Origin of the sequence: Enterococcus sp. DIV1420a (assembly GCF_051712165.1) — a bacterium.
Lineage (GTDB): Bacteria > Bacillota > Bacilli > Lactobacillales > Enterococcaceae > Enterococcus > Enterococcus faecalis.
Genome location: NZ_JBIOOI010000001.1, coordinates 772,844 through 937,500, shown reverse-complemented (window position 1 = coordinate 937,500; position 164,657 = coordinate 772,844). Strand labels below are relative to the sequence as shown.

The following is a 164,657-nucleotide window of genomic DNA, read 5'->3' as shown; positions in this document are numbered from 1 at the left end:
GATCTATTTCACTCCCCTTCCGGGGTGCTTTTCACCTTTCCCTCACGGTACTGGTTCACTATCGGTCACTAGGGAGTATTTAGCCTTGCGGGATGGTCCCCGCGGATTCCGACGGAATTTCTCGTGTTCCGCCGTACTCAGGATCCTCCTAGGTGTTGTCAGCATTTCGTCTACGGGGCTTTCACCCTCTTTAGCGGAATTTTCCAAATCCTTCAACTATACTAACAGACTACCATATTGGAGTCCTACAACCCCAACAAGCAAGCTTGTTGGTTTGGGCTCTTCCCGTTTCGCTCGCCGCTACTCAGGGAATCGAATTTTCTTTCTCTTCCTGCAGGTACTAAGATGTTTCAGTTCTCTGCGTCTACCTCTAATCAGCTATGTATTCACTGAAAAGTAATATCCTATAAAAGATATTGGGTTCCCCCATTCGGAAATCTCTGGATCATAGCTTACTTACAGCTCCCCAAAGCATATCGGTGTTAGTCCCGTCCTTCATCGGCTCCTAGTGCCAAGGCATCCACCGTGCGCCCTTATTCACTTAACCTTATCAACCTTACGGTTGGGTCTTGATCACTTCTTCTAGCGATAGAAGGTTAATCAATAAATAAGCAATTGAACTTATTAAAAAACTCATTCAACGCGGTGTTCTCGGTTTGTTTTGATTCTTTTTACTTCAATATCCAGTTTTCAATGAACGAATGTTTTGAGAGTAGACCTCTCAAAACTGAACAAAGTAAAGACGAAATGTGTATTTCCGTAATATTCCTTAGAAAGGAGGTGATCCAGCCGCACCTTCCGATACGGCTACCTTGTTACGACTTCACCCCAATCATCTATCCCACCTTAGGCGGCTGGCTCCAAAAAGGTTACCTCACCGACTTCGGGTGTTACAAACTCTCGTGGTGTGACGGGCGGTGTGTACAAGGCCCGGGAACGTATTCACCGCGGCGTGCTGATCCGCGATTACTAGCGATTCCGGCTTCATGCAGGCGAGTTGCAGCCTGCAATCCGAACTGAGAGAAGCTTTAAGAGATTTGCATGACCTCGCGGTCTAGCGACTCGTTGTACTTCCCATTGTAGCACGTGTGTAGCCCAGGTCATAAGGGGCATGATGATTTGACGTCATCCCCACCTTCCTCCGGTTTGTCACCGGCAGTCTCGCTAGAGTGCCCAACTAAATGATGGCAACTAACAATAAGGGTTGCGCTCGTTGCGGGACTTAACCCAACATCTCACGACACGAGCTGACGACAACCATGCACCACCTGTCACTTTGTCCCCGAAGGGAAAGCTCTATCTCTAGAGTGGTCAAAGGATGTCAAGACCTGGTAAGGTTCTTCGCGTTGCTTCGAATTAAACCACATGCTCCACCGCTTGTGCGGGCCCCCGTCAATTCCTTTGAGTTTCAACCTTGCGGTCGTACTCCCCAGGCGGAGTGCTTAATGCGTTTGCTGCAGCACTGAAGGGCGGAAACCCTCCAACACTTAGCACTCATCGTTTACGGCGTGGACTACCAGGGTATCTAATCCTGTTTGCTCCCCACGCTTTCGAGCCTCAGCGTCAGTTACAGACCAGAGAGCCGCCTTCGCCACTGGTGTTCCTCCATATATCTACGCATTTCACCGCTACACATGGAATTCCACTCTCCTCTTCTGCACTCAAGTCTCCCAGTTTCCAATGACCCTCCCCGGTTGAGCCGGGGGCTTTCACATCAGACTTAAGAAACCGCCTGCGCTCGCTTTACGCCCAATAAATCCGGACAACGCTTGCCACCTACGTATTACCGCGGCTGCTGGCACGTAGTTAGCCGTGGCTTTCTGGTTAGATACCGTCAGGGGACGTTCAGTTACTAACGTCCTTGTTCTTCTCTAACAACAGAGTTTTACGATCCGAAAACCTTCTTCACTCACGCGGCGTTGCTCGGTCAGACTTTCGTCCATTGCCGAAGATTCCCTACTGCTGCCTCCCGTAGGAGTCTGGGCCGTGTCTCAGTCCCAGTGTGGCCGATCACCCTCTCAGGTCGGCTATGCATCGTGGCCTTGGTGAGCCGTTACCTCACCAACTAGCTAATGCACCGCGGGTCCATCCATCAGCGACACCCGAAAGCGCCTTTCACTCTTATGCCATGCGGCATAAACTGTTATGCGGTATTAGCACCTGTTTCCAAGTGTTATCCCCCTCTGATGGGTAGGTTACCCACGTGTTACTCACCCGTCCGCCACTCCTCTTTCCAATTGAGTGCAAGCACTCGGGAGGAAAGAAGCGTTCGACTTGCATGTATTAGGCACGCCGCCAGCGTTCGTCCTGAGCCAGGATCAAACTCTCATAATAAAAGTTAGAACAACCTTGCGATTGTTAAGCTCAATTTGTTTGCTAGCATATTGCTTGCTTGTTAAAAATGTTTGTTGTCTTGAATTGAATCAAGACGCCCTACACATTTGGTTCGTCTATTCTTTGTTCAGTTTTCAAAGGTCTACGTTACCTCGCAGCAACTTTTATATCATAACAAACTTTCGTTTGAATGTCAAGAACTTTTTTAAAAAAGTTTTTTTAAGTTGTTTTGCTCGGTTGTTGTCGTCTGTTGTGACAACTTCTATATCTTATCATCTCGTTTGTTATTTGTCAACAACTTTTTTGTTGTTTTTTCAAACTTTTTTCGAGAGATTTGAAATCAAGAATTGTTATTTAATTATTGACTTCTGAATCGCTCAGCTGTGTGACTCGCCTTGCGACATGTAATAATATACCAAGATTTCAAGCATTGGTCAATCATTATTTTCACTTTTTTTAAACTTTTTTTCAATACCGATTATTCTTTCTTATCCGATTAGATAAAGTTCGTTTTTTTATCAGATTACCCATTCTTTTTATTACCCATCTTCGATTTTTTTAGAAAAAAAGAATTGGTTTCAATTGTTTTTCTATTCTTTTTTTATTTAATTTTTTGCGAATACAAAAAAAAGATGCCCTTAAGGCATCTTTTTTTATCTCATTGTTGGGAATAGCAAGACATCACGAATTGATTGTGCATCGGTTAATAACATAACTAGTCGATCAATCCCAATACCTAATCCTCCGGTTGGTGGCAAGCCATATTCTAAGGCTTCGATGAAATCTTCATCTACTCCGTGTGCTTCATCATTTCCTTGTTCCCGTTCTTTTTCTTGTTCTTCAAAACGTTCACGTTGGTCAATTGGATCATTTAATTCTGTAAATGCATTAGCAAACTCTTTTCCGATAATAAATAGTTCAAAGCGGTCAGTGAAACGACCATCTTCTGGATTTTTCTTCGCTAATGGTGAAACAGCGACTGGGTGACCATAAATAAATGTTGGTTGTTGCAACGTATCTTCTACAAATGTTTCGAAAAATTCATTAATGATATGACCGACTGTCATGGCATCTGTAATTTCAACATTATGTTCTTTAGCCAACGCACGGGCTTCTTCTATCGTCATCTCTTGCCAAAAATCTACGCCCGTTTGTTCTTTGACCGCATCTACCATGTGTAGACGTTTGAAAGGACTTCCTAAGTCAACCGCTTGACCATCGTACGTGATATCAGTAGTTCCTAAGACTTTTTCCGCAGCATTACGAATAATTCCCTCTGTTAAATCCATCACATCTTGATAATCAGTATAAGCGGTATAAGCTTCTAGCATTGTAAATTCTGGGTTATGAGTGGTATCGATTCCTTCATTACGGAAGACACGACCAATTTCATATACTTTTTCCATGCCACCGACAATTAAACGTTTTAAATGTAACTCTAGGGCAATGCGTAAGTATAAGTCCATATCTAATGCATTATGGTGTGTGATAAATGGACGAGCAGCAGCTCCTCCTGCTTCGTTATGCAAGACAGGCGTTTCTACTTCGACATAGCCATTGCCATCTAGATAACGACGGATTTCGCTAATAATTTGACTGCGTTTCATGAAACGATCAAAGCTTTCTTTGTTACTGATTAAATCCAAATAGCGTTGACGATAACGTTGTTCCACATTCGTTAATCCATGGTATTTATCTGGCAATGGACGCAAAGCTTTAGTTAATAACGTAATTGTTTGAGCTTTAACAGTAACTTCCCCCGTATTGGTTTTCATTACTTGACCTGTCACACCAAAGAAGTCGCCTAAGTCAGCATGTTTAAATAGTTCATAGGCTTCGTCTCCAACTTGGTCCTTCCGAACATAAATTTGAATTTGGCCTTCACGGTCTTGCAAATGGGCGAAACCAGCTTTTCCTTTACCACGTTTTGTCATCATACGTCCAGCAACGCTGACTTCTGTATTCATTTCACTAAGTTCTTCTTTTGTATGATTATCATATTGTTCATGAAGTTCTGCTGAATTATGAGTGCGATCGAAACGTTTACCGAAAGGATCAATCCCTTCTTCACGTAAAGCTTCCATTTTTTCGCGGCGCACGAGCATTTGATCATTTAAATCCTCTAAATGCGCTTGTTGTTCTTCTGCCACTGTTGTTCCTCCATTCTTGATTTTAACCTATCCTAATAATGCCACAGTAATTCGAAAAAAAGCAAGCCGAATTTTACTTTCGGCTTGAATTTTTTATTCTTCTATAGTAGTTACAGCAACTTTGGAAATCTTCTCTACAAAGGCATCAAGTAAATCGACAACTGCTTGTTGTGTTTCAACTTGGTTAATCGCAACTTTGACTTTGGCTGCTCGCGAGATTCCTTTTAGATAGTAAGAAGCATGTTGGCGAAACTCACGGACCGCAATTTTTTCGCCTTTTAAATCCACTAATCGTTGTAAATGAACTTTTGCAATATTGATTTTTTCAGCTGGTGAAGGCTCAGGCATCAATTCGCCCGTTTCCAAGTATTCTTTCGTCCGTTGAATCATCCAAGGATTGCCCAAAGCAGCTCGACCAATCATCACACCATCCGCTCCAACATATTCTAACATGCGTTTAGCATCTTCAGGCGTTTTGACATCGCCATTTCCCATAAAAGGAATGGTTAAATGCTTTTTCACTTCCTTTAAAACGTCCCAGTTGGCTGTCCCTTCGTACATTTGGACACGTGTCCGACCATGCATAGCAATTGCCGAAGCGCCTGCTTGTTCGGCAGCCAAAGCGTTGTCTACAGCATATAGATGATCTTCATCCCAGCCTGTTCGCATTTTTACAGTGACAGGCAAAGAAACTGCCGAAGAGACTGCGTGAACCATCTCATGCACTTTATTCGGATCCAGCAACCATTTCGCACCAGCTTCAGCTTTAATTATTTTATTGACAGGGCAACCCATGTTAATATCAATAATCGCCGCTTGCGTATTTTCTTCCACAAACTTAGCAGCTTCCACTAATGTTTCTTTATCTCCACCAAAAATTTGTACACTTAAAGGATATTCTCGCTCATCAATATATAGCATTTCTAAGGTTTTTTTGTTTCTTAATTTAATTCCTTTGTCACTAATCATTTCACAAACGACTAATCCTGCGCCAAATTCTTTTACAGTCACACGAAAAGCGGCGTTACTAATACCCGCCATCGGAGCTACGACAACACGGTTGGGGATTTCAACGTCTCCAATTTTCCACATAGTCTTTCCTCCTACTTTTGTTTCGTATTGCGAATCGCTTCATCGCGAAGTTCAATTAATTCTTCTTCACTATAGTGATATTTATTGTTACAGAATTGACAAACTGCTTCTGCTCCATGATCTTCATCAATCATCGCATTTAATTCATCGATCCCAACAGCAATCAAAGCGGTCGCAAATTTTTCTTTGGAACAGTCACATTTAAATTGTACAGGCATTTTTTCTAAAATTTCTACTTCGTCTTCTCCCAATAAGCGATACAAGACTTGTTCAGGTGTTTCTCCATTTTCTAGTAATTGTGAAATCGGTGGCACTTCCGCTAGACGCTGTTCAATAAAATCAATGGTACTTTCATCGGCACCTGGCATTACTTGAATCATAAAACCACCGGCTGCTTTCACAGATTCATCCGTGTCCACCAATACACCTAAACCGATAGCTGAAGGAACTTGTTCAGAGACCGCCATAAAATATGTAAAGTCTTCACCGATTTCACCAGAAACAATAGGTGTTTGTCCAGAAAAGGTTTCTTTTAATCCTAAATCTTTAATGACTGTGAAAATTCCTTCGTTACCGACAGCACCACGTACATCAATTTTACCTGTTGCATTCAACTTTAAGCTGACATGTGGATTTTTAATGTAGCCTTTTGTTTCTCCACGGCCATTACTATCAACAATTATAGCGCCAGCTGGGCCATTTCCTTGTACTTTTACAGTTAATTTATCGTCACCTTTTAAAGTCGCTCCTAGTAAAAGGGCTCCAATCAATGTGCGTCCTAACGCTGCGGTAGAAGAACTCCATGTATCATGTCTTCTTTGCGCTTCACTAACAGTTTCAGTGGCACTGATGGCATATGCTCGTATTGAACCTTTATAACAAAGGGCTTTTACTAAATAATCTTCCATTCTTTTTCCTCTTCTCTTGGTGCTTTTTTGTCCATTAGTCAGATAATACTAGGAATCAGGTGTTTTTTCAACCAAATAATCTTCCTTCTATAGAATATCTTAATATTATAGAAGGTGCAGTATTCGTCAACTCGACAAATACTGCACCTTCTACTAATTGGTTATTTATAACGATCTTCGTAGTTATTGCGATCATATTCAGAATTGGAATCTGAATCTTTTTTCTCTTCAGATTGGACTTCTTTTTCTGTTTGTTCGCTTTCTACTTTGACTTCTTCTGCTTCATCATGTAATTCTTTTTTCGCTTCTTCAAAGTCTTGCTTTTCTTCAACTTGTTTTTGCGCTTCTTTTTCTTCTAAAGCACGTTTTGCTTCTTCGAATGTTTGCGCTTCTTTTTCACTAGGATAGTCGCTGTCAGCACCTTCAGGCATTTTACCTGTTTCAAATAATGATTTGATTGCTTTTGCATCTAATGTTTCATATTCTAATAGTTTTTCAGCGATTAGTTTATGTTGTTCACGGTGCGCTTCGATAATTTCATGCGCTTTCGTATGAGCATCCATTAAGATACGACGAACTTCCTGATCGATTTCAAACGCCACTTGTTCTGAGTAAGCTTTTGTTTGACCATAATCACGACCGACAAAGACTTGATGGTTTCCTTCATATTGAACAGGTCCTAATTTGTCGCTCATTCCATATTCAGTTACCATGCTACGGGCAATCCCTGTTGCTTGTTCAAAGTCATTTGAAGCCCCTGTTGATTGAACGCCAAAGATAATTTCTTCTGCTGTACGTCCACCAAGTAAGCCAACGATTTGTTCAAACATATCTTCTTTAGTCATTAAGAATTGATCTTCTTTTGGTAAAGCAATCATATAACCGCCTGCGCGACCACGAGGGATAATTGTTACTTTATGGACAACACGGGCACGGCTTAAGACTAAACCAACGATTGTGTGTCCCGCTTCATGGTAAGCCACCATTTCGCGTTCTTTTTTATTAATCACGCGATCTTTTTTAGCTGGACCAGCAATTACGCGGTCTTCAGCTTCATCCACATCAGAAGCATCAATTTTTTTCTTGTTACGACGAGCGGCAACTAAGGCTGCTTCGTTTAAGACATTTTCTAAATCAGCACCAGCAAAACCTGGTGTTTGTTGTGCAACAACTTTCAAATCAACGTCATCAGCTAACGGTTTGTTTTTCGCATGAACACGTAAAATCGCTTCACGACCTTTGACATCTGGACGTCCTACCAAGATTTGGCGGTCAAAACGACCTGGACGTAACAACGCTGGGTCTAACACGTCTGAACGGTTCGTTGCAGCAATTACGATAACTCCTTCATTGCCATCAAAACCATCCATCTCAACTAATAATTGGTTAAGGGTTTGTTCACGTTCGTCGTGTCCGCCACCCATACCAGCACCACGTTGACGACCAACTGCATCGATTTCATCGATAAAGATAATTGCAGGCGCGTTTTTCTTCGCTGTTTCAAATAAATCCCGGACACGGCTAGCACCGACCCCGACAAACATTTCAACGAAATCTGAACCTGAGATTGAGTAAAATGGCACACCTGCTTCACCTGCTACAGCTTTAGCAAGTAACGTTTTACCAGTCCCTGGAGGTCCCTCTAATAGTACGCCCGCAGGAATCCGTGCGCCTAATTCAGCGAAACGACGTGGATCTTTTAAGAATTCCACTACTTCAACTAATTCTTGTTTTTCTTCTTCCGCACCAGCTACATCTGAGAAGCGGACACGGTTAGCTTTTTTATCGGCTTCTTTGGCTTTTGATTTACCGAAGTTCATCACACGGCCACCGCCGCCACCGCCACCGCCTTGTTGGCTCATCATCATGTAGAAGAAGAAGAAAATAATCACTAATGGTAAGAAACTAAACAACAGTGACAACCAAGCACCACTTGTTGATTGTTCTTTGACAACTAGCTTCACCTTGTTATTTTGTGCCGCATCTTGAATGCCAGCTAAGGTTGTATCACTAGGTAAAACGGTTGTTGTGAAGCCTTTTGACGACGCTTGCGTTGAGCCCCACAATGACAGACCACCTGTGTCTTTCACTTCTTGTTTTTCTTTATACTGACCTTCAATCCGGTAAACCCCATTGGTTGGTTGAATGGTCATGTCTTTGACTTTTCCGTCTTCCAATTGTTGTTGGAAGGTTGAGTAATCGATGTCTGGCGATTGTTGGTTGTTATTTCCAAAAATGAAATAGACAACCATGACCATGGCAAGTACTACTAAGACGTAGTATAAACCATTTTTCATGCCATTATTCTTTTTGTTCATGCCTGTCCTCCTTATGCTCATCATTACAATTCATGTTATTCTTTTATCAATCCTGACCTTTACATTGTAACACAATTAATTCCTTGATAGATATTAATTTGATTCGTAAACTTCAGGTTTTAAAACGCCAATATAAGGCAAGTTGCGGTACGTTTCTGCATAGTCTAATCCGTAACCGACCACAAACTCATTGGGCACATCAAACCCTACGTAGTCAGCTTTAATGTCTACTACACGGCCTTCTGGTTTATCTAATAAGGTAACAATTTTCACAGATGCAGCTTTACGGTATCTAAACAAATCTACTAAATACGCTAATGTACGACCACTATCGATGATATCTTCTACGATTAAAATATGTCTACCTTCGACATTTGTGTCTAAGTCTTTGACAATTTTTACTTCGCCTGAAGAAACTGTCGCGTTGCCGTAGCTAGATACATCCATAAAGTCCAATTCTAAATAAGTATTGATTTCACGAGTCAAATCAGCCATAAATGGTACTGCACCTTTTAAAATACCGACCACTAAAGGATTTTTCCCTTGATATTCTTCTGTCAGTTGCTTGCCAAGCTCTGCAGACTTCGCAAGAATTTCTTCTTTGGAGATTAGGACTTTCTCAATATCTTTTTCTATCATAGTGCGCTCCTTTCAGCATTACTCCTTTGTCTTAAAAAGGAGTCTGTAGTGTATTTTATCAGTTTCTAAAGGAATACTCAAATAGGAATTTGCAAATTTTGGTACCCAAATGATTTCCTCTTGCTCATCCGTAATGACCCAAGCACTCTCTCTCGCTTCATTTGGCACTTTTTGATCAATAAAAACTCTGCTTAATTTTTTCGTAAACCCTGGTTTTAATGTAATCCGATCACCACTTTGGCGATGACGAACGGTCAAAGGTGTGGCTGTGGTCAACGGGATTGCCAACAACTGGCCCGCCCATTGATTAATCTCTTCAGGAAGAGGAAACGGTTTGTCTGTCGCAATTAATCCTAGCCACTCGGTTTCCGATAAATAAATCCCCGCGCCAGGTACTAATAAATGTGTAACTTCTTCTCGCAGTGCAACCTGTTTTTGTTCTAAGCACAGCCAATCGTAACTTTTAGCTAGTTGCCATTGCTGTTCTAACATAACCGAGCCTTGCGGTTGGCGTTCATCATTCAAAACTTTTAAAATTTGTGTCATCTGGCGTTGGTTTAACGAAACCCCTAACGGCACTAATGTTTTTTGGAAAAACGCGGTTAAAAAGAAGTGCTGGTACGCAGGCGTTTCTTTTAATAATCTCTTCAAAGGAATGCGCCATCCTTGTTTGGTCGGTTCTAAGGCTTCAGATAATTGAGGCTCAATTTGTTCTTGAATAAATTCTTGGGCAAAACGTTGTTCATTACTAAAAGAAGCAATCTGATCTAAGAATTGCGGATTTTCCTGCTTTAATAGCGGCAAAACCTGATTACGGAGTCGATTTCTCAAATATTCATTGGTTTGGTTCGTTTCATCCTCAAAATAAACGAATGCTTGGCGCTGTGCAAATTGATACAATTCTTCTTTTGGATAAATGAGTAACGGACGAATCAATTCCCCTGTCGCAAAAGGACGTCTCTCTTTAATGCCCGCGGAATGGGAAAAATTAGTTCCTCGAATCAGCTTCATTAAAATCGTTTCCGCTTGATCGTCTAGATGATGTGCCGTCATTAAGACCGCCGCACCTTCAATTTCCATGACTTCTTTAAAAAATTCATAACGAAATGTGCGCGCTTTTGCTTCTAAATTTCGTTGCTTTTCAGGGTCTTCCCAACGTGTTTCATAATACGTTAGCTCTCGCTGCTGACAATAGGTAGCGAGATATTGCGCTTCCTGTGCCGACGCTTCTCGCAATTGATGATTGACATGTGCAACAACCAATTGTAATTGTTCTTTTTCTGCCACCTGTTCCATTAACGTCAAAAGGGCCATGGAGTCTACACCACCAGAAACGGCGACCACGATTGTTTGATGCGGTTGCCAAAATCCTTGTTCTTTTCCTCGTTTATAAAACTGCCAAAACATTGTTCGCCCTTCTTTCTTCCTTAGAATAAAAGAGGAACCGAGAAATAACCCATTCGTTATCCCCAGTCCCCCTATTTGTTTGTGCTTAGCCGCGACGTCCGCCACGTCCGCCACGTTTGCCTTCAGTATTACGTTTTAATGAAGATAAACGGTCATCACTATCTTTCAAGAAAGAGCTCATCAATGAGTCAAAATCTTGTTTATTGTTATTGTTATTTGCTTGTGGTTTATTGAAAGGCTTTTTGCCCCCTGCGCGTGGATTACGGTCACGATTCTCATAATTGTTTTCACGACGTTGAAATTCACGTTTTGGTTGTTGCCCTTCTGCTGGCTCTTGCGCTTTACGGATCGATAAGCCAATTTTGCCGTCGTCACCAACTGAGGTTACTTTCACTGTTACTTCGTCACCTACTGTTAATACATCATGAATATCTTTAACGAATCCATTAGACACTTCACTGATGTGTACTAACCCAGTTTTTCCTTCTCCTAAATCAATAAATGCACCAAAGTTAGTAATCCCTGACACTTTTCCTGGCAATTTAGCTCCTACTTCGATTGACATAAAAAAATTGTTCCTCCTATTTTTTCCCTAATTATAATTGCAGTTTATTCAGCTGAAGACTTAGTTGTTTCAGTTGAAGACTGTGATTGACTATTTTTTTCTGAACTGCTCTTGCTTTCTTCCGCTCCAGAAGTCTGTGTTTTTTTCATTTGTTCTGGTGTGGGATAAATCTGTTCGCCTTCTTTTGAGAGAAGGAAACGGCTACGTGCTAATTTTGCCACATAATCATCATCTTTTAACAAAGCAACGTCTTTTTTTAGATCCTTGACCTTCTTATCAACTGCTACGGATTCAGCAATTGCATCTGCTCGTTCTTGTTTGAAAGCACCTAAGCGATGATAATCTTTCATCAATTGGATGCCAGAAAAGGCAAAAATAATGAAGGCCACGAGAAAAATCGCTGCCAAGCGTCTGCGTCTAAAAATCAATTGTTTCTGTTGTTTTTGGAATTCGACATACTGTTCTTTCGTGTAGTCATTTTCCAATGCCGCAACTTTCTTCGAGTTTTTTTCATTCTTTCCCATCGTCTCGCTCCACTCGCTTTGGATTGTCCGTTTTATTATACCAACATCTAAGAACCTTGTCTAATGTTAATTTCAGAGAAGTTAAAGAAAATCAAGCTTTTTTCTAAAATATTCTTTGCTTTTGAAATAACAGCGGTTGATTTATTAATTTTTTTCAAAAGCGGCGCGTCTGTTTCATTAAAACGCTGAAAGGATGAAGCGCTTGGAATATTCATCTTTTCAATGAACTTGCCAAGCGCTCCATCCTCACCTGTTTATTCTTCAGAGACACGTGTTTCTGATTTTATTTCATACATTTTTGTGGCATCTTCTTTTTTCGTAGAGTCATTCAGTTGCAGGACTTCTACTTCTAAAATTCTGTTCCCAAATTGAATTTTGACAAGGTCACCAATCTTCACAGTACTAGAAGATTTGGCTAAGACTCCGTTGATTTGAATCCGGCCTTTATCAGCGACTTCTTTGGCAACTGTTCTTCTTTTAATAATGCGAGAAACTTTTAAAAATTTATCTAACCGCATCACATTCACCTCTTTTATTTTTTTTGTCTCATCCGTAAAATTTTTGCGCCATACGGTAAACTTAACCATTCACGTATCGTAAATAATTCTAACTTAATGATGGTGCTAATAAAAACTGTACCACCCACTGCAACACCTAAAACTGTAACGAAAAACGCTTGACTTCGGTGATGCACACCTTGGAACAAGATGGAGATAATTCCTTGATAGACCAGTAATGACAGCATCATGATTGCTAAACTAAGCAACAGTTTTTTCAAAAAGTTTCGTTCTCGAACAAAACAATTAATCGCTGCATCCGATTGTCGGACTAAAACGAATAGCGTCGCTAGTAACCCAAGAATAGTAGACCAACTAGCACCTAATGTTCCCCAACGAATGGTGAAAAAGCCCGTTGTCAGTAACTTCACTAATAAGCCCACACCAGCTGCCACTAAAGGACCTTTAAAACGATTGCGACTTTGTTCAATACTTTGGTAGGCCTGAATAATGGCCATAAAAGCGATGGATAAAACATACACCCCTAAAACATCGTTGCCTTTATAATCTTTAAAAAGCGTAAAGTTCATGTACGGCAATAACATCATTAGACCAATCGAAGCCGCCGATGCCAAGGTTGTGGTAAGGCGCAAAAAGATTTTTGCAACTTGTAAAAATTGTTGACGGTCTTTTTTCATAAAATATTTTGTCAAACCTGGTAAAAAGGTCGAGCTTAAAGCTAAAGCAATTACCAATCCTAATTGAACTAGTGGTTGTCCTCTATCATAGACCCCTTTGTCCACTTTCGCAGCTAAATCAGAGAGCCCGAAAAGCATGAGAGCATTTTTTACTTTAAAGGAATCAATTAATTGAAATAGAATCAGAAAAGCACTATATAAAGAGACCAACCCACCCTCAATCATTAAACGTTTAAATAGTCCTGTGGTTTGAGGCATAATCTTCCATTGATGCAAGTATTCCGTACTTCCACTAAGAATTTTTCGATTGTAGTACCATAAGACAAGTACCGCTAAGATACCGCCAGCCAACGCACCACTCATGGCCACCGTCCCCGTTTGGTAAATGGAGCCACCAAAGTAATGATAGGACAACGCAGCTACTAGAATAACCCCGACACGCACAAACTGTTCCATCACCTGTGAAATACCACTAGGCACCATCAACAAATGACCTTGAAAATTCCCACGATAGAAAGAAAGAATTGGAACGAGTAAAAAGGTAAAGGAAACAACTTCCATTAATGGTTGGAGTGCAGCATCCCCCATACTAATAGCAATTTCTTGACTACCAAAGAAAAAGAAGGCCCAACAAGCAATCGCTAACCATAACACATAGGGATATAGTTGGCGCAACACTTGTTTTTGACTCCGAATATCTGGTTGTTCAGCAACAATTTTGGAAATAAATTGCGGTAAGCCTGACAATGCTAATGTCATCGCAATCCCATAGATTGGATAAACTTGCTGATACACGTAAAATCCTTCATCCCCTACAAAGTTCTGAAAAGGAACGCGATAAAACGCACTCAACACTTTTGCAATGAAGGAAGCAATGGTTAACACAACGGCACCTTGCATCATTCGTTGCATTTCTTTTTGCGCCATCTTCTAGGCCTCCTTTTAAAGGGAATCCGTTTCTTGCGAATGTTTGTATTTTTCTTGTCGCAATGCGGTTGTAAAAGTAGCAATTTCTTGAATCCAAACAGCTTCTTTACAATCTTTCGGCAACTTCAAGGAAATAGTCATTTGTTCTTTCTCAACTGCTAAATCCGCTTTTAAGCTGGTTGCCGATAACGCTTCAAACAACTGCTCCACAGAGTAAGTTTTTGTGCCAATTTTACTTAACACAAACTTGACTTTTTGATCGCGTTTACGAATACTTTCTAACAAGGCACGGTCGCCATCCATTTTGATACGGCCAGTGGTTAATAAATGCGCCACTTCGTCAGGATACTCTCCAAAGCGGTCTAACAAGTCCGCTTCTAATTCTTCGTACATATCCATATTTTCTAATTGACGAATCCGTTTATAAATTTCAATTTTTTGTCGTTCGTCTGTAATGTACGTTCCTGGAATATAAGCATCAATGCCCAAATCAATTTCAACAGACGTTTTTTGGTCTTGGATATTTTTTCCTTGTTTACGAGCAACTGCCTCAGATAACATCTGCGAGTACATATCAAACCCAACCGAATCAATGAAGCCGTGTTGTTGGGCACCAAGAAGGTTCCCGGCCCCTCGAATGGAAAGGTCACGCATCGCAATTTTGAACCCAGAACCTAATTCCGTAAAGTCTTTAATTGCTTCTAAACGTTTCTCACTAACTTCGTTTAGGATTTTTTGCTGTTCGTACATAAAATAAGCATAGGCCACTCGATTGCTACGCCCCACACGACCACGTAATTGATACAACGTAGATAAGCCCATGTAGTCCGCATTTTCTACAAACAAGGTATTAGCATTAGGAATATCTACTCCTGTTTCAATAATTGTTGTAGTGACTAATATATCATATTGTCCTTCAATAAAATCAAACAAAGTATTCTCCAGTTGTACTTCTGTCATTTGACCATGTGCATACGCAATTCGTGCATCTGGAACTAGTGCTTGTAACTCTTCAACTTTTCGTTCAATCGTATCTACTCGATTGTATAAATAAAAGACTTGGCCATCTCGGGCCATTTCTCGCTCAATCGCTTCCCGAATCGCCCCAGGATTATTTTCCATGACATACGTTTGGATCGGATAACGATTCTCTGGGGGGGTTTCGATGACAGATAAATCACGGACACCTAACATCGACATATGAAGGGTCCTTGGGATTGGCGTTGCTGTTAACGTCAAGACATCCACTTGTGAACGCAATTGTTTTAGTCGTTCTTTATGTTTCACTCCAAACCGTTGTTCCTCATCAATAATCAACAAGCCTAAATCACTAAAATTAATATCTTGCGACAATAAACGATGGGTACCAATCACAATATCTACTTGGCCATGTTTAATTTTTTCAATTGTTTCATTTTGCTGTTTTTTCGTGCGGAAACGACTTAATAAACCAATTTCTACAGGAAAGCCCTCAAACCGCTCTTGAATCGTTTCGTAATGTTGTTGCGCTAAAATAGTTGTTGGCACTAAAAAAGCGACCTGTTTATTGTTGCTAACAGCTTTGAAAGCCGCTCGTAAAGCCACTTCTGTTTTACCAAACCCTACATCGCCAACTAACAAACGATCCATTGGTCGAGATTTTTCCATGTCGTGTTTAATTTCGGCGGCACTACGTAATTGATCATCTGTTTCAGAATACGGAAAAGCCTCTTCAAATTCTTTTTGATACGCATCATCTGGCGGAAAAGCATAGCCTTTTTCCGATTCTCTTGTCGCATAAAGTAAGATTAAATCATCCGCGATATCTTCAATTTTCGAAGCAACTTTTCGTTTAGTTTTCGTCCACTCACTGCCGCCTAGCTTGTTAATTTTCGGCGTTTTAGACTCGGAAGCAACGAACTTTTGAATCAAGTTCAATTGTGTTACTGGAATAAATAACTTGTCATCATTTTGGTACAAGATAGTCATGTAATCTTGATGAACCCCATCAACTTCTAAGGTTTCCATACCAATATATTTACCAATCCCGTGATTCGCATGAACGACATAATCGCCCGTTTTTAAGTCGCTATAACTTTTCAAACGTTCCGCATTAGAGATTGTTTGACGACGTGCCCGTTTTTTGGTCGTTGTATGAAAAATTTCTTTTTCCGTAATTGCCACGAGCTTGTTTTTAGGCAATTCAAACCCTGTTTGTAATGCCCCTTGGACAATTTGGACATGCCCATCTAACAACTGATCCCAATTGCTTACTACGCTAGGTATGTCAAAGTCCTGAAATAGCTCTTCGACTTTTTGAATCCGTTCTTTCGTAGGAACAAAAACAACAACCGTTTGGTTTTGCTTTTGCCAACGGTCCACTTCCGCTTTTAGCAACGGCATTTGACCGAAGAATTGTTGCATTGAACGATATTGGAAATTATGGACTTCTTGGAAACGAAGATTCCCCATTCCTTTTTGAAAAAGTGAAAAGAAGGTCGTATTTCGTGCAGTTTTTCGCAATTGATCATGAAAGTCTACGCCAAAAGTTTGTTCAGAAAACACGCGCATTTCTTCAATTTTCAGGGTTTGCCATTCCGCTTCCTCTCTAGCGATTTCTCGCTCCGTTTCCATCATACGAGAATAATCATCCACAAAAAGCAAACTATTTTCTGGTAAATAATCTAACAGCGTAGTTTTTTGTTGGTACAGAAAATCTGTATAATAGTGAGCATTTTCTGTAGGAATCCCTTGTTCCCAAGAAGACAGCAACTGACCAAAATATTCTTCTAAAAAATCGGTCTCCGTTTGATCTTTAGCTGTCGCTAAACGTTTTTCTAGAGCATCTTGTAACCTCGTCATGCCATAATTCATATCTGCCTTTGAGAATACTAAATCAGTCATTGGTGAAATCGTTACTTCTTCAAGATTTTCTAATGAGCGTTGAGTATCCGCTTCAAAATAACGGATTGAGTCAATTTCAACATCAAACAGTTCCACCCGAACAGGGTATTCGGCATTTAGCGGATAGACATCAACAATGCTTCCGCGAATACTAAATTCGCCAGGCTTTCCGACCATCGATTGGCGTTCATAGCCCATTAACACTAAGCGTTGCGCGAGGATTTCAGGTTCTACTTCCGTCCCGATTTCCCAATAAAGTTGCGCATTTTGCCACGTTTCTTTCGTTGGCAAATACTTTCGTAGTCCAGCTACTGGTACGACCACGATTCCTGCATTCGCTGTCATCAGGAAATTTAACGCACTCACTCGATCTGCGCGCGCTTCTGGTGAAGAAAAGGCCATTTCGGCGGATAACACTTCATCTACTGGAAATAGATGAACTTGTTCTGAAGGTAAAATATTTAAAAAATCATCTACTAATTGATTGGCATAGTATAGGTTTGGGACCGCAATAACAATTTTTTGATGCGTCTTTTGTAAAGCGCCTGCCATCAGTAATGTTTTAGCAGAGCCTGATAACCCAGTAATTAGTTGGCGCGTTCCTGTTGTCATTAGTTGACTGCGCCATGATTTAGCAATTTCTGTTTGGCTAATTCGTTCGATAATATTCAAACAAGGGCCCTCCTTTCTGCTATTTTCCATTAAATTGATTCATTGTTTCAACAAACGTATGTCCTTCACATGCATATAAAGCGGCATCGGCTGCTTTTTTTACAGCAAGTAACATCTCTTCGTGTGTTTCTTTGGGAAAAGTACTTAGTACATGGTGGATAACTGTATCATTTTTTGAGGGCCGACCAATGCCAATTTTAATTCTAGGAAAGACATTTGTTCCTAAATGGGCAATCAGACTTTTTATCCCATTGTGGCCGCCAGCACTACCTTTTTGCCGTAAACGAATTTTACCGACCTCTAAGTCTAAGTCATCATAAATAACAATCAAGTCTTCCTCATCTACCCCAAAGTAGGTCAACAACGTACCAACAGAGCGACCTGATTCATTCATAAATGTTAATGGTTTCACTAACAATACTTTCTCAGTCCCTATAAAAAACTCTGCAATATCTGCTTCAAAATTACTATTATTAAACGAAACATTTTGCCGATACGCAATTTCATCTAGCGTAATAAAGCCAATGTTGTGTTTTGTTTCTTTGTATTTACTACCGGGATTTCCCAGTCCTACGATTACTTTCATCTTTCATTCTCCTTGGATTATAAGCTTGCCAACACAAAATGGCTGGGAAGCGTATGCGCTACCCAGTTTTATTCATTATACCATAGAAATAAAAAAACTCGCAGTCTTTGAAGATTAAGAAAGATGTAAAAAAATTTTTTAGAAATTTAAATATGCGCAAGATAGTGAAATTACGCACATGTAAGAGCTACCATTTTGAAACAGGTCTGAAAACTGTATCATTTTTACAATCAAAGTTCGTGACATTTTTTACAAACCATGTTACTATCACTTTAGCAACAGGAAATAAAAACTCGTTGCTCACGAAAAAGAATGTAGAGGAAGGAATGGTACACATGACTGCAGCCGCAGGGAATAAAGATCACCAAAAAGTAATTTTAGTCGGGGACGGTGCCGTAGGTTCTAGCTATGCCTTTGCTTTAGTAACTCAGAATATTGCTCAAGAAGTTGGGATTATTGATATTAATGTACCAAAAACTGAAGGAGACGCGTTGGACTTATCTCACGCATTAGCATTTACTTCTCCTAAAAAAATCTATGCTGCTACTTATGACGATTGCCATGATGCAGACTTAGTTGTCTTAACAGCTGGTGCGCCTCAAAAACCAGGCGAAACTCGTTTAGACTTAGTTCATAAAAACTTGAAAATTAATAAAGAAATCGTTACAACAATTGTTGATTCTGGTTTCAACGGTATCTTCTTAGTTGCCGCAAACCCAGTCGACATTTTGACTTATTCAACTTGGAAATTCTCTGGCTTCCCGAAAGAACGAGTAATCGGTTCAGGAACTTCACTAGATTCTGCTCGTTTCCGTCAAGCAATTGCCGAATTAGTTGATGTTGATGCACGAAATGTCCATGCCTACATCTTAGGGGAACACGGAGATACAGAATTCCCAGTTTGGTCACATGCGAATGTCGCTGGCTTACAAATTTACGAATGGGTGAAAAATAATCCTGACGTCGATGAAGAAGCAATGGTTAATTTATTCTTCAACGTACGCGACGCTGCTTACACAATCATCGAGAAAAAAGGAGCTACTTTCTATGGAATCGCGGTTGCACTAGCGCGTATCACTAAAGCTATCCTAAACGATGAAAACTCTGTGTTACCATTATCTGTTTATTTAGAAGGTGAATATGGTCAAAACGATATTTATATCGGTGCACCAGCGATCATCAACCGCCAAGGCGTTAAACAAGTCATTGAAATTCCATTAACAGATGCTGAACAAGAAAAAATGGAAGCTTCTGCTTCTGCATTAAAAGAAGTTATTGAAACAGCTTTTGCTAAATTTGAAGCAGAAGAAGCAAAATAACTCCTTCTATAATAGTCGAAAATTAAAAACAACCAAGAGTGACCACTATTGTTACTCCGCTTTAAAGCCTGGTACAAAAATCCAAAGTGATTTTTGCACCAGGCTTTACTTTTAATCTGTTTTACTTTACTCATCACTCAACTTTTTCAAAAAATTATTGTTTTGTTTAGCTCGAAAATAACAATAGCCACAAATAAGTTTGTTATCTAAAATTCACTACACTATTTAATACAGTCCATCTGCTTCTTCTTTTGTCACAATGTAAATATTTTTCATTTGCGTATAAGCATCTAGCATTGATTTATGCGTTTCTCGACCAATTCCTGATTTTTTATAACCACCAAATGGCGCGCCCGCAGGCAATTGATTGTATGTGTTGACCCACATCCGACCTGTCCGTACACCACGAGCAACCCGTAATGCCACATTGATATCTTGAGAAAAGACGGCACCACCTAGACCATATTCAGAATCATTAGCTAAACGAATGACTTCTTCTTCCGTTTCAAATTTAATCACTGTTGCAACAGGACCAAAGATTTCTTCTTGGGCCACACACATTGTATTCGTACCATTCGCTAATAACGTAGGTGCTAAAAACGCCCCCTTGTCTAGCCCATTTTCTGTTAAACGTTGCCCACCAGTAATCAGCGTAGCTCCTTCCTTCACACCAATTTCGACATATTTTAAAATTTCTTCCAATTGATGCTCATTGATCTGAGCGCCCATTTCAACATCTTTTTCCCACGGGAAACCAACGTTCACTTGTTCAAACTTTTCCTTTAAAGCTTCTACAAATTGATCATAAATACCTGACTGAACGAACACACGAGACCCAGCACAACAAACTTGCCCTTGATTGAATAAAATCCCTAACTGCACGCCTTCTAATGCACGTTCCCAATTGGCATCTTCAAAAATAATGTTGGCTGATTTTCCGCCAAGTTCTAAAGTGGCTGGAATTAGGCGGTCGGCTGCGGCTTTAGCGACAGTGTACCCTACCTCTGTTGAGCCTGTAAAAGCTAGCTTATCAAACCCTGGATGTGCCAACATATAATTTCCTGAATCAGAACCACGACCGGTGATTAAATTCACTACTCCTTTCGGCAAGACTTGATCAAAAATTTTAAACAATTCCAACAGACTTAATGATGTGCTCGAGGACGGATGAATCACAACCGTATTACCTGCTGCCAACGCTGGTGCTAATTTCCAAGCGCCCATTAATAAGGGGAAATTCCACGGAATAATTTGACCCACAACACCAATGGGTTCTTTCACAACAATGGATAACGTATCCTTATCAAAATCTTTGACAGATCCTTCTTCTCCACGAATCACACTAGCAAAATACCGAAAATGGTCTGCACTGGCAGGGACATCAATCGATTGCGTTTCCCGAAGCGGTTTTCCATTATCTAAAGTCTCCACCATAGCCAAATGTTCTTGATTTTCTTCAATCAAATCAGCAATTTTCAATAAAAGATTGCTTCTTGTTACAACATCAACATCTTTCCATGTCTGGAACGCTTCTTGGGCTGCTTCTACAGCTCGATCCACATCTGCATTTGTGGCATCAACAAATTCTGCTAATTTTTCACCATTACTAGGATTGTAACTAGCAATCATTTTGTTACCACTACCTGTTGTCCACTCTCCATTAATATACAATTGATAGCTACTGGCAACTACTTGATTTATTTCTTTTTTACTCATTTACCCACCTCTTTTTTTATTTTTGTATCCGCTTACAATTATAAGGCATTTTCCACCTAAAAGTAAATGATTCTACCTAAAAAAAATATAGCTCTCAGCGACTGTTGCTAACTCATCCCGACCTGAATCCTCCTGGCAATAACTGAATGTATTAAACTTTATTGGAGAGAACTTTTGCCACAAAAAAAGCTAGTACTGAAGAATTAAAATTGCTTCTTCAGTGCTAGCTTTGATTTTTCCAACTCATCCGTTCTTATTGACAAAGAGCTGATTTTTTTATTTATCTTTTGGAACGATATAGTTCATCAAATGTGTTTCATCGGCTGAGATTGTACGTGTCGAAACAACGTTTAATCCCTTCACGTTCATTTCAGAAATTAAGATGCTACCATCTTTAAAGACTTTTTCCACAAATGCGACATGACCATAAGTATTGTCTGCGCCTAAAACGCCAGCTGGGAAGGAAACCGCTGCGCCTGCTTTTGGTGTACGACTTACTTTGTACCCGCGTGCACGACCTGTTTCGCCCCAATCTTGACCATTCCCCATTGTTAAGTCCACACGTTTACCTAATTGCGTAATACGGTTGTAGACATATTGTGTACAGTTGCCCCAAGCATAACTATTAAAGGTGTCATAGTTTTTGCCATTATAGGCTGGGAAATTTGATTCCATTGGTTCAACGGTTGCTTTTTCTTTATCATAATAAGTTAAATCGTATGTTTTAATTAACGCATTTAATTTCTTATGGTAATCTTTGTCCGTTGCGTATTTTCCTGTTAGGAAATGTGTCGCTTCTTTGTATGATTTGGCTTCCGTTTTCCAGACACCATGATAGAAATCTTTATTGGAATCTAAACCATTTTTCAATAATTTCGCATAATCTTCCATTGATTCTTTATACGTTGGATATTGACGGAATTTTGCTTCTACTGTGTATAGGTTACCGAAACCATTGTCTTCATAGGTAATAAAAGAAACAGATTGACCTTTGTAATCGCCTTTAATACCAAACAAATTGTAGTTTGGTTTCTGGCTTAATTTACTATTGCCGCTGCCACTTTCTAAAATTGCTTGAGCAATCATCACACTAGCATATAAGTTTTTGTCCTTGGCCACTTTCCGAGCAGATTCACCGATTTCTTGAATAAACTCTTCTGTCTTCTTCGTTTTGCTGACCGTAAACGTCTCATCGTCTTCCACTAACCCAACCGTTTCATTTGTAACTGGTGGGACTATTTCGGGCTGCGGTGTTGACGCTGCTGGTTGTTCTACTGGCTTTTCAGCTGGCGCTGTTGGTGTCACTGGTTTCGCCGGCTGTTTTGATTCAGAAGTACTCGTGCCAGGTTTTGGCTGTTCTTTAGAAGAACTTGGTGTGGTCGTCGGCGTGGTACTTGATTCAGTTGTACTTGTTGACGTAGAATCTGTGGTTGACTCTGTTGTACTCGTTGAGGTGGAGTCAGTAGTCGATTCTGTCGTACTTGTAGATGTTGAATCCGTTGTGGAATCTGTCGTTTCGGTTCCTGACGTTTCCGTGGACTCCGTGGTTGCAGATTCACTTGATTCGGTTGAACTTTCTGTTTCAGTTGTTGATTCTTCTGTCGCTTCTGTTGTTTCACTAGTCGCTGTCGTTTCAGTGTCTTCAGCAGTTGTTGCTTCTGCGGTTGTTTCTGCAACAGAACTATTTTCAGCTACCAAGTTATTACCTTCTGCAAATGCACCTACTGGCATTGATGAACCTAAAAGTAATAAGGTAGAGAACAGGGCAAATTGTTTTTTCATACTCATTCTCCTTTTTTATTTTTCTCCATTTATTTTTATGTACCAACATATATAATTGACATAGTTATTGTTTAAATGGCTCCTTTTTTAATAGTATACTGTTTCATAAAAAATTTCTAGCAAAAAGTTAAAAAAATAGAAGAAAATTCACAAATTCTTCTATCTTTTTTTGGTAATTTTCTAAGAAAAAAAAGAAAGGGCTTGAACAAACATCAACGTCCTCTCTTTTTCTCGTTATCCTTCAAACAAAATACTTTTTTTTCGAAGTGCCTCTTTGATTTCTTGGAAAGTTTCTTCGTCTGCACAGCGAATAGTATGCAGATGGACGCCTCCTGTTAAAACTGATAGTAATGTAGCATGCTCTTTTTGATACTTGTCCATAAATTTATCAATATCTTTCTCTGATTGAATGCGCAAACTGCCGATTAATTCCCCATAAAGCGGATGTGCAATACTCACATCTACCACTTCTCCACCTTTGGCAACAATGACTGACAATTCTTCTCTCGTTTGTTCAGGCGTATGTTGACAAGCAATTTTCCGCTCAATTCCTTCTAAAGGTTGTTCCAACATATACCCTCGAGCTGTTGCGACAATTTCGACCCCTGTCGCCCGTAATAGAGCGACATCTCCTACAATAATTTGTCTGCTGACATCAAAAGCTTTTGCAAAACGAGTGGCACTAATTGGCTTTTCGGTCTCTCTTAATCTTTTAACAATCTCTCTTCTTCTGATTTCTCCATCCACGACCTTCGCCTCACTCTCCTAAATGTTTTTCTTGGAAACGTTTAGAGGCGTCCATAATTCCCTGGAAAGTCTCAGATAATGTTTCTTCATACTCGGCATTTTCAACATGATTCAGAATAGTTTCTAATACTTGTTGTTCTCTTTCAGAATCAAAAACCGCATGACCTGCTTTCTTTTTCACTGCAGCAATCTCTGCGACGACGTCCATCCGCTGTTCTAATAAACGGACCAGTTCCTTATCGATTTGGTTAATCTTTGCTCGTTGTTGTTCTAAAGAAGTTGTTGGGGCGTCATCTTCAGTCAATTCTTTAATTATCCGTGCTGGATTACCTGCGATCACACAGTTTTCTGGAAACGATTTGGTCACAACAGCACCTGCTGCCACCACTACATTATCGCCTAATGTTACGCCAGGAAGGACAATCGCTCCACCGCCAATCCAAACATTGTTGCCAATGATAATTCGTTTCCCTGATTCCATTCCGCTATTACGCTTGGCCGCTTGTAATGGATGCTCGGCTGTATAAAGTTGCACATTGGGTCCAAACATACAGTTATCGCCAATTTCGATTGGACAAACATCTAAAAAAACGTTATTAAAATTGGCATAGAAATTTTTTCCCACAGAAATGTTGTAGCCATAATTAAATTGAATCATCGGTTCGATGTACGTCCCGACACCCACTTTTCCAAACGTTTCTTCTATTAATTGACGACGAATATAAGTGTCTGGTTGTTGGTTAATTAACGCCATTTGTTCACGGGCTTTTTTGCGATCAGCCACTAATTCAGGATCTGAGGCAAAATATAGTGCACCTGCGATCATTTTTTCTTTTTCTGATTTAAATTCTTCCATTCCGTTACTCCTTTATCGTTAATTCTGCAAATATCGTTTCGGCTTTCGCTTCTAAAAAATAATAAGGTTGTTGTAAAAATAGCGGCGTTTGATTAATGGCTAAAATAGTTGCCGTTGGTTGTTTATAATGAATCAAATCGCAAAATGGATGCACTTGAAAACTCGTGCCGACAATCACGATTAAGTCGGCAGAAGCAACGGCCTGAATGGCTTTTTCAATTGCCTCTTCGGATAGTCCTTCTTCATACAAAGTAATAGCTGGACGGATTTGTCCATGACAATCAGCGTGCCGATCACTAAGCAAATAGTCTTGCCAAGGAACCGTTGCACCACAAGTTTGGCAATAACATTCATATAAATTACCATGAAAGTCCACCACTTCTTGGCTACCTGCTTTTCGATGAAGCCCATCAATATTTTGTGAAACAATTTTTCCCCGTTTCATTTGCTCTAATTGGGCCATTTTCTGGTGAATGATATTAGGTTGTGCGTCTGGATGATAGAGCGTTTTAACGAATTGATAAAACTTTTCTGGCTCTGTTTTTAAGCAAGTCCGGCTCAATAAGTATTCCGGTTGCTGGATTCCTTGATAGACACCTTTTAAGGAACGATAATCTGGCACACCTGAGGCTGTCGAGATACCCGCACCTGTTAAAAATGTGATTTTTTGTTGGGTTGCCAACCAATGAATTGCCTCGGCTTGCGTGATATCTTGCATATCGATTCAGCTCCTAATCTTCTATATTATAACGTATTTTAACATTAGCACCAAAAGTTTTTCCACTTTTTGAAAACTTCTTACCTATATATTGATTTATCTTGAAAGAGTTTGTGACAAATTTCTCAACTCGTGGTAAAATATGCATGAGTAAAAGTGAGGTGAAACAACAATGGTCGCATTTATTATTTATTGGGCTGCAATTATTGCCTGCATCGCTTGGGGCGTTTTAAGCATTTGGTTCTCTGTTTTTTATCTTTCTCGTAAAGAAAACGGAAATCTTTGGGCTTTTGCGTTCTTCAACGTTATCGCTATTATCGCCTTAGCAATTGTTTTATTAGTTTACAAAACTTGGGATTTCGGTATCTTAACTTACTCAAGTCTAATTTATACAATTTTAGCTTCTTTAGGTGTATTGACTGTTCTTCAAGCTATTTTAGGTCGTGAACCAAAAGCTGTCAAAGCTTAAGTAAAAAGCAACTGTTCCTTTAGGAATGGTTGCTTTTTTCGTATTAGTTTCTATTTCGTAGGGAAAATGTTACGCTAATTTCATGGTGTTTGTGTCCTCTTGATAAATTCCTTTGCTGGAACATATTGACTTTCTTCTGGATTTATCCTAAAATTAATAACTGAATTTAATAACTGAATAGTGCCTCAAAAAAGAGGTAGAGGTCGCGGTTTTTATTACGCTTGTGGAGTGAGAGGACACTGGGAAGCAAGTTTAGGATCAATCGCCGAAATGCATAACGGAGCCTCTTCTGTTGTGTGTTGGGACGTAAGTTAAGAGCTTGCGGACTGTCTTAGTAGTGATGCTAAGTTGTGCTATGTTTCGTTGAGGAATTTTTTTCGACATTACCTAGCAACCTTACATCTGTTTGGTTGTTTTTTTGTATTCAAAAATAGGTTGTGACAGAAGTATTCTCCTTTAAAAAGACAGAATCGCTTTTGCTCAGCTGATTATCAAAGCTTGTTGATTGAAAAAAGACAAAACGATCAATCAGACAAGAAATTTAAAGGAGAGAAAAAGATGAACAAAAAAGTTTTTTCATTCAGTCTACTACTTGTCACGCTATTTTCGTTACTTGGCATGACAACCAACGCTTCGGCGGAGGAAAATGGTGAATTTCGTGTCGGCATGGAAGCTGGCTACGCCCCTTTTAACTGGTCACAGAAAAATGACGCACATGGCGCAGTGCCTATTCAAGGCAACTCTTATGCAGGCGGCTATGATGTTCAAATTTCTAAAAAAATTGCCGATGGTTTAGGTCGTAAATTAGTAATCGTCCAAACCAAATGGGATGGCTTGGCGCCCGCCTTACAATCTGGAAAAATTGATGCCATTATCGCCGGAATGAGCCCAACCGCTGAACGAAAAAAAGAAATTGCTTTTACAAACCCTTATTATGAATCACAATTTGTCGTAATTGTAAAAAAAGATGGCAAATACGCTAATGCAAAAAACTTGAAAGATTTAGCTGATGCTAAAATCACAGCTCAACTAAATACATTCCACTACGGATTAATTGATCAAATTCCAAATGTCAATAAACAGCAAGCAATGGATAACTTTTCAGCTATGCGAACAGCACTTGCTTCTGGCATGATTGATGGGTATGTTAGTGAACGCCCCGAAGGCATAACAGCAACTAGTGTCAATAAAGAATTAAAAATGTTAGAATTTCCAAAAGAAAATGGCTTTGATGCTAGCGCTGAAGACTCACAAGTAGCAGTCGGCATGCGTAAAGGCGATCCAGACATTGAAAAAGTAAACAAAATTTTAGCAGGTATTTCTCAAGATGAACGGACAAAAATTATGGACCAAGCAATCAAGGATCAACCTGCAGCAACAGATAGTGATGAACAAAAAACAGGACTTATTAACGATTTCAAAAATATTTGGAATCAATATGGCGACATGTTTTTACGTGGTGCTGGTTTAACGCTATTTATCGCGTTAATTGGGACGGTCGTCGGAACAACCCTTGGTTTACTAATTGGTGTCTTCCGTACAATTCCAGATTCTGAAAACCCAGTCGCTCGTTTCTTCCAAAAATTAGGAAATTTAATTCTTTCTATTTATATTGAAGTTTTCCGTGGTACACCAATGATGGTTCAAGCAATGGTTATTTTCTATGGTTTAGCTCTAGCTTTTGGCATCTCTTTAGACCGAACAGTGGCCGCACTATTTATCGTTTCTGTGAATACTGGTGCCTATATGTCTGAAATTGTTCGCGGAGGTATTTTCGCAGTAGATAAAGGACAATTCGAGGCAGCACAAGCGATTGGGATGACCCATGGACAAACAATGCGTAAAGTCGTTATTCCCCAAGTATTACGTAATATTTTACCTGCAACAGGGAATGAATTTGTCATTAATATCAAAGATACGGCCGTGTTAAGTGTTATCGGTGTTGCAGATTTATTCTTCCAAGGGAATGCTGCTTCTGGCGCAAACTTCCAGTTCTTCCAAACCTTTACAATTGTCGGCATCATGTACTTGGTAATGACTTTTGTGATCACACGAATCTTACGTGTTGTGGAACGTAAAATGGATGGCCCTTCTGCTTACGTTAAAGTAGAAGAATTAACTGAAGAAGGAAAAGAAAGCTAGGAGGCAAACAGATGAGTGCAATTATTGAAATTGAACATTTACGAAAAAGCTTTGGCGAAAACGAAGTATTAAAAGATATCAATATGAACGTCAATAAAGGAGAAGTTGTCACCATTATCGGTTCTTCTGGTTCTGGTAAATCAACGTTACTACGTTGTATTAATTTGTTAGAAAAACCAACAGATGGCAAAATCATCTATAATGGTAAAAATGTTTTAGAACGTGGTTATAGTTTGCCAAAATATCGGACCCATTTAGGTATGGTTTTCCAATCATTCAATTTATTTAATAATATGAATGTCTTAGAAAACTGTACTTCTGGTCAGATGACTGTCCTAAAAAGAAACAAAGAAGAAGCCAAAAAAATTGCCTTAGAAAATTTAGAAAAAGTTGGCATGGCTCGTTTTATTGATGCCAAACCTGCTCAATTGTCTGGTGGACAAAAGCAACGGGTAGCCATTGCTCGAGCATTATCAATGGATCCAGATGTTTTACTTTTCGATGAACCAACTTCTGCATTGGATCCTGAAATGGTTGGCGAAGTGCTAAAAACGATGAAAAATCTTGCCCATACAGGGCTAACAATGGTGATTGTAACACATGAAATGGAATTTGCGCGGGACGTATCCGATCGTGTTATTTTCATGGATAAAGGTGTCATTGCCGAAGAAGGGACCGCTGAAGATATTTTTGTCCATCCAAAAGAAGCTCGGACAAAAGAGTTCTTACATCGGATTCTAACGAAAAACTAGTAAAAAAGAGGCAGTCATTCTGGTTAGAGTGACTGCCTCTTTTTTTATTTTTTGTATTGACGAATCATTGGCGGTTCATAAGAATCAATAAATGCACCAATTTCTTCTAAGGAATCTGAAATGAAAATTTTAGCTAGATCCGCTTCTGTTAAGAAACTAGTTTCTACCATTTTATCAAAAAAGGCAGCTAATAAGTCATAGTAACCATTCACATTGTATAAAATACAAGGATTCATATGTTCACCGACTCGGCCCCAAGAGATCACCTCACTAATTTCTTCGAGTGTGCCGGGACCACCGGGTAAAGCTAAATACACATCTGCCAATTCAATCATCTTTTTCTTACGCGCATGCATATCACTGACTATATGCATCTTTGTAATGCCATTATGTGCAATCTCTCGTTCCATTAAAAAAGTGGGCATGACACCAATTACCTCTCCACCTTCTGCTAAAAGCGTGTCAGCCACCGTACCCATTAGACCAACATTGCCACCGCCATAAACTAGATCATAGTGATTTTCTTTCATCCAAGCGGCTAACGCTACTGCAGCTTGCTGATAGATTGACTCATTCCCCAGACTGGCGCCACAATATACTGCCATTTTTTTCACAAACATACCCTCCATTTAGATAGATTCTTTTTTACCATCTATCCTCTGGTAGCTATGGTAGCATATTTTGATTTTCTCGAAAAGGTGCAGCCATTTTTCTTTTCGTTTTAAAAGTATTTGAATTTTCAGACAATAAATGCTATAGTCTTTTTATATTTTAAAATTTCAGAAAAAGGAGCCCTATTATCTTGTCTACCTCACTCACTATTCGCTTAGTTGCCGAAGCCGATTGGCCCGCATTACATGCCTTGGATCAAATCATTTGGACAAAAAAGAATACCCCTGCCGAGATACAACCACTCTCGCTTGCGGCATATCAAGAAAAAATGAAAGATGAAACGATTTTCGTTGCCATCAGCGGACAACAACTCGCTGGATTTATTGAAGTCCATCCGCCCACTTCGTTAGCAGCTCATCAAAAGCAATGGCTACTAAGTATTGGCGTTTCGCCAGATTTCCAAGGCCAAGGGATTGGTGGTTCTTTGTTGTCGTATGTCAAAGATATGGCCCAGATAAGCGGGATTCATAAGCTGAGTTTGCGAGTAATGGCTACCAATCAAGAAGCCATTCGATTCTATGAAAAACATGGTTTTGTGCAGGAAGCACATTTTAAAGAAGAATTTTATATAAATGGACACTATTGTGATGATTATCAGTATGCTTATTTCATAGAAAAATAAGAAAACCAATGTTTTCTATAAAAACTGGTTGCTCTCTGTTTCTTCTTCTGTTATTTTAAATAATAAGACAATATTAAGGAGTGTGAATCTATGCAAAAAAAGTTAGTTTGGCGTGATTATCTATACGTTGGTTCAATGTTATTCGGTTTGTTTTTCGGTGCTGGAAATTTAATTTTCCCTGTACATATGGGACAAGAAGCGGGGGCTTCCGTCTTTTTAGCAAACTTGGGCTTCTTAGCCACTGGAATTGGCTTACCTTTTCTTGGTGTCATTGCTATGGGTGTTTCTAAAAGTTCAGGTGTTTTTGACTTAGCTTCTCGGATTAATCGTCGTTATGCTCTTATTTTTACCTTACTATTATATTTAACGATTGGTCCTTTCTTTGCTTTACCAAGGTTAGCAACTACTTCTTTTGAGATTGGTCTTGCACCATTTGTTCCGAAAGACTTGCAATGGCTGGTTCTTGCTGGCTTTTCCGCATTATTTTTCTTAGCCGTTTGGCTCTTCTCTAGAAAGCCAAGTAAAATCTTAGATTATGTGGGTAAGTTTTTAAATCCGTTATTTTTAGCATTGCTAGGAATTTTGATTGTTTTAGCCTTTGTAAAACCATTAGGTCATGTGGCCAGTGCCGCTGTTGGTGAAAATTATATTTCAAGTCCTTTCTTTAAAGGATTTACAGAAGGTTATAATACGCTGGATGCTTTAGCTTCATTAGCTTTTGGGATTGTTGTCGTTTCCACTTTACGAAATATGGGCGTCGAAAAACCAGGAGATATCGCTAAAGGAATGATTAAATCAGGTGCTTTCAGTGTTGTATTGATGGGGATTATCTATACCTTACTTGCTTATATGGGAACAATGAGTATCGGGGCTTTTCCAATCAGTGAAAACGGCGGGATTGCCTTAGCCCAAATTGCCAATTACTATTTAGGCCTACCAGGGAGTATTTTACTGGCTTTTATCGTAGTTCTTGCTTGTTTAAAAACCGGTATCGGCTTAAGCACAGCCTTTTCTGAGACTTTTGAAGAAATGTTTCCGAAAGTTTCCTATCAAAAATTCTTGGCAATTGTTGTTATTTTACCAGCTATTTTTGCAAATGTCGGCTTAACCAACATCATTCAATTTGCCGTTCCAGTCTTGATGTTCCTTTATCCATTGGCGATTACTTTAATGCTTTTGGTAATCATCAGTCCTATTTTCAAACATCGACGGGAAGTCTATCAAGCAACGACCTATATCACATTGATTGCTGCTGTTTTAGATGCATTAAATAGCGCGCCTGCCTTTATCAAAGATACGGCGTTTGTAACAACGCTTTTAGAAAAAGCCGGCCAATACTTACCATTGTTCACTATTGGCATGGGCTGGGTCGTTCCAGCAACGGTTGCTTTTCTAATTAGTTGGGTTTGGGTCATGATTTCTAAAAAAGAGCCTATTCTTGATTAATTCTTACCAAAACGACACTAGAAAAAATGCGGAAGCGCATCTTTTCTAGTGTCGTTTTTATGTATATTCGTTGTACCAAACTCTTGACTATGGTAAATTGAAGTTACCAACAAGTACTGGAGGAAATTGCCCATGTTAGTTACAACAACCGAGAGAATTAGCGGTCAAGAATATGAAATTATTGGAGAAGTTTTCGGGTTAACCACACGTTCTAAAAATATGTTTAAAGATTTAGGTGCTGGACTAAAAAGCGTAGTTGGCGGTGAAATCAAAGGTTACACTGATATGCAACGAGAAGCACGCGACCAAGCAATCGAACGTTTAAAAGCAGAAGCCTCTAAATTAGGTGCAGATGCCGTTGTGATGATGCGTTTTGATTCTGGCACAATTGGCACAGACATGCAATCTGTCGTGGCTTACGGAACAGCTGTTAAATACATCTAAATTTTGCAACTAAAAAGACGCAGACCTTTTCTTGTAAGGTCTACGTCTTTTTAGTTTTCATATTTCACTTCTGCTAAATACAATCCTTCTGGATGAGCAGTCGGACCTGCTAAATTTCGATCTTTGGCTGCGATAATTGCTGGAATCGCGGTTGGTTCCAGCCGCCCATTGCCGATTTTCAATAGCGTACCAACTAAAATCCGAATCATTTTGTACAAGAAACCATCGCCCCGAAAAGTGAATGTTAATTCATCCCCCGTTTCATTGACATGAACACTGGCTTCATGAATGGTTCGGACTTTATCTTCTACCGAACTTCCTGAGGCACAGAAAGAGGTAAAATCATGGGTGCCTAATAAATCAGGCAAAGCTTGTTGGATTTTTTCGAGATCAATGGGATACGGAAAATAACTAGCATAAAAACGTCGAAATGGACTTCGCGGTTTGCCAATATCCACTTTAAATTGATAGGTTTTTTCGATCACATGATAACGTGCATGAAAGTCTTCTGAAACACGTTCCACGCTGCGCACAGCAATGTCTTCGGGTGTTTGTGTATCTAACGCAAAGCGCATTTTTTCCAACGGACGTTCCTGCGGATAATCAAAGTGAATCACTTGGCCCATTGCATGAACACCTGCATCTGTTCGTCCTGAACCAAAAACCGTCACGGAGCGTCCATTATTCATGCGTGCTAACGTTTTTTCTATTTCTTCTTGAACGGTACGCTCATTAGGTTGCTTTTGAAAGCCATGAAAATGAGTGCCATCATAGGCAATGATTGCTTTATAGCGGGGCATAATTTTTCTTCACCTTTTCTAAGTTCTTAATACAAATAAGCCAATGGTTAACAAGACAAAGCCAAACATTACTATTGTATCTCGTAGGTGCCAATGAAGAATGCGGTATTTTGTCCGTCCTTCACCACCTTGATAACCTCTTGCTTCCATGGCAGTCGCTAAGTCTTCCGCACGATTAAAACTACTTACGAAAAGCGGAATCAAAAGTGGAACAATAGCTTTCATTTTTTGAAGTAAGTTTCCTTCACCAAAATCAACACCACGGGCACGTTGGGCATTCATAATCTTTTCCGTTTCATCCATTAATGTTGGGACAAAACGTAAGGCAATTGATAACATCAATGAAACTTCATGAACTGGAAATTTCACCACACGAAGTGGACGTAGCAAATATTCAATCGCATCTGATAACTCTAATGGTGCCGTCGTTAAAGTTAATAACGTTGACATGAAAATAATTAAAACAAAACGACAGAAAATAAATAGCCCATTCGTCACACCAAACTGGGTAATGGAAATAATTCCCCACTGAAAGTACACCTCTCCCCCTTGTGTAAACAAGGTTTGAAGAGCCACAGTAAACAGAATTAGCCATAATAATGGCCGAACACCGCGGATAAAGAAGCGGGCGCTGATTTTTGATAATGAAATAGCAAAAGCAGTAAAGGCTGCTATTAAAACATAACTCTGCCAATTATTTGCTAAAAAGATAATCCCAATAAAATAAAAACTAGCTAATAATTTTGCGCGCGGATCTAAACGATGGATAAAAGAATCACCTGGAATATAGCGCCCAAAAATCAATTTATTCATCATTTTGCCTCACCTGCTTCCTGCATTTTTTTCAGAAGCTGATCGGCTAATTGATCGGCCGTTAATGGTAATTGCTCAAAAGAAAAGCCTTTTGCCACTAATTTTTCAGCAAATTCGGCTGCAGTTGGCACGCCTAATTGTTTTTCTTTCAGCCATTGTGTCTCTTGAAACACTTCTTGTGGTGCTCCCGCTCGGACGATTTGTCCTTTTTCTAAAACAATCACATGATCTGCGTAATTAGCCACGTCATCCATCAAATGTGTCACTAAAACGATGGTCATATTATGTTCCTTATGCAGACGACTAAACATCTCCATCATTTCTTTACGACCCTTAGGATCCAAACCAGCAGTCGGTTCGTCTAATACTAAGACTTCTGGTTCCATCGCTAGTACACCAGCAATTGCGACACGGCGCATTTGACCACCTGATAACTCAAACGGAGAGTGTTGTAAGTATTTTTCATCTAAGCCGACTAAATCAAGCATTTTCTTAGCTAATTTTTTCGCTTCTTCGTCTGAAACACCAAAGTTTTTCGGTCCGAAAGCGATGTCTCGCTCCACTGTTTCTTCAAACAATTGTGCTTCTGGAAATTGAAAAACGATCCCAACTTTTTTACGAATTGGTTTTAAATTCTTATTATCAGTTTCTGGCGTAATTACACGCTCTCCAATTGTCACTTGGCCTTTAGTTGGTTTCACCAAAGCATTCAAATGTTGTAATAACGTTGATTTGCCACTGCCAGTATGACCGACAATCGCTGTATAAGAGCCGTCTTGAATCGTTAAATTAATATCGAATAATGCCCGTTGCTCAAAAGGAGTATTGGGTTGGTAAGTAAAATCTACTTGTTTAAAACGGATGTCCATAACCAATCCACCATCCCTTCTTCTGTTAAATAATTCGTTGGCACAACAACGCCACGCTCTTTCAAAGCTACTTTTAATTTTTCAGGAAACGGTAAATCCAAGCCCATTTCAACAAGCGCTTCTCCTGCAGAAAAAATCTTTTCTGGTGTTCCCTCGTTTGTCAATTGTCCTTGGCGCATCACTAAAATACGATTCGCATTAGCCGCTTCATCAATATCGTGGGTAATAGAAATAACTGTTAAATTGCTTTCTTCTTTAATCTTTTGAATGGTAGCAATTACTTCTGCACGACCTTCTGGATCTAACATACTTGTCGCTTCGTCTAAAATAATAATATCTGGTCGCAAAGCAACCACACCAGCGATAGCTACTCGTTGTTTTTGGCCGCCAGATAGCCGAGCAGGTTCTCGCTTGGCAAAATCTAACATACGAACCCGTTCTAATGCATCGTGAACACGTTCGACCATTTCATCACGCGGAATACCTTGATTTTCTAAACCAAAAGCCACATCGTCTTCGACTGTTGAACCGACAAATTGGTTATCTGGATTCTGAAAAACCATTCCTACCATACGCCGGATATCCCAGACGTTTGCTTCATTTAATTCTTTGCCGCCAACTTTGATAGTCCCAGCAGCTGGCAGTAACAGACCATTGATCGTTTTGGCTAACGTTGATTTACCAGAACCATTATGGCCAATAATAGCGACCCATTCGCCTTGTTGAATGGAAAAAGACACATCTTTTAAAGCGGGAGAAGCATCTTCTGGTTGATAATTAAATTGGATATTATTTAGTTCAATGATTGGTTGCATCGCGTACTCCCTCAATCTATTTATTCTTTCTAACACTACCAAAAAAGTAGCGTTTTTTCAATCATCTGTTCTGATTCTTCACACTATTTTTTATTATACCAAAAGAACGGTCATTATGGGAGCTCTTATCTGTCTTGACAGGTCTATTTTTCATAAAAATAACTTCTTGTTCTCATAAAACAAGAAGTTACTGATTTTCTTTTAAAAATGTGTCTTCAAATATTCAAACGCATATTGGGCATATAACTCAGCACCCATTGCCATCGCATCTTCATCAATATTAAAACGACCATGGTGATGTGCCCATTCCGTATCTTTCTCTGGATTACCACTTCCCACTAAGGCAAAACAACCAGAAGCATGTTCAGTATAATAACTGAAGTCTTCACCACCGGTTGTCGGCTCTTCTTGTCTTAAGGCCGCTTCACCAAAATTTTCCTTAATTAGTGTTTGGGCAAACAAGGCATCCTGCTCATCATTAATCACTGGCAACGTTCCATATTGATAATCTAACGAAGCCGTCCCACCGTAAATAGCGGCTGTTTGTTCCGCATAGCGTTGCAGCGCCTGTTCTACTCGATTACGCGTTGCTACACTAAAGCAACGAACCGTTCCTTCTAAACGTGCATTCTCAGCAATCACATTAAAACGGGTCCCCACATCCATCCGTCCAATCGTGACAACTACTGGATCTAAAGGATCTGTCTCTCGAGAAACAATCGTTTGCAGACTCATCACGAAAGAAGAAGCTATGACTGCCGCATCAATACAAGCGTTTGGCATGGCACCATGGCCACCACGGCCTTTAAAATCAACAGAAAAAATATCTGCGGATGCGAAACTTGAGCCCACTCGACACGAAGCGGTTCCTACAGGCATTTGTGACCAGATATGTAAGCCAAATACATCATCAACACCGGTCATTGCGCCTTGCGCAACCATTGCTTTAGCACCTTGCGCATTTTCTTCAGATGGTTGAAAAATTAATCTTACTGTTCCCTGAAGTTCTTCCTGGATTTCTTTTAATACTTTAGCCGCTGTTACTAACATCGCGGTATGGGAATCATGCCCACATGCATGCATCTTGCCAGCTTCTAAAGATTTATAAGCTAAATCTTCATTTAATTCCTGTACAGGTAAGGCATCCATATCAGCCCGCAGCGCAACCACTCGGCCTGGTTTGCCGCCCACAATTTCAGCAATTAAACCCGTCGGTTCTGTTTTGCGATAAGTAATTCCTAATTGATCAAGAACTGCCGCGACTTTTTCTGTCGTTCGAAATTCTTCAAATTGTAATTCTGGATGTTGGTGTAAATCCCGTCGAAAAGCAATCATTTCTTGTGCATGCTGCTTGACTAGTGCTTTGATTTTTTTCATACTTACGCCCCGTTTCTACAAACTTAATAAAATACTTGAAAAAATACCCGCTAAAATAACCGAAACAATGGTGACTGTTACGAAACCTGCCACTAACATCGGTGGCATTAAATGGCTCGTTAAAGCCGCCTGTTCTTGTTCATCTTCTGTCAATGATTGAATCACTTCATTAGTAATAATATAATCGGCTGGAAAGCCATATAAAGCTGTCAACGAAACAGCGAATGCCATCTCTTTACTCACACCTAATACACGACCAACAATTGCTGAAAAGATGTACATCCCGATAACACCAATCACAATAATCCCAATCATTGGTAAAAATAAATCCATCAACATTTCAGGTGTGGCTTGTTTTAAGCCATCAAAGACAAAAAGCATTAACCCTAAAATCGCAAAACCAAAGCTATTTGCTTTCTGCAATGGTTGCTTTTCTAAAAAGCCTAAAGACGTTGCAATCACGCCAAAACATAAACACAGCACAAAAGGACTAATCGTCACAAACGGTGCCGTCCACACAGAAACATAATAAGCAAGTGTGGCAACTAAGGCTAAACGTAAAATTCGTGAATAATCTGTATGATATCGTTTGGGTACTTTTTCAAATAGTTTAGGCACATCTGGTTCTGCTCCTGTTTCTTGCCCCTCTTGTTCATGAACCGGCTGCCATGTCCCTGCTCGATATTCTTGAAGCTTCCGCTTTCCTTCTTTTTTTAGAACAATTGAAGTTAAGGGATAACCAGCAAACCCTTGAATGACATAAATTAAAATTGCCAAAACCGAAAGTGAGGCTAAACCAGCTGATTGAGCCGCTTCTGACATTACTAATGAAGAAACTAAACCTCCTACTAACGGCGGGATTGCAACTAAAACTGTTTTTAAGTCAAAAACAAAAGTCCCCACAGCTAACAACAAGGCAATAATGCCTAGAATACCTGACAAAGCAATCACAATCGTTTTCCATTGATTAACCAATTCTTTAACAGAGAGCAGAGTGCCCATATTAGTAATCAACAGATACATTAATAAAGTGGCAACCACTGTAGGAATCCCTGCCACTTCCACAATATTTTGTGGAAAAATAGTCCAATAACCAAGAATAAATAAAACACCACAAACAAAAACAGATGGAATCCAAGCTTTTGTTTTGATAGAAACTACATCACCAATGTATAAAATAACCATCAGCAACGAAAAAGCAAACATTTGCGACATATAATTCCCCCTTCTACTAACTCAGATGCTTAATTATCTGAAAATTCCAATTAATAATCAGTATAACAAACCGGAAAAGCTTCTGCAATGCTTTTAAGAAACAAAAAAGCTTTGAGAAAACAGCGTTTTCCCAAAGCAAAAAAAATCACCTTTATATGATGAGTGCTCCCCTGCTAAAGCCATCTTTAGCAGGGAAAGCAGAGCTAGACTCGGAGTCGCCTCCAACATCATAACACTCTAAAAGAAACATCTATAAAGTGATCGGTTTATTAATTATTTAACAAATTCGATAACTACCATTGGTGCTGCATCGCCGCGTCTTGGTTCTGTCTTCAAGATACGAGTGTAACCACCTTGGCGTTCCGCGAAACGAGGTCCTAAATCGTTAAATAGCTTTTGTAAAGCTGATTCAACAACGATAGACTCATCTTCTTCACGAACACTAGCAACTTCATTACGAACGAAAGTAGCTGCTTGACGACGTGCATGAAGATCTCCACGTTTACCTAAAGTAATCATTTTTTCTACAGTTGAACGTACTTCTTTCGCACGAGCTTCAGTAGTTACGATGCGTTCGTTGATGATTAAATCAGTTGTAATATCACGTAGCATAGCTTTACGTTGGCTTGATGTGCGTCCTAATTTACGGTAACTCACGTTGGGTTCCCTCCTTCGTTTCTGTTCTCACGAGCCACTGCTGTTAAGCAGGACTGGAAACTTCGTAAAAGTCTTAATCGTCCTTACGTAATCCTAACCCTAGATCATGCAATTTAAGTTTTACTTCTTCAAGAGATTTACGACCTAAATTACGTACTTTGATCATTTCTGGTTCAGATTTGTTTGTAAGTTCTTGTACAGTATTAATGCCTGCACGTTTTAAACAGTTATATGAACGAACTGATAAATCAAGTTCTTCAATCGTCATTTCTAGCATTTTCTCTTTTTGAGTTTCTTCTTTTTCCACCATGATTTCAGCGTTTTTCGCTTCGTCAGTAAGGTTTACAAAGATATCTAAATGCTCAGTCATGATTTTCGCAGCTAAACTTAGTGCTTCTTGAGGAATGATTGAACCATCTGTCCATATTTCCATTGTTAATTTGTCGAAATCATCACGACGACCAACACGTGTATTTTCTACTTGGTAGTTAACACGACGAACGGGTGTGTAGATGGAATCAACTGGAAGTACACCGATTGGCATATCTTCTTTTTTGTTTTCGTCTGCTTGAACATAGCCACGACCAGGTTTCACTGTTAAGCGAGCATGGAAAGTAGCTCCTTCAGCAACACTACAGATAACTAAATCTTTATTTAGGATCTCAACATCACTGTCCACGATAATATCGCCGGCAGTCACGGTAGCGGGTCCTGTAATATCGATCTCAAGGGTTTTCTCTTCTTCAGCATATAATTTCAATGCTAAGCCTTTAATATTCAAAATAATTTGTGTTACGTCTTCTCGTACACCTGGAATGGTTGAGAATTCGTGTAAAACACCATCGATTTGAATATTCGTAATTGCAGCTCCTGGTAAAGAAGACAATAAAATACGACGTAGAGAGTTACCTAAAGTAGTTCCGTAACCGCGTTCTAATGGTTCAACGACGAACTTACCATAATCTCTATTTTCATCAATTTTTTCGATTCTTGGTTTTTCAAATTCAATCATTCTTATCTATACCCCTTTCAAAACGAAAAGTGTCTTGTTCAATGACGTTCCTAATTCAAACTCAGAATGAGTGGCGCTCATTAAACACGACGGCGTTTTGGAGGGCGGCATCCATTATGAGGAACTGGAGTCACGTCACGAATTGCAGTCACTTCTAAACCTGTTGCTTGTAATGAACGAATTGCTGCTTCACGTCCAGAACCAGGTCCTTTAACTGTTACGTCTACAGTTTTAAGTCCATGTTCCATTGCCACTTTAGTTGCGGCTTCTGCAGCCATTTGAGCGGCAAAAGGAGTTGATTTTTTGCTTCCTTTAAAGCCTAATGATCCTGCTGATGACCATGCTAATGCATTACCATGTGTATCAGTAATCATTACGATTGTATTGTTGAATGTAGAATGGATATGTGCTACACCTGATTCTATATTCTTTTTGACACGGCGTTTACGACTAACTTTTTTTGCTGCCATGAAGTTCTAACCTCCTTCACTTAGGAATTATTTTTTCTTGCCTGCTACTGTTTTAGTAGGGCCTTTACGAGTACGTGCATTATTTTTCGTGTTTTGTCCACGAGTTGGTAATCCACGACGGTGACGGATTCCACGGTATGAACCGATTTCCATCAAGCGTTTGATGTTTAAGTTCACTTCACGACGAAGATCCCCTTCAACTTTTAACTTATCAATTTCCGCACGAATCGCATCTGTTTGTTCGTTTGTTAAATCACGTACACGAACATCTTCAGATACGCCAACGTTTGCTAAAACTTTTTTAGCTGTAGTGTTACCAATACCATAAATGTAAGTAAGAGAAACTACTACACGTTTGTCACGAGGGATGTCTACTCCTGCAATACGAGCCATTATTCGTTACACCTCCTAATTATCCTTGACGTTGTTTATGTTTTGGATTTGCTGGGCAAATAACCATAACACGTCCTTTACGGCGAATTACTTTACAATGTTCACACATTGGTTTTACTGATGGTCTTACTTTCATGATAATACCTCCTGTGGTTTTACGGAGTACAATTATTTAAAGCGATAAGTAATACGGCCACGCGTTAAATCATACGGTGATAATTCAACTGTTACTTTGTCACCAGGTAAGATACGGATGTAGTGCATACGGATTTTACCTGAAACAGTAGCAAGAACTTGGTGTCCATTTTCTAGTTCGACTTTAAACATTGCATTCGGCAAAGTTTCGACGACTGTACCTTCGACTTCAATCATATCTTCTTTTGCCACGCACAGTACCTCCTTGTACTTGTTTCGCGTTTTCACACGATAAAACGGCGGAAACTCCAGCTCCCACCTAGAAATTCTCAACTAACTTCGTTATTCATTTTGATGTCACAAAACTGTAGAAGTCGGACTGATATATTCTACCATATTTAGTTATGTTTTGGCAAGAGAAACTGAATACAACAACAGGGTTAAACTGCGGGCAATTGGAAATTAGTTTTCGTCAATGATTTTTTTCACATCAGAAAAAACAGTATCGATTTCGCGATTGCCATCGATTGTATGCATCAAGCCTTGTTCTTTATAGAAAGCTAAGATTGGTGCGCTACTTTCAATGTTGACTGCCAAACGATTTTTAACCGTTTCGGGCTTATCATCTTCTCTTTGGTAGAATTCATGTCCGCCACAGCGATCACAAGTGCCTTCAACTTTTGGCGGGTTGAATAATTTATGATACGTTGCGCCACATGTGCGACAGATGAATCGTCCAGCTAAACGCTCGATTAATACATCTTCTTCTACATGGATGTCAATGACAGCATCAATTTTTTTGTTTAATTCTTTAAGCATTGTATCTAATGCTTTTGCTTGATCCAGTGTACGTGGGAAACCATCTAATAGGAATCCTTTGTCTGTGTCTGGTTCAGCAAGGCGTTCTTTAACAATTCCGTTTGTTACTTCGTCAGGAACCAGTTCACCTTTATCGATATAAGATTTCGCTTCTAGGCCCAAGGCAGTTTCATTTTTCATTGCTGCACGGAACATATCTCCAGTAGAAATATGTGGAATGCCATACGTATCAATGATTTTTTCTGCTTGGGTGCCTTTACCTGCTCCAGGTAATCCCATTAAAATGAGGTTCATATATTCTCCTCCTAATTTTAAAGACCGGCTTATGAAGCTAGCCATATGTGAGAATGGTGCTGAGGTAAAACCTCAACACTCGATTCTTACTTATTGATAAAGCCGACATATTGACGTTTCATCATTAATCCTTCTAATTGTTTCGTTGTTTCTAATGCAACCCCGATAACGATTAGTAAACTTGTTCCACCTAAACCGATTGATTGAGGTAAGTTCCAAACCATTTGCGCAATGATTGGAAGTAAAGCAACAAGTCCTAGGAAAATTGAGCCGACAACACTTAATCTCATTAACACGCCAGATACATATTCTTCTGTACCTTTACCTGGTCGCACGCTTGGAATGTAGCTTCCTTGTTTTTGTAAGTTTTCCGCTAATTTCTCAGGGTTTACTTGAACAAATGCATAGAAGAACGTAAACGCAACGATTAGGACAGTATAGATGATTGCCCCTGGAACTGTGTTATAACTGAAGATTTTTGTCATAATGTCATACCAATTTTCACCAGCGAATTTTGATGAGAAAGCTTGTAAAATGGCATTTGGTGTTGCAATTAACGAGCTGGCAAAGATAACTGGAATAACCCCAGCAGCATTTACTTTTAACGGTAAATAACTACTTGTTGGTGCACCAGAAACACGTTTTGTATATTGGATTGGAATCTTACGTTCTGCTTGTTGGAAGAACGTTACGACTGTAACGATCACCAAAATAGCAATAACTAAGATTGCAATGAAAATAACAGATTGCCAAATACGAGAAGACTCGATATTGACGAAGTAATCTTCATAGATTTCTTTGACTGCTCCTGGCAAACGAGAAATAATCCCGGCAAAGATAATCATTGAAACACCATTTCCGATTCCTTTTTCTGTAATTTGTTCACCCATCCAAGTCACAAACATCGTCCCAGCAGTTAAAATAACTGCAATCATCACAAAGGTACCTAAGGTTGGATTGTTTACAATCCCAGTTTGACTTAAGCTATTAAAACCAGCAGTGATCCCCATTGACTGAGCCACACCCAAGACAATCGTTAGATATCTTGTAGCTTGATTTAATTTCTTACGCCCAACTTCCCCTTGTTTTGACCATTCTACAAATCTAGGTACAATATCCATTTGCAATAGTTGAATAATAATAGAGGCTGTAATGTATGGCGAAACCCCCATCGAGAAGATAGAGAAGTTTTGCATGGCACTACCACTCACCATATTCAACATATTCAAAAAGGGTAAGCTACTTAAATCAGACAATCCCTTTGCATTCACCCCGGGCACAGTAATGTGCGCACCTAGGCGAAATACAAACAAGATTAAAACTGTAAATAAGATTTTTGATCTAATGTCTTTGACTTTAAAGGCGTTCTTTAATAGCTTGAACAATTAGATCACCTCGATTGAACCACCAGCAGCTTCAATAGCTTCTTGTGCTGATTTCGAGAATTTAGCTGCTTTCACAGTTAATTTTTTCGTTAACTCACCATCTGCAAGAACTTTGATTCCCGCTTTTTCGTTTTTAACGATTCCTGCTTCTTTTAGGACAACAGGAGTTACTTCTGTTCCATCTTCAAAACGGTTTAAAGTATCTAAGTTCACAACAGCGTAATCTTTACGATTAATGTTTGTAAACCCACGTTTTGGTAAACGACGGAATAATGGAGTTTGACCCCCTTCAAATCCTAAACGAACACCACCGCCTGAACGGGCTTTTTGCCCTTTTTGTCCACGGCCAGCTGTTTTACCATTACCAGATGAAGTACCACGTCCAACACGGTTACGTACTTGGCGTGAGCCCTCAGCAGGTTTTAATTCATGAAGTTTCATAGGTTTGGCACCTCCTTAAGCAATCTTCTATTACAAATCTATAAATCTTAAACTTCTTCTACGTCCACTAAATGTGAAATAGTGTTAACCATACCTTTGATTGCTTCATTGGCAGGTTTTGTAACAGTACTATTCACTTTACCTAAACCTAACGCTTTAACTGTAGCACGTTGGTTTTGAGGACGTCCGATAACACTGCGTTTTAAAGTAATTTTTAATTCAGCCATTATTTTTGTCCTCCTTAACCGATAATTTCTTCTACAGATTTACCGCGAAGTGCTGCCACTTCTTCGGCACGTTTTAATTGTTTTAGACCTTCAACAGTTGCGCGAACAACGTTAATAGGTGTGTTTGAACCTAGTGATTTAGATGTAATATCTGCTACACCAGCTAATTCCAATACGGCACGAACTGGTCCACCAGCAGCTACCCCAGAACCTTCTACTGCAGGTTTCATAAGGATACGGCCGCCACCGAATACGCCAATTACTTCGTGCGGGATAGTAGAACCAACCATAGGCACTTCAACTAAGTTTTTCTTCGCGTCTTCGATTGCTTTACGGATAGCTTCAGGTACTTCTTGTGCTTTACCAGTACCGAAACCAACGTGTCCGTTTTTGTCACCGACAACAACTAAAGCTGCGAAACGTAAACGACGTCCACCTTTAACAACTTTTGTTACACGGTTGATCGCTACAACGCGGTCTTCTAATTCCAAATGTTTTGGATCAATATAAACCATGAATGGTGTTCCTCCTTCTCCTAAAATTCTAGTCCATTTTCACGAGCAGCTTCAGCTAAAGCTTGCACGCGGCCATGGTAAAGGTATCCACCACGGTCGAAGACTACTTTTTTGATGCCTTTTTCAGCGGCACGTTCAGCAACTAGTTTACCAACAGCTGCAGCTGTTTCTGTTTTTGTTCCACCTGAAATTTCTTTATCCAAGGCAGAGGCACTTGCTAGCGTCACACCCGCTACGTCATCAATGACTTGCGCGTAGATGTTTTTGTTAGAACGGAAAATGTTCAAGCGTGGGCACTCAGCAGTACCAGAGATTTTGTTACGTACACGACGATGTCTCTTTTGACGTGTTTTGTTTTTATCTGGTTTTGTAATCACAATTTTCACCTCTTTGATTTAATGTTTACTACTAATATTTCAAGCAGTCAGCAGATTACGGAAAAGAGAAGCTGGCAGACAAGACAAAAGCATTTTATTGGAAAAATCCCATAAAATGACAGTTGCTTGTTGTTGACTTCTGTTTTCTACACAGCTGTTATTATTTACCAGTTTTACCTTCTTTACGGCGTACAAATTCACCAACATAGCGAATCCCTTTGCCTTTATAAGGTTCTGGAGGACGAACGCCACGGATGTTAGCAGCTAATTCACCAACAACTTCTTTGTTGATGCCTTTAACGATAACTTGTGTGTTCGCAGGTACTTCAAATGTTACGCCTTCTGGTGCTGTCATTTCGACAGGATGAGAATAACCAACGTTTAAAGTTAATTTGTTGCCTTGTACTTGGGCACGGTATCCGACACCGATAAGTTCAAGTGCTTTTTGGAAACCTTCAGAAACACCAACAACCATGTTGTTGAAGTTTGCACGAGTTGTTCCGTGGATTGTTTTCATTTCTTTTGAATCGTTTGGACGAGTGAATGTCACTTCGTTTCCTTCGATGTTCATTTTGATATCAGAAGAAAATTCGCGTGTTAATTCACCTTTAGGTCCTTTAACTGTAATGTTGTTTCCGTCTTGCTTGATTTCAACACCAGCAGGAAGAACAACAACTTTATTACCAATACGGCTCACTTAGAGACACCTCCTTGTGTATTTTTTAGAATTACCATACGTAGGCGATTACTTCGCCGCCGATATTTTTCGCTCTAGCTTCTTTGTCAGTAATTACACCCTCTGATGTAGAGATGATTGCAATTCCTAGACCGTTTAATACTTTTGGTACTTCGTCAGCTTTTACGTATGCACGTAAACCTGGTTTAGAAATACGTTTTAAGTTTGTGATAACACGTTCTTCGTTTTTACCATATTTTAGGAAAACACGGATTACGCCTTGTTTGTCATCTTCGATGTATTCTACGTCGCGGATAAATCCTTCACGTTTCAGGATTTCTGCGATATCACGTTTGATTTTTGAAGCAGGTACTTCTAAAGTTTCATGTTTAACCATGTTCGCATTACGAATGCGAGTTAGAAAATCTGCAATTGGATCTGTCATGACCATTGAACTATTTACCTCCTTTATGCGAGTTTACTTGTTTACCAGCTAGCTTTCTTCACGCCGGGAATTTGACCTTTATAGGCAAGTTCGCGGAAGCAAATACGGCAAAGATGAAATTTACGATAAACTGAATGTGGACGTCCACAACGTTCACAACGAGTATAAGCTTGTGTTGAATGTTTAGCAGGACGTTTGTTTTTAGCAATCATTGATTTTTTAGCCACGTAGTTCGCCTCCTTATATTATTTTTGGAATGGCATACCTAATTGTGCCAACAATTCGCGAGACTCTTCGTCAGTGTTCGCTGTTGTAACAATTACGATGTCCATACCGCGTACTTTATCTACTAAATCATAATCAACTTCTGGGAAGATTAATTGTTCTTTAATACCTAAAGTATAGTTACCACGACCATCGAAAGCTTTTTTGCTGACACCGTGGAAGTCACGTACACGAGGTAAAGAAACTGTTACTAATTTATCTAAAAATTCGTACATTCTTTCGCCGCGTAGCGTTACTTTCGCACCGATTGGCATTCCTTCACGTAAACGGAATCCAGCGATAGATTTTTTAGCTTTTGTGATAAGTGGTTTTTGACCAGTGATTAATGCTAATTCTTCAACAGCTTTGTCTAAGTTTTTAGCATTTGATACTGCATCACCCACACCCATGTTGATAACGATTTTATCAACTTTAGGTGTTTGCATAACTGAGCTGTAATTAAATTTTTCCACCAATGATGGTGTTACTTCTTTAATATATTTTTCTTTCAGGCGGTTCATTCAGTAAGCCCTCCTTCCGCAATTTTTATTTATCTAAAACTTCACCTGTTTTTTTAGAAACGCGGACTTTTTTGCCGTCGACTTCTTTAAACGCAACTTTAGTAGCTTCTCCGTTTGAAGGATCAATCACCATTACATTAGAAACATGAATTGGCGCTTCCACTTCAAGGATTCCACCTTGTGGGGCTGCTTGGTTTGGTTTTTGGTGTTTTTTAACGACGTTGACACCTTCAACGATAACTTTATCTTGTTTAGGAAACGCTGCTAAGACAACGCCTTCTTTGTTTTTATCTTTACCAGTGATAACTTTTACTTTATCGCCTTTTTTAACAAACATTACTGTTTCGCACCTCCTTTAACGTGGGCTCGAGATTATAATACTTCTGGTGCTAGAGAAACGATCTTCATGAAGTTGTTTTCACGTAATTCACGTGCAACTGGTCCGAAGATACGTGTTCCGCGTGGGCTTTTATCGTCACGGATAATTACCGCAGCATTTTCATCAAATTTGATGTAAGAACCGTCAGCACGACGAGCGCCAGATTTTGTACGAACGATAACGGCTTTAACTACTTCACCTTTTTTAACAACCCCACCTGGCGTTGCTTGTTTGACAGTAGCAACAATAACGTCACCGATGTTAGCAGTTTTACGACCAGATCCGCCTAGGACTTTGATCGTTAAAATTTCACGTGCGCCAGAATTGTCAGCGACTCTTAAACGACTTTCTTGTTGGATCACGATGTGTATCCCCCTTTCAGATTTTGTGCTTCAATCTATTAGGAAATTCTCGTTTTATTAGATAATAACTGCTTCTTCGACTACCTCTAGTAAACGGAAACGTTTTGTAGCTGATAATGGACGAGTTTCCATGATTTTTACGATGTCTCCAACTTTCGCTGTGTTGTTTTCATCATGCGCTTTATATTTTTTAGAATATTTCATACGTTTGCCATAGATAGGGTGGTTTTTCTTTGTTTCAACGACAACTGTGATTGTTTTATCCATTTTGTCTGATACCACGCGACCTTGGTAAACTTTACGTTGATTTCTTTCTTCAGTCATACGCGTTTGGCCTCCTTCCACTATTAGTTAGCTTGTTCACGCAATACTGTTTTGATGCGTGCAATCGATTGACGTACTTCTTTAATACGTGCAGTGTTTTCTAATTGACCTGTTGCTAATTGGAATCTTAAGTTGAACAATTCTTCTTTTAATTGTTTTTCTTTATCTAGCATTTCGGCAGTGGTTAATTCTCTGATTTCTTTAACCTTCATTCGATTCACCACCCATTTCCTCACGTTTTACGATCTTAGTTTTTACCGGCAATTTGTGAGATGCAAGACGAAGAGCTTCACGAGCTACTTCTTCAGGAACGCCTGCGATTTCAAACATGATTTTACCACGTTTAACTGGTGATACCCAGCCTTCTGGTGCCCCTTTACCTTTACCCATACGTACGCCGATAGCTTTACTTGTGTAAGACTTGTGAGGGAAAATTTTAATCCATACTTTCCCGCCACGTTTCATGTAACGAGTCATTGCAATACGGGCTGCTTCGATTTGACGGTTAGTAATCCAGTGAGATTCAGTTGCTTGTAAACCCCATTCACCAAATGCTACTTCTTTTCCGCCTTTAGCTTCACCGCGCATTTTTCCGCGGAATTCACGACGGTGTTTTACACGTTTAGGTACTAACATGATTATTTCCCTCCTTTCTCAGTGTTTTTTTTCGTTGGAAGAATTTCTCCACGATAGATCCACACTTTAACTCCTAGTTTTCCGTAAGTAGTGTCCGCTTCTTCCCATGCGTAATCAATGTCCGCACGTAATGTGTGAAGTGGTACAGTTCCTTCAGAGTATCCTTCTGAACGAGCGATATCCGCACCGTTTAGACGACCTGATACTTGAGTTTTGATTCCTTTAGCGCCAGCACGCATTGCGCGTTGGATGGCTTGTTTTTGAGCACGACGGAAAGCAACACGGTTTTCTAATTGACGTGCAATTCCTTCGCCTACTAATTTTGCATCTAAATCTGGTTTTTTGATTTCAACGATGTTGATGTGAACTCGTTTGCCAGTTAATTTGTTTAATTCTTTTCTTAGGTTTTCGACTTCAGATCCGCCTTTACCGATAACCATACCTGGTTTAGCTGTGTGAATTGAAATGTTAACACGGTTTGCAGCGCGTTCGATTTCAATTGTAGATACAGCAGCATCAGCAAGTTTTGTTGCGATAAATTTACGGATTCTTAAATCTTCGTGTAAGAATTCAGCATACTCTTTTTCAGCATACCATTTCGCATCCCAGTCGCGGATGATGCCTACACGCATTCCAATTGGATGTACTTTTTGACCCACTGATTGTCCCTCCTCTTAAATGTTTAAGCTCTGTTTTCATAAAGAAAACAGCCTATTTCATGAGACTTATTTCTCTGTTACAACTACTGTGATGTGACTAGTACGTTTGTTGATTGGTGAAGCTGAACCTTTTGCACGAGGACGGAAACGTTTCATTGTTGGTCCTTCGTTAACAAATGCTTCAGATACGACTAAGCTTTCAACGTCTAAGTCAAAGTTGTTTTCTGCGTTAGCAACTGCTGACATTAAAACTTTTTCAATGATTCCAGCAGACTTGTTCGGTGTGAATTTCAAGATTGAAATTGCATCCGCAACGCTTTTCCCTCTGATAAGATCGATTACTAAACGTGCTTTACGAGGTGAAGTGCGAACTGTTTTTGCAGTTGCTTTAGCTGATGTAATTTGTTCTGACATTTGCATATCCTCCCCTCAAAATTAGCGTTTAGTTTTTTTATCGTCAGCAACGTGGCCACGATAAGTTCTAGTTGGTGCAAATTCACCTAATTTATGTCCTACCATGTCTTCTTGAATGTAAACAGGGACATGTTTCCGTCCATCATATACAGCGATTGTGAAACCTACGAATGATGGAAAAATTGTAGAGCGGCGAGACCAAGTTTTAATTACTTTTTTCTTTTCGGCACCTTGTTGTGCTTCGACCTTTTTCATCAAATGATCATCGACGAAAGGTCCTTTTTTTAAACTACGACCCATGGTGAACCTCCTCTCAAAATGTACGACACATGGTCAAAAAAATTATTTAGTACGACGACGAACGATAAGTTTGTCTGATTTAGCTTTTTTATTACGTGTTTTGTATCCAATTGCTGGTTGACCCCATGGAGATACTGGCGCTTTACGTCCAATTGGTGTTTTACCTTCACCACCACCGTGTGGGTGATCGTTAGGGTTCATTACGCTACCACGAACAGTTGGGCGTTTACGCATCCAACGAGAGCGGCCAGCTTTACCAATGTTGATTAATTCGTGTTGTTCGTTACCAACTGAACCGATTGTTGCACGGCAAGTTGCTAAGATCATACGAACTTCGCCAGAGTTTAAGCGGATTAATACGTATTTGCCTTCTTTACCAAGTACTTGCGCGCTTGTTCCAGCTGAACGGATTAATTGTCCACCTTTACCAGGTTTCATTTCAATGTTGTGGATAACTGTACCAACTGGAATGTTTTCCAATGGTAATGCGTTACCTACTTTAATATCTGCTTCTGGACCAGATACTAGGCGCATGCCTACTTCTAATCCTTTTGGTGCTAAGATGTATGCCTTAACCCCGTCTTCGTAATGAACTAACGCGATGTTAGCAGAACGGTTTGGATCGTACTCGATCGTTTTAACAACCGCTGCGACGTTATCTTTATTACGTTTAAAGTCAATCACACGGTATTGACGTTTGTGACCGCCACCTTGGTGACGAACCGTAATGCGACCGTTGTTGTTACGACCGGCATTGTTTTTTAATGGCTGTAACAATGATTTTTCTGGTGTTGAAGTTGTGATTTCAGCGAAATCAGAACTTGTCATGTTACGACGGCCATTTGTGGTAGGTTTGTACTTTTTAATCGCCACGTCTTATTTCCCTCCTACGTTGATATTGTTCAGGACTGCTTATTCAGCAGCTTCGAATAATTGAATTTCTTTTGAATCTTCAGTTAATGTAACGATCGCTTTGCGACGTTTTTTTGTATAACCTGCATATTTACCCATGCGTTTGAATTTTGGACGCACGTTTAAGATGTTTACGTTTGCTACTTTAACATCGAATGCTGATTCAACAGCTTGTTTTACTAAAGTTTTGTTTGCGCGAGTGTCCACTTCGAAAGTATATTTCTTTTCGTCCATAGCTAACATGGATTTTTCAGTGATCACTGGGCGTTTGATTACGTCTAGTAATTCCATTATGCAAGCACCTCCTCAATTTGAGTAAGAGCTGTTTGTGTTGCCAAGACTTTGTTAGCTGACACAACATCTAACACACTAACGTTATCAGAAGTTACTACAGAAACGTTTGGTAAGTTACGAGCTGATAAAGCTGCAAAGTCGTTACCATTTTCTAAAACAACTAATACTTTAGTATCGATAGACAAGTTAGCAAGAACTTGTTTGAATTCTTTTGTTTTTGGTGCATCGAAGCTTAAACCTTCTACTGCTACCAAGTTATTTTCAGCAACTTTATCTGATAATACAGATTTCATTGCTAAGCGACGAACTTTTTTAGGAAGTTTGTAGCTGTATGAACGCGGTGTTGGTCCAAAGACTACGCCACCTCCACGCCATTGTGGTGAACGGATTGAACCTTGACGAGCACGACCAGTTCCTTTTTGACGCCATGGTTTGCGGCCACCGCCACGAACAGCGCTACGGTTTTTAACTGCGTGTGTTCCTTGTCTTAATGAAGCACGTTGCATGATGATTGCATCATAGACAACACTTTCATTAGGTTCGATTCCGAAGATTTCTTCATTTAAAGTGATTTCACCGTTTTGAGTTCCATCTTGTTTGAATAATGCTACATTCGGCATTCCTTAGTTCCTCCTTTCCCTACACTTATTTAGCTTTCACAGCTGATTTGATTGTGATTAAAGATTTTTTCGCTCCAGGAATGTTTCCTTTGATTAAGATAACATTTCTTTCTACGTCCACTTTAACAACTTCAAGGTTTTGAATTGTTACGCGGTCGCCACCCATACGGCCGGCTAGTCGTTTATTTTTAAATACACGGTTAGGCGCTACTGGACCCATTGACCCAGGACGACGGTGATAACGAGAACCATGAGACATAGGTCCGCGGCTTTGGCCGTGACGTTTGATTGCCCCTTGGAATCCTTTACCTTTCGTAGTACCTGTAACATCAACAACGTCTCCTGCTTGGAAAACATCTACTTTGATTTCTTTACCTACTTCATATTCTCCTAGCTCAACATTCTTGAATTCTTTAATGAAGCGCTTAGGAGCCGTGTTTGCTTTTGCAACATGACCTTTCGCAGGTTTGTTTGATAAAACTTCACGTTTGTCTTGGTAACCAACTTGGATAGCTTCGTATCCGTCAGTTTCAACAGTTTTTACTTGTAAAACTACGTTTGGCGTAGCTTCAACTACTGTTACTGGAATTAATTCACCAGACTCAGTAAAGATTTGTGTCATTCCCACTTTTTTCCCTAAGATTCCTTTGGTCATGAGTACACCTCCATCTTAATTTTATAGTTTGATTTCAATATTAACACCAGACGGTAAGTCAAGCTTCATTAGAGCGTCAACTGTTTTTGGTGTTGGGTTCACAATGTCAATTAGACGTTTGTGAGTACGCATTTCGAATTGTTCGCGAGAATCTTTGTATTTATGAGTCGCACGAATAACTGTGTAAAGTGAGCGTTCTGTTGGTAATGGAATCGGACCTGATACGTCAGCTCCAGTTCTTTTTGCTGTTTCCACAATTTTATCCGCTGATTGATCTAAAATACGGTGTTCATACGCTTTTAAACGGATACGAATTTTTTGTTTTGCCATCTTGTTCCCTCCTTCGCCTATTTTAAAAGTAGACATAGCTCCACGAAAATTTATCCGGCATGCTCGTTCATGGCAAAGCGTCCGAGCGTGTCGCAACCTCTCGCTTCACAGCCGGCAAATCAAATCGTTGATCTACCAATGCTTTTTACACTCCTGTAAACAGCACCTTTTTGATTATACTATGAAAGGATAGTGTTAGCAAGGATTTTCTGCGTTTTTTTGAAAGAATTTTTTCTTGTTTTGAAAAGCATTTGTTTTGTTTTTCAATTCTTTTCATTCTATTTTTATAAAAAAAGAATTTGAGATTCTTTTTTTACCAGAATCTCAAATTCTTTCTTTTTTATTCTATTAACCAATCCGGCGCATTGGAATATCATTGTTATCTGGATGAACCAATAAATATTGAATAACATCAATATTGCTTGCTTGGAATGAGGCTGCACATGCTTGCAAATATAAGTCCCACATTCGATAGAAGCGCTCGCCTTTTTCGTCAACAATTTCTGTTTCTATATTATGGAAGTTTTTTGTCCAATGTTCCAACGTCAATTGATAATCTCTGCGCAAACTTTCCAAGTCAATCACTTGCAAGTCGTTTTCTGTCATATGGCCGACTAGCTCAGTGACACCAGGAATATAGCCACCTGGGAAAATATAACGATTAATCCAAGCATTTTTAGCCCCACCTTGTTGGCGACTGATCCCATGAATCAACGCCGTACCTTTAGGCGCTAAATTTCGCTGAACGACATCAAAATATTCATGTAGATTTTCCGCACCGACATGTTCAAACATCCCAACACTCGTAATATGGTCAAAAGACTCTCCTTTTAAATCACGATAATCCATCAATTTGACAGTCATTCGATCTTGTAGACCTTCTTTTTCTATAATATGGCGAATATGATGAAATTGCTCTTCACTTAATGTAATCCCAGTTGCTTTGGCTCCATATTCTTTCACCGCAGTTAAAATTAACGTGCCCCAGCCGCAGCCAATATCCAGTAAAGTGTCGCCCTCTTTGATAAACAATTTATCTAAAATATGATGAACTTTATTCACTTGCGCTTGTTCTAATGTATCTTCAGGCGTTTTAAAATAAGCACATGAATACGTCATTGTTTGGTCAAGCCATTTTTTGTAAAAATCATTTCCTAGATCGTAATGGCTGTGAATATCCTCTTGCGAACGTTTTTTTGAATGACTTTCTTTAGGAAGCCATTTAATAAATTTAGCATTGTGTAAAAAGCTATCCTTTTGGTTATACACATCATAAATCAGCGCTTGGATATCGCCTTCGATTTCAATTTTGCGATCCATGTAGGCTTCCCCTAAAGTTAACGAAGCGTTATTCAGTAAATCCTTCACAGGAATTTTTTCATTGAATACAATTTTAAAAACCGGATCCCCCGACCCTTGCCCATACTCTTTGACGGTACCATCCCAGTATGTGACTTGTGTCTTTTTTGAAAAAGACCATTTAAACAGTTGACTGTACGTTTCTTTTTCTAACATTGCATTCCCTCCATTAAATACCATTTGAAGCCAAAACAAAAAGAAGTCGCTTTCCGGTAGTTCGTCAAAACAAACACCACAGTCCGTTCTAAACTGAAGCACAGAAAAGTTATCACCCCTTCTATGTTCCGCTTCTTTTTTTGCAATTACAGTTCTATTCTACTCCTCTTTTAAAAATTTGAACATTCTTTTAACGTAATACCTACTATTGTTATTCTTTATCACAAAAAAACTAGAGCCAGTCCTTGACAGACTCCTCTAGTTCTAAATATTATGCTTTCTTACGCATCCGTTGTTCCGCATGAGTGTAAGCGCCATGCCATACGTGCCCCACATAAGGATTAACTTGAATACCGTGTTTAATCGCCGCTGCTACAAATTTTTTTGCTAAAGTTACTGCTTCTAACACCGAATAACCTTTCGCCAAGCCAGCTGTGATTGCCGCTGAAAAAGTACAACCTGCACCATGATTATAATCAGTAGGATATAATTCATTTTCCAAAAGATGCGCGGTGTGACCATCGTAAAACAAGTCCAGTGCTTTTTCACCAGCTAAGCGATGTCCCCCTTTAACCACGACATGCTTGGCTCCCATTTGTACAATTCGTTTTGCCGCTTCTTCCATCTCCGCCACGGAAGAAATTTCGCCTAAACCAGATAAGATGCCCGCTTCAATTAAATTAGGCGTGGCCACTAATGCTAATGGCAGTAAATCGTTTTTTAGGCCTTCCACACTTTTGGGTTGCAGAATTTGTGCCGTGCCCTTACAAGCAATGACTGGGTCAATCACGACTTTTTGAATTTTCTCTTGTTTAATGTATTTGCTAGCCATTTTAATATTTTGTTCATTGCCCATCATCCCTGTTTTCAAAGCCGCTACTGGACCGCCTGCAAAAACCGAAATCAATTGTTTTTCTAAGAGCGTTTCTGGCAATTCAGTTACTTCATGTGACCAACCTGTCGTAGGATCCATCGTCACAATCGAGGTTAAACTTGAAAATCCAAAAACTCCATACTCTTCAAATGTTTTTAAATCTGCTTGAATCCCTGCCCCTCCAGTTGAATCGGAGCCTGCAATCGTCAATACTTTTTCCATTAAATCACCTAACCTTTTTCTCCAAGTATACTGAAGAAACAAGTCTGCTAAAACAGCCAATTGGCTTATTTTTTAGCCAGCCAATTTCTAAACAAAAAAAAGACCAGAGAATAAATTCTCTGGTCTTACGTCCGAATACCCCAGTTTTTTACGCTGGTTAAAGCTATAGTTAAAAAGTTAATTATTTAACGATTTCAGTAACAACGCCTGAACCTACAGTACGTCCGCCTTCACGAATAGAGAAACGAGTTCCGTCTTCGATAGCGATTGGGTGAATTAATTCAACGTCCATAGCAACGTTATCACCAGGCATTACCATTTCAGTACCTTCTGGCAATTCTACAACACCAGTAACGTCTGTTGTACGGAAGTAGAATTGAGGACGGTAGTTAGTGAAGAATGGAGTGTGACGTCCGCCTTCTTCTTTTGATAATACGTATACTTCAGCTTTGAATTTTGTGTGTGGAGTGATTGTAGCTGGTTTAGCTAATACTTGTCCACGTTCGATATCTTCACGTGCTACACCACGTAATAAAGCACCGATGTTGTCGCCTGCTTCAGCGTAGTCTAATAATTTACGGAACATTTCAACACCTGTAACAGTTGTTTTAGATGTTTCGTCTTTAATACCAACGATTTCAACTTCGTCACCAACGCGAACTTCACCACGTTCAACACGGCCTGTAGCAACAGTACCACGTCCAGTGATTGAGAATACGTCTTCGACTGGCATCATGAATGGTTTGTCAGTATCACGTTCTGGAGTTGGGATATATTCGTCAACTGCAGCCATTAATTCTAAGATTTTTTCTTCATAAGACTCGTCGCCTTCTAAAGCTTTCAAAGCAGAACCTGCGATAACTGGAACATCATCGCCTGGGAAATCGTATTCTGATAATAAGTCACGAACTTCCATTTCTACTAATTCTAATAATTCTTCGTCATCAACCATATCCATTTTGTTTAAGAATACAACGATGTATGGTACACCAACGTTACGTGATAATAAGATATGTTCACGTGTTTGAGGCATAGGACCATCAGCAGCAGAAACTACTAAGATAGCTCCGTCCATTTGAGCAGCACCAGTGATCATGTTTTTAACGTAGTCCGCGTGTCCTGGGCAGTCAACGTGTGCATAGTGACGAGTTTCAGTTTCATATTCGATATGAGAAGTGTTGATTGTGATTCCACGTTCTTTTTCTTCTGGAGCGTTATCGATAGAATCGTAGCTTTGTGCTTCCCCGCCACCGTGTTTTGATAATACAGTAGCAATTGCAGCTGTTAATGTAGTTTTACCATGGTCAACGTGTCCGATAGTACCAATGTTAACATGGGATTTAGAACGGTCAAATTTTTCTTTTGCCATTTTGAATGTTCCTCCTAAAAATATAAATTTTATTGTTTGTTTTATATGTGATAGACGTTACTAAAAATCGTCTGATCATCATAAGCTATTTTACACGAAATCTTGAAAAAAGGATAGTTCTAAAAACAAACCTTTTATTCTCAAGGAAAATTATGCGTTGCCGCCGTTTTTCTTGATGATTTCTTCTTGAACAGACTTAGGTACGTCTTCATAGTGGTCAAATACCATCATAAATGTACCGCGTCCTTGTGTTGCTGAACGTAATGTTGTAGCATAACCAAACATTTCAGCTAAAGGTACCATCGCATTAACGATTTGAGAGTTACCGTGTGCTTCCATACCTTCAACACGTCCACGACGACTTGTTACGTGTCCCATGATATCACCTAAGTAATCTTCAGGAACAGTAATTGTAACTTTCATCATTGGTTCTAAAATAACTGGGTTTGCATTTTTAGCCGCAGCTTTCAATGCCATAGAAGCAGCTACACGGAAGGCCGTTTCATTTGAATCGACATCGTGGTATGAACCATCGTAAAGTTTTGCTTTGATATCAACTAATGGATAACCAGCAAGAACACCGTTGTTCATAGAGTCTTCTAACCCTTTTTCAACTGCTGGGATGTATTCACGAGGAACCACACCACCGACAATTGCGTTTTCAAACTCGAAGCCTTTACCTTCTTCATTTGGTGTAAATTCAACCCATACGTGACCGTATTGTCCTTTACCACCAGACTGACGAACGAATTTACCTTCTGCTTTAGTCGCAGCACGGAATGTTTCGCGGTAAGATACTTGAGGAGCACCTACGTTAGCTTCAACTTTGAATTCACGTTTCATACGGTCTACTAAAACGTCTAAGTGCAATTCACCCATACCAGAGATAACTGTTTCACCAGTTTCAACGTTTGTTTCAACGCGGAATGATGGATCTTCTTCAGCAAGTTTTTGTAGAGCCACGCCCATTTTATCTTGGTCAGCTTTTGATTTAGGTTCAACAGCGACTTGGATAACTGGGTCAGGGAATTCAATAGATTCAAGAATAACTGGTGCATCTAATGCACATAATGTATCACCAGTTGTTGTGTCTTTTAGACCAACAGCAGCAGCGATATCACCAGAGTACACTTTGTCAATTTCTTGACGAGTGTTGGCGTGCATTTGTAGGATACGACCGATACGTTCTTTTTTGCCTTTTGAAGCGTTCAATACGTATGAACCACTTTCAAGGACACCAGAATAAACACGGAAGAAAGTTAAACGACCTACGAATGGGTCAGTCATAACTTTAAATGCTAATGAAGCGAAAGGTGCTTCGTCATCAGCTGGACGAGTTGTTTCTTCGTCTGTTTTAGTATCGATCCCTTTGATAGCATCGATATCTAATGGAGATGGTAAGTAATCAAGAACAGCGTCCAACATTAATTGAACCCCTTTATTCTTGAATGCTGAACCAGCTAATACAGGGAAGAACTCAACGTTGATTGTTGCTTGACGGATACCAGCGACTAATTCTTCTTCAGTGATTTCTTCACCTTCAAGATATTTCATCATTAAGTCTTCGTCAGTTTCAGCAACAGCTTCAACTAATTTTTCGCGCCATTCTTGCGCTTTTTCTAAATAATCTTCAGGAATATCAGTTTCTTGAATATCTGTTCCCAAATCATTTGTGTAGATTTCAGCTTTCATTTTAATCAAGTCAATGATTCCAGTGAAGTCTTCTTCAGCTCCGATTGGAATTTGAATTGGATGAGCGTTTGCTTGTAAACGATCATGTAATGATTCTACTGAATAGAAGAAGTCCGCACCGATTTTATCCATTTTGTTACAGAATACAATACGAGGAACTTTATATTCAGTCGCTTGACGCCAAACAGTTTCTGTTTGAGGTTCTACACCTGATTGAGAGTCAAGAACTGTTACCGCACCATCTAATACGCGTAGAGAACGTTGTACTTCAATTGTGAAGTCCACGTGTCCTGGAGTATCGATGATATTTACACGGTAGCCTTTCCACTGTGCAGTTGTCGCAGCGGATGTAATCGTGATACCACGTTCTTGTTCTTGTTCCATCCAGTCCATTTGTGAAGCACCTTCATGGGTTTCACCGATTTTATGGATTTTACCAGTGTAGTACAAGATACGCTCAGTTGTTGTTGTTTTACCAGCATCAACGTGGGCCATGATACCAATGTTACGAGTTTTTTCAAGTGAAAATTCTCTTGCCATTTTGTATGTTTACTCCTCTCTTTATTTAAATCGATTGTAAATTGACTTTCTGCTGCCACTTTACGCGACAGACAGAGAGGATCTTACCAACGATAATGAGCAAATGCGCGGTTTGCGTCTGCCATTTTGTGTGTGTCTTCGCGTTTTTTAACAGAAGCGCCAGTGTTGTTAGCAGCATCCATGATTTCTTTCGCTAGACGTTCTTCCATTGTGTGTTCACCACGTAGACGTGCGTAGTTAACTACCCAACGTAAACCTAAAGTTGTACGACGTTCTGGACGAACTTCAACTGGTACTTGGTAGTTAGAACCCCCAACACGACGTGCTTTAACTTCAAGAACAGGCATAACGTTTTTCATTGCTTGTTCAAAAACTTCCAATGGATCGTTACCTGTAGATTCTTTGATGATATCAAATGAATTATAGATAATGTTAGCAGCAATCCCGCGTTTACCGTCAACCATTACACGGTTGATTAAGCGAGTTACTAATTTTGAGTTATAAATTGGATCTGGTAAAACATCACGTTTTGCAACAGGACCTTTACGAGGCATCCGTAACTCCTCCTTCCGAAATATGATTTTTCAAGTTGTTATTGTCTTATTATAATTAAGCTTTAGGACGTTTTGTACCGTATTTAGAGCGGCTTTGTTTACGGTCGTTAACACCGGCAGTATCAAGCGCACCACGAACGATATGGTAACGTACCCCTGGTAAGTCTTTTACACGTCCACCACGTAATAATACCACGCTGTGTTCTTGTAAGTTGTGACCGATACCTGGGATATAAGCTGTAACTTCGATTAAGTTTGACAAACGAACACGGGCATATTTACGTAAAGCTGAGTTCGGTTTTTTAGGTGTCATCGTACCCACACGTGTACAAACTCCACGTTTTTGCGGAGAGTTAACGTTTGTTTGAGTTTTCTTAAAACTGTTATATCCTTTGTTTAAGGCTGGTGAATCAGATTTTTCTACTTTAGATTTACGAGGTTTACGTACTAATTGGTTAATTGTAGGCATTCCTTGTTCTCCTCCTTCCTTACTTCGCTTCTAGTTCCACACATCCAGGTGGTTCTTTTTTCGCGATAAAAAATAATGCAATCTCTGCACTCTTTATCAAATATGCTTTGATAGACAGTCAGCACGTCCCTATAAGGAACCTGTAGATAAAGCACCTTTGTTAGGATACCACGATAAGTATCAGCTGTCAACCCTCTTCTTTCGCCTTTCGAAAAAAAGATTTTCCTTCTATTTAAACGTACTTTTCCTTTAAAAATTTTTATGACTTTTTCAAAAACTTTCTATCTTTTTTAGTTAAATAACGGTACAATATCTTTGACTATTGAAGGGGGCGGAAAACAGCGATGAATCTGAAACAAATGGTAGGAATCGAAGCTGCAAAATATGTAGAAGACGGCATGATTGTCGGTTTGGGTACTGGCTCAACAGCAAAATTTATGGTAGACGAAATTGGTCGTCGCGTAAAAGAAGAAGGATTGTCAATCGTAGGGGTTACTACTTCAAAAGAAACAGAGAAACAAGCCTTGGCCTTGGGCATTCCTTTAAAGGGTATTGATGAGGTTCCGTATGTAGATCTTACGATTGATGGCGCCGATGAAATCAGCGCTGATTTTCAAGGAATCAAAGGCGGTGGCGCTGCCTTACTTTTTGAAAAAATTGTGGCCACTTATTCAAAGAAATGTATTTGGATTGTGGATAAATCAAAAATGGTGGACGATTTAGGAGCTTTCCCACTTCCCGTTGAGGTTGTTCCTTATGGCAGCCGCCAACTAGTGCATTTATTTGAAGAAAAAGGCTATCACCCAACACTTCGTTTAAACGCTGCTGGCGAAACATTAATAACAGATGGAGGCCACCATATCATCGATTTGCATTTAGAAAAAATTACAGATCCAGAAGCTTTAGGTTCTTATTTATACAACTTGGTTGGCGTCGTTGAACACGGCTTATTTTTAAATATGGTTTCTATGGTAATCGTCGGTTATGAAGATGGACCGAAAACCTTACATGTTCCCGCACGTTAAGAATGTGTGAAAAAAGATTATTTATATAGGAAGGATAATATATGAAACGAATTGGTTATGCACGCACAACTATTATTGAAGACGATTTAAAAAATCAACTAACCACTCTCCAATCGTTTGGTTGTGATGATATTTTCCAAGAGACATTTGATCCTCAAGCGGAGATCAGTGTCTTAGACGAAGTCGAAAAACTTCTTTCTGCTGGGGATACACTTATTGTTTGTAAATTGCACCATTTAGGTAAAACAACCCGCCAATTAACAGACTTTATGAAAATGCTAAAGGAAAAACAAGTTGATTTTGTCAGCATTTCAGAAGGAATTGATACTCACCTTCCAACAGGTGAAGCCTATTTCCAATTAATGGAGAGCTTATCCGCGATGGAATGTGCACTAATTAAAGAACGAACACTCGTCGGGCTCCACAAAGCTCGTGAAAACGGAAAAGTAGGTGGACGTCCAAAAATCGATGGACGCACCGTCCGCAAAATCCGTGCATTATATTACGAAAACAAAGAAACAATCCAATTTATTTCTAATAAATGCGGCGTTTCGGTGGGCACTTGTTATAAGTACATCAATTTACCTGAGACAGATGTCGAGAGGTTGTATTCCTAAGAATAAAAAAGAAGTCCTTCAGATGGGGCTTCTTTTTTGATTCGATTTCACTCTAATTTTTCAGCAACTTTCACGTTTTTTTACTATTTTCCATTGGAAATCTTGCGCAAAACGGTGTACAATAAACGTGGAAATCTTATTTTCAGAAAACTAAACTCAAAGGAGAGCTTATACATGCCAAAATTAGTTTTTTCTCGTCATGGACTTAGCGAATGGAATGCCTTAAACCAATTTACTGGATGGGCTGACGTAGATTTAGCACCTGAAGGTGTTGAAGAAGCAAAAGAAGGCGGCCGTAAAATTAAAGAAGCAGGCATCGAATTCGACGTTGCTTATACTTCTGTTTTAACTCGTGCCATCAAAACTTGTAACTATTTACTAGAATACTCAGATCAATTATGGGTACCTCAAATCAAATCTTGGCGCTTAAACGAACGTCACTATGGTAAATTACAAGGACTAAACAAAAAAGAAACTGCTGAAAAATACGGAGACGAACAAGTCCACATCTGGCGTCGTTCTTACGATACTCTTCCTCCATTAATGGAAGCAACAGATGAAGGTTCTGCAGCAAACGACCGTCGTTATGCAATGTTAGACCAACGCGATATTCCTGGTGGCGAAAACTTGAAAGTTACTTTGGAACGTGCATTACCATTCTGGCAAGATGAAATTGCGCCAGCTTTAAAAGACAACAAAACTGTCTTAGTAGCGGCTCATGGTAATTCATTACGTGCTTTAGCTAAACACATCGAAGGCATTTCTGATGAAGATATTATGGATCTTGAAATCCCAACAGGTAAACCATTAGTTTATGAATTAAACGATGATTTAACTGTGAAAGAAAAATACTACTTATAAGAACTTGTTTCTTATTAACAAAAGCGGTTTGCCAAGGCAAACCGCTTTTTTATGGATTAAATAAATTGACTTTCGGTTAAACAATCTTTATAAATCGCTACTATGTCCGCTACATCCAATGGTACATAAGCCTTTTCAGCAATTGCACTATGGGCCACAGCTTGTTGTGCCATTTCTTCAAATTTATCTGCTTCGATGCCAACTTCTGGTAATGTCATTGGAATGCCACAAGCCACAAAGTAATCATACAATGCTTGAATACCTTTTTTCGCTGCTACTTCCTCTTCTTGTTCGACTATTCCCCAAACATTTCGAGCAAACTGTGCAAATTTGCCTACGGTTTGTTCAGACAAAACGTAATTCATCCAACGAGGCGTTAAAATTGCTAAGCCAATCCCATGCGTAATGTCATAAAACGCACTTAATTCATGTTCCATTGGGTGACAAGACCAAACACCTTGTTTGCCGCGCCCTGTTAACCCATTTAAGGCTAAACTACTTGCCCACATTAAATTAGCACGTGCATCATAATCTTCTGGATTTTCTAAAGCAATAGGACAATTTTTGATAACCGTTCGCATTAAGCCTTCTGACACAAAATCTTGGACGTCCGTGCCTGTCGAAATACTAAAATAGTTTTCAATCAAATGACTGAAAATATCCGCTGAGCCAGCTGCTGTTTGATTTTGAGGAACCGTAAAAGTATTCGTTGGATCCAAGAACGAAACTTTTGGAATCATATTCGGACCACCAAAGCCTAATTTTTGATTGGTTTCTAAGTTAGAAATGACAGCACCTGCGTTCATTTCACTACCTGTCGCTGCTAAAGTCAAGATGGTCACGATTGGTAAAGCAGGACCAGTATACCCTTTTCTGGCTGCAATAACTGTCCAGATATCTTCTTCCGAATAAAAGCCCGCAGCAATTGCTTTGGAACAATCAATGGTCGAACCACCGCCAACTGCTAAAATAACATCGACTTGGTTTTCTTTACACAACTCAATTCCTTTTCTAACGGTTTCAATGCGCGGGTTTGGTTCGACACCGCTCAACTCAATCAATGTATGCCCGTTTTTTTGGGCCAAATCAGTAATTTGTTGGTACAAGCCATTACGTTTGATACTACCGCCACCATAAACAAGTAAGACATTTTTGCCAAATTGATCTAACACAGCAGGTAATTCGTCTAAACGATCTTTCCCAAAACGGATGTCTGTTGGTACATAAAAATTAAAGTTTTCCATTCTTTCATCCTCCATTCAATGCTCTTACGCATTTATCATACTATTTTTTCAAAAATCCGCCAATCAAAAAGCCGAGCAAATGACAGTTGCTTTCACAACGATCGCTTGACCCAGCTTTTGATTCTTTTTTATAACGAATCGCTTGTTTTGATTAACAAATAAAGAAAATAAGGCGCACCGATGATCGCAACAATAATCCCTGCAGGCATTTCTCCATTGCCAGGCAATAGCCGACCAATCGTATCACTAACCAATAAAAGCAAACTCCCAAACAACGCCGCCAATGGCAATACCTGTTTTTGTTGCGTAAAACCACATTTGCGAGCAATATGTGGCGCAAGTAAACCTAAAAAATTAATTCCCCCTGTAACGGAAATCGCTGAAGCCGCCAACATCACCGCTAACAGCAACGAAACGATTCGTTCTTTTTTCACAGCAATACCTACAGAAATAGCTGTTTCGTCCCCCAATTGTAAAATATCCAACAGACGATGACGCTTCATCGCAAAAAAGAACCCGATGACTAGCCAAGGCAACAAAGCGCCCACAAAGAACCAATTACTGCCCCAGATACTGCCTGCTTGCCACATTGTAACAAAACGGTACTTTTCAGTGTCAATTTTTGATGTAATTAATAAGGTGAGTGCTGAAATACCCGTACTCAAAATGACACCCGCTAAGACCATTCGAACTGGCGTCAATCCTAAACGATGATGATACGCGATTACCAAAATCCCAACAGCCGCTAGCAAGCCGCCAACTAAGGCCACGAGTGGAAGTGCAAACGTTGTGATACTTGTCGTCTCAACAAAACTAATAAACAAAATCACTGCCAAACCCGCACCCGCATTAATGCCTAAAATCCCAGTATCTGCCAACGGATTCCGAGTAATCCCTTGAAGAATAGCGCCGCTTAAGCCTAAAGCTGCGCCCGCCAGGACCGCAAGCACAATCCGTGGTAACCGAAAATCCCAAACTAACAGTTGTTTGGCCTGACTTCCCTGTCCCAAAAGAAGGGCTTTTAAATCCATGAAGGAAACAGATAATTCCCCTTGCGTTAAACTGATACAAGCAGTTAGGATAATCCCAATTATTAAGATAGCCACCCAACGGGACACTTTTTTCTGTGTCATCCTAGTTGCCCTCCTTTACGAAATAAATAAAGAAAGAATGGGATGCCAATTAAGGCCGTGATAATCCCAAATGGTGTTTCAAAAGGCGGATTCACCATTCGAGCGATTAAATCTGCCACCAAAACGAGGAGCGCACCGCCTAACGCCGAGAACGGAATCAAGCGACGGTAATTTTCTCCAGAAACTGTTCGCATCACATGAGGCACCACCAAACCAACAAAACTGACCGAGCCAACCAGCGCCACAGACAATCCTGATAAAAGCAAAATCGTTATACTGGCGAACAACCGAATACGCTGCGGATGTCGCCCCAAACCAATTGTTGCATCATCGCCAAACCGTAAAATAGTCACCGACGGACTAATCAGAATTGCTAATGCAAATGCGCCCAGAAAGATCGGGACGACTATTTTTAATTGTGCCCAAGAAATAACGCTGACACCGCCAAGAAACCAAAACGTTAACTCTTGACTCAAATTGAACTGAATGGCTAAGAATTGACTAAATGATAAAAAAAGGGCACTAATACCAGCTCCCACTAAGGTCAGACGCATGGGGCTTGCTCCTCGAATTGAATGATTAGAAAGATAATAAATCAGTGCCACACTCACGCCAGCACCAAGAAAAGAAACAACTAAAAGCCACCAATAACTTGCCTGAGGGAGGAAAGCAAAAACAAGCGCTAAGCCCAAGCCAGCCCCAGCATTGATACCCAGCAAGCCAGAATCTGCCAATGGGTTTTGCGTAATCCCTTGCGCTAACGCCCCACTCACCGCTAAACTTGCCCCCACAAAAGCGGCCCCTAAAATCCGCGGCAACCGAACCGTTTGGATGACTTGATGCGCTTGATTGGTCGCATCGAAGTGCGTAAATGATTCAATAATCGTTTGAATCGAAACCGACGTCGCACCAAACATCAATGACAGAAGCATTGTCCCCAGTAGCAAAAAAAGACAGACAAGCAACACTTGCCATTGGTGTCTACAAAATCCGCTTATGCCTTTCATCCATCCAGCTCCATTTCCATCAACTCATAAGAAAGCACTAGTGGCCGCTGTGTCTGACTATGATAACTAATTTCTGCTTGAATAGCGAAAACATCTGCTAAGCCAGTAACAGTAATCACTTCTTGCGGTGTTCCCTCATTGATAATCTTTCCCTCTTTCATCGCAATCACGCGATCAGAAAAACGAGAAGCTAAATTAATATCATGAATCGTCATCACGATAGTTTTCTGATGTTCTTGATTAATTCGTTTTAACACATTTAAAATTTCTAGCTGATGCGCTGGATCCAAATAGGTGGTCGGTTCATCTAAAATTAAAATATCTGTATCCTGCACTAGCGCCATAGCAATCCAAACCCGTTGACGTTGTCCACCTGATAAAATCGCCACAGACTCTCTAGCTAATTCAGTTAAGCCTGTTAATTCTAATGCCCATTGTATGTACTCTTGATCTTCTGTGGTGACACTTTTCCAGCCCGATTGATATGGATACCGCCCGAAAGAGACGAGGTCAAAAACAGATAAATCGATTGTATTTTCTGGCGTTTGTGATAAGATCGCTAGTTCTTGCGCCACTTCTTTTGAAGAAAAATGTTGAAGTTCTTGGTTCTTAATGAACACCTTGCCTTTCTCAGCTGGCAAAATACGCGCAAGTGTTTTTAACAAGGTCGATTTGCCACAACCATTTGGTCCAATAATACTTGTAATAGTTCCCGCTTCAAATGAACAGTTCAGCGCTTCACTAATCACTTGACGACCATATCCTGTAGTTAAGTCCTCTGCCTCTAAATAATTCATAACCATTCCTCTTTAATTTTTCTGTCGTTATTTTACATTTATTGAGAATCGTTCTCACTCATTGTTCCTTGATTATAAAAGACCCTTCCTTAAAAAGCAATGTTTCTTCCAATCAAAAAAACGAATTATCTAAAAAATGCAACTTATTTGCTCAAAAAAGCAAGCGATGATTGACAAACGGTCGTTTTTAAATGATAATGAGAATCGTTATCAACTAAAAATAAAGGAGTTACACAATGAAACTTTTAAAAAAGACGGTCCTAATTGGTACAACCCTTCTTCTTGGTTCATTCTTACTCGCAGCTTGTGGTAATACGAATAAAGAAGCCAACAACGCTGACAAAACACATGAAGTAACAGATACCTTAGGCAATAAAGTAACCGTCCCCGCGAAACCCAAACGGATTATTGCGAGTTATTTAGAAGATTATCTAGTTGCATTAGGAGAAAAACCAGTGGCACAATGGACAGTTGGACAAGGCAGTATTCAAGATTATTTAGCGAAAGAATTGAAAGATGTCCCCACTATTTCCTATGACTTGCCATATGAAGCGGTTCTAAAATTTGAACCTGACTTATTATTAATCAGTTCATCTGCTCTAGTTGAAGGCGGTAAATACAAAGAATACAGTAAAATTGCGCCAACTTATGTAGTCAAAAACGGCGAAAATGTCACTTGGCGTGATCAATTGGAAGATATTGCCACTGTTTTAGATAAAAAAGAACAAGCGAAAAAAGTGTTAGAAGATTATGATACCTTAACCAAAGGCGTCCAAGAAGACCTTGGCAAAAAAGATGCTGGCAAATCTGCGGCAGTCTTATGGGTAACCAACAACCAAGTCTTTATGGTTAGCGATAATCGCTCAAGCGGAACCGTGCTCTATCAGGACTTAGGCCTCCAAGTTCCAAAATTAGTGGAAGAAATTTCTAAAAACGCCAATGCGGATTGGAATCAAGTTTCTTTAGAAAAATTAGCTGAGCTTGACGCAGACCACATTTTCCTTGTAAACAGCGATGAATCAGCACCTCTTTTCCAAGAAGCAATTTGGAAGAACTTACCTGCTGTGAAAAATAACCAAGTTCATACCTATGATAAAAAAAGTAGTTGGTTATACAACGGACCTATTGCGAATACTCAAATTGTTGAAGATGTAAAAAAAGCGCTCTTAAATTAAAAAAATGCTTGGATGAAAATAATCATCCAAGCATTTTTTAATTAGCAATTGCCGTTTCTAAACCAACTTCAATCATTTCATTAAACGTCGTTTGGCGTTCTTCTGCCGTTGTTTCTTCGCCTGTCACCAAGCTATCACTCACCGTCATAATCGCCAATGCTTCTACATCAAATTTTGCTGCTAAATAATATAACATTGCCGCTTCCATTTCAATCGCTAATACCCCGTATCGACCTAAACGAAAGACATCATCTAAGCTATCTTTGTAAAAAACATCATCTGACAATACGTTACCAACATGGGTAGTAAAGCCTTTTGCTTTAGCAATTTCGTAAGATTTGAGTAAAAGGTCGAAGCTCGCAATTTGTGGAAAATCATATTTAGGAAAATCATTGCGAATCGCGGAAGAAGGCGTCGCTGCTGCTTGTGCGATAACTAATTCACGAACGTTGACTTTTTCTGAAATAGAACCACACGTACCAACACGAATTAACTTCTTCACATTGTAAGAGTTAATTAACTCATGGGCATAAATACCTGCTGAAGGCATCCCCATCCCTGTTCCTTGGACCGAAACACGCTGTCCCTTATACGTTCCTGTGTAACCTAACATTCCACGAACTTGATTATAGCAGACAGGATTCTCTAAAAAAGTTTCCGCAATATATTTTGCTCTGAGGGGATCCCCTGGTAGTAAAATTTTATCGGCAATTTCACCTGGTTTTGCTTCGATATGCACACTCATTCTGGTTTACTCCTTTTTTATAAAGCTGCTAGTGTTGCTTTCACTAACTCTTTGAATTGTCCTTTAACGCGTTCAGTTGTTTCAACTACTTCTGCATGATTTAAACTACTTTGCATACCAGCTGCTAAATTCGTAATACAAGAGATGCCTAGTACTTTCATGCCACTATGCACAGCTACAATGACCTCCGAAACAGTTGACATGCCAACTGCATCTGCACCCATCGTCCGTGACATCCGAATTTCTGCAGGCGTTTCATATGTCGGGCCAGAAAAGCCCATATAGACGCCTTCTTTTAAATCAATATTTTGTTCCGCAGCCACTTTTTTTGCCACTTCCCGATATTCTTGCGTGTAAGCATGACTCATATCTGGAAAACGCGGCCCGATTTCTTCATCATTTTCACCAATTAACGGATTATCGCCTGTAAAATTAATGTGGTCATTGATTAACATCAAATTCCCCGGTGTATATGTTTCATTTACGCCACCAGCTGCGTTGGTTACAATCATTGAATGAATGCCTAAAGCAGCCATCACACGAACGGGATAAGTGACCGTTTGCATCGAATGTCCTTCATAATAATGAAAACGTCCTTGCATCGCCAAAACTTTTTTTCCAGAAAGCGTTCCGTAAACTAATTGTCCAGCATGTCCAACGACTGTTGAAACAGAAAAATGGGGAATTTCAGAGAAAGGAATAGCAATCGCATCGGTTATTTCATTAGCTAATTCACCTAACCCAGAACCTAAGATTAGACCGAAGTCTGCTTGTTGCACCCCTTTTTCTTTCAAAAACTCAGTTGTTTCGTTTAAATGGTTCGTTAACTTTGTCATGTGTTGCCTCCTCGAATTATTGTAATTGATTTAAAAAGCTTTGACCGTTTTCCGTTGCAGGAACTTCAAAGTTTTCAGCAATCGTTGCTGAAATATCTGAATAAAATCCTTGTGGCAAGCTGCCTTGTTTTGTCATTTTTTTACTATAAGCCAATAAAGGCACATATTCACGTGTATGGTCTGTTCCTGGGAAAGTTGGGTCATTCCCGTGATCTGCTGTAATTAAAAGCAAATCATCTTCGGCCATAGCTGCCATAATCTCTGGCAAACGACCATCAAAATCTTCGATGGCTTTTGCATAGCCCTTCACATCACGACGGTGGCCATACAGCGCATCGAAATCCACTAAGTTAGTAAAACTTAAACCTGTGAAATCTTTGTTCATGACCGTTAATAATTGATCCACCCCATCCATATTGCTCTTCGTGCGGATAGCTTCAGTAATTCCTTGTCCATTAAAGATGTCGTTAATTTTCCCAACAGCGATCACATCATTGCCGTTTTCTTTCAACGAATCTAAAACAGTATGGCCAAAAGGATCTAGAGCATAGTCATGACGGTTACTGGTTCGAGTGAAATTACCTGGTTCACCAACATACGGGCGAGCGATAATCCGACCAATCATATAAGGTTCGTCTTTCGTAATGTCACGAACATATTGACAAATTTTATACAATTCTTCTAATGGAATAATGTCTTCATGCGCCGCAATTTGTAAAACAGGGTCCGCTGAAGTATAAACGATTAGATCCCCTGTTTTCATTTGATGTTCGCCGTAATCATCAATGACTGCTGTCCCGCTATATGGTTTGTTACAAACAACTTTTCGCCCAGAAAAATCTTCAATTTGTTTCAGTAATTCTTCAGGAAAGCCGTTTGGGAATACTCGAAAAGGTTTTTTGATGTTCAAGCCCATAATTTCCCAGTGACCGGTCATAGTATCTTTTCCAACAGAAATTTCTTCTAATTTGGTGGCATAGCCATCGTGGTCTGCCACTGCTTTGACACCTGTTAAAGGAGCAATAGTTCCCAATCCAAGTTTTTCTAAATGAGGAATGGTTAGTCCCGCTTCTTTGGCAATATGACCCAGTGTATCACTGCCGACATCTCCAAATTTTTCAGCATCTGGTGCTTCACCAATACCGACTGAATCTAGTACGATTAAATGAACACGTTTAAACACACTTGCTTCCTCCTCTAAGGTCGTAAATACGTCAAGAATGACAATTATTTTACGCTAGCCTTTTAAATAGTCTCGAGAATCAAACAGAATAATCTATTTATTCTCAGCTCTTCAATTATACCATGAATCCGCTATTATTGCGTGTTTAAGACTGGCTTATATTTTAGAAAAAGCAACTTTTTCTAAAATATAAAGAAATAATTACACTAAAAAAGCCCCAGGCTGTTCCCTAGAGCATTGCTGAGATTCCTTCAATTTTCTTCTTAAAAATGAACGCATAAAATCCTTTTGTCATTGTAATATTCCTACAAGAACTGCTTCAAACTAATTGTTTGTCTTTGAAAGGCTTCTTTTACTTTATTACCAAACTGTCCTTTAAGAGCCGTTCCTAGTTGTTGCTGCCTTGTCCCAAAACTTGTTGCTGCTTCGACGACTAGCTTGCGATGCCTTTGATTTGCCTGATTCTTCTCCTGAGCAACCCGTTGTTGCATTGCTACTCCTACAGAACGAACATTGGCTTTATCTGCACTTCTAGCTAACTCCTTTAACAACCGTTGAATCATTTCGTCCACTAAATTACCTCTTTTCATTGCTTCGTTTTTGATACTCACTTCGATAAGTTTGTTCTAAATCCTCTATTTTATGGTTTATTTTTCGTTGTTCTAACTGAATCGTTTCTTGAAACTGTTCAATTATTGTTGAATAGTCCCTTTTCGCTCGATGCAAAGGTTCTCCGTCTAGCGCCAAGCTATTTAAGGCACTTCTTAAACGTTGCTCAGCTTCCATTACCATTTGTTCTCCGTGCGACTGTGCTCGTCGTAAATCGTCACTTTGTTCTTCTAATCCTTGCCGTTCTCTGCGATAATTCGCTTGTAATTCATCCAATGTCATTTTTTGCTCCTATCTAAATTGATTAGCCAGTTCGCTATCGCGGGCAACGATTTCTGCTAATTTGGCGGTGATTTCCCGTTCTAAAGCATCAAAGGTGGCGCTTTTTTCTTTGGCTTGTTGAATACGCAGTTCATGGGTTTCTTTTGGTTGAAACACCTGACTTTGCTTGGTGACACCCACACTAGCTAAGGCTTCCATAATTTCAGCTTCAGTTAACATCTGAACAGAATTTCTAGCCGCACGAAGTCCTGCTTCCCAATTTTGCTCCAAGGTTCGAATCGCTTCTTGATGAATGCAAATCACTCGTTCCATGGCATATTTTGCATTGCGAGCTGCTATTTGAACCACGGCTCTGGCTTGAGCATCCTCCAAATAAATTTGTTGACTACTTGATAAACCGCTACCATTTTTCAGTAACTTTTTCTTCAAAATTTGTAAATTTGCCAATTCACTGGCAAAAACTGTCATGGATTTTCGCTCTTGTCCTTGAAGGCTCGCTTCTAAATTGTGTTCATTATCAGGAATTACCAAATAACCATCTGCATCAAAGAGCCAATTGGCTAAATCATGAGACTTCAACGGATTTTGCAAGCCCATTTGCAAAGCCACTTTGATTTCGGCGCCGGTACCATTGCCCATTAAATTACCTACAATATCCGCCTGATTGCGATAATTGGTTAACCAGCCAGGATTTTCAGCGACCCACTTTTTAGCAGCTGGTGTCAACACCTCATAGGGATCTGGCCCATTAAAACCGACATTTTTCCATTGATTTTCCGCGGCAATATACAACGCTAAATATTCCCCTAAAGAATGTCCGGTAGTAGAAAAAGTGGCCTCGCTGTATTCTTGTTTGACTGCCTCAGCAAAAGCCACTGCCGAACTCAGTTGCCCAGCCAAACGTTGTGGACTCCGTGCATCAGAAAAACCAGGAGACGCCGTTTTGTCCCAAAAACCACCAATCGTGCGCAAGTCCGTTTCCACATCTTTCCAATCACCAGGATTGGTGCCAGCATAACTAATCACAATTTGCGACAAATCAGGAACCCCTTGCTTATCTAGGGGAGCCACAGCCATCGCTTGCATCCCATCCGTCTGAGAATTCTCTTGGATTTTGAGGATTCGGAATTTTAAATTTCCAAATTTACGTATTCTTCCTTCTTTAATACTCGGTGTATATCTTTTATGCTTAGGGTCTAGCCAATAAACTCTATCACTTAATTGATTATAGTCTTGGTCAGTTATCATTAAATCAACTCCTCCTTCCCATTAGTGTATGTTACTTTTACTGAAGTAGTTGTGACTCCTTCTTTTTGTACCGCTTCATCTTCTACTCCATAATCTCCCAATTCATTCCTCTCTTTCCAAAATCCATAATCAAATTTTACAGAGTCGTTATTCTTATTAAACATTGTCACATACATTCCATACGACCCTGTCATTTCGTTTTTTCCTGCTTCATGGAATTTGACTTCCTTAATATCCGCAAAGGTATTTTTCAGTACTTTCACTGATTGTTTCTCTACTGCTAGTAAATCTTGTTCTTTTTGTTCTGCCCGTTTGTCCATAAATACTTTCCCTCCAATGCCAATTAGGATGATTCCTAAAATCAATAAAATACCTACTCTAATTCCTTTTTTATTCATAGCTCCTCCTTTTATTTATTCATAGTTAATTGCTTAACCTATGTATCTTCATCTGATATTTATGTTTGACACAACAGCCATCGCTTGCATCCCATCCGTCTGAGAATTCTCTTGGATTTTGAGGATTTGGAATTTTTGATTTTCAATATTAAAATCCGTACGTTCTTTCATAAAAGGAGAATACTTCTTTTTGTCATTTGGGTCTAATTTATAAACTCTATCGCTTAATTCTTTATATTGTTTCTCTGAAATAATCACACCAATTCCTCCTCACCATTAGAATAAATAACATGTATTTTATGATTAGTTTTTCCTGTTTTTTGAATATTTTCATTCAATATTGTATAACTACCTATTTCATTCGGTTCTTTCCAAAAACTATAATCAAAATCTACTGCATTACCTTCCACATTGATTAAAGTAATTATTATGTTGTACGACCCTGTCATTTCGTTTTTTCCTGCTTCATGGAATTTGACTTCCTTAATATCCGCAAAGGTATTTTTCAGTACTTTCACTGATTGTTTCTCCACTGCTAGTAAATCTTGTTCTTTTTGTTCTGCCCGTTTGTCCATAAATACTTTTCCTCCAATGCCAATTAGGATGATTCCTAAAATCAATAAAATACCCATTCTAATTCCTTTTTTATTCATGACTCCTCCTTTCTTTATTTAGAATCGAGACTTTGATAGCGTTTTACTTTTTAGTTTAACATAGCAAAAAGAAATGAATTTTCAATTTCTTGTACTTCACTAGAAAAAATTGAGAAAATAAGTACTAGGAAAAGCTCTTTCGCTAAAGTTGTTTGAAGAACAATCAAAAAAACTGCCCGTTATTTTACAACGGACAGTTTTAAATCTATTTCGTTTTGACGTAATTTTTCCCGTTCGCTTTTGGTCCCGATGATTTTCCGAAGAACACAACTAGGACTAAAATGGTCAATACGTATGGTGCTGCTTGTAGATAAACTTTTGGAATTTCTGAAATAATTGGTAAGTTTTCCCCAGCAATACTTAAGTTTTGTGCAAAACCAAAGAATAAGGCTGCGCCCATTGCCCCAAGTGGATTCCATTTACCAAAGATCATTGCGGCCATTGAAATAAACCCTTGTCCTGCAATTGTGGTAATCCCGAAACGACCCGCAATACTTTGAGCAAAGACAGCTCCGCCCATACCGCCTAAGAAGCCGGATAACAAGACGCCAGAATAACGCATTAAGTAGACATTAATTCCCAATGTATCTGCCGCTTGTGGATGTTCCCCCACAGAACGTAACCGTAAGCCAAAACGTGTTTTATAAATGACAAACCAAGCTAAAATCGCAATCAAAATTGCTACGAAAGCTGGTAAAGAGGTTTTTGCAAAGAATAGTTCACCAATCACTGGAATTTTTGACAATCCTGGGAAAGAAAAATAGCCAAATGATTGTGTAATCATATCTGTTTGTCCTTTTTGATAAATAACTTTTACTAGGAAAACCCCTAGCGCCGGTGCCATCAAGTTAATGACAGTACCACTGATAATATGATCTGCTCGTAAGTTAATAGTTGCAACGGCATGTAAGAGAGAAAAGACAATCCCGACAACGCCTCCTACTAAACAAGCAATCCATGGTGTCGCCGCGCCAAATGTATCAGCAAACGTCAAGTTAAAAACGACCGAACTGAAAGCGCCCATTACCATAATACCTTCCAAACCAACGTTAACCACACCACTTCGTTCTGAGAACGTTCCGCCTAATGCTGTCAAGATGAGCGGAGTTGCATACACTAATGTTTGCGTGATGATTGAGGAAATTGTTGCTAAATCCATTAGATGTCTCCCCCCTCTTGATTGTTTTTGTCTGGCGCCGCTTCAATTGTTTCTACAATCGCTACTTCTTTTTTACTACCAGACGCTTTTGCTAACAAGAAACGAATTAAATAACTAATTCCCACAAAGAAAATAATTGCTGCAATAACAACATCAACTAATTCGGTTGGTACACCAGCTATCAACGGCATTCCTTGTCCACCAAGTTTTAACATTCCAAACAGTAATGCGGAAAGTAAAATCCCGATTGAGCTACCTGCTCCTAATAGAGACACGGCCATACCATCGAACCCAATGCTCAACGATGTGTTTTGAATAAAGAAGTTTTGGAAAGTCCCCAATCCTTGGACCGCACCACCTAAACCAGCCAGCGTTCCTGAAATCATCATGGATAAAATAATCGTTCGCTTGCTGCTCATTCCAGCATATTCAGAAGCAAATGGGTTTAACCCCACCGACCGAATTTCAAAACCAAGCGTTGTTTTTTTCATCAAGAACCACACAAGAATAAGGAAAATGAAGGCCAAGAAAATGCCAATGTTCAAACGAGAGCCATCACTGATACTTGTTAAAAACGGTGAGCGTAATGATGCATTCGCACCAATCATTTTGGTGATCCCTTTATTCGCCATAATACTTGGTTTCATGACATTATTAGCAATATGATTTCCTGTGTATAATAAAATATAATTCAACATAATCGTAACAATAACTTCACTCGTCCCAAAATAGGCACGCAAGAAACCTGGAATGGCTGCTGCTAAAGCTCCTGCAACTGCGCCAACAATAATCGCCACCGGCAACGCAATCATCCGGGGTGCATCAGGCATGGATAAAGCGACCCAAATACTAGCCACCCAACCACATAAGGCTTGTCCTGAAAGCCCGATATTAAAGAATCCAGCCGAATTTGCCACCGAGAATCCTAAAGCGGTAAAAATCAACGGTGCTGCGGTGACAAAAATCTCACCAATACTTTTCTTTCCTTGGAAAGCTGTTTCAAACATCGCTTGATACCCAGCCACTGGGTCATAGCCAAAGATAACCATAATAATTGCCCCTAAGAGGAAACCCATAATAACAGATAACACAGGGACTAAAATATTTCTTATTTTTTCAGAACGATTATTCAACAGTTTCACCTGCCTCTACTTTTGATAACTCAGCACGGGCTTCTTCCAATGAGTAGCCAGCCATTAACAAGCCCAATTCATTTTCTGTCGTTTCTTTCGGATCAACAATTCCGACAATTTCCCCCGCATGAATAACAGCGATACGATCAGAAACATTTAAAATTTCATCTAATTCAAAACTTACTAATAAAACAGCTTTATTTTTATCTCTTTGTTCAATTAGTCGACGATGAATGTATTCAATAGCTCCGACATCTAAACCGCGTGTTGGTTGAGAAACAATCAACAAATCTGGATCGCGGTCAACTTCTCGGGCAATAATCGCTTTTTGCTGATTCCCACCTGAAAGCGCCCGAGCTGGTACTAATTCATTAGGAGTCCGTACATCATATTCTTCAATTAATTCACGGGCATGTTTGTTAATCATTCGATAGTTTAAAATACCTGTTGAACTGTATGGTTTTTGGTAATACGTTTGTAGGCCAATATTTTCAGCCAATGTCATCTCTAATACCAAGCCATATTTATGTCGGTCTTCAGGAACGTGGGCGACACCCATTTCCGTAATTTCCCGAGGTTTGCGATTAGTAATCTCTTTTTCATTCAAATGAATGGACCCGTTTTCGACTTTGGTTAATCCTGCTAAGGCTTGGATTAATTCTGTTTGTCCATTGCCATCAATCCCCGCAATTCCAACAACTTCCCCTGCTCGGACATCTAAGCTAAGATTTTTCACTGCATCTAAGCCGCGGCTTTCTTTCACTACTAAATCTTTAATTGATAAAATTGTTTCTTTCGGTTGCGCTGGTTTTTTCTCTGTTTTGAAGGAAACAGAACGACCCACCATCATATCGGCTAACTGTTGCGAAGAAACGTCTTTCACATTGACGGTGCCAATACTTTGCCCCCGGCGAATAACCGTACAACGGTCCGCCACTTTTTTAATTTCATCTAACTTATGTGTAATTAAAATGATCGATTTGCCTTCATCGGTTAGTTCTTTCAAAATAATCATTAATTCATCAATTTCTTGTGGCGTTAATACTGCGGTTGGTTCGTCAAAAATTAAAACGTTCGCACCACGATATAAGGTCTTTAAAATTTCAACCCGTTGTTGCATACCCACAGAAATATCGCGAATATAGGCATTGGGATTTACATCCAACCCGTATTGCTTAGACACTTCTTCAATCTCTTTTTTCGCTTTTTTCCGGTCTAAAATACCGCCATGGGTAGGTTCACTACCTAAGATAATATTTTCAGTCACAGTAAAGGCTTCAACTAACATAAAATGCTGATGGACCATTCCGATTCCTAAACGATTGGCTGCAGTAGGACTTGTAATGTTGACTTTTTCGCCATTCATATAAATCTCACCTGAGGTCGGTTCCAATAGCCCTGATAAGATATTCATCAAGGTCGACTTGCCTGCACCATTTTCACCTAGCAGTGCGTGGATTTCACCAGGTTTTACTTGTAAATCAATTTGGTCGTTGGCTTTGAACGTCCCAAATTCTTTGGTGATTTTACGCATCTCAATTACGTTTTCTTCTTGAGACAAGGTCTATTCACTTCCTAACAAAATTATATTGGCAATACTTTAGAGGGTAATTTTGACCCTTAACTAAGTAGTTGAAGAACCTCAACTATTTAGTTAAAAATCCAAACATCATAAAGGGTTTCCTTGGCAGCCGTCGCTGCCAAGGACCACTTTATTTTTAGAAGGAACAATAATGAGCCCTTCTTTTTTCATTTAGGAGCTTAAATTATTCTGGTTTTTCTGGGACTTTTACGTCACCTGAGATTACTTTATCTTTTGCTGTTTTAACAGCTTCTTTTGTTTTGTCGTTTAAATAGCCGTCTGTTAAGTCAACGCCACCATCTTTTAATCCATAAACTAAATGTTCGCCACCAGGGAATTTGTCTTCTAACGCACGGTTGGCAATATCTTGAACCGCTGTGCCGACACCTTTAAGGGTTGAAGTTAACGTGAAGTTGTCTTCTTTGCCGTCTTTTGTTTTGTACTTGCCATCAGCATCTTGATCACGGTCAACACCGATTACCCAAACTTTGTCGCCAGAACCTGATTCATTCAAGTCTTTTGCTTCTTGGAAGACCCCTTGTCCAGTCGCACCAGAAGCATGGAAGATGATATCAACGCCGTTTTGGTACATTGCAGCAGCTAAAGCTTTCCCTTTGGCAGGATCAGCAAATGAAGCCGCATATTTTGTATCAACAGTAATTTCTTTACCTAATTCTTTCGCAGCATCAGCCACACCTTTTTCAAAACCAGCTTGGAAACGGTCAATTACGACCCCTTCTTCACCACCAACAAAACCGACTTTGTTCGTTTTTGTTTCGTTTGCAGCAGCAACACCGGCTAAGTAAGCTGCTTCATTATCTCTAAATGTTGCAGAAACGACATTCTTTTTGCCATCGATTTGATCATCGATTAAAACAAAGTTTGTATCAGGGTTGGCATCTGCTGCAGAAGAAATTGCATCTTTTAGCAAGTAGCCAATACCAAAGATTGTGTTGAATTTACTTGATACCGCTTGGTCAATATTTGTTGTATAGTCAGCTGCATCATTCGATTGAATATATGCATACCCTTTTGAACCTTCTGGTAAATCATGTTCTTTACCCCAAGCTTGCAATCCTTCCCAAGAAGATTGGTTGAACGACTTGTCATCCACGCCGCCTGTATCTGTAATGATTACAGCACTATGCGCTGCATCCCCTTTGCCACCGCCGCTTTCAGCGGTTTTTCCTTTGCCACCACCACATGCTGCAAGTGAAACTGATAAACCTAATGCAATCAAACTAAAACCGAATAATTTTGCTTTTTTCATTTCTGTAAAGCCTCCTAAAAATAGTTTAATGTATTTAAACAACTAAGTTGTTTCTAAGGTTGGTCTGGGACTTTTACGTCACCAGAGATGATTTGTTCTTTGGCTTCTTTAACTGCCGTTTTGGCTTGATCGCTTAAGGCTTCTGTTGTTAAATCAACACCGCCATCTTTCAATCCATAAGTTAAATGTTCACCGCCAGGGAATTTATCTTCTAATGCAAGATCAGAGATTTTTTTCACAGCAATATTTACACCTTTAATGGTTGAAGCTAACGTTAAGTTATCATCCTTGCCATCTTTGGTTGTATATTTACCGTCTTCGTTTTGGTCACGGTCAACACCAATCACCCAAACTTTATCTTTTGAACCTGTTTCATTTAGCGCTTTGGCTTCTTGGAAGATTCCTTGTCCTGTAGTCGCCGCTGCGTGATAAATAATGTCGGCACCTGCTTGATACATAGAAGAAGCTAAGGCCCGTCCTTTTGAAGCGTCTGCAAATGTCCCTGCATAAGTAGACGTAATTTGAATATCTTTGCCTAATTTTTTGCCAGCGTCTGCTACACCTTTTTCAAAACCAGCTTGGAAGCGGCCAATAACAGGTCCTTCAACCCCGCCGATAAATCCTACTTTGTTGGTTTTCGTAGTGTTAGCTGCTGCCACACCTGCTAAATACGCAGATTCATTATCTCTAAATGTTGCAGAAGCGACGTTGTTTTTCCCATTAACTGTATCGTCGATTAGAACGAAATTCGTTTCTGGGTTGGCGTCCGCTGCATCTACTACTGCATTTTTTAGTAAATAGCCAATGCCAAAAATCGTTTTAAATTGACTTGAAATGGCTTGGTCAATGTTTGATGTATAATCAGATGCTTCATTTGATTGAATATACGCATACCCTTGAGGTCCTTCTGGAAGTTTGTGCTCTTTGCCCCACTCTTGCATTCCTTCCCACGCAGATTGGTTAAAAGATTTGTCATCAATGCCGGCTGTATCTGTGACCATTACGACACTATGTTGTGGATCACCTTTTGTGTTGGCGTTCTTTTTGCTATTGCCACCACATGCAGCTAACCCAATGGTTAAGGCAACTGCTGCCAATCCTAGACCTAAAAATTTTGCTTGTTTCACTTTCCGAAAAGCCCCCTACTATTTTATCTATTATTTCATTCGCATTTATGCTATTGAAATCTACTTTGAGCCCAACGAAACCTTATGTCCTTTTTTTAAAAATCTTTATCTGTAAATGAATAGGGCAATAATGCCTCAACTGTCATTGTTTTAGTCGCGCCATCTTTACCAACTAGCGTGACCGGCATTTGTGGATCAAAGAATTCAGCCATTACTTGACGACAAGCGCCACATGGAGAAATGGGTGCCTCTGTATTACCTGCTACAACTAAATGTTGGAAGGTCCGTTCATCTTCTGAAATGGCTTTAAAAATCGCCGTTCTTTCTGCACAATTTGTTAAACCAAAGGAGGCATTTTCAATGTTGACTCCTTGATACATTTTCCCGTCTGCAGTCACTAAGCAAGCGCCCACAGGAAAGTTAGAATACGGTACATAGGCGTGTGCCAATGCTTCTACGGCACAATCAAGCCATTCTTGTTTTACTGTCATCTTTTTCGCCACACCTTCGTTTAATTTGAAATACGAATTAATACCCTTCGCCAGTTGCGCCAGAAACAATTGCTACACCCGTACTTGCACCGATGCGTGTTGCCCCAGCTTCAATCATTGCTAACGCTTCTTCTGCATTATGCACGCCACCAGAAGCCTTAACGCCCATGTCAGGACCAACTGTCTCACGCATTAAACGAATGTCTGCTACTTTAGCGCCGCCTGTTGAGAAGCCAGTAGATGTTTTAACGAAATCGGCACCTGCTTCTTTGGCTAATTCACAAGCTTTAACTTTTTCTTCGTCTGTTAATAATGCTGTTTCAATAATCACTTTGACTAACGCTTTTCCTTTGGCTGCATCTACTACGCCTTGAATGTCTTGACGTACGTGATCGTATTGTTGTGATTTTAATGCACCAATATTAATCACCATATCCACTTCATTCGCACCATTTTTAATTGCATCAGCTGCTTCGTATGCTTTAACTTCTGGTGTATTTGCCCCCAAAGGAAAGCCAATAACGGTACAGACAGCGACGTCGGTATCTGCTAATTGCTCGCTAGCAAAAGCGACCCAACAAGGATTGATACATACAGAGAAAAAGTTGTACTCCTTAGCTTCGTCAATAATTTTTTGGACAGCGGCTTCTGTCGCTTCTGGTTTCAAAATAGTGTGGTCAATCATGCGGTTTAATTCCATGATGAGAATTCCTCTTTTCTTTTTGTTTTATTCCGTAATAATATCGTGAATCAAAATAGGCTCTTCGCCGGTTGGTCCAATTTCAATATTTTTATAAAGCAATTGTTCGACTTCTGTCACGTCTTCACGATTGGCATAAATGGTTAATAATGATTCGCCTTTTTCAACTGGGCTCCCTACTTTTTTGTGAAGTTTCAAGCCAACTGCAAAATCAATCGTATCTTCTTTCGTAGCCCGACCAGCGCCCAGCAACATTGCGGCAACGCCAATTTCATTGGCAACGATTTTTTGTACCACGCCTGTTTCTTTGGCAGGTAAATCAAATTGATAAGTTGCGGTTAATAATTTTTCTGGCTGGTCAACAACGGAACTGTCGCCGCCTTGATTTTCAATCATTTCTTTAAATTTTGCGAGCGCTCGACCGCTTGTTAATGCTTCTTCTAATAAAGCCCGTGCTTCGTCTAACGTCTCGGCTTTTTTAGCTAAAACAACCATCTGACTTCCTAAGACATAGCACATCTCCACTAAATCTTCTGGCCCATTTCCTTGCAAGGTCTCGATTGCTTCAACGATTTCTAAACTATTTCCGATGGCCTCCCCTAAAGGTTGTGACATGTCTGAAATTACTGCCATCGTTTGGCGATTTGCCAGTTTCCCAATGCGAACCATTGTTTCCGCTAATCGACGAGCACTTGCTAGGTCTTTCATAAAGGCCCCTTCACCAGTAGTCACGTCTAAGACAATCGCATCTGCCCCTGCGGCAATTTTTTTACTCATAATGGAACTTGCAATTAATGGAATTGAGTCAACAGTGGCGGTCACATCACGTAACGCATAAAGTTTTTTGTCTGCTGGTGCTAGATCACCTGACTGACCAATCACTGCCACTTTTGTATCGTTCACCAATTGAATAAAACGTTCTTCTGTCAATTCAACTTTAAAACCAGGAATCGCTTCTAATTTATCCAACGTACCGCCCGTGTAGCCTAAGCCACGACCAGACATTTTTGCTACATTGACCCCGACACTAGCAACTAACGGCGCTAAAATAAGCGTCGTAGTGTCGCCTACGCCACCTGTAGAATGCTTGTCGACTTTGATTCCTTCTATAGAAGAAAGATCCACAATTTCGCCTGAATGGACCATTGCTAACGTCATTTGTGTAATTTCTTCGTCTGTCATATCTTGGTAAAAAACAGCCATTAAAAAGGCACTTACCTGATAATCTGGAATTGAACCATCTGTGTATCCGTTGATAATAAATTGAATTTCTTCGCTTGTTAGTTGATGCCCGTCACGTTTCTTTTCAATAATGTCTACCATTCTCATGAATTCGTTCCCTCCGATTTCCCGATAATGTATTATACAACAAAATCGTTCAGCTTTAAACCATTTAGTAAACCAGTTTACTATTATTTTTTTCTTGTGAAAACGCAAACAAAACGAACGTTCTATTTCTAAGCTGTTTTTTAAATCGGTTTTGTGCTTTTTCTAGCAATAAACGTCGCATCAAAAACTTTATTTGGAACTTTCCCTGTTGGATCTGCAATAGCTTCCACCAAAAATTTTGCTGCATAATAGCCAATATCAAAACTCGGCTGATAGACGGTTGTTAAACTCGGCACCAAATATTCGGAAATTTCCAAGCCATCAAAGCCAACCACCGAAATATCGTCAGGAATTTTCTTGCCCGCTTCTTCAATGGCTTGATAAGCTCCCATCGCCATTTCATCATTGCCACAAAAAATTGCTGTGATTTCTTCATTTTTCAAAACTTCTTTCGCCGCAGCATAGCCGCCATGCAAGTTCAATTCCCCAGCACAAACATAATGCGGACGAAAAGGTAAATTATTGTCCTGTAACGCATGCTGATACGCCGTCACTCGTTCCGTCAAACGATAATAGCCGGCACTTTCACGCAACATGCCAATATGCTGATGCCCTTGTTGAATCAAATGATGGACCGCTTGATAAGCACCTTCGTACTCTTTAACGATTAATCGTCCACTATCTCGTGGATTAATCCCACGATCGACAAGAATGACAGGAATCGGATGTTCTCGTCGGTCTTTTAAAATATGATTTTCTGGCAAAACATTCGGCGTGGCAAAAATAATGCCATCCACCGACCGATGAATCAACTCGCTAACATATTGCATCGCTTGCTCGGAATCATGCTTTGAATTGCATAACAAAATCATGTAGCCTAACGAATTTAAATATGTTTCTACACCTTCAATCACTTTTGAGAAAAAGAAATCCGTCACATCTGGCACAATCATACCAATGGTTTTGGAATGACGGTTGATTACATTCGAAGCAAAGTAATCTGGTTTGTAATGATTTTCAGCGACTACCGCCAACACCTTGTTGCGGGTTTTTTCACTGAAACGACTCCCTTTATTATTCAGAATTTGTGAGACGGTTGTGACAGAAACACCAGCCATATCAGCAATTTCTTTAATCGTTAGTTTCATCGCGCCCCTCCCAACGTCTCCTTTTGCATTGACAGACATTTGTAGACGTGTTACAGTCTTCAAAATACTTATCGAATCTTTTACATTTTAACAAAAAAAAGACAAAAGAAATAGACTAAAAAGATTAAAAAACAAAAGAAAATGGAGGCTATTTTTTTCATGGAAGAATCCCGTGTCCGTCAATTACCAAAAATCGAGCTGCACTGTCACTTAGATGGGTCGATTCGACCAACCACTTTACGCACCATTGCTGAAAAACAAAACATTCCATTACCCCAAGACGAACAAGCCTTGAAAGAGTTAGTGGTTGCCCCTGAAAAATGCACCGATTTGAATGATTATTTAACTCGGTTCGACTTCGTGCTAACCTGTCTACAAACAGCTGAAGCTTTGCAAGCAGCGGCGTATGACGTGATTAGCCAAGCTGCCGAAGATGGCGTGGCATACATAGAGGTGCGTTTTGCGCCTTCGCAACATACAGAAAAAGGCTTACGGTTACCTGAAATCGTGACCGCTGTTTTAACTGGCTTAAAACAAGGCGAAGAAGATTTTGGTGTAAAAAGCAATGCACTGTTATGCGGCATGCGGCATGACCAACAACAAGCCATAGAAAAAATCGTTCACTTAGCGCATGATTTCAGAGAGACAGGCGTTGTCGGCTTTGATTTAGCTGGCAATGAAGTCGATTTCCCTCCATACACATTTGAAGACGTATTAGCTTTAGCCAACCAATTGTCAATTCCATTAACACTCCACGCTGGGGAATGCGGCTGTGGCAAAAACGTCGCTGATGCTGTCACTTTAGGTGCTACTCGGATTGGCCACGGTATTGCTTTGAAAGATACACCCGAATACTTGGCGCTCTTAAAAGAAAAAAAGGTTCTTTTAGAAATGTGTCCAACTAGCAACTTCCAAACAGGCACCGTCAAAACATTGGCTGAATACCCTTTTCAACAATTTATAGAGGCTGGCTTAGCCGTCTGCATCAATACCGATAATCGCACTGTTTCAGATACTACGTTAACGAAAGAATTCATGAAATTGGCCACTTGGTATCAATTAAGTTATGACGAAATGAAGCAACTCACTAAAAATGCGCTTGCAGGTGCTTTTTTATCGCCAGACGAAAAAAAACTGTTGAACCAAAAAATTGATCAAGCATATCTATTCTAAAAAAGAACCTCCACTAAAGTGGAGGTTCTTTTTTACTCTGCTTCTTTAACACTTCGTAAAATATAATAGCCTTTGTCTTTTGTCACAATTTCAACATTGCCAAATACTTCAGCCATTTTCTTCTCTGCACTAGGTGCACCTTGTTTCTTTTGAATAACCACCGTTAGTGTGCCACCAACTTTCAACAACGGAAAAGCCCCTGTTAAAATGCCATGGACAACTTTTTTGCCTGCACGAATGGGCGGATTGCTAACAATCGCCGCGTAGGTCGTTTCGTTTAAGGTTTCATACACATTGGAAGAATGGATATCCACAGTAGTAATTTGGTTACGTTGGGCGTTCATTTGAGCTAGCCCAACCGCCCGTTGGTTGACATCCACCATTTCCACCAGTCGACCAGTCGCCGCTGCTAAGGACAACCCAATTGGTCCATAGCCACAACCAACGTCTAACAAACGGCCTGCTGGTAAATTTTCCCATTCAAAGGCATCAATCAACACACGAGAACCATAATCCACTGTTCCTCTTGAGAAGACCCCGCTATCGGTCGTAAACTGAAAGGTCCGACCACGTAATGGAAAAGACCAGCTTTCTAAATCATGTGCTAATTCTGGATTTTCTGTATAATAATGATTCGCCATTTTGTTCTTCCTATCTATGCTTGTTTTGGTTTTAGTCTACCTTTTATTTCTCGAACAATCAAGGCACCTAATAATTCATAGCCCACTTGCGAAAAATGCAAACCATCTGCTTGTAAAAATTCATCCGTTCCAGGATAAACAGTCATCGCTTTATACAAATCAATAACTGGCAAGTTATGTGCCGCTCCGACTTCTTGTGCAACCTTGACCAATTCCTTGATACGCGTCTGTGGACGTTCTGGACGTCTGCCACTATCCGCATATGGTGGCGTAATTAAAATCACCTTTTCTGAACCAATTTCGTGAATCATTGTTTCAAGGTTTTCTCTAAACGTGGCTACTGTTATATTTCGATCCAGTGACGCATCATTGGCGCCAAAGAAAATCACCACCTCATCAGGTTTCTCAATTAGTACTTCTTTATTTAATCGTTTTAAACCATCTTCTGTTGTATCGCCAGGCATTCCAGCATTAATGACAGCCACTTCTTCTAGACCCATCGCAGCAATATCCCGTTTTACTAAGTCAACAAGAACAGGTGAGACAGCTTCGTCTAAATAACCAGCAGTAATGCTATCACCAAATAATACAATTTTTCTCATGGCTTTTCCCCTCTTTTCTAACAGTTTTCTCTTTTCATGATACCATTTTCATCATAAATTGGCGAAGAAGGGAATTCTTTTGTAAAATCCTGTGTTTCCCTTGTGAAATTATGGTAAAATGTACAAAGATTGAACAGGGTTTGGTGGAGGAACAATGGACGATAAAATGAATTACTACCCAATTTCCAGAGAAGAATGGCATGGGTTTTATCATGACGGCAAAGCACCGTTAACCGAAGCAGAATTGGATAACATTAAAAGTGTGAACGACCAAATTTCACTAAAAGATGTACAAGAAATTTATGTACCCTTAACGCATCTTATTCATTTATACATGAAAGAATTTGAATCGCTAACACTTAGCAAAGGATTATTCCTACATGAATATGTCTCTGTACCACCATTCATCATTGGAATTGCCGGCAGTGTCGCCGTTGGTAAAAGCACCACCGCTCGTCTTTTGCAAAGAATTCTGGCCCGAACGTTTAAACGAAGAAACGTTCAACTCATTACAACGGATGGATTTTTGTATCCCAATAAAGTGTTAGAAGAACAGGGAATTATGGACCGAAAAGGGTTTCCTGAAAGTTATGACATGGAGAAGCTAATTAATTTCTTAAACGAAGTCAAAAGCGGCAAAGACGAAATTAAAGCACCCGTCTATTCTCACAGTGTCTACGATGTTATCGAAGGCGAATATGAGTTGATTCAACAACCAGATATTTTGATTGTTGAAGGCATTAACACCTTACAGTTACCCGCCAATCAACAAATTTATGTGAGTGATTTTTTTGATTTTTCTATTTTTGTGGATGCCGATCCAGCCTTAATTGAAAAATGGTACCTAGAACGTTTTGGGGCCTTATTAGATACGGCTTTCTTAGATCCTAATAATTATTATTACCAATATGCAATTGGCAAACGAGAAGATGCTTTCGCCATGGCACGGAATGTTTGGAAAACCGTGAACTTGCCGAACTTGGAGGAATATATCTTGCCAACGCGCGGACGTGCGGACATTATTTTGCATAAAACGGAAAATCATTTGATTGACCAAATCTATCTACGTAAATATTAAGGGTTGACGAGCTAAGAAATATCCTGTATCTTTTGTAGAAATATCCTTGAAAATTTTCAGCAGAATGCATGACTTTCAAGGAGTAAAATGTTTTAATAAGTATAGCTAGACAAAGAAGAGTACGGAACAAAAGTGAACCACTTTTTAACCGCCTGATTCTCGGCTGTTTAAAAGTAGCCCCTGCGGAATTAAGCCAAAATTTTCTAAAAATCGTAAAACAATTTTTGAAAATCCTTTCTTAATTCTTGGTGCTGACCACTTTTTAACCGCCTTTTCTTTAGATAAATTTAAATGGATAAGGGGTAATAGACGTGACTAACGTTGCCGATTTGACATCTGTCGAAAAAATTATTGTTTTAGACTTTGGTAGTCAGTTTAACCAATTGATTACTCGTCGTATTCGTGAATTTGGCGTATTCTCTGAGTTATTAAGCCACCGAACTACGGCAGAAGAAATTCGCAAAATCGCGCCTAAAGGAATCATCTTCTCAGGTGGACCAAACAGCGTGTATGACAAAGATGCTTTTAGCATTGATCCAGAAATTTATGAGTTAGGAATTCCCATTCTTGGCATCTGCTACGGTATGCAATTAATGACTCATAACTTAGGCGGAAAAGTAGAACCTGCCGCAAACCGTGAATACGGAAAAGCAGAATTAGAAATCCTTGGTGATGCGACATTATTCCAAGGAACACCTGCGAAACAAACCGTTTGGATGAGCCACGGTGATTTAGTAACAGAAATCGCTCCTGGATTCGAAAAAGTTGGGACAAGCAATGATTGTCCAATCGCTTCTATCGAAGATGCCAACCGCAAATTCTACGGCGTACAATTTCACCCAGAAGTTCGTCATTCAGAATATGGTAACGACTTATTACGTCACTTTGCTTTTGATGTGTGTGGCTGTACTGGTGACTGGAGCATGGAAAACTTCATCGATATGGAAGTCGCTAAAATCCGTGAACAAGTAGGCGATAAAAAAGTCTTACTTGGTTTATCAGGTGGCGTTGACTCAAGTGTTGTCGGCGTGCTTTTACAAAAAGCCATTGGCGACCAATTAACTTGTATCTTCGTTGACCATGGATTATTACGTAAAGGTGAAGCAGAACAAGTAATGGAAAGTTTAGGCGGTAAATTTGGCTTAAACATTATTAAAGTAGATGCGAAAGAACGCTTCTTAAGTAAATTAGCAGGCGTTTCTGACCCTGAACAAAAACGTAAAATCATCGGTAACGAATTTGTGTATGTTTTTGATGACGAAGCAACTAAACTTGCTGGGGAAGAAGGCGTTTCATTCCTAGCACAAGGAACTCTTTACACAGACGTCATCGAATCTGGTACAGAAACTGCGCAAACAATTAAATCACATCACAACGTTGGTGGTCTTCCTGAAGACATGCAATTTGAATTAATTGAACCTTTAAATACATTATTCAAAGACGAAGTTCGTGCCTTAGGAACTGAACTTGGCATGCCTGATGCAATCGTTTGGCGCCAACCATTCCCAGGACCAGGATTAGGTATTCGTGTGCTTGGTGAAATTACAGAAGATAAATTACAAATCGTTCGTGATTCAGATGCTATCCTACGTGAAGAAATCGCAGCAGCTGGCTTAGATCGTGACATTTGGCAGTACTTTACTGTCTTACCTGGCATCCGCTCAGTAGGTGTTATGGGCGATGGCCGTACCTACGATTACACAGTCGGTATCCGTGCTGTGACTTCTATCGACGGCATGACCGCTGACTTTGCCCGTATCCCTTGGGATGTTTTACAAAAAATCTCTGTGCGCATCGTGAACGAAGTTGCACATGTAAACCGTATCGTGTACGATATTACTTCAAAACCACCTGCAACTGTGGAGTGGGAATAAAGAGCCAACATAATATGGATGGGGAATACCTATAAATCAACATTCTTCAATTGCTAAAGAGCTTGAATTTCGTTAAAAATAGTATGATTCCCTACCATTTTCCCTACCAAAAAAACCCTTAATAAGGGTTTTTTTCATAACTACTTTAAGAATACTTTTAAGAGACTAGTTAAAATTAATAGATTAACTTTTTATTTACTGCAATCATAGGTAAATAAAATAATACTATAACAAACAAAATTAGCGATAACATATGGAATAAAAAATTATTCATATTACCAACTAATAATCCTCTACATAAATTTGCAGCATGATACAGCGGAGAAAAATTCCCTAAAAATTTTATGTTTGAAGACATACTGGATAATGGAAAAAATGTATCTGAGAACATATATAATGGCTGTATAATTAACACATTGTAGTAATTTACATAATCTCTACTTGGTGCTAAAGCAGTGAATGTCAAACCTAGTAATCCAAAAATTATCCCCGTTACAAATAAGACTATAGGAATTAATATCACAGTCCAACTATGAACTACACCAAAAAAACTAACAAGAATTAAAAACATAGTTCCGAAAATAACACTTCTTACCCCCGCCCAAATAGCTTGTCCAATAACAATATCTTGCAAGTTTACTGGGGTCATAGCTATAGCATAATATGTTTTTTCAATTCTCATTTGTATGAAAGCATTGGTAGTTGCTTCTGCTGTAGACGCACTCATTGCAGTGGCTGCTATAAGTCCAGAAGATACAAAAGTAAAGTATGTCATCCCATTAATTTCCCCAACAAATTTTGATAAACCAAAACCTAGCCCAATTAAATATAATATTGGGTCAACAAGATTAGGAAATATTGATATTTTAAATAGTTTTTTGAAACTCATGTAATTTCGAATTATCACATACTTTACAGATAAATACGAGAGTTTATACATCGTTAGCTACCTCCCCATTTGTAACTGACAAGAATACATCTTCTAAGTTTTCTTTTCCATAATTTCTTAATAGCTCTCCCTTTGTTCCTGAACTGACAATTTCTCCTTTGTGCATAATTAAGATTCTATCAGCAATTTTTTCAACTTCATCCATGTAATGTGAAGTTAATAGAATGGCTACACCTTTAGATTTTAATTCTAATAATTTATTCCAAATTAAATGGCGTGATTGTATGTCCAACCCTGTTGTGGGTTCATCAAGTATAATTAGTTTAGGATTATTAATTAATGAACGTGCCAAAACTACGCGTCTTCTCATTCCCCCTGATAGTTCGTAAATTTCTTTATTTTTTTGTTCCTCCAATTCAATAAACTTCAAAAGACTCATTGCTCTTTCTTCTACTTCTCTTCTAGGAATATCATAACAAATTCCATGAGCTACCAAATTTTCAAATACATTCAAAGATAAGTCTAATAAATCCTCTTGAGAAACAATGCCAATTATTTTTTTTGATTCTTTCATTTTTTTTGAAATATCTAGATTATTAATCATAATAGAACCTTCAGTAATTAAACTAGCTCCATAAACCATTCTTAAAGTAGAACTTTTTCCTGCACCATTTGTCCCAAGCAAGGCAACACATTCTTCTTTTCCAATATCAAACGTTAATCTTTTAACAGCAGAAAAATCTCCATAGTTTTTTTTTATATTATTAACAACTAATGCTTTATTCATTCTAAACATTCCTTCCCGCAAACAGGACATTCTTTACATTTTACTAATTCGTCAAATTCTTGCGAGAAATCTAAAAAATTAATATTAAACCTTTTATTAAATGTCAACATACTTTCTTCCCCCCACAATAAATAACGCAGAATTTCATAAGAAACAAAATAACCTTGAAATAGACAAGTAGGACCAAGCGCTCCATTGGGAGCACGATAATATGATGTTGAATTACCTGTTGCATTTCTAACTGCCATAAGCTCTTGTTTGTACTCTGGGTTATGTTTAACTTCATCTATATATTGGCATTGAAAACATGCTGTTTTATAAGGAACAACTGAGTATACTCGTCCATATTTCTTATCTACTAAAGCAGCTAATACAGGAATGTTATTCTTTACACAAGCTTCGTTAACCCAATAATCAATAAATCCTGTAGGATAATCTGCAACGTTAATTACCATATCATAATTATCTCTTTTAATTAGTTCATCTACATCTTTAGATGAACTAATTTTTTTATTAATACCTACAAAATTAACATTTGGATTAAATAACTTTAATCTTTTCTCAGCCTCGTCAATCTTAACCTTACCAATACTATTTACATCATATAATACTTGTCGATTTAAATTACTTAGTTCAACATCATCATAATCAACAGCAGTTATTTTACCTATTCCCAATTCACTTAATGCTAAACAAATATTACTGCCAATACCTCCTACACCAAAAATTAAAATATTAGCATTTTTAATTTTTTCTTGTATAGAATACAAAGAATATCCTTGTTCAGTAAAAGTACTAAAATAGTTAATATTAACTTTATATCTTTCTTTTTCTTCATCTGTTAAAATAGTTGATTCTTCTATTCCTACATCGTATATGTATCCCATATTATTTAACATTTCAATTGATTCATATACTTCTTCTTCTGAAAGTAATGTACATTGTTCTACTATTTTCTTGAATCTTACTCCTTTTTTCAGAAGAATAAATAAGTCCGTATATTCTCCACCGACATTATCTATTTCAATAGCATAGTCTAAACCTGTTCCTACTCTTATTAATTTATCTAGAAATAAGACTCCATACATATCTTTAATCTTTGGTTTAATATACATGTAGTGCCTCCCTATAGTTTTATTTAAATGAAAAGACACTTGTAAACCCAAGTGTCTCCTTCTAATACGTATTATTAACGTGCAGCAATACTTACTTTGCTTACTTGCTTCTTAGTTAATTTACGTACACTCATTGTTTTTTTCATGCGATATTTCCTCCCTTACTTATTATTTAGTTTTTTCTGTCCGGGATAAGCTATAACCCATTTTTTTTTAAAATCGTTAATCCAATAAGAAATTTGATCTAATGATTGATAAATATATTGACAATTTTCTATATCAATAACACTATTAGACAAAAATGTATTAATATTATTTATATTTTCGCTATTTAAGGAATAATGTATAGCAAGTATCGCACCTACTGAATATTTATATGAATAGTACGGATCAAAAATATGACTGTTACTCAAGTATTCATTTCTAGAATAAATATTATAAAAAACATCATTACCAAAATAATGCTTCAAACTCCTAGTATAGATATTTTCTAAATCGTTATCTCCAGCATCAATAGCTATTTCCATTTCAGTAACAATATTCTGTCTATAAATTAATCCCCTCATACGTTCAATTCTATAGCTTTCTAGAAAAGATATTCTTTCTGTGTCCTCTACGTGCTTATTTAGTAAAAATTGATAAAATAAAATTTCAAAATAAATTGCAAAACTCTCATCAAAAATAAGATTATTAACTATATCCGTTTCTTTATAGAAAATATTAAAAATTGCGTGACCTAGCTCATGAACTAAGTTAACTAAATCATCAAAAGTACTTATTTTATTAGTTACAATAATAGGTAATTCTAAATGAAACTTCATTGTGTACGGAGTGATAATATCATTTTTAAAATAGATGTTATTATTATCAAATAATGCCTGAATACTATTCTTTACTGGATTACCTAATACACTAGAAAATTCAAGAATTAATTCTCTTATGTTTATTTTTATAAAGTCATAATTCAAATTAACAGGATAATAGAAAACATCTTCCCAAAGCAGTCTTGAGGTATTTTTCTTTAATATTTCTAGTTTAATCATTGACTGAGATATATTAAAACTTTGATGTATACATTCAACAAAAGTATTGAATGCACTTACTGAAAAGTTATCTTCTTCTAACACACAATCTCTATATGATTTTTCAAATATTTTATTTGTAGCGCTATTTTTATCTTTAATATTTTTAATCATTAAATAATCTATTAACTCTTTATTTTTTATATATAGATTGATAGACTTTCTATAGCTATTTCTTCTAGTCTTTTTATCTAGACTAGTTAAATAAAGTAAGCTTTCTTTTCTAAAATTAACTAATCTCAGATACACCTCTTCGGTTGTTAATAAAAATTCAGATAAAAAAGTAAGTTCTTCCTCTTTTTTATTAATTTTTTCAAAATTTAGCGATGTACAACTTATTTTTTTAAGCTCCTCTTTCATTGCCTTGATTTGAATGGAACTATATTCTAAATCAGTAGCTATAGAGAGCTTACTCAATATATCTTCTCTTTTTTTATTTTCAAATTTCATAAATAATATTTCTCAACCTCCCATTTTTAATATGTGTAAATATAGTATATAATCTAGTTGTGTCGATTCTCATCGATATATGAAATTTAATTAAAAAGGTGGTTTTTTTATGAATAAAATTCCAGATGTTTCTAATTTTATAAAAATTATTAAAGACAACTCTAGACAGTTAATGCTAGATACTTTAATGGATGGTCGATTTCACACAGTACATGAACTAGCTAAGTCCGCAAATATTAACCATCATACTGCGAGTTATCACTTAAAAAAACTATATGATTTAAATTGGGTAGTAGTCGAAAAGCATGGAAGATTTCGTTATTACCAACTTAAAAACGAAGAAGTGGCTATTATTTTTGAATATTTAACTAATTTTTCTCCTGCTGAACCTATACATCATTTAAGTAAAAAAATCAGTCAAGAAAAGTTACATTACGCAAGAACTTGTTATGACCACTTGGCTGGATTCATAGGTGTACAAATAAATAACCGTCTTTTAGAATATGGCTACTTAGAAAAGTGTAACAATAAATGGATTATAACTGAATTGGGTCAAAAATTTTTTAATGATACCTTGGATATTAACACCTCAAAATTAGAACACGAAAAAAGACAATTTTGTAGGGCTTGCTTAGATTGGAGCGAAAGAAAACATCATTTAGCAGGAAGCATTGGAAAAGCTATGCTAGAATCTTTTATAAAAAAAGGATTCGTAGTCTTAGAAGATGGTTCTAGAGCTGTTTTAATAACAACAAAAGGAAAATTATTTCTAAAAGAAGTTTTACAAATAAACCTATAAACACTATTCAAATAACTTTTGCTTATTCAACTATAACAACATATATTTTTAGGTATTATAAAAAAGCTGTCCCTACTATTTTGAAAATAGTAGGGACAGCTTCTTCATGATGCTAATTCTAAATTAATACATATAAAATAAAAATTTAATTTCATATATCAAAAAATAATAATCAGTTATGGTTAACCTTCAATTTTATAAATATAACAAAAAAACAATAGTCCATTAGACTATCATACACAAGAAATCTTTAATTAGCTTTCAATTGCTCTATTTTTTTATCTAATTCCTCAACAAACATTGGGAAAGTTTCCGTTGTCTTTATTTCTCTATAGATATTACTATTTGTATCAAATACAAAACTTTGAATGTGAGGTTCCATTTTTTGCTTATCTATACCATAATAGATAATTCTAGAGTTTTTTAATGTAAGTCCTATTTCATCAAAATTTTGAGTAAATATTTGATGTTCCTCTTTTTTTTCAATAACATCCGGATACTCATAAAATAAATTTACAAGACTATCATTTGGTGTAAAGGGTATAACATGAAGAACGTTACTTTCTTTATCCGCATATATATAGTAATGTACATTTTGTTTTGTATAGTCTTCTCTTTGTTCGATAAAATCATTCCTATAACCAGCAGTATATAGATTAGGAATTCCTAACATTGATTGATAAGTATACGTTCCTACTTTTTTCCCTCGTCGCCCATTATCTAAAAAATATTTTCCAATAAAAAGCCACATCATATCATTATAAGACCGCTGTTCGGGAGGAATACTTTCAAATATTTCATATAAAATATTATTACTAAACCTAACATTTAAATTTTGATCAAATAAATCATATAGATATTCATCAGCTTTTCCATATAAAACTTGATCGGGCAACATTTTACCTAAAATCGCAATTTTTTCCAATTTATCTCTTTTAGGAATGCTTACCCCCTTTTCCCAGTTGTTCACAGAGCTTCTTGGGGAATCACCAATTAATCGTCCAAATTCTTCCATACTGTATCCTAAATCTGTCCTAATTTCACGAATTCGTTCACCAACTTTTTTCTTATTTGGCTTCATATTTGTTTAATCTCCTTTGTTGTTTAGGGATTTAGTTCAATATCAATAATAGCAGATATCAAATAAATAGTAAAATGATTTTTGTACTATTTTATGTACTAAAAACTATTGACAAAAAATTAAAAAAGAGTTATTTTAGTGTTGTACTAAAATATGTACTAAAATATAGAAAGTGAGGGAACTCAAATGACAATAAAAATTAGTGATTTAGCATTGCCTAAAGAGAAACTTGAAACAGAATATCAAGTTGTTCAAGTAACTCGTTGGCAAAAAGACGGTGAAGCTTTAGGTTGGACTTATGAATGCGTACTTCCAAAGCTACGGTTTGAAAAAGTGAGTGTGAGAATTCAAAGTGAATATCCGATAATTACTAAAGATGAATTAGATAAACAAGGAATGGCTCTAATTCGCTTTGAAGGACTTGTTATTACTCCGTGGGGGCGCGTAAATGGACAGTTTGTTAGTTATGGATTATCTGCAACTGCTACAAAAGCAGTTCTTATTCAAAATAAATGAACAAATACTTTACCGCATACGAGGTATTAGAGAAGGTAGAGGGAGTTCATTCTCTCTCTACTTTAAATAAATGGATAAGTTTTATACAAAAAGAATGTAATTATCAATTTCATTATGGTGTTGTTCCACGTGATAATCAGGGAAACTCGCACTCAAAAAAAAACCTCAAACAACGAAAAGTTAGACTATTTACACAAGATGAAATTGAAAAAATACAACAAGTCGCAAACCTGATTCCCAAAATTGGGAGAGATATTGCAATTAGACAAATTTTTGATAAGTACTATACGATTAATATGATGAAGAATTCTGAACTATTTGTAGAGATAATGAGAGAAGTAAGACTTAAATGGGAAAAAGAATGGGCTGTTGTTTATTCAAAAAGATATCAATTGCTAGAAATCAACTATAAAATTCTCGAAAAAAGAATTGACCATTTAGAAGAATTATTAGCATCACAAAAACAACCTTCCAGCGGGTGGTTTCGGCGGAAGCGGTAGAGCCACCAGCTAACACCGCTTTCCGATCGAAAAATTGCACACGATGGACGATTGTTTTTGAAGAAAGTCGAAGACTTTCTTCTTACTTAACTTGATTTATAGACCAACATCAGGAGAAAAAATATCCATTCTATTTTTGACCTTTGACAATTAAATAGTCACTAAGGGGTGATGATTTTTGAAAATTTACAATCAAAAAATCATTGAAACTCCCACGTATATCGAAATTTATGATTATGAAACTATTATTACACCAAAGCAAAAAAATAAAAAAAGCGAAATAAATCCCGAACGAAAACAACAACTTTCTTGGCTTTACGATAATGAACTAATTGATAAACGAAAAAAATTTGAGGAATTATCCGCTGAAAAACAATACGATAGCCTAAAACGAAAACAACAATACTACAAGAATATGCGCTTTAATATTGCCCGAATAGTTGATACAAATTTTGATAACAAAACAAAATTTTTAACACTCACTTTCAAAGAAAACATTCAAGAAATTGATTATGCAAATAATGAATTTAAAAAATTTATCAAACGACTAAACTATGAACTTTATCACACTAAAAAAGCAAAAATAAAATATCTTGCAACGTGGGAAAAACAAACACGCGGTGCCATTCATTATCATATAATTTTATTTGATTTCCCTTATGTCTCTGTGAATCGCTTAATAAAAATATGGGGGCATGGTTCTTTCAAAATCAATAAGATTGATGTCGATAGCATCGAAAACCGAGGACGTTATGTTAGTAAATACTTTGATAAAGATTTGGACTTAAAAGAGCATAAGAAAAAAGCTTTTTTTAAATCAAGAAATTTAAGGTTACCAAAAGTGACCCATAAATTAGTTGAATCTCCTTTTGATTCTACTAGTCAAAACGTGTTATATACCAGTGAATATATAGTAAGACGTCCGTTTTTTTACAGTGCTTTAAATGAATGTAAACATTCTGAAATGATAATGGATTTTAAAGAAAGTACTGTCCGCTACACAAAAATAAAGAAGTAACACTTTTAATCAATCTTAGTGTTTTCTATGAAAGTGAGTTAATAAAAATGAAAAATACCATTTGTCGAAAAGATTTAGAAAATATTGGTTTTAAATCACATCAAGCAGTTACTATTATCCGACAAGCTAAAATAAAAATGGTCAATCAGGGATATCCGTATTATAATAATAAACGTGTCGGGGTAGTTCCTCGACAAGCAGTAGAAGAAATTATAGGTATTCCCCTTTCACAGGAGGAATAAGTATGAAAACAAAATATCCATGTGTATATCAAGATAGCAAAGGGCGCTTTTCTTATCTAGTCGAACTAGGAACTGATCAAGTTACTGGAAAAAGAATTCAAAAGAAGGGTACCAAAGATAGTCTGGGGAAACGCTTCTCCTCAGCTCGTGAAGCGCATAAAGAAGTCATGAGAATAAAAAATGATTATATGATAGCGAACGGTTATGCAAACTATAACCTTACCTATAAAGAGTTTATGGAACAATTCTATATCACTCATTACAAAGCTAGTGTACAAAATAGCACTTGGAATTCTCGTGAATGCGGCTTAACAAAAATTACTGAACATTTTGGCTATAAAAAACTTCGCGATATCAATATCAGAGATTGCGAAAACTATCGAATTTGGTTATTAAACGATAGCGGCTATTCTCAATCGTATAGTTCACTTATGTACGGTATGTTTCGTAAATCCTTAGATTATGCCGTAACCCTTCAATTTTTGCAGGAGAACATTTCTAAGAAAACAAAAGCTATCGCTAAAGGAAAGTCAGTTGTTCTCTACTGGACAAAAGAAGAATTTGAACAGGTATTGGCAAAAATATATAAAGAAAACGTATATGAACATATGTGTTTTGTGTTAATTTGGTTATACTATATGACTGGAGTTCGAGTAAGTGAAGGATTAGCACTCAATTGGAGTGATGTAGATTTAATCCGAAAAAAATTACGAATTCATCACACTTTAGAAATGAAAAACCAAAATAATTTTATCCGGAAACCATATACTAAAACTGTAAATAGTATGCGAACTATTTCCCTAGATGATGATACAATAGAAATTCTAAAAGAATGGAAAAATGTCCAAAAAAAACATGGTGTAGAACAATTCATTCTTAGTTACACTGATTTACCGCTCTTTCGTTCAACGGTTCAACGAATCATTGCACGATATGCCAAATTAGCTAAAGTCCCAGTAATTCAAGGAAAAGGATTGCGTCACTCACATGTAAGCTATCTAATCAATGAATTTAACGCTGATATTTTAGTTGTTTCACAGCGATTAGGGCATTCCAGCCCAGAAATTACTTTGAAGCACTATGCTCATTTGTGGAGCAGAAATGATGAAAATATTGCTCAGCTAATGACTGGAAACATTCAATTTACAATTGCAAAAAAATCGAACGTTTCTACTTTTAATGGAAATCAAACAGTAAAATTTTAACCCTACCATTTCCCTACCAAAAAAACAATTATATTAAAAAAATGTTGATATAATAGTATTTTAAGCTACCAGCTTAAAAAGAGTGGGAATAATATATAGGTGAACGCCATACAAGCTTATTGATTTATATGGGTTTCTTTCACCATTGAATTATTCCAGAAGAACAAAATTATGCAAATTTGATAGCTTGTGTACCCCGTTTGTAACCACGAAGTCAGTCGAAAAAAAGCTCTTTGTCAAATAATGTTGGTAAAGAGAAATTGTAGAATCATGTCGAGTCCAGAGGAGAAAATCCTCTGGATTTTTTTATTTGGTTTGTATAGCTTGTCCTTGTTGGACGAAAATACGTAATTTGAAATTATAAAAGTTACGAAAACCATAGGCATTCCGCTTTAACACTTTGATATGATTATTTAGACACTCCAATTGTCCATTCGAGTAAGGATAATTCAAGGCATCAAAATACGTTTGGTTGCGTTTATGAACGGCATACAAAAAGTCTTGGTACAATGTGTAGCGTTGTGTTAACTCAACACTACAGGAAAGAAGCCTGTCCACAAGCTCTGTTTCGGTCAAATAAGTTTTAAATGAAGGGCGCCGACGGCGGTTTAAACTATCCAACTTCTCTTGATTTTTTTGTAATAACTTCCAGTATTTTTTGAGTTATTTTCCTTGGCGTTTTTCAGCCAAACTTGAACTTTTTAATAGATAATTTGTCCAAGTGATTCGATGGTTTCGAAAGATCCGACCGATGTGTTGAACGATATGGAAGCGATCAATGATGAGCTTTGCTTTAGGGAAACATTTTTTCACGAGAAAAACGTAAGGTGTGTATATATCAATGACAATAAATTGGACGTTTTCCCGCACAGATAGTGGAAAACGATTAAAATAACGTTCTAAATAAGACAGTTGGCGGTTTTCAACAATATCAAATAATTTTCTTGTTTGCCCATTTAAAATGATAAAACTCATGGCGCCAGAAACCTGACGAACGGATTTAAATTCATCAAAGTGAAGAACGGTTGGGAAGGTTGTTTTAATTTGTCCATTTATTTTTTCTTTTCGCAAACAATTTTCTTCAAAAATAACATTTAGGTCTAGAATATTTAGGGTTTCTTTGATAAGCTCAGTATAGGACATCTTGATTCCTCCTTAGAATGGGTTAGGTGACTTTAATTCTACAGGATTTCGAGGTGTCTTTTTTGTGAAACAAAAAAGATGTTGGTAAAAATACCAACATCAGAAAGTATAGAGCCCGTTTATCCTACTAAAAAATCCCTGTAGTGATTTATTCAAGACAGGGATTCATTTTATTTATCTCTACTTTTTTGTAACTTACTAAGCAGTATTTCTGAGATTAGAAACGCTCTATTACTTAAAATATTGAGTTGATAACCCATAACTTTGGCAGTATATTGAAAGCTATGAATTTTCTGCATTCGAAACTTTGAATCCAAAAATTTATCTCTTATGATCCAATCTTGCTTTTACAATAGGATCATACCTAATTTCAAATCTACTTGCTATTTTCTGTCTTTCTTGTGGACTTAACTCAAATAGATACATGTATTTAGCTGCCATCTGTTGAAGAATTGATCTAGACATTAAATTTTTCTCTGTTTCTTGGAAAACTTCGTGTATATAGCTTGTGCTTGGATCAATGTACATCGTTTCTAAATAACTACCACTAATTATTAATTTTTTTATCATACTTAAATCGGTCGTTATCAAATTTTTATAGGTAATTTTAAGGGAACTACTACCAGTATCCTTAATGCTTTTATGAATTATAGAGAAACAAATCATCTCTACAAACTTGAAGAGTATTCTTTTTGCCGCAGCTTCTACTTCCCTTTGATTACTAGGTTCAATAACTCCATCTTCAACTATTTTTTCTGAAATAAAGTAAACAAGTTCATCTTTTTCAGATTTCACAATATTGATTAAATTACTTCCCGCTCGTAAGGTAACACTATATGCAGACTCTAATAAGTCTCGCTTAGTCTCCTTAATTATGCTTCCAGAATAATTTTTCAAAATTTGACCTATAACTTCTGATATTTTTTGTGCCTTGTCCATTTCAACAAGAATTTCATTTTTTTCAGTTAATGAGCTTTCTGTATCTGTTTCCTCACTAATCTCTGATTTACCATTCTCAGCAGTTTCAATAAAATGCTTTTCCTCATTATCATTTGAGTCTCTTACTCTATTATAATTCGATCTATTATCTGATACATTTGTATTTTCAAAAACTAAAGTTGGTAGTTCGGTCATTAACTGGTTTAACTCTATTATATCATCTTCCATTCTTAATTCAGGAAAATCTGCCAATAATTTATTTGATACTTCAACAACAGTATTCAAGATAAATTCATCTTTTGATAAATGCGTCAAAAATATCAATACATTCGCATTTATTTCGACATTTATTTTCTGAATCAAATCTACTATAATATTTTTAATTAGATCTTCTGATATGTTGTTTGACAAGTACTGTGCAACAAAAAAATACAATGCATAATTATAAGTAAACGTGTATCTCCCTTCTGAAAATTCTTTTATAATTCTACTCTTGATAAGCCTTTTTTTGTAGTATTCAAACGACATAGTTTGAGAATCTAGTTCATATTTTTCCAAGTAATTTTCGTGAAAATCATGCCATTCAGAATAGCTTAGAGATTTTTCATTATTTGAGAAAACTTTATATCCAAAATAACTCAAATAATTGTGCAATAGAGCCATTTCATTATTGTTTATACCAACGTCATTAATTAGTTGTTTTATTAGTAACTCGTAATAGTAACCATTTGATTGACTATTAAAATCTGATAAATCACGGCCACTATCTATAGATTGAAGTATGATTAAAATGTATAAAGGAACTTGAGGCACATAGCTCTTCCCTATAACTTCATCTATCTGTTTAGTATATTTATCAATATCAAATATTATATCCTTTTCTTCTTTTACATACTCATTTCCAAAACGAATCCATTTATCAACTAATTCTTCTCTTTTTTTAAATCCAAATTTTTTTATTTCAATAAATTTAATTCTACTTTCAAGCTCATCATTAAGTCCTAAAATATCAGAAGTATTATTAGGTATACTTTCTGCAACTATAATTATTGTAGAAAAAAATTTGGTAAAAATTTTTACAAGCTCTTTTTTTCCAATTTTATTTAAGTCTACTCGATCCCAATTATCCAATAACAAAATCTTTTTAGATATATCAAATTGCAAAAAATGCTCATACATATTTCCCTCATATTGTCTGGAGAACTCCTTTTTTATGAGTTGTTCTATTTTTTTTAATACGGGGATATCACTAATTTTTTCACCATCTAAAAATACTGGAACCCATTCTTTCTCATGAAAATCACGATACATTTTTTTTAATAAAGTGGTTTTACCTGATTCTTTATCTCCTTCAATAAACCAAACGCCTTTATCATCACCTATTTCATTAAGTAAATGTGAAGCCTTCATATCTTGCTTATTTTTTTTCTCTTCAAGAGAATTTTCAAAATCAGGATATACAAAGATATCGTTCAGTAACAAATTCCCATGTCTTGGATGAACAACATACGCACCTAAATCATTAATAAATTTTGACATGCTTTCTTTTATAAAGAATCGATTATTTTCACCTGTAGAGGCATGGTTAATTCTTCGACGCATTGTATCTATTTTTATCTCCTCGAAATCATTTACAATATACATATTTTGTTGAGAATCCCAAGCAAATTGTTCCAAATCGATGTTTACAACAATTGAATTTTCTATTTCTATAGTAATAATATTAAATCCACTGATTTTAGGATCAGAATTTTCTTGAAGTACATTTCCTTCGAGAATTATTGTTTCTCCTAACGGTGATATTTTAGAAATTTGTGACTCTTGGTGTTCGTGCCCAGTAAATATAAAATCAGAAACATTTTCTAAAAGGTGATCAAATTCTCTTTTGTTATTTGGCTCTAACCAGTGAGTAGGATGATGAATAATAGAAAAATTGAAAAGAGCATCATTATCATATTCTAGCCCTTGAAGTTCAGTCATCGGCATATACTTAGTTCCTGCATTTTCATGTAATGTAGAATCCCAAGCGGTATTTATTAAATTAATTTTTATTTTTTGGTCTTCATTTATTGAGAAATTCACGACTTTGAAAATAGGAAAGTCTGATATTAATTCACTAGATTCCCAGAACTCCATAAACTTGGAGAAATAATCATCATAATGATCTTGTAATGTAATTTTTTGGATCAAATTCTCTCTTTTGTCTTCATTATCTTTTATTCTTTCTAAAATGGTTTCTCTTATTACTGAATCCATAACACTAAAATTGCAATCATGATTACCCGGAACACATAAAAAATCAGTTCCTTCAAATTCAAAAATAACATCCGAAAAAAAATCAAATGCAACATCATATTCTTCCTGTTTTCCACTAAATGCAGAATCTCCATTCATTAGAAATAATTTTTTTTCACTACTATTAATTCTAGAAGCTATTGCCTTGATCAATTGCTGTTTTTTTTCTAATATAGAATTATTTCCTGCCATAAAATGAACATCCGAAAAATTAACAATTGATAATTTCATAATAATTCCTCCCTTAAGACTCCTCTACTATTAGAGATAATATCATTCACCTTTTTAAATAACTATTATTATTATACCACAATAAATGAAACGTTTTTCCATTATTAACAGGAAAAAAGCATTTAGAAGCATAAACCTCAGCAAAAATTTATTCTCTATCTCATGTATATGCACAATAAAAAAACCGCCAATATTTACAGTCTCTACAATCTATTTTTGCTCAATATTAACAATTCTTTCAATAATATTGAGCAGTTCATCTTTATTCTTTGATAAAGATAGAGCGTGAATAACAGCAGCTTCTCTATTAGTTGTTGTTCCAAATGAAAAGAAAGCTGGATAATCTCCATCAAGGGCTTCGATAATTTTTTCCAGTGTACTTATTTGAATGTTTGCAGACTTCCCTCATTCAATCCTACCCAAGTACGAAACAGCAAACCCAATTTTATCAGCTAACTGTTCTTGAGTCATGTTTTTAGAAGTTCTGAGTTCTCTAATACGATTCACTATTTCCTGTTCTAATTTCATAATGGCTATCCCCTTTAAACTCTCTCAATCAAGATTAAAGGTATTTCACCATTTTGTTTAGAAATCAAAAGACCTTTTATTAGACATTAAATAAATTTATTAGTACTTTTTTTGATATGATTACATCAGTTGTTAATTTAGAAATGGAGTACGAAAAATGAAAAGGAAAAAATTAGTGACACTTTTATATTTAAGCTTAGCAATGTTTGCATCGTTTGTACAACCCAAACAGCGGAGAGCATTTTTACACGGCAAACACTAATGAAAAGAATCATTTTAATAAAGTTGGTTGGAAGTATTAGAGAATCGGATGGTATTCAGACACGAAAAAACTGTACCACTATATCGTGCGTATAATCAAAATGCAAAAGCTAGTTCCCAAAGTTACACGGTAAACTATGCAGAACAAAAAAAGCTGTTAAAAGTTGGCTGGAGAAATGAATGAATAGCATGGTACGGTACTAAAAAGGAATCGACAAAGCCAACGCCTGTCACTAAATATAAGGTGACTGTAAATGTAATTTGTGAAGGTAAAGTTATAAAGACTAAAAGTGAAATGATTGAAAAAGGCAAGCAGTACACAGTCTTTGCGGAAGAAATTAGCGGCTACATCTTAAACGAATATAATGTAAAATCTGTCATAGTAAATAATAATACTACAATCAGTTTTGATTACAAAAAAGTAGAATTAGTTGATACATTCAATATGAAAATTTATGTCGATAACGTATATTACAAAACGATTAAGAAAGGCGAATCCTATCAGCCAGCAACAAAAAATTTGGGATTAGATGAAAATGAATTTGATCTATCTAATTCAGTCACCGATCAACCTAAAAACTGGATCGATGGTCAAACATATAACTATGACTTTTACGTATCACATTACGAATTATTATCAAATGCTGAAAAAATAAAAGCAATCAATACTATACTTTCTATTCTTATCTAGTTGTTACTTCCTAAATGGATCTTTATACTTTCTTTTGTTTATACTATCCCTTACTCGATCTTCTGCTTCTTGTCCTCGTATATACTTAGCTATCGTTTTTTTGTTCAGTCCTACAGCGCTCACATAATAGCCTTTTGACCAAAAATATCGATTTCCATAATTGTATTTTAAATTCGCATGACGTTCATGAATGACTACTGCACTTCTTCCTTTTAAGAAACCCATAAAACCTGATACACTCAACTTCGGTGGAATTCTTACCAACATATGGATATGGTCGGGCATTGCATGCGCTTCAACGATTTCGACTTCTTTCATTTCACACAATTTTCTTAGTATTTTCCCTATATCTCGCCTCAATTGACCATAGATTACTTTTCTTCTATATTTTGGTGTAAACACAAGATGATACTTACAATTCCAACGAGTATGTGCTAAACTTTTATCGTCGTTCGACATTCAAAAACTCCTTTCGATTTGATAACGGTTGGTAGCCTTTATCTATTATATCGAAAGGAGTTTTTATCGCTAAAGCTCTGACCTCCACGCGCAGTATGCGTGTTTTTTTATCGAAAACTCTTTAGAGATTTTGGCTGATCAAAGTCATTAAATAAAAAAACAAATTACATTTCTTAAAATATCATCTAAAACATCTCATTTTAATAATAAAATTTTTGTGAATTATTTTAAAAAAATAAAATACAGAAGAAAATATCATTACAGTATTGACTGAAATCGCTTTCTTGTGTAATATATAAAAAAAGGAGGTTTTTACTATGAAATGGCTTACTGAAGAAACAAAAATAGAAAAAAGAGGTGTTATAACGTGTACATTATTCAATTGTACAAGTAACAGCGCTAACTGCAAAATCAGAAAATGCTCTTCATACAACGGTAATTGTTTTATTAATTATTAACTAACTTTATTTTTAGAAATTCTAGCTGGATTGGAGTGATCATTGTGAAATTATCTACATTTAATATTGAAAAAGAAATTCCAGATGGAATCATAGTTTATAATACTTTTTCTTCTGGTGTTCTATTTCTTAACAATGAATATAAAAATGAATATCTTAATTTAAAAAAAGGAAAAAAATGTAATAAAAAAGATTTAGAGAAAGAATTGACTAAAGGAAGTATGCTTGTTTCAGATGAAGTAGATGAAGTGTCACAACTAAAGGTACTAAACAATGCGACTCGTTTCAACACTCAAGGAATTAGTTTTACTATTGCTCCCACAATGAAATGTAATTTTGCATGTCCTTACTGTTTTGAAGAAGGAGTTAGATATAATACAATGACTCAAACAATCGAGAATGAAACAATAGAATTCATAAAAAATTTTTACATACAAAATACTCCTTTTGGTATTTGTTGGTATGGTGGAGAACCATTATTGGGCATTAAAAATATCGAAAGAATTACTAACAAATTGTTTGAAAATGAATCTTTAAAAGAAAGCTATCAAGCAGATATAATTACAAATGGATTCTACCTGTCTAGAAAAAATGCAGAATTATTAGCCAGTTTAGGGGTTAAAACTGCTCAAATTACGTTAGATGGACCCCCAGATATCCACGATACTCGTAGAGTTCCTAGGAATGGTAAAAAAACTTTCAATACCATATTAGAAAATATCAAAAATTCATATGATCTTTTGGAGATAGTTATTCGAGTAAACGTAGACCGCACTAATATATCTAGAGTTCATGAAATTTTAGATATTTTAGAAGAAGAAGGTCTTCGAAATAAATTAGGTTTTTATATCGCTGCAGTAGATGATAGCGCTTCGCAAAAGCCTAATCCACAATGTTTTAGCGATAAAGAATTCTCAGAGGAAGAGTTCAATTTCTATATTGAAGCACTTAAACGAGGATTTAATTTAATAAATATTCCTGGTCAAAATTTAGGGATTTGTGGTGCTATTTCATTGAATAATTATGTAATTGATCCACTAGGCGATTTGTATAAATGTTGGAATGAAATTGGTAGAAAAGAAAAAGCTGTTGGAAATGTTGTTGAAGGTCCCTTGTATAATAATGTTATGGTTGAATACTTGAATTATGAAGCAATTACTGATAAAAAATGTATGGAGTGTAAGGTACTGCCAGCATGTATGGGAGGATGTCCTTATATAACAATTAATTCTGAAAGAAAATGTAATTCTATACGCTACAATGCAGAAAAACTAATTGAGCTAGTATATTCAAATCAGATGGTAGATGGTTAATGAAAAAAGAAATCAGTTTAGTTTTCAAATATATTTTAGAACTAGATCTATCAAAATGGGAATTTTCCTCATTATTGTTTGCAACAATAATGGCAAATTTAATAAATCTTACTCAACCATTTTTCTTAGGAAAAGTAATAGATGGTGTAACAACATTTTCAAATTTAGCAATAGTTAATAATCTTTTATTCATGGCTACTTTCTTTGTTTTCTCAATGTTTTTCTTATATATTAAGAACAAAAAAACAATTGAAATAGTCAGTAAGATAGAAATTGATATGAAAAAAAAAATTTTCAACTCTATTTTTAAGATGTCCTACAAAGATTTTCTAATAAATAACGACGGTAAATTGTTAAACCTTATTGAAGAAGATGCTATGGTTTTTTCAAATATTTTATCTACTCTTTTAAGTATGATCATAGATATTTTAAGTTTTTTCATTACAATTGGAATTATGCTGTTCTTAAACTCTACACTAAGCATCATTTTCATATTGATTTTTCCAATTACAAGTTTTATATATTATTTCACAGGAAAAAAATTGAGAAAAAAACAACTGGAATTGAAAAATGAACATGATGACTATATTTCATTTATCACAGAATCTCTCAATAATTTTAAATTGCTAAAAATTTTCAATAAAGAGACTGATCGGGGTAACCACTTCACTAGCAAAATCAGAAATATTTATGATATAGGTATTACAAAAATACTAATTGAAACAAAATCCGAAATTCTACTTCAAATTGTCTTGTTCATAAATAATATGGTAGTTCTCATCTTAGGAATTTATATGATATTCATGGGGACATTTACTTTAGGTTCCCTGATATCTTTCAATTCCTATTCCGAAAAGTTCAAGCAATCGGCATTAAGCCTAACAAAAATAAATAGCAGTATTCAAAATATGCTTGTCTCCTTAGAAAGAATCCATAATATAACAACAAACGGTAAGTATCATTTTAAGGTAGTTGAAGAGAATTATATTAAGACCGAAAATATTCATACTGTCCTAATAAATAATTTGAATTACTATGTAGACAGCAAACATATATTAAAGAATCTGAATTTTGAATTTCGTAGTGGTAGTATTAACTTAGTTAGTGGAGAAAGCGGCTCTGGAAAAACTACATTATTTAATATACTGACCAAACTAATAACAAGTTATTCAGGACAGATCTTTTTTGATACAGTTAACATACAAAATATTCCAAATAAAGAATATAGGAAAATAATATGCTACGTGACTCAAGAAAGTCTTATTTTCTCAGAAACTATTTCTAATAATTTGAAATTATACAACAAAAATATTACTCAAGAAGAAATTATTGATATCTGCAAAAAACTAAATTTGCATGAATTTATTAGCAAGTTAGAAAATGGTTATGATACTTACATCTATAAGGGTGGTGAAACTATCTCTGGTGGACAGGCACAAAGATTATGTATAGCTAGGGCTGCACTAACTAATCCAGATATTTTTATTTTTGATGAAATAATATCGTCCTTAGATGCTTACAACGCCAAATTAATCACAAACTTTGTTGAAGAGTTATCAAAAGAAAAAATTGTTGTTATTTCTTCTCATCAAAAATTAAATGTAAAAAGTTCTTACTCGATTTTAAAACTTTAAATTGTTAAATATAGGAGGAATAAATGATGAACAAGATTCTTAAAATTTTATTAATTATTTTTGTTATTTTAATAGTAGTCATTTTTCTGCCTACTATTATATTTTTCATAATTAAATAGAAAGGAGGAATTTGAAATGAATTGGTTAAATTTTAGTGAACCTTCACTGCGTGGCAATTGTTCAGGTTTAACTTGCGGAATTAAAACTTGTATCTCAGTTTCTTGTCCAAATAATGGGGGTTGCGCATGGAGATGGTGTTGGAATAAATCTTGTTATATCAATCTTTAAACAATAGGAAAGGAGCATATGAATATGAATTGGTTAAAAGACTATAACGAAATTAAACCTAGAGGTGCATGTGTCATAAGAGTTTGTACTCAGTATAATGGTTGTAACCCTCTGTACTGGTGTTGGAGATTAGAAGGTAACTAACTGAAAGAGAGGTGTTTTGTTAATGATTTGGCTTTCGCAAAAATCAATAGAACCTAGATGGTGTTTCTTCCGTACCGCATGTCCTAGAAAACAAAATGATACTTGTATAATTCATATAACTTAAATGGGAATTGTGTTGTTCATAGTTTGAATAGTAACAATATGTTTTTAATCACAAACCCTTAATACAAGTCCGAATGAAAAGTTTCTTTATAATCAACTAATTTTTGGTGATAAAATTAAGTTTCTACGAAATAATTATTATGTAATTATTGGAAAAGCCCTATTACCAAAATCATTACTGATGTTGAAATATTTTATTTTATAAAACCTAAATATCTAAAGACTTATTTAACCTTAGTTGATAATATTCTAAATGAACATGCCTATTTTAAATTACTTTACATCTGCATAAATATCACCTCTCCTATTACCAAAGTTGTTGGCTTTTGGGAGGGAATAACAATCAACCCGCTAGAAAACCTATAAATTAGGTTTTCTAGCGGGTTTTCTTTTGTGTTATCACACTTTCCTCCCACCATTCTCCATTTTTCCTTTGCTCCACCGCCCTCAAAGTCCTATAATTTAATCATAAGAATAGTGACTATTAATAAAATTCATCAATTAAAAGGAAGCGATTTCAACATGTCGAAAGAAACTTTTCTTAAGTATGGTTTTGTTGTCCTCTTCATAGGAATTTTTTTACTTCGTGCCCAAAAATTTATTTCTGAGCCCCTTTCGTACCTTTTTTCGGGTATTCTTTTGCTTATTGTTGCGTATTTAATACTCGTGAAAAAAATGAACTTTTTCTCAAGTTTGCTCACTGTTACCGATCAACCTTCTTCTACCCAACAACGATTAGGTCAACTTTCTGGTCTTGTCAGTTTATTGATTGGTTTACTTCTGGTAATTCTTAGCTTCATTTTCTTTCTCCAACTTTGATTCCCCCTTGACTCTCCCTTCACTCTTGGCTATGATTACCTTAGCAAGTACAATGGTGTACTGTGAACAGTCGAGCAACGGCGCTCAAAAAGATTGGCTTTCGTGCATTCTTTTTGAGGGCTTTTTATTTTTAGAAAGTAGGGAAATTGAATGGAAAAAATGTACCGCAGTCCGTATGAAGCGTACCCGTATCTATCTTCTAAACCAGAAGATTTACGATGTGATTTTGAATTAATGACTGATGAATTGGCCTCGATGACAGGTCTTCTACGAGGATACGTGCAACAATTAGACGTCCCTGAACAGCCTGCACTAACAGAAGAACTAGCCAAAATTTGCGAGTTAATCTACCATGTCAATCCAACGACCCGAACAAAATTAACAGTCACAGAGGAAGAAATAGCATGGCTTTTGGAACGTGTCAATGCTATGAATGAACTGACATACGAAGAAAATCGTCCTTTTGTTTTACCGATGGGCACAATCTGTTCCTCTTATGCACACATTTTAAGAGCCAAAGCCAAAGATATTGTTCGTTTACTTTATCGCATGGACTATGGTGGTAAAAAAATTGATCCGCAGCTGTATGATGTAGTCAACTTACTCTCAGGTTACTTTTTCATGTTAGCTTTGTATCTAAATCAGCTCGAAAATGGTGAAGAAGTTCCCTTTGTTTCTCGCAACTATTCTATTTAAAAAGTACACCGACCGCTAACGACGAATTGCTAGCGGTCGGTGTACTTTTTATACAAACAAGTAAGCTTCTCCTTTTGCAAATAGTTTAGCAGTACCACCAATAATGACTCGATTTTCTTTCACTTCACAAGTTAAAAAGCCGCCTCTTGGGGACACTTGATAGGCCGAAAGGGTCGTTTGATTGAGCCGTTTTCCCCAATAAGGAATTAAATTGGCGTGCGCAGAACCACAAACTGGGTCTTCGTTAATTCTTAGTTTCGGGAAAAAAGTTCGTGAAACAAAATCCACCGAGTCTCCTGATGCCGTTACAATGACTCCTACTCCTAAATCCAATGCTTTTAATGCAGAAAAATCTGGTGTGATTTTTGCCACTGTCTCTTCGTCTTTTAAGACAAAAAATAAATCGCGACCCAAATAAGCTTCATAAATTTTCGTGCCTAAAGCGGCTTCATACTCTGGCAAAATTGGAATCCTTTCCGGTAGGATATAAGGAAAATCTAGATAATAGTATTCCTCTTTTTTGGTCACTGCGAGCGGTCCACTTTGACTAGTAAAATGGAGTGTTTCTTCCGCAACGGAATAATAGTTAAATAACACAAAAGCCGTCGCTAATGTAGCATGTCCACAGAGATCGATTTCTCGTTCCGGCGTAAACCAGCGCAGGGCGTAACTTTGTCCCTCCTTGACCGTAAAAGCAGTCTCTGACAAATTATTTTCAATCGCAATGTTTTGCATCACCGCTTCTGGCAACCATTTTTCCAAAACATAAACAGCGGCGGGATTGCCTTTAAAAACTTCCTCCGCAAAAGCATCGACAATATAATAGGGATAACTCATTTTAATTCTCTCCTTGTATTTTTTGATAAATGTATTCCGCGCAACACAAATCCTCAACTGCTAAGCCAACCGCATCAAAAATCGTGCGGCCTTTCTGCTCCGCCTTTAGTTTAACTTTGCCAGTGACTAATTCGCCGAGAGAACCTACAATTTTTTCAGCTGAAAAGGCACCTTCTGAAATCGGAATTAAAAGATCCCCGCTTTCTTTTAATGCAGCCGCGTACTCATCTACAAACACTTGACTGTTTTTAACAAGGTCGCTTGTTAATTCTCTGGAAGTCGGCGTGAATGTGCCAATCGCATTGATATGGGCATTCGGCAAAACGTCTTTTTCTTCTAAAAATGCGTCCTGACTGGAAGTTAGTGTACAGATAATTTCCGCTTCCTGGACGGCTTCTTGGACAGAAGAACAACCAATAAAGGTACATTCGGGGTAATTGTGCTGTTGCTTAGCGATTAATTTTCGTGCGCGTTCTGCTGTGCGGTCATATATAAAAACCTTTTCAATCGCCCGAACGCTTTGTAGCGCTGCGAGATGAGATGAAGCTTGTTGACCTGCACCAATCAAAGCGATACTTTTTGCCTTTGGAGCTGCTAAATAATCGGTTGCCAAAGCAGAAACAGCTGCCGTGCGAAGCCACGTAATCGCATTGGCGTCCATCATCGCGACTGGTCTTCCAGTAGAACTATCAAACAATAAAATTTGACCAAGATGTGAGGCCAAATTTTTTTGTGGATTTTCTGGAAAAGCTGTAATGATTTTTGCCCCAAAAAAGCGATTTTTTCCTAAGTAAGCAGGCATTAATGCAAAAAGATTCTGATTTTCCCCATCTGGTAAAACCTCTACATGGCGCTCACTTTGCGAAATTTTTCCTTTTTGCAACTCTGCAAAGCAACGTTTCATCACTTGAATTGCTTCGGAAAACGACAATTGTTGAATAACCCTCTCATAAGAAATAATGTCCATCTGAATTCCTCCCTTTGCGCTATCATAAACCAGACAAACAATACACTCAATGCTATAATTGTATGGAATACAATTTTATAGAAAGGAAGTTCCCCTCATGCCGATTAATTCCTATGAGAACTATGCGTTGTCATGGCGCCCTGTTAAAGAACGTTTAACAAGACCTTATTACCAATCATTGGTTCAACAATTAGAAGCGGATATCTTATCTGGTGCACTTCAAAAAAATGTGAAATTGCCTTCGCAAAGAGAATTAGCTGATTACTTGGATCTGAATTTCACGACGATTGGTCAAGCCTATAAACACGCTATGGAAAAAGGCTTACTTTATACCAACATCGGTAGCGGCACTTTCGTTTCTCCCAACGCGTTTCACTCAATTACAATCTCTACCAACCAAGTAGCGGACCATCTAATTGATTTAGGGCTGGTTAGTTCCTTTGATATGTGTAATCAGCGGATTTTACCTTTTATTGAATCCGTTAGTAAAAATGCGGCCCTTAACAGTTTGCTAAATTATCGCGATCCTTTAGGTACGCACTTTCAACGAGCAACCGCTGCCGAATGGCTTCAGACACAAGGCGTTCGGACCAATGCCGAAGAAGTTGCCATTGTATCTGGTGTCCAGAATGGGCTGGCCGTGACGTTAGCCGCCGCTTTTTCTCCAGGTCAGCGGATTGCCGTAGATCGATACACGTATTCAAATTTTATTGAACTCGCCCAGCTTTATCATTTAGAAATCGTCCCGATTGGCTATGATTCCGAGGGGATGGACCCAGAGCATTTACTGCAAGAATGCAAAAAGAAAAAAATACACGGTATTTTCTTAATGCCCGCATGTAATAACCCGATTGGTTTCCAAATGTCTAGCGCCCGCCGAATGACTTTAGCTGAAATCATTCAGCAAGAACACTTATGGGTAATTGAAGATGACATTCATTCTTTTTTAACAACTTATGCACAGCAAGCAGTTTTACCAACGTTTCAAGAACTCTTACCTCAACAAACGATTTACTTAGCGGGGATGACAAAGTTTGTCTGTACAGGCTTACGCATTGCGTACCTTGTTTTCCCTCCGCTTCTTCGCCAAGAAATAGAGCGTGCGATTTTTAACATTAACGTTAAAACTTCTGGCTTTGATGCTGAAATTGTCACCCAAGTCTTACGCTCACCAGTTGCAGAAGAATTAGTGATAGAAAAATTGGCTTTAACAAAACAAGCCAATGACTTATTTGATACCATTTTTGGGTTAGCTAGACCTAGCAATCCTTTGCCGTACTATCGAACTATTCCCCTTTCTACCGAAAAAACGGCGCCGCAAATTGAACAAGAATTTCTCCAAAATGGGGTACGTCTTTTTCACTCGAGCCGCTTTACTGTGCAAAATCAGCCAGATGCTTTTTTACGAATTTCCTTGGCCTCCAATCAGCTTGAGGTATTGGCGAAAGGATTAACCATTATCCAAGAACTCTTACCGACATTAAACGAAAAGAAAGGACATTCCCTATGAATTCATTGCCAATACTTGAAAAAGCAGTGGGCGCAATCACCCTGCTTTCCGAAGAAAAACAAAATGCCGAATATGAAAGCTTTTTATGTCAAGTTAATGAATCGCAACAACTTATCCGCAGTCGCTTAGCCAAAAAAACGCCGAAAAAAGAAGGCTATTTTGCAGCCTTCTGGGAAAAAAATCAACAAAATCAGAACGAAGCCTTTGATGCTACGGAAGCCCCTGAAATGTTAGCAATTGTCATTGCTGATCAAGAAAAGCAAGGTCTCTTTCTTCTGCCAAAAGAATGTTTAATCCAACAAAAAATTCTCAAAACGCATCAACAAAAAGGCAAAATGGCGTCCCGTTTTTATCCTTCTTGGTGCCAAAACCTTAATCAAACCGCGAAAAAAACACAAAAATGGCAACTAGCTTACTTTACTGATTTATCTAAATACTAAAAACGTCAGCTGGCTTCAGAAGCCAGCTGACGTTTGTTTATTTTACTGTTTAGCCAATTGGTGGCGTACCTTCTGCGTTCCCAGCAATCGCTTCGATTTGAATCTGGGCACCTTTTGGTAAATCCGTCACACCAATCACTCTTCTGGCAGGCGTGCCTTCAGGGAAGTACGTTTGGTAGACGTCATCCACTGCCGCCAGCTCTTCAATCTCTTTCACAAAAATATTCGCTTTCACCAGATCAGCTAAGCTGTGATCCACACTTTCAATAGTCGCTTTGATGTTTTCTAAACATTGCGTCGTTTGTTCCTTGATTCCGCCAGCGACTAACGCATTTTTTTTAGGGTCCAATGGTAGCTGAGCTGATAGATGGTTGTAATGAGAAAAAGCAACAGTTTGTGTCGAAAATGGACACTTCGGTGCGTGATCTGTATTATTTGCTTCAATAATTAATCCATGTCGATCTTCAATCGCTTGTGGTGGCGTACCATCCCCATGAGAAACCACCGCTTCTACTTGAACCACCGCGCCCATTGGTAAATCAGCAACAGCAATCACTGTTCGTGCTGGCATGTAATTGACCGTACGCGCAATTCCTGAATCTGGGAAAAAAGCGGCATATACTTGATTGACAGCTTCTAGCTTAGATAAATCTTTTAAATAAATATTGACCTTCACAATATCATCAAAAGGCACATCAATACTGGTTAAAATGGCTTTTATGTTTTTCAAACATTGTTTTGTTTGCGTTTTAACACAGCCAGCCACAACTCTGCCCGTTTGAGGATCTATAGGCAATTGTGCAGACAGATTGTTATAGTGAGAAAACGCGACCGTTTGACTGGCTAGAGCATCAATTGGTGCCTGAACAGTCTGATTTGTTAATTTAATTAAATCCCCAGCTTGAGGTGCATTAGGGATAGTTCCTTCCCCATTTGAAACAAGTGCCTCCATTTGAATAGAAGCGCCTAACGGCAAATCTGCGACGGCGACCACTGTTTTAGCTGGATAATAATGGGTAAAAAAGGCCGCATAGACCTCCTCAACTGCGGCAGCATCCCGCATATCTTTGACAAAAATGGTCATTCTGACAATGTCACTCATCACATGGTTGATACTTTCAACAACCGCTTGGATATTTTTCAAACATTGTGTCGCTTGGGCCCGAATGCCACCTTCTACCAATTGTCCAGAGGTTGGCTCAATAGGTAACTGTGCCGACAAATGATTATAGTGGGAAAATGCGACTGTTTGGGCTGCGAGAGGATGCTTTGGTGCACGCTCTGTATTTCTTGCTAAGACGATATTTTCATTACTCATAACTCTACTCCCTTTTTTAGCATTCCAACAAAAATGATTCCGCTTACATTTCCAAGCATTAAACTTCCAACAAGATCCTTTTTATTTTCCTGCTTTTCTATTAATGGTGATAGCTTTCCACCACCACTTCTTTCAGTCTACAATAAGAACAGGAACATTTCAATAAGGCATTCCTAAATTGATTGTTGGCCCTCAAACAAATCTTCTTCCGTTAAAGAAGACTGGCACGAATCAAGCTTGATTCGTGCCAGTCTTTATAGATAACTCATTAGCTTTAACTAGTTTTATTTAACCACCATATACTCACGATAATTTTCCGAGAACGTATCCATTAGCGTATAAATTCGTTCAAAATCATAGTCACGACGAGGGTCATCATACCAAACACATTGAATACTTCCAATAATTGGAAGATTCGGGCTACCTGCTGGCACATCTGTAAATGCTTTTTTCGACATATTTGCTAAAGCATCATCATATTGATAAATGCCAGAATCAACATTGCCAGCTACCCAATACCACGCATCATTGGTATTAAAAATTTTGTGTCCTTTTTGAACAAAGTACTCAGGTTTGGCTACGTCATACCCACTCCAACCGGCTGTCCAATAAGAAATAATAATCTCTGGGTCAAATGTACCGAAAGAATCGTCGCTGTTGTAATAAATGCCATCATTGAAGCTCATTGGCTGCATGCCCGCATCTTTAATTATTTTAGCTAAATCATTCGCATAAGCGACAAAATCCTTGTAGCGCCCAGAAGATTGCAGTTTCGCCCAACCGCCTGTGTCGACATCATTTGCATACTCATCGCCACCAAAATTGAAAATTTCACTATGCGCGGAAAAATAAGCCACGTACTTACTGATAATCGCCTTTGTGAAATTCACTGCCTTTTGGTTCCCTAAATCTACTGTTCGTTTTGAGCCATCAAAAGCGGGATTTTTAATCGCTAGTTTTTCCATAGCCACTAACAAGGCATCCATATGTCCTGGACTGTTAATCACGGGAATGATGTTGATGTTGCGCGCTTTCGCAAAAGCCAACAACCGATCCATTTCTTTTTGTGTTAACGCGTTGCCATTAGGATCATTGTAATACGCGTTGTTGCCTCGTTGGATTGCTTTTGAAACCCGGTTGTGGTTGTATTTTTTACCATTCACATTGACCGACATATCATCCAAGATAAACCGTAAGCCATCATTTCCTAAAATTAATTGGACATCTGTGTACCCATTTTGACTGGCTTTGGCCACTAATTCTTCCAGTTGCTCCACGGAAAAATATTTTCTTCCCGCATCAATGGAAAAGACACTTTTTAAAGGTTGTGTTTGTTTCTCTTTTAAATTATCCAAAGCTGTTTGGACCTCCGTTTGCCAAGTAGTCACTTGCGCGGCTGTATACGTTTTTCCCGCAAGTTCTGTTGCGACTGTCTCTTTTGTTGTTTGTAGTGCTTGAATCGTTTCTGGTGTATAGCTTTCTGCCTTTTCAATGGCTGTAACTGCTTGATCCAACGCACGATATAAAGTGGTTAAGTCAATGGCTAACAGGCCTTTTTCTAATTCAGCATCATAGGTGTTTGAAATCCCTTGGCCATAATCGCCACCTAAAATAGCTTTATTCACATCATAAAGCGTTGTTGCTTGTGTCACTGCTTCTGCGGCTTTATTTTGTGCTTCAAGGTCTGTGTTGGCGTAGCTAATTCGTTTTAAATAGTGTTGCGCAGCCGCTTTCATCTCTGCAAGAGAAACGCCTTTACTCTCTGCAATGGCCGTTTTTGTCCAAAGTAAATTAGAAGGTTTTATCTGATTTAAATCGTCTTCATTATAGGTGCGACCATCGCGATCTAAGGCATAGAGGAACATGCCCCCTAAATTATTTTCATAAGAATAACGAGCTACTTTATACATGTTACTTTCCATATACGGCTCTTTTGTGTCATACCAGCGGTTGCGATCTTGCTCTTCTGGGAAAGTTAATCCTGGAACAAATCGTTCCCCATTGAGAACCGGACTTAAATTATTTAATGCTCGTTGCGTGCGTTGGTCATCGCTACCATACTGTTGATACGCGAGAAAATCGAAACAGTCACTGACATCTTGTAAAGGTGGTAAATATTCTGCATTGGTATCATACAAAAATGGACGATCCGTTCCCGACTTCGGTCCAATGTATTTTGATAATGCACGAATGACACCATTAGATAGAACAATATCTTTTTCACTTGGACGAGTTTCCATGTCAATATCTAACCCATCAATTCCTAAATCATCGACAAATTTGGTTAACAACTCTTTCGCATAAGCATCAAATTCTGCTTCTGTAGGCGTTGTTCCTGCGTAAGGAACTTTTAATAGCTCGCTGTAATCAATCCCACGAACTAAACGAACACCTCGTGCATGCAGTGCTGGCGCATACTCATTTTTTAACGTATCATAAAATGGCTGTGCAAGTGCTTCTTGTCCTTTTGGCACATAACTAAAGACATTCACAATGTCAATACCATAAGGAATATCGTGCATCGTTAGCCAATTTTCATCTGGCAATGTTGTATTAACTCCTTGCATCGTTTTGTCACGCCAAGCCCGATAATAAACCATAAAATGTTTCTCTTGGGTCGGCTCATTGGCTTGGCTGATCATTGGTTGATGAAACAGACTAAATAAGATAAACGCCAAGCCAACCAATAACGAAAGACCCAGCCAACTGACAATTGTTTCTCTGTTTTCTCCTTTTCTTGTCGATAAATTGTTCCCCACTTTGAACACCATTCCTTTCTGCACTCCGTTCATTTTTGTGTATCCACCTAAAAAGAAAGCGCATACACAACCATCAATAGAATAACAAAAAATAACGAATTTGCAAAATAGAAACTGGAAAAATGAGGATTTTCTATAAAAATCTTTTCCCGCCTAAAATCACTTTTGTTAGACGGCGTTTAAATGGTAAACTTTGAGACTTGCAAGAAAAATAGGCCTGTTTTTCTTGCAAGTCTCCTTTACTTAGTCGTGATCAACATCGGCGATTTTCACAACAATTTTCCCTTGCGCTCGTCCTGTCAGTGAATAGTCCACCGCTTCTTGAATTTGGCTAAAAGGAACGACTCGGTCAATTATCGGCTGTAATTTTCCCTGTTCAATAAACTCAGTGAGTAAAGCTAATTGCTCGCCATCTGGACGCATAAACAAAAAATGATAACTAACATCTGTGGCTTGCTCCAATCGATGAATCTTGCGAGTAGCTATTTTAAAGGCCCATTGTTTCCAAAGCGGCAAGCCATACTCTTTAGCAAAACGTTCGTTGGGAATGCCTGACAATGTAACAACTTTTCCCTGAGGTTTAACCACTGAAAAAGCTTTTTCTAAGATTGTCCCCCCCATTGTATCAAACACATAATCGTAGTCGGATAAAACTTCTTCAAAATTTTGTGTCCGATAGTCAATCACTTCATCTGCTCCCAACGCTTGAACCCATTCTTTATTTTTACTACTCGTTGTGGTGGCAACGTAAGCGCCCGCTAGTTTTGCTAATTGAATCGCAATGGTTCCAATCCCTCCTGAACCTGCTTGAATCAGGACTTTCTGGCCTGGCTGTACATTCATAATATCATGTAGCGCTTGATAACTTGTCAAACCGACTAACGGAATGGCCGCAGCTTCTTCAAACGTTAAATTTTTCGGCTTCATAGCTACAGCCGCTTGATCCACTGCAATATATTCAGCAAAAGTTCCCACGCGATTTTTGGGTACTCGCCCGTAAACTGCATCGCCCAGCCTAAAATTTTGAACATTTTTTCCAACAGAAACAACAATCCCAGCAAAATCACTGCCTAAAATCAGTGGCATTTGATAATTTAAAAGCATCTTTACTTTGCCATCTTTTGTTTTTAAATCAATCGGGTTGATACTGGCAGCGATAATTTTGACCAAAACATCATTGTCATGAATGGTGGGTAAGGGCACCTCCTCGATTGCTAATTCTTTTTGTCCGTATTTATGAATTAAAGCGGCTTTCATCATTGAATCTTTCCTCTCTTTCTATCCTTTCTATCGGTTTAAAAGTTTAAACCTTTAATCAATTAGTATCTTAACGAAGAATGGGATTCACGTCAAGTTTCAGCCCTCAGCGTATTTCATTGACAAAAAACACGAAAAATGGTTTAATCGTTTAAAAATACGAACCAAAGAGGCGAAAAAATATGAAAGAATTAGAAGAAATTCAAACAGAATTTACTGCGCTTAGTGATTTTTTAATCGCATTGGGTGATGAAAAACGCCAAGCAATTATTATTGCACTGTTAGAAGACCAGGCCTGTGTTGGCCGTCGTGTCACTGAGTTAACAGAGGCGACACAACTCTCACGTCCCGCTGTTTCTCACCACTTAAAAATTTTGAAACAAGCCAAATTAATTGATTGTCGCAGTGAAGGAACTAAAAATTATTACTCACTTTCTCACGATACCACCAAAATTGAGCAACTCCAACAACTATTGACCCACATTACGTCGATTATGCCAGGGAGGAAGCAAGCATGAAAAAAATTCTCGTGGTCCTCACAAACGTCTCCCGTTATCACTGTACCGAAGAACCAACGGGCCTCTGGCTAGGTGAAGCCACGGAGTTCGTGGAAGAAGTAACCAAAGCAGGATTTTCAGTTGACTATGTTAGTCCCCAAGGAGGCTATGTCCCTTTGGATCCCCGGAGTATGAAATATGTAGATTCATCCATTATGGCGGTTTATGAAAGTGCCGATTTTCAAGAACGAGCGCTAGCGCATTCCCTCTCTCTTGAAGAAATTGATCCAGATGAATACGCAGCGATTTACTTTACAGGAGGCCATGGCGTTATGTGGGACTTCCCTGATAACCCTCAGTTGCAAGCAATCACTCTTAGCCTTTACGAACAGGGCAAATACCTAACTTCTGTTTGTCACGGAATTGCTGGTCTTTTAAATGTCAAAGATGCGTCAGGAAATTATTTGATTGCAGATAAAACCATTACTGGCTTCACTACTGCAGAAGAAATTTTAGCCATGAAAAAAGCAGTTGTTCCTTTCTTAAACGAAACAATTGCCAAAGAACATGGTGCTACTTTTGCGAAAAAGCGTCCCTATAAAGAATTTGCGTATCAAGATGGCCGTATAATCACTGGGCAAAATCCTTTTTCTGTCCGCGCTGTCGCAAAATTGTTAATTCAACAACTATCAAAATGAAACAACAGCGACTACTTTTAGGTAGTCGCTGTTGTTTCATTGCTTCTTCTTTTTTCCGAAAGCCGAAGCCCTAACATAAAAAATTTTTGATTAGCTAAAGAGTAACATCGCGCCAATTAAGATAATTAGGTTAATTAAGCCTAAGACAATCATTGGTTTGGCCATGAATTTTGTCCAAGTGGCATATTGAACTTTGGAAATTTCCAAACCACCCATTACAACACCAGATGTTGGCGTGATCAAATTAATCAAGCCACAACCTGAAGCAAAAATCATAACCATCACTTCTGGACTTAAACCAATGTTTTTAGCTAACGCACCCATTACAGGAATAGAAACGTACGCTAAACCAGAAGTTGAAGGAATTAGGAAAGATAAACCTAAGTATAAAACAAAGGCACCGATGACAAATAAAACTGGGGAGAGTCCTTGTAATAAGCCTGCCGCTTTATCAAGGATAAATGAATCTAAATACGTTTTAGACATCAAAACAGATGCCCCGCGAGCAACTACGATAATTAAAACAACGGATAACATATCTTTGGCACCGTCGATAAATGCTTCAATGGTTTCTTTTTCAGTAAAGCGACCAATCAAGGCAGCAATGATCCCTAAAAGGAAGAACCACATCGCTAAGTCGCCAAAGTACCAGTCACCGAAACTGTTGCCTGTTAAAACAGACGTCCAGCCTTTGAAAATCGTCACTCCAAAGTCGTTCCATGGAATTAAGGAAACAATCATAATGACAAAACAGAAAGCGAATACCATTAAGATTTTTTTATGACGATTCGTAAATGGCATTTCTTTCGACGCTGCTTGTCCATACGTTTTTTCCATATCCTCTTGTTCTTGTAAAGATAAAATTGTTGAACCTTTGTCAGCCTTCACTTTTTTCGCATAACGCATCACAATGAAAATAGAATAGCTAGTAGAGGCCGCCCACAAAATAGCACCGACAATTAAAATAATTCCTGTATTCGGCTGAATGCCAATACCTCGCAACGCATCCATCGCTACCCCTGTGGAGAAAGGGTTAACCGTTGAACCGATAACACCTGATCCTGCACCCAATAGTACAGTACCCACTGCGACAAACGTATCAAAACCAGCGGCGACCATGGTGGCACTCAATAAACCATAAAAAGGAATTGTTTCTTCTGCCATTCCATAAGTCGAACCACCAATAGAAAATAAAATCATTAAAATCGGAATGATTTTCAATTCGTTCCCTTTTAACTTTTTAACGACTGATTGAATCCCTGCTTCAAGAGCCCCAGTTTGTGTCACAATATTTAAAAAGCCACCGAGTACTAAAATAAAAATATTAATTTCAATGGCATCTTTAAACCCATTGAATGGAGCCATGATAATATCCGATAATTTGGCCCCTACCACGTGGTCAACCATTTTGCCATCAATTTCTCTTGGGGTAAATGGCTGGCCATTTAGCAAGACCGTTACGATACCTAAAACAATTAAAATAATAAATAAAATACTAAAAGACGAAAGCTGTTTTTTGTTTTTCTTCTTTTTTTCTGCCATATCCTTTTATACAGGAACCTACTTTCCTGTATCTCCCTTCTCTATGATTAATTACTCAATCGATCAATAAAGAATGGCGTATCTAGAAAAGTTAAGAATTTATGACTGTAGCTAATACGGTTCATTTGGACTAATTTTTTCATAACACTGCTTGCTGTTTCCCGCGTAGTTCCACTCATTCGTGCAATGTCATTAATGGTAATTGGACAAGTAATTGCAACGCGTTCTCTGTTGTCAATTCGTTCTCCTAAATCATTTAATAACATCGCCAGTGATGTCACAATCCGTTCACATGCATCATTGGTTGTTCCTTTTTGGATTTTGATCATGCTTTCTTTTAAAAGGACCGATTGTTCTTGAATCCAATGAATCAATTGCTGGGGATTATTTTGGAGAAAACGCTCAAACAGTTTAACTGGCACAAACACAACCTCAATATCCGTATAGGCAATCGCGGAGTCGTAATGAACCTCATCTTGAAACAGTCCGATTCTCGGAAAAAGAGCCTGCTTTTTCATAAAATGCAGATAGGAAAAATTACCACTGCGATCATTTTTTTCAATTTTAATGACACCTGAAACCAGTAAAATCAAATGATTTCTCGGATCACCTGGATAAAAAAGGACTTGGCCTTTTTTATAGGAGCGAACGAAACTCTCGTTGCGCAATTCTGTTAGTTCTGATTCAGAAAAGTATTGAAAATCTTGATTATTTTTAGTGATTATTTTCTCTATCATCATCTTAATTCTCCTAAATACTATACTTTATTTTGTCACAACCGTTCCTACGATTTCATCGCCGCTCATACTTCCTAAGTTTTCCAAAGAAGTGATAATTGCTTGTTTATTGGGTTGGCTTTCTACAAACTGAATGGCGGCTTCAATTTTCGGTAACATACTACCTGGTGCAAAATGACCCGCTTGTTTGTATTCTTCCAACTCTGCTACAGTGACATTGGTTAATTGTTTTTCATCTGGTTTGCCATAATTAATACACACATAATCCACGCCAGTTAAAATAACTAGTGCATCCGCATCCACTAATTCTGCCAGTTTTTCAGAAGCAAAATCTTTATCGATTACTGCTTCGACACCTTTTAATTCTTGTCCTACGACAGGGATGCCACCACCACCACATGAAATGGTAATTATATCATTTTTTATTAAGGTATTAATAGTCTCAGCCTCGTGGATGTCAATTGGCTTAGGACTTGGAACGACTTTGCGCCAGCCACGTCCTGCATCTTCTTTAAAAATAGCACCTGCTTGCATTGCTTCTTTGGCTTCAGCTTCTGTTAAAAATGGACCGATCGGTTTTGTTGGATTTTTGAATGCCTCATCTGCTGGATCTACGACCACCTGTGTTAAAACAGTAGCCACTTGTTTCTTGATTCCTGCTTTGTTTAATTCTTGATTAAGCGCATTGGACAACCAGTAGCCGATACTTCCTTGTGTCATAGCAACACACGTATCTAGCGGCATCGCTGGATTTTTTTCAGAATCAGCTGCTTGTTGTTGCAATAATAGATTTCCGACTTGTGGACCATTGCCATGTGAAACAATCAACCGATGCCCTTGTTTAATTAAATGAACTAAATAGGCAGATGTTTGAACTAATGCTTGCTGTTGTGCGTGTGCGCTAGCATCATTTGAAAGGATGGCATTTCCGCCTAGTGCAACGACCATTTTTTTCCCCATTACAAATCCTTCTTTCCTATCATAATAAAGAATAGGCCGCCCTTCAAAAGAATCTCTTAAAGGGCGAAACGACTATTCTTTTTTCAATGTTTTTTCAGTTGCTTCCTACACACGAGGAATGAATAAGTTGCCTAAAGTAGCTGCCATAATCGCTTTAATAGAATGCATTCTGTTTTCTGCTTCTTCAAATTGACGACCATATTTACTGCGGAAGACTTCATCCGTAATTTCCATTTCAGTAATGCCAAATTTTTCAGCAACCATTTCTCCGTATTGTGTTTTCGTATCATGAAAGGCTGGCAAACAGTGTAATACGATTAAATCGCCATCCATGTTTTCGGTTTTTTCTAACATAGCCATATTAATTTGATAAGGTTTCAACAGATTGACACGTTCTTCAAATTTATCTTCTTCACCCATGGACACCCAAATGTCTGTATATAACACGTTGGCTCCTTTAACACCTTTAGCAACGTCGTCTGTAATCATTAATTCTGCACCAGATTCTTTCGCAAATTCTTTTGCGTAATTAACGACTTCATCAGAAGGGAACAATTCTTTTGGTGCACAAATGCGAACATTTACGCCTAAAATAGCACCTGTCACTAACAAGCTGTTTGCCATGTTATTACGGCCATCGCCGACGTATACTAAAGTGATTCCTTCTAAACGACCAAAGTTTTCTTTCACTGTCATAAAGTCCGCAATCATTTGTGTTGGATGCCATTGATCCGTTAAACCATTCCAAACAGGAACACCAGAATATTTCGCTAAATCTTCCACTACTTCTTGACTAAACCCACGGAACTCAATCCCGTCAAACATACTACCTAAAACAATCGCTGTATCTTCAACAGATTCTTTTTTACCTAATTGAATATCGTTGGCGCCTAAATACTCAGGATGTGCCCCTAAATCAATCGCTGCTGTAGTAAATGCAGAGCGTGTCCGTGTCGAAGTTTTTTCAAATAAAAGAGCGATATTTTTTCCTTCTAAATAGTGATGTGGAATCCCTTTTTTCTTCAATTCTTTTAAGTGAATACTGAAGTCTACCAAATACTCTAATTCTGCTCTTGTAAAATCTTTTTCTGCTAATAAACTACGTCCTTGAAATACTGAATTCATGATGATTCCTCCTATTTTTGGGTGTTTTTTAAAGATCTTCACGGTAAAGTGGCATACTCATACAACGAGGGCCACCACGGCCACGTACTAGTTCACTTCCTGGAATGTAATTCAATTTCACGCCTGCTTCTTCTAGCGCTTTATTCGTAATCGTATTCCGATCGTAAACAACAACTTCCCCAGGGGCAATTGCTAATGTATTTGAACCGTCGTTCCATTGTTCACGGGCTGCTGCTGTTAAATTTCCAGCGCCGCAACGTATTAGTTGAACATTGTCTAAATGCAAGTATTTGCATAAAATGTTATCTAATGTATCTTTTTCTTTTGTAATTTGGATGTCTCCATCTGCTTTTTCAGTGATCGAGTAAACAACCAAGCCGCCTTCGATTTCTGGATGAATCGTAAATTTATCATAGTCAATCATGGTAAAAACGGTATCTAAATGCATGAATTTACGATGTTCACCGATATCAAAAGCCAAGATATTTTTGAATCCTAATTTTTGTTCAAAAATATTTCTCGCAATTTTTTCAATTGACGCGGCGTCCGTTCTTTGAGAAATCCCAATGGCCACCACTTCTTTTGAAAGAATTAATTCATCGCCACCTTCAATTCTGGTTGATTCTGAACGATCATAGACTCTAGGAACCTCTTTTCCAGCAAAACGAGGATGATAATCAAAAATGTATTGCCCAAAAATGGTTTCCCGTTGTCGAGTTACTGAATACATATGATTTAAAGAAATCCCGTGCCCCATTGTCGCAAAGTTATCACGCGTGAAGTATAAGTTAGGCATTGGATCAATAATGAATGGATAATCCGCTTCAACCATATCTGTTAAAAATTCTTGCTCATATTTAGGTAATTCTTGTTTTTGAATGCCTGCAATCGCTTTTTGAATCAGTTCTTCGTTGTCGTCAATTTCTAACATTAACTCTCTAACTTTTTCTTTTGCTGATTCGCTGCGAATATTGGCTTCTTCTAAGAATTGGTCAATAAATTGTCGGCGGACCTCTTCATTAATCAACGCTTCAGCAGCTAAGTCCTCTAAATAGACCACTTCGATATCTTTTGATCGTAACAACTCTGCAAATGCATCATGTTCTGCTTGTGCTTTTTCTAAAAACGGAATATCATCAAACAACAGTCTCTCCAGATAATCTGGCATTAAATTTTCTAATTCCTTACCTGGACGATGTAACATCACTGTTTTCAATTTCCCGATTTCAGAAAATACATTAATTGGATGACTCATGTGAAATAACCTCCTCAACTTAATTACAAACACAGAATAACAGACCTGATTAACCTAGGACGTGAGCCATTTGCCAAACAAAATACCAAATATACAACGGTATTCTTTCTTATGCATATTTCTAGCCTAAAAGAATGCGCTTTCATAGATATTCTAAAAAAATAATGCATAATTAAATAAAAAAAAATGCATTTATTCAAAAAAATTATTTCTCCACACACTTCATAAAGTTATAATCTTATAGAGGTAAAAGGAAGGGAGCCAGAAGTCAAAACGACTTCTGGCTCCCTTCCTTTTATGCGTTACTTTTTGACAAAGGTGTTGGCTGAATAAATTGTTGAAAATACTGCTCTAGTTCTTGTGCTTTTTCCTCGGATGATGAAACAATAATAACAGTGTCGAAGCCAGCGACAGAACATTTCTTTTCACACAAAGACACTTCATCAAGTACAGCTGAAAACAATGTTGCGTTGTCTGGTAATGTATGAACCAATAGTAAAAAGGCGACACGTTCAACTTTGGTCACTACCTCACGAATTGCTTGTATCAACTGTTCTTTTTTTCGTTCTTCTAAAGAAGTGAATTGTTCAAAAATCGTTAACCGCATCTCGCCAGACTCATCTAATGCTTTGACGACTTTTAATTCCCATAAATCCCGTGAAATCGTTGCTTGTGCGACATTTATCTCGCGCTTTTTTAATTCTCTTAACAACTCATTTTGACTATGAATTACGGTTGTTTGAATGATTTCTTTAATCAAACTTTGGCGTGTTTGCTTATTCACAAATAACACCCTTCCTCCAGACATTTACAAAGCAATACTAGCAGAATCTCTCTAATTAGAATAGAAAAAGGGTCGTTTAGCTAAAAGGTTCTCATTGATTTTGTCGGATATTTCGCATTTAAAAAAGTGAGACTTGCACAATTTAGTAAAACGTTGTACAGTGATTTTAGGGAATTACTGGCACCGTTTTAAATAACAGCAATGATGTTTTTTTGCATGATTAACTGAACTGGAGGAAAGTAATGAACCGATTAAAACGCCAAACGATGATTAAGCGATTGGTCACAGAAAATGAAATCCATACACAAAGTGAATTACTAGCATTATTGGAAAAAGAAAATATTCACACCACACAAGCAACTATTTCTCGTGACATTCGTGAGCTGAATTTAAACAAAGTAGACAATGGTCAAGGAGAAGCCTATTATCGTATCTTGAATAATTCTGCCCTTCGTCCAAAATATAAAACAGATGAAGAACGTCTTGTTGACATTATTATTGAAACTGGTGTTTCTTTAACACAAATAGAGTTCACAAATCTTTTAACCGTCTTACCTGGCAACGGGCAAGCCATCGGGGTTTTAATTGATCGCATACGTATCCACAACCCTCATATCTTGGGCTGTATCGCTGGGGATGATACCATCTTAATTCTTTCAAAAAATAAAGAAGATGCCCTTGAAGTTAACAACTATTTCCAGCAGTATTTGTACCACCCATAATTCATCACTTAGTAAAATCGACTATTTTTTGACATCATTGCTATTTTTATTAAAGATAAATAAAAAAAGGCGTCTCAGTGAAAGCTGAGGCGTTTTCTCATGAGTTTTTCTTTTGAACACCGTCTTTTTTTTGTATAATAATCAAAAAGCAAAGAAAGGGTTTCTTATGACTGAACAATTCATACTCACTTCAAACGATCAACAAACTCAGCTCAATGTACGTCATTGGCCCTGTCCTTCACCCAAAGCCGTAGTTCAATTGATTCACGGCATGGCAGAGCATATCCAACGTTATGATGAATTTGCTCGTTTTTTAAATCAATTAGGATTTACCGTAATTGGTCATGATCATCTAGGTCATGGCGAATCTGTACAACCAAACGCACCGATCTATGGTTTTTTTGGAGAACAAGGGCCTGAAAATGTCGTTACAGATATTCATCAAGTGAAACAATGGGCTGTGAATCGCTATCCACAATTGCCCTATTTTATGATGGGTCACAGCATGGGGGCTTTCGCCTTGCGCAACTATCTGCAAGACTATCCTGTGACTATGCAAGGAGTCATTTTCATGGGCACTGGAACAAGTCCGTTACCTTTAACCGCAGCATTGCCTTTTATTAAAAAAATGGCCGAGAAACAGCCGAAAAAACCAGCTCCGTTCATTGATAAGCTGGCATTTGGTTCTTTTAGCAAAAAATTTCCTGAAGCAAGTTCCTTTAATTGGCTTTCTAAAAATCAAGCCAATGTGGCTGACTATGAAAATGACCCATTAATGGGCTTCGTATTTACCAACAATGGTTTTGCTACCCTTTTTTCGCTTGTTAAACGAGCCAATCAAAAGAATTGGTACCAAGCGATCCCAAAAGAATTGCCTATTTTAATCATTAGTGGCGCTGAAGACCCAGTTGGTGATTTCAGCAAGGGGCCAGCGAAAATTCAAAAGCAATTAAAGCATGCAGGTTTTCAGCACGTGACGTTACGACTATTTCCCACATTGCGTCATGAAATTTTATTAGAAACGGAAAAAGCTACAGTTTTTCAAGAAATTGGGCATTGGTTAACGGATTTAACGAATTAAAAAAGAAGGTTGATGTTGTGACATCAACCTTCTTTTTTAATCTATTTTCGTTAAACCGCCCATATAAGGACGTAGAACTTCTGGAATCGTTACGGTGCCATCTTCATTTTGATAATTTTCCAAAATGGCAGCCACTGTTCGACCAACAGCAAGTCCTGACCCATTAAGTGTATGGGCATACTGAACATGACCCGTTTTATCACGATAACGAATCAACGCCCGACGTGCTTGGAAGTCTTCACAGTTTGAACAAGAACTAATTTCTCGATACGTTTTCTGTGCCGGAATCCAAACTTCTAAATCATAGGTTTTCGCTGCCGAGAAGCCCATATCACCTGTCGAAAGAGTAATCACTCGATAAGGGAGACCCAATTTTTCTAAAATGTCTCCAGCATTGTTGGTCATTTTTTCTAATTCTTCATAAGAGTGTTCTGCATCACTAAATTTAACCATTTCTACTTTATGGAACTGGTGTAAACGAATTAATCCTCGGGTATCACGGCCTGCGCTACCCGCTTCCGAGCGAAAAGAAGGACTTAAAGCAGTAAAATAAATCGGTAACTCTTGCGCATCTAAAATTTCATTATTATAGTAGTTAGTTAATGGGACTTCCGCTGTGGGGATCAGCGTCAAATCACTTTCTGCAACTTGGAAGACATCTTCTTTGAACTTAGGAAACTGACCGGTGCCAAACATTGCTTTGCTATTGACCAAATAAGGAGGAATCACCTCGGTATAACCATGTTCATTAACATGTTGATCTAACATAAAATTATAGACCGCTCGTTCTAAACGAGCCCCTAAGCCTTTGTGATAAAGAAAACGGCTACCAGATACTTTCGCGCCTCTTTCAAAATCTAAAATTCCTAAGGCTTCACCGATTTCCCAATGTGGTTTTGGTTCAAATGAAAAAGTTTTCGGCGTACTCCGCCGCCGAACTTCTACGTTGGCGGCTTCGTCTGCGCCAACAGGCACGCTCTCATGAGGTAAGTTAGGCAGACGTTCTGCAATTGCTGTGCATTGTTCTTGCAAATGAACAACTTCTTGGTCTAAAACTTTAATTTGCTCGCTAACTTCTTGCATATTTAGCAACTGTTGTGAAGCATCTTTTTGTGCACGCTTTAATTGTGCAATTTCTCCTGATACCTGATTACGGTGTTTTTTCAGTTCTTCAACTTTAACAAGTAACGCTCTCCGTTCTTCATCTAAAGCCAAAAAGCGTAATAAAACTTCCTCGTCCACACCACGTGTTTTTAACTTTTTCTGTACCACTTCTACATTTTGGCGAATTTTTTTCATATCCAGCATCTTATTTCCCTCTTCATGATTAAATTTTAAACAATGGTGAATTTTACTTTTTCAAAAATCTCATTCTTCATTCGTTGGCCAGTCGCTGTGCCAGCTAAGCCACCTAAACCCGTTTCTCTCAATTCTCGTGGTAATTGACGGCCGACTTTATTCATGGCTTCCACCACTTCATCTGCTGGTATTTTATTTACAATTCCAGCTAAAGCCATATCTGCAGCGATTAACGCATTGCCTGCACCTACTGTATTTCGTTTAACACAAGGAATTTCGACTAACCCAGCCACTGGGTCACAAACTAAACCTAATAAATTCCCTAAAGCCATAGCAAAAGCTTCAGAAGATTGGCGTGGTGTTCCGCCAGCCGCTTCAACAGCTGCAGCGGCGGCCATCGCTGAAGCACTGCCTACTTCGGCTTGACATCCACCAACAGCACCAGCAATCATCGCATTGTTGGCTGTGACCATTCCAAATAAAGAACTGGTAAATAAGAAACGAATTTGTTGATCACGCGTTAAATTCAAGGTATTTTTAATCGCTGTTAAAACCCCTGGTAAGGTGCCACTTGCACCAGCAGTTGGCGTTGCGCAAACAACGCCCATTGCTGCATTGACTTCATTAGTACCTAGTGCGGCTTGAACTGCAGACATCATTAAATCACCTGATAACGTTTTGCCAGCTGCGCGGTATTTTTTTAAACGAGCCGCATCACCGCCCGTTAACCCAGTAGGAGAAAAAACGCCTGCTCCTTCTTGCGAGCGTTTGACAGCAGCATCCATAACATCCAAATTTTGACCCATCTGTGTCCAAATTTCTTCATAGCTTTTTTGGCTACGCTCCATTTCTTGCTCAATCATCAAATCAGAGATTTTTTTTCCTGTTTTTTCAGCTTTATCGATAAATTCTTCAATCGAAAGGTACATATGTCAAACTCCTATCATAATAAGATTATTTTCGATGTGTCATCTAGTGAAAACAATTGTTCTTTCACCGAGGAAATTGGTGCCGAATCTAAGTCAAAGATGAATAAAATTTGATTCCCTTCCACATAACGAGACACAGCATTCACTTGAATATTATTTTTTTGTAACGTATCTTTAAAAGCTTGCATCGCCTGCTCTTCTTGATTAATGACTAACAAAATAGGTAAAGGACCATGTAGTTGGACATTGAAACCGTCTAATTCAATGTATTTCACCTCGATAGTGCCGCCACCTACAGAAATTCCTGTTAAATGAATTTCGTGCGTTGCATCACTGAGTGTCACACATGCTGTATTAGCATGCTTCACTGGACTTTCTTCACTCATTTCTAAAAATTGAATCTCGATTCCTTGTTCTTCCGCAAGTTCAATGGATTGTGTTACGTTGGCATCATCTGCTGCTAATCCAAGAATTCCACCAATAATTGCAAAATCAGTTCCATGTCCTTTATGCGTGTCTGCAAAAGATTCATAGTATTTAATCACAATTTTTTCTGGTGTTCCGCCGAATAACTTTCTTGCCGCTAAGCCAATCGCTAAGGCCCCAGCTGTATGCGAACTAGAAGGACCAATCATAATAGGACCGATAATGTCAAAACAACTTTTGTAGTTCATTACTTTGTTCACTTTTTTAGGTTTATTGATGGCCATAGCTGTGTTCATACGTAACTCCTCCTTTGGTTTTTACTGCTTCTTTTTCTTTTTCACTGGTTACTTCCGTCGTTCCTTCAAATTCTGGTGTATTATCCACCGCTTCAATTCTGTAACGTTTAAAGACCAGCGCACCTAAAAATCCAAACATCAGACTGACCACTGTGATAATCGCTACTGCTAGTAAAGTCGTTTGAATGGCATTGTTACCTAATGTCACAAGTAAACCAGCCCACGGCGTTGCCATTCCTGTCACAGGTACTTTTAAGCCAAAGAAAGTCACTACAATACCACTAACCATTCCTGAAAATAAATTCGTTGCGTAAATAGGAATTGGATTGGAGCTGATGATATCGACTTGTGTTAATGGCTCAATTGCCACAGCTAACGGGGTTGAAGCTGTGCCTAGTTTTAACTTTTTAAATAGCGCCGCATTGACAATGGAACTGCCGTAACAAGTCAACGCACCGACAGCCATTGGTACACCAGTCAAACCAATCAAGGCAGTTAAAACCATTGAACTTAACGGTGTCATACCAACAATCGGGATAATAGCACCTAAAATTGCGCCCATCACATATGGATTGCCATCTACTGCACTTAAAATCGTGCCCCCAATAACTTCTAGGACACCTAATACAACGGGTTGAATAAAACCAGCAACTAACGAAGCAGCGACTGGAATGACTAAAATAACGACTAATAAGTCAATCCCTTCTGGAATACGTTTTTGCATCTGCTCAACAACAAAAGATAAAAGATATGCGGTAATAAAGGCTGGTAACAAGCTGACTTTAATCAATGACAGACCTAAAATAATTGAAAAAACTGGACTAATCCCGAAAGCGAGCGGCACAAGAGCTCCAGCTGCTAAACCACCTAGACTACCCATAGTTTCACCAATTTGCGACACATAATCTAAATGAAAAACGCCGCCTACTGCATATCGCAAAAACGCCTCTGGTAGAAAGGTGGCACAAGCTGCACCAGACAAAGCACTTAAAGATTTTTTCCCTCGCGGTGCTTTAAAAGAGAATAGGGACATGCCACATAAAACTAAGACTAACATCAAGATTCCTGATAACGTTTTCATTTCTTTGCCTCCAACTATATTTTTTTATAACGGATGGTACTCCTGAATAAAATTTTTATTGCTCAACAAGTGAAAGAATGAGCGAGCATTCCGATGAACTAAAGTACAATGAGTAACAAAAATTTCATTCCACATTCAGAGTATACGACTAAACAAAAGTTTAGTCAATGTATTTTTTTAACGTAAAGAATCTTATTGCTTTTCCATTAAAAAAGTATTACACTAAAATTAATTTCAGTGTAGGGGGAGGATATCACTTGGAGTCATATTTACGTTTAAGTGAAGTAGATAAACAAATCTTACATTCACATGCCTTAATGCTTGATGGATTAGGGAACTTCTTTGGTAGTACCCATGAAGTCATTCTTCATAGTTTAGAAAATTTGGAAAGTTCAGCTATCAAAGTCATCAATGGCCATTTCAGTAACCGCAAGGAAGGTGCCCCCATTACTGATATGGCGTTAAAAATGTTAAGTCAAGTAGAGTCGGAACATGATTACGCTGTGAAACCCTACTACAATAAAAATCAAAAAGGGGTTATTTTAAAATCTTCCACCATTCCAGTTATCGGTGAAAATGATCGTATTATTGGATTGATCTGTATCAATATGCATTTAGAAATGCCATTAATTGATTACTTGCAAGACTTATTACCTTCAGGACAACAAAATGATATGTCCCAAGAGCTTAAAAATTCTGAACATTTTTCTGACAATATTGACGAATTAATCACTACTTCACTGACAAAAGTAAAACAAGCAGTAGAAAGCGATCCAAATGTATCACATTTGAATCAAAATAAAGAAATTGTTATTCGTTTATATGATCAAGGAATTTTTAATCTCAAAGATTCTGTCATAAAGATTGCCGATCGATTAGGTATTTCAAAAAATACCATCTATTTACATATCCGCAATCATAAAAAAGAAGAAGCTTAAAACATCAAAGCCACCAACGCTAACTAGCGTTGGTGGCTTTGATCACTTCTCTTCTATTTTAATTTGGTAAATCAAACAAGTAAGGTGTCCCTATTTCTCCATTTAACGTAACGTCTAAGCGATTTTTTGTGCCGGGAACTAAATTACTGGCTGTGAAATTCCCTTGGGCATCCGCAGTAAAACTTGCTAAAATCACCCGCGCATCATCTGCACGTGACACTAAAATAGTTGCATTCGGTGCTGTTTTACCAGAAATTGTCCCTTGTTTCGGATCAATCGTAATATTGCTAAAAGAAAGCGCTGCTTCTTGTCCTGAACTTGGAATATCAATTTGGACAGGTACACTATTCCGTTGATCAACGGTTGCGATTAATTGAGTAGTCGCTCCCGCTCTGGGACTAATTACTGTAAAATTGCCATTGGCATCCGCATAAAAAACACCTGCTTGTGCAGAAGCATCACCGACTACCGTTGCTGTAATGGTTGCATTAGGTAATGTAGTACCATTAATTTCATTTCTTTCAGGATTGAAAACAACATTGGTAATTGTAATGTTTGTATCAGGTGCTTGGTTTTGAGGGACTTCATTCGTTTCATCAGTTCCTGCAGAAGTCTGCGTGGCATTTTCTGACGGATTTTCCCCTGTCACATTAGAATTTTGACCCGCGACAGACGAATGACTACTTTTCATTTCTTGTTGGCTAGAGGATTTCTGCGTGGCTTTCTTTGTTTCTTGCTTTTGCTTAGAATCATTTGTGCTTGCTGTTTTTTTGTTTCCACATCCTGCTAGACTTAAAGACAATACACTGAACGTTAATATACTGAACAAAGCAATTTTTTTCATTTTTCGTTACCTCCAGAAATCTTTTTGTAACATTAATGTAACATTGTTTTAAAAATCTAGCAATAATTTTTCAACCGTTTTCCTTTTTGTTTAAAAAGAAAAAACCTGCACAAAGGCATTTAGCCTTTGTGTAGGTTTTTATCTGCTAAATGGATTTAATGTTTGCGATAGCTTAAATAGTAAAAGCCAGAAACAAAAATGGCGCCACCAATGATATTACCTAAATAAACAAAAATAAAATTACGGAAAAAGTCTCCCCACTGAACGCCGCCTTCAAAAATTGCGGCTGGAATGATGAATGCATTCGCCACACTATGCTGAAAGCCAATTGCAACAAAAATCATTACTGGAAACCAGATGCCTAATAGTTTCCCCGCCGCATCTTTCGCACCATAACAAAGCCATAAGGCCAGACCTACGAACCAGTTACAGCCAATACCTGAAATAATTGCTTGAAGCCAAGTTGCTGCAACTTTATGTTCTGCAAGAGAAAGAACCTGATTTAAATAGGCGCCGCTACTGGTTAAACCTAAATAATGACCAAAAAAATAGGCAACAAATAAGGCGCCAACCATATTTGCCAATGTAATTGTGACCCAGTTCACGAGTAATTCTCTGAAAGAGACCTTTTTAGCAAACCAAGCCGTACTCACTGCCATCATATTTCCTGTGATTAACTCACCACCAGCCATTAAAATAACAATTAGACCAATTGGGAAAACCGCAGCTCCCACTAAAGCTTGAACACTGGCTAAATCTGCTGGAATAGAGGCGGAAACACGCACATAAGCCAAATAGCCGAGGGAAATCATGGCACCGCCGATAAATCCTAAAATGAGTTTTGCTACCAAAGGCTTTTGAATTTTTTTCTGACCATTTTCAATACTAATACTTAAAATTTCATCTGGTGTATACAAACATTTCACTTCCTTTGTTTTTTGTCCTCCTTTACTTTACCCTTATATCACAGAAATTCAAGTACTTTTGTGTATTTTTTCACTAAAAACTGTAGTTCTTTTAATTTTATATGAAAACATCCTGAAACAAGTCCTATTTCTTGTTTCAGGATGCTTACTTATCCGTTTTTAAAGAGTTATCTTTTCACTTTAAAACAATAGGTTGCTATGGCTAACGATAAAAAGCTCAGGCCTAGGAAGCTCACAACTGTTGAAGATTGTTCCCCTGTTTTGGGGAATTTTTTCTTGGCAATTTTGGTCGTATTATCCGCTTTTTTGACTGTTCCTGACGATTCTTGATTTGTCTGTATCTGTTTAGTTGCTTGGTTTTCTGCTACTGATTCCTTTGTTTGACTAGCCTTGGCAGAGGGCTTTGAATTACTTTGAGCGTCATTAGGATCTTGATTAGACTCTACCGCGTAAATGACAGAATTCTGGCCTTTGTTTTGGCTGCTTTCGTTTACAGGGCTTGGGGTGCTACTCTCACTTGTACTGTTGGTTGCGCTGGTCGTACTTGAAGCACTACTTTCGCTGGTACTACTTGTTTTACTGGTTGTACTTGGTGTGTTGCTTTCATTTGTATTGCTTGTTTCACTTGTCGTACTTGAGGTACTACTTTCGCTGGTACTACTGGTTTCGCTGGTTGTGCTTGGCGTGTTGCTTTCACTCGTACTACTGCTCTCACTTGTCGTGCTTGGCGTGCTGCTTTCGCTGGTATTACTGGTTTCACTGGTTGTGCTTGGCGTGCTGCTTTCGCTTGTACTACTGCTTTCACTTGTCGTGCTTGAGGTGCTGCTTTCGCTTGTACTACTGCTCTCACTTGTCATGCTTGGCGTGCTGCTTTCGCTGGTACTACTGCTTTCACTTGTCGTGCTTGAGGTGCTGCTTTCGCTTGTACTACTGCTCTCACTTGTCATGCTTGGCGTGCTGCTTTCGCTGGTATTACTGGTTTCACTGGTTGTGCTTGAGGTGCTGCTTTCGCTTGTGTTACTAGTTGTCTCTGTTGATTTTTCAACTAACAGAAGTAACGCCGTTTTTATGGTTTGTGTTAATTGGTTAATACGCTTTTGTGCATCTGCAGGCGTTTTAAAGCCACCAAGTGTTGGCTCTAATAATTCTTCATCTGACCAAGCAAGCAGTTGTTGTAACTGCTTAGAGCTTCCTTCGCCAGTTGTTGTATCTATTAAGGCTTCTTGCATGGCTTGCCAAGAGTCTTTGGTATATACAGATTCGTCTAATTTATGAACGCTTGCAAGTTCATTTTCTGCTTCTGTACGCTCTAGCGTGATATCGGCTTTTTTGACTAATACTTTCATTGCAGATTGCAAATTACTTGTTAACTGATCCACTTGTTCTTGAGTTTTGTCCCCACTCACCTGACCTTCTGCTAACAATTGTGTCGCCTGCTGATAATAGGAAGGAACAATCGTTTTAGGCCCAATGGCAGTGAATAGCTGCCAAGAGTAAACTGTATATTGGTTTGCTTCACCAATCGAAGCATAAACGGTTTGTAGCTGGGACAAATCAAGCTTTTTTGCAGGGGCCTCTACCGTCACCAGTACGTTCACTGTTACCAATGACCCTGTTTCATAAGTTAATTGAACAGTCACTTTTTGTTGGCCGATTTCATTTAAAACCTCTGGATTGACGATTTTAGCAGTTGGGACTGCTTCATCCGCGTCATTTGTATTAGCAACCAGTTGCTGCGGATCGATTGATTGTCCTTGCACAATCGTTGTAGCCACAGGGGTTGCTAAAGTATTTCTAACCGGAATTGGCGTATTTTTATATTGCTCATAAAGCGTTGGTGAAATTAATGATTCCCATGTTGCTGGCATTAAGCGATAGTCCGCCTCTGTCCAATTTTCTACCAATAATTGGCCGTTTTTAAGGCCATCATCTCGAGTATTGTCTTTCACAAAACTCGTTTCTGGTCGGAAACCACCGCCACTAGCGATTAACAATTCCCGACGTCGATTTTGCGGAATATTATGGTAGTTAACAAACTGATTGTTGATAAATACGCCATTGAACACATTGTTATTTCCTGTATGTCGATTGTATTCCATTCCAATTGCATATTGATTGTTCCAATACTTCCAATCAAAAATGTTATTAGCCACTAACCAGTTAGAGAGTTCTGAGATAGCACCCTCTGCTTGCGTTTCTGCCAAACCAATCTCTGGTGTTCCATACATAATGAGGCCTGTATTTCGCAAATAATTATTCATAATCGTAATATTACGGCCTGATTTAAATTTAAATCCGCCAGCTGGACCATTTTGTAGTCCACGTAAATGATTCCCCACCACCGTGATGTTTTGAGCACCACGGAAATAAATTGCATGATCTCCCACCAGACCATTCAAGTCTTCATTATCATAAGGTGAATAGAAAAAATTATGTTGAACAGTTACATCCTTCAGCATATTAAAAGAATTAACCCCGGTGGATAGATAATTTTGTTCATTAGGTACTGAAATAGCACCAGCTTCAATGGCTGTTTGCAAACGTGTAATAGTCGCTGCTAAATCTGAACGACTGGTACTTTTAATTGCATCTAATTCTGTCACTTTTAACCCAAATAGATTGTCCACGATGTCTACATCTGACATATACTGGAAGCGACTTGGTGTTGAATAACCACCAATGTAAATCGCTCGGTTAAAATCAATCTTGGGTTGCATGTGTGCTGTGTCTCGCATGAAAATATTGCCTGAAATCTTAACGCCAATGTCTGCATTTAAATTGACCACAAATCCTTTTAATGGATTATAGAAGATATTGTTTGCTAGCGTTAATTGATTCGTCAATTTCAAGGTCACATTGATGCCATCAAAAGCAATATTTTGAAGTCGTACATTGGTTTTCGTCCCGTACGTTGTGTCTGTTAGCTGAATCGGTGCACCTGTAGCATTATGTAAAATAGTGGCTCCTGTTGTATCGCCAATTAATTGATAATTTGAAGAAATCGCAATATCTTTTGACAGAGCATAACTTCCCTGTGGTAAAAATAATGCCCGTCCTTCCTTTGCTGTCTGACTCAGTAATGTCTGTAACTTATCTGTTTGATCCTCTGTGCTATTAGGTACCATCGCTTGCGCACCAAAAATTGTTGCATCTGTTGCATCAACTGGTTCAGCCGCTTCAGTCACCATTGGTAGACCAACCACCGTCAATAAACCAAATAGAAGAATAAGTATTGTTTTCTTCATGTGTTTTCCTCTTTTCATTCCGTTACTTCCAACGGCTTATTTTGTAAAAGTTGATACAGCGTAATAACACGACTGTCTTCGTATGCATAAATTTTTTTGAATTTTGGATTCATATGTAAGATACTTGTTACCTTTAACAAGTTTTGATTTGTGACTTCTAATTCTAAGGCCTCAACCAATTCCTTTAATCGAACACCGGCACTATTTTCTTCACAACTTAAGATTTCTTCAATTTGTTCCATCCGTTTTTTCATTCTATCCCGCCTTCCTTCCCTTGCTCTTTCTATTATATAGAAAAATTCTTGTGAGAACCCTCAATATTTTTTAACCGCCTGTTAAAAAAAGTAGTAGTTCCTTTACTATCAATAGCTAATCATCTATTATTTACGATAAAAAAAGCAAAAAAAGTACCTTTTTGACATAATTTTCAGAAGAATTGACGCAGTATTTATTAAAAAACAACGAGAAAACGTCAATAAGTAGGTGTTGATTACCTACTTATTGACGTTTTCTTCTTGTCTTTTTTTACTTTTTAGAAAAATTTTTTTACAATTTATCGGACATATACCTCAAAAAAGCCCATTTTTTTGATTTTTTATTAAAGTGACGTGGTTCTTTTCTCGTTAATTTTTACTATTTTTTGGTTCAAACGATTATATTGCTCAAACGTTAACTCACTTGAAAGTAAAAAGATCTCTGGATGGCCCGTTTCTACATCTGCCAAAGAAGTCACTAATAGTAAATCAATATTTTGCCATTCTTCTTTGCTTGCTTCACTGTATCGTAAGACTTCCAATGCATAAAACCGACGAAAATTATTTTCAATCGAAAGTTTCACCCGTTCTTCTTCCAGTACTGGCAAGCCTGATTTTAACCCTAAAACAATTTTTTGTTCACGATGAATTAAATCATTAGAAAGCGCCAAAACACTAGAATAACGCAAAGCCAAAAATTCTTTATTTGTAAATAATTCATTGCCTGTTTGTTCGTAAAGTTGATTTAAGCCTTGGCTTAATTCTTCTAAAAGAACTGGATATTTTTCTTTAACTTTATTCCAAAAGACATTGTACATTTTCACATTTTGGACATAGTAAAGTTCGGCAAATAAATGTGTAGCAAACAAATAATAAAAAATTTGCGGACGAATTTTCTCCAATTGCGGCGTCATGTGTATTTCTTCTAATAAGAAATGTTGGACTAAATGAGTCAACATATAAACAGGCGCTTCAGACTCATCAAAATGCGCTAAAATTGCTTGTGCAGTGGCTTCGTCTTGATAAAATTGGTCATTGGCTAACAAGAAAAAGTACACAAAAGTTAAATCGTTTTTGTTAAGGAAAAGGGTTGTAGCTGTCATTTCTTCTATAAAGGCTTGGTAATGTTTATTACCTTCTAAATAAGTTTCTTGCTCGGCTGAAGGTCGATATTCGGCGCCTTGCGCACTACGGACTTTTGAGATAGCGACCATATATTTAACTCGGCGTATCACCGTTTCCGCAACTTCTACGTTGAAAAAAGCCATCATTTTTTGGACAGTTTGTGCGACTTCCGTTTCTTGTATATAGTCAAAAGGCCAAGTATCACGGATTAAGTCCATAAAAATAGTGTAAGCAAAATGGCGCAAATACGCTTCATTGCCTTCAATTTTCCAGGTGCTTTTATTAATCACTAACCCCAATGGCGCTAAAATTTCTGTAAACCCTTTAAGCAAGCGCCGAATCGTGGCATCACTGGTATGATACTTTGCTGTCGCTGGCACAATTCCATTAAATCGACCCCAGAATAAATCTTCCATTACTTGATAAGTTAAACTATCCCGAAAAATTGCTGTATAAAGTTTCTGGAATGCTTGACTGGACGCCAAGTTCAAGCGATAGCCATGCCCCTTTTCAAAAGCCAAAGAAGCATCATTATCCACAGCATAATACGTAATGTCATCTTTTAGAAGTTCTACGTATTTTTTGACTGATTTTTTGTTTAATTGTAATTCTTCTGCTAACTCATTGATGTCAATCCAGCCTTCATTAATTGGCAAGTTTCTTAAAATAATAATTTTAGAAACGACATCTGTATCGAATATATCAACATATTCATCCCATTTCACTGTTCACTCAACTGCCTCTCTTCTGTTCTATTGTACACAAAATGAGAAATCTATTCCACGAAAAAATAACAGTTGTTTCTTTTATTCTTTCGTAGATGTGGACGTTTCAGGAACAAACACGTTGAGTCCCCCAGCTTCCACCGTTACTTTAATCGGTAAATCATCGGTAGGGTCGCCATCTGTTCGTGTTTGGACTTTCTTGTCTTTTTCGCCACTAATTTTAAATTGACTCCCAGAGAAATACACGACACCAGGAATTTCATTTAATTGTCCTCTGATAATTTTAGGTAAATAATAGACAAACTTGTAAAAAACTAACTTAGGTAAAATGATAATGTGGACTTCGCCGTCATCTGGCGTGGCATTGGCATCGAAATTGGTAAAGCCGCCAGCAGAATTCGTCATGGTCATCGTTAATAATTGGGCTTTGCCATGCCAACGTCTTTCATCGCCATCAATTTTTAGTTTGTATTTTTTCTTTTTCATTAATAAGCGGAAAAATTGCTTTGTAAAGGCTAAAGGACCATATTTTTGTTTCTCCTGTTGGGTCACATTTGCTGCTGTGTCCGCCAATAGTCCAATCGTTAAGGTCGAAATCATCACATCTTGATTTACCATCCCAAAATCAACTGGCGTGGTCTGTCCTGCCAAAATGGTCTCAAAGGCGTCTTCTTCTTTCAAAGGAATACTTAACACACGCGCAAAATTATTGACTGTTCCACCTGGAATAATCCCTATTTGATAGTCACGAATGGTGTCTTTAAAATTTTGAACGGCATGATGAATGGTCCCGTCACCACCAATGACGACCAAGACACCCACTTGATTTTCTTTGGCATTTTTCCGCATTTCTTCAGGATCAATGTCTGGATTGGAAGGTTGCAAAATAACCGCTTCCCCTTTCGCTTCTGCAGCTTTTTTAAAGCGTTCTGCAATCTCTTTACTTTCACTACTTCCTGAAGTTTCGTTGTATAAAACCATCATCTTTTCCATCATTCTATCCTCATATCTCTAACTAAATTTCTTGCACATGTAAAGTGTACAATATTTTAGCCAAAATACCTAAAGATAGCATCGAAAAACAAAGGCTGAGGCACAAGCGGTTTGCTCCAAGAACTCAGTAAGTTCTGTTCAAAGGCTAAACTGCGATGAAGGGTTACCTGAGAATGTCAATAAGAAGGAGCTGCTTTTGTTCAGTTGATTAGCTTAAGATGAAAAAACAGGCCATCCGTCGAAAGAACGGATGGCCTGTTTTTTTATAGCTTTTGCTTATTTCTTGCTCTTTTTATAGAAGAGCCAACTTGCCAAACTGACCAACAGGAGGCCGATAAAGACAAAGAAGTAATTGACTTGTGTGTTGGTTTTCGGTAAACCAAGCCAACCTGTCTCTCTAGCTGCTTGTTTCGTTGTTGGCTGATTTGGTTTTGTTTTTTTGGATAAAGGTTGTTTCTCGTTAACAAACGTGCCCGCATCCACGAGTTCAGGTTTGTCTTTCGCTGTTGCTGCAATAGTGAATGCGACAGCTTGCTTAGACAGTTGGTAACCATCCGGTGCTTTTGTTTCCACAAAGGTATATTTTCCTGGTTGTAAGTGGTTCACTTGAACTAACCCTTGGTTGTCAGAACGTAATGAACGAGCGACAGTTTGCCCTGTCTCTGCATCTGTCACTTTAAATTCAGCACCTGCTAAGGCATTCTTTTGCTGATCAATTTTCACTAGCTTGGCAGCACCTTGGTAATTAATAAAAGGTGCTTTAAGTACCACAGTGGCTGGTTTGCCTTGGTTGTCTTTCGCAATCGTAAAGCTTGCGCTTGGCGTTTCATTAAGAAGATAGCCAGTTGGCGCTTGTGTCTCCACAAAACGATACGTTCCCGGTGCTAAGTTTTTCGCAATGACTTTGCCTTGCTTGTCAGACATCAGATTGGTTTGTCCATCTACGGTTTGCCCTGTTTCATCAATGACCTTAAACACCGCACCTGCCAATGCTTCACCTGTTTCGTTTTCTTTGGTTAATTGAGCAGTTCCTTGATAATTGATAAGATCGCCTAAAGCAATTGGCTGCTCTTTTCCTAATTGGGCGGTTACATCAAATGGATGTGGCGTTGTGTCTAACAGATAGCCTGTTGGTGCTTTCGTTTCCACTAAAACGTAATGCCCTTCATTTAGCCCTTTAGCGTAAATTTCGCCAGTCTTATCCGTTGTTATTTCAGAAACTTTTTCTCCTGCACGATTCAAGAATGTTATCGGTGAACCTTGGGGCTGATTCTGCTTATCGGCATTGTAAATTGCAAAAACTGCACCCGCTAAGGTTTGACCTTGCTCGTTGACTTTACGTCCCATTACTTCCGCTTGATAATTTACAAACTCTAACTCATCTAGTGGTTGTTTATCATTTGAATTCTTCTTCACTACAAAATAAATGGGTTGTTTATTGACGATATAGCCATCCGTTGCATCCATTTCGTCTAATTCATAACTACCAGCGCCTAAATCGTCCATAGCCAATGAACCATCTTTTTCAGCAGTTACTTCTCTTTCAAAGATTTTTTCCCCGTTTTCGATTCGATACAATTTAAAAATCGTTCCTGGAAGTGGATTCGCATTGGCATCAATTTTCTTAAAGACGGCGCGTCCTTTGAAATTGGCGAAGGCCCCTAATTGGAAGATCTCCGGGTCGCCTTTGAAATCACCACGAATTTCTACTTTTACTAATTCAGGATAAATAATATAATCTGCGCCATCTGGTAATTTTGGTGCTTTGATTTCTTTGTAATAATAGGTACCTGGCGCCAAGTCTCTAAAGATAATTTTGCCATCTTTGCCACTCGTTGCTGTAATCCCTAATGATTGTTTATTGTGATCATATAGTTCAAAAACAGCACCTGCTAATGGTTGGTCTGCGCTATTCGTTTTCACGATTTGGAAAGCCCCTTTGTAATTCACAAAGTTGTCACTAGCAACAACGACCGCTGGTTTACCAGCATTTTTCTCAGCAATTTCAAATGGGACTGGCGCGGTATTTAATAAATAGCCTGTTGGCGCTTTGGTTTCTACAAAGCGATATTTACCTGGGGCTAAGTGCTCTGCAATAATTTTCCCTTGACTATTTGTCGTCAAGCCTGTTTGAATCGTTTGTCCCTTCGCATCAAGCACTTTAAATGTCGCACCACTTAATAAGTGTCCATTCACATCTTTTTTGATTAATTTAGCTGCGCCTTGATAGTTAACAAAGTTAGCCGTTGCTATAACTGTTGCTGGTTTGCCCCGATCGCTTGCTGCAATCGTGAAAGCACTTGGTTCAGTGTTTAAAAGGTACCCTGCTGGCGCTTTGGTTTCCACAAATTGATATTTGCCTGGGGCTAAATCCGTCACTGTGACTTTTCCGTTTGCATCCGAAACTAAGTGTTCTCGAACCGCTTGTCCTGTAGTATCAAGGACTGAAAATTCAGCACCTGCTAATGGATTGCCTGCTTGGTCTTTTTTAATTAGTTCAGCAGAACCTTGGTAATTAAGCATTTTAACATGAACATCACGAATTTGTCCGCTCGTGTTTTGTGTCACAATGAACCGTTTGGGTGTCGTGTCTAAAAGATAGCCTGTCGGTGCTTCGATTTCTGTGAACTGATAAAGCCCTGGTTTTAAACTATCCACCTCTAACTGGCCATTCGCGTTGGTTCGATCCGGCGCAAGGGGAACTTCTTCCCAATGAGTAAACGGCGTGGTTACGGCATGCTCTAATTTAAAGCGAGCATTGACTAACTTTTTACCCTTCTCATCCATTTTTTCTAAAAATACTTTATTGACATCGTTTTTAATAATGGTTGGTTGTGCTCCTTCGGCTGAAGTTTCTTCATCAATAGTAATGACTCGGCCTTTAGCTAATTCGTCCGAAACTGTATAGCCTTCTGGTGCTTTTGTCTCCACCAAAATGTATTGCCCTTGTGGCAACCCACCAAATGTGATAACCCCGGTGGCATCTACTGTACCTTCACGTAGGACTTGTGTTTTAGCTTGGTCCCAAATTTGGAAATGGGCGCCTGCTAAAATAGTCGTCCCATCCATGGCTGTTTTCTTCAGCTGAATTTTGCCTTTAGTCCCTGTGGCATGCCCGCCACTGTGATCAATGTCAACGACCACATCGCCATTGTCATCCCCATGAACGACTTCTGAACCATTTCCAGTAATTGACACTTGGTTGGATACCGTGTCTGTACTCCCCGCTGCTGAAGAAGTCACTAAACTACGATATTCCATATAATAAGGTGCTTCAATATGGGCCATTTTAACGACAATTTTTTGTTGTCCTGTTTCATTATCGGTGGTAACTTCCAGTGTGTAATCTTTTCCTTCTTCTAAAATAACAGATTTATCTGGCGTAATAGTTCCGTCTTCTGTTACGTTGGTACCGTAAATCACCAATGACTCGGGATCTAGCACTTGGTTTGGTGAGGGTGTATCAGTAATAACCACATCGTCTAAAACCGATTGGGCGCCATTGATCATTACATGCCAGTACACATGATCTGGATCATCTTTGTGGTATTCGCCACCTTTTTTCACTGATTCGCCACCATGTTGAATAGAAACTTTTCCTGTCACATCACGTGAAGAACCTTGGTTTGTATAAGATGCGGTATTGTCATAACTAGCCGAACCTTCGATAACTTTTTCATCAACAGACGTCTTAAATTCAATCACATACGTACGACTATCATTAGGAAAATCAACACGCCAAGTATTTTGGTTTTTCTCGCTTGGTTCTTCCATTGTGATATCCGTCAACGGTTGCGTTGGTTTCACTTTTTCAACCGAACCATCTGGCTTTGTATTGCCTTCATAGACTTTCAAGCTCCCAGCCAAATAGGTTTGATTGGCTAAAATTGGATCCGTCAAAAAGGCGTCGACTAAACGATTATTACTTAAATTAACCGCAAGCGTCCAAGTGATTTCTTTGGTGACGGCATTGTAAACACCGCTTTTTTGCGCATTTAAATCAAAAGCAGGTAAAGGTTTAAACGGTTTACTATCTTCTGAATGATGATTGTTTCCTGCTTCATCCATCCAATCAATGGCAGCGGTATTTCGGTAATGGTCCAATGCAGGATTGTTAGCATCTAACTCGGTAACATCGAAAAAGGTAGTATAGGTTACGTAAAAGGCATCACTTGTTTTGGCATACGCCCCCATGAAACTTAACTTAAAGCCTGTTTCACCTTCTGCATTACGAGTTATTTCTACCATGTAATCTTTACCTAACGTCAACTGAGCACCAGTGGTTGTATCTTTAACAACCAACGAATTGGGTACCATGGTTAAGCCAGGAACTGGTTCGTATGTGTCCGTAATCACGGCATTTTCCATCAAATAATTATTTTGATTCACAGCTAACGTCCAACCAATCGTTGAATTTTGATAATCAACTGCACCAGTGTTTTTAATAATATTTTGTTGACTGGCTGTGCCATCACCTTCTGAATGCTGACCAGTGCCGACATCCACACGATTATTCACGGCAACATCGCCTTCGACAATTCCATCAACTTTGGTTTTATAATCAATCTTGACTGCGCCATTCACATCATGTAAAAAGTCAATTGCAAAGGAACCGTCTCCGTTGATTACCACTTTGTAATCTTTTCCTTCCACAAGTTCTGCTCCAACGACTTCATTTCCTTTGTCATCAAACGTCACTGAATATAAATGTAAAGAATCTGGTTCAAACGTTAAATTATCGCCCATTGTGTCTGTAATGACTGCTTGGTCTTTTGGAATGGTTTGTTCACCATAGTTGTAGTTAATTTCCCAAGTGAATTCTTGATTGGCTTCGTCGTAATCTATATTGCGCTTGTCTAACATTTTGCCATATGTGGCGGTAACAGTTGCTTCAGCATCTAACCCATTTGGATTATTATCACTTGTTAACGTCGCGTGATTTTTAAAAGGCACATCGCCGCCGCCATCTGGAATAACCGCCTCGTCAATCGTCGTTTGGTACTCAAGACGATACGCTTTGTTGGTGTCACCTTTAATCGTCACATTGCCATTTTTATCAACGGTATATTCATCTGGACTAAGTTCGCGACCCACTTCTTTAATTGTTCCATCAAGATTCATCACTAACTCATAGACTTTCACGGACTTAAAGGTATTCCCTGTTGGCCATGTTTCCGTCACAGTTGGATTTGTTTGATCTTTCATCGCTTGATTGATATCTACCGTCCAAGTAATCGCACTAGGATTGGGCGTTCGATCAAAATGGCCTTGTTTATCAATTTGTTGTTCGGTATCTGGGACAATTGGAATCACTACAGGCGGCAAATCTTCTTGTGTAGGAATATCAATCAACCAATCTCCTGGGCCCCGCCCATCTGAATCATTCAAATGAGTATCTAAAGAAAAGTCCCCGTGAATGTCACTTTCAGACGTGATTCGCTCATTAAAGGTAAAACGAACCGTACCATCTTCACTAATTGTGTAGGTTCCATAGACATTTCCTTCTGCATCAACTAAATCACCTGAACCTGGTTTATTAGGTTTCAAATTGCCAGGTAATTGAAACTCGAAGTAATCGCCTGCTTTCATTTGTTCTCGCACATCTTCTGGAATCGACCAGTTAAAGTTCCAATGAATGGTCACATCTTCTTTATACGGCGGTGTTGCTGGTGTGCCATCAGGATTTAAATAAATCGGATCTTCAAAATTATCGATAATCGTTGTTTCATCACCTGTAAAATAGTCACTGATATCTGTTGGTCCTGCTACGCGCGGTTTGACAGTCGTAGACTCGGTTGTTTTACTTTCTATCGCTTTTGTCGTGCTGGCGACAGTTTCTTCGGACGAACGAGGAACAGAGGAGTTTGTAGATGCTTCTTCTGTTGAACCTTCATTCGCTGATGCGGCTGGCGAACTCGTGATTGCCGTTGATTCTGTCGGATCAGTACCAGTATTTAACGTCAACGCTCGTTGCTGTTGTCCATAAGAAAACGTCACATCTTCTGTAGCTGTAGGGTTCAACGTTAAGACTAACGTATCTGCTAACGCTTGCTGATTCAATTCAATTTGAATCTGTTTCTTCTGGTCATCCACTTGAATCTTGCGCGTATTATTGGGCGCTGCCCAATGTGCAGCTTTGATTGACACATTGGCACTATAATGCACTACAACCTCTTGTGTTACTGGTTGTGCTTTTCCTTGAAGCGCTAAGGTCATTTCTTGTTGGCTGGTTTGCTTCACTTCTCCTAACGTTAACTGGCCATCGCTGTTAACATCTTCCGCCAAAGCCATGAGTGGTGTGCCATAATTTAGAACAAGTAACAAACACATCAACCCGTAGAGCCAACGGTTTACCATTGGACCATTCTTTCTCATTTCTTTCATCCTTCCTCTACTAACGACACATAGAAGAGAACGTTCACTTCGTACCAATTTTTTATTTTAAACCAAATAAGTGAGTGCTCTTCTGTTGTCTTTCTTCCTTGCTAAAACAGACAGCCAACACACCTTTTCTTTTTATCTCCTCAAAACGCACTCTTACTTCGAATGCGGATTCATTTTCTGCTTTTTCCTATAGACTCTTCTATAAGAATAAGAAGAGTATAACGAGATTTTTCAGCAAAAATTATCAACAACTTCTCCTCCAAATAGAAAAAGTTGATGAAATCCCAGAAACCCTTTTCATCTTTATGAAAACACGTCCTTATCCTTTCTTATTTTTACTATTCCTTCTTCCACTATACCGTTTTTTTTAATTTTTTTCATAAGAACTAACCAGACAAAAAAGCCTATTTGTATAAGCTATTTAAGCTAAAAAATCAATAGACTCAAATTATCATTTTTGTTATTTAAATGTTTTATATAAACTGGTTGTTTTTCTTAATAATTTTTTGCTCTATCATTTTTTGTCCATGTTTTCTTCCATTTGACACATTCAGTTCTTCTTGATTTTTAAGAATAGATACAGTAGCATAAGAACAACTAGTTCTTTCACTGGCAATTGTCAAATGTCATTTAGAAAAGAATGCCCTATCTGTATTATCTGAAAAATCAAACAATCATAACCAATTAGAAAGGTGGTTATTATGTATAACTTATTAACCAAACAGGAAATTCAGTTACTTTCCCTAATTGAATACTTGTATGACAGTAAAGAAAAAGTCCCCATGCAAGTACTCCGACGAAAATATGAATTTTCCCATTACAATATCAACAATTTATTGAATCAATTAACTTTGTTAATTTCTCGAGTCAATACACATGAAAATGTACATATTCGCATCATTAATAATCAACAGTCCATAGAATTAGTTGCCGATGAAAATATCCCGATTGAGTTAATGAAAGAAGCTGTTGTCCGCGGGTCACTAACCTATATGTTAGCCCTGGATTTACTTTTAAAACGCTACACTTCAGCCAAAGATTTTTGTGAAGAGCACTTTATTAACTTTTCTATTTTTAAACAAGTCAGTGACCGTTTAAATAATCATCTAGCTAGATTTAATTGTTATTTAAACTTAAAAAGACGAGAAAAAATTTGTGGTAACGAGAAAGATTTTCGCAGTTTCTTTTATTCCTTATTCTTCATTTCAGGAACTTCTCTAGTACCATTTCTATCTAAGACTAATCAAGCACAATTGCAGAACTTCATTGAAATCATCAAAAACCGTTACCCTTACTTTACATATACTGATTTACGCAAATTAAAATTAATTATGTCCATAGGTTTACTCCGTTATCAATCCGGTTTTACAATCACCAATTATCCAGAAGTTGCTGCTATTAATTTGGCCTTTCCTTATTCAGAATTCCAACTATTAGTGAATGATTGTTTTATTGATGAACAAAAAGAGCCTGACACTTGGCAAGCTGAGATTCATTTTTATTATGATTTCTTCAGCACATTAACGATGTACTCTCTGGTCCAAATGGAAACCATCAACTTTGCCAACTTAGCGATCATGGGAATGGATAACAGTCCACACGCTACTTGGATTTTTGAAAAATGTACGCAATTACAGTTGGATTTAAGCGCAATAGAAGTGGTCTTTTTGTTGGTTAATTTATCCAATGCCAGTGAACGACTGATTCATTTCCCTGTGGAAGAGGAATTGAGCTATGAGGTTGCTAATGTCTCTTTGTATGAAAAACAATACCCAAATGTTTCACGAACAACCAACTATTTCTTAAAGCGTTTGCCTTTTGACAAACAACATCCACTAGATGCGTTATTTAAAGAAACCATTTTTTTAATTATTCGGAGTGTTTTATTAAATAAACAAATTCCTGTTAAAATTTTACTTCATTCATCTATTAATCAGATACAAGAAAATTGGTTAGCGAAGGAAATCAATAATTATTGCGATGTTCCTTTGAAATTTGTTAATCATATTCAAGAAGTGCCTGACTTAGTCATTACTGACAAAAATAATCCGCTTTTTCACGCCAGTAAAACTTTTTATTGGCATCCCGTTCCTTATTTAGATGAATACTATAACCTAAAACAAGTAGTTCGCAAAATTTATTTTGCCAAATTGCGTGGGGAAAACAGTTTGGAGGGAATCGGATGTTAACAGGGTTACTTGATGTACCTTATCGTAAAAGTTTTGCTCTTTTAGAAGAGTTACTCGAACGTCGTGAAGCAGAAGAACAAACATTGGCGATTTCTACTTTAGCGACTCAATTAAAAATGCAACAAAATACCATTCTACAATCTGTAGCTTTGCTCCAAACAGAAATTGAAAAAAACGGCTGGGAGAACTTATTTTCTTTATCAGCAAATGCCAAAGAAATCACATTTTGGTTTGCACCCTATTTCCAACTGTCGTTTTTGATGCCCTACTTTGTAAAAAAAAGTTTCGCGTATCAAGTACTGACCTATGCCTTTAACCATAATGCAATTGATAGCAAACATTTTGAAAAAGTCCTAGAGATTTCTTCATCAACCTTTACACGAAAAATTGGACAATTAAACCAATGGCTCCAAAAATATCAGATTGAAATCAATTTAAAACGTACCAATGTGTTGGTGGGCAAAGAAAAAGATATCCGGATTTTCTTTATGATGCTTTTTTGGAACAATTACTCTGAAGGGGATTGGCCGTTGCACACGATTACTAAAAAAGAAGTCCATAGTCTCTTTCGACGTTTAAAACACTCTGTTTCTTTCAATACAACACAAGATTTTACAAAAGACTTAATTTTTTCTGCTGTGATTTTAGCGCGTTGGAAAGAGGGCTTTTTTATCAAAGAAACTTTCGTGGAGGAAGAAGCGATTGTTAATCCCTTTGTTAATCTGAGTGAATTTGAATTGTTTTTTAAAGAAGAAGCCTTACACCAAGTTCCAACAAAATTTATACAAAAAGAAGGCCTTTTTGCCTTTTTCTTATTGACGATTAGTGTCAGCTACGCCACACAAGATGTCTTGGAAATTCCAGCAGCACGGATGCATATGGTCCAGCTATTAGGCTCACCCATTAAAGAGATCATTTATCAACTAACGTCTTTTTATCAAATTAAATTGACATTTCACGAGTATCTTTATCTATATACTTCTATCCAAAATTTAAGTGTCTTTTTTAAGACCTTTGTCACGATTGCCAATCCATTTGTGCAAGAAAGCTTTTTAAAAGAAGCACTTCAAAAAAATCCAAGTCTCTACAAAGATGTGAAGCGCCTTACAATTGAAATGCTTCCGACATTGATGGGCAATGAAAAATTGTTAGTTGACTGCTTGTTTATTCTTTTTTGTACATTGAAAACGAAATCTTTACCACCGATTCGTGTCTTAGTAAGGACCAATCAAAGTAATTTAATTTTAGATACCCTTTATGAAAAGCTAAGTAAAGCCGTGGATAAAAAATTAATTTTTGTCGCTTCACCAGAAAAGCCTTTCGATGTAATTATTACAGATATCTTTTCAGAAGTTAGTGTCAAATCAACGGTTCCCACTTATTATGTTGATTTTTCTGCTAGCATTGGTGAACTAGCGCAAAGCTTAGAAAATTTAAATACACAAATTGTCACCAAACAAAGTCCACGCCACTTTTAAAAGTTTTCACGTGAAACATTTTAAGTGATAAAAATTACAAAAAACGCCAAAAGGTAGCAGAAAAACTGCTACCTTTTGGCGTTTTTTACGAAAATTTTCAATGTTCCACTCTAGTGATACCGAAACGTAGAACATTCATTTACTAACTACTCATTTTACATGACGTTGTTATTTTCTGTCACCAATTCTAGCTCTTGCAAGTAATGATCCAAAGTCGCGTGATGTTGATCGACATCGGCTAACTCTGTTTCAATTTTAGCTAAACGCGTGTTCATGCGTTGAATTTCCGTTAGTGTTTGTTGTAAAACGTTTAAAATCCGTTCATCGTTAGGCATTGAAATCACTCCTTGTCCATTTATAGTTCTGAGCCGTGTTCAATCTCTTCAATCGTTTCAAGAGACAAATCTTTGGCATCATTTTTAGCTTTGTGGAAGACCATATATAAAATAGTACAAACGATTGGGATACAGCCTGCTAAGAAGTACATTTGTTGGAATGACATAAAGTTACGTAATTCACCTAAAACGTACGGACCAACCCCTAATCCAAGGTCTAAACCGATGAAATAAGTCGATAAAGCAATCCCGATACGGTGAGGACTTGGGCTTTCTTGAAGACAAACCGCTTGGCCATTTGACATGAAAGTACCATAACCTAAGCCAATTAACCCACCTGAAACTAATAACATCCAACCAGACGTAGTCATACTTAATAAGAATAAGCCTAGTGTTAAGAAAATGTAGCTCGGATACATGACGTAGCGTTCACCCTTGACATCGAAAATCCGACCTGTCGATGGACGTGTTAAGGTAATCACGACCGCATAGACGATAAAGAAGAAGGTGCTGACGTCAACTAAATCGATTACTTTGACATAAGAAGATAAGAAAGATAAGACACTTGAATAAGCAAGACCCATTAAAAAGGCGATAAATGTAATAAATAAAACTTTCTTTTCAACAAAACTATCAAAATTCCATTTAGATAAAGCTTCACGATGTTCAGGTGTTAACTCAATATTTTTCACTGGGAAAATGAAGCAAGCAATGGTTGTTAACAAAATTAAAATAATTGAAAAGTTAATAATGACATGGAAGTTGGAAACATTTAACAATAACATCCCAATAAATGGCCCAATGCCGGCTGCTAAACTAGTACTCAAACCATAATAATTGATCCCTTCCCCTTTTTTGTTTTTAGGGATATAGGCGGTAACAATTGCGTTGGTCGCTGTCGAAACGGTTCCGTAACCAAACCCATTTAAAAAACGGACCAGATAAAGAATGCCCATACTTGGCATATACATATACGCAACAGTCGTTAAAAGATAAAACAAAGCCCCATAACGTAAGACTTGTTTGCGCCCAATCAGTTCAAGGAGTTTCCCCATGAAAAGTCGTGCAAGCAATGTCCCGATGATGTAAATTCCTGAGGCCAAACCAGCTTGACCTAAAGTAGCGTGTAAGCTATCTTGCGCAATCACCGCAATAATAACCATTAATAAATAATAAACAAGATAGACAATGAAATTAATCACTGTAATACTGATAAAGCCTTTATTCAAAAGCTTTGTTGGTGTTTGTTCTGTCATAATTCTTTGAATTCCTCTCTCTTTTGTTCTGTTTATTTTGTGTTGCTATTTTTCAATAAAAGACCGCTATCCCCTCACTTTGATGACTTATCAAAAAATTTTCTGAAATTCATTTGCAGTTATTACTATACGAGATATCCGTTACAAAAAAATGTAAATTTGTGAATGATAAACGTTATCTACAAATAACTTCAACAAATGTTGTTGATTTTTGTTGAAAAGCCAAAATAACTAATGATTTTAATTAAAATAAGCTCTTGGCTAATTGCTCAAAATTTACTTTTCATACGAAACTTCCTCATACATAGAAAAAGAAAAATAGGACATAAGCCGAAACGACTTATGCCCTATTTTTTTAAACTTTCTCTATTTTCGTCCTAAAATCCATGAAACGATGGCAACTAAAATCACTGCCCCGATAATCGATGGCACAATAGCCATCCCAGCTAAGCTTGGTCCCCATGTGCCTAAAATGGCTTGACCAATTGTTGAACCAACTAACCCTGCAATGATATTGGCAATAATGCCCATCGATGATCCTTTTTTAGTAATTGCTCCAGCGATTGCCCCAATGACCCCGCCGACAATTAATGCCCAAATAAAGCCCATGATTGTTTCCTCCCTTTAACTGTTTATTCTACACGTGGTTCCATATTTTCTTTGACTTGTTCTGTTCCTTTATTCACAGCTTTTTTTGCTTTTTCTGTTTGTTCAGAAGCAAATTCACCGGTACTTTTGGCAGCGCCTGTGACTTTATCTTGAACCGTTTCGCTATCTTCTTCGTATTCTTCTTTTGATTTGATATCGACTACGTTAACATTCACTTCAATCACATCTAAGTGGGTCATTTTTTTCACTTCACGGCTGATTAATTCTTTCATTTTTTCGTAAATGTCTTGAATATCTTTGCCGTATTCTACCACGATATCCATATCAACAGCGACTTGTTTTTTACCAACTTCGGTATCAATACCCGCTGTGACGTTATCTGTGTTTACTAATTTTTCAGCAATATTTGAGAAAAAGCCGCCATCGACTGTTAATAGACCATCGACATTTTCTAAGGCTAAACCGATAATTTTTTGAACGACTTTATCTTCAAATGTTAATTCACCTTTGATTGCATGATCTTCTGGTGTGTGTGGTCCGTTTCCTGCTGGTTTTGGTACATTATTGAATTTTTCGTTACTCATGGTTCATTCCTCCTAGTTTCTTCTATTATTGCTTTATTTTTAATAAAATAATAACCAATTATTGAACACGAGGTGCCGTGTTTTCTTTGACTTTTGTCTTGCCTTTAGTTACCGCATGTTTGGCTTTGTTGGTTTGTTTTGACATAAAACTACCTGTCGCTTCAGCGGCGTTGCCAAGTTTATCTTGGACCGTTTCACTTTCTTCTTGGTACTCTGCTTGTGTTTTGATATCTACTACGTTGACATTGACTTCGATTACTTCCAAGTGAGTCATTTGTTGGACTTCGCGAGTAATAACCTCTTTCATTTGATCATAAATGGTCTCGATATCTTTCCCGTATTCGGCTACAATGTCCATATCCACTGCGACTTGTTTTTTGCCGACCTCGGTGTGAATGCCTGTTGTAACATCTTCACTGTTAATCATTTTATCTCGTAAATTCGAGAAAAAACCACCGTCCACAGTTAACAAACCGTCGACTTCTTCCAAAGCAATGCCAATAATTTTTTGGATTACTTTATCCTCAAACGTCAACTCACCTTTAACAATCGATACATTTGCATTTTCCATAGCCAAAACCTCCTATTTATGATGAAAATAATTTTTGACAATGCCTGTCTGTTCCAAATACAAACCTAGCCAAATACCTAGTCCTGTCAGGAGTACCACTAACAATGTTTTAAAGAAGCCGATTGACAGAAACAAGATTGCAAAAACCAAGCCGACTAGGCCACCAATTAACGGAACGGCATATTGTTTTATCCATTCAACCATTGTACATCCCTCCTACTCCACACGTGCTTGTGTTTGCTGTTGTTGTGGTCGTTTCATTGATTGAATATCTTCAAAATGAACATCAATCGTAATCTTGTGACCAGTTCCCACCAAACGAGCAAGCCGTTCTTCCATTGTTTTTGACCAAGCTTCTGTTTGTCCAATTAAATCTGCCGTTCGTTTCAGTGTGCCTTTAACATTGACCTTAATGCGTCGTTTTGTCGCCTTTACACGAATGGTTGGTGCTTCCAGAAAGTCACTGTCTTGCAAGCTAGAGCGTACAAATCCTCCGATGGCTTTACGGTGTAACACTAACTTTCCTTGCTCTTCTTTTAATTCAAACGTGCCTTTTCTTCTTGGGAATAAAAGAATGAATAAAAAGAGAAAGAGCATAATTCCTAGTAAAACCAGCGCTACCCAAAAGATTGCTTGACGTGCGTACTCGTTGTCTTGCAAGAACCATTGGACATTATCTGGTGGTTGCCAAGCTGTATCGGCTGACCAAGTGGTGATGGCCACCGCGCCAAATAATGCCATTAAAATCAGTGAGCCTAGAAGCAAAAGTATTTTAACAACTTTATTCACGGAACATCCCTCCTAAAGATTAATTGCTTCTCCACCAGTTACGCCATAAACTTGAGCCGTAACATAACTTGCATCATTGGACGCCAAGAAAACATAAACAGGGGCTAATTCAGCAGGCTGACCCGCACGTTCCAGTAAAGAATGTTGCCCAAATTCTGGCAACTCTTCAATTGGTTGTCCATGATCTAACTGTAACGGTGTCCAGATTGGTCCTGGAGCCACGCCATTTACCCGAATACCTTTTGGTGCCAGTTGTTTTGCTAAACCAACGGTAAAGTTGGCAATTGATGCCTTCGTTGCTGCATAATCCAACAAATGCTCACTGGGATTAAAGGCTTGGACGGAAGTCGTTGTCACAATGCTACTTCCGGTAGGCAAGTGAGGCACTGCTGCTTTGACAATGCCAAACATCGCAATAATATTGACATGGAAAGTGTCTATCACTTGTTCCATTGGCAATTCTTCAATAGCAACACAGGAAATTTGTTGGGCTGCATTTAAAACAAGGGTATCCAAGCCGCCTAATGCTTCATGAGCTTGTGCAACCAATTTTTCAGGTGCCTGTTTATCTCTTAAATCTGCTGGCAAAAGAACGACTTTTCGGCCAGCTTCTCGTATATAGTGCGCCACTTCTTCGGCGTCTTTTTCTTCACCTGGGAAAAAATGTAATGCGATATCTGCGCCTTCGCGAGCAAAAGCAATCGCCGCCGCTCGTCCAATCCCAGAATCACCGCCTGTAATTAATACCCGACGATTTTCTAATTTGTGATTTCCGACATAGCTGTCTTCCCCACAATCTGGTTTAGGGACCATTTTGTCCTGTAATGCGGGAGTTTCTTGATCTTGTTGCGGAAATCCATCACTATAAAATAACTTTCTTGGGTCTTTTAAGTTTGGTTCTGTCATTAAATCTCCTCCCTTTCTACTATTACCTTAATACAATTTTTTCTTTTTGAAAAATATTTGAGCACATAAAATAAAAAAAATATTTTTAATACTCATTAAGCGAAATTTTTGGCAAAATTATCTAAAAGCTGATTTTATTTTTCAAAATAGCGTTTAATTGACCTTTTTTATCAACATTTGTTATTGACATATGATGTCCAATTCGCTTAAATAAGAAAGAAGCCCAACAGGCAAAAACAAAAATATTTAGAGATAATTGAGGAGTTACCGCCAATGAGAAATGTTTTACAAGACTACTTAGATGAACATTCCTTTCGAGTCGTTGTAAAAAAGAAGAAAAATTATTTAACTTATGAAGGACTGCAAGATCGTTATGCCTATATTTTAAAAAGTGGCATCATCAAAACTAGCGTTATTTCCAAAGACGGTCGTGAATTTAATTTACGTTATATCAACAATTTGGAAATTGTTTCATTGCTACGTGATGAATATTCAGAATTTATTGATGCACCTTTTAATATTCGCATCGAATCTCCACAAGCAGAACTTTACCAAATCGACCGTGTTCAATTTTGGCGGGATATCAATAATAGTAAAGACTTGCAAATGTATGTCAAAGAATACTATCGGGACCGTTTAATGCATTCCATGAAAAAGATGCAGCAAATGTTGATGAATGGCAAATTTGGGGCCGTTTGTACACAAATCTATGAAATGTACGATTCATTTGGCGTAGAAACAGAGGAAGGTATTTTAATTGATTTCGTGGTGACCAATGAAGAAATTGCGCATTTTTGTGGGATAACTTCTGCTAGTAGCGTTAACCGGATGATGCAGCAACTAAAAGAGTTAGGGGCAATTGAACTACGTAACCGCAAAATTTTGATTAAAGATTTAGATATGATTAGAGATAACATTATTGTTTAACATCAGCACCCCCCGCAAGTTTGACCTTGCGGGGGGTGCTTTTTATTTTTCAGTGACAATATTCAATGGAAACTGACCTTTTTCTAAATTAAATGTCCGACCAGCCGTCAGCTGAAGCATTTCTTTTTTCATGCCTTCCGCCAAACGTACATCGCCAAAGCTTTCAATCATATCAATAACGGCGATTACTTCTTTATAATATCTCATTTTGCCAGTGTACAGATAATACGTAAGGTTTTTTAAGTAACGTAAGTTAAAATGAATATAGTAGATTTCAGCAGGAATCGTGGTAACACTCACTAGCGCTAAATATTCCCGGGCTTTCGCATAATTTTTCTTATAAAGTTCCCCAGTAATGATATTTAGGTAAAAACCATAGGCAACATTTAGTGTTTGGGTATCACGTAATTCAGCATCTTTGACAGGAAACATCTGCTCAAGAATCTGAAGGACTTCATTTTCAGAAAACAAGGCGGCAGGATTAGTCACCATTTGATAATCGTAGTATGTATAGTAGCTTTTGCTAGAGATAAGCGCGAGAATTACCATTCGATCGGTTTCATCAAATTCTGGAATTTCCTCCCAATCATTACTAAACGTTAATTTAATATCTGTGTAAATAGACATTTCCAACGCATTTTTATGAGGATTGCGCTCTAATTGATAAAAATAATGAATCAGATTCTTTTTTTCACTTGTATTGTTCAACCCCATTTGACAACATTCAATTTGATGTTTGACTTCTGAAGAAGCCATGATTCTCGTATCAGATACCATAAAAAAAATTCATTAAAAGTAATCCCCAATGACTGTAACGCCGTCATTAAATCCTCGTAACTTAGCTTGGCTTCACCAATTTCGATTCTTCGATAGGTTTGTTTCCCCTTTTTTGGCAAAACATCTTTCTGAGCAATTTTTTTCTTTTTTCTAAAATATTTTAGAGCACCTAGCACATCCATAATATCCCCCTTTTATAATAAAAATAATATTAAATATTATTTTTTTATTAACTTAAAGATCCAACAATACCTGTACAAATTAAACAAAATCAGCGAAAACATTAATAAATATTTCAAAATATTCTTTTTTATTATTTCCGTAATTATAATATTGTAATATTTTGATAATCATAAAAACTTATATACTTAACTTCCCTTGAAAAAACCAAAAGAAATGTTCTATAATATAAGTCAATATAGCTAACAGAGAAGGAGGTTTTGCATATGTTTGGTTTTGATATCAGCTTATTCCTTATTACACTATTCCGTTAAACCCACTCTTCATTAACCATTGTACAATCAATTTCGTTGAATATCTATTTCATTTTTATTAAATAACATTTTTAATAAAATTACATATCGTTTATTTTTAGATGTTTTATTTAATTATATGGAATATATTTATTTAAACAAATAAATTACATTTAATTAAATCAGAGGGAAACAGATTGTAGCAAGTGAAGAAAAAAATAGCTCTTGAGAGATATTTTCTCAAGAGCTGTTTTTCTATTTTATTTCAAAAGCGGTTTGCGTTGTGGGGTTATTACTTAATAAGGTGTTTTTATACAATAAATAGTACGCTGCTGCTGACCAACTAAAGTTTTTCGTACTTAGGCCCTTCCCTGTCAGTGGATCATAATTTTCATGAATAGGTCCTTCTCCCATCAATCCTTCGGCATGTAAGAAGAGTTTTTGTGTCATTTCTTTTGCTTCTTTTGTATAGTCATAGTTTTGAAGAGCTTCTACACCAAACAAGGCTTGATCAAGCCAAACTGGTCCCCGCCAATATTTCGTTGCAGCAAATTTTTCATTGTCTTTGGATGCCGTTGGGAATGGCATAAAGGTATTGAACATTTCTTGATTCATCATGTTTTTCTTAACTGCCGCCGCCTGTTCTTTGGTCGCTACTTTTGCCCAAAGCGGCAACCAGCCTTCTGTTCCTTTGCCACGATTGACTAACAATTTTGTTTTCGAGCCGTCTTCATTTATTTGTAAGTCATAGAAGAAGCCCGTTTTTTCATCAAACATATTTTCTTGAATATATTTTTTTAGTTTCTTCGCTTCTTTTTGATAGTTCTTATAGTCCTCTTTTTTGCCTAGTTCTTCTGCTATCGAAGCTAAATAGCCCTTTTCAGCGTAGAGATACGCATTCAAATCCACTGATTCTTGATTAATCGAATACCCCACTACTTTTCCTTTATTTTTGTTTTCAAAAACTTTAACTCCATCATCGCCTTTGCCCACACCTTCTTTGTCAAACCGTGTAGCGTTATCCATGCCACTTTCCCATGCGGCTGCTTCAATAACAGCATCATCGTCCACTTTAGGTTGGCCATTTTTATCTTTAATGATTTGATCCTTGTCGTCTTTTTGCCAGTGAGCATCACTGACCATGCTTCCATATTCTGCTATCCCATTTTTATTGTGGTCTCTGTTGGTATACCACCAATTATGATAAGCCACAAGTTTGGGATACATTTCTTTTAAAAATTCCTTATCTTTTGTTTCTTGATAAATATGCCAAACTGCCCATGCAGCCAATGGTGGTTTAGAATTTCGTTCATTCCAGTTGCCACCTTCACCACCACGCGCACTGTCTTGATTGTAAAAGACAGCATCAATGATCGCTCCTGCATCTTGTGGACGTACGGTATCATCTTTTTGAATTTGATAATCAAACAAGGCCCGCATATTATTTTTAGCTAACTCAGGATTAAAATCAGCCGTTGCTACATCCGCTTTCCACGAATCCCAAGCCCACATACCAATAAACCATTTATAAGACATGGACGGAACAATCCCGTCATGCTTAAAGGCACCTGCCGCACTTCGCCAATTGGTATTAATCGTTTCAATCGATTTGACTAGCGCATTTTGATATTCAGGAAATTCTGCTGTTTTCTTTTGATCAAACGTTTTATCTAGATATCCTTGCCATCTTTGCTTGTTCTCTTTGAAATAGCGCGCCGCATTTTTGGTATATTCGGGTGCTTGTTGTTGTTCCTTTGCCTCTTCTTCTTTTGTAAAAGTATAGCTTTCTGTCGTATAGGTGTTGTACGTTTGTTTAGGCTTCAATTCAATTGGTTCAGCGGTCGCTGTATAATTCCGATTATCAATTTTTGTTGAAACTTTATCCGCATGATGAATCGTATATTTTGTGTCTTTCGTAGCAAAATAATTCCACGTTTCTCTGACTTCGCCAAAATTCACTTGAATGTCATTGTCTTTAGCAGTTAAACGAGTGCCAATATCTAAGGTTTCCGTTCCCTCTTGAATTTTGTCAAAGACCGCACCTGTCCAGCTTGCTTCAAGTGACAAGGGCTCTTCACCAGTGTTTTCAAGTGTCGTTTGGATAAGCGCCGTTCGATTGCTGACAAAAATTAAAGCTAAATGAATCGTTAGATCGTCTAATTCATAGGTTTGCTCTAGGCGCCCAGGATAATAAGACAGGTCCATGCGGTTGCTTTGGCTTAAATCATAGGTTTCTCCCGTTTTTTTATTTTTGACCGTTAATTTGTTTAAACTTGCCGCCAAGTTTACTGGATATTCTTCCGCAATAATCAATGGCCCCGCAAAACCACCCAGTAGCTCTTTATTGCTTTTTTCAGGTAAATAGTAGCCATGCCATGCACCTAAATCAGAAAAATTATTAAAATAATTGGTATCGTATACGCCATTCGTCCGTTCGGTTGGTGATGCACTCACATCTAAAACATTTGCAAATTCATCAACTTTTGTTCTTTCAACACTTGCTTGCACTTCCCCGCTTAACGCAAAACAGCTGACTACGGTGATTCCTAACGCTAACCAAGTAGACACCCGTTTCTTTTTTGATAAACCCTTCATAAAACCCCTCCTATAAAATGATAGCGCTTTATACACTGATTTATTATCAGCAAGGACTATGCCAAATGGAGTGTATCCCTTTTTATTATTGAAAGATTCAACTTTCTCTAGAAAAAAAGCGACCGTATCGAAGTGTATTGATCAAAAAATAACGAGTGTATCGATAGTGTATTTAGTTTATGCTTGATTCTGTTTTATTTTCGTAGCTTCCACAAATTTTTCAGTAATTTTTTGCGGTCGTGTAATAACAGATCCCACCACCACGCTATAAGCACCTAGCTCCAGAACACGTTGGACTTTTGCTGGCGTATCAATCATTCCTTCTGCAATAATTGGTGTAGTAAAATGCTTCTTTGCTTCTCTTAACAGTTCAAAATCATTTTGTTCAATCCGCTGATTTTCACTTTGCGGCGTATAGCCGACTAACGTTGTGCCAATATAATCAAAACCTAACTCCGCCGCTTCAATCATCTCTTCCAGCGTGGAACAATCTGCCATCCATTCTTGGTTAGGATACTTTTCTTTTATTCTTTTGAAAAATGTGGCTAACGTTTCGCCATTTGGTCGTTTTGAATGGGTTGCATCGAGAGCGATAATTTCTGGCTGAACAGCCATTAATTCATCTACCTCACGCATAGTTGCAGTAATATATACTTCTGCATCAGGATAATCTCGTTTAATAATCCCAATGATTGGTAAATCAACCTCTTTCCGGATTGCTCGAATGTCTACCACAGAATTTGCTCGAATACCTTTAGCTCCTCCTTGTTTAGCGGCCAAAGCCATCTTGGACATGATAAAGGAACTATGCAACGGTTCGTCTGCCAACGCTTGGCAAGAAACAATTAATGCCCCTTTGATTTCTTTATTCAACATTGATCCCTCCAATTTAAAAGCGATTACAAACACAGTATACCTACAACAGCTGAAATATGCCACTCTTCTAAATAAGAACAAACGTTTCACGTGAAACAAAAGAAAGCAAGCGGTTAAGGCTTGCTTTCTTTTGTTTCCATTTAGCATTTCACCTTAAAATATAGCGGATTTGATTATATCATGATACGATAATTCATATCGATAAGAAAGAGGTGATAAAATTGACAGAATACATCTACTTAGCTAGCGAACAACCTTTATCTACAGGCAGTATAACTTTAAACGGACTGAGCAAGCCCACTGGCAATCTATTAAATAAAGAGTTCTTCTTTTTTATAAATGATTTTGAAGGTGATCCACCAGGTAAATTTTCATACAGCAACTATTTAAAAACATTGAATTATCAGGTTTGCTCTATGTGTTCTCTACCGTCAGATAATCAAAATATTGAAACACCCTCAGCAGTCGCTCTTCTTGGCTACATCCGAAATCATTTTAAAAATACCTGCACAACTAAGTTATATATTTTGTCCGCTTTAAATGGTTTTGAAAACAAACCGGTATCAAAAACAGTTACTCGCAAACTGTCTGATTTATCTTACAAAGATTTATATTATCAAGAGATGAAACTTTTAAAAATTATTCGTTAATATACTTATAGTGGTCTATCAAAAAAAGAATATTTATTCCGTTACATAAACTTTGAAAAAATGAAAAATAAGACCTTCAACATACTCTATCCTGTTGAAGGCCCTTCTCTCTTATTTAACCCTTTAATTTTTACGACCCTCTAAATAATCATACCCAAAATGTGCATACGCAAATGGCGTTGCAATTCGTCCTCGCGGTGTTCGTTTAATGAAACCTTTTTGAATAAGATAGGGTTCATACATATCTTCCACCGTTTCGGTTTCTTCACCGATATTTACAGACAAGGTACTTAAACCAACTGGACCGCCGCCGTATAAATCAATCATTGTTTTCAACAATTTTTGATCGACATAGTCCAAGCCTTGATGGTCCACTTGCAGTAAGGTTAACGCTTTGTCTGCAATCGCTCGGTCGATTTTGCCATCTGATTGGACTTGGGCAAAATCACGGACACGTTTTAACAAACGATTAGCAATTCGGGGGGTTCCTCTTGAGCGGCGCGCAATTTCAAAGGCACCTTCCTCAAAAATCTCCGTTTGAAAAATATCCGCGGAACGGAGAACGATTTCTTTTAAATCCTGCTCTTGATAATACTCCATGTGAGAAATAATCCCAAAACGATCTCGTAATGGCGCTGAAAGCATCCCTGCCCGTGTGGTAGCGCCCACTAAAGTAAAAGGCGGTAACGGAAAATGAACGGGATGTGCCGTGGTTCCTTGACCGACCATGATATCAATGTAAAAATCTTCCATTGCGGAATACAGCATTTCTTCCACAACTCGCGGCAAACGATGAATTTCATCGATAAATAACACATCACCAGGCTCTAATTCGTTCAAAATAGCGACTAAATCTCCCGCCCGTTCGATGGCTGGTCCACTTGTGGTACGAATGTTCACATTCATTTCATTGGCGATGACCATCGCCATTGTCGTTTTCCCTAAACCTGGCGGACCATAAAGAAGGGTATGATCCAACGCTTCATTCCGATTTTTCGCCGCTTCAATATAAATCGTTAGTTCTTGTTTTACTTTATCTTGACCAATATATTGTGCTAAAAATTGTGGACGTAACGATTTTTCAATTGAAGCTTCTGCTTCTTGACTTGCAGCTGAAAGCAACCGTTCTTCTTCTGTCATCGTTATTCCTCCTTAGCGTTTCATCATGAATTTTAACGCATTGCTCAAATAAACATCTGTCGTTGTCTCACCTAACGCTTCCAATTGCTTAGTGATACGCTTAATCTCTCGGTCACTGTAGCCTAGGGCACTTAATGCTTCTAACGCTTCTGCCAATGCTTGATTGCTTGTTGTCACCGCTTCGGTTGCGGTCATGG

General features: G+C 38.0%; 165 protein-coding genes, 2 rRNA genes, 3 pseudogenes and 1 riboswitch (2 of these 171 running past the window's edge). Of the genes and pseudogenes, 38 read left to right on the top strand and 132 right to left on the bottom strand.

The window, feature by feature from the left end; all coding sequences use genetic code 11:
• From IGI80_RS04685 to pth, 15 genes and pseudogenes are all read right to left on the bottom strand, one after another.
• Nucleotides 1-547: ribosomal RNA gene (locus IGI80_RS04685) — 23S ribosomal RNA — on the bottom strand; it reaches 2,366 nt to the left of the window's first position.
• A 226-nt stretch (nt 548-773) separates the two neighbouring features.
• A 16S ribosomal RNA gene (locus IGI80_RS04680) occupies nt 774-2,334 on the bottom strand.
• Together the 16S and 23S rRNA genes form the textbook arrangement of a ribosomal RNA operon.
• Nucleotides 2,335-2,987: 653 nt before the next feature.
• The gene (gene lysS, locus IGI80_RS04675; protein ID WP_002359372.1) at nt 2,988-4,484 is read right to left on the bottom strand and encodes a lysine--tRNA ligase; all 1,497 of its coding nucleotides are present in this window, start codon (nt 4,482-4,484) and stop codon (nt 2,988-2,990) included.
• Between the two features lie 93 nt (nt 4,485-4,577).
• Nucleotides 4,578-5,576 (bottom strand): tRNA dihydrouridine synthase DusB, encoded by a 999-nt coding sequence (dusB, locus tag IGI80_RS04670; RefSeq protein WP_002356263.1) that lies wholly within the window; start codon nt 5,574-5,576, stop codon nt 4,578-4,580.
• 11 nt (nt 5,577-5,587) lie between these two features.
• A complete protein-coding gene (gene hslO / locus IGI80_RS04665) occupies nt 5,588-6,484 on the bottom strand; it encodes an Hsp33 family molecular chaperone HslO (protein WP_002359370.1) in 897 nt (298 codons plus the stop codon).
• 161 nt (nt 6,485-6,645) lie between these two features.
• Complete coding sequence (ftsH, locus tag IGI80_RS04660; protein WP_002363441.1) at nt 6,646-8,802, bottom strand: ATP-dependent zinc metalloprotease FtsH; 2,157 nt, start codon at nt 8,800-8,802, stop codon at nt 6,646-6,648.
• A 93-nt stretch (nt 8,803-8,895) separates the two neighbouring features.
• On the bottom strand, nt 8,896-9,441 hold the full coding sequence (gene hpt, locus IGI80_RS04655) for a hypoxanthine phosphoribosyltransferase (RefSeq protein WP_002356260.1): 546 nt from the start codon (nt 9,439-9,441) through the stop codon (nt 8,896-8,898).
• A gap of 18 nt (nt 9,442-9,459) precedes the next feature.
• Nucleotides 9,460-10,848, bottom strand: a complete 1,389-nt coding sequence (tilS, locus tag IGI80_RS04650) for a tRNA lysidine(34) synthetase TilS (protein WP_137207759.1) — start codon at nt 10,846-10,848, stop codon at nt 9,460-9,462.
• 85 nt (nt 10,849-10,933) lie between these two features.
• The gene (locus tag IGI80_RS04645; RefSeq protein WP_002356258.1) at nt 10,934-11,413 is read right to left on the bottom strand and encodes a S1 domain-containing RNA-binding protein; all 480 of its coding nucleotides are present in this window, start codon (nt 11,411-11,413) and stop codon (nt 10,934-10,936) included.
• A 44-nt stretch (nt 11,414-11,457) separates the two neighbouring features.
• Nucleotides 11,458-11,937, bottom strand: a complete 480-nt coding sequence (locus IGI80_RS04640) for an FtsB family cell division protein (protein WP_002356257.1) — start codon at nt 11,935-11,937, stop codon at nt 11,458-11,460.
• 47 nt (nt 11,938-11,984) lie between these two features.
• Nucleotides 11,985-12,152 carry a hypothetical protein gene (locus IGI80_RS04635; RefSeq protein WP_002356256.1) on the bottom strand — a complete coding sequence of 56 codons (168 nt, stop codon included), beginning with the start codon at nt 12,150-12,152 and terminating at the stop codon, nt 11,985-11,987.
• A gap of 39 nt (nt 12,153-12,191) precedes the next feature.
• Entirely contained in the window at nt 12,192-12,455 is a 264-nt protein-coding gene (locus IGI80_RS04630; protein ID WP_002356255.1) for an RNA-binding S4 domain-containing protein, read from the bottom strand.
• Between the two features lie 14 nt (nt 12,456-12,469).
• A complete protein-coding gene (locus IGI80_RS04625; protein ID WP_002361558.1) occupies nt 12,470-14,059 on the bottom strand; it encodes a putative polysaccharide biosynthesis protein in 1,590 nt (529 codons plus the stop codon).
• Between the two features lie 15 nt (nt 14,060-14,074).
• Nucleotides 14,075-17,542 (bottom strand): annotated as a pseudogene (mfd, locus tag IGI80_RS04620) (transcription-repair coupling factor); the annotation flags it as partial.
• A gap of 91 nt (nt 17,543-17,633) precedes the next feature.
• Complete coding sequence (gene pth, locus IGI80_RS04615; RefSeq protein ID WP_438722737.1) at nt 17,634-18,200, bottom strand: aminoacyl-tRNA hydrolase; 567 nt, start codon at nt 18,198-18,200, stop codon at nt 17,634-17,636.
• Between the two features lie 335 nt (nt 18,201-18,535).
• Here pth and IGI80_RS04610 point away from each other — a divergent pair, with 335 nt between their 5' ends.
• A complete protein-coding gene (locus tag IGI80_RS04610) occupies nt 18,536-19,519 on the top strand; it encodes an L-lactate dehydrogenase (RefSeq protein ID WP_002356251.1) in 984 nt (327 codons plus the stop codon).
• Nucleotides 19,520-19,744: 225 nt separating this feature from the next.
• Here the strand turns inward: IGI80_RS04610 and IGI80_RS04605 are convergent, their stop codons facing one another.
• From IGI80_RS04605 to IGI80_RS04585, 5 genes are all read right to left on the bottom strand, one after another.
• Nucleotides 19,745-21,235, bottom strand: coding sequence for an aldehyde dehydrogenase family protein (locus IGI80_RS04605; RefSeq protein ID WP_010820610.1), 1,491 nt, complete (start codon nt 21,233-21,235; stop codon nt 19,745-19,747).
• Nucleotides 21,236-21,511: 276 nt separating this feature from the next.
• On the bottom strand, nt 21,512-23,023 hold the full coding sequence (locus tag IGI80_RS04600; protein WP_438722736.1) for a glucosaminidase domain-containing protein: 1,512 nt from the start codon (nt 23,021-23,023) through the stop codon (nt 21,512-21,514).
• A gap of 228 nt (nt 23,024-23,251) precedes the next feature.
• The gene (locus tag IGI80_RS04595) at nt 23,252-23,764 is read right to left on the bottom strand and encodes a transcription repressor NadR (RefSeq protein WP_002356248.1); all 513 of its coding nucleotides are present in this window, start codon (nt 23,762-23,764) and stop codon (nt 23,252-23,254) included.
• 10 nt (nt 23,765-23,774) lie between these two features.
• Nucleotides 23,775-24,620 carry a chorismate mutase gene (locus IGI80_RS04590; RefSeq protein WP_438722735.1) on the bottom strand — a complete coding sequence of 282 codons (846 nt, stop codon included), beginning with the start codon at nt 24,618-24,620 and terminating at the stop codon, nt 23,775-23,777.
• Between the two features lie 4 nt (nt 24,621-24,624).
• Nucleotides 24,625-25,338 (bottom strand): NAD-dependent protein deacylase, encoded by a 714-nt coding sequence (locus IGI80_RS04585; RefSeq protein ID WP_002381369.1) that lies wholly within the window; start codon nt 25,336-25,338, stop codon nt 24,625-24,627.
• Between the two features lie 172 nt (nt 25,339-25,510).
• On the opposite strand from IGI80_RS04585, the gene IGI80_RS04580 reads away from it, so the two are divergent.
• From IGI80_RS04580 to IGI80_RS04570, 3 genes are all read left to right on the top strand, one after another.
• Complete coding sequence (locus IGI80_RS04580; RefSeq protein WP_002356244.1) at nt 25,511-25,807, top strand: hypothetical protein; 297 nt, start codon at nt 25,511-25,513, stop codon at nt 25,805-25,807.
• Nucleotides 25,808-25,996: 189 nt separating this feature from the next.
• Nucleotides 25,997-26,171, top strand: a riboswitch (Lysine riboswitch).
• A 194-nt stretch (nt 26,172-26,365) separates the two neighbouring features.
• Complete coding sequence (locus IGI80_RS04575) at nt 26,366-27,949, top strand: ABC transporter permease subunit (RefSeq protein ID WP_002388748.1); 1,584 nt, start codon at nt 26,366-26,368, stop codon at nt 27,947-27,949.
• An 11-nt stretch (nt 27,950-27,960) separates the two neighbouring features.
• Entirely contained in the window at nt 27,961-28,701 is a 741-nt protein-coding gene (locus tag IGI80_RS04570) for an amino acid ABC transporter ATP-binding protein (RefSeq protein ID WP_002356242.1), read from the top strand.
• 44 nt (nt 28,702-28,745) lie between these two features.
• On the opposite strand, the gene IGI80_RS04565 is transcribed toward IGI80_RS04570, so the two are convergent.
• On the bottom strand, nt 28,746-29,330 hold the full coding sequence (locus IGI80_RS04565) for a TIGR00730 family Rossman fold protein (RefSeq protein WP_438722733.1): 585 nt from the start codon (nt 29,328-29,330) through the stop codon (nt 28,746-28,748).
• Nucleotides 29,331-29,503: 173 nt separating this feature from the next.
• Here IGI80_RS04565 and IGI80_RS04560 point away from each other — a divergent pair, with 173 nt between their 5' ends.
• The 3 genes from IGI80_RS04560 (at nt 29,504) to IGI80_RS04550 (ending at nt 31,885) form a co-directional block, all read left to right on the top strand.
• Nucleotides 29,504-29,995 (top strand): GNAT family N-acetyltransferase, encoded by a 492-nt coding sequence (locus IGI80_RS04560; RefSeq protein WP_002367642.1) that lies wholly within the window; start codon nt 29,504-29,506, stop codon nt 29,993-29,995.
• A gap of 90 nt (nt 29,996-30,085) precedes the next feature.
• Entirely contained in the window at nt 30,086-31,441 is a 1,356-nt protein-coding gene (gene brnQ, locus IGI80_RS04555; RefSeq protein WP_002364523.1) for a branched-chain amino acid transport system II carrier protein, read from the top strand.
• A gap of 132 nt (nt 31,442-31,573) precedes the next feature.
• Nucleotides 31,574-31,885, top strand: coding sequence for a heavy metal-binding domain-containing protein (locus tag IGI80_RS04550; RefSeq protein ID WP_002381365.1), 312 nt, complete (start codon nt 31,574-31,576; stop codon nt 31,883-31,885).
• Nucleotides 31,886-31,935: 50 nt separating this feature from the next.
• Here IGI80_RS04550 and truA read toward each other — a convergent pair whose 3' ends face one another.
• The 42 genes and pseudogenes from truA to rpsL form a co-directional block, all read right to left on the bottom strand.
• On the bottom strand, nt 31,936-32,685 hold the full coding sequence (gene truA / locus IGI80_RS04545) for a tRNA pseudouridine(38-40) synthase TruA (protein WP_002370657.1): 750 nt from the start codon (nt 32,683-32,685) through the stop codon (nt 31,936-31,938).
• Between the two features lie 18 nt (nt 32,686-32,703).
• A complete protein-coding gene (locus tag IGI80_RS04540) occupies nt 32,704-33,501 on the bottom strand; it encodes an energy-coupling factor transporter transmembrane component T family protein (protein ID WP_002373841.1) in 798 nt (265 codons plus the stop codon).
• Entirely contained in the window at nt 33,498-34,367 is an 870-nt protein-coding gene (locus IGI80_RS04535; protein ID WP_002381364.1) for an energy-coupling factor ABC transporter ATP-binding protein, read from the bottom strand. Before IGI80_RS04535 ends, IGI80_RS04540 begins: the two co-directional genes overlap by 4 nt.
• A complete protein-coding gene (locus IGI80_RS04530; protein ID WP_002359354.1) occupies nt 34,343-35,182 on the bottom strand; it encodes an energy-coupling factor ABC transporter ATP-binding protein in 840 nt (279 codons plus the stop codon). Before IGI80_RS04530 ends, IGI80_RS04535 begins: the two co-directional genes overlap by 25 nt.
• Before the next feature lie 201 nt (nt 35,183-35,383).
• Complete coding sequence (locus IGI80_RS04525; protein ID WP_010710979.1) at nt 35,384-36,559, bottom strand: M20 family metallopeptidase; 1,176 nt, start codon at nt 36,557-36,559, stop codon at nt 35,384-35,386.
• Between the two features lie 15 nt (nt 36,560-36,574).
• The gene (locus tag IGI80_RS04520) at nt 36,575-37,774 is read right to left on the bottom strand and encodes a DUF819 family protein (RefSeq protein ID WP_002356229.1); all 1,200 of its coding nucleotides are present in this window, start codon (nt 37,772-37,774) and stop codon (nt 36,575-36,577) included.
• Between the two features lie 16 nt (nt 37,775-37,790).
• Nucleotides 37,791-38,002: pseudogene (locus IGI80_RS04515) on the bottom strand (hypothetical protein).
• A gap of 45 nt (nt 38,003-38,047) precedes the next feature.
• Nucleotides 38,048-38,431, bottom strand: a complete 384-nt coding sequence (gene rplQ / locus IGI80_RS04510; protein WP_002356228.1) for a 50S ribosomal protein L17 — start codon at nt 38,429-38,431, stop codon at nt 38,048-38,050.
• A gap of 73 nt (nt 38,432-38,504) precedes the next feature.
• On the bottom strand, nt 38,505-39,443 hold the full coding sequence (locus IGI80_RS04505) for a DNA-directed RNA polymerase subunit alpha (RefSeq protein WP_002356227.1): 939 nt from the start codon (nt 39,441-39,443) through the stop codon (nt 38,505-38,507).
• A gap of 80 nt (nt 39,444-39,523) precedes the next feature.
• Complete coding sequence (rpsK, locus tag IGI80_RS04500; protein ID WP_002356226.1) at nt 39,524-39,913, bottom strand: 30S ribosomal protein S11; 390 nt, start codon at nt 39,911-39,913, stop codon at nt 39,524-39,526.
• Between the two features lie 27 nt (nt 39,914-39,940).
• A complete protein-coding gene (gene rpsM / locus IGI80_RS04495) occupies nt 39,941-40,306 on the bottom strand; it encodes a 30S ribosomal protein S13 (RefSeq protein WP_002356225.1) in 366 nt (121 codons plus the stop codon).
• 19 nt (nt 40,307-40,325) lie between these two features.
• Nucleotides 40,326-40,442 (bottom strand): 50S ribosomal protein L36, encoded by a 117-nt coding sequence (gene rpmJ, locus IGI80_RS04490; protein ID WP_002288710.1) that lies wholly within the window; start codon nt 40,440-40,442, stop codon nt 40,326-40,328.
• Between the two features lie 32 nt (nt 40,443-40,474).
• On the bottom strand, nt 40,475-40,693 hold the full coding sequence (infA, locus tag IGI80_RS04485; RefSeq protein ID WP_002356224.1) for a translation initiation factor IF-1: 219 nt from the start codon (nt 40,691-40,693) through the stop codon (nt 40,475-40,477).
• A gap of 210 nt (nt 40,694-40,903) precedes the next feature.
• Nucleotides 40,904-41,554 (bottom strand): adenylate kinase, encoded by a 651-nt coding sequence (locus IGI80_RS04480; RefSeq protein WP_002356223.1) that lies wholly within the window; start codon nt 41,552-41,554, stop codon nt 40,904-40,906.
• Nucleotides 41,555-41,640: 86 nt separating this feature from the next.
• Complete coding sequence (gene secY / locus IGI80_RS04475; protein WP_002359350.1) at nt 41,641-42,939, bottom strand: preprotein translocase subunit SecY; 1,299 nt, start codon at nt 42,937-42,939, stop codon at nt 41,641-41,643.
• Entirely contained in the window at nt 42,940-43,380 is a 441-nt protein-coding gene (gene rplO, locus IGI80_RS04470; RefSeq protein ID WP_002356221.1) for a 50S ribosomal protein L15, read from the bottom strand.
• Nucleotides 43,381-43,427: 47 nt separating this feature from the next.
• Nucleotides 43,428-43,607 (bottom strand): 50S ribosomal protein L30, encoded by a 180-nt coding sequence (rpmD, locus tag IGI80_RS04465; protein ID WP_002356220.1) that lies wholly within the window; start codon nt 43,605-43,607, stop codon nt 43,428-43,430.
• A gap of 14 nt (nt 43,608-43,621) precedes the next feature.
• A complete protein-coding gene (rpsE, locus tag IGI80_RS04460; RefSeq protein ID WP_002356219.1) occupies nt 43,622-44,122 on the bottom strand; it encodes a 30S ribosomal protein S5 in 501 nt (166 codons plus the stop codon).
• A 20-nt stretch (nt 44,123-44,142) separates the two neighbouring features.
• Entirely contained in the window at nt 44,143-44,499 is a 357-nt protein-coding gene (gene rplR / locus IGI80_RS04455) for a 50S ribosomal protein L18 (RefSeq protein WP_002356218.1), read from the bottom strand.
• A gap of 160 nt (nt 44,500-44,659) precedes the next feature.
• Entirely contained in the window at nt 44,660-45,196 is a 537-nt protein-coding gene (gene rplF / locus IGI80_RS04450) for a 50S ribosomal protein L6 (protein ID WP_002356217.1), read from the bottom strand.
• Nucleotides 45,197-45,227: 31 nt separating this feature from the next.
• Complete coding sequence (gene rpsH, locus IGI80_RS04445; RefSeq protein WP_002356215.1) at nt 45,228-45,626, bottom strand: 30S ribosomal protein S8; 399 nt, start codon at nt 45,624-45,626, stop codon at nt 45,228-45,230.
• Nucleotides 45,627-45,661: 35 nt separating this feature from the next.
• Nucleotides 45,662-45,847, bottom strand: coding sequence for a type Z 30S ribosomal protein S14 (locus IGI80_RS04440; RefSeq protein WP_002356214.1), 186 nt, complete (start codon nt 45,845-45,847; stop codon nt 45,662-45,664).
• Between the two features lie 18 nt (nt 45,848-45,865).
• A complete protein-coding gene (gene rplE / locus IGI80_RS04435; RefSeq protein WP_002356213.1) occupies nt 45,866-46,405 on the bottom strand; it encodes a 50S ribosomal protein L5 in 540 nt (179 codons plus the stop codon).
• Nucleotides 46,406-46,430: 25 nt separating this feature from the next.
• On the bottom strand, nt 46,431-46,742 hold the full coding sequence (gene rplX / locus IGI80_RS04430) for a 50S ribosomal protein L24 (protein WP_002356212.1): 312 nt from the start codon (nt 46,740-46,742) through the stop codon (nt 46,431-46,433).
• Nucleotides 46,743-46,777: 35 nt separating this feature from the next.
• Nucleotides 46,778-47,146, bottom strand: coding sequence for a 50S ribosomal protein L14 (rplN, locus tag IGI80_RS04425; protein ID WP_002356211.1), 369 nt, complete (start codon nt 47,144-47,146; stop codon nt 46,778-46,780).
• Nucleotides 47,147-47,203: 57 nt separating this feature from the next.
• Entirely contained in the window at nt 47,204-47,470 is a 267-nt protein-coding gene (gene rpsQ / locus IGI80_RS04420) for a 30S ribosomal protein S17 (RefSeq protein ID WP_002359348.1), read from the bottom strand.
• Nucleotides 47,471-47,493: 23 nt separating this feature from the next.
• On the bottom strand, nt 47,494-47,682 hold the full coding sequence (rpmC, locus tag IGI80_RS04415) for a 50S ribosomal protein L29 (RefSeq protein ID WP_002383858.1): 189 nt from the start codon (nt 47,680-47,682) through the stop codon (nt 47,494-47,496).
• Nucleotides 47,672-48,106, bottom strand: coding sequence for a 50S ribosomal protein L16 (rplP, locus tag IGI80_RS04410; protein ID WP_002356208.1), 435 nt, complete (start codon nt 48,104-48,106; stop codon nt 47,672-47,674). The genes rpmC and rplP overlap by 11 nt, the downstream gene beginning before the upstream one ends.
• A gap of 2 nt (nt 48,107-48,108) precedes the next feature.
• Nucleotides 48,109-48,765: a 30S ribosomal protein S3 gene (rpsC, locus tag IGI80_RS04405; protein ID WP_002356207.1), complete on the bottom strand. Its 657-nt coding sequence runs from the start codon at nt 48,763-48,765 to the stop codon at nt 48,109-48,111.
• A 66-nt stretch (nt 48,766-48,831) separates the two neighbouring features.
• Nucleotides 48,832-49,179: a 50S ribosomal protein L22 gene (rplV, locus tag IGI80_RS04400; protein WP_002356206.1), complete on the bottom strand. Its 348-nt coding sequence runs from the start codon at nt 49,177-49,179 to the stop codon at nt 48,832-48,834.
• Between the two features lie 21 nt (nt 49,180-49,200).
• Nucleotides 49,201-49,479: a 30S ribosomal protein S19 gene (gene rpsS, locus IGI80_RS04395; protein WP_002356205.1), complete on the bottom strand. Its 279-nt coding sequence runs from the start codon at nt 49,477-49,479 to the stop codon at nt 49,201-49,203.
• Nucleotides 49,480-49,521: 42 nt separating this feature from the next.
• Nucleotides 49,522-50,352, bottom strand: a complete 831-nt coding sequence (gene rplB / locus IGI80_RS04390; protein WP_002356204.1) for a 50S ribosomal protein L2 — start codon at nt 50,350-50,352, stop codon at nt 49,522-49,524.
• 39 nt (nt 50,353-50,391) lie between these two features.
• On the bottom strand, nt 50,392-50,682 hold the full coding sequence (locus IGI80_RS04385) for a 50S ribosomal protein L23 (RefSeq protein ID WP_002356203.1): 291 nt from the start codon (nt 50,680-50,682) through the stop codon (nt 50,392-50,394).
• Nucleotides 50,682-51,305 carry a 50S ribosomal protein L4 gene (gene rplD / locus IGI80_RS04380; protein WP_002356200.1) on the bottom strand — a complete coding sequence of 208 codons (624 nt, stop codon included), beginning with the start codon at nt 51,303-51,305 and terminating at the stop codon, nt 50,682-50,684. The genes IGI80_RS04385 and rplD overlap by 1 nt, the downstream gene beginning before the upstream one ends.
• Before the next feature lie 25 nt (nt 51,306-51,330).
• Nucleotides 51,331-51,960: a 50S ribosomal protein L3 gene (gene rplC, locus IGI80_RS04375; protein WP_002356199.1), complete on the bottom strand. Its 630-nt coding sequence runs from the start codon at nt 51,958-51,960 to the stop codon at nt 51,331-51,333.
• Between the two features lie 21 nt (nt 51,961-51,981).
• Nucleotides 51,982-52,290, bottom strand: a complete 309-nt coding sequence (gene rpsJ, locus IGI80_RS04370) for a 30S ribosomal protein S10 (protein ID WP_002389727.1) — start codon at nt 52,288-52,290, stop codon at nt 51,982-51,984.
• A 348-nt stretch (nt 52,291-52,638) separates the two neighbouring features.
• The gene (locus IGI80_RS04365; protein ID WP_002389616.1) at nt 52,639-53,805 is read right to left on the bottom strand and encodes an SAM-dependent methyltransferase; all 1,167 of its coding nucleotides are present in this window, start codon (nt 53,803-53,805) and stop codon (nt 52,639-52,641) included.
• A gap of 271 nt (nt 53,806-54,076) precedes the next feature.
• On the bottom strand, nt 54,077-54,901 hold the full coding sequence (thiD, locus tag IGI80_RS04360; RefSeq protein ID WP_002364530.1) for a bifunctional hydroxymethylpyrimidine kinase/phosphomethylpyrimidine kinase: 825 nt from the start codon (nt 54,899-54,901) through the stop codon (nt 54,077-54,079).
• Nucleotides 54,902-55,082: 181 nt separating this feature from the next.
• Nucleotides 55,083-56,270 (bottom strand): elongation factor Tu, encoded by a 1,188-nt coding sequence (gene tuf / locus IGI80_RS04355; protein ID WP_002356194.1) that lies wholly within the window; start codon nt 56,268-56,270, stop codon nt 55,083-55,085.
• A gap of 150 nt (nt 56,271-56,420) precedes the next feature.
• A complete protein-coding gene (gene fusA / locus IGI80_RS04350) occupies nt 56,421-58,502 on the bottom strand; it encodes an elongation factor G (RefSeq protein WP_002356192.1) in 2,082 nt (693 codons plus the stop codon).
• A gap of 83 nt (nt 58,503-58,585) precedes the next feature.
• Nucleotides 58,586-59,056, bottom strand: coding sequence for a 30S ribosomal protein S7 (gene rpsG, locus IGI80_RS04345; RefSeq protein WP_002356191.1), 471 nt, complete (start codon nt 59,054-59,056; stop codon nt 58,586-58,588).
• Between the two features lie 55 nt (nt 59,057-59,111).
• Nucleotides 59,112-59,525 (bottom strand): 30S ribosomal protein S12, encoded by a 414-nt coding sequence (rpsL, locus tag IGI80_RS04340; RefSeq protein ID WP_002356190.1) that lies wholly within the window; start codon nt 59,523-59,525, stop codon nt 59,112-59,114.
• Nucleotides 59,526-59,869: 344 nt separating this feature from the next.
• On the opposite strand from rpsL, the gene rpiA reads away from it, so the two are divergent.
• The 3 genes from rpiA to gpmA all read left to right on the top strand — a co-directional run bounded on the left by rpiA (nt 59,870) and on the right by gpmA (nt 62,028).
• Nucleotides 59,870-60,550: a ribose-5-phosphate isomerase RpiA gene (gene rpiA / locus IGI80_RS04335; RefSeq protein ID WP_438722731.1), complete on the top strand. Its 681-nt coding sequence runs from the start codon at nt 59,870-59,872 to the stop codon at nt 60,548-60,550.
• Between the two features lie 41 nt (nt 60,551-60,591).
• Nucleotides 60,592-61,167 (top strand): recombinase family protein, encoded by a 576-nt coding sequence (locus IGI80_RS04330; RefSeq protein WP_002356188.1) that lies wholly within the window; start codon nt 60,592-60,594, stop codon nt 61,165-61,167.
• 174 nt (nt 61,168-61,341) lie between these two features.
• Entirely contained in the window at nt 61,342-62,028 is a 687-nt protein-coding gene (gene gpmA, locus IGI80_RS04325; protein ID WP_002359343.1) for a 2,3-diphosphoglycerate-dependent phosphoglycerate mutase, read from the top strand.
• Nucleotides 62,029-62,084: 56 nt separating this feature from the next.
• On the opposite strand, the gene IGI80_RS04320 is transcribed toward gpmA, so the two are convergent.
• The 4 genes from IGI80_RS04320 to IGI80_RS04305 form a co-directional block, all read right to left on the bottom strand.
• Nucleotides 62,085-63,287 (bottom strand): iron-containing alcohol dehydrogenase, encoded by a 1,203-nt coding sequence (locus tag IGI80_RS04320; RefSeq protein ID WP_002386357.1) that lies wholly within the window; start codon nt 63,285-63,287, stop codon nt 62,085-62,087.
• A gap of 113 nt (nt 63,288-63,400) precedes the next feature.
• Entirely contained in the window at nt 63,401-64,405 is a 1,005-nt protein-coding gene (locus IGI80_RS04315) for a FecCD family ABC transporter permease (RefSeq protein ID WP_033592552.1), read from the bottom strand.
• On the bottom strand, nt 64,402-65,412 hold the full coding sequence (locus tag IGI80_RS04310) for a FecCD family ABC transporter permease (protein WP_002359340.1): 1,011 nt from the start codon (nt 65,410-65,412) through the stop codon (nt 64,402-64,404). Before IGI80_RS04310 ends, IGI80_RS04315 begins: the two co-directional genes overlap by 4 nt.
• Entirely contained in the window at nt 65,409-66,215 is an 807-nt protein-coding gene (locus IGI80_RS04305) for an ABC transporter ATP-binding protein (protein WP_002356183.1), read from the bottom strand. The genes IGI80_RS04310 and IGI80_RS04305 overlap by 4 nt, the downstream gene beginning before the upstream one ends.
• A gap of 230 nt (nt 66,216-66,445) precedes the next feature.
• Here IGI80_RS04305 and IGI80_RS04300 point away from each other — a divergent pair, with 230 nt between their 5' ends.
• Nucleotides 66,446-67,384, top strand: a complete 939-nt coding sequence (locus tag IGI80_RS04300; RefSeq protein WP_002368568.1) for an iron-hydroxamate ABC transporter substrate-binding protein — start codon at nt 66,446-66,448, stop codon at nt 67,382-67,384.
• A 37-nt stretch (nt 67,385-67,421) separates the two neighbouring features.
• On the opposite strand, the gene deoD is transcribed toward IGI80_RS04300, so the two are convergent.
• The 18 genes from deoD to IGI80_RS04210 form a co-directional block, all read right to left on the bottom strand.
• Nucleotides 67,422-68,129: a purine-nucleoside phosphorylase gene (deoD, locus tag IGI80_RS04295; RefSeq protein WP_002356181.1), complete on the bottom strand. Its 708-nt coding sequence runs from the start codon at nt 68,127-68,129 to the stop codon at nt 67,422-67,424.
• A 17-nt stretch (nt 68,130-68,146) separates the two neighbouring features.
• On the bottom strand, nt 68,147-68,965 hold the full coding sequence (locus IGI80_RS04290; protein WP_033600101.1) for a purine-nucleoside phosphorylase: 819 nt from the start codon (nt 68,963-68,965) through the stop codon (nt 68,147-68,149).
• Nucleotides 68,966-68,981: 16 nt separating this feature from the next.
• Nucleotides 68,982-70,148, bottom strand: coding sequence for a phosphopentomutase (gene deoB / locus IGI80_RS04285; protein WP_002356179.1), 1,167 nt, complete (start codon nt 70,146-70,148; stop codon nt 68,982-68,984).
• Nucleotides 70,149-70,453: 305 nt separating this feature from the next.
• Nucleotides 70,454-70,711, bottom strand: a complete 258-nt coding sequence (locus IGI80_RS04280) for a hypothetical protein (protein ID WP_224798854.1) — start codon at nt 70,709-70,711, stop codon at nt 70,454-70,456.
• A 13-nt stretch (nt 70,712-70,724) separates the two neighbouring features.
• Entirely contained in the window at nt 70,725-71,039 is a 315-nt protein-coding gene (locus IGI80_RS04275) for a hypothetical protein (protein WP_002356177.1), read from the bottom strand.
• A gap of 9 nt (nt 71,040-71,048) precedes the next feature.
• Nucleotides 71,049-72,287 (bottom strand): lipase, encoded by a 1,239-nt coding sequence (locus IGI80_RS04270; RefSeq protein WP_438722730.1) that lies wholly within the window; start codon nt 72,285-72,287, stop codon nt 71,049-71,051.
• Nucleotides 72,287-72,685 (bottom strand): hypothetical protein, encoded by a 399-nt coding sequence (locus IGI80_RS04265; protein WP_002393860.1) that lies wholly within the window; start codon nt 72,683-72,685, stop codon nt 72,287-72,289. Before IGI80_RS04265 ends, IGI80_RS04270 begins: the two co-directional genes overlap by 1 nt.
• 48 nt (nt 72,686-72,733) lie before the next feature.
• Nucleotides 72,734-72,943 carry a hypothetical protein gene (locus IGI80_RS04260; protein WP_368552915.1) on the bottom strand — a complete coding sequence of 70 codons (210 nt, stop codon included), beginning with the start codon at nt 72,941-72,943 and terminating at the stop codon, nt 72,734-72,736.
• On the bottom strand, nt 72,940-73,338 hold the full coding sequence (locus tag IGI80_RS04255) for a hypothetical protein (RefSeq protein ID WP_074653888.1): 399 nt from the start codon (nt 73,336-73,338) through the stop codon (nt 72,940-72,942). Before IGI80_RS04255 ends, IGI80_RS04260 begins: the two co-directional genes overlap by 4 nt.
• A 205-nt stretch (nt 73,339-73,543) precedes the next feature.
• Complete coding sequence (locus IGI80_RS04250) at nt 73,544-74,497, bottom strand: ABC transporter permease (RefSeq protein ID WP_002356172.1); 954 nt, start codon at nt 74,495-74,497, stop codon at nt 73,544-73,546.
• Nucleotides 74,497-75,630, bottom strand: coding sequence for an ABC transporter permease (locus IGI80_RS04245; protein WP_002356171.1), 1,134 nt, complete (start codon nt 75,628-75,630; stop codon nt 74,497-74,499). Before IGI80_RS04245 ends, IGI80_RS04250 begins: the two co-directional genes overlap by 1 nt.
• Complete coding sequence (locus tag IGI80_RS04240; RefSeq protein ID WP_002381361.1) at nt 75,623-77,191, bottom strand: ABC transporter ATP-binding protein; 1,569 nt, start codon at nt 77,189-77,191, stop codon at nt 75,623-75,625. The genes IGI80_RS04245 and IGI80_RS04240 overlap by 8 nt, the downstream gene beginning before the upstream one ends.
• A 205-nt stretch (nt 77,192-77,396) precedes the next feature.
• On the bottom strand, nt 77,397-78,482 hold the full coding sequence (locus IGI80_RS04235) for a BMP family lipoprotein (protein ID WP_002356169.1): 1,086 nt from the start codon (nt 78,480-78,482) through the stop codon (nt 77,397-77,399).
• Between the two features lie 53 nt (nt 78,483-78,535).
• The gene (locus tag IGI80_RS04230; protein WP_002356168.1) at nt 78,536-79,609 is read right to left on the bottom strand and encodes a BMP family lipoprotein; all 1,074 of its coding nucleotides are present in this window, start codon (nt 79,607-79,609) and stop codon (nt 78,536-78,538) included.
• A 95-nt stretch (nt 79,610-79,704) separates the two neighbouring features.
• Entirely contained in the window at nt 79,705-80,169 is a 465-nt protein-coding gene (locus tag IGI80_RS04225) for a cytidine deaminase (RefSeq protein WP_002387503.1), read from the bottom strand.
• Nucleotides 80,138-80,800 carry a deoxyribose-phosphate aldolase gene (deoC, locus tag IGI80_RS04220; protein WP_002359333.1) on the bottom strand — a complete coding sequence of 221 codons (663 nt, stop codon included), beginning with the start codon at nt 80,798-80,800 and terminating at the stop codon, nt 80,138-80,140. The genes IGI80_RS04225 and deoC overlap by 32 nt, the downstream gene beginning before the upstream one ends.
• A gap of 27 nt (nt 80,801-80,827) precedes the next feature.
• Nucleotides 80,828-82,129, bottom strand: coding sequence for a pyrimidine-nucleoside phosphorylase (locus tag IGI80_RS04215; RefSeq protein ID WP_002356165.1), 1,302 nt, complete (start codon nt 82,127-82,129; stop codon nt 80,828-80,830).
• Nucleotides 82,130-82,269: 140 nt separating this feature from the next.
• The gene (locus IGI80_RS04210; protein WP_002356164.1) at nt 82,270-83,277 is read right to left on the bottom strand and encodes a substrate-binding domain-containing protein; all 1,008 of its coding nucleotides are present in this window, start codon (nt 83,275-83,277) and stop codon (nt 82,270-82,272) included.
• A 141-nt stretch (nt 83,278-83,418) separates the two neighbouring features.
• On the opposite strand from IGI80_RS04210, the gene add reads away from it, so the two are divergent.
• A complete protein-coding gene (gene add / locus IGI80_RS04205) occupies nt 83,419-84,450 on the top strand; it encodes an adenosine deaminase (RefSeq protein WP_002356163.1) in 1,032 nt (343 codons plus the stop codon).
• A gap of 32 nt (nt 84,451-84,482) precedes the next feature.
• Here the strand turns inward: add and IGI80_RS04200 are convergent, their stop codons facing one another.
• Both IGI80_RS04200 and IGI80_RS04195 read right to left on the bottom strand, forming a co-directional pair.
• The gene (locus tag IGI80_RS04200; protein ID WP_002356162.1) at nt 84,483-85,091 is read right to left on the bottom strand and encodes a class I SAM-dependent methyltransferase; all 609 of its coding nucleotides are present in this window, start codon (nt 85,089-85,091) and stop codon (nt 84,483-84,485) included.
• 14 nt (nt 85,092-85,105) lie between these two features.
• Complete coding sequence (locus IGI80_RS04195; RefSeq protein WP_002356161.1) at nt 85,106-85,693, bottom strand: SGNH/GDSL hydrolase family protein; 588 nt, start codon at nt 85,691-85,693, stop codon at nt 85,106-85,108.
• Between the two features lie 154 nt (nt 85,694-85,847).
• Between IGI80_RS04195 and coaA the strand changes: the two genes are divergently transcribed.
• Nucleotides 85,848-86,771: a type I pantothenate kinase gene (gene coaA / locus IGI80_RS04190; protein ID WP_002356160.1), complete on the top strand. Its 924-nt coding sequence runs from the start codon at nt 85,848-85,850 to the stop codon at nt 86,769-86,771.
• Between the two features lie 311 nt (nt 86,772-87,082).
• Nucleotides 87,083-88,645 carry a glutamine-hydrolyzing GMP synthase gene (gene guaA / locus IGI80_RS04185; protein ID WP_002356158.1) on the top strand — a complete coding sequence of 521 codons (1,563 nt, stop codon included), beginning with the start codon at nt 87,083-87,085 and terminating at the stop codon, nt 88,643-88,645.
• A gap of 175 nt (nt 88,646-88,820) precedes the next feature.
• On the opposite strand, the gene IGI80_RS04180 is transcribed toward guaA, so the two are convergent.
• The 4 genes from IGI80_RS04180 to IGI80_RS04165 all read right to left on the bottom strand — a co-directional run bounded on the left by IGI80_RS04180 (nt 88,821) and on the right by IGI80_RS04165 (nt 92,968).
• The gene (locus IGI80_RS04180) at nt 88,821-89,585 is read right to left on the bottom strand and encodes an ABC transporter permease (protein ID WP_438722728.1); all 765 of its coding nucleotides are present in this window, start codon (nt 89,583-89,585) and stop codon (nt 88,821-88,823) included.
• A complete protein-coding gene (locus tag IGI80_RS04175; RefSeq protein WP_438722727.1) occupies nt 89,578-90,321 on the bottom strand; it encodes an ABC transporter ATP-binding protein in 744 nt (247 codons plus the stop codon). Before IGI80_RS04175 ends, IGI80_RS04180 begins: the two co-directional genes overlap by 8 nt.
• A complete protein-coding gene (locus tag IGI80_RS04170) occupies nt 90,318-91,436 on the bottom strand; it encodes a HesA/MoeB/ThiF family protein (RefSeq protein ID WP_438722725.1) in 1,119 nt (372 codons plus the stop codon). The genes IGI80_RS04175 and IGI80_RS04170 overlap by 4 nt, the downstream gene beginning before the upstream one ends.
• A gap of 161 nt (nt 91,437-91,597) precedes the next feature.
• Entirely contained in the window at nt 91,598-92,968 is a 1,371-nt protein-coding gene (locus IGI80_RS04165) for a hypothetical protein (RefSeq protein WP_438722723.1), read from the bottom strand.
• Between the two features lie 109 nt (nt 92,969-93,077).
• Between IGI80_RS04165 and IGI80_RS04160 the strand changes: the two genes are divergently transcribed.
• Nucleotides 93,078-93,767, top strand: a complete 690-nt coding sequence (locus IGI80_RS04160; RefSeq protein ID WP_438722722.1) for an ArsR/SmtB family transcription factor — start codon at nt 93,078-93,080, stop codon at nt 93,765-93,767.
• 250 nt (nt 93,768-94,017) lie between these two features.
• On the opposite strand, the gene IGI80_RS04155 is transcribed toward IGI80_RS04160, so the two are convergent.
• Nucleotides 94,018-94,848 carry a helix-turn-helix domain-containing protein gene (locus IGI80_RS04155; RefSeq protein WP_438722721.1) on the bottom strand — a complete coding sequence of 277 codons (831 nt, stop codon included), beginning with the start codon at nt 94,846-94,848 and terminating at the stop codon, nt 94,018-94,020.
• Between the two features lie 186 nt (nt 94,849-95,034).
• Between IGI80_RS04155 and IGI80_RS04150 the strand changes: the two genes are divergently transcribed.
• The 5 genes from IGI80_RS04150 to IGI80_RS04130 all read left to right on the top strand — a co-directional run bounded on the left by IGI80_RS04150 (nt 95,035) and on the right by IGI80_RS04130 (nt 98,329).
• The gene (locus IGI80_RS04150) at nt 95,035-95,364 is read left to right on the top strand and encodes a hypothetical protein (protein WP_438722720.1); all 330 of its coding nucleotides are present in this window, start codon (nt 95,035-95,037) and stop codon (nt 95,362-95,364) included.
• Nucleotides 95,361-95,864 carry a hypothetical protein gene (locus IGI80_RS04145; protein ID WP_438722718.1) on the top strand — a complete coding sequence of 168 codons (504 nt, stop codon included), beginning with the start codon at nt 95,361-95,363 and terminating at the stop codon, nt 95,862-95,864. The genes IGI80_RS04150 and IGI80_RS04145 overlap by 4 nt, the downstream gene beginning before the upstream one ends.
• A 178-nt stretch (nt 95,865-96,042) precedes the next feature.
• Nucleotides 96,043-96,882, top strand: coding sequence for a rolling circle replication-associated protein (locus IGI80_RS04140; RefSeq protein ID WP_438722717.1), 840 nt, complete (start codon nt 96,043-96,045; stop codon nt 96,880-96,882).
• A 47-nt stretch (nt 96,883-96,929) separates the two neighbouring features.
• On the top strand, nt 96,930-97,124 hold the full coding sequence (locus IGI80_RS04135; protein ID WP_438722716.1) for a DUF3173 domain-containing protein: 195 nt from the start codon (nt 96,930-96,932) through the stop codon (nt 97,122-97,124).
• Nucleotides 97,125-97,126: 2 nt separating this feature from the next.
• Nucleotides 97,127-98,329 (top strand): tyrosine-type recombinase/integrase, encoded by a 1,203-nt coding sequence (locus IGI80_RS04130; RefSeq protein WP_438722714.1) that lies wholly within the window; start codon nt 97,127-97,129, stop codon nt 98,327-98,329.
• 306 nt (nt 98,330-98,635) lie between these two features.
• On the opposite strand, the pseudogene IGI80_RS04125 reads toward IGI80_RS04130, so the two are convergent.
• The 3 genes and pseudogenes from IGI80_RS04125 to IGI80_RS04115 all read right to left on the bottom strand — a co-directional run.
• Nucleotides 98,636-99,370: pseudogene (locus IGI80_RS04125) on the bottom strand (transposase); the annotation flags it as partial.
• Between the two features lie 423 nt (nt 99,371-99,793).
• On the bottom strand, nt 99,794-102,937 hold the full coding sequence (locus tag IGI80_RS04120) for an STAND family AAA ATPase (RefSeq protein ID WP_173973679.1): 3,144 nt from the start codon (nt 102,935-102,937) through the stop codon (nt 99,794-99,796).
• Nucleotides 102,938-103,342: 405 nt separating this feature from the next.
• Nucleotides 103,343-103,465 carry a helix-turn-helix domain-containing protein gene (locus IGI80_RS04115; protein ID WP_002356153.1) on the bottom strand — a complete coding sequence of 41 codons (123 nt, stop codon included), beginning with the start codon at nt 103,463-103,465 and terminating at the stop codon, nt 103,343-103,345.
• 206 nt (nt 103,466-103,671) lie between these two features.
• On the opposite strand from IGI80_RS04115, the gene IGI80_RS04110 reads away from it, so the two are divergent.
• The 3 genes from IGI80_RS04110 to IGI80_RS04100 all read left to right on the top strand — a co-directional run bounded on the left by IGI80_RS04110 (nt 103,672) and on the right by IGI80_RS04100 (nt 104,417).
• On the top strand, nt 103,672-103,767 hold the full coding sequence (locus IGI80_RS04110) for a hypothetical protein (protein ID WP_221887222.1): 96 nt from the start codon (nt 103,672-103,674) through the stop codon (nt 103,765-103,767).
• Between the two features lie 8 nt (nt 103,768-103,775).
• The gene (locus IGI80_RS04105) at nt 103,776-103,910 is read left to right on the top strand and encodes a hypothetical protein (RefSeq protein ID WP_002385439.1); all 135 of its coding nucleotides are present in this window, start codon (nt 103,776-103,778) and stop codon (nt 103,908-103,910) included.
• Nucleotides 103,911-104,021: 111 nt separating this feature from the next.
• The gene (locus IGI80_RS04100) at nt 104,022-104,417 is read left to right on the top strand and encodes a hypothetical protein (RefSeq protein ID WP_048941381.1); all 396 of its coding nucleotides are present in this window, start codon (nt 104,022-104,024) and stop codon (nt 104,415-104,417) included.
• A 3-nt stretch (nt 104,418-104,420) separates the two neighbouring features.
• Here the strand turns inward: IGI80_RS04100 and tnpA are convergent, their stop codons facing one another.
• On the bottom strand, nt 104,421-104,876 hold the full coding sequence (tnpA, locus tag IGI80_RS04095) for an IS200/IS605 family transposase (RefSeq protein ID WP_002356150.1): 456 nt from the start codon (nt 104,874-104,876) through the stop codon (nt 104,421-104,423).
• Nucleotides 104,877-105,378: 502 nt separating this feature from the next.
• Here tnpA and IGI80_RS04090 point away from each other — a divergent pair.
• From IGI80_RS04090 to IGI80_RS04075, 4 genes are all read left to right on the top strand, one after another.
• A complete protein-coding gene (locus tag IGI80_RS04090; RefSeq protein ID WP_002356149.1) occupies nt 105,379-106,647 on the top strand; it encodes a radical SAM/SPASM domain-containing protein in 1,269 nt (422 codons plus the stop codon).
• Nucleotides 106,647-108,281 carry an ABC transporter ATP-binding protein gene (locus tag IGI80_RS04085; RefSeq protein WP_002356147.1) on the top strand — a complete coding sequence of 545 codons (1,635 nt, stop codon included), beginning with the start codon at nt 106,647-106,649 and terminating at the stop codon, nt 108,279-108,281. Before IGI80_RS04090 ends, IGI80_RS04085 begins: the two co-directional genes overlap by 1 nt.
• A gap of 1,032 nt (nt 108,282-109,313) precedes the next feature.
• A complete protein-coding gene (locus IGI80_RS04080) occupies nt 109,314-109,655 on the top strand; it encodes a hypothetical protein (RefSeq protein WP_048941941.1) in 342 nt (113 codons plus the stop codon).
• Nucleotides 109,656-109,805: 150 nt separating this feature from the next.
• Complete coding sequence (locus tag IGI80_RS04075) at nt 109,806-110,351, top strand: ATP:cob(I)alamin adenosyltransferase (RefSeq protein ID WP_002385445.1); 546 nt, start codon at nt 109,806-109,808, stop codon at nt 110,349-110,351.
• 48 nt (nt 110,352-110,399) lie between these two features.
• On the opposite strand, the gene IGI80_RS04070 is transcribed toward IGI80_RS04075, so the two are convergent.
• Both IGI80_RS04070 and IGI80_RS04065 read right to left on the bottom strand, forming a co-directional pair.
• Nucleotides 110,400-111,188: a PhzF family phenazine biosynthesis protein gene (locus IGI80_RS04070; RefSeq protein WP_002379870.1), complete on the bottom strand. Its 789-nt coding sequence runs from the start codon at nt 111,186-111,188 to the stop codon at nt 110,400-110,402.
• Nucleotide 111,189: 1 nt separating this feature from the next.
• Entirely contained in the window at nt 111,190-112,155 is a 966-nt protein-coding gene (locus tag IGI80_RS04065; RefSeq protein ID WP_002359267.1) for an ornithine cyclodeaminase family protein, read from the bottom strand.
• 97 nt (nt 112,156-112,252) lie between these two features.
• On the opposite strand from IGI80_RS04065, the gene IGI80_RS04060 reads away from it, so the two are divergent.
• Complete coding sequence (locus tag IGI80_RS04060) at nt 112,253-113,665, top strand: PLP-dependent aminotransferase family protein (RefSeq protein ID WP_002373794.1); 1,413 nt, start codon at nt 112,253-112,255, stop codon at nt 113,663-113,665.
• Nucleotides 113,662-114,105: a MepB family protein gene (locus IGI80_RS04055; RefSeq protein WP_202522270.1), complete on the top strand. Its 444-nt coding sequence runs from the start codon at nt 113,662-113,664 to the stop codon at nt 114,103-114,105. Before IGI80_RS04060 ends, IGI80_RS04055 begins: the two co-directional genes overlap by 4 nt.
• A gap of 49 nt (nt 114,106-114,154) precedes the next feature.
• Here IGI80_RS04055 and IGI80_RS04050 read toward each other — a convergent pair whose 3' ends face one another.
• From IGI80_RS04050 to IGI80_RS04040, 3 genes are all read right to left on the bottom strand, one after another.
• Nucleotides 114,155-115,423, bottom strand: a complete 1,269-nt coding sequence (locus IGI80_RS04050; protein WP_438722711.1) for a RidA family protein — start codon at nt 115,421-115,423, stop codon at nt 114,155-114,157.
• A 284-nt stretch (nt 115,424-115,707) separates the two neighbouring features.
• Nucleotides 115,708-118,215 (bottom strand): EndoS/ChiA family endoglycosidase, encoded by a 2,508-nt coding sequence (locus tag IGI80_RS04045; RefSeq protein ID WP_002387476.1) that lies wholly within the window; start codon nt 118,213-118,215, stop codon nt 115,708-115,710.
• Nucleotides 118,216-118,425: 210 nt separating this feature from the next.
• The gene (locus tag IGI80_RS04040; protein WP_002419416.1) at nt 118,426-119,442 is read right to left on the bottom strand and encodes an NADP-dependent oxidoreductase; all 1,017 of its coding nucleotides are present in this window, start codon (nt 119,440-119,442) and stop codon (nt 118,426-118,428) included.
• Between the two features lie 179 nt (nt 119,443-119,621).
• Between IGI80_RS04040 and IGI80_RS04035 the strand changes: the two genes are divergently transcribed.
• Nucleotides 119,622-119,957 (top strand): ArsR/SmtB family transcription factor, encoded by a 336-nt coding sequence (locus tag IGI80_RS04035; RefSeq protein ID WP_002356136.1) that lies wholly within the window; start codon nt 119,622-119,624, stop codon nt 119,955-119,957.
• Nucleotides 119,954-120,634: a type 1 glutamine amidotransferase domain-containing protein gene (locus IGI80_RS04030; protein ID WP_438722710.1), complete on the top strand. Its 681-nt coding sequence runs from the start codon at nt 119,954-119,956 to the stop codon at nt 120,632-120,634. The genes IGI80_RS04035 and IGI80_RS04030 overlap by 4 nt, the downstream gene beginning before the upstream one ends.
• A gap of 90 nt (nt 120,635-120,724) precedes the next feature.
• Here the strand turns inward: IGI80_RS04030 and IGI80_RS04025 are convergent, their stop codons facing one another.
• From IGI80_RS04025 to IGI80_RS04000, 6 genes are all read right to left on the bottom strand, one after another.
• The gene (locus tag IGI80_RS04025) at nt 120,725-122,176 is read right to left on the bottom strand and encodes a YfcC family protein (protein WP_002356134.1); all 1,452 of its coding nucleotides are present in this window, start codon (nt 122,174-122,176) and stop codon (nt 120,725-120,727) included.
• 47 nt (nt 122,177-122,223) lie between these two features.
• Nucleotides 122,224-122,916 carry a Crp/Fnr family transcriptional regulator gene (locus IGI80_RS04020; RefSeq protein ID WP_002356133.1) on the bottom strand — a complete coding sequence of 231 codons (693 nt, stop codon included), beginning with the start codon at nt 122,914-122,916 and terminating at the stop codon, nt 122,224-122,226.
• Nucleotides 122,917-122,940: 24 nt separating this feature from the next.
• The gene (arcC, locus tag IGI80_RS04015) at nt 122,941-123,873 is read right to left on the bottom strand and encodes a carbamate kinase (RefSeq protein ID WP_002356132.1); all 933 of its coding nucleotides are present in this window, start codon (nt 123,871-123,873) and stop codon (nt 122,941-122,943) included.
• A gap of 105 nt (nt 123,874-123,978) precedes the next feature.
• A complete protein-coding gene (gene argF, locus IGI80_RS04010; RefSeq protein WP_438723406.1) occupies nt 123,979-125,001 on the bottom strand; it encodes an ornithine carbamoyltransferase in 1,023 nt (340 codons plus the stop codon).
• A gap of 25 nt (nt 125,002-125,026) precedes the next feature.
• On the bottom strand, nt 125,027-126,253 hold the full coding sequence (arcA, locus tag IGI80_RS04005) for an arginine deiminase (RefSeq protein WP_002356129.1): 1,227 nt from the start codon (nt 126,251-126,253) through the stop codon (nt 125,027-125,029).
• Nucleotides 126,254-126,548: 295 nt separating this feature from the next.
• Nucleotides 126,549-127,061 carry an arginine repressor gene (locus tag IGI80_RS04000; RefSeq protein WP_002392583.1) on the bottom strand — a complete coding sequence of 171 codons (513 nt, stop codon included), beginning with the start codon at nt 127,059-127,061 and terminating at the stop codon, nt 126,549-126,551.
• 218 nt (nt 127,062-127,279) lie between these two features.
• Here IGI80_RS04000 and IGI80_RS03995 point away from each other — a divergent pair, with 218 nt between their 5' ends.
• Together IGI80_RS03995 and IGI80_RS03990 are read left to right on the top strand one after the other, a co-directional pair.
• Entirely contained in the window at nt 127,280-127,759 is a 480-nt protein-coding gene (locus IGI80_RS03995; RefSeq protein ID WP_002356125.1) for an arginine repressor, read from the top strand.
• A 130-nt stretch (nt 127,760-127,889) separates the two neighbouring features.
• Complete coding sequence (locus IGI80_RS03990; RefSeq protein ID WP_438722708.1) at nt 127,890-128,840, top strand: alpha/beta hydrolase; 951 nt, start codon at nt 127,890-127,892, stop codon at nt 128,838-128,840.
• 36 nt (nt 128,841-128,876) lie between these two features.
• Here the strand turns inward: IGI80_RS03990 and serS are convergent, their stop codons facing one another.
• Genes serS through IGI80_RS03970 form a run of 4 tightly spaced genes read right to left on the bottom strand, consistent with a single transcriptional unit; the run spans nt 128,877 to nt 132,871 of the window.
• Nucleotides 128,877-130,148 carry a serine--tRNA ligase gene (gene serS / locus IGI80_RS03985; protein ID WP_438722707.1) on the bottom strand — a complete coding sequence of 424 codons (1,272 nt, stop codon included), beginning with the start codon at nt 130,146-130,148 and terminating at the stop codon, nt 128,877-128,879.
• A 26-nt stretch (nt 130,149-130,174) separates the two neighbouring features.
• Nucleotides 130,175-131,068 (bottom strand): L-serine ammonia-lyase, iron-sulfur-dependent, subunit alpha, encoded by an 894-nt coding sequence (sdaAA, locus tag IGI80_RS03980; RefSeq protein ID WP_002356122.1) that lies wholly within the window; start codon nt 131,066-131,068, stop codon nt 130,175-130,177.
• Between the two features lie 14 nt (nt 131,069-131,082).
• Nucleotides 131,083-131,778 carry an L-serine ammonia-lyase, iron-sulfur-dependent subunit beta gene (sdaAB, locus tag IGI80_RS03975; protein WP_002387470.1) on the bottom strand — a complete coding sequence of 232 codons (696 nt, stop codon included), beginning with the start codon at nt 131,776-131,778 and terminating at the stop codon, nt 131,083-131,085.
• A complete protein-coding gene (locus IGI80_RS03970) occupies nt 131,765-132,871 on the bottom strand; it encodes a PTS sugar transporter subunit IIC (protein ID WP_002383466.1) in 1,107 nt (368 codons plus the stop codon). The genes sdaAB and IGI80_RS03970 overlap by 14 nt, the downstream gene beginning before the upstream one ends.
• Nucleotides 132,872-133,128: 257 nt before the next feature.
• On the opposite strand from IGI80_RS03970, the gene IGI80_RS03965 reads away from it, so the two are divergent.
• Nucleotides 133,129-133,809 carry a helix-turn-helix transcriptional regulator gene (locus IGI80_RS03965; RefSeq protein WP_002356119.1) on the top strand — a complete coding sequence of 227 codons (681 nt, stop codon included), beginning with the start codon at nt 133,129-133,131 and terminating at the stop codon, nt 133,807-133,809.
• Nucleotides 133,810-133,867: 58 nt separating this feature from the next.
• Here the strand turns inward: IGI80_RS03965 and IGI80_RS03960 are convergent, their stop codons facing one another.
• The 7 genes from IGI80_RS03960 to fss1 all read right to left on the bottom strand — a co-directional run bounded on the left by IGI80_RS03960 (nt 133,868) and on the right by fss1 (nt 148,296).
• On the bottom strand, nt 133,868-134,653 hold the full coding sequence (locus tag IGI80_RS03960; protein ID WP_002389711.1) for a hypothetical protein: 786 nt from the start codon (nt 134,651-134,653) through the stop codon (nt 133,868-133,870).
• Nucleotides 134,654-134,808: 155 nt separating this feature from the next.
• Nucleotides 134,809-135,570 (bottom strand): formate/nitrite transporter family protein, encoded by a 762-nt coding sequence (locus IGI80_RS03955; protein WP_002389593.1) that lies wholly within the window; start codon nt 135,568-135,570, stop codon nt 134,809-134,811.
• Between the two features lie 176 nt (nt 135,571-135,746).
• Nucleotides 135,747-138,842: a glycosyl hydrolase family 28-related protein gene (locus IGI80_RS03950; RefSeq protein WP_438722705.1), complete on the bottom strand. Its 3,096-nt coding sequence runs from the start codon at nt 138,840-138,842 to the stop codon at nt 135,747-135,749.
• On the bottom strand, nt 138,839-139,078 hold the full coding sequence (locus tag IGI80_RS03945; RefSeq protein ID WP_002356115.1) for a hypothetical protein: 240 nt from the start codon (nt 139,076-139,078) through the stop codon (nt 138,839-138,841). Before IGI80_RS03945 ends, IGI80_RS03950 begins: the two co-directional genes overlap by 4 nt.
• A 344-nt stretch (nt 139,079-139,422) precedes the next feature.
• A complete protein-coding gene (locus IGI80_RS03940) occupies nt 139,423-140,928 on the bottom strand; it encodes a helix-turn-helix domain-containing protein (RefSeq protein ID WP_002359252.1) in 1,506 nt (501 codons plus the stop codon).
• Nucleotides 140,929-141,009: 81 nt separating this feature from the next.
• Nucleotides 141,010-141,924 (bottom strand): diacylglycerol/lipid kinase family protein, encoded by a 915-nt coding sequence (locus tag IGI80_RS03935; protein WP_002403939.1) that lies wholly within the window; start codon nt 141,922-141,924, stop codon nt 141,010-141,012.
• 273 nt (nt 141,925-142,197) lie between these two features.
• The gene (gene fss1 / locus IGI80_RS03930; protein WP_438722703.1) at nt 142,198-148,296 is read right to left on the bottom strand and encodes a fibrinogen-binding MSCRAMM adhesin Fss1; all 6,099 of its coding nucleotides are present in this window, start codon (nt 148,294-148,296) and stop codon (nt 142,198-142,200) included.
• A 710-nt stretch (nt 148,297-149,006) separates the two neighbouring features.
• Between fss1 and IGI80_RS03925 the strand changes: the two genes are divergently transcribed.
• Both IGI80_RS03925 and IGI80_RS03920 read left to right on the top strand, forming a co-directional pair.
• A complete protein-coding gene (locus tag IGI80_RS03925; protein WP_002381348.1) occupies nt 149,007-150,494 on the top strand; it encodes a helix-turn-helix domain-containing protein in 1,488 nt (495 codons plus the stop codon).
• Nucleotides 150,488-151,972 (top strand): helix-turn-helix domain-containing protein, encoded by a 1,485-nt coding sequence (locus IGI80_RS03920; protein WP_002396762.1) that lies wholly within the window; start codon nt 150,488-150,490, stop codon nt 151,970-151,972. Before IGI80_RS03925 ends, IGI80_RS03920 begins: the two co-directional genes overlap by 7 nt.
• A gap of 155 nt (nt 151,973-152,127) precedes the next feature.
• Here the strand turns inward: IGI80_RS03920 and IGI80_RS03915 are convergent, their stop codons facing one another.
• The 8 genes from IGI80_RS03915 to IGI80_RS03880 form a co-directional block, all read right to left on the bottom strand.
• Nucleotides 152,128-152,307 carry a hypothetical protein gene (locus IGI80_RS03915; protein ID WP_002381345.1) on the bottom strand — a complete coding sequence of 60 codons (180 nt, stop codon included), beginning with the start codon at nt 152,305-152,307 and terminating at the stop codon, nt 152,128-152,130.
• Nucleotides 152,308-152,327: 20 nt separating this feature from the next.
• Nucleotides 152,328-153,563: an MFS transporter gene (locus IGI80_RS03910; RefSeq protein WP_002356101.1), complete on the bottom strand. Its 1,236-nt coding sequence runs from the start codon at nt 153,561-153,563 to the stop codon at nt 152,328-152,330.
• A gap of 366 nt (nt 153,564-153,929) precedes the next feature.
• Nucleotides 153,930-154,172, bottom strand: a complete 243-nt coding sequence (locus IGI80_RS03905; RefSeq protein WP_002356092.1) for a GlsB/YeaQ/YmgE family stress response membrane protein — start codon at nt 154,170-154,172, stop codon at nt 153,930-153,932.
• 23 nt (nt 154,173-154,195) lie between these two features.
• Nucleotides 154,196-154,756, bottom strand: a complete 561-nt coding sequence (locus tag IGI80_RS03900; protein WP_002356090.1) for an Asp23/Gls24 family envelope stress response protein — start codon at nt 154,754-154,756, stop codon at nt 154,196-154,198.
• A gap of 58 nt (nt 154,757-154,814) precedes the next feature.
• The gene (locus IGI80_RS03895) at nt 154,815-155,327 is read right to left on the bottom strand and encodes an Asp23/Gls24 family envelope stress response protein (RefSeq protein WP_002383483.1); all 513 of its coding nucleotides are present in this window, start codon (nt 155,325-155,327) and stop codon (nt 154,815-154,817) included.
• 12 nt (nt 155,328-155,339) lie between these two features.
• Nucleotides 155,340-155,531, bottom strand: coding sequence for a DUF2273 domain-containing protein (locus tag IGI80_RS03890; RefSeq protein ID WP_002356087.1), 192 nt, complete (start codon nt 155,529-155,531; stop codon nt 155,340-155,342).
• Nucleotides 155,532-155,543: 12 nt separating this feature from the next.
• Nucleotides 155,544-156,116 (bottom strand): alkaline shock response membrane anchor protein AmaP, encoded by a 573-nt coding sequence (amaP, locus tag IGI80_RS03885; protein WP_438722701.1) that lies wholly within the window; start codon nt 156,114-156,116, stop codon nt 155,544-155,546.
• A 12-nt stretch (nt 156,117-156,128) separates the two neighbouring features.
• Nucleotides 156,129-157,022: an SDR family oxidoreductase gene (locus tag IGI80_RS03880; RefSeq protein WP_016615838.1), complete on the bottom strand. Its 894-nt coding sequence runs from the start codon at nt 157,020-157,022 to the stop codon at nt 156,129-156,131.
• 273 nt (nt 157,023-157,295) lie between these two features.
• On the opposite strand from IGI80_RS03880, the gene IGI80_RS03875 reads away from it, so the two are divergent.
• On the top strand, nt 157,296-157,949 hold the full coding sequence (locus IGI80_RS03875) for a Crp/Fnr family transcriptional regulator (protein WP_002356081.1): 654 nt from the start codon (nt 157,296-157,298) through the stop codon (nt 157,947-157,949).
• 42 nt (nt 157,950-157,991) lie between these two features.
• Here IGI80_RS03875 and IGI80_RS03870 read toward each other — a convergent pair whose 3' ends face one another.
• The 4 genes from IGI80_RS03870 to IGI80_RS03855 form a co-directional block, all read right to left on the bottom strand.
• On the bottom strand, nt 157,992-158,663 hold the full coding sequence (locus IGI80_RS03870; protein ID WP_002413974.1) for a hypothetical protein: 672 nt from the start codon (nt 158,661-158,663) through the stop codon (nt 157,992-157,994).
• Entirely contained in the window at nt 158,654-158,908 is a 255-nt protein-coding gene (locus tag IGI80_RS03865; RefSeq protein ID WP_002387458.1) for a helix-turn-helix domain-containing protein, read from the bottom strand. The genes IGI80_RS03870 and IGI80_RS03865 overlap by 10 nt, the downstream gene beginning before the upstream one ends.
• Nucleotides 158,909-159,454: 546 nt before the next feature.
• Nucleotides 159,455-161,794, bottom strand: coding sequence for an alpha-glucosidase (gene ygjK, locus IGI80_RS03860; RefSeq protein WP_002408165.1), 2,340 nt, complete (start codon nt 161,792-161,794; stop codon nt 159,455-159,457).
• A 177-nt stretch (nt 161,795-161,971) separates the two neighbouring features.
• On the bottom strand, nt 161,972-162,670 hold the full coding sequence (locus IGI80_RS03855; protein WP_002370615.1) for an N-acetylmannosamine-6-phosphate 2-epimerase: 699 nt from the start codon (nt 162,668-162,670) through the stop codon (nt 161,972-161,974).
• Between the two features lie 212 nt (nt 162,671-162,882).
• Between IGI80_RS03855 and IGI80_RS03850 the strand changes: the two genes are divergently transcribed.
• Nucleotides 162,883-163,320, top strand: coding sequence for a hypothetical protein (locus IGI80_RS03850; RefSeq protein WP_438722698.1), 438 nt, complete (start codon nt 162,883-162,885; stop codon nt 163,318-163,320).
• Between the two features lie 123 nt (nt 163,321-163,443).
• Here IGI80_RS03850 and ruvB read toward each other — a convergent pair whose 3' ends face one another.
• A complete protein-coding gene (ruvB, locus tag IGI80_RS03845; RefSeq protein ID WP_002381340.1) occupies nt 163,444-164,460 on the bottom strand; it encodes a Holliday junction branch migration DNA helicase RuvB in 1,017 nt (338 codons plus the stop codon).
• 12 nt (nt 164,461-164,472) lie between these two features.
• Nucleotides 164,473-164,657, bottom strand: the final stretch of a protein-coding gene (gene ruvA, locus IGI80_RS03840; protein ID WP_002359241.1) for a Holliday junction branch migration protein RuvA. It continues 430 nt past the right edge of the window; 185 of the gene's 615 nt are visible here — the last part of the coding sequence; its start codon lies beyond the right edge, outside the window; it ends in the stop codon at nt 164,473-164,475.

Coding starts and splice junctions, on each gene's coding strand:
- dusB (WP_002356263.1), bottom strand. CDS start 5,576: ATGTGGAAAATTGGAGACGTTGAAATCCCCAACCGTGTTGTCGTAGCT.
- hslO (WP_002359370.1), bottom strand. CDS start 6,484: ATGGAAGATTATTTAGTAAAAGCCCTTTGTTATAAAGGTTCAATACGA.
- ftsH (WP_002363441.1), bottom strand. CDS start 8,802: ATGAACAAAAAGAATAATGGCATGAAAAATGGTTTATACTACGTCTTA.
- hpt (WP_002356260.1), bottom strand. CDS start 9,441: ATGATAGAAAAAGATATTGAGAAAGTCCTAATCTCCAAAGAAGAAATT.
- tilS (WP_137207759.1), bottom strand. CDS start 10,848: ATGTTTTGGCAGTTTTATAAACGAGGAAAAGAACAAGGATTTTGGCAA.
- IGI80_RS04645 (WP_002356258.1), bottom strand. CDS start 11,413: ATGTCAATCGAAGTAGGAGCTAAATTGCCAGGAAAAGTGTCAGGGATT.
- IGI80_RS04640 (WP_002356257.1), bottom strand. CDS start 11,937: ATGGGAAAGAATGAAAAAAACTCGAAGAAAGTTGCGGCATTGGAAAAT.
- IGI80_RS04635 (WP_002356256.1), bottom strand. CDS start 12,152: ATGAATATTCCAAGCGCTTCATCCTTTCAGCGTTTTAATGAAACAGAC.
- IGI80_RS04630 (WP_002356255.1), bottom strand. CDS start 12,455: ATGCGGTTAGATAAATTTTTAAAAGTTTCTCGCATTATTAAAAGAAGA.
- IGI80_RS04625 (WP_002361558.1), bottom strand. CDS start 14,059: ATGGCGCAAAAAGAAATGCAACGAATGATGCAAGGTGCCGTTGTGTTA.
- pth (WP_438722737.1), bottom strand. CDS start 18,200: ATGAAAGTAATCGTAGGACTGGGAAATCCCGGTAGTAAATACAAAGAA.
- IGI80_RS04610 (WP_002356251.1), top strand. CDS start 18,536: ATGACTGCAGCCGCAGGGAATAAAGATCACCAAAAAGTAATTTTAGTC.
- IGI80_RS04605 (WP_010820610.1), bottom strand. CDS start 21,235: ATGAGTAAAAAAGAAATAAATCAAGTAGTTGCCAGTAGCTATCAATTG.
- IGI80_RS04600 (WP_438722736.1), bottom strand. CDS start 23,023: ATGAGTATGAAAAAACAATTTGCCCTGTTCTCTACCTTATTACTTTTA.
- IGI80_RS04590 (WP_438722735.1), bottom strand. CDS start 24,620: ATGGAAGAATTTAAATCAGAAAAAGAAAAAATGATCGCAGGTGCACTA.
- IGI80_RS04585 (WP_002381369.1), bottom strand. CDS start 25,338: ATGCAAGATATCACGCAAGCCGAGGCAATTCATTGGTTGGCAACCCAA.
- IGI80_RS04580 (WP_002356244.1), top strand. CDS start 25,511: ATGGTCGCATTTATTATTTATTGGGCTGCAATTATTGCCTGCATCGCT.
- IGI80_RS04575 (WP_002388748.1), top strand. CDS start 26,366: ATGAACAAAAAAGTTTTTTCATTCAGTCTACTACTTGTCACGCTATTT.
- IGI80_RS04570 (WP_002356242.1), top strand. CDS start 27,961: ATGAGTGCAATTATTGAAATTGAACATTTACGAAAAAGCTTTGGCGAA.
- IGI80_RS04565 (WP_438722733.1), bottom strand. CDS start 29,330: ATGGAGGGTATGTTTGTGAAAAAAATGGCAGTATATTGTGGCGCCAGT.
- brnQ (WP_002364523.1), top strand. CDS start 30,086: ATGCAAAAAAAGTTAGTTTGGCGTGATTATCTATACGTTGGTTCAATG.
- IGI80_RS04550 (WP_002381365.1), top strand. CDS start 31,574: ATGTTAGTTACAACAACCGAGAGAATTAGCGGTCAAGAATATGAAATT.
- truA (WP_002370657.1), bottom strand. CDS start 32,685: ATGCCCCGCTATAAAGCAATCATTGCCTATGATGGCACTCATTTTCAT.
- IGI80_RS04540 (WP_002373841.1), bottom strand. CDS start 33,501: ATGATGAATAAATTGATTTTTGGGCGCTATATTCCAGGTGATTCTTTT.
- IGI80_RS04535 (WP_002381364.1), bottom strand. CDS start 34,367: ATGGACATCCGTTTTAAACAAGTAGATTTTACTTACCAACCCAATACT.
- IGI80_RS04530 (WP_002359354.1), bottom strand. CDS start 35,182: ATGCAACCAATCATTGAACTAAATAATATCCAATTTAATTATCAACCA.
- IGI80_RS04525 (WP_010710979.1), bottom strand. CDS start 36,559: ATGAAAAAAATCAAAGCACTAGTCAAGCAGCATGCACAAGAAATGATT.
- IGI80_RS04520 (WP_002356229.1), bottom strand. CDS start 37,774: ATGTCGCAAATGTTTGCTTTTTCGTTGCTGATGGTTATTTTATACATT.
- IGI80_RS04505 (WP_002356227.1), bottom strand. CDS start 39,443: ATGATTGAATTTGAAAAACCAAGAATCGAAAAAATTGATGAAAATAGA.
- rpsK (WP_002356226.1), bottom strand. CDS start 39,913: ATGGCAGCAAAAAAAGTTAGTCGTAAACGCCGTGTCAAAAAGAATATA.
- rpsM (WP_002356225.1), bottom strand. CDS start 40,306: ATGGCTCGTATTGCAGGAGTAGACATCCCTCGTGACAAACGTGTAGTA.
- rpmJ (WP_002288710.1), bottom strand. CDS start 40,442: ATGAAAGTAAGACCATCAGTAAAACCAATGTGTGAACATTGTAAAGTA.
- IGI80_RS04480 (WP_002356223.1), bottom strand. CDS start 41,554: ATGAACCTCATTTTAATGGGATTACCTGGAGCAGGTAAAGGCACCCAA.
- rplO (WP_002356221.1), bottom strand. CDS start 43,380: ATGAAACTTCATGAATTAAAACCTGCTGAGGGCTCACGCCAAGTACGT.
- rpmD (WP_002356220.1), bottom strand. CDS start 43,607: ATGGCTGAATTAAAAATTACTTTAAAACGCAGTGTTATCGGACGTCCT.
- rpsE (WP_002356219.1), bottom strand. CDS start 44,122: ATGGTTTATATTGATCCAAAACATTTGGAATTAGAAGACCGCGTTGTA.
- rpsH (WP_002356215.1), bottom strand. CDS start 45,626: ATGGTCATGACAGATCCAATTGCAGATTTTCTAACTCGCATTCGTAAT.
- rplE (WP_002356213.1), bottom strand. CDS start 46,405: ATGAACCGCCTGAAAGAAAAATATATTAAAGAAGTAACACCATCATTG.
- rplX (WP_002356212.1), bottom strand. CDS start 46,742: ATGTTTGTTAAAAAAGGCGATAAAGTAAAAGTTATCACTGGTAAAGAT.
- rpsQ (WP_002359348.1), bottom strand. CDS start 47,470: ATGACTGAAGAAAGAAATCAACGTAAAGTTTACCAAGGTCGCGTGGTA.
- rpmC (WP_002383858.1), bottom strand. CDS start 47,682: ATGAAGGTTAAAGAAATCAGAGAATTAACCACTGCCGAAATGCTAGAT.
- rplP (WP_002356208.1), bottom strand. CDS start 48,106: ATGTTAGTACCTAAACGTGTAAAACACCGTCGTGAATTCCGCGGAAAA.
- rplV (WP_002356206.1), bottom strand. CDS start 49,179: ATGTCAGAACAAATTACATCAGCTAAAGCAACTGCAAAAACAGTTCGC.
- rpsS (WP_002356205.1), bottom strand. CDS start 49,479: ATGGGTCGTAGTTTAAAAAAAGGACCTTTCGTCGATGATCATTTGATG.
- IGI80_RS04385 (WP_002356203.1), bottom strand. CDS start 50,682: ATGGAATTACTAGACGTAATCAAACGCCCAGTGATCACTGAAAAATCC.
- rplD (WP_002356200.1), bottom strand. CDS start 51,305: ATGCCGAATGTAGCATTATTCAAACAAGATGGAACTCAAAACGGTGAA.
- rplC (WP_002356199.1), bottom strand. CDS start 51,960: ATGACCAAAGGAATCTTAGGGAAAAAAGTGGGAATGACACAAATCTTT.
- rpsJ (WP_002389727.1), bottom strand. CDS start 52,290: ATGGCAAAACAAAAAATTCGTATCCGTTTAAAAGCGTATGAACACCGT.
- IGI80_RS04365 (WP_002389616.1), bottom strand. CDS start 53,805: ATGTTAGAAAAAGAAACGTACAGTCAACTGTTTAAATGGTCTTTTTCA.
- thiD (WP_002364530.1), bottom strand. CDS start 54,901: ATGGAAAAAGTATTGACGATTGCAGGCTCCGATTCAACTGGAGGGGCA.
- tuf (WP_002356194.1), bottom strand. CDS start 56,270: ATGGCAAAAGAAAAATTTGACCGTTCTAAATCCCATGTTAACATTGGT.
- fusA (WP_002356192.1), bottom strand. CDS start 58,502: ATGGCAAGAGAATTTTCACTTGAAAAAACTCGTAACATTGGTATCATG.
- rpsG (WP_002356191.1), bottom strand. CDS start 59,056: ATGCCTCGTAAAGGTCCTGTTGCAAAACGTGATGTTTTACCAGATCCA.
- rpsL (WP_002356190.1), bottom strand. CDS start 59,525: ATGCCTACAATTAACCAATTAGTACGTAAACCTCGTAAATCTAAAGTA.
- rpiA (WP_438722731.1), top strand. CDS start 59,870: ATGAATCTGAAACAAATGGTAGGAATCGAAGCTGCAAAATATGTAGAA.
- IGI80_RS04330 (WP_002356188.1), top strand. CDS start 60,592: ATGAAACGAATTGGTTATGCACGCACAACTATTATTGAAGACGATTTA.
- gpmA (WP_002359343.1), top strand. CDS start 61,342: ATGCCAAAATTAGTTTTTTCTCGTCATGGACTTAGCGAATGGAATGCC.
- IGI80_RS04320 (WP_002386357.1), bottom strand. CDS start 63,287: ATGGAGGATGAAAGAATGGAAAACTTTAATTTTTATGTACCAACAGAC.
- IGI80_RS04315 (WP_033592552.1), bottom strand. CDS start 64,405: ATGACACAGAAAAAAGTGTCCCGTTGGGTGGCTATCTTAATAATTGGG.
- IGI80_RS04310 (WP_002359340.1), bottom strand. CDS start 65,412: ATGAAAGGCATAAGCGGATTTTGTAGACACCAATGGCAAGTGTTGCTT.
- IGI80_RS04305 (WP_002356183.1), bottom strand. CDS start 66,215: ATGGTTATGAATTATTTAGAGGCAGAGGACTTAACTACAGGATATGGT.
- IGI80_RS04300 (WP_002368568.1), top strand. CDS start 66,446: ATGAAACTTTTAAAAAAGACGGTCCTAATTGGTACAACCCTTCTTCTT.
- deoD (WP_002356181.1), bottom strand. CDS start 68,129: ATGAGTGTGCATATCGAAGCAAAACCAGGTGAAATTGCCGATAAAATT.
- IGI80_RS04290 (WP_033600101.1), bottom strand. CDS start 68,965: ATGACAAAGTTAACGAACCATTTAAACGAAACAACTGAGTTTTTGAAA.
- IGI80_RS04280 (WP_224798854.1), bottom strand. CDS start 70,711: ATGATTCAACGGTTGTTAAAGGAGTTAGCTAGAAGTGCAGATAAAGCC.
- IGI80_RS04275 (WP_002356177.1), bottom strand. CDS start 71,039: ATGACATTGGATGAATTACAAGCGAATTATCGCAGAGAACGGCAAGGA.
- IGI80_RS04270 (WP_438722730.1), bottom strand. CDS start 72,287: ATGATAACTGACCAAGACTATAATCAATTAAGTGATAGAGTTTATTGG.
- IGI80_RS04265 (WP_002393860.1), bottom strand. CDS start 72,685: ATGAATAAAAAAGGAATTAGAGTAGGTATTTTATTGATTTTAGGAATC.
- IGI80_RS04255 (WP_074653888.1), bottom strand. CDS start 73,338: ATGAATAAAAAAGGAATTAGAATGGGTATTTTATTGATTTTAGGAATC.
- IGI80_RS04250 (WP_002356172.1), bottom strand. CDS start 74,497: ATGGATTTAGCAACAATTTCCTCAATCATCACGCAAACATTAGTGTAT.
- IGI80_RS04235 (WP_002356169.1), bottom strand. CDS start 78,482: ATGAAAAAAGCAAAATTATTCGGTTTTAGTTTGATTGCATTAGGTTTA.
- deoC (WP_002359333.1), bottom strand. CDS start 80,800: ATGGAATTAAACCGCATGATTGACCACACTATTTTGAAACCAGAAGCG.
- IGI80_RS04215 (WP_002356165.1), bottom strand. CDS start 82,129: ATGAGAATGGTAGACATTATTGAAAAGAAACGTGACGGGCATCAACTA.
- IGI80_RS04210 (WP_002356164.1), bottom strand. CDS start 83,277: ATGAAACTAACGATTAAAGAAATTGCTGATATGGCTGGTGTTTCTGTC.
- add (WP_002356163.1), top strand. CDS start 83,419: ATGGAGGCTATTTTTTTCATGGAAGAATCCCGTGTCCGTCAATTACCA.
- IGI80_RS04200 (WP_002356162.1), bottom strand. CDS start 85,091: ATGGCGAATCATTATTATACAGAAAATCCAGAATTAGCACATGATTTA.
- IGI80_RS04195 (WP_002356161.1), bottom strand. CDS start 85,693: ATGAGAAAAATTGTATTATTTGGTGATAGCATTACTGCTGGTTATTTA.
- coaA (WP_002356160.1), top strand. CDS start 85,848: ATGGACGATAAAATGAATTACTACCCAATTTCCAGAGAAGAATGGCAT.
- IGI80_RS04180 (WP_438722728.1), bottom strand. CDS start 89,585: ATGTATAAACTCTCGTATTTATCTGTAAAGTATGTGATAATTCGAAAT.
- IGI80_RS04175 (WP_438722727.1), bottom strand. CDS start 90,321: ATGAATAAAGCATTAGTTGTTAATAATATAAAAAAAAACTATGGAGAT.
- IGI80_RS04170 (WP_438722725.1), bottom strand. CDS start 91,436: ATGTATATTAAACCAAAGATTAAAGATATGTATGGAGTCTTATTTCTA.
- IGI80_RS04165 (WP_438722723.1), bottom strand. CDS start 92,968: ATGAAATTTGAAAATAAAAAAAGAGAAGATATATTGAGTAAGCTCTCT.
- IGI80_RS04160 (WP_438722722.1), top strand. CDS start 93,078: ATGAATAAAATTCCAGATGTTTCTAATTTTATAAAAATTATTAAAGAC.
- IGI80_RS04155 (WP_438722721.1), bottom strand. CDS start 94,848: ATGAAGCCAAATAAGAAAAAAGTTGGTGAACGAATTCGTGAAATTAGG.
- IGI80_RS04150 (WP_438722720.1), top strand. CDS start 95,035: ATGACAATAAAAATTAGTGATTTAGCATTGCCTAAAGAGAAACTTGAA.
- IGI80_RS04145 (WP_438722718.1), top strand. CDS start 95,361: ATGAACAAATACTTTACCGCATACGAGGTATTAGAGAAGGTAGAGGGA.
- IGI80_RS04135 (WP_438722716.1), top strand. CDS start 96,930: ATGAAAAATACCATTTGTCGAAAAGATTTAGAAAATATTGGTTTTAAA.
- IGI80_RS04130 (WP_438722714.1), top strand. CDS start 97,127: ATGAAAACAAAATATCCATGTGTATATCAAGATAGCAAAGGGCGCTTT.
- IGI80_RS04120 (WP_173973679.1), bottom strand. CDS start 102,937: ATGAAATTATCAATTGTTAATTTTTCGGATGTTCATTTTATGGCAGGA.
- IGI80_RS04115 (WP_002356153.1), bottom strand. CDS start 103,465: ATGAAATTAGAACAGGAAATAGTGAATCGTATTAGAGAACTCAGAACT.
- IGI80_RS04105 (WP_002385439.1), top strand. CDS start 103,776: ATGGTATTCAGACACGAAAAAACTGTACCACTATATCGTGCGTATAAT.
- IGI80_RS04100 (WP_048941381.1), top strand. CDS start 104,022: ATGATTGAAAAAGGCAAGCAGTACACAGTCTTTGCGGAAGAAATTAGC.
- tnpA (WP_002356150.1), bottom strand. CDS start 104,876: ATGTCGAACGACGATAAAAGTTTAGCACATACTCGTTGGAATTGTAAG.
- IGI80_RS04085 (WP_002356147.1), top strand. CDS start 106,647: ATGAAAAAAGAAATCAGTTTAGTTTTCAAATATATTTTAGAACTAGAT.
- IGI80_RS04075 (WP_002385445.1), top strand. CDS start 109,806: ATGGAAAAAATGTACCGCAGTCCGTATGAAGCGTACCCGTATCTATCT.
- IGI80_RS04070 (WP_002379870.1), bottom strand. CDS start 111,188: ATGAGTTATCCCTATTATATTGTCGATGCTTTTGCGGAGGAAGTTTTT.
- IGI80_RS04065 (WP_002359267.1), bottom strand. CDS start 112,155: ATGGACATTATTTCTTATGAGAGGGTTATTCAACAATTGTCGTTTTCC.
- IGI80_RS04060 (WP_002373794.1), top strand. CDS start 112,253: ATGCCGATTAATTCCTATGAGAACTATGCGTTGTCATGGCGCCCTGTT.
- IGI80_RS04055 (WP_202522270.1), top strand. CDS start 113,662: ATGAATTCATTGCCAATACTTGAAAAAGCAGTGGGCGCAATCACCCTG.
- IGI80_RS04050 (WP_438722711.1), bottom strand. CDS start 115,423: ATGAGTAATGAAAATATCGTCTTAGCAAGAAATACAGAGCGTGCACCA.
- IGI80_RS04045 (WP_002387476.1), bottom strand. CDS start 118,215: ATGAACGGAGTGCAGAAAGGAATGGTGTTCAAAGTGGGGAACAATTTA.
- IGI80_RS04040 (WP_002419416.1), bottom strand. CDS start 119,442: ATGATGAAAGCCGCTTTAATTCATAAATACGGACAAAAAGAATTAGCA.
- IGI80_RS04035 (WP_002356136.1), top strand. CDS start 119,622: ATGAAAGAATTAGAAGAAATTCAAACAGAATTTACTGCGCTTAGTGAT.
- IGI80_RS04030 (WP_438722710.1), top strand. CDS start 119,954: ATGAAAAAAATTCTCGTGGTCCTCACAAACGTCTCCCGTTATCACTGT.
- IGI80_RS04025 (WP_002356134.1), bottom strand. CDS start 122,176: ATGGCAGAAAAAAAGAAGAAAAACAAAAAACAGCTTTCGTCTTTTAGT.
- IGI80_RS04020 (WP_002356133.1), bottom strand. CDS start 122,916: ATGATGATAGAGAAAATAATCACTAAAAATAATCAAGATTTTCAATAC.
- arcC (WP_002356132.1), bottom strand. CDS start 123,873: ATGGGGAAAAAAATGGTCGTTGCACTAGGCGGAAATGCCATCCTTTCA.
- arcA (WP_002356129.1), bottom strand. CDS start 126,253: ATGAGTCATCCAATTAATGTATTTTCTGAAATCGGGAAATTGAAAACA.
- IGI80_RS04000 (WP_002392583.1), bottom strand. CDS start 127,061: ATGTCTGGAGGAAGGGTGTTATTTGTGAATAAGCAAACACGCCAAAGT.
- IGI80_RS03995 (WP_002356125.1), top strand. CDS start 127,280: ATGAACCGATTAAAACGCCAAACGATGATTAAGCGATTGGTCACAGAA.
- serS (WP_438722707.1), bottom strand. CDS start 130,148: ATGCTGGATATGAAAAAAATTCGCCAAAATGTAGAAGTGGTACAGAAA.
- sdaAA (WP_002356122.1), bottom strand. CDS start 131,068: ATGTACCTTTCGATTGAAGAATTTATCGATAAAGCTGAAAAAACAGGA.
- sdaAB (WP_002387470.1), bottom strand. CDS start 131,778: ATGGCCATCAATAAACCTAAAAAAGTGAACAAAGTAATGAACTACAAA.
- IGI80_RS03970 (WP_002383466.1), bottom strand. CDS start 132,871: ATGAAAACGTTATCAGGAATCTTGATGTTAGTCTTAGTTTTATGTGGC.
- IGI80_RS03960 (WP_002389711.1), bottom strand. CDS start 134,653: ATGAAAAAAATTGCTTTGTTCAGTATATTAACGTTCAGTGTATTGTCT.
- IGI80_RS03950 (WP_438722705.1), bottom strand. CDS start 138,842: ATGAAAAGAGGAAAACACATGAAGAAAACAATACTTATTCTTCTATTT.
- IGI80_RS03945 (WP_002356115.1), bottom strand. CDS start 139,078: ATGAAAAAACGGATGGAACAAATTGAAGAAATCTTAAGTTGTGAAGAA.
- IGI80_RS03935 (WP_002403939.1), bottom strand. CDS start 141,924: ATGATGGAAAAGATGATGGTTTTATACAACGAAACTTCAGGAAGTAGT.
- fss1 (WP_438722703.1), bottom strand. CDS start 148,296: ATGAGAAAGAATGGTCCAATGGTAAACCGTTGGCTCTACGGGTTGATG.
- IGI80_RS03925 (WP_002381348.1), top strand. CDS start 149,007: ATGTATAACTTATTAACCAAACAGGAAATTCAGTTACTTTCCCTAATT.
- IGI80_RS03920 (WP_002396762.1), top strand. CDS start 150,488: ATGTTAACAGGGTTACTTGATGTACCTTATCGTAAAAGTTTTGCTCTT.
- IGI80_RS03915 (WP_002381345.1), bottom strand. CDS start 152,307: ATGCCTAACGATGAACGGATTTTAAACGTTTTACAACAAACACTAACG.
- IGI80_RS03910 (WP_002356101.1), bottom strand. CDS start 153,563: ATGACAGAACAAACACCAACAAAGCTTTTGAATAAAGGCTTTATCAGT.
- IGI80_RS03905 (WP_002356092.1), bottom strand. CDS start 154,172: ATGGGCTTTATTTGGGCATTAATTGTCGGCGGGGTCATTGGGGCAATC.
- IGI80_RS03900 (WP_002356090.1), bottom strand. CDS start 154,756: ATGAGTAACGAAAAATTCAATAATGTACCAAAACCAGCAGGAAACGGA.
- IGI80_RS03895 (WP_002383483.1), bottom strand. CDS start 155,327: ATGGAAAATGCAAATGTATCGATTGTTAAAGGTGAGTTGACGTTTGAG.
- IGI80_RS03890 (WP_002356087.1), bottom strand. CDS start 155,531: ATGGTTGAATGGATAAAACAATATGCCGTTCCGTTAATTGGTGGCCTA.
- IGI80_RS03880 (WP_016615838.1), bottom strand. CDS start 157,022: ATGACAGAACCAAACTTAAAAGACCCAAGAAAGTTATTTTATAGTGAT.
- IGI80_RS03875 (WP_002356081.1), top strand. CDS start 157,296: ATGAGAAATGTTTTACAAGACTACTTAGATGAACATTCCTTTCGAGTC.
- IGI80_RS03870 (WP_002413974.1), bottom strand. CDS start 158,663: ATGGGGTTGAACAATACAAGTGAAAAAAAGAATCTGATTCATTATTTT.
- IGI80_RS03865 (WP_002387458.1), bottom strand. CDS start 158,908: ATGGATGTGCTAGGTGCTCTAAAATATTTTAGAAAAAAGAAAAAAATT.
- ygjK (WP_002408165.1), bottom strand. CDS start 161,794: ATGAAGGGTTTATCAAAAAAGAAACGGGTGTCTACTTGGTTAGCGTTA.
- IGI80_RS03855 (WP_002370615.1), bottom strand. CDS start 162,670: ATGTTGAATAAAGAAATCAAAGGGGCATTAATTGTTTCTTGCCAAGCG.
- ruvB (WP_002381340.1), bottom strand. CDS start 164,460: ATGACAGAAGAAGAACGGTTGCTTTCAGCTGCAAGTCAAGAAGCAGAA.